This window comes from Burkholderia stagnalis (genome assembly GCF_902830275.1).
Lineage (GTDB): Bacteria > Pseudomonadota > Gammaproteobacteria > Burkholderiales > Burkholderiaceae > Burkholderia > Burkholderia stagnalis.
Genome location: NZ_CADESW010000004.1, coordinates 112555 through 342646 on the forward strand (window position 1 = coordinate 112555; position 230092 = coordinate 342646).

Genomic DNA, 230092 nt, shown 5'->3' on the forward strand with positions numbered 1-230092 from the left:
CGAGGATGTCGTGCTCGCGGCTGTCCTGGTTCTGCACGACGACGTCGATCGTCGCGAGCCGCTCGCCGAACACGTCGGCCGCGGCATCGCCCGCGCTGTTCTGCGCATACGCGTGGCCGCCCCATTGACGGTACGCGTCGGCGAGATCCGCGTCGGTCTGCCAGCGGCGCTGGTCGATCAGATCCTGCAGCCCCGCGCCGTAGCTGCCGGGCCGCGCGCCGAACACGCGCCAGCCGGCGCGGCGCCGCGCTTCGTCGGCGGGCACACCCTGCTCGATCCACTTCGCGCGTTCGCGCTCGATGCGCGCGCGGATCGGGTTCAGATGCTCGGGCTCGTCGAGCGCCGCGACCGCCTGCACGGCCGCGTCGAACAGGTGCATCAGGTTCGGGAACGCGTCGCGGAAAAAGCCCGACACGCGCAGCGTCACGTCGATGCGCGGCCGGTCGAAGATCTCGATCGGCAGGATTTCGAAATCGGTCACGCGGTGGCTGCCGTGCGCCCATTTCGGCCGCACGCCGATCAGCGCGAAGGCCTGCGCGATGTCGTCGCCGCCGGTGCGCATCGTCGCCGTGCCCCACACCGACAGGCCGATCGCGCGCGGGTAATCGCCGTGATCCTGCAGATGCCGCTCGATCAGCTGCTGCGCGGATTTCAGGCCGAGCGACCATGCGGCCTGCGTCGGCACCGCGCGCGTGTCGACCGAATAGAAGTTGCGGCCGGTTGGCAGCACGTCGGGGCGGCCGCGCGACGGCGAACCGCTCGGGCCGGGCGGCACGAAGCGGCCGTCGAGCCCGCGCAGCAACTGGCGCAGCTCCTCGCCGCCGCATGCGTCTAGCGCGGGCATCAGCGTCGCGCGCACGCGCTCGATCACGGGCAACGTGTGCGTCCAGACGCCCGGCGGCGGCTCGCACGCGTCGCCCGGCGCGCTCGCGCACAGGCGGTCGAGCCACTGCTGCGCCAGCCGTTCGAGCCGCTCGCGCGTATCGCCCGCATGGCGCCACGTCGATTCATCGACCGCCTGCAGCAGCGCCGGGCGCGGCCCTTGCCACGGCGCGGCCCAGTCGGCGGCGAGCGGATCGAAATCGTCGCCGAGCGCGAGGTCGCGCGCGAGCGCGCCGATCAATCCGGCGCGCGCCTGCTGGCCATCGCCGATCGGAAAGCGCGCAAGCGCGAGCAGCGTGTCGCGCCGCTGGCGATCGGCCGGCGACGCGCCGAACACATGCAGCCCGTCGCGGATCTGCGCTTCCTTCAGCTCGCACAGCCACGCGTCGACGCGCGTCAGCAGCTCATCCTCGTCGCTCGCATCGCGCGGCGGCGCGACGCTCAGTTCGTCATGCAGACGATGCTCGGCGATCGTCGCGAGGATCGTCTTGCGCAGCAGCTTCGCGCGCCGCGCGTCGACCATCAGCGCTTCGTAGTATTCGTCGACCTGCCGCTCGAGGTCCTGCAGCGGGCCGTAGTTTTCCGCGCGCGTGAGCGGCGGCATCAGGTGATCGATGATCACCGCCTGCGCGCGCCGCTTTGCCTGGCTGCCCTCGCCCGGATCGTTGACGATGAACGGATACAGATGCGGCAGCGGCCCGAGCGTCAGGTCGGGCCAGCACGCGTCGGACAGCGCGACGCTCTTGCCCGGCAGCCATTCGAGGTTGCCGTGCTTGCCGAGGTGGATCACCGCGTCGACGCGGAACGCGTGGCGCAGCCAGAAATAGAACGCGAGATACGCGTGCGGCGGCACGAGATCCGCGTCGTGATAGCTCGCGTAGTCGTTCTCGCCGCGCGAGCGCGACGGCTGGATGCCGACGAACACGTTGCCCGCGCGCCAGCCCGCGATCGTGAAGCGCCCGTGGCGCAGCGTTGGGTCGGCTTCGGGCCGCCCCCAGCGCGCGTTCAGCGCGTCGCGCACGGCCGCCGGCAGGCGTTCGAAATGCGTCAGGTAGTCGGCGAGCGCAAAGCTCTGGAACGCGGGCCGCAGCGCGTGCATCGCCGGGTCGTTGGTCACGCCTTCGGTGAGCCGCGCGATCAGCGCGTCGCCGTCGGCCGGCAAGTCCGCAACCCGGTAGCCCGCGTCGCGCAGCGTCGCGAGCACGCCGAGCGCCGACGCGGGCGTGTCGAGCCCGACGCCGTTGCCGATCCGCCCTTCGCTCTGCGGATAGTTCGCGAGGATCAGCGCGACGCGCTTGTCCGCGTTGTCGAGCGTACGCAGCCGGCACCAGCCGCGCGCGAGCGCCGCGACGAAGCCGATGCGCTCCGCGTCGGGCTGGTAGCGCACCACGTCGACCTCGGTATGCGGGCAGCGGTAGGCAAGCCCCTTGAAGCTCACCGCGCGCGTGACGATGCGGCCGTCGACTTCCGGCAGCGCGACGTGCATCGCGATGTCGCGCGCATGCAGCCCCTGGTTGTCGGCGAGCCATGCGTCGCGGTTGCCGCCGGACAGGATCACCTGCAGCACCGGCGCATCGCCCGCGAGGATGTCGGGTTCAGGGTCGTCGATCGCGCCCGCCGCGAACGCGGTCGTGTTGAGCACGAGCGCGACGTCGTGCGCTTCGCACAGCCGCGCGACGATCTCGCGGCTCACCGTGTCCTTCAGCGACGTCACCGCGACCGGCAGCGGATTCAGCCCTTCGCGGATCAACGCGTCGGCAAGCGCGTCGAACACCGCGGTGTTCGCGGCCTGCCAGTGCGCCTTGTAGAACAGGATCGCGACGACGGGTGCGCCGGGCGTCCAGCGCGGCAGCCAGTCGTCGATGCTGGCCGGGTCGCGCGCCGGGTGATACAGCGCGGCGGCCGGCAGCGGGCGCGGCGGCTCCGGCTCGTCGCCGAAACCGAGGGTGTGAAACGCGATGCTGCGCAACAGCGCCTCGGCGTTGTGCGCGCCGCCCTCGCGCAGGTAGCGCCACCACATCCGGCACAGCGCGGGGTCGACCGTGCTCTTCGCGATCAGGTTCGGGTCTTCCTGCAGGTCGCCCGAAAACATCGCAAGCCGCTGCTTCTGCCGCGACGCGAGCGACACCGCCTGCTCGATCCCGTACGGCCAATATGCCTCGCCGCCGAGGTGGTCGATCACGACCGCCTTCGCGTGCTTCAGCACGTCGTCGACGTAGAAATCGACCGACGCCGGCTGGCGCAGGAACGTCACGTTCGCGAGCCGCACGCTCGGAAAGCCACCGGCCAAGCGCGGCACGACGCTCGCGAGCAGCGACAGCGTCGTATCCGCCGAGCTCAGGATCACGATCTCGGCGGGCCGCTGGTCGATCCGGACGACGCCCTGCGTATCGTCGACGAAGCCGCCCGGCGTGGTGCGCAGCAGATGCATCGCGGGTTACGCCTGTTGCAGCTCGGCCGCGAGCGCCGCGTCGAACGCGCGCTGCAGCTCGGCCGCGTCGAGATCCTCGCCGATCAGCACGAAGCGGCTCGCGCGCGCTTCGCCGTCCTGCCAGCGGCGGTCGAAGTAGCTGTCGAAACGGCGGCCGACGCCCTGGATCACGAGCCGCATCGGCGCGTCCGGCAGCGCGGCGAAGCCTTTCGCGCGATAGATCGTGTGGGTTTCGACGACGCGCTTGAGCGCGGCGATCGTCGCATCCCGCGAACCCGCGTCGCCGCTGACGACCACCGAATCGAAATCGTCGTGATGGTGGTCGTGATCCTCGTCGTCGGCCGAGCCGTGGTGATCGTGGCGCAGGTGGATGGTTTCCTCGGACGCCGATTCGAGCCCGAGCAGCATCGCGAGATCGAGCTCGCCGCGCTCGGCGCGCACGATCTTCACCTGCGGCGGGATCTCCTCGCGGATCGCCGCCTCGACCTGCGCGAGCTGCGCAGCGTCGACGAGGTCGGCCTTGTTGACGATCACGAGATCGGCGGACGACAGCTGGTCGGCGAACAGCTCGTGCAGCGGCGATTCGTGGTCGAGGTTCGGGTCGGCGCGGCGCTGCGCGTCGACCGCCTGCGGGTTCTCGGCGAACTGCCCGCTCGCGGTGGCCGGCCCGTCGACGACGGTCACGACCGCATCGACCGTGAAGCTGTTGCGGATCGTCGGCCAGTTGAACGCCTGCACGAGCGGCTTCGGCAGCGCGAGGCCGGAGGTCTCGATCAGCACGTGGTCGATGTCGGCGCGGCGCTCGACGAGCGCTTCCATCACCGGGTAGAACTCCTCCTGCACGGTGCAGCACAGGCAGCCGTTCGCGAGTTCGTAGAGCTGGCCGGACGCTTCGCCCTCGCCGTCGTCGCAGCCGATCCCGCAGCCCTTGAGGATTTCGCCGTCGATGCCGAGCTCGCCGAATTCGTTGACGATCACCGCGATGCGGCGGCCCTGCGCGTGTTGCAGGATGTGGCGCATCAGCGTCGTCTTGCCGCTGCCGAGAAAGCCCGTGACGATGGTGACGGGCAGCTTGCGCATGGTCATGGAATGTCCTGTGTCGTAAAAGGGAGTCAGGCGGAGATCGTCACGTCGATCTCGTCGTAGCGCTTCATGCGGTAGATCGCGGCCGACACGAGCCAGCACGCGAGGAACAGGCCGATCACCACGTAGCCGAGCATGCCGAAGTGCGACGCGACCATCGCGGCGAAGTCCCACACGGGGCCCTGCAGCGACAGCTTGTCGGCGAGCAGCGCGAGTACCTCGATGCCGCCGATCAGCGCGGCGACCAGCACCGATACGAACGTGATCGTCATGTTGTAGTAGATCTTGCGGATCGGCCGCACGTAGGCCCAGCGGTACGCGCCCATCATCAGGATGCCGTCGGTCGTATCGACGAGCGTCATGCCGGCCGTAAACAGCGCGGGCAGGACCATCACCGACCAGAACGACAGGCCGCCCTGCACCTGCGTGGCCGAGATGCCGAACAGCGCGATCTCGGTCGCGGTGTCGAAGCCGAAACCGAACAGGAAGCCGACCGGATACAGGTGCCAGCTGCGCGACACGAGGCGGAACAGCGGCCGGAACAGCCGCGCGAGCACGCCGCGCTGGTTCAGCAGCATGTCGAGGTCCGCCTCGACGATCGCTTCGCCGCGCCGCGCGGCGCGGAACGTCCGGTACACGGAAATCAGGATCAGCAGGTTCGCGGCCGCGAGCACCAGCAGGAAGAACGCCGACACGCTGGTGCTGATCACGCCGCCCCACGCCTTCATGCTTTCGAAGCGCGACAGCGACGCGGCGGTGAGCGCGACCGCGACGGACATCACGATCACCACCGTCGAATGGCCGAGCGAGAAGAACAGGCCCGCGCCGAGCGGGCTGCGGCCTTCCTGCATCAGCTTGCGGGTGACGTTGTCGATGGCGGCGATGTGGTCGGCGTCGACCGCGTGGCGCAGGCCGAACACGTACGCGAGCAGCGCGGTGCCGAGCAGCACGGGCTGGTCGTGGAACGCGACGAACGCCCAGATCCACGCGCCGGCGTTGAACGCAATGAGCAGCGCATAGATCGCGACGATTTTGCCGCGCAGGCCGGACGGGCTGTCGTTGAACAGGCGGAAGAACGAGTCGAGCATGGTGCTCCCTGGCGAACGGTCGACATGGTGAATGCCAACACGGCCGGCGCCATACGCTCGGGCCCGCGCGCGCTGCCGGATGCCGGGCCGGCGCGAAGCGCGCGGCGGGCCGGAATGCGGAACACGCTCGGATACCGGACGCGCTGCGGCGGCGGCCGTGGACGATGCGCCGCATCCCCGCGGCGCTGAACCCCTCGTCTCGGCCGGTATCCGGGCTGACGAACACGCCGCTTCGCCTTCCCGGACGCGCGACGCATCCAGTGGCGGTCGTCCGCATGCGCAGCAGGCATGCGGCGAAGCGGCGCTGCCTTGCGCGTGGCGCAAGGCGTTCGCTTACCGTTGCGGGGGCAGCACAGGTTGGCATGGCTGCGGGGCAGCCGAGCGTCCTGTTTCCCGTTTAACTGCGCGCGCCGGAAAGGCGCGCGCGAGCACCGAAACGCGTGCGAGTGTAGGCGTCGCGGGCGGGAGCGTCAAGGCGAGACGGCGGGCCGGCCGGAACGTTCACGCCGCGCGCGCCGCCCCCTCCGCGATCGCCTTGCGCAGCCTCGTCCGCGCGGGGCAAGCCGATGTTGGTATGCGGCTGGCAGCCGGCAATCCAGGCCTTGCTCGTGACGTCGGGCGGATGATCGCAAACCAATTTGCGGCCGCGCAATGCATCGGCTGCCGGATCGATCCCGATCGAATGCGGGCTCAATCGGCCGGCCCTCCGGGCCAATGGCACGCTGTGCTATCGTATGCGCCGCGTTCGGTGCTCGCGCCCGCCCTCCGGCGGGCGCAGTTAAACGGGAAACAGGAGGCGGCGCGACCGCCCGGCCTGTGCTGTCCCCGCAACGGTACGCCGCCCGCGTGACGCGCCCCGAGCGCGCGCGCCCATGCCGCCCACGATGCCACTGCCCGCCAGCGCCGGGTGGGAAGGCCGCGGCCTGGCAAGCGGCCAGCCCGGATACCGGCCGACGCAAGGGGCGAGCACGACGCTCGCGAACGCCCGGTCCGCGGGGGACGGACTGCGTGCGCTGACCGTGCGCCTATCATGCGCTTATGCCCGCGTCGAGCGGGCCCCGTTCATTCCGCTATGCATCGCATCCTCGCAGGCCGGCTTCGCGCCCTCCGTTCGCCGCACGCCACCGCTTCGTCACGGCTCGCGCCGTGCCGCGCGCGATGAGCCGCGCCTGGCTGGTCGGCGCCGGCCCCGGCGACGCGGACCTGCTGACGCTCAAGGCGGTGCGCGCGATCGGCGCGGCCGACGTGCTGCTCGTCGACGATCTCGTGAACCCGGATGTGCTGCAGCATGCGCGCGCCGATGCAATCGTCGAACACGTCGGCAAGCGCGGCGGCCACGCGTCGACGCCGCAGGAAGCGATCATCGCCGCGATGCTCGCGCACCTGCGCGCAGGCCGCAGCGTCGCGCGCCTGAAAGGCGGCGACCCGTTCGTGTTCGGCCGCGGCGGCGAGGAGCTGATCGCGCTCGGCGCGGCGGGCTTTCCGGTCGAGGTCGTGAGCGGCATCACCGCCGGCATCGCCGCGCCGGCCGCGCTCGGCATCCCGGTCACGCATCGCGGCGATGCGCAGGGCGTGATCTTCGTCACCGGCCACGGCGCGGGCGACGACGAACCGGACTGGCACGCGCTCGCCGCGACCCGCATGACACTCGTGATCTACATGGGCATCCGCCGGCTCGGCGCGATCGCCGCCGCGCTGCGCGCGGGCGGCCTGCCGGACGACACGCCGTGCGCGGCGATCGAATCGGCGACGCGGCCCGGGCAGCGTCACGCGCTGGCGACGCTCGCGACGCTGGTCGACACCGTCGGCGCGGCCGGCATCGGCTCGCCGGCGATCGTCGTGATCGGCCACGTCGCCGCGCTGGCCGCCGACCCCGCGGTGCAGGCCGCGCTGGCCGGCGCCGCTCCGCCGCCGGCGCGCGCGTGATGCGGGTCGCCCTCGGCCTCGGCTTTCGTGCGGGCGTGAGCGCCGCGCAGCTCGACGCCGCGATTCGCGCGGCGCTCGCGCATCACCCGCACGCGCGGCCGGCCGTCGTCGCGACGCTCGTCGACAAATCCCGCGCACGCGCGCTGCGCACGCTGTGCGCGCGGCGCGGCTGGCCGCTCGTCGCGTTCGACGCCGCACAGCTCGCCGCGCATCCCGAACTGGCCGCCAGCGCACCGTCGGCCGCCGCCCTCGCCCGCTTCGGCGTGGCCGGCGTCGCCGAGCCGTGTGCGCGGCTCGCCGCGCCGCGCGGCCGGCTGCTCGGCCCGAAATTCGCACGGGGCGGCGTGACGGTCGCGTTCGCCGGCCCGCTTTGACCTCCTTTTATCGACAGGACGAATCCCGATGAAAACCGATCCCGACGCGCATCAGCGGATGACCGAACGGCGCCGCGCCGGCCACGAGAAGAAGCAGGCCGCCGCCGTCAACGAGAAGGGCCTGCTGATGGTCCACACGGGCAACGGCAAGGGCAAGAGCACCGCCGCGTTCGGCATGGCCGTGCGCGTGCTCGGCCACGGCATGCGGCTCGGCGTCGTGCAGTTCATCAAGGGCGCGCTGCACACGTCCGAGCGCGATTTCCTCGGCGCGGTCGCGCACTGCGATTTCGTGACGATGGGCGACGGCTATACGTGGAACACGCAGAACCGCGACGCCGACATCGCGACCGCCCGCAAGGGCTGGGACGAGGCGCGCCGGATGATCGAGAGCGGCGATTACCAGATGGTGATCCTCGACGAGCTGAACACCGTGCTGAAGTACGAATACCTGCCGCTCGACGAAGTGCTCGCGACGCTCGCCGCGCGCCCCGCGTCGCTGCACGTCGTGGTGACGGGCCGCCATGCGCCCGATGCGCTGATCGAGGCGGCCGACCTCGTCACCGAGATGCGCCTCGTCAAGCATCCGTACAAGGAGCAAGGCGTGAAGGCGCAGCGCGGCGTGGAGTTCTGAACGATGCCCGCCTGCCCGGCGCTGTTCGTCAGCGCGCCCGCGTCCGGCCAGGGCAAGACGTCGGTGACGGCCGGCCTCGCGCGGCTGCACCGCCGGCTCGGCCGGCGCGTGCGCGTGTTCAAGACCGGCCCGGATTTTCTCGATCCGATGCTGCTCGAGCGCGCGAGCGGCGCGCCCGTGCATGCGCTCGATCTCGGCATGGTCGGTGAGGCCGGCTGCCGCGCGCTGCTCGCCGATGCGGCGCGCGACGCCGACCTGATCCTGATCGAAGGCGTGATGGGGCTGTTCGACGGCACGCCGAGCAGCGCCGATCTGGCCACCGCGTTCGGCGTGCCGGTCGTCGCGGTGATCTCCGCGAAATCGATGGCGCAGACCTTCGCGGCGATCGCGTTCGGGCTCGCGCGGTTCCGGCCCGGCCTGCCGTTTCACGGCGTGCTCGCCAACCGGGTCGGCTCCGCGCGGCACGCGGAACTGCTGCAGCAGGCGCTGCCCGGCGACCTGCGCTGGCTCGGCCACGTGCCGGCCGACGCGGGCATCGCGCTGCCGGAGCGGCATCTCGGCCTGCATCAGCCGAACGACATCGACGATCTCGACGCGCGGCTCGAGCGCGCGGCCGATGCGCTGGCGAATACGACGCTCGCGGCATTGCCGCCCGCGGTCGCGTTCGCGGAACCGGAGCCCGCCGCGCCGCTCCCCCGCGCGCTGGCCGGCAAGCGCATCGCGATCGCGCGCGACGCCGCGTTCTCGTTCATCTATCCGGCCAATCTCGCGCTGCTCGACGCGCTCGGCGCGCAGTTGCGGTTCTTCTCGCCGCTCGCCGACGAACCGGTGCCCGACGGGTGCGACGCGCTGTTCCTGCCGGGCGGTTATCCGGAGCTGCACGCGTCGACGCTCGCGGCGCGCGCGACCACCGCGCGGACGATCCGCGCGCATGCGGCGGCCAGCAGGCCGATCGTCGCGGAATGCGGGGGGATGGTGTATCTGTGCGATGCGCTGACGGACGTCGACGGCGCGACCACGCCGATGCTCGGCCTGCTGCCGGGCGTCGCGACGATGCAGCGCCGCTTCGCCGCGCTGGGCATGCAGCAGCTCGACACGCACGCGGGGCCGATGCGCGGCCATACGTTCCATTATTCGCGGCTCGATACGCCGCTTGCGCCGGTGGCGGCCGCCGTGCGCCCGGACGGCGGCGCAGGCAGCGGCGAGGCCGTGTACCGCACGGGGTCGATCGTCGCGACGTACATGCACATGTACTGGCCGTCGAATCCGTTGGCGGCGGCGGCGCTGTTCGCAGGCGCGGTGCCTTGAATTTGAAGGAAGGACGCGTCCGCCATCGAGCGGACGGCATGCGAGGCAGGCCCGCGCACACGTTGCGCCGGGTCGCGCGGCCCGCTTCGAGCAACGTCGCCCGGCAAGCCGCATCACGGCGCCATCACGGCCTTTCCCGTCCGGGCGCCTCCGATCGCGATGTCCTGATGACGATCCCGCCGGGCGAGAAATGCGCATTGAACATCGCATCGCCCGATACGCCGCCCTCGGCCCAGTGCCAGCTCCATACCTCTTCGTGGCTCAACGCGTATTGCGCGACCGACGTCGGCTTGCCGAGCAGTTGCCGCACATCGTCCTTCGACATGCCGGGCACGACCTTCGCGATGTTGTCCGCGGTCAATGCCTGTGTGATCGAAACGAGCCTGCCGTCGGGCCCGAAATCGAGCATGTAGGTGCTCGTGCCGAACGGGCCGCGCGGGTACTCGAAGCGCTGCGAGCCGTCTTCGTTCTGCCTGACCATCTCCGGCTTGCCCGCGTCGCGAAGCACGTCCTCGACCGTCGACACGCCCGGCTGCAGTTTGCCGAATGCCAGGTTGTCCGGTTTGATTGCATTGACCGCGTCGGCGACCTTCTGGTCGTCGCACCCCGCCACGAGGAAACCGGCCGCGCACGCGGTCAGCGCGGTCAGGAGAAGTTTTCGCATTTCGTCTGTGCCGTATCGATTGAGCCGGTTCGATGCCGCGCGCGGGCCTCGCCAAGCGAGGCGGCCATGCGGGCCTCGGAAGGAACCGGTGACGCGGCGCAGCGTAGCACGCGAGTTGCCGCCGGGATGTCAAGGAGCGTCAAATCCTGCTTGAGCGCGATACGGCGGGCGTACCGCCGATGACCCGAGAACGCGCACGGCATCCGGACCTTGATCGAGCGACGGTGACGCCGCACACACACTGTCGAGCGACACATTCAAGGACAGACCGCGTGATCGCCGAGCGAAACGGCGGTGTTGCGTGACATAGGCAGCCTCCGGTTCAACGCGTCGATCAAATACCAAAGTTCGGTACTCGACCGTTTCATCATCGACCCGCAGCAGCCGACCGCCACGCATCAAGCCCCCTTCAGACCAGAAACGCCTCCGCCAGCCTGACCCAGTACGACGCCCCCGTCGGCAGCGCCGCATCGTTGAAGTCATAGCCGGGGTTGTGCACCATGCAGCCGCCCTCCCCGTCGCCGTTGCCGATGATCAGGTAGCAGCCGGGGCGCTGCTCGAGCAGGAACGCGAAATCCTCGCTGCCGGTGAGCGGCACCATCCCGTCGATCAGGTTCGCTTCCCCGACCCATTCGCGCGCGACGTCCCGCGCGAACGCGGTCATTTGCGCGTCGTTGACGAGCACCGGGTAGCGCCGCACGTAGTCGACCGTCGCGGTCGCGCCGAACACGGCCGCCTGCGCGTGGATGACTTCGGTGATGCGCGTTTGCAGCAGGTCGCGCACCGCCGGCGTGAGCGCGCGCACCGACAGGCGCATCTGCGCGCGGTCGGGAATCACGTTCGGCGCGTCGCCCGCATGGATCGCGCCGACCGTGACGATCGCCATCTCGAGCGGCGGCACGTTGCGCGACACGATGGTCTGCAGCGCGATGACGATCTGCGCGCACACGACGACCGGGTCGACCGCCTTGTGCGGCATCGCGCCGTGGCCGCCGTGCCCCTGCACGTCGACGTTCACCGTATCGGACGACGCCATGAACGGCCCCGGCAGGAAGCCGAAGCGGCCGGTCGGAAAGCCCGGCATGTTGTGCATCGCGAAGATCGCGTCGCACGGGAACTGCTCGAACAGGCCGTCGTCGAGCATCTTCTTCGCGCCGCCGAGCCCTTCCTCGGCCGGCTGGAAAATCAGGTTCAGCGTGCCCGAGAAGCGCCGTTCGCGCGCGAGGTGCTTCGCGGCCGCGAGCAGCATCGCGGTGTGGCCGTCGTGGCCGCACGCGTGCATCTTGCCGGGAATCGTGCTCTGGTACGGCAGGCCGGTGCTCTCGTGGATCGGCAGCGCGTCCATGTCGGCGCGCAGGCCCAGGCGCTTCGCGCCGTCGCCCGCCTTCAGCTGCGCGACGACACCCGTGCCGCCGAGCCCGCGATGCACCGTGTAGCCCCACGCCTGCAGCAGTTCGGCGACGAGGCCGCTCGTCGCGAATTCCTCGAAGCCCAGTTCCGGATGGGCGTGGATGCGGTGCCGGATCTCGATCATTTCGTCGGCGAGGCCTGCGGGGATCACGCTGTGGGTCACGGTGTCGTCTCCATTGGGGATGTGCGGCCAAGGATAGTCGCTCGAACGACAACCGGATAGTCGAGAATCGTCACGGCGGCAACCGATGGTTGCTGGACGTCCGGTTCCGACGGACGACGACAGCCGGGCCGCACGCCCACGCCGTTCAGATCGCCCAGTCTTCCAGCGCCAACCCGGCGACCCGGCCGAACTCGCGCGTGTTGTTCGTCACCAGCACGGCGCCGGCGGCGATCGCATGGCCCGCGATCGACGAATCGTTGGCGCCGATCGGCGTGCCGCGCGCTGCGAGATCGGCACGCACGGCGCTTGCCGCGTCGATCGCCGCCGTATCCCACGGCAGCACCCCGTCGAGCCGCGCGACGAACGCCGAGACGAGATCGGCGTGCTTCGGCGACGCCTTCCTGCCGATCGAGCCGAAACGCATTTCCGCATACGTGACGGCCGACACGACGATCCGGTGCTGCGCGTCGACGCATGACTGCAACCGCGACAGGACGGCCGGCGGCCGCTCCCGCATGATGAACGAACAGATGTTCGTATCGAGCATGTAGAGCGTCGTCACCGGCCGGACTCCGTCGGCACGTCGCCGGGGCCGGACAGATCGACGCGGCCGGATTCGACGACGTCCGCGCGTTCGCCGAGGAAATCGGCATCCGCGAGCGGTTCGCTGAGGAACGACGCCCACGACGGCCGCACGGGGCGCAGCAGCAGCGTGTCGCCCTCGCGGCGAATCTCGAGCTCGGTCACCCCTTCGAACTCCATGTCCTTGGGGATGCGGATCGCCTGGTTGCGGGCGTTCTTGAAAATGGAAACGGTGCGCATGATCCACCCCGGAGATAAACGATGCACCCATTCTAGGCATATGCTGGCATATGTCAATGTGTTCATCCGGGGTGTCGCCGCGAGTCGTGCCTGTTCCATGCGATGCCTGTCATCGTTGCTTGCTCATGCCTCGCATTCTTCACGCCTGCCCGCCGCGTGTCGATCAGCCGGACGGCCAACGTCCGGCTTCCGGGCCGCCGCCGTTCACGGCAGCCTGAACGTCTCGAAGAAGGTCTCCCGGTCGATCATCGTCAGCGCCGCGCGCTTGTGCGGGAAATCGAACTCCTTCACCGTATGGAACCCGAGCCGGTGCATGTACGCGATGTGCCGCACGTGATCGACGCGCGGCTCGCCCACCAGCCGCTGCGTACGCGGCTCGTCGACGAACATGTAATGCAGCACCCCGCTCCACCACGCATGCAGCTTGCCTGCGCTCTGGAAGCGCGAATCGCCGATCAGCAGGTGCAGGCCGCGGTCGTAGTCGTGCGCGTCGTAGAACGGCGCGAGGCGGTCCTCCTTCGCCCAGTAGAACTCGAAATAGCCGAACGGCGTATCGTCGAAATAGCCGATCATCGGGTGCATGTGCGGATCGGCGAGCCGCTCGGCCAGATACGCCGCATGCTCGTCCAGCGTGCCGCGCTGGTCCCAGAAGTGCGCGACGCGGTCGAGGTTCATCCAGCCGCTGAACAGCTCGGCATGCGCGTCGACGTCGACCGTGCGCAGGCTGAACGTCATGCCGACCTGCGGCATGTAGCGGACGTACACCTCGCCGGGCACGCTCGGCGGGCGCACCGGATGGCGGCGCTCGTTCGTGACCGCATAGCGCAGCGGCATGCCGCCCGAGCCCGGCGCCTTCAGCCACGGCTGCGGATGCTGCCAGAACGTCGCGCGCGACACGCGCAGGTGCAGCCGGCCGTCCACGGGCCGCGCGTCGTCGATCACGCCTTCGCGCACCGCGCGCCCGACATAGGCCGCGACGGCCGCCGCGTCGGTGCCCGCCAGCGGCACCGCGAGCGTCGCGTGCGCGCGCCGCGTCTCGGTGTTGAACAGCGCGACGAATTCGGCGAGCAGCGCGGCCGGCGGATCGTCGGGCCGCCACGCGTCGAGCACGCGATCGACGTCATGCGCCGCGCCGGCAGGCGCCGTGCCGGCAAAATCGATCGCCACCGCGGCCGCGTCCTCGGCCGCCTGCGCCGGATCGGCGAGGTTCGTCAGCGTGTCGTTCATCACAGCGCTCCCGCGTCGTGGCGATCCGCGAGGATTTCAAGCCCCCGCTCGAGCGCCGGAAACAGGCTGCGCTCGAAGTTGTTCCAGCGCAGCTCGAGAATCGTGTCGTCCGGTGCGATCGGCGTGTCGAGCACGTCGCAGATCACCTCGCCGGAATCGATGCCGTTGTCGACGTAGTGGAACGACGCGCCCGTCATCGTCACCGGCTCGATCGCCGACGTCGCGCCGCTCGCCCAGTCGACCCGCTCGCCGCGCCCGCCGTGCAGCGCATCGAGCGTCGCGTACGCGCCGCGCCGCTGGAACGGTGAATCGTCCGCGGTGATGCCCGGATGGATGTTCGCGATGCGCCGGTGAAAGCGCGCGCCGGGCCGCACCAGTTCGTCGAGGATCACGAGCAGCCCGTCGAGCACGACCACGTCGGCGTTCAGCTCGAGCAGGCGTTCGAGCAGCCGGCGCTCGAATGCCTGCTTGCCCGCCGCGCGCTCGCGCGCGTCGCGCGGCAGCCGGCGGTACGTCGACGGAATCGCGCAGAACAGCTCGTCGACCGGCCGCCCGTCGACCGTCAGGCCTTCCGGCAGCAGCCACGGCCGGCCCGGCGTGCGCGCGAAGCCGTAGTCGGCCACCTTCGCGCGGTCGGCGGGCGAGCCGTCGTCGTCGTCGAAGATCACGCCCGCGAGCGTGTAGCGCTCGCCGAGCGCCGAGTGGTTGAGCCGCTCGACGAGGAATTCGAGCGGCGCCTTCATGTAGCGCGTGCCGCCCTTGTACGCAACCGGCTGCCCGGCGCGATCGGCCGCGCCGTTGCGCAGCGACAGGATGTAGACGAGATTTTTCTTCGGCATGGGATCGTGATGAGGAAAAGGACGGCGCCGCCGCGGCCCGCGCGCACCGGCCCGCGAAGGCCGGCACGCGCACGCCGCGGCGCGCGGCGTCACCAGTTGTATTTCGCGGTGGCGACCACGGTGCGTTCGTTGCCGAACAGGCAGACCGACGACGACTGGCAACCGCTGATGTAGTGGCGGTTGAACAGGTTCGTCGCGTTCACCGCGAAGCGCCAGTTGCGCGTGTCGTAGTGAATCGCCGCGTCGTACAGCGTGTAGCTCGCCACCGACAGCGAGTTGTCCTGCGCGCCGGCCGACGCGCTCTGGTAGCGCACGCCGCCGCCGAGGCCGAAGCCCGCGAGCGGCCCCGTGTGCCACGTCCAGTCGGCCCACAGCGACGCCATCTGGCGCGGCCGCGGGATGTCGACCGGCCACTTGTCCAGCGACGCGTCGTTCGCCTTCACGTTCTTCACGTCCTGATAGACGTACGACGCGATGATCGACAGGTTCGGCGTCACCTTGCCGGTCGCGCTCAGCTCGATGCCGCGCGAGCGCACCTCGCCGGTCTGCACCGACGTGGTGTTCTGCGGATCGAGGCTGGTCGGCGTCGGCGTGAGCACGTTGGTCTGGTTGATCTGGTAGATCGCCGCGTTCAGCATCAGGTTCTTGCCCGGCGGCTGCCAGCGCAGGCCCAGTTCGACCTGCTTGCCGCGCGTCGGCAGCGGCAGCCCGCCGCCGAACATCTTCACGCCGATCAGCGGGTTGAACGACGTCGCGTAGCTGACGTACGGCGACAGCCCGTAGTCGCCCTGATACGTGAGGCCCACGCGCCCGGTGAACGCGGTGACGTCCGCCTTCGACTGCGTGCCGCCCGCGCGGTCGTCCTGGCGCATGTTCACCCAGTCCTCGCGGCCGCCGAGCGTCAACGTCCAGCGGTTCCAGCGGATCTGGTCCTGCGCGTAGACGCCGAACGTGTTCATCGTCGTATACGTGTCGGTGCGCCCTGTTGCGCTCGGATCCGCGAACACCGCGCTCGTCACGGGCGTGTAGACCGGGTTGTAGATGTTCAGCGTCGGCGCCGCCGCGATCCATTCGCTGTCGGTCGAGGTCTGCCGGTTGTACTGGAAGCCGAGCAGCAGCGTGTGCTCGAGCGGGCCCGTACCGAAGCGCGCCTGCACGTTGTTGTCGATGTCGAAGCGGCTGTAGTTCATCTGGAACAGCCCGGCCCAGCGCGAGATGTCGGTCGTGCTGCCGTCGACGAAGCCAGCGCCCCACACCGAGCCGTTGTCCAGCGACAGGCGCATGTAGCGCACGTTCTGGCGGAACGTCCACATCGAGTTCAGGTTGTGCTCGAACTGGTAGCCGAGCGACCACTGCTTCTTGCGGTAGTGGTTGAAGTTCGGGTCGCCCGAATACACGTCACGATCGAGCTGGCCGTTCGGGTTCGGCAGCACCGTGCCGCTCGCGGGCAGGAAGTTCGACGAGATGTCGCCCCAGTCCTGCAGGTAGGTGGCCGCCACGGTGAGCGACGTGTCCGCGTTCGGCCGCCAGCGGAACGACGGCGCGAGCGCGACGCGCTGGTCGTTGTTCGGGCCCGTCACCGCGTTGCCGTCGCGCGCGACGCCGACGAAGCGGTACGCATACTTGCCGTCCGCGTCGAGCTTGTCGCCGACGTCGATCATGAACTGCTTGCGCGCGTAGTTGCCGAGCTCGACGCCCGCCTCGCGCACGCGCTCGCCGTTCGCGAGCTTGGTCTGCACGTCGACGATCGCGCCGGGGTCGCCCGCGCCGTACAGCACCGACGTCGGCCCGCGCAGCACGGTGATGCTGTCGATCATGTATGGATCGACGCGCCAGCTCGCGAGGTTGATCGTGTTCGGCACCTGCAGCCCGTTCACGTACGCGGTCGGCGTGAAGCCGCGCAGCGCCGCATACCAGTCGGAGCGGTTGTCCGAGCCGTACGACGAGAAGCCCGGGATGTAGCGCAGTGCCTGGTTCACGTCGGTCGCGCCCGTCATTTCGATCTGTTGCGCGGTGACGACGTTGATCGTCTGCGGAATCTCGTTGATCGGGGTGTCCGTTTTCGTGCCGGTCGTGCTGCGCCGCGCGACCAGCCCGACCGTGCCGTCTCCTTCCGACGCCGCGTTGACGCTGATCGCCGGCAGCGTGCCGGACGGCGCGCTACCCGCCGCCGCGGCGTCCGCCTTGGCCGTCGCGCCGGGCGCCGCCTGGGCCATGGCCTGGCCCGCCGCCACGTAGAACGCCACGCTTGCCGCGGCTGCGATCGCACGCCGACGCGTGCCTGTTGCCCACTCCATCTTCTGTTGCTCCACTTGTTTGGCGGCCTCCCGGCCGCCCCTTTGTCAAAGAGCGACGGCCAGCCGGCCGGCGCTCACCCCGATGTCATGTCTGGTCTGTTGTGTGCGGGCGTCGCCGCCCGGCTGCGCGAGCGCGCTTTCGAGCGACGCGCAGATTTCGTCCGCCCGGCGCGCGAGCACCGACAGCAGCGTGTCGGACAGGCCGTGGCTGTCTTCGCACGCGCCCTGCAGGTAGATGTGCGGCGCGAAGTGCGCGGGCGTCGCGAGCTGGTAGTCGCGCGTCACGTCGCCGCGCGCGAGCGCGTCGCCGAGATGCGGCGCGAGCCCTTCGAGCAGCGCCGAATGGGTGTCGCGCCGGTAGCCGGTCGCGAGCACGAGGCCGTCGAAGCGCTCGGTGTGCGTGGCGCCGCTCATCCGGTCGCGCAGCGTCAGTTCGATCTGGCCGGTCGCGGTGCGCACGGCGGCCTCGATCGCGCGGTTCGCGAGCAGCGCGTGGCGCGGCGTGCCGTCGATGCGCTGCAGGTACAGCATTTCGTAGATCTGCTCGATCAGCGGCCGGTCGACCACCGCGTAGTTGGTGTCGCGATAGCGTTCGAGCAGCGCGCGGCGCGCGTCCTGCGGCTGCGCGTAGACGACGTCGGTGAACGCCGGGCTGAAGATCTCGTTGACGAACGGGCTGTCGTCGGCGGGCTTCAGCGCGCCCGCGCGCATCACGAGGCTCGCGTCGACGTGCGGGAAGCGCCGCGCGAGATCGATGAACACCTCGGCCGCGCTCTGCCCCGCGCCGATCACCGCGATGCGGCGGCGCTCGCCGCCCGCTTCGCCGGCCAGCCGGCCGACGTCCGCGAGATACGTCGACGAATGGATCACGCGGTCCTGGCCGAGCGCGGCGAACGCGCCGGGAATCGCCGGCGTGCCGCCCACGCCCACCGACAGCGTGCGCGTGACGCGCTGGCGCTCGCGGCCGGCCGCGTCGCGCGACAGCACGCGCAGCGCGTCGATCTGCTCGCCGCTGCCGCGCACCGGCTCGATGCCGGTGACGGTTTCGCCGTAGTGCACGTCCTCGTCGAACGCGTCCGCGACCCAGCTCAGGTAGTCGTGGAACTCGACGCGGGTCGGATAGAAGTTCTTCAGGTTGATGAACTCGTTCAGCCGGCCGCGCTGGAACAGATAGTTGATGAACGTGTAGCGGCTGGTCGGGTCGCGCATCGTGACCAGGTCCTTCAGAAATGAAATCTGCATCCGGCAGTCGTCGAGCAGCATCCCGCGATGCCAGCCGAACGCCGGCTGCCGCTCGATGAAGCACTGCGCGAGCCCGCGCGTGCCGCTGCGCTCGGCGAGCCGCACGGCGAGCGCCAGGTTCGACGGCCCGAAGCCGACGCCGATCATGTCGAATACGTTTTCTCTCTGCATGTCTCTCAGCTCCCTTGTCGGTGAAACCGGCGCGTCATACGTGACGGCCGGCGAAAAATGCCTCGCGCAGCGTGTGCATCCACAGCGGCTGCGCATCGGCCTGCGGCAGGCGGCGCTGCCGCGCGAAACCGTGGCGCGCGAGGTGGTCGGCGAGCCGCGCATGGCCGGCCGGCACGGCGCAGCCGACCGCTTCGGTGCGCGGATCGTCGAGGAACAGGTAATGGACGACCGACGGCAGCCAGCCGGCGACGCGCTGCGGCCCGCGCCAGCGCGGCGCGCCGACCAGCATCCGCAGCCCGCGGTCGTGGTCGCGCGGCGCGACGTGCGGCGACAGCGCGTCCTCCTTCAGCCAGTACGCCTCGAAATACGCGAACGGCTCGCCGTCGAAGCAGCCGATCAGCGGCGTCACGTGCGGGTCCGCGCCGGGCATCGCGCCCACCGGCGCGCCGGGCCAGCCGGCCCGCACGCGCGGCTCGTCGAACCAGCGCGCGAGCCGCGCCGCGTCTTCGGTGGGCTGCCAGCCGCGCAGCGTGAAGCGCACGCCGAGCGCCGGCAGGTCGCGCGCATAGACGTCGCCGCGCGGCGCAGGCGGCCGGCGCGGATGGCGCAGGCTGCGGGTGAGCGTGTAGAGCGTCGCGCACGGCGGGCGGACATCGACGAGCCACAGGTCGGCCTGCTGCGCCCAGCCGTCGCGCAGGCACAGGCCGCCATCGGCCAGCACGCCGCTTGCACGCAGCGCGTCGAGCGCGGCCGCCGGCCACGCGGCCGTATCGAGCCGCACCGACGCGCGGCCGTCGCCGTCGGCGAACGCGACGGCCAGCGCGGCCAGCAGCGCGCGCCGCTGGTCGGCCGGCGCCGCGCGGTGGTTGTACGCGACGAGCCGCAGCGCGCCGTCGTCTGTCAGTTGCGCACGCAACAATTGCGCGCCGATGCCGTCGCCGTGCGCAACGCGAATCTCCGCGCCGTCGCGCGTCGCGAACAGGTCGCCCGCCAGCGCGAGGCGGAAGGTATCGATCGCGGTCAGCCCGTCCGGGCGCACTTCAGCCAGCATGACGCACCTCCGTTCCCGTCTGCGCGCGGGCGTCGAGCCGCGCGCCGAGCGCGGCGAGCGTCGGCGCGGCGAACACGTCGGCGATCGCCAATGCATGGCCGGCGCGGCTCGCGGCATCGACGAAGCGCACGACGTCGAACGACGTCGCGCCCGCGTCGAACAGGTCCGCTTCCGCCGCCGGCGCGGCCGACGCGAAGGTGTCCGACCACAGCGCCGCGAGCGCGGCGGCCGTTCGCGATGCGGGCGCATGCGCCGGCGTGTCCGCTTCGGCGAGCGTTGGCTGGTCCGCGAGCCATGCGTCCGGCCCGCCGAGCGCCATGCCGCCCGCCACCGCAAAGCGCTCGACCTCGTCGCGATACGTATCGACGAGCGCGTCGACGAAGCGGCCGTCGAGCAGCTCGTTCGCATACGAGAACGCCGCGCTCACGCGGCCGTCCGGATGCTCGACGACGTCGAGTTCGAGCGTGAACACCACGCGGTGCCGCACGTCGTCGAACCCCGCGAGCGACAGGCCGGCCCAGTCGCGCGCGGCCGCGCCGGTCGAGCGCAGGTAGTTGAACATCACCTGGAACAGCGGATTCGCGGCCGCCGCGCGCGGCGCGCCGAGCGCGGCGACCACGTCCGCGAACGGCACATCCGCATGCGCATAGGCGGCCAGCGCCGCGTCGCGCACGCGCGCCAGCACGTCCGCGCGGCGGTCGGCCGCGTCGAGCCGCGTGCGCACGACCACCGCGTTGATGAACAGGCCGAGCGCGTCGCGTGCGGCGTCGCCGGTCAGTTCGCGCGTCGACGCGAGCACGCCGACCGGCTGGTCGGCCGCGCCCGTCGCGCGGAACAGCGCGGCGTTGAGCGCCGCGTGCAGCAGCATCGGCAGCGACGCGTGCGCGGCGGACGCGGCGTCGCGCGCCGCGCGGATCAGCGTCGCGTCGAACTCGAACGCGGTGCGCGTCGCGCGCCATTGCGGGATGGCGGGCGCGTCGGCGCGCTCGGGCACGATGCGCCGCGGCAGGTTCGCGAGCACGTCGCGCCAGTACGCGACCCGCGCGGGCGCGCCCGCTGCCGGCAGCACGAGCGGCGCATCGGCGATGGCGGCTGCCGCCGTCGCGTCGCCGCCCTGCACTCGCGCGACGTAGCGCTGGCGAATCGCATCCAGCCAGCGCTCGATCGATTCGCCATCCGAAACGATGTGATGGATCGCGATCGACAGCACGTGATCGTCCGCGTCGAGCCGAAGCACACGTGCGCGCCACAGCGGCGCGTCGGCGCCGAGGTCGAACGGCGCCAGCGCGTCCTCGTCGGTCAATGCCGTGGCGCGCGCGAGCGGGTCGGCCAACGCGGCGAGGTCGATCACCGGCAACGCGACCGGCTGGGCTGCGTCGATTCGCTGGCCGGGCAGCGCGCCGTCGCGCACGACGAGCCGCGTGCGCAGCGCCGGATGGGCCGCGGCTGTATCCGCGAACGCGGCGCGCAACGCGTCGACGTCGAGCGGGCCGCGCACGCGCAGTGCGACCGGAATGTTGTACGCGGCGCTGTCCGGCTGCGCGCGCCACAGGAACCACAGGGCCCGTTGCGCGGGCGACAGCGGCCACACGCCATGCGCATCGGGCCGCAGCGCGACCGCGCCGGCCGCGTGCGCGCCGTCGTGCGCGGCGCGCGGCGCGTCGGCCACCTGCCGCGCATACTGCGCGAGCACCGGCGCCTCGAACAGCGCGCGCACCGGCACGTCGCGCCCGAGCCGCTCGGCGACGCGCGTCGCCACCCGCACGGCGGCGAGCGAATGGCCGCCGAGTTCGAAGAAATGATCGCCGCGGCCCACCCGCTCGACGTTCAGCACGTCGCGCCAGATCGCCGCGAGCGCGGCCTCGTCGCCGTCGTGCGGCGCCTCGTACGCGCGTTCGACGCGCTGCGGCGCGGGCAGCCGCGCGCGGTCGACCTTGCTGTTCGCGTTGCGCGGCAGCGCGTCGAGCACGACGATCTGCGCGGGCACCATGTAATCGGGCAGCGTGCGGCGCAGGTGCGCATCGAGCGCGGCCGCATCCACCGGCTGCGCGGCCGCGCGCGCGTCGGCGGTCAGCTCGACGTACGCGACGAGCTGCGCGTGCCCGCCCTGCCCGTGCACGACCGCGCACGCTTCGCGCACCGCGTCGTGCGCGGCGAGCTGGGCCTCGATCTCGCCGAGCTCGATCCGCAGCCCGCGCAGCTTCACCTGATGATCGACGCGGCCGATGAAATCGAACACGCCGTCCGCGCGGCGCCGCACGAGGTCGCCGGTGCGATACAGGCGCGCGCCGGGCGCGCCGTACGGATCGGGCACGAAGCGCTCGGCGGTGAGTGCGGGCCGGTCGAGGTAGCCGCGCGCGACGCCGATCCCCTCGCCGCCCAGGTACAGCTCGCCGATCACGCCGACCGGCAGCGGATGCAGCCGCGCGTCGAGCACGTGCGCGGTGCGCGCGCCGACCAGCGTGCCGATCGGCAGGTAGGCAGCGTCGCCGAGCATCGCGAGATCGTCGCCCGGGCGGAACATCCACAGCGTCGGCGTGATCACCGTCTCGGTCGGGCCGTAGCCGTTGACCACCCGCACGTTCGGCAGCGCGCGGCGCAGCATTGCGAACGCCTCGCGCGAGGTCGCCTCGCCGCCCACCGTCAGCGAGCGCAGCGCGGGCGGCGCGCCGTGCGCGAGCGCCCATTCGGCGAGCTGCGCGGCGCAGCCGGGCGGCACGTAGGTCATCGTCACGCCGTCGCGCACCATCATCGCGCAGGTCTGCGCGGGCGGCCACAGCACGTCGGCCGTCACCGACACCGCGGCCCCCGACATGTATTGCGAAAACCAGCCCTCGTGCGCGCCGTCGAAGTTGACCGACTGGAACAGCAGGAACACGTCGTCCTCGCCCGCGCCGTAGCGTTCGGCGATCGCCGCGCAGTGCAGCGCGAAAGACGCGTGGTCGACGATCACGCCCTTCGGCTTGCCGGTCGAGCCCGACGTGTAGATCGCGTACGCGGCATGGCCCGGCAGCACGTCGGGCAGCGCGACGTGCGCGAGCTCGTCGAGCACGTCGATCGCGTCGGCGCGCCAGACGCGCAGCGACGGCAGCTCAGGAAGCGCGGCCGCGCTGCGTGCGTCGGTCAGCACGTGCGCGATGCGCGCGTCGCCGACGATCTGTTCGAGGCGCTCGCGCGGATGCGCGGGATCGAGCGGCACGAATGCGGCGCCGGATTTCAGCACCGCGATCAGCGCGACGAGCAGGTCGACCGAGCGCTGCAGCGCGACGCCGACGCGCATTTCCGGGCGCACGCCGGCCGCGACGAGCTGGCGCGCGAGCCGCGCCGCGCGTGCATCGACTTCGCCGCGCGTCAGCGCGCGATCGATGTCGGCCACGCCGCGCGCGTCGGGCCGCGCGTGCGCATGCGCGGCGATCCGCGCGTGCACGGGGATGAACGGTTCGCTGGCGATCGCGTCCGGCGCGGCGTTCCACGCGAACAGCTGCGCGCGCTCCGCCGCCGGCAGCCAGTCGAGATCGCCGAGCGGCAGCTCGGGCCGCGCGAGCGCATCGGCGAGCAGCGTGACGAAGCGCTGCGCGAGCCGCGCGATCGCATCGGCGTCGAACAGGTCCAGCGCGTAGATGAACGCGGCGTCGAACGTGCCGGACGGCGTCGCCTCGACGCTGAGCGTCAGGTCGAATTTCGCGGACGGCGTGCCGGACGGCAGCACCGCCACCGCCGCCGAGTTTTCAAGTGCTCCGAGCGGCGGCAGCGCGCGGCGCTCGCCGTAGGCGGCCATCACCTGGAACAGCGGATGGTGGCTCGCGCTGCGCGGCACGCCGAGCGCGTCGACCACCTGTTCGAACGGCACGTCCTGGTGCATCTGCGCATCGACCAGCGCGCGCTGCGTGCGGGCGACGAGCGCCGCGAAGCCGTCTTGCGGCGCGACGTCGACGTCGATCGCGAGCGTGTTGACGAAGAAGCCGATCAGCCCGGCCGTTTCCGCGCGCTCGCGGTTCGCGGCGGGCACGCCGACGCAGATCCGCGCATCGCCGGTCGCGCGCGCGAGCAGCGCGTCGAGCGCCGCGAGCAGCACCGCGAACGGCGTCGCGCCCGATGCGGCCGCGAACGCGCGCAATCGCGCGGCGAGCGGCGCGTCGAGCGCGAACAGATGGCGTGCCCCGCGCGCGCTGCGGCGGGCCGGCCGTGCGCCCGCGCCGGGCAGCGTCAGCACGCCGCGCTGCGGATCGAGCCGCGCGCGCCAGAATGCGAGCTGCCGCTCGCGCTCGCCGGCATCGAGCCAGCGGCGCTGCCACAGCGCGTAGTCGGCGTACTGGATCGGCAGCGGCGCGAGCCGCACCGGCGTATCGGTCGCGTACGCGCGGTAGAACGCGGCGAGTTCGTCGAGCATCACGCCGGACGACCAGCCGTCCGACACGATGTGGTGCACGGTCAGCGCGAGCACGTGATGCGTCGCGTCGAGCCGGATCAAGTGCGCACGCACGAGCGGCGCGACGCCCAGGTCGAACGGCTGCGCCTCGTCCGCCGCCGCGACCTCGTCGGCGCGCGCGGCCCGCTGCGGCGCGGCGAGCGACGACAGGTCCGTCTCGCGCCACGGGCAGCGCAGCGGCGCGTGGATCGTCTGCGCGACGCCGTCGGCCGCTTCGTCGAAAGTCGTGCGCAGCGCCTCGTGGCGCGCGATCAGCGCGTCGCACGCGAGCCGCAGCGCATGCGCGTCGAGCGGGCCCGTCAGCGCGAGCCGCTCGGTGATGTGATACGCGTCGCTTGCGTCGATCAGCCGTTGATGCAGCCACAGCCGCGTCTGCGCGAACGACGCCGGCACGCGCTCGCTGCGCGGCGTGCGCGGCGGAATCGGCAGCACGCGGAAATCGATGCCGGCCGCGCCGAGCTTGTCGATGAACACCGCGCGCTGCGCGTCGGGCAGTTGCGCGAAACGCGTCGCGAGCGCTAGCCAGTCGGGTTGAACCGTCGTCATCCGTCGTCCTTATTGAATTTCCAGTTCGCCGAGCAGCGCATCGATCGCGCTCGCCGCATCGGTCGCGCCGCGCGCCGCGCAGGCCGAGTCGATCGCCTCCGCGCAGCGCGCGAGCGTGCGGGTGTCGAACAGCGTGCGCAGCGGCAGCGCGAGGCCCCAGTGCAGGTTCGCCTGCGCGTGGGCCTGCGTCGCCAGCAGCGAATGGCCACCGAGCAGGAAGAAATCGCCGTCGCGGCCGATCGCATCGACGTGCAGCACGCGCTGCCAGATCGCCGCGAGCGCACGCTCGGTGTCGGTCGCGAGCATCACTTCCGTCGCCGCTTCGCGCACCGGCGCGGGCAGCGCATGGCGATCGCACTTGCCGTTCGGCGTGACCGGCAGCGCGTCGAGTTCGATCAGCTGCGACGGCACCATGTAGGCCGGCAACTGCGCGCGCAGCGCGTCGAGCAGCGCCGCCGTGTCGAGCGTCTGCGCGTCGCCGCGCGCGACATAGCCGATCAGTTGCTCGTCGCGCACGATCACGACCGCGTCGTGCACGCCCGGCGCCGCGCGCAGCAGCGCCTCGATCTCGCCCGGCTCGATACGCTGGCCGCGCAGCTTCACCTGCGTATCGACGCGGCCGAGGTAGTCGAGCGCGCCATCCGCGCGGCGCCGCGCGAGGTCGCCGGTGCGGTACATGCGCGCGCCCGGCACGAACGGATCGGGCACGAAGCGTTCGGCGCTCAGGCCCGGGCGGCCGAGATAGCCGCGCGCGAGGCCCGCGCCGGCCAGGTACAGCTCGCCGGTCGCGCCCGCCGGCACCGGCTGCCATGCGGCGTCGAGCACGTGCAGTTGCAGGTTCGCGATCGGATGGCCGATCGGCACCGCGTGCGCGTGCGCGTCGGCCGGGCCGCAGGTCCAGTGCGACACGTCGATCGCCGCCTCGGTCGGCCCGTACAGATTGACCAGCGTCGCGCGCGGCAGCAGGCGCGCGACCTTCGCGACGAGTTCGGGCGCCAGGGCCTCGCCGCTCGCGACGATCAGGCGCACGCTGTCGCACTGCGCCGCGGCGCCGAAATCGTCGAGATGCGCGGCGAACGCGGCGAGCATCGACGGCACGAAGTGCAGCACCGTCACGCGATGCGCGTGGATCGCGGCGGCCAGGCGCGCCGGATCGCGATGGTCGCCGGGCGCGGCGATCGCGAGCTTCGCGCCCACGGACAGCGGCCACACGAATTCCCACACCGACACGTCGAAGCCGAACGGCGTCTTGTGCAGCACGACGTCGTCGCGCGTGAGCCGGTACGCATCCTGCATCCACGCGATCCGGTTCGCGAGCGCGCCGTGCGTGTTGCCGGCGCCCTTCGGCTTGCCGGTCGAGCCGGACGTGTAGATCAGGTACGCGAGCTGCGTGTCGACGATCGCGATGGGCGCGACGGTGGTGTCCGGTGCGGCGTCCTGCGCGAGCAGGTCGGACACCGTCAGCAACTGCGTGCCGGCCGCATCGCCGAGCGCGGCTTCGACCTGCGCGCGCAGGTGCGCCTGCGTCAGCACGACCGCGGGCCGCGCGTCGCGCAGCAGGTATGCGATGCGCTCGGCCGGATAGTCGGGATCGACCGGCAGGTACGCGGCGCCGGCCTTCAGCACGCCGACGAGCGCGGCCACCATGTCGAACGAGCGCTCGACGCACAGCGCGACCGGCGTATCGGGCTGCACGCCATGCCGCCGCAATGCGGCCGCCACGCGCGACGTGCATGCATCGAGTTCGCGGTACGTCATCCGGTGCATGCCGCCATGCGCGTACGCATATTCGAGCGCGATCGCGTCGGGCGTCGCGCGCGCCGCCGCTTCGAACTGCACGTGCAGCGGCCGTTGCCGGTCGGCCGGCCACGTGCGGGCAGTCGCCTGACGCTGCGCGAGCGCGTCGCGCGCCGCGCCGTCGCTGATCGACAGCGCGCCGAGCCGCGCATCGGGCGTGCGGGCCAGCGCGTCGAGCGCGCACGCGAACGCGCGATGCCAGGTCTCGACCTGCGCGGCGTCGATCCGCGCGGTGTCGTAGCCATAGTCGATCGTCAGGTCCGCGCCGCTCTCGATCACGAGCGTCAGCGCGAAATCGGTCGACTCGATGCTGCGGACGTCGCGCAGCGCGAGCGCGCGCGGATCGTCGCCGCCGTCGGTCGCTTCGACCGGGTAGTTCTCGAATACCACCAGCGTGTCGAACAGCGCCCCGCCCGCGCCGCGCGCCCAGCGCTGGATGTCGGCGAGCGGCGTGTGCGCATGCTCGGCCGCCGCCGCGTTGTCGCGCTGCAGCGCCTGCAGCCAGTCGGCCGCGCGCTGCTGCGGCGCGGGCGCGGTGATCACCGGCACCGTGTTGATGAACAGGCCCAGCACCGCGTCGACGTCCGGCAGCGCGTCCGGGCGGCCCGCGACGGTCGCGCCGAACGCCACCGCCGGCTGGTGGGTCATCCGCTGCAGCGCGAGCGCCCACGCGCCCTGCACCAGCGTGTTGACGGTCAGCTTCAGCGCGCGCGCCGCGTGGGTGACGCGTGCCATCGCGTCCGTGCCGATCGACGCGCGCCACGTGACGACGTCGGCCTCCGCACGATCGGCCGTGCGCTCGGCGATCAGCGTCGGCGCGTCGAGCCGCGCGAGGCGTGCGGTCCAGAAACGTTCCTCCGCATCGCGGTCGCGCTCGCCGAGCCACGCGATGAAGTCGCGATAGCGCAGCGCCGGGCGGCTCGCGAACGGCGACACGGCATCCGGGTCGCGATAGTCGCGCAGCACGTCGGCGAGCAGGCGCGCGGTGCTCCAGCCGTCGAGCAGCACGTGATGGCGGGTCCACACGACGCGCCATGCGTCGTCCGTCTCGCGGATCAGCGTGAGCCGCATCAGCGGCGGCTGGTTCCAGTCGAAGCCGCGCGCGCGGTCGGCCGCGAGCCAGGCGTCGAAATCCGCGTCGAACGCCGCGCCGCGCGTGCGCCAGTCGAGCTGCTCGACCGGCTGCGCCGCCTGGCGATGCACGCGCTGCAGCGGCGCGGCTTCGTCCGGCATTACGCTGGTGCGCAGGATGTCGTGCCGCGCGATCGATGCGTCGAACGCGGCCGCGAGCCGATCCGCGTCGAGCCGCGTCGCGGTCGCGACGAGCTGGTTCACGTAGCTCGCGTGGCCGGGCGCGAACAGCGCATGGAACAGGATCCCCTGCTGCATCGGCGACAGCGGATAGACATCGTCGATCGTGCGCCAGTCGAGCGGCGCGCGCTCGATCGCCGCCTGCGTGAGGCCCGCGCGCCGCGCGAGCGGGAAATCGCCCGGCGTCGCGCCGCCGCCGCGCCGCGCGACGCGTGTCGCGCATGCATCGACGAGTTCGCGCAGCGCCGCCGCGAACCGCGCGGCGAGCGCGTCGATCGTCGCGCGCTCGAACTGCGGCGCGCCGTACACCCAGTGCAGCTTCAGCGTGCGCGCGCCGTCGCGGCCGTCGTCCAGGTACGCGTGGATCGCGAGCAGGTTGCCGAGCGGGCCCTGCGGGTCGCGCTCGACGCCGGCGCCGCCGAAGCGCGGCACGAGCGTCGCGTCGCGCGGCGCATCGAACTGGCCGAGATAGTTGAACGTGACGCGCGGGCGCGGCACCGCGGCCAGCGCCGCGCGCGTCGCCGCAGCGCCGTAGTGCGCGAGCACGCCGAAGCCGAGGCCCTTGTGCGGCACCGCGCGCAGCGTGTCCTTGATCGCGCACAGCGTGTCGCACGCGCTCGCCGCGATCGGCAGCGACACCGGATAGTGGCTCGTCAGCCAGCCGATCGTGCGGCTCGGGTCCGCATCGTCGAACAGCGCCTCGCGGCCATGCCCTTCGAGTTCGACGCGGCACGATACGGGGGTTTGCACGCCGTCGCGCGCGCCGGTCAGCGCGATCGCGAGCGCGGCGGCGAGCAGCTCGATCGTCTGCGTGCGGTACGCGGCGTGTGCGTCGGTCAGCGCCGCGCGGGTCAGCGCGGCGTCGATCGTCTGCACGACGACGGCCGCGTCCGCGTTGGTGGCCGCCGCGTCCGGATGGTCGGGCGCAAGCTCGTCGCCGTGCGCCATGCCGGCCCAATATGCGGCTTCGTTCGCGAACGGCGATGCCGGATCGGTCGCCGCCTGTGCCAGCCGCGCGGCCCACGCGTCCGCGCGCGGCCCCTGCGGCGCAAGCCGCACCGGGCGGCGCTCGCAGGCCGCGCGGTATGCGGTGTCGAGGTCGTCGAGCAGGATCCGCCACGACACGCCGTCGACGATCAGGTGATGGATCGCGACGAACAGCCGCGTCGCGCCATCCGGCAGCCGCGCCGCGCACGCGCAGGCGAGCGGGCCGCGGCCGAGGTCGAGCCGGCGCTGCAGCGCATCGAAGCGCGCGAGCGCATCGGCGTCGTCGCGCGCGGCGACTTCGACGAACGGCAACGCGTCGAACGCGCGCGGCGCATCGTCGGCCCGCCATTCGCCGGTCGCGCCGCGCGCGAAGCGCTGGCGGAACGCGTCGTGATGCGTGAGCAACGCGTCGAACGCGCGCGCGAATGCGTCGGCGTCGAACGCGCCGCGCACGTCGAACGCGACCGCCTGGTTCCAGTGGCCCGGTTGCGGCACGCCGAGCGCGAAGAAGCGCTGCTGCGCGGGCGTCAGCACGCGCTCGATGGCGGCGGCCGACGCGGAGGATGCGGGCGCGGACGTCGCTGGCTGCACCGAGCCCGGCGCGGCCACCGCTTCCGTCTTCGCGACGCGCGCCAGTTCGGCCACCGTCGGGCCGTCGAACAGCTGCTTCGGCGTGAAACGCACGCCGCGCTTGCGCGCACGGGCGATCACCTGCAGCACGAGGATCGAATCGCCGCCGAGTTCGAAGAAGTTGTCGTCGCGTCCGACGCGCGGCGCTTTCAGCACGGCCTGCCACACTTCCGCGAGCGTGGTTTCCACCGCGCCCTGCGGCGCGTCGCCGCCGGTGGCCGCAACGGGTGCCGCGGCCAGCGCGCGCAGCGCCGCGCGATCGATCTTGCCGTTCGCGGTCACCGGCAGGCGCGGCAGCGCGACGATCTGCGCCGGCACCATGTAGTCCGGGAGCGTGGCCGCCAAACGCGTGCGCAGCGCCGCTTCGTCGAACGGCGCGCCGTCGCGTGCGACGACGAACGTGACGAGCCGCATGCGGCCGTCATGCTCGAGCGCAAGCGTCTCCGCCTGCGCGATGCCGTCGGCCGCGCGCACGGCCGCGCTCACCTCGCCCGGCTCGACGCGATAGCCGCGGATCTTCACCTGGTCGTCGATGCGGCCGAGGAAGGCGATCCGGCCGTCCGCGCGCAGCCGCACGCGGTCGCCGGTGCGGTACAGGCGCGCGCCGGGCGTGAACGGATCGGGCAGGAAGCGCTCGGCGGTCTGCCCCGGCCGGTTCAGATAGCCGCGCGCGACGCCCGGCCCGCCGAGATACAGCTCGCCGGTCGCGCCGGCCGGCACGCATGCGCCGAACGCGTCGAGCACGCAGGCGCGCGCATTCGGCAGCGGGCGGCCGAGCGGCACGCCGGCCGCCGCGTCGCGCGCGTCGGCAGCCATCGACGCGGTGTCGCATGCCAGCGCGCCGACGGTCGCCTCGGTCGGCCCGTAGTGATTGATCACGCGGCACGCGGGCTTCAGCGCGGCGAGCCGCGCGACCAGCGCCCACGTGAGCGTCTCGCCGCCCGTCACGAGCGCATGGCTCGGCAGCACGTCGGCCGGAACGCGCGCTTCGAGCAACGCCTGCAGGTGGCTCGGCACGATCTTCAGCACGCCGACGTCGCGGCGGCGCATCTCGTCGGCGAACGCATCGGGATCGAACGCGCACGACGCCGGCAGCAGATGCAGCGTGCGGCCCGCGCACAGCGCGCCGAACAGCGTCGTGTGGCCAAGGTCGGCCGCGACGGTCGACACCATCGCGAACGACGCATCGGGCGCGAACGTGAGTTCGTCGAGCATCCCCTGCACGTAGTCCGCGAGCGCGCGGTGCGACACGACCACGCCCTTCGGCGTGCCGGTCGAGCCCGACGTATAGATCAGGTACGCGCCCTGCTCGGCGTGCGGTGCGATGCGCGTGCCGGCCGCGTGCGCGAGCGTTGCGTCGGCCGCCAGCGCGTCGACGTCGAGCGGCTGCGCATGCGTGTCGGCCGGCCAGGCCGCGCCATCGGCGACGAGCGCCCAGCGCGCGCGGCAATCGGCGGCCGCCGCGGCCAGCCGCTCGGCCGGCTGTGCCGGGTCGAGCAGCACGGCCAGCGCGCCGGCCTTCAGCGCGCCGAGCAGGCCGACGACGAAGCGCGCGGAGCGCTCGATGCACACGACGACCGCTTCCTCGGCCGCCGTGCCGCGCAGCTGCAGCGCGCGGGCGACGCGGTTGGACGCGTCGTCGAGTTCGGCGAACGTCAGCGACGCGACCGCATCGGCCAGCGCGACGCGATGCGGATACGCGGCGGCCTGCCGCGCGAACGCCGCGACGATATCCGCGTGCTCGGGCGTGAAGATGCGGCCGTCGCGCGGCTGACGTGCTTCGTGTGTGCCATGCGCACCGTCGCACGGCAGCGCCGTGACCGCGCGCTGCGGATCGCGCGCGGCCGCCGCGACCAGCGTCGCATAGCTGTCGAGCCATGCGCGCGCGGTGGGCGCGTCGATGCAGTCGGTCGCATACGCGGCGACGAGTTCGATGCCGCTCGCGTCGTCGGTGAAATCGAGCGCGAAATCGAAACGCGCGGCGAGGTCCGGCCCCGGCGTCGCGACCGCGGTCGCGCCCGGCAGCGCGCTGTCGAGCCGCGCGTCGAACTGCTGCGCGAACTTGACGCGCAGCCATTCGTCGCCGCGCCGCACCGGCGGCTTCACCGCATCGACGACGCGCTCGAACGGCACGTCCTGATGCGCGACCGCGTCGAGCGCCGCCGTGCGCGCCGCGTCGACCAGCGCCGCGAACGGCGCGGCGGGCTCGACTTGCACGCGCAGTGCGACGGTGTTCAGGAACAGCCCGAGCAGCGCGCGGGTTTCCGGCTGCTGGCGATGCGCGACCGGCACCGCGACGACGACGTCGGTCGCGCCCGTCAGCCGTGACAGCCATGCGTCGAGCGCGGCGGCCAGCACCGTGAAGACCGTCGCGTGCGCGTTGCGCGCGAGCCGCCGCACGTCGGCGGCCGCCGCGTCGGGCAGGCGCAGCGACACGCGCGCGCCGTGCAGCGTGCGGGCGGCCGGCGGCTGCCGATCGACCGGCAGCGCGAGCGGGCCCGGCGCGTCGCGCAGCGCGGCGCGCCAGTAGTCGAGTTGCCGCTCGCCCTCGCCGCCGGCGAGCATCTCGCGCTGCCAGTCCGCGTAGTCCGCATACTGGATCGGCAGTGCGGGCAGCGCCGGCGCGTCGCCGTTCGCATACGCGCAATAGGCGGCCGCGAGTTCCTCGAACGCGCAGCGCGAGCTCCAGCCGTCGGTGACCGCGTGATGCGCGGTCAGCATCAGACGATGGCGATCGTCGGCGAGCGCGAGCAGCGTCGCGCGCACGAGCGGGCCTTCGGCCAGATCGAACGGCGCGCTCGCATCGCGCTCGGCCAGCACGGCCGCCTGCGCATCGCGGGCGGCCGGCGGCAGGTCGCGCAGGTCGACCGGTGCGATCGGCACCGGCAGGCGCGCGTGAATCCGCTGCATCACGACGCCGTCGTCGTTTTCGACGAGCGTCGTGCGCCAGGCTTCGTGACGGCCGATCACGTGATCGAGCGCGCGCTGCAGCGCGTCGCGATCGAGGATGCCGTCGATCGTCCAGTGTGCGGCGATGTGGTATGCGGCGCTTGCGTCGCGCGTCTGCGCGAGCACCCAGAAGCGCTGCTGCGCGAGCGACGCGGCGCGTTCGACGAAATTCGCGCCCTCCGCGTGCGCCCCACGCGCCGCGATCGTGGCGACCGGCGCGCCGGTTTCGCGCTCCGCGCGATCGATCACGTCGGCCAGTTCGGCGAGCGCCGGATCGGCGAACAGCGTGTCGAGCCGCAGGTTGACGCGCCACTCGGTGCGAATCGCCGCCTGGAGCTGCATCGTCGCGAGCGAATCGGCGCCCAGCGCGAAGAAGCGGTCGTCGCGCGACGGCGCGACGTCGAGGCCGAGCAGCGCCTGCCAGATGCCGGCGACGCGTTGCTCGGTGGGCGTGCGCGCCGCGTCGCCCGTGGCGCGCGACGTGCGCGCCGCGGCGATCCGTTCGCGCAGCGCCGCGCGGTCGAGCTTGCCGTTCAGCGTGTACGGCAGCGCATCGCAGCGCACGTACTGGTGCGGCTGCCACGCGGCCGGCAGGTGGGCGGCGACATGCGCCTTCAGCACCGCGTCGTCGGCCTCCGTGGCCAGCACGAGACACGCGACGAGCCGCGTCGGCCCGCCGTTCGTTTCGGCGACCACCGCCGCGTCGGCGACGGCCGGGTGCGCGCGCAGGCACGCGGCGATTTCCGCCGGCTCGACCCGCACGCCGCGCACCTGCACCTGGTCGTCGAGGCGGCCGAGGTAGTCGAACGCGCCGTCGTCGCGCAGCCGCGCGAGGTCGCCGGTGCGATAGACGCGCGCGCCGGGCGCGCCGTCCGGATCGGGCACGAAGCGCTCGGCCGTCAGCGCCGGCCGGCCGTGATAGCCGCGCGCAAGGCACACGCCGCCGAGCAGCAGCTCGCCGGCCGCGCCGCCGTCGATCCCGTCGACGCGGGCGACGCGCGGGCCGATGGTCCGGCCGATCGGCAGCGATGCATACGCGTCGTCCGCCGCGAGCGCGGGCGACTCGCCCGGCTCCACCGGCCACAGCATCGGCGAGATCACCGCTTCGGTCGGCCCGTAGCCGTTGATGAGCCGCACCGCCGGAAACGTGTTCCGCACGAACTCGAACGCCTGCTGCGGCAGCGCCTCGCCGCCGAACGCGAGCACGCGCAGCGCGGGCGGCACGCCGTCGCGCGCGGCGACGGCCGCGAACTCGCGCAGGTACGCGGGCGGGAACGCGGCGACGCTGACCCGTTCGCGCACCATCAGTGCATGCGCGGCGTCCGGCGCGAACGGCTGCGCCGGCGCGACCGCGACGCTCGCGCCCACCGCGAGCGGCGCGAGCCAGCATTCGTGCGCGGCGTCGAAATTGACCGACGCGAAATGCAGCAGGCGGTCGCCGGCCCCGATCGGCAGCGCGGCCGCGAGCGCGTCGCAGTGCGCGGCGAGCGGCCCGTGCTCGACCACCACCGCCTTCGGCGTGCCGGTCGAGCCCGACGTATAGATCATGTAGGCGGCCGCACGCGGATGCACCGGCGCGTCATCGTCTTCTTCGATCGATGCGCCGGCCGCTTGCTCGCCGTCGTCGGCCACGTCGAACGCATGCGCGAACGGCGTGCCCAGCGCCGCGCGGCCGGCCGCGTCGACGATGCCGTGCCGCAGGTGCGCGTCGCGCACGATCCAGTCGAGGCGCGCGGCCGGATGGCGCGGATCGAGCGGCACGAACACGCCGCCCGCCTTCAGCACGGCCAGCAGCGCGACGAACAGCTCGCACGAGCGCTCGACGCACACGCCCACCCGCACCTCGGCGCCGACGCCGGCCGCGCGCAGCCGCCGCGCGAGCCGCGACGCGCGCGCATCGAGCGCGCCGCGCGTCAGGCTGGCCGCGGCCGGAAAAGAAATGTCGAGCGCGGGCGCGTCGGGCGCGCGGCGCGCCAGCTCGCGGATTCGGTGGTGCAACGCAGTCGGGAAACTCGTCATGTGCGTGAAGTCCTTCGGGTCCGGCCGCTTCGGCCAAGTCACGGGGCCGCGCTGGGCGGCTTCACTGGTGTGACGAACGGCGCGGCCGATTTTTTACCGCGAATGTTCAACGCTTCGTCGCCGAGGGCCGTCTTGCTAAATATTTCCGGAGCCCATTCGTCTATTCGGCAGGAGGCGCGCCGCGCCGCCATTCGTTCTCCCTCTATTGACGTTGCCGATGACAGCCGCCCACGAGCCTTCTCCCCCGCCTTCCCGTCCGCCCGCCGACGCCGCGCCGCCCGCGCGCCCGGCGGCGCGCCTGATCCTCGCGCTGCTGCGCGAAAGCCGCGCCGCGCTCGCGCTCGCGCTCGTCGCGTGCGTGCTGAACGGCGTCGCGAGCGTGCTGCTGGTCGCGACACTGAACCGTGCGCTCGCGCAGCCGGGCGCCGCCGATACGACGCTCGCATGGCGCTTCGCGCTGTGCGCGGTGATCGCGCTGGTTACGCGGATCGTGTCGGGCGTGCTGTTCGCGCGGCTGTCGCAGGACACGATGGCGCGGCTGCGCGCGCATCTCGCGCGCCGGGTCGGCGCGGCCGAGCTGCGCGACGTCGAGCGCATCGGCGCGGCGCCCGTGCAATCGGTGCTGACCGACGACGCGACCAACGTGTCGATGCTGTTCTTCGCACTGCCGAACCTCGTGATGCACGGCTCGATCGTGTTCGGCTGCCTCGGCTATCTCGCGTGGCTGTCGTGGCCCGTGTGCCTGCTGGCGCTCGCGGCGATCGTCGCGGGCTCGCTCGGCTATCACACCGGCGACCGCCGCGCGATCGCATCGCTCGAAGCGGCGGGCCGCGCGCAGGACAAGCTGTTCGGCTATCTCGGCGCGCTGTTCTCCGGCGCGAAGGAGCTGAAGCTGCACGACGCGCGCGCCCGCCAGTTCGTCGACGGCCAGTTGGGCGCGGCGATCGGCGAGGTGCGCGACCACCGCCGCCGCGCGTTCAGCGCGTATGCGGTCGGCGTGGGCTGGATCATCTTCCTGTTCTATGTGTTCCTCGGCGCGGCCGCGTTCTGGCCGGCGCTCGGCGTGCACGCGGATCCGGGCGCGACGGCCGGCTACGTGGTCGTGTTCCTGTTCATGCTGGTGCCGCTCGACGGGCTGCTGAACAACCTGCCGACCGTCAACGCGGCGCGCGTGTCGCTCGCGCGCATCGAGGACGTGATGGCCGAGTTCGGCGCGCTGCGCACGGCGCCGCCGGCGAGCGACGCGCCGGACGCAGTGTCCGCCGTCTCGCCCGCCGGCGCGGTTACGCTGCGCGGCGTCACGCATTCGTATTTCCACGAGCGCGACGAGCGCATGTTCAGCATCGGCCCGATCGACCTGACGCTGAAGCCCGGCGAACTGGTGTTCATCGTCGGCGGCAACGGCAGCGGCAAGACCACGCTCGCGAAGGTGCTGACGGGGCTTTACGAGCCCGAGGCAGGCGCGATCGAGGTCGACGGCCGGCCGATCGGCTGGCGCGAGCGCGCCGCGTACCGGCAGCGCTTCAGCGCGGTGTTCAACGATTTCCACCTGTTCGACGCGCTGCTCGGCATCGTCGACCCCGACGATCCGGCGCGCGCGCAGGCCGATGCGCGCGCGAACGCGCTGGTCGCGAAGCTCGCGCTCGATCACAAGGTGAAGGTGGTCGACGGCGCGTTCTCGACCCGCGCGCTGTCGACCGGGCAGCGCAAGCGGCTCGCGCTCGTCGTCGCGTATCTGGAGGACCGGCCTTTCTACCTGTTCGACGAATGGGCGGCCGACCAGGATCCGACGTTCAAGGCGGTGTTCTACGAACAGCTGCTGCCCGAGCTGCGCGCGCGCGGCAAGGCGGTGGTCGTGATCACGCACGACGATCGCTACTTCAACCTGGCCGACCGGCTGCTGAAGCTCGACAACGGGCAGATCGTCAGCGATACGTCGCCAGCGCGGCAGCGGGTCGAAGCGGTGAATGCGTGACGTGCGGGCGCCGGCGCGGCGGCTTGCCGCTGCGCCGGTGAGCCCGGCTCGACGTGACCGGGCCAATGGATCGGCGCGACGCGCAAAAATGCAGGCGAAGGCCGGGGCCTTGCCGGGTATGATTGGCGACCCTTCGTCGAGGCCGCGACGACCTGCGCTGAATCTTCCGCTTCCGCTGCGCGCGACGCGGCTCACCCCGTCAATCAAGGAGACCCGCCATGGAATGGGCCGCTCTCGTTCCGGAACTGATCTGCACGGACCTCGCCCGGAGCATGACGTTCTATCGTGACCTGCTTGGCTTCCGGGTTCGCTTCGAGCGTCCCGAGGATCGCTTTGCCTATCTCGACCTCGGGCACGCCCAGTTGATGCTCGAGCAGCAGCATCCGGAGAGCTGGCTGACCGGCCCGATGCAGTTTCCGCGCGGGCAAGGCATCAATCTGCAGATCGAGGTCGACTCGATCGAGCCCATTCACCACCGCTTGCGCGACGCAGGCATCGCGCTGTTCGCCGAGCCGCGGACGTCGTGGTATCGCCAGGACGATCTGGAACACGGCCAGATCGAGATGCTGGTGCAGGACCCCGACGGCTATCTTCTGCGTCTGGTGGAAATCCTGGACGAGCGGCCGTATCGGGCGTAACCGGCGGTCCGTCTCCCGAGCGTCCTCACGCGTGGCGACAGTGCGACGTGCGAATGCGTCGCCGTGACGCGCGACCTCACGTCAGCGCGCCGGCGGCAACGCCAGCAGCGTATCGGTCATCACGTCGGCCAGCTTCAGCGCCGACATCGGGCCGCCAAACCCCCAGATATTGCGTTCGACCAGCGCGACCCGATGCGCCCGGCGCGCGGGCACGTATCGCCAGACCGGCGAATCGAGCTTCGAGTCGAGCGGCACGTCCACGCCGCCCGTGGTCACGAACAGCACGGCCAGGTCGCGTTGCGGGAGCAGGTCCGCCGAGGTCACGTAGAGCGTACCTTCGCGGGTCGGCTTCTTCGGCCACAGTTCGACGCCGAGCACGCGCGCGAGTCCGGCCGCCGTGCTGTTGCCCGTATACGCCCAGTACCGATCGGGCAGCCCGAGATCCTGCAGCAGCGCGACGCGTTCGTGTTGCCGTCCCGCCGCCGCGAGCCGCTGCGCGTTGCGCGCGAGGCCGGCGTCGAGCTGCGCTTCGACCGCCTGCGCGCGCGCGCTGCGCCCCGTCACCGCGCCGATCGTGCGGAAGATCTGCCGGGTCCAGTCGAGCTGGGTCACGGGCACGCCGCCTTCGTTCACGTTCGGGCTGAACTGGAACAGGATCGTCGGCGCGATCCGGTCGAGCGCATCGAAAATCGGCGCATGCCGGAAGCCGACGCCGATGATCAGGTCGGGCTTGACCGCCGCGATCGCCTCGAGCCCCGGCTCCTGCCGCGACCCGACGTCCGTCACGTGCGCGAAGCGCGCGTTGTCGTAGCCGAGCCAGCCCGGATAGAACGCGGTGTCGACCATGCCGACCGGCGTGATGTCGAGCGCCGCGAGGCTTTCCGCGAACATGAACTCGAGCGCGACGACGCGCAGCGGCCGCGCCGGCATCGCTGCGCTCGCCTGCGAGACGACCGGATTGCCGGCCAGCGACGCGCCGGCGGGCATGCCGCCGCTTCGCCCGCGCGCGGCATCGCCCGAGGCGGCCTGCGCGGCCAGCGGCCAGCCCGCGCCAAGCGCGGCAAGCTGCGCCAGCGCGCGCCGCCGGCCGGGCGCCGTCAACGAATCGCGTCCTGCCCGGCCAGCGCCGCGTCGTCCATCGTCAGTAGCAAGGGGCAGCTTCCACACAGTTGCGTTTCTCCAGGGATTTCGTAGCGCAGGCAGCACACGCGGCGCGCACGGAACGGCGTCGGCAATAGCGGCGAGCGCGGCACGGCATCGCGCACGGGCATGCGCAGCGGATTGGGTTCGCCGTCGATGCACGCCGAGCGGAACAGCCACGCGGCGTCGCGCGCCGGATCGGCCGCGCACGGCTGCGCGCGGCAGACGTCGAGCAGGTAGTCGAGCAGATTGCCGGCGTTGCTCCACAGCACGCGCGGCGTGACGCGCCCCATCTCGGCCAGCAGGTCGATCACCGCGTCGAGATGCGCGACGAGCCCCGCATAGCGCAGCGCCGGATCGTCGCAGGGCTCGCCCAGCGCGTGCGGCGCGAACGCCAGCCCGACGGGCATCCCGTCGTCGAGCACGACGAACGTGCGTTCGGGCGCCATGTCGAGCGGCCGGCCGAGCAGCAGCGCGGCGACGACGCCCGCCGGCGCCGCGCGGCCGAAGTAGTACTTGCTCCATTGCGACAGCAGCGCGCGCGCATGCGTGGAAGGATCGCCGCCGTAGTGGCGGACCATCGCGTCGAGCAGCGCATCGCGGTGGTCGGGGAGCGCCGTCACCGGTACGCGCGTCGTGCCGCATGCGGAGGCGTGGTCGGGCATGCCGAGCCACACCGTGTCGAGATACGGCGCGAACTCGGCCGGCGCGAACGACGCGAAGCACGTCGCGCGCGCGTGGCGCACGTCGGGGGCCGGCGGCGTCATCGCCCCGCGCGCCGCGCGCGGCGCGCCTCGACGATCAGCAGGCCGAGCAGGTAAGGCGCGCCGATCAGCGCGGTCAGCACGCCGGCCGGCACTTCGCGCGGCGCGACGGCCGTGCGGGCGGCAATGTCCGCGAACCCGAGGATCAGCGCGCCGCACGCGGCCGCGAGCCACAGGCGCGTGCGATGGCGCCGCGCGCCGAGCATCGTCGCGACGTGCGGCGCCATCAGCCCGATGAAGCCGACCGGCCCGACCGCGGCCACCGCCGCGCACGCGGCGAGCGTCGCGATCACCAGCGCGAGCGGCCGCAATGCGCCGATCGGCAGGCCGAGCGCGGCCGCCTGGTCGTCGCCGAGCGCGAGCATGTCGAGCGGCTGCGCGAGCCACGCGAACACCGGCACCGCGAGCACGCACCACGGCAGCAGCATCGCGACCTCGCTCCAGCTGCGCCCGTAGGTGCCGCCGACGAGCCACACGACGAAGCGCGCGGGCTGCACGCTTTCCTGCGTGATCAGCCATTCCGACAGCGTCGTCCACAATGTGCCGATCACGATCCCGGTCAGCGCGACCGCGAGCGGCGCGTAGCGGTGCCGATGGTTCAGCGCAAGCGTGAGCGCGAGCGACACGCCGCCGCCGAGCAAGGCCGCGCCCGCGAGCACGCCCTCGCCGGCGAGCGGCCAGCGGGTCAGCGCGAACAGCGTGACGAGCGCCGCGCCCTGCGTGACGCCGAGCACTTCCGGGCCCGCCAGCGGATTGCGCACGACGCTCTGCATCGCGACACCGCTCGCGGCGAGCAGCGCGCCGGCCAGCATCGCGCACATCAGGCGCGGCAGGCGCAGGTCGATCAGCATCCGCGCGACCGGGTCGCCGCCCGACAGCGCCGCCTGCCAGCGCGCGGGCGTCAACCATTCGGGGCCGGCCGACGTGCCGACGACCAGCACGAGCGCGCCCGCCAGCGCGAACAGCGCGGTGCGACGCGGCCAGCGCAGGCCGTCGAGCCAGCCGACGAAGCGCGTCGCGCGGCCGGACGCCGCGCGTTCGGGGCCCGCATGCAGCACGCCGGACCACGCGGCGCCGCGACGGATCAGCGCGAGCATCAGCGGCGTGCCGACGAGCGCGATCGCGACGCCGGTCGACAGCGTCGCGTCGAGGCCCGACGCGAGCACCGCGCTGTCGGTCACGAGCACCAGCGCGCCGCCCGCCAGCGCGGACAGCGGCACCAGCGCGGCGAGCCGCGCGGCGCGCGCGCCGCGGATCTGGCGCAGCAGGTTCGGCGCGACCAGGCCGACATACGACAGCGGCCCCGCGATGCTGACCGCGACGGCCGTGAACGCCACCGCGACGACCGTCGCGGCGAGCCGCGCCGCATCGACGCGCACGCCGGCCGCGGCCGCCGCGTCGTCGCCGAGCGCGAGCGGATCGAGCGGCCGGATCACGAACGGCAGCGCGGCGAGCGGCAGCACGAGCCAGCTCGCCGCGAGCTTCAGGCCGGTCGCGCCCGGTTGATAGAGGCTGCCGTTCGCCCACAGCGCGGCGCCCGCGATGTTCTGCTCGAACAGCGCGAGCAGCAGCGTCGACAGCGCGGCGAACAGCAGCATGCAGACGCTGCCCGCGAGCACGAGCCGCAGCGGCGTTGCGCGCCAGCCGCCCGCCGCGAGCATCGCGCACGCGGCGGCGGCCAGGCCGCAGGCGAACAGGAGCGGCACCGACGGCACGCCCGCGAGCGCCGGCACGATCATCGCCGCGAGCAGGCCGAGCTGCGCGCCGCCCGTCACGCCGAGCAGGTCGGGCGACGCGAGCGGATTGCGCGTCGCCGACTGGAACAGCGCGCCGGCGATGCCGAGGCAGCCGCCCGCGACGAGCGCGGCCGCGATGCGCGGCAGGTTCAGGTCGAACAGGAACACCCGCGCGAGCGCGTCGGCGTCGCTGCCGGGCGCGGCGCCCCACCACGCGCGCAGGTCGGGCGCGGCGCGCAGCGCGGCGACGCATGCGATCAGCAGCAGCATGCCGAGCGCCAGCGCGCCGGCACGGCTCGGCTGCGCGGCCTTGCCGCCGACGGAAGCCGCCTGGCGCTTGCGCATCGCGAACGTCGTCATACGGCGAGCTTCCGGTCGAAGGCCTCGGCAGACTGCGCCGCAGCGACGGCGGACGGCCCGTACGCCGGCACGCACATCGGCGCGCCCGTCTGCGGATGCGCGAGCTTCAGCATCTCGACGCCGAACGCCGCGCGCAGGCGCGCCGGATCGAGCATCGCGTCGGGTGCGCCCTGCGCAACCACGCGGCCCGCGCGCATCAGCACGATCTCGTCGCTGTAAGCAGCGGCCTGGTTCAGGTCGTGCAGCACCCACACGATCGTCAGCCCGCGCGCGCGGTTCAGCGCGCGCAGCGCGTCGAGGATGTCGAGCTGGTGATGGATGTCGAGATAGGTGGTCGGCTCGTCGAGCAGCACGATCGGCGCCTGCTGCGCGAGCGCCATCGCGATCCACGCGCGCTGCCGCTCGCCGCCGGACAGCGCGCCGACGTCGCGGCCCGCGTCGCCGGCGAGCCCGCTCGTCTCGAGCGCTTCGTCGATCGCGACGTGATCGTCGCGCGACAAGCCGCGCAGGAAGCCGCCGTACGCATAGCGCCCGTATGCGACGAGCTCGCGCACGGTCAGGCCGGACGGAATCTGGTTGAACTGCGCGAGCATCGTCAGCTCGCGTGCAAGCGCGCGGCGCTTGAACGACGCGAGCGGCTTGCCGTTGACTTCGACGTGGCCGGCCAGCGCCGGCTGCAGGCCCGCGAGCGTGCGCAGCAGCGTGCTTTTTCCGCAGCCGTTCGGGCCGCACAGCGCGGTTACGCGGCCGGCCGCGATCGACAGGTCCAGACCGTCGATCACGACATGGTCGCGATAACCCACCGTCAGCCCCCGCGCGGCAAGCGCGGCGGTACTACGCGTCATCAATCCTCCGTTCGGTCGCGCGGGACCGTATGGCTCTGCGCCATCGCGACGACGACCTTGCGCGGCCCCTCGAACGGGTCGCGCGCGTGCGCCGTCAGCATGTTGTCGAGCATCAGCACGTCGCCGGTGCGCCACGGAAACACGATGCGCTGCCGGTCGAGCACCGCGCGGATCTCGGCGAGCGCATCGGCCTCGAGCGGCGCGCCGTCGCCGTAGTAGACGTTGCGCGGCACGTTGTCGAGCCCGACCGCGTCGACGAGCGCTTCCTGCATGTCGTCGTCGAGCGCGGACAGGTGGAACAGGTTCGCCTGGTTGAACCACACGCGCTCGCCCGTGCGCGGATGCCGCGCGACCGCCTGGCAGCGCTCGCGGGTGCGCAACAGCAGCTCGCCGTCGTCGTCAGTGCGCCACGTGCATTCGATGCCGCGCGCCGCGCACATCCGCTCGACTTCGCGCGGATCGTCGGTGCCGAACGACTGCTGCCACGGCAGGTCGAGCCCCTGCCCGAAATTGCGCACGTACAGCAGCTCGCGCTGCGCGAAGCGCGCGACGAGCGCCGGGTCGAGCGCGCGATACACCGCGCGGCTGTCGGCGATCGGCGTCGCGCCGCCCTTCGGGGCCGCGAGCGCGCAGTGGAACCAGATCCGCATCGGCCATTCGCGCGTGTACGACTGCTCGTTGTGCAGCGGAATCGCGCGGTGCGGCGGGTATTCGGTCGACGTGTACACCGCGCCCTCGACCTGGCTGCGCGGCGTCGACGCGTATTCATAGCCGATCAGCGGATCGCCGAACGACGCCGCGAACTGCTGGAACGCGTCGATCGACGGCACGTGAAAGCCCGTGAACAGCACGCCGCCCGCGCGTTCGAGCGTGTCGGCCGCGATCTCGCGCGCGAGCGGCGCGACTTCGTCGATCGACATCCCGTCGCCGCTTCTCGGCGACACGACGGTGGGCAGCCCTGGCTCGATCCGCAGGTCGTCGAGCGTCGGCAACGTAAGCTGGGTCATGCAGCGTCCTCGTCAGGTGGGCGCGGCTCACGCCGCGCGGTGCGCGGCATCGCCGTCCATCGCGCGGCGCAGGCTCGCGGGCCGCATGTCGGTCCAGACCGTCTCGATGTGCGCGAGGCAGTCGGCCTTCGGGCCGCTCACGCCCACTTCGCGCCAGCCGGCCGGCACGGGCCGGAACGTCGGCCAGATCGAATACTGTTCTTCGTCGTTGATGACGACCGTGTAGACGAGGTCGTCGGTGTCGGCGGAAGGCGTCGTCGCTTGCGTCATGATCGGAAATCGCTGGAGGCGGTTGAGGGAAACGGAGCGGAACGCCCGCTCCTGTCGAATAGACGAATGGCCGGCGCGCTTTTTTACCGGCGCCGCGCGCGGCCGCCGAAAAACGCCGGGCACGCGACGCCGCGCTGGCAGGCGTCGAGGCATTCGGCGCAGTGGCGCTCCGCGTCGCGAATCATGAAATGCACGAGGGTCTGCGACACGTTCAGCGCGCGCGCCGCGCTCTGCAGCGTTTCCTCGCGCAGCCGCACCATCTCGAACGCCGCGCGGCTGCGCTCGGGCAGGTCGTCGAGCGCGGCGCACACGCGGCGCAGCGTGTCGCGCGTCATCAGCGCCGCTTCGGGCGTGGGCTCGGGCGACGGCACGTCGAGGCCGTCGTCCTCTTCCGCGTGATAGACGTTCTCCAGGCTCTGGCGGCGGCACGCGTCGATCGACGCGTTGCGCACCATCCGCGTCACGTACGCGACCGGCTGGCGCACCGCATCCTGGTTCGGGAATTCGACGAGCTTGACGAACACGTCGTGCACGACGTCCTCGGCCCGGCTCACGCAGCCGACGAAGCTGCGCGCGAGGTTGACGAGCATCGCGCGGTGCGCGATCAGCACGTCGAGCAGCGCGCCCTGCGCGCGCGGCGCGGCACTGCGGCGCGTGCGCGGCGCGGGGCTGCGCGGCTGGTCGAGATGACCGCCGAGGAACAGGTTCGCCGCCGCCGGGGCCGGTCGTTCGAGCACTTCCGCCATCGCCATCGCTTCGCTCCGTCCAATTCAGAGATAGCGCAATGTAGCGTAAACGCGAATCATTCTCAATTTTGTTCGTAAATAACCCTCCAGAATAGTGGGATTTGTATGAATAATGATTCCGGCGGAATTGGACGAGAACGACGCGTCAGGTTTCGAGGTGCCGGGGGGCCGGCGCCTCGTTACACCGCATCACCGGCCGGATGCCCGGCGGCCCGCGCGGGTCGCGCTATCGTGCAGCCGGCAGCAGCGTCGGGCATTGCGCGAGGCGCGCCGGGTCGACGGGCATGCGACAGACGCCGCGTCGCACCGCCACGTTCTGCTTCGCCGCCAGCGTGCGCGGCGTCGCCTTCGGCTGAATCGCCCGTGCCCGCAAAGCGTCCGCGCCCGGGCTTGCCGGCGGCAGCGCGCGCAGCGTCGCCGTATCGATATGAACTTGCCAGAATTGCGGCGTCCCGTCGGGGTCGTCTTCGCGATAGCCCTGCCCCGTGATGGTCTGTCCGTCGGGGCTGACGCCGATCACGCCGCCCAGGTTCAGCGTGCCGACCGACAGGCCGGCCGCTTCGAGCAGTGCGACGAGGCTGCGCATGCCGCTTTGCGGTGTCCAGACGAAGACGCGCGACACGCCGCTCCGGGTGTTGTTCGATACGCCGACCACGACCCGTCCGTCCGTGCTGAGCGACGACGCATAGCTGCTGTCGTCGCCTTCGAGAAAACCGAGCCGCTGGATGCTGTCGCCGCCGTTCGTCCACAGCACGGCTTCCGAATCGAGCCGTTGTCCGTCCGGCGTGGCCACCAGGGTGCCGAGCCTGCCGGCGATCGTCCGGCCGTCTTCGGACACGCCCCGTGCCATGTCCATTCTGGCGTCGCCCTCATTGCGCGTCGGCAACAGCCGCTCGCCGGATTTTTCGGTCCAGAGCAGTGCACGCATGCCGTATACGCCGTCGACATTGCCGGCGAACCCGGTTGCCGCATTGCCGGACGGCGTCATCGTCAGCAGCTGGACGAGATAATCGCCTCCGAGCGGCAATTCGCGGAAGCCGGTGCGTTGGTCCCAAAGGAACCGTGCGTTCCGGCCGCCGGTCGCAACGAAGCTGCCCGACATTCTGGAGCCGTCGCGATTCGCGACTTCGACCGAACTCCCCCAGCCTGCCGAACGCGGAACGATTTCCTGTGCGCGACCGTCGCCGGGCCACCGCACCGCCCACCGATCGAGGTTGCTGCCGTCCGCCTGGCGCGCGCTGATCGAGCCGCCGATCACCCGGCCATCGGCCGACACCGTCTGTGCCAGCACGTCGTACACGTTCGCCGGCGCGGCCAGCCTCTGCCAGCCCGTCGCGGCCGACCACGAGAAGGCCATCGAACCGCCGGGCTGCGCTTCGCTCCAGTAGCCGCCGATGATCGTCTTGCCGTCCGCGCTGACGGCATGGCCGTTGAATCGCACATCGCGCGGCCCGCCCAGATCGCCGAGCACGGTCAACGAATAGCCGCCTGCGGATACCGCCTGCGCGTGAACCGCGCTCGTTGCCGACACGGCCAGCACGGCCGCGACAATACTGCTTTTCATTTGCATCTCCCCCTCCTCCTCACGTCGTCAATGGAATTCGGTGCGCTCAATACAGGAAAATCCGGATCGTCGCCGACGCGTTGAACGGCCCGATCTTCGGTGGTCCGAACGACTTCAGCACCGCGTCGAGCATCACGGTCTGGTTCGCGACGTTGGCCGGAAACTGCGTGAGCGTGAACTGCTTGTTGAAGTCGATCGCCTTGCCCTGGCTGTCCTCGAGGCCGATGCCGAAGTTGCTGTCCTGCGCCGGTACCAGCAGGCCGTTCTGCACGGTGCCCTTGGTCGCCTCGAAATAGCCGTCGACGCGAATCGGGATGCTGCATTGCTTGGTCAGCGACAGCGAGAACCGCTTGCGCGGCACGGCCGGCAGGAAGCCGTTGCCGGACATCTGCACCTGGCCGAAATTGACGATGCCGGGCTCGGGCGTCACCAGCACGTCGACGAGGCACGGCGTCGGCTTCAGGCGCGACAGCCCGCTCAGCCGGTACCGAAAACTCGATCGGAACGCGTTGAGGCCGCCCTCGCCGTCGAACTGGAAGACCGCGTAGATATCGCTCGGCGGCTGTACCCACCGGCCCTTCTTGCGCACCACCACCTGATAGGTGATGCTGAGCGGCGCGTTCTGGCAGCGCCCCCGGTCGAAGTCCCATTGCGAACACGCGCGCACGACGGTGTCGGTTTCCACGCGTGCGCTCGGCCCGCTGCCCAGGCCGAAATAGTCCCGGCCGCCGTAGCGAATGCCGATCTCGAGCCCCCATGCGGCGGGAACCTGCGAATCCGGGTTCGCGTAGAAGTAGACCCGCTCGGCATACTTCAACGCGGCCCCGCCGTAGTCCTTGTAGCAGTACCCCGTCGTCGTGCGCGGCGGCGACACCCAGATCACGTACCCGTCCGGCGCATCCGTCGGATACGACGCCACGCCGCCGATCGGCTCGGTGAGCGAATCCGCGCCGCTGCCGGTCAGGCAGCGCAGCGCCCACGCCGGCTGCGCCGCCACGATCAGCATCGCGAGCACGCCCCAGCGCAGCCACGCCGCGAGCGGCGACACGCGTCGTCGCACGCGCCCGCTCATCGCTTCACGCTCTTGCACACACCCGCATCGCACGCATACTCGACCGTCACCTGGCCGCCGTAATCGTCGACGTGCGTGACGAACAGCGTCGCGGGCGCCGCGCCCTTGAACGGCACGTCCGCCGTGCTCATCGGGCTCACCATCACCGGGTCGAGCGGCACCGGCGCCTTCTGCGCGCCCGCCTTGAGATCGACCACCGTCACGTGGAACGGCGTCGGGTTGTCGAACACGAGCTTGTGCGCGGCGGCGTCGACGCGCAGCGTCATCGGCAGCGTCGGATCCTCGTCGCGCGACGGCTGCACGCCCTTCGGCCGGTAGAACAGCTTCATCTGCGTGTGCAGCGCGATCTGCAGCGCGTTCGGCGTGTCGGTCTTCGGCGGCACCTCGCGGATGTTCAGGTAGAACACCGTCTCGCGATCGGCCGGCAGCGCGGTGCCCGGCAGCTTCGCGATGCGCAGCACGTTGCGCTCGTTCGCCTCGACGCGCTGCAGCGGCGGCACGACCATCAGCGGCGACGTGATGCGCTTGCCCTGCGCATCCTCGATCCACGATTGCACGAGGTACGGATAGCTCGCGCTCTTGTTCGTGATCGTCACGATCGCGGCCTGCTCGCCTTCGTTGAAGATCACGCGCGTGCGGTCCGGCACGATCGACGCATGCGCGGCGCCCGCCAGCAGCGCGCCGGCCGTCGCGAGCGCGCACGACGCGCGCCGCAGGGAAAGAAGGGATAAAGGTTTCATTGCGGGTTTCCGTTGAATCATCGTTCGATCCGGCCGGTCGCGGCATGCGACTCGCCGGGCGGCTGGCACGTCACGGGAATCGGAGTGCCTTCGAGCTGGAGCTGGTCCGGCAGCACGTCGAGCGTGCACAGCGTGCGTTCGCCCGCGCGCACGACCAGCGACGATTTCGGCTGGACCTGGGTCAGGTAGGCGGCGCCGTCCTCGCCGACGATGCCGAGTTCCTTGCCGTTCGCGCCGTCCTGCACCGACGCGCCGAACGGCAGCGCCTTGCCGCTCGCGTCCGACAGCGTCACGAACAGGTTGCGGCCGTGCGCGGCGGAAAACTTGACGAAGCCGATCGCGCCGTCGGTCAGCACCATGCGCTGGATCGGGTTCGACACCTGCACTTCGAGCGGCAGCTTCTCGACGTTGACGGTCGCGTCGTACACGTTGTACGGCGAGATGCTGTCGAGCACCGTATAGCCGCGCGCGTTGGTGCGCGCGAGCGAACCGGACAGCGGCACGTCCGGCACGCCGTCGGTCGACACCAGCAGGCGCGTGTCGCCCGCATTGCCGTTCGCGTGCGCGGTCACGCCGTACTGCGTCGCGACCAGCGAGCCGCCGAGCTCGAGCGACGCGGCCGCGTACGAATTCGCGACCGTCGACGCCTGCGCGGTGAGCTGGTACGACGACGTGCGCTGGCGGAAGCTCGCGTTCGCCGAGCCGCGCCCGCCGGTCGTGCCGGCGGCGATCTGGTAGGTGCGGCCGGCCGGATCGTCGTAGATGTAACCGGCGTTCACGCTCGTGTTGCCGCCGCCCGTCGTCAGGCTCGACGTGACGGTCTGGCGGTCGCCGATCGGCAGCGTCGCGGTGACCGAGAACTGGTTGCCGCCGCTGCCCGCGCCCATCGTGCGGAACGCCGACACGCTGACGTTCACGCGGCGCAGCGCGCCGAGCGAGAACGCGCGCGTCAGCGTCAGGCCGACGCGCTGGTCCGACTGGCGCGCCCAGTAGGTCGTCTGGTCGTACGAGAAATAGGTCGACGTCTCGCCGAAGCGCTTCGACAGCGTCGCCGAATAGCGCTGCTTGCTGTTCGCGAGGCCGTACGCGCTCGGGTCGCCCGAGAACTGCGAGAAGTTCGTGTAGTCGCGCTCGGAAAAGCGGTAGCCGAAGAAGCGCACGTCCGCGTCGAGCGCATCGAAGTGCTTCGAATAGTTGATCCGGTACGAGTTGCCGTTGCGCGTCGCGCCGTTCCACCACAGCCGCGCACGCGCATGCGTGACGTCGGCGGACAACGCGCCGAACGCGCCGAAATCGCGGCCCACGCCGAGCGCGATCGACGTGTAGCCGGACGCGGCGATGAAGCCGCCGTACACGGTGACGTCGAGCGGCAGGCCGTATGCGGCCTCGCCAAAGCCGAAGAACGGCGTGATGCCCGCACCGCCGAACAGGCGCGGCTTGCCGACCGCGGCCTTGTAGCGCAGCTGCCCCTGGCGCGCGAGGAACGGCACCGACGCAGTCGTCACCTGGAAGCGCTGCACCGTGCCGTCCTCTTCCTCGACCGCGACGTCGAGCGTGCCCTGCACGCTCGTGTTGATGTTCTGCAGCGCGAACGCGCCCGGCGACACGCGCGTCACGTACAGCACGCGGCCCTGCTGCGACACCGTGACGGTCGCGTTGGTGCGCGCGACGCCCGAGATCAGCGGCGCGTAACCGCGCAGCGACGGCGGCAGCATGCGGTCGTCGCTGCGGATCGTCGCGCCGGTCAGCGCGAACGTGTCGAAGATGTCCGAGCTCAGGTAGTCGTCGCCGAACGACACCGTCGATTCGATCGACGGCAGCGCGCGAAACGCATAGAGCCGGCTGAAGCGGAACGTCCGGTCCGCATAGACGGTGTTGCCCGCGTTGGACTGCGCCTGGTAGTCGCCGCGAAAACGCCACGCGCCCCAGTTGGCGCCGACCGTCCCGTACGCCTGCACGGAATTGGTCTGGCTGCCGGCCGAGCCGAAGTTGCGGTTGGTGTTCGCGATCACGCGGTAATCGAGCATCGCGCCCGGAATGCCCTCGGTCCAGCGCTCGGGCGGCAGGTAGTACGCGTCGGTGAATTCGAGCGCCGCCTGCGGAATCGAGATCTTCAGGCGCCCTTCGCCCTTCTGGTAGCGCACGCTCACGCCTTCGATCGCGGCGAGATCGACGCAGCGGCCGCCCTGGAAGCGCGGCAGATCCTTCGCGAGCGACGGTTTCAGGCCGAATTGCGCGACCAGCTCCGGCGGCAGGCAGGGCTTGCCCGCGCCCGACGCGTCGCCGGCGATGAACTCGATCGTCTGCAGGCCGTAGAACACGTCGTTGACCTGCACGTCGAGCAGGTACTCGCCCGGCAGCGTGAAATCGGCCTGCGCGAACTGCGACAGGTCGACGTTGCTCGCACCGTCGATGCTGAGAAACGACGAATTGAATTCCGTCGCCTGGCTCTGGCTGCTGACGGCCAGCACGGAGACGCAAAGGATGGAATGACTGATTCGCACGACGGGGCTACCGGGAGTCCTGGAGAAAAACGGGAGGGGCAAAGCGGAACGGGGAAAGGTGCGCGCACCCTTCCCCGCGGGGAGAGGCTTACTGGTAGCGAACCGTGAAGTTCGCGACGCCGTCGGCGGTACCCGGGGTCACGCCGGCCGCGGTCGCTTCGTACATCGCCGCGAAGCGCGCGATGTTCGTGCCGTTCTGCAGCACGACCGGCGCCTTCTGCTCGGCGCCGTTGTCGAGGAACTCACCCGACGCGGCCTGCAGGCGGATGCCGACGTTGGTGGCCGAGCCGACGGTCGCGAGCAGCTTCGGCTGCGTGGCGTTCGACGTGCCCGTGAACGTGAAGAACGCGTTCTTCGCGATGCTCGTGTCGCAGTCGGTCAGCTTGATGTCGAAGTTGGTCGGCGTGGACTTGTCGCCGGCCTGCTTGAATACGTTCGTCGGCACGTTGCCCAGACGCACGGTCTGGTCGACCGAGCCTGCGTCGATGCCGCATGCGCCCGCGACGATCTCGCCCGTGAAGTTGATCGTGCCGGTGCCGGCCGCGAACGCCGAGGTGGACAGGGCAGCCAGTGCGACAGCGGACAGGAGGGATTTTTTCATGGTCGTTTCCGATTGAATGACAGAAGAAGTGGACGACGTGTCGGACTTGAATCGGCAGCCCATGGCGAGCTCCCTGTCCGGCACGAGGTCGGCATTATTGAGATAAATCTGAAAGTTTTCTGTAAATCATTGTCAAATCGTCCGTGACAATGTCAGATTTGCCTACTTCTTCAGCACTATTTCGCCTGGGTTTTTAATAGGATCACTAGCCTTTTTCGCCCGACGTCGATTTCAGAAATCGCCTGAATATAAAAGAAATTTCGGCATTCCGACCCTAAAAACCCAATACACCCTTGTCACACAAGGCTCCTGCCAACACCCCCATCACAAGGACATAATCCTGACTCGATCCGCCATCGTTGCCGATCGGCAACAATCATTCGCCGCCATTTTCAATATTAAGGAAATTAACTTTTTGATTCGATTGCGCGCGACATTCCGCGCAATCGTTTGCGAGCCGATTTTAACGTTTTACTTGCGACATTTTGCCGCCATTAAAATCGAGACAGCATAATTGAATTGAAAGGTCAACCCGTCAAATGGAAGGGACGCCATGACGGACGTGCGCCTGCGACGAGCCGTCGCATTTGCGCGGCCCTCGGCAACGGAAGAAGACGGGAATCAGCGGGTGCCCTGCACCGCCTCGAGCGCCTCGGGCGACGCAAACATCCGGGTGGCGTCATGGCCGACGCCGGGCACCTCGACGAGCCGCCAGCCGAACGCCCAGCCGCGGCTTTCCGCTGCGGCGCGGGCCGCCTGGAACGCATGGAGGCCGCGCGCATGACGGGTGGGCCCCTGTGCGTCGGCCATGCGGCCGCGCACGAGATGCCGGTTGCCGGTGTCGGCCGTGCCGAGCAGCACGGTGATGGGCTGCGCGAGATACGCGCGCAGCGCGTCGTCCGCGTCGCGCGCCGTGCCGACGCCGCCGAAGCCGAATGGCGCGGCATCGGTCACGCTCGGCATCACCCACGTCGACGGATTGGCGATCACGATGCGTGCGACGTCGGGCGCGCCATACGCGGCGACGCGGTCGAGGAATTGCGCGCCGGCCGAATGGCCGAGCAGCACGACGCTCGGCGCGGCGATGCCCGACGCCTGCCGCGCCCAGCCGACGAGCGGCGCAACGAGCCCGCGCGGCTGCCGCGGGTCGCGCGACAGCCCGTGCGCGGCGCTTGCGCCGCCATATTGATAGACGTCTCGCGGAAACCGCGCCGCGTCGAACTGCGGCGCGACGACGATCGCGCACAGGCGCTCGGCGAGCGGGATCGCGTGGTCGCGATAGGCGGCGCCGTTGCGTTGCACGCCGTGGAACACGACGAGCAGCGTCGACGGCGCGCATTGCGCGGGGCGGTACGTGAACACCGGCAGGTCGACGCCCGCGACGTGCGCCGTCGCTGCCGCCGCCCCGGGCGCGATCGTCGCGCCGGTTACCGGCTGGCTCGCCGCGATGCCCGGCGGCGGCGCCGCGGCGCCCGCATCCTGCGCGTGCGCGGCATGGCCCCCGGCCAGCGCGAAGCCTGCCGCGAGCGCGGCGCCCAGCCGTCGTGGATCGATCGTCATGCGTGCCCTGCCCGGTCGTGTCGACAAGGAATCCAACGCGCCGCCGCGCCGGTGCGATGACGGCCGTTACATTACCGGCCGTGACGCGCGCACGGCGTCACGCGCCGGCCGCCTCCCCGCCCGCCGGCGACCAGCCGCCGCCGAGCGTGCGGTACAGCGCGATCGCATTGCCGAGCCTGAGCTGCTTCAGGCGGATCAGCTCCTGCCCCGATTCGAACGTGCTGCGCTGCGCGTCGAGCAGTTCGAGATACGTCGCGACACCGCCGCCGTAACGGCGCTCGGCGAGCTTCAGGCGTGCGCCGTCCGCTTCGTACACGGCCTGCTGCGCGGCGAGCTGCGTGTCGATCCAGCCGCGCGCGGCGAACGCGTCCGCCACTTCGCGGAACGCCACCTGCACGCTCTTCTCGTATTCGGCCACCGCGATGTGCTTGCGTGCGTTCGCGACGTCGAGATTCGCGCGGTTGCGCCCGCCCGCGAAGATCGGCAGCGTGACGCGCGGCGCGAACGTCCACACGCCGGTGCCGCCCGCGAACAGCCCCGAGAACGCGTCGCTGACCGAGCCGATGTCGGTCGTCAGCGCGATGCGCGGGAAGAACGCCGCGCGCGCCGCGCCGATCTGCGCGTTCGCGGCGCGCAGCCGCGCCTCGGCCTGCCGGATGTCCGGCCGGCGTTCGAGCAGTTCGCTCGGCGCGCCGGGCGCGACCGGCGCGATCGCGAGCGTGTCGAGCGTCAGCCCGTCGCCGGGCGCGGCCAGCGCGAAGTCGCCCGCGAGCAGCTGCAGCGCGCGCACCGCCTGCGCATGCTCGCGCTGCAGCGCGGCCTGCGACGCACGCGCGGACGCCACCAGCATCTCGGCGGAGCGCAGCTCGATCGCGTCGCTCGTGCCGGCCGCATAGCGGCGCTGCGTCAGCGCCGCGATCCGCTCGCGCGCATCGAGCGTGCGCTGCGCGAGCCCGAGCTGCTCGTGCAGCGCGCGCTCCGCGACGTAGGCATTGGCGACTTCGGCGATCACGCCGATGCGCACCGTGCGCTGCGCTTCGGCAGTCGCGAAATACTCGGCGAGCGCCGCGTCCGACAGGCTTTTCACGCGGCCGAACAGATCGAGCTCGTACGCGCTGATGCCGACGTCCGCGCGATACAGCCCGCTCACCGCGCTCTCGCGCACCACCGGGTCGTACTGGCGCGTGCGTTCGTAGCCGAGGTTCGCGTCGACCGACGGCAGCCGGTCCGCGCGCTGCACGCCGTACAGCGCGCGCGCTTCCTCGAGCCGGCCGGCCGCGATCCGCAGGTCGCGGTTGTTCGCGAGCGCCGCGTCGATCCACGCCTGCAGCGCCGGATCGGTGAAATACGCGCGCCAGTCGTCGAGCAGCGCGAGGCTGTACGGTTGCGCGGCCGACGGTGCGCCGTCTACCGGCGCATAAGTCGACGGCACCGGCGCCGCCGGGCGCTCGTGGCGCGGCGCGAGCGAGCAGCCCGCGAGCGCGAGCGCGGCGGCCAGCGCGACCTGGGCGCGCAGGCCTGCGCACGCCTTCAGGCGAAACATCATGATGACGTACCCTCCATCGTCGCCGGCAGCGCTGCGCGCCGGCGCGGGCCGACGTTGAACAGCCGGCCGACGATCACGAAAAACAGCGGGACGAGGAACACCGCGAGCACGGTCGCCGTGATCACGCCGCCGAGCACGCCGGTGCCGATCGCCATCTGCGCGCCGGACGCGGCGCCCGACGCGAACGCGAGCGGCAGCACGCCGACGCCGAACGCGAGCGACGTCATCACGATCGGCCGCAGCCGCAGCCGCGCGGCTTCGAGCGCGGCGTCGGCGAGCGGCATCCCCTGCGCGACGAAATCCTTCGCGACCTCAACGATCAGGATCGCGTTCTTCGCCGACAGCCCGATCGTCGCGATCAGTCCCACCTTGAAATAAATGTCGTTCGGCATCCCGCGCAACGTCACGCCGAGCACCGCGCCGATCACGCCGAGCGGCACCACCAGCATCACCGCGAACGGAATCGACCAGCTCTCGTACAGCGCGGCCAGCGCGAGGAACACGACGAGCACCGACAGCGCGAACAGCATCGGCGCCTGCGCGCCGGACAAGCGCTCCTCGAACGACTGCCCCGACCACGCGAAGCTGGTGCCGGCCGGCAACTGCGACGCGATCCGCTCGATCGCGGCCATCGCGTCGCCGCTGCTGTGGCCGTGCGCCGCCGAACCGTTGATCGTGAACGACGGGAAGCCGTTGTAGCGCGTGAGCTGCGGCGGCCCGAGGGTCCAGTGCAGCGTCGCGAACGCCGCGAGCGGCACCATCTCGCCGCGCGCGTTGCGCACGCGCAGCTTCTTCACGTCGTCCTGGTCGAGCCGGCTCGCGCCGTCCGCCTGCACGATCACGCGCCGCACCTGCGTGCCGTGCATGAAGTCGCCGATGTAGTCGGAACCGAACATCACCGCGAGCGTCGTGTTGATCTCGTCCATCGACACGCCGAGCGCGGAGGCCTTCGCGCGGTCGATGTCGAGCTTCAGCTGCGGCGCGTCCTGCGTGCCGGCGAACATCAGGTCGGTGAGCGCCGGATCCTTGCCGCCCGCTTCGAGCAGCTTCTCGCGCGCGGCGACGAACGCCGCGTAGTCGAGCCCGCCGCGGTTCTGCAGCCGGAAGTCGAAGCCGTTGGTCGAACCGAGGTCCGGCAGCGGCGGCGCGTTCATCGCGAACACCATCGTGTTCGGCGTCGCCGCGAAGCGCTCGTTGATGCGCGCGACGATCGCCTGCACCTGGTCGTGCGCCGACTTGCGGTCCTTCCAGTTCTTCAGCGTCACGAAGATCATCCCGCCGTTCGCCCCCTCGCCGTACGTGTTGTAGCCGCCGAGCGCGAACGTGTAGGCGGACGGCTCCTCGGCGCGCACGTATTCGTCGACCTGGCGCACGCTCTGCATCGTCTCCGCGAGCGGCGTGCCCTGCGGGCGGATCACCATCACCGTGAAGTTGCCCTGATCCTCGTCCGGCAGGAACGCGGTCGGCAGGCGCGTGAGCAGCAGCGCGGCGACCGCGGTCAGCACGCCGTACACCACCAGCCAGCGCACCGGCTTCTTCAGCACGCCGCCGACGCGCCGCGCATAGCGCTCGGTCGCGTGCGCGACGAAGCGGTTGAACCAGCCGAAGAAGCCGCCCTTCTCGTGATGGCCGTCCGCGACCGGCTTGAGCAGCGTCGCGCACAGCGCGGGCGTCAGCGACAGCGCGAGGAACGCCGAGAAGCCGATCGACACCGCGAGCGCCAGCGCGAACTGGCGATAGATGTTGCCCACGGCGCCGCCGAAGAACGCCATCGGCACGAACACCGACGTCAGCACCACCGTGATGCCGACGATCGCGCCGCTGATCTGCTGCATCGCCTTGACGGTCGCGTCGTACGGCGCGAGCTGCTCCTCGACCATCAGCCGCTCGACGTTCTCGACGACGACGATCGCATCGTCGACGAGGATGCCGATCGCGAGCACCATCCCGAACATCGTCAGCACGTTGATCGAGAAACCGGCCGCGAACATCACGCCGAACGTGCCCGCGAGCGCGACCGGCACGACGAGCGTCGGGATCAGCGTGGCGCGCAGGTTCTGCATGAACAGGAACATCACGAGGAACACCAGCACGCCGGCCTCGATCAGCGTCGTGACGACCTTGTTCATCGACACGCGCACGAACGACGACGTCTCGTACGGGATCTGGTACTTCACGCCCGGCGGGAAATACGCGGACAGCTCGTCCATCGTCGCGCGCACGCGCTTCTCGGTGGCCACCGCGTTCGAGCCCGGCGCGAGCTTGATGCCCATCCCGGTCGCGACCTTGCCGTTCACGTACGACGGATAGTTGTAGTCGTTGCCGCCGAACTCGATGCGCGCGACGTCGCGCAGGAACAGCGCGGAGCCGTCCGGCCGCGCGCGCAGCGCGATCGCGCCGAAATCGGCGGGCGTCTTCAGCGGCGCGTCGGCGTAGACGGTCGCCGCGATCGGCGCGCTGTCGGGCACCGCGCTGCGGCCGATGTCGCCCACCGTCACGCGCGCGTTGTGCGCGCGCACGGCCGACGCGACATCCGATGCGGTGAGCCCGTGGCCGGCCAGCTTCACCGGGTCCGGCCAGATCCGCATCGCGTATTCCGCGCCCCAGAACTGCACCTTGCCGACGCCCTCGACGCGCCGCAGCGCCTGCACGACGTTCGCCGACGCATATTCGCCGAGCTGCACGGCGCTCATCCGGCCGTCGTCGGACGTCAGCGACACGACGAGCTGGATGTTGTCGGCGGCCTTCTCGACCTGGATGCCGTCGCGCCGCACGGGCTCGGGCAGCCGCGCCTCGACCGTCTTCAGGCGGTTCTGCACCTCGACGGCCGCGAGATCGGCGTTCACGCCCTGCCGGAACGTCAGGTACAGCGACGCCGAGCCGACGCTGCTCGTCGCGGACGTATACAGCAGCCCCGGCGCGCCGTTCATCTCGCGCTCGATGAGCGCGGTGACGGATTCCTCGACGACCTGCGCGGACGCGCCCGGATACGTCGCGTAGATGCTGACGACCGGCGGCGCGATGTCCGGGTACTGCGCGACGGGCAGCGCGCGGATCGCGAACACGCCGCCCAGCATGATGAAGAGTGCGATCACCCACGCGAACACGGGGCGATCGATGAAGAAACGTGCCATGTTGATTCGAACCGATCAGGTTTGACGGGCGGCCGCCGCCGAAGCAGGCGCGGCCGCGGGCGGCGCGGGCCGCTCGACGGGCGTGACCGCGGTGCCGGGCGCGAACTGGGCGGCGTTGTCGACGATCACGCGCTCGCCGCCCGCGAGGCCGCGCGTGATGCGCCAGTCGCGGCCGGCCATCTGGTCGGCGACGACCTCGACGTCGCGCACCTTGCCGTTCGCGCCGACGACCTTCACCGACGCGCGGTCGGCGCCGCGCAACAGCGCGTCGCGCGGCACCAGGATCGCCTGGCGGTCGACCGCGTTGTCGAGCGCGATCCGCACGTATGCGCCGGGCAGCAGCTCGCGCTCGGGGTTCGGGAACAGCGCGCGCATCGCGACGGTGTCGGTGGTCGGGTCGACCGCGAGATCGCTGAACAGCAGCTTGCCTTTCAGCGGATACGCGCTGCCGTCGGCGCGCAGCAGCGTCACCGCGACGTCCTGCTGCGCGATGCCGGTCGCGCGGCCGCTTTTCACCGCGCGGCGCAGCGCGTCGACGTCCGCGGCCGGCTGCGAGAAGTTCACGTAGATCGGATCGAGCTGCTCGACGGTCGTCAGCGGCGTTGCCTGGTCCTGGCCGACGAGCGCGCCTTCGGTGACGAGCGCGCGCCGCGCGCGGCCCGCGATCGGCGCGGTCACCGTCGCATAGTCGAGCTGCAGTTGCGCGCGCGCCAGCTCGGCCTTCGCCGACGCGAGTTCGGCCTTCGCCTGCGCGTCGGCCGCGACGGCCTCGGTGTGGTCGCGCTCGCTGACGGCGCGGTCGCGCACCAGATCGTCGTAGCGGCGGCGCTTGTCGCTCGCCGCGAGCGCCGCGGCCTGCGCCTTCGCGAGCGCGCCCTGCGCCGCGTCGCGCGCGGCCTTCAGCGGCGCGGGATCGATGCGGAACAGCACCGCGCCCTGCTTGACCTCCTGCCCCTCCTCGTAGGTGCGCGCGGTGACGATGCCCGCGACCCGCGCGCGCACCTCCGCCTGCCGGTACGCTTCGAGCCGGCCCGGCAGTTCGACGCCGAGCGGCATCGCGGTCGGCCGCACGGTCAGCACCGTCGCGCGCTGCGCGGCCTCGGGCGCGGCCGCGTGTTCGCCCTTTCCGCATCCGGCGACGGCCAGCATGGCCAGCAGCGCGAACGGCGCCAGCCCGTGGCGCGACAGGGAGCGATTATTCTTCATTTGGACCTCGGATCATGTGCCGCCATTAAAATGCGGCGGCTCAGGGTGGCTGATTATAATCAGTCATGACTGATTAAATACATGCCGTTTTAAATCTACCGGCGAAGTGTCTCAATAAAACGACAGCAAACTGTAAGGAACGACGCAACATGGCCCGCAAGACCCGGGAAGAATCACTCGCGATCAAGCACCGGATCCTCGATGCCGCCGAGCTCGTGCTGCTCGAGCGCGGCGTCGCGCAAACCGCGATGGCCGACCTCGCGGAAGCCGCCGGCATGTCGCGGGGCGCCGTGTACGGCCACTACAAGAACAAGATGGAGGTCTGTCTCGCGATGTGCGACCGCGCGTTCGCGCGCACGTCCGAAGGCTTCGAGGCCAGCGACGGCCAGTCCGCGCTCGATACGCTGCGGCGCGCCGCGTCGCACTACCTGGAGCAATGCGGCGAGCCGGGGTCGATGCAGCGGGTGCTCGTCATTCTGTATACGAAATGCGAGCATAGCGAGGAAAACCTCGCGCTGCAGCGCCGTCGCATCGCGCTCGAGCTGCAGATGCTGCGCATCGCCAAGGCGCTGCTGCGCCGCGCGGTCGCGGGCGGCGAGGTCGCGGCCGATCTCGACGTGCATCTCGCGGCCGTCTATCTCGTGTCGCTGCTCGAAGGCGTGTTCGAGTCGATCGTCTGGACCAACCGCCTGCGCCGCAATCTGTGGAGCGACGCGGAAGCGATCCTCGATGCGGGCTTCGACGCGGTCCGGACCTCGACGGCGCTGCGCCGCCGCGCGCAAAAATTGCCGGAATAAGGTTCGGAAGCGCAAAAAACACCTGATTTATCTCGAATTACCGCTCTGCGGAACAGTAATCCCGACCCTGTTTTAAATTTTCTACTTTTTGCGGAACATCGGTAGACTGGCGCTGTCACTTGAAATAGCGTCTTCGTGATATCCGGGTCCTGACCCGGCAATCGCGGCGCCGTTCGAAGCGGGTTGCGTCCCGCGCCGTTGGGTCGAACGGAAACGACACGGGCCCCTTGCGGGGCCTGTTTTGTTGCACGCCCACCTTCCGTCCCGTCGACACCCGATGCGCGCGCGGCCCGTGGACCTTGCCCACACCCTTTCGTCGAACCGTTTTCCTGGATGTGGATAGCCTTGGTCAAACCCACCGCCTACCCTGATATTTCCGCCCCGCGCACACGGCAGCGCGTGCGCGCGCTCCTGCCGGCCGCCGTGCTCGGCGCCCTCGCCACGCTCGGTCTCGCGGTCGTCACGCTGCCGGCCGTGTCGCAACTGCCGGGCGCCGTCGATACCGGCGCGGCCGCGACGCCGCAGCGCGTGCTGTCGGATACCCCGTTTCCCAGCGCCGAGCATTTCGTCGCGAGCGAGCTTGCGCGGTCGATCGGCGAGCGCAATGCGCAGCCGGGCCTGTTCGCGCCGCTCAGCGCGCACCGTAACGACATGCTCGGCTATGCGAACCTGTTTACGCTCGCGCCGCCCCAGCCCGAGCACGGGCTGCGCGCGGGCGACATCGAGCTGACGCTGTCCGATACGCTGAACCGCCTCGACCTGCCGCCCGAAGTGCGGATCCAGCTCGGCGATCTCGTCAGCGGCAAGGTGCCGATGCGCGAAAGCGCGCACCGCGGGGATTACTACCGCGTCGCGTTCGACACGACCGGTAGCGCGCCGCGCCTCACCGCGCTCGAGCTGCGCGTGGCCGGCCGCACGTTCGGCGCGCTGTGGTTCAAGCCGCCGGGCGCCGACAAGGGCGCGTATTACATGCTCGACGGCACGCCGCTCGAAGCGGCCGCGTTCACGATGCCCGTCAAGTGGACGCGCATCAGCTCGTTCTTCGGCGAGCGCGTCCATCCGTTGTCGCAGGAGATGGCGTTCCATACCGGCGTCGATCTCGCCGCGCCGTCCGGCACCCGCGTCGACGCGGCGGCCGACGGCACCGTGTCGTTCGTCGGCACCGATCCGGGCGGCTACGGCAAATACGTGATCGTCGACCACGCCGACGGCTATTCGACCTACTACGCGCACCTGTCCGCGTTCGCGCACGGGCTGAAGGTCGGCGAGCCCGTCAAGCAGGGCCAACGGCTCGGCTCGGTCGGGATGACCGGCGCGGCCACGGGCCCGCACCTGCATTTCGAGGTGCGCGCTGCCGATCAGCCGGTCGACCCGCTCGTCACGCTCGCGAGCGCGCAGACGGCGCTATCCGACATGCAGCTCACCGCATTCCGCCAGGAAGCCGCGCAATGGCGCTTCCGCCTCGCGTCGATCAGCACCGCGCCGTTCGCGTTCGCGCAAACCGACGGCCCGCTGTGGGGCGATTTCGCGCGCGACAAGTCGACGCTGCGCGCGGTGTTCAACACGCACTACACCGCGTCCTGACGCGCGCCGAGTCCGCCCTGCCCGTCAGCGTCGCGCCGGCTGCGCGCGCTCGCCGCCGATGCGGGCGGCACGGGCCGCGCGCGGCCTGCGCATCAGCAGCCAGCGCGCCGCGCCGTCGAGCGACGTGCACAGCACGAGGTAGATCGCGGCGACGAACAGGAAGATCGGCGCCGGGTACACCATCAGCCGGTTGTTCACCTGCGTCGCGACGAACGACAGCTCCGGCACGCCGACGATGTACGCGAGCGACGTGTCCTTCACGAGCGCGACCCACTGGTTGACGAACGACGGCGTCATGATCCGGATCGCCTGCGGCAGCAGCACGTAGCGCACCGTCTGCCAGCGCGTGAGGCCCAGCGACAGCCCGGCCTGCCATTGCCCGGCGCCGGCCGCGACGATACCCGCATGCACCGCGTGCGCGAGATACGCGCCGCCGATCAGCGCCAGCGCGCATACCACCGTCGCGAGCCCCGGCACGTCCGTGTGCAGCAGCATCGGCATCAGGAAATACGTCCAGAAGATCAGCATCAGCACCGGAATCGCGCGGAAGAAGCCGATGAACGCGAGCAGCGGCACGCGCGCCCAGCCGCGCACGAGCGCCATCGCGACGCCGAGCGCGACGCCCAGCACCGCCGACGCGAACGCGGACGCCATGGCCAGCACGAGCGACAGCGCGGCGCCGCCGAGCGGCCCGTCCGGAAACGCACCGACGAGCAGGTAAGGAAGATTGTTGGCGAGCAGCGAGAGATCCATCGTCAATGCTCCGCGCCTAGCCGGCCACACCGAGCCGGTCGCGCCATCGCGCGGCCGCATACGCGACGGCCTCGATCGCGGCGGCCGCGGCGATGTACAGCACGGTCGCGACGCCGAACGCGGCGAACGTCTTGAAGGTTTCCGTCTCGACCTGCCGCGACGCGTACGACAGCTCCGCAACGCCGATCGCCATCGCCAGCGACGAGTTCTTCACGAGGTTCATGTATTGCCCGAACAGCGGCGGCAGCGCGATGCGCACCGCCTGCGGCAGGATCACGTAGCGCAGCGCCTGCAGCGGCGTGAGGCCGAGCGCCACGGCGGCGTCGCGCTGCGCGCCCGGCACGCCGCGCAGGCCCGCCTCGCACTCCTCGGCGACGAACGCGGCCGTATACGCGCTCAGCCCGACCCAGCCCGCGACGAATTCGAACGACGGCCACGCGAGCGTGACCGGGCCCGCGTGCCACGCATGGCGCGCGTTCAGCCACGCGACCCACGTGTCGGGCAGCAGCGACGCGACGCCGAAATACCAGAACAGCAGTTGAACCAGCAGCGGCGTGTTGCGGAACGTGACGACGTAGGCCGCGGCGGCGGCGCGCCACGCGCGGTGACGCGCATGGCGCAGGATCGCGAGCACGAGCCCGCCCGCGGTCGCGGCAATGGCCGACGCGGCCGCCAGGCCGAGCGTCAGCAGGAAGCCCTGCCAGAGCCATGACAAATATTTGGGAGCCAGCCCGAGCATGCATGTGGCGCGGGCGCTCGGCGCCCGCGATCATCGAAAGTCAACAGGAATGCGCCTCGACGCGCGCGCCGGCCGGGGCCGGCCGCACATCGCGGCGCGCGGGTCGCGTTCGGGTCAGGTCAGGTCTTGTCGCCGATGCGGAAGATGCGCGTGAGCGGCGTCTTCGTCGTCGGGCCGAACCATGCGTCGTAGATCTGCGTCGCGCGGCCGCTCGACTCGAGCCCCTTCAGCGTGTCGTTGACGAAGCCGAGCAGGCGCGTCTCGCCCTTCGGCACGCCCACGCCCATGTAGTCGTTCGAGATGGTGAACGCGGGAATCTCGTAGTTCTGCTTGTCCGGCACGTTCGCGAGCAGGCCGATCAGCTTCGGGCCGTCCTGCGTGATCGCCTGCACGTTGCCGGCGCGCAGCGCGGCGAACGCGAACGGCGTGTCGTCGTACGCGACGATCGTCGCCTTCGGGAATTTCTCGCGCAGCGTGATCTCGTTCGTCGTGCCCTTGTCCGCGCCGACGCGCAGGCCGCTCAACTGCTCGGCCGACTTCAGCACGCCCTTCTTCGCAAGGAACTGCTGGCCCGACGAGAAGTACGGAATGCTGAAATCGACCTGCTTCGCACGCTCGTCGGTGATCGTGAAGTTCGCGAGCACGAGATCGACCTTGCCGGAGGTCAGGAACGGAATGCGGTTCGCCGGATTGGTCGGCTGCAGCTGCAGCTTCACGCCGAGCTTGTCGGCGAGCGCCTTCGCGTAGTCGACGTCGAGGCCGACGATGTGGTTGGTCTTCCCGTCGACGTAACCGAACGGCGGGTTGCTGTCGAAGGTGGCGACGCGCAGCACGCCGGCCTTCTTGATGTCGTCGAGACGGTCTGCGTGTGCGGCGGTGCCGGCGGCGACGAGCGCGGCGCCGACGAGCCAGCTGGCGAGCGTGTGGAATTTCATGAGCACGACCTGATTGTTATGAGGACCGTCGCGGATCACGCGGCGGCCCGGTTCGAGGAACTTCACGACGGGTGGTGCCGTGAAGCCGCTAACGTATCAGCGTGCTCGCCGCGGCCGAACCAAGAAATGGTGCTTTGCTCTGCGGATTTCGTGATGAAGGCATGCGGCGGCCATGCGGCTCGGCAGCGCGGCGCGCCCGTTCGTCACGCGGCCGGCGCGGTCGCGGCCTCGTCGGTCAGCGCGGCGACCTCGACGGGATTCGACGCGAGCGACGCATGGCTTGCCGCGAGCGTGATCGTCTTGCGCGGCTGCATGCGCGCCGCCATCCGCTGCGGGTTCTCCGGCGCGATCATCCGGCCGTCGCTCGAGATCGGGTACCACTCGGCCGCCAAGGGGCGCGCGCACAAAAAAAGGCGCCCGCTGCAAGCAGCGGGCGCGAATCCCAGTCAAGGAGGTGTCACACGAACTACCGGTTCAGATTAAGGAAATCGCGTGCGACGGGCAACGAAGCGATTTCGATATCGATATGACGGCCATGTGCCGTCCACGGACCGGGCGATCGTGCGCGGCCGCGCCGCGTGCTCATGCCGGCACTTCCCGGGTCGCGCAGTGAATGCCGCCGCCGCCCGCGGCAATGCCGTCGATGTCGAGCTGGATCACGTCGCGGCCCGGGAACAGGTCGACGAGCGTATCGCGCGTATTCTTGTCCGCGCGGCTGTCGCCGAATGCCGGCGCGATCACCGCGCGATTGCAGACGTAGAAATTGATGTAGCCGGCCGCGAACTCCGCGTTCTCGTATTTGCGCCGCACGGTTTTCGGCCCCGGCAGCACCACGACCTTCAGCGCCCGCCCCTTCGCGTCGGTCGCTTGCCGCAGGATCTCGAGATGCCGCCGCGTGACCGCGTGATCGTAGGACGACGGATCCGTATCGAGCCCGGCCACCACGACGCCCGGGCTCGTGAAGCGCGCATAGAAGTCGGTATGCCCGTCGGTAATGTCCTTGCCCGCGATGCCGGGCAGCCAGATGATCTTCTTCAGCCCGAGCAGGCGGCTCAGCTCGGCTTCGCACTGCGCCTGGCTGACGCCCGGATTCCGGTTCGGATTGAGCACGCAGCTGCGCGTGATGATCGCCGTGCCCTCGCCGTCCACCTCGATGCCGCCGCCTTCCAGCACCAGCCGCGTGTCGAGCAGCCGCGCACCGGCGCGCCCGGCCACGAACGGCGCGACTTCCGCGTCCTGATCGTGTTCCTGCTTGTTGCCCCAGCCGTTGAAATTGAAGTTCACGCCGCCGAGCTGCCCCGACGCCTGCTTCACGAACACGGGCCCCGTGTCGCGCATCCACAGATCGTCGACCGGATGCTGGACCAGCTCGACCGATGCGCCGCACAGGCGCGATGCAATCGCATAGTCCTGTTCCCGCACCAGCATCTTGACCGGCTCGTGCGCGGCGATCGCCTTCGCGATGGCGGCCAGGTTCTCGCGCACCACGGGCAGCAGCCGCGCGCCCCAGATGTCCTCGCTCGGGCCGAACGCCATCCAGGTGGCCGTATGCGGCGCGCCCTCGTCGGGCATGTGCCACGTCGCACCTTGCGCGCGGGCCGCGCCGCTCCATGCGCCGCCCAGCGTGCCGGCCAGCAGCGCGGAACCCGAGGCGAACAGGCCCCGCTTCAGTATCTGACGTCGTGTCGTCATCGTCGTGCTCTCTGTTCCTGGATGTGACAGGCGGCGATTGTGAGGCAGATCAGACTTGATCGATATTGATTTTTCCTGGTTGAATCGATCAAGTTTTCTCATATCTTGATGCCAGCATTCCGCCCCTGATTTTCCGCCCGGTTTCGAGGCGGCGGCCCGGCCGGGCGATGTCCCGCGCGCTTGCTCGTCCATGGCGAGGCTCAAAAAAAACGTCCCGCCAGCAGGCGGGACGTTAATCATGAAGCCGGGGGTTGGTGCGCAACCGATCACGGCTCGTGACGCAGGTACCCTTCCTTGCTCGGATCGCGCATCCGGTACGACACGAGCAGCGAGATCGCGCACAGCGCGGTCACATACCAGTAGAACGTCTCCTCGCTGCCGATCGACTTGAACCACAGCGCGACGTACTCGGCCGAGCCGCCGAAGATCGCGTTCGCGACCGCATACGACAGGCCGACACCCATCGCGCGCACTTCGGGCGGGAACATCTCGGCCTTGATCAGGCCGCTGATCGACGTGTAGAAGCTGACGATCGCGAGCGCGACCGTGATCAGCGCGAACGCCGCGACCGGGCTCTGCACGTCCTTCAGCGCATGCATCAGCGGCACCGTGCCGATCACCGAGCACACGCCGAACAGGATCATCGACATGCGGCGGCCGATCTTGTCGGACAGCGCGCCGAACACCGGCTGCAGCAGCATGTAGACGAGCAGCGCGACGGTCATCACGTTGCTGGCGGTCTTCGCATGCATGCCGGCCGTGTTCACGAGGTACTTCTGCATGTACGTCGTGAACGTGTAGAAGATCAGCGAGCCGCCGGCCGTGAAGCCGACCACCGTGAAGAACGCGCCCTTGTGCTGCCACACGCCGCGGATCGTGCCGGCATCCTTCTTGTCGCGCGACGCGCTGGTCGACGTCTCGTCGAGCGACTTGCGCAGGTACAGCGAGACCAGCGCGGCCGCCGCGCCGACCACGAACGGAATGCGCCAGCCCCACGCCTTCAGCTCCGCGGTCGACAGCGTCTGCTGCAGGATCACGAGCACGAGCAGCGCGCACAGCTGGCCGCCGATCAGCGTCACGTACTGGAACGACGCGAAGAAGCCGCGCCGCCCCTTCAGCGCGACTTCGCTCATGTAGGTCGCGCTCGTGCCGTACTCGCCGCCCACCGACAGCCCCTGGAACAGCCGCGCGATCAGCAGCAGCAGCGGCGCGAATGCGCCGATCTGCGCATAGGTCGGCAGCACCGCGATCACGAGCGAGCCGCCGCACATCATCAGCACCGAGATCATCATCGCGGCGCGGCGGCCGTGACGGTCGGCGATGCGGCCGAACAGCCAGCCGCCGATCGGGCGCATCAGGAAGCCGGCCGCGAACACGCCGGCGGTGTTCAGCAGCTGCGTCGTCGTGTTGCCGCTCGGGAAGAACGCGGGCGCGAAGTACAGCGCGCAGAACGAGTAGATGTAGAAGTCGAACCACTCGACGAGGTTGCCCGACGAGGCGCCGACGATGGCGAACACGCGCCGCCGGGTGTCGTGCGCGGACGGCACGGCTTGGTCGGTCTGGACGTCCATGGGTTGGTCTGTTCCTTTGTAGTGCTTTTGGGCGTGACGGCTGCGACACCGCCGCGTGCGGAAGCGCGTGGCACCGGTTCTGGCGCATGGCGCCACCGGATTTTAGCGAAACGCGATGAAAAGAGCTGTCCGGATTCGCCCGGATGGAGAAGATTTTTCTCCGGACATCCCGTCGTCATATGAAAACGCCAGCCCGCGGGCTGGCGTCGACCGACATCAGGCGCACCGGCGCATGCCGCTCACACGCGCACTTCGGGCGGCGTATAGCGGCACTCGTAGCGCTTGCGCACGGTGCCCGCCTCGTCGACGCTTTCCAGGTACACGTCGAACTGCCACAGCCGCGCCATGTGCTTGAGCACCTCGTCGCTGTCGTTCGACAGGTGCCGGTTGTCGGTCATGAAGTGGCGCAGCGTGAGGCTGCGATCGCCGCGCGTGTTGACCGCCCACACCTGGATGTTCGGCTCGCGATGATGGATGTCGTACTGCCGCGACAGCGCCTGCCGCACGTACTGGTAGCCGGAGTCGTCGTGGATCGCCGACACCTCGAGCGAATCGCGCATGTCGTCGTCGAGCACCGAGAACAGCCGCATCTCGCGGATCAGGTGCGGCGACAGGTATTGCGCGATGAAGCTCTCGTCCTTGAAGTTGCGCATCGCGTAATGCATGGCCGGCAGCCACGGGCTGCCCGCGAGCTCGGGGAACCACTTGTAGTCCTCGTCCGTCGGCGCTTCGCAGATCCGCCGGATGTCGCTCATCATCGAGAAGCCGAGCGCATACGGGTTGATCCCGCTGTAGTACGGTTTCGTGACGGGCGGCTGGTAGATCACGTTGCTGTGCGAATGGAGGAACTCCATCATGAAGCCGTCTTCCAGCTTGCCCTGGTTGTACAGCGTGTTGAGCAGCGTGTAATGCCAGAACGTCGCCCAGCCTTCGTTCATCACCTGCGTCTGCCGCTGCGGATAGAAGTACTGGCCGATCTTGCGCACGATGCGGATCACTTCCCGCTCCCATGGCTCGAGCAGCGGCGCGTTCTTCTCCGCGAAATACAGCAGGTTTTCCTGCGGCTCCGGCGGATAGCGTTCTTCCTGCTCCTCGGCGAGCTCCGGCTTGCGGTTCGGCAGCGTGCGCCACAGCTCGTTGATCTGCGACTGCATGTACGCCTCGCGCTCGCGGCGCAGCGCCGCTTCCTTCGACAGCGACGGCTTCTGCGGCCGCTTGTAGCGGTCGACGCCGTAGTTCATCAGCGCGTGGCACGAGTCGAGCAGCTCCTCGACGCGGTCGAGGCCGAAGCGCTCCTCGCATTCGGCGACGTAGTTCTTCGCGTAGACGAGGTAGTCGATGATCGCGTGCGCATCGGTCCACAACCGGAACAGGTAGTTGCCCTTGAAGAACGAGTTGTGCCCGTACGCCGCGTGCGCGATGACGAGCGCCTGCATCGTCATCGTGTTCTCTTCCATCAGATACGCGATGCACGGGTTCGAATTGATGACGATCTCGTAGGCGAGCCCCATCTGGCCGCGGCGATAGCTCTTCTCGGTCGACAGGAAATGCTTGCCGAACGACCAGTGCCGGTAGTTGACCGGCATCCCGACCGACGCGTACGCGTCCATCATCTGCTCGGCGCTGATCAGCTCGAGCTGGATCGGGTAGATGTCGAGCTCATACTGCTCGGCAACCTGCGCGATATGCGTGTCGTATTCCTCGAGCAACTCGAAGGTCCAGTCGGACGGGCACGGCAGCGGCCTGCGATCAGCAACGTTCATACGCGCTTCCTTCTGCCCGGCACCGGGCAAGTCGGCGGGCGGCGTCGACGGTTCGGCCCGATCGCGTTGCTGCGTTGCGTCATGGCCTGCGGTGTCGTCGCCGGATCGGCGCGGCTGGTAGCCGCGCGATTCGCTGTGCAGATGGCGGGATGTCATGACATTTCCACCTGCTTTTCGAACAATTCACGAAACACCGGGTAAATGTCGGCAGCCGATTCCACTTTTTTCATCGCGAGATGCGGTTGCGACTGCATCAACTGCGCGTACTCCAGCCAGAGATTCTGCTCTTCCGGCGCCACCTGGATGTACGCGAAGTAACGCGTCTTCGTGAGGATATCCTCTTCCAGGATTTTCCGACACTTCGGCGAATCGTCCGTCCAGTTGTCGCCGTCCGACGCCTGCGCGCCGTAGATGTTCCACTCGGTCGGCGAGTAGCGCTCGCTCTGCACCTTGCGCATCAGCTCGAGCGCGCTCGACACCACCGTGCCGCCGCTTTCGGTCGAGTGGAAGAAGGTGTCCTCGTCGACCTCCTCCGCGCGCGTGTGGTGGCGGATGAACACCACCTCGATGCGCTCGTAGTTACGCTTCAGGAACAGGTACAGCAGGATGAAGAAGCGCTTCGCGAGATCCTTGCGCTGCTCGTCCATCGAGCCGGACACGTCCATCAGGCAGAACATCACCGCCTGGCTCGACGGCTGCGGCTGCTTCACGCGGTTGATGTAGCGCAGGTCGAACGGGTCGATGAACGGGATGCGCCAGATGCGCCCTTTCAGGTGATGGATCTGGTCCTCGAGCGTGGCGATCTCCGTGCGGCGATCCTCGGGGTCGCGCTTGAGCGCTTCGAGCTGCGCCTCGAGCTCGTGCAGCTCGTTGACGAGCGGCGAGCCGAGCGCGATGCGGCGGCCGAGCGCGCTCCTCAGCGAACGCACGACGTCGATGTTGTTCGGCGTGCCTTCCGCCGACCAGCCCGCGCGCACGTTCTTCCAGCTCGGCACCGTCAGCAGGTGCGTCTTCACGAGGCGCGGCAGTTCGAGATCGTCGAAGAAGTACTGCATGAACTCGTCGCGGGACAGCTCGAACACGAAGTCGTCCTGCCCTTCGCCCTCGTTGCTGGCCTGGCTGCCGCCGCCGCCCGAGCCGCCTTGCGGCCGCGGGATCTTGTCGCCGCGCACGTAATCCTCGTTGCCCGGATGCACGTGCTCGCGGCGCCCGCCCGGCCCGTGCCGGAACGTCGGCTCGGCGATGTCCTTGCGCGGGATCGTGATGCTCTGGGTGCTCTGGATGTCCTTGATGCTACGGTCGCGCACCGCATCGGACACGGCGCGACGAATGTAGTTCTTGACGCGACGCAGAAAGCGTTCGCGGTTGGCAATGCTCTTGTTCTTGCCGGCTAGCCTGCGGTCGATGATTTGATGAAGCACGCCCGGTCTCCCGCTCGTAAGTCGATATGCCGGGACGCTCGCCGCATGCCGTCTCCCGTCATGCGGGCGGCGTCTCTGAAGTTGCCCGTGCGGCCAGGCCGCACGGGCGCTGCGCAACGCAGGTCATGACGACTTGCGCACGCGCAGGTACCAGTCGCAAAGCAGCCGCACCTGCTTCGGCGTATAGCCCTTCGCGACCATCCGGTTCACAAAGTCCTCATGCTTGCGCTGCTCTTCCGCCGAGCCCTTCGCGTTGAACGAAATGACCGGCAGCAGTTCCTCGGTGTTCGAGAACATCTTCTTCTCGATCACGACGCGCAGCTTCTCGTAGCTCGTCCACACCGGATTCTTGCCGGCATTCGCGGCCCGCGCCCGCAACACGAAGTTCACGATCTCGTTGCGGAAATCCTTCGGATTGCTGATCCCCGCCGGCTTCTCGATCTTCTCCAGCTCCGCGTTCAGCGCGGCGCGGTCGAAGCTCTCGCCCGTATCGTGATCGCGGAATTCCTGGTCCTGGATCCAGAAGTCCGCATACGTGACGTAGCGATCGAAGATGTTCTGGCCGTATTCCGAATACGACTCGAGGTAGGCCGTCTGGATCTCCTTGCCGATGAATTCCGCGTAGCGCGACGCGAGCACGTCCTTCACGAACGACAGGTACTTCTGCTCGGTTTCCGGCGGGAACTGCTCGCGCTCGATCTGCTGTTCGAGCACGTACATCAGGTGTACCGGGTTCGCCGCCACTTCGGTCGAATCGAAGTTGAACACGCGCGACAGGATCTTGAACGCGAAGCGCGTCGACACGCCCGTCATGCCCTCGTCGACGCCCGCGTAGTCGCGATATTCCTGGTACGACTTCGCCTTCGGGTCGGTATCCTTCAGGTTCTCGCCGTCGTACACCTGCATCTTCGAGAACAGGCTCGAGTTTTCGGGCTCGTGCAGCCGCGACAGCACCGAGAACTGCGACATCATCTTCAGCGTGCCCGGCGCGCACACGGCTTCGGCCAGCGACGAGTTGCGGATCAGCTTCTCGTAGATCTTGATCTCTTCCGACACGCGCAGGCAGTACGGCACCTTCACGACGAAGATCCGGTCGAGCAGTGCTTCGTTGTTGCGGTTGTTCTTGAACGCCTTCCACTCCGACTCGTTCGAGTGCGCGAGGATGATCCCGTCGAACGGAATCGCGCCGAAGCCCTCGGTGCCCTTGAAGTTGCCTTCCTGCGTGGCCGTCAGCAGCGGGTGCAGCACCTTGATCGGCGCCTTGAACATTTCGACGAACTCGAGCAGGCCCTGGTTCGCGAGGCACAGGCCGCCGGAGTAGCTGTAGGCGTCGGCATCGTCCTGCGCGTACTGCTCGAGCTTGCGGATGTCGACCTTGCCGACCAGCGACGAGATGTCCTGGTTGTTCTCGTCGCCCGGCTCGGTCTTCGCGATGCCGACCTGCCGCAGGATCGACGGATAGCGGCGCACGACGCGGAACTGCCGGATGTCGCCGTTGAATTCGTGCAGGCGCTTGACGGCCCACGGGCTGAGGATCGTCTTCAGGTAGCGGCGCGGGATGCCGTACTGTTCTTCGAGTATCGGCCCGTCCTCGTCGTAGTCGAACAGCCCGAGCGGCGATTCGTTGACGGGCGAACCCTTCAGCGAATAGAACGGCACGCGTTCCATCAGTTGCTTGAGGCGCTCGGCGATCGATGACTTGCCGCCGCCCACCGGGCCGAGCAGATAGAGGATCTGCTTCTTCTCTTCGAGCCCTTGCGCGGCGTGGCGGAAATACGCGACCACCTGCTCGATCACGTCCTCCATTCCGTAGAACTCACGGAACGCGGGATAGACCTTGATGACCTTGTTCGCAAAGATCCGCGACAGGCGCGGTTCGTTGCGGGTATCGATTTGTTCTGGTTCCCCGATCGCAGCCAGCATGCGTTCGCCGGCCGTAGCATACGCGGATGGATCGTTCTTGCAGAGCGCGAGATACTCCTCCAGCGAGAGTTCCTCCTCTCGCGTTTTTTCGAAGCGGTTCGCGAAGCTGCTATAAATATCCATGCTACCTCCCTCGCCTTAGTCTGAAGACGTGCCTGCCTTCGTGTGACTGCGCAGAAGCAAGCGCGTTCGAATTCATCCTAAACCCTTTCTTATTTTTTTTCACGAACTCATTGTCTGAGCTTCGCGTCGGGCACCACACGACTTGGACAACTTTTTTCGTCGCTTTACAATCAATGCCCCGACTCGCCGAAACAGCATCCGCCCTGTCTCGTCGAGCACCGGAACGTCTTGTGTGTTGGACGCGCCGGCCTTCGCGAATCTCTCGCCACCTCCCCTTCATCCCTATACGCGCGAGCCTGCGTTTCGGACGACAGCCGGAACCCGCCGTTACAAAATTTTTTCTCGCATGACCCTTACGGAGATACCCGTATGACGGATGTGTGAATGCGTCCGCGCGGCATCGTCGGCACCGCGTCGCGAGCCGGCCGCGGATGCAAAAACGCCCGCTGGATGCGGGCGTTCATGGTCATGCAAATGGGGAGGGATGCACGGCGCGCGGATCGTCGCCGTCGCGGCGAATCAGAACGTTTCCCAGTCGTCGTTGCCGGAGGCGGCCAGCGCCGGTGCCGGCGCAGCCGGCTGCGGCGCGGCGGCCGGCTTGCGGGCCGGCGGCGCGGCGCTCGCGCGCGGCGCGGGTGCGTCGTGGCTGTCGCGCACGGCGGCCGCCGGCGCGGGCTGTGCGCGCACCGCCGCACGCACGGCAACCGGTTCGGCCGCACGACGCTGCGCCGCGCCCTCCTCGATCTGGAACACCGACATCGTCACACGCAGGCGCGCAGCCTGCTCGTCGAGCGACTGCGCAGCCGCGGCAGCTTCCTCGACGAGCGCCGCGTTCTGCTGCGTGACCTCGTCCATCTGCGTGACCGCGCGCGCGACCTGGTCGATGCCGCCGCTCTGTTCCTCGGATGCGGCGGCGATCTCGCCCATGATGTCGGTCACGCGCTGCACGGCGGCGATCACTTCCGTCATCGTGCTGCCTGCCTCGTCGACGAGCGTCGAGCCGGAGCGGATGCGTTCGACCGACGCGTCGATCAGCATCTTGATCTCCTTCGCGGCCGCCGACGAGCGCTGCGCGAGGCTGCGCACCTCGCCCGCGACCACCGCGAAGCCGCGGCCTTCCTCGCCGGCGCGCGCGGCCTCGACCGCCGCATTCAGCGCGAGAATGTTGGTCTGGAACGCGATCCCTTCGATGATCGCGATGATGTCCGCGATCTTTGCCGAACTCTGGTTGATCTCGCCCATCGTGCCGACCACCTGCCCGACGACCGAATTGCCCTTGTTTGCAATCTCCGACGCGTTCGCGGCGAGCGCGCTCGCCTGGCGTGCATTGTCCGCGTTCTGTTTCACGGTGCCGGTGAGCTGTTCCATGCTCGACGCGGTTTCCTGCAGCGCCGACGCCTGTTCCTCGGTACGCGACGACAGGTCGATGTTGCCGGCCGCGATCTGCTTCGCCGCGGTCGCGATCGATTCGCTGCTGCTGCGCACCGTGCCGACGGTCTCGACGAGCCCGCGCTGCATCTGCGCAAGCCCTTCCAGCAGTTGCCCCATTTCGTTGCGGCTGTGCGCGACGATCCGGCGGCGCAGGTCACCCGACGCGATCGCATCGAAATGCGCGAGTGCGTCGGCGAGCGGCCGGGTGATCGCGCGGCTCAGCGCGATATAGGCCATCAGTGCGAGGCCCAGCCCGACCACGAGCGCGATGATCGTCACGATGCGGGAGATCGAGTAGACCGACTGCGCGTGAGCGAAGCCGGCCTGCCCGGTGGTGAACTGAAAGTTGCGCAACGTCTCGTCCGACACCGCGAGATCGTTGAACAGCACCTGCAGCTGCTTCGCGCCTTCGCCGATCCGCTCGTGATCGTTCGACGCGACCACCGCCGCGAACGTGTCGAATCCCCGCTGCAGCACCTGGCGCTTCGCGACCACGTCCTGTGCGAGCTTGTCCTCGTCGGCGTCGCGCGGCAGGTTCATGTACTTCTGCCACCACACGTCCGACTGCTCGCGCATCTTGCGGCTGCGCGCGACCGCCTCGGCCGAATCGGGCGTGCCGACCAGCAGCGCGGCGCGGTCGAGCGCGAGACGCTCGCGCGCGGCGTACAGTTCCGCAACCGCGACGTTGACCGCGCTCGGCATCTGGTTCGTGAATATGTCCTGGGTCGCGTCGTTCGCGCGGCCCATGCCGATCAGCCCCAGCACGCCGAGCGTGCACAGCAGCCCCGCCAGAATCGCCATCGCCAGCCCGATGCGGGCACGAATCGTCAGGTCTCTCAACACCATCGCTTTTCCTGTCTTGCGTCGTCGTTGACGGGCCGGGCCCGTCGCCCCAGAAGCGTTCGCTTCACACACAGGATTTACGACAACAATCGGCTCGACTTGATGGTGTTTTACGCAAAATTACGCACAATTCATCTGCTGATTGCATGCGGCGCAATAATTCGCGCGTTACCGCGGCATTTTTTGAGACGAATGGTCAGTCCGCGAGCTCGGCGAGCGTCGGGATCGACGGCTGCGCGCCGGCGCGCGTCACGGAAAGCGCCGCCGCGCGTTGCGCGAAGCGGATCGCGGCATCGACGTCGGCGCCGGCCGCGAGCTGCGCGGCGAAGCCGCCGATGAAGGTGTCGCCGGCGGCCGTCGTATCGACCGCCTGCACCGCGGGCGCCGGATAGTGGCGCGCCGCGTTGTCCGCCGTCAGCGCCAGCACGCCGCGTGCGCCGAGCGTGACCAGCACGTTGCGCGCGCCGCCCGCCTGCAGCGCGCGCGCGGCGGCCTCGGCGTCGGCCGGGTCGCGGATCGGCAGGCCCGTCAGCGCGGCCGCCTCGACCTCGTTCGGAATCAGGTAATCGACGAGCGGCAGCCAGCCCGCCGGCAGCGGCGCGACAGCCGGCGCCGGATTGAGCACGACCGTGCGGCCGAGCCGCCGCCCGGCGGCGAGCGCCGCGAACACTGCGTCCGCCGGCGTCTCGAGCTGGCAGATCAGCACGTCGGCCGCGGCGATGGCTGCGTCGTGGCGGGCAATCGTGTCCGGCGTCACCTCGCCGTTGCCGCCCGCGACGATCACGATCGCGTTCTGGCTCGCGTCGTCGACGACGATCAGCGCGACGCCCGTCGACGCGGCCGCGCTGGTCGCAAGGCCCGCGCAGTCGATCCCTTCGGCTTCGAGGCCCGCGCGCAGCGCGGCGCCGTGCGCATCCGCGCCGACGCAGCCGATCATCGCGACCTGCGCGCCGAGCCGCGCGGCGGCGACCGCCTGGTTGCCGCCCTTGCCGCCCGCGGCCTGCGCGAACGCGTGGCCGGCGAGCGTCTCGCCCGGCAGCGGCAGGCGCGGCGCACGCACGACGAGATCCATGTTGAGGCTGCCGACGACGGTCACGCGGCCGGCGCGCGGCGCCCCGCCCGTGGCGCGCGCCGTCATGCGCGGCTGCCGGCCGGCGCCGGCTCGCGATAGACGGCGGTCGATTCGCGCAGCACGAGGCGCGGCGACACGACGCGCCGGCGGCTCGGCGCGGCGCTCGGCGCAGCACTCGACCCGCCGCCGATCCGCTCGATCAGCGTTTGCGCGGCCATCTCGCCGAGCGCACGCACCGACTGGCCGACCGTCGACAGCGCCGGATAGGTATAGCGCGAGAATTCGATGTCGTCGAAGCCGATGATCGAGCAGTCGTCCGGCACGCGGATGCCGCGCTCGGCCGCCGCGCGCAGCGCGCCGACGCCCATCAGGTCGTTGCCGGCGAAGATCGCGCTCGGGCGCACCGTCTCGAACAGCCGCGACGCCGCGTGATAGCCGCCGAGGCACGAGAAATCGCTTTCCGCGATGGCGCCCGGCACGATGTCGATCGTGCGTTCCGCCATCGCGCGGATGAAGCCGTGCACGCGCATCGCGCTGACGGCCGTGTCCGTCGGCCCGGTGATGCAGCCGATCTTCGCGTGGCCCAGTTCGAGCAGGTGGCGGGTCGCCAGGTAGGCGCCGCGCTCGTGGTCGATCTGCACGAGATCGGCCGCCAGCCCCTCGATGTTGCGGTCGACGACGACGAGCGGCGCATGCGCGTCGGCGAGCGTCTGCGCGAGCACCGCGTCGTCGCCCGCCGACGCGACGATCAACCCGTCGATGCGCTTTTCCTGCAGCACGCGCAGATAGTTGCGCTGCTTGACCGGATCGTCGTCCGAGTTGCAGAAGAACACGCAATAGCCGTTCGCCGCGCACTGATCCTCGATGCCGCGCGCGAGCTCGGCGAAGTACGGATTCGTGCTGTTCGGCACGACGAGCCCGATGGTGGCCGTCGCGCGCGCCTTCAGCGAGCGCGCCACGGCCGACGGCACGTAGTTCAGCTCGCGAATCGCCCCTTCGACCTTGGCGCGTACGTCCGCGGACACCGGCCGCGAATTGTTCACGACGTGCGATACCGTCGTAAACGACACGCCCGCCATGGCTGCAACATCCTTGATCGTCGCCATTTCCCGTTTCTCTCTGGTCTGTTCTGTTGTTCTTACCGTGCGCGTGAACGCCGGCTGCGATACGTATCGAGCACGACCGCCACGACGATCACCGCGCCGGTAATGATCCGCTTGGTCGGCTCGTTCGCGCCGATCTGCGCGAGCCCCGCGGCCAGCACGGAGATGATCAATACGCCGAAGAACGTGCTGATCACCGAGCCGCGCCCGCCCATCAGGCTCGTGCCGCCGATCACGACCGCCGCGATCACCTGCAGCTCGAGCCCGCTGCCGGCGTTCGGATCCGCCGCCTCGAGGCGCGAGATCTGGAACAGCGACGCCAGCCCGGCCAGCGCGCCCATCAGCGCGAACACGAGGATTTTATACGGCCTCGGGTTAACCCCGGCAAGCCGGACGGCTTCCTCGTTCGTGCCGATGCCGACGAGGTAGCGGCCGAACACGGTGCGCGTCAGCACGAACTGCGCGACGATCATCACCAGCACGGCGATCAGGAATGCCGGCGAAATGCCGACCGCGATCGGGTTCGACAGGAAGTCGAACGCGTCGCCGATATACGCGGTGCGCGAATTCGTCAGCTGGTACGCGAGCCCGCGCGCGGCTTCCAGCACGCCGAGCGACACGATGAACGACGGAATCCGCCAGCCGACCGTGACCGCGCCCGTCAGCGTGCCCGTCGCGGTCGCGGCCGCGATGCCGATCAGCGCGGCCGGCAGCGGCCCCCACTGCCACTTGAGCGCGGCGACGCTCACCATCGACGCGGCGAGCGCGAGCACCGAGCCGACCGACAGGTCGATGCCCGCGATGATCAGCACGAAGGTCATCCCGACCGACATCACGACGAGATCGGGAATCTGGTTCGCGATCGTGCTGAACGTGTCGTAGGTCAGGAAATGGGAACTCAGCGCCGAGAACAGCGCGATCATCGCGACCAGCGCGCCGGCGAGCCCGAGGTAGTTCGACACGCCGAGCCGCGTGCCGGACAGCGTGCGCGCGCGGCGTTCGGCCGCCGGCTGGGCGGGCGTATCGGTCGGAGTGGCGGGAGGCTGGGTCATCTCGATCGTCCTGTCGTCTTCTCATCGCCGGGTGCGGCGCCCTGCGCGCGCCCGGCAGCCGGATCGCGCGCGGCCCCGTCGCGGCCGAAGCCGGCGAACGCCGCGGCCAGCAGCGCATCCTGGGTCCAGTTGCCGCGCTCGAACACGGCGGTCATGCGGCCGGCCGACATCACGCCGATCCGGTCGCAGATCAGCATCAGCTCGCGCAGGTCGCTCGACACGACGACGAGCGCGCGGCCTTCGCGCGCGAGCGCGCCCATCAAAGTGTAGATCTCGAACTTCGCGCCGACGTCGATCCCGCGCGTCGGCTCGTCGAACAGCAGCACGCCCATGTCGCGCGCGAGCCAGCGGCCGATCACGACCTTCTGCTGGTTGCCGCCCGACAGTTCGCCGACCGGCTGCGACGCGCCGTGCGTGCGGATGTGCAGCGCGTCGATCTGGCGCGCGGCGAGCGCCGCCTCGCGGGCGCCGTCGACGACGCCCGCCCGCGCGAGCCGGTCGAGCTGGCCGAGCGATACGTTCGCCGTGACCGATTGCGACAGCAGCAGGCCCTCGCCCTTGCGGTCCTCGGTGATCAGCGCGATGCCGTGCCGCACCGCGTCGACCGGCGAGCGGATCCGCGCCGGCTGCGGCGGCTCGCCCACCGCGATCATCCCGGCGTCCGGCGCATCCGCGCCGTAGATCAGCCGCAGGAGCTCGGTGCGCCCCGCGCCGATCAGCCCGGAGATGCCGAAGATCTCGCCGGCGCGCACCTCGAGCGACACGTCGCGCACGGCCGGCTCGCGCGTCATCCCCGACACGACGAGCCGCGGCGCGCCGATATGGCGTTCGCCGAGGTCGATGTGCTCGCCGATCTCGCGCCCGACCATCAGCGTGACGAGGCGATCCGTGGCCGTCGCGGCCATCTCGCCGAGATGCACGAGCCGCCCGTCGCGCAGCACCGCGACGCGCTCGGCCACCCGCGCGAGCTCCTCGAGCCGGTGCGAGATATAGACGATCGCGACGCCGCGCGCCTTGAGCCGGTCGATCTGCTCGAACAGCAGCGCGACTTCGCGCGCGGTCAGCATCGCGGTCGGCTCGTCGAGGATCAGCACGCGGCAGTCGCCGATCAGGTTGCGCGCGATCTCGACCATCTGCTGGTGGCCGATGCCGAGCGCGCCGACGGGCGTATCGGGGTCGACCGCGTCGAGGCCCACCTGCGCCATCGCGGCGCGCGCATCGTTGCGCAGGCGCTGGCGATCGATGATGCCGAAGCGGCGCGGCAGGCGGTTCAGGAACAGGTTCTCGGCGACCGACAGCGTCGGCAGCAGGTTCAGCTCCTGCATCACCATCCGCACGCCGAGCGCCTCGGCCTGCGTGCGGCTCGCCGGCGCATACGCGCGAGCGCCGAGCTGCATCGTGCCGGCGGTCGGCGCGACGAGCCCGCCGACGATCTTCGACAGCGTGCTCTTGCCCGCACCGTTCTCGCCCGTCAGCGCCAGCGCCTCGCCCGGCGCGAGCGTCAGCGACACATCCGCGAGCACCGGCTCGGCATAGGTCTTGCCGATGCCGGAGACGGTCAGCACGGGGGCGGCTGAACGGGAGGGTTGGAAGGTCGGTTCCATCGCGATCCTGGTTGCGGCCGCGCGCGGCGAGCAGCACGCGGGGTTGACGCTCACAAGTGGCACACAGTGGCCGTGATCGCGCTCACCCCGGATAACGGCCGCCGCGCCGGATTCTTGAGGGCGGCGCGCCGTATCCGCAGCGGCGTTACTTCGTGACGAGGTCCACCGGCGTCTCGACCACGCCCGACATGTCGGCCTGCCGGCGATGCTCGGCGATCGCCTTGAGCGCCGTGTCGATGCCGAACACCGCCTGCTTCGCGGCGTATTGGTCGGCGCTCGCGAGCACGCGGCCGTCCTTCAGCATCGGCTTGATCGCGTTGATGTTGTCGTAACCGACCACGTAGACCTTGCCCTGCTTGCCGGCCGCGCGCACGGCCGACACCGCGCCGATCGCCATGTTGTCGTTGCCGCACAGCAGCGCCTTCAGGTTCGGGTACTCGTTGAGCATCGCGGCGGCCACCGCGTTGCCCTTGTCGATTTCCCATTCGCCCGACTGCACCGACACGACCTTCATGCCGCCTGCCTTCATCGCGTCCTGGAAGCCGGCCGTGCGCTGCTGCGCGTTGGTCGTCGTCGACACGCCCTCGACGATGCCGACCTGGTCGCCCGCCTTCAGCTTCTTCGCGAGGAAGTCGCCGACCTTCAGCGCGCCCTTGCGGTTGTCGGGGCCGACGAACGGCACGTTCAGGTGCTTCGACTTCAGCACGTCCGGATCGAGCCGGTTGTCGATGTTGACGACGGTGATGCCCGCGTCCACCGCCTTCTTCACGACCGGCACGAGCGCCTTCGAATCGGCCGGCGCGAGCACGATCGCATCGACCTTCGACACGATCATCTGCTCGACGATGCGGATCTGGTTCGCGGTGTCGGTCTCGTCCTTGATGCCGTTGGTGACGAGGTCGAACTGGGCCGCGTTGTGCTTCTGGTACTCCTTCGCGCCGGTTTCCATCGTCAGGAAAAACTCGTTGGCAAGCGACTTCATCACGAGCGCGACCTTCGGCTTGCCGGACGGCTGCGCGTGCACGCCCGGAACGGCGGCGAACGCGACGGCCGCGATCGCGGCGGTCAGGAAGCGACGACGAAAGTGAACATTCATACCCATCTCCTGGCGACTGGCCCCGTGGGGCCGGTTGTTGTTTTAATGTGAGCAAACGTTTGCGTCACACGTCCCGAACCGTGGCCATCGATGCATTCGGTACCGCTGAAGGGATGCGAGGCAGACGGCCGGCTGCCGGGCGCGGACTGTGCGTTGATACGCGACCGCCGGCAGGCCGCCGGCGGAGTGAGGGTATGCTGGACCGTTTCTCGCCGGTGCGCAACCCGTCTGAACAATAATTAAGGGTTTATTCGGAGCAGGCGCGCGGGAGGATGCGGAGGGCGGCCGCCGAGACGGCGCGCCGCTTCGGGACGCCGCGCGGCGCCCCGCAAGCGAACCGTCAGACGGCTTCGCGCAACTGCCCGGCGATTTCGGCCTCGTTCAGGTGCGGCGCGAACATCTCGATCAGCCGGTACGCATATGCGCGCAGGAACGCGCCCTTGCGCAGGCCGACCCGCGTCGTGCTCGCCTCGAACAGATGCTGCGTGTCGAGCGCGACGAGCCCCGTGTCGCGCTGCGGGTCGTACGCCATCGCCGCGACCACGCCGATGCCCATGCCGAGTTCCACATAGGTCTTGATCACGTCCGCGTCGATCGCGGTCAGCACGACGTCCGGCACCGCGCCCGCCTGCGCGAACGCCTGGTCGATGTGCGAGCGGCCGGTGAAATCCTGGTCGTAGGTGATGATCGGATACTCGGCGATGTCGTCGAGCGACAGGTTCTCGCGGCCGACGAGCGGATGGCCCTTCGGCACGACCACCGTGTGGTGCCACGAGTAGCACGGGAACGTGACGATGTCCGGGTAGCGGTCGAGCGCCTCGGTCGAGATGCCGAGGTCGGCCTCGCCGTTCAGGATCATCTGCGCGATCTGCTGCGGGCTGCCCTGGCGCAGCGCGAGATGCACCTTCGGAAATACTTCGGTGAACTGGCGGATCACCTTCGGCAGCGCATAGCGCGCCTGCGTGTGGGTGGTCGCGACGACCAGGTGGCCGCTGTCCTGGTCGGCGAACTGGCGCGCGACGCGGCGCAGGTTCTCCGCGTCGAGCAGCATCCGCTCGATCAGCTGGTGCACCGCCTTGCCGGGCTCGGTGAGCCCGGTGAGCCGCTTGCCGCGCCGGATGAAGATGTCGACGCCGAGTTCGTCCTCCAGGTCCTTGATCTGCTTCGACACGCCCGACTGCGACGTGTACAGCACGTTCGCGACTTCCGTCAGGTTCATGTTCTGGCGCACGGCCTCGCGCACGAAGCGCAGTTGCTGAAAGTTCATGGGTATGCCTCTTAGGCTCTCTTTTGTTTGGTGTTGGATCGTTGCATCGAAACCGTTTCGAAGCCGATTTCCGCCCCTGCCCCGCGCCCGGCCTCAGCGCGCCGGGAACACGCGCACCGCGCGCGGCACGGCCGTCGCGCCGTCGCCGACCTGCAGCGCGAGCGCACGCCATGCATCGCGGTCGAGCTCCGCCTCGAGCGCGCCGCCGGCGCGCGCCTCGAGCTCGACGCGCACCGAGCCGCCGAGCGGCACGACGCGGCGCACGTCCACCGCGATGCCGTCCCGGCGCCCTTCGCCCGTCGGCCAGAGCTGCAGGTCGTGCGGACGCACGTACGCATGCGCCGGCCCGGCGAAATCGGCATCGACCTCGATCGGCGCGGCCGCGCCCTCGGCGACGAAGCCGCGATCGGCGACCGTGCCCGGCAGCCGGTTCGCTGCGCCGAGGAACTCGTAGACGAACGCGCTCTGCGGATGGTCGTAGACGTCCTGCGGGCTGCCGACCTGCTCGACGCGGCCGCGGTTCAGCACGACGATGCGATCCGCGACCTCGAGCGCTTCTTCCTGGTCGTGCGTGACGAAGATCGTCGAGATGTGCAGGTCGTCGTGCAGGCGCCGCAGCCAGCTGCGCAGTTCCTTGCGGACCTTCGCGTCGAGCGCGCCGAACGGCTCGTCGAGCAGCAGCACCTTCGGCTCGACCGCGAGCGCGCGGGCGAGCGCGATGCGCTGCCGCTGGCCGCCCGACAGCTCGGAAGGATAGCGCTGCGCGAGCCAGTCGAGCTGCACGAGCTTCAGCAGCTCGTGCACCTTGTCGCGGATCACGGCCTCCGACGGCCGCTCGCGGCGCGGCTTCACGCGCAGCCCGAACGCGACGTTCTCGAACACGGTCATGTGGCGGAACAGCGCGTAGTGCTGGAACACGAAGCCGACCTGGCGGTCGCGCGCGCCGACCGACGCGACGTCCTGGCCCTGCAGCACGACCTGCCCCGCGTCCGCGTGCTCGAGGCCCGCGATCACGCGCAGGAGGGTGGTCTTGCCGCAGCCCGACGGCCCGAGCAGCGCGACCAGCTCGCCCGGCGGAAAGTCGAGCGAGACGTTGTCGAGCGCCGTGAAATCGCCGAAGCGCTTCTGAAGATGACGTACGGTGATGCCCATGGTGCTTGCCTCTTTACGATTTCGACGGATTGACGGTGGCGGGGCCCGCGTGGGCCGGCACGGCAGCGGCGTCGCTGCCGGCGAGCGCGTCGGCGAGATGGCGTTCCGCGAGGAGTTTCAGCGCGAGCGTGACGAGCGCGAGCAGCGCGAGCACCGACGCCACCGCGAACGCGGCCGCGAAGTTGTACTCGTTGTACAGGATCTCGACGTGCAGCGGCATCGTGTCGGTCACGCCGCGGATGTGGCCCGACACGACCGACACCGCGCCGAACTCGCCCATCGCGCGCGCATTGCACAGGATCACGCCGTACAGCAGCCCCCACTTCACGTTCGGCAGCGTCACGCGGCGGAAGATCTGCCAGCCCGATGCGCCGAGCACGCGCGCGGCCTCTTCCTCGTCGCTGCCCTGCGCCTGCATCAGCGGGATCAGCTCGCGCGCGACGAACGGGAACGTGACGAAGATCGTCGCGAGCACGATGCCCGGCACCGCGAAGATGATCTGCACGTCGTGCGCCTGCAGCCACGGCCCGAACCAGCCCTGCGCGCCGAACAGCAGCACGTAGATGAGGCCCGAGATCACCGGCGACACCGAGAACGGCAGGTCGATCAGCGTCGTCAGCAGCGCCTTGCCGCGAAACTCGAACTTCGCGATCGCCCACGACGCGCACACGCCGAACACGAGATTGAGCGGCACGGCGATCACCGCGACGGTCAGCGTCAGCTTGATCGCCGACCATGCGTCCGGATCGGCGAGCGACTCGACGTAGAAACCGACGCCCTTTCTCAGCGCCTCGAAGAACACCGCGGCGAGCGGCACGACGAGGAAGAAGCCGAGGAACGCGAGCGAGATGCCGGTGAGCAGCCAGCGCACCGCGCGCGGCTCGCTGACGGGGTCGGGCCGCTGCGCGGCGCGCGCACGCGCGTCGGAGGAAGACGGGGTTTTCAGCACGGCGCTGGCCTCCTGGCTCATTGCTGGCCTCCTGCGGCGGCGGTGACGGCGGCCGCCGGCGCGGGGCCGCTCGCGCCCTTGCTCGTGCGGCGCTGCAGATACCACTGCAGCGTGTTGATCAGCAGCAGCATCGCGAACGACACCACCAGCATCACGACCGCGAGCGCGGTCGCGCCCGCGTAGTCGTACTGCTCGAGCTTCGTGATGATCAGCAGCGACGTGATCTCGGACTTCATCGGCACGTTGCCCGCGATGAAGATCACCGAGCCGTATTCGCCGAGCGCGCGCGCGAACGCGAGCGCAAAGCCCGTCAGCAGCGCGGGCAGCACGGCCGGCAGCACGACGCGGCGGAACGTCAGCCAGCGCGACGCGCCGAGGCACGCGGCCGCCTCTTCCTGCTCGCGCTCGAAATCCTCGAGCACGGGCTGCACGGTGCGCACGACGAACGGCAGGCCGATGAAGGTCAGCGCGACCAGCACGCCGACCGGCGTGAACGCGATCTTGATGCCGAACGGCGCGAGGTACTGGCCGATCCAGCCGTTGGTCGCGTAGACGGCCGCGAGCGAGATGCCGGCGACCGACGTCGGCAGCGCGAACGGCAGGTCGACGATCGCGTCGACCACGCGCTTGAACGGAAACGTGTAGCGCACGAGCACCCACGCGACGAGGAAGCCGAACACGGCGTTGATCAGCGCGCCGCCGAGCGCGGCCGTGAACGTCAGCCGGTACGACGCGAGCACGCGCGGCGACGCGACGGCCGCGATGAACTGGTCCCACGAGAGCGTCGCGGTCTTCAGGAACGTGGCGGCGAGCGGGATCAGCACCACGAGGCTCAAATAGGCCACCGTGATGCCGAGCGTCACGCCGAAACCGGGCAGCGCGCTCGGCTTGCGAAAGGTGTACGTCGTCATCGGATGCTCTTGCTGGGTCGAATCACATGGGCCCGACGCGAACGCCGGCGCGGTGCATCGCGCCGGCGGCCCGCCGAGGGTGCGGCGCCTGCCGTGGCGCGCCGCTGTCGTTATGTCGTTACTGCGGCTTGTAGATCGAATCGAACACGCCGCCGTCGGCGAAATGCGTCTTCTGCGCATTCGTCCAGCCGCCGAACGTGTCGTCGACCGTGTACAGCTTCAGCTTCGGGAACTGCTTCGTCAGCTCCGCCGGCACGCTCTTCGAGCGCGGCCGGTAGTAGTTGCGCGCCGCGATCTCCTGGCCCTGCGGGCTGTACAGGTAGTTCAGGTACGCCTCGGCCAGCTTGCGCGTGCCCTTCTTGTCGACCACCTTGTCGACGATCGCGACCGGCGGCTCGGCGAGAATGCTCACCGACGGCACGACGATCTCGAACTTGTCGGTGCCGAACTCCTTGATCGACAGGAACGCCTCGTTCTCCCACGCGATCAGCACGTCGCCGATGCCGCGCTGCACGAAGCTCGTCGTCGCGCCTCGCGCGCCGGAATCGAGCACGCCCGCGTTCTTGTAGAGCTTCGTGACGAAGTCCTTCGCGCTCTGCTCGTTGCCGCCCGGCTTGTGCACCGCGTACGCCCATGCGGCGAGGTAGTTCCAGCGCGCGCCGCCCGAGGTCTTCGGGTTCGGCGTGACGATCGACACGCCCGGCTTGGTCAGGTCGTCCCAGTCCTTGATGCCCTTCGGGTTGCCCTTGCGCACCAGGAACACGATCGTCGACGTGTACGGCGACGCGTTGTCCGGCAGGCGCTTCTGCCAATCCTTGTTGACGAGCCCCTTGTTGGCGATCGCGTCGATGTCGTAGGCGAGCGCGAGCGTCACGACGTCCGCCTGCAGCCCGTCGAGCACCGAGCGCGCCTGCGCGCCCGAGCCGCCGTGCGACTGCTTGAAGTTGACGGCCTCGCCCGTCTTCGCCTTCCACTCCTTGCCGAACGCCTGGTTGAAGTCCTGATACAGCTCGCGCGTCGGGTCGTACGACACGTTCAGGAAGGTCGTATCCGCGTGTGCGTGCGCGATGACGCCCAGTGCCGCGGCCGCGCCGAGCGCGAAGGTTGCGATCAAGCGGCGTGCCCCGCTCGCCAGTCCCGTATTGCGCTTCACCATCCGTGCTTCTCCCGTGTTGTCGGTCATGTTGTCGGTGTTTCGATATGCGGGCCAGTCTATCGAACGGGTTACATGATTAAAAATAATCGTTCCTTATTTTTTAATATCGAAAAGTGCTAACGCAGTCGGAACAGACGGTTGCAGCGGATGGACCGGTGCCATGGCGTCGCCAGATCGCGACGGAACCGACGCGATCGCGACGAACTTCAAGTAACGCTTGAAATTCGCGAAGTACTGTATAAAAATACAGCTCACTGTCTATCCATACAGTTGAGCCATGACCAAACTCACCGCCCGCCAGCAGCAAGTATTCGACTTGATCCGCCGCGCGATCGAGCGCTCCGGCTTCCCGCCCACCCGTGCCGAGATCGCGGCCGAACTGGGCTTCAGCTCGCCGAATGCGGCCGAGGAGCACCTGCGTGCGCTGGCGCGCAAGGGCGTGATCGAGCTGGCGGCCGGCGCCTCGCGCGGCATCCGCCTGCTTGGCGTCGACGACGTCCCGCACCAGTTCACGCTGCCGCACGCGGCGCTGATGCAGCTGTCGCTGCCGCTCGTCGGCCGCGTCGCGGCAGGCAGCCCGATCCTTGCGCAGGAGCACATCTCGCAGCATTTCGCGTGCGATCCGGCGCTGTTCTCCAGCAAGCCCGACTACCTGCTGAAGGTCCGCGGCCTGTCGATGCGCGATGCCGGCATCCTCGACGGCGACCTGCTCGCGGTGCAGAAGCGCACGGAAGCGAAGGACGGCCAGATCATCGTTGCGCGTCTCGGCGACGACGTCACGGTCAAGCGCCTGAAGCGCCGCCCCGGCGGCCTCGAGCTGATCGCGGAGAACCCGGATTACGAAAACATCTTCGTCAAGGCCGGCAGCGCGGAATTCGCGCTGGAAGGCATCGCCGTCGGGCTGATCCGCTCGGGCGAATTCTGACTATCCGTCTCGCTCAGGAGAACATCATGGAACGCCTCGCCCGTCTGCTGCCTTTCCGTCAATTCGGCCGTCTGCGTCATCTGCGCGGCCGCACGCCCTGCGCACCGCTGACCGCCGCGGCGCCCACCGGCCAAGAAGAAGCAGTCGAACGGCAGGCGTCGCTGCTGCCGTCGGCGCTGCCCGCATTCGCGCGGGTGTCGCTGAACGCCGGCCTGAATCATGCGGAGCCCGCGCGCCGCGCGCCGGTGCGGGTCTATCACGGCCGCTCGCGCCTGATCATGGTCGGGACGATCGACGCGGTGTGCCGGATGATCGATCGCTGCATCGCCGAGGAACATTCGGCCGCGCAAGGCAGTCTCTGATTGCGGACCCTTCCCGCACCGGAGACACCGTGAACCACGCGCCGGGCCGCACCAGGCGGCTCAAGCCGATGTTGATCGCCGCGCTGGCGGTTGCCGTCGTTGCGACCGTCGGCTACGCGTACGCGTCGCCCTATGTCGCGCTCGGCCGCCTGAAATCGGCGATCGATACGCGCGATGCGCAGGCGATCAGCGCGTACGTCGATTTCCCGGCGCTGCGCATCAGCCTGAAGCAACAGCTCACCGGCGAGCTGATGCGCCGGATCGACGCCAAGCGGCAGGACAATCCGTTTGCGGCGATCGGCGCGTTGATCGGTTCTGCATTGATTGGGCCGCTGGTCGATGCCTATGCAACCCCGGAAGGCGTCGCGGCCGTGATGAGCGGCTTGCCGCCGCGCGGCAATCCGGGCGAGCGGCCGCCCGAGTGGCCGGCGCAACCGTCAGGCCAACCGTCAGGCAACACGCCCGGCAATGCGCCGGCGAATCCAGCAAGCGCCGTCGCTGGCGGCAGCCCACCGCCCGCCTCGCCATCCGCCACCGCTCAAGCCGGCACGCCCGGCCAGCGGCAAACCAGCGCCGGATATCGCAACATCGACGAGTTCGTCGTGACCTACCAGCGCGGCGCCGATGGCACGCGCTACGCCGCGATTCTGCGTCGCGTCGGGTTGTTTGCCTGGAGGTTGTCCGCGATCGATCTGAACGGCTGAATCGCCATCGCGCCGGCATTGCACCGGCGCCGCGCACGGCCGGCGCACGGCCTGAGCCGGCGCCCGTCCGACGCGCTTTCGATCCGTTTTACAGCTACTTCGCCGCTGCCGCTTCGCGTTCGCGGGCGATTTCGGCCTTCTGCTCCTCGGCCGACGAGCACGCCACGAGGATGCTGCAGGTCACGCGGTCGAGCAGCTGCGTGTTGCCTGACCCCATCCACCATCTGGACAGCCCGCTGCGGCACCGATGCCCGACCACGATCAGGTCGACCTTCAGCTGCGCCGCAAGATTCGCGATTTCGTCGATCGGGTAGCCGAACGCGAAATGGCCCTCCGCCTGCAGCCCGCGTTCGCGCAGCCAGTCCACGCCCTCCTGCAGGATCTCGCGCGCGGTTTCCTCGAAGCGGCCGCACGCGACGTCTGTTAACAATCCCGCGCTTTGTGCAATGCTGGAACGCATGTCGACGACGGACAGCAGGTGCGTCTCGGCCTTCAGGTCCAGCGCGAGATTGGCGCCGCAACGCAATGCCTTGCGTCCCTCGAGCGAGCCGTCGTAACACAGCAGAATCTTGTTGTAGCTAGCCATGAAACCTCCCATTCGCGACAACGAACCCTACGCAATCATCATGGTGCGCCGCAATCCAGGACGCAAGGGATGGAAAACGCTGATTCGCCCCGTAGGGGCCATACGCGATGATGCGGTGCATGATCAGCGCACGCATGCACCGCATCACGCATGCATGCGCTGAAGCTGCGCCGGCAATGCACTAGAATGGCCCGTTCGTGTCACCCGCATGCGTGACGTCACGTGCAGGCGGTGCGCCGATATCGTACGCTCGACGCATGCCCGTGTGACATCCGTCCGGCGCATCCGTTCGCGCACCGGATACCGCGCGCACGGTCATGCCGCGCGCATGCCGTGCGCCGACTTCCAACGACAACTCGCCCATGTCCGTCGCACCGATCGATTTCCAGAACGTCGAAAAGCGCTATGGCGACAAGCTCGTCGTCAACGGCCTGTCGTTCCGCGTCCACGCCGGCGAATGCTACGGCCTGCTCGGGCCGAACGGCGCGGGCAAGACCACGACGCTGAAGATGCTGCTCGGCATCGCCTACCCCGACGCCGGCGCGATCTCGCTATGCGGCGAACCGGTTCCGTCGCGCGCGCGTCATGCGCGCCAGCGGGTCGGCGTCGTGCCGCAATTCGACAATCTCGATCCGGATTTCACGGTTCGCGAGAATCTGCTGGTGTTCAGCCGCTATTTCGGCGTGTCGGCGCACGACGCACGCGCGCTCGTGCCGTCGCTGCTCGCGTTCGCGAAGCTCGAGAACAAGGCGGACGCGAAGGTCAGCGAGCTGTCGGGCGGCATGAAGCGGCGGCTGACGCTTGCGCGCGCGCTCGTCAACGATCCCGACGTGCTGGTGCTCGACGAACCGACCACCGGCCTCGACCCGCAGGCGCGGCACCTGATGTGGGAGCGGCTGCGCTCGCTGCTCGCACGCGGCAAGACGATCCTGATCACCACGCACTTCATGGAGGAAGCAGAGCGCCTGTGCGACCGCCTGTGCGTGATCGAGGAAGGCCGCAAGATCGCCGAAGGCGCGCCGCACGCGCTGATCGCGTCGGAAATCGGTTGCGACGTGATCGAGATCTACGGCCCCGACCCGGCCGCGCTGCGCGACGAGCTTGCCGCGTTCGCGCAACGCACCGAGATCAGCGGCGAAACGCTGTTCTGCTACGTGAGCGATCCGGACCCGCTCAATGCGCGGCTCAAGGGCCGCGCCGGATTGCGGTATCTGCATCGCCCCGCCAATCTGGAGGATGTGTTCCTGCGGCTGACCGGCCGCGACATGCAGGACTGACCGCCCATGGACGTACGCAACTACTCCGCTTCCGCCACGCCCGCGCCGCCGCGCGCATCGCGCTTCGCGATCGCGATGCCGTCGAATGCGACCAACTGGATCGCCGTGTGGCGGCGCAACTATCTGGTGTGGCGCAAGCTCGCGGCCGCGTCGATGTTCGGCAATCTTGCCGATCCGATGATCTACCTGTTCGGGCTCGGCTTCGGCCTGGGCCTGATGCTCGGCCACGTCGACGGCGTGTCGTACATCGCGTTCCTCGCGGCCGGCACGGTCGGGTCGAGCGTGATGATGTCGGCGAGCTTCGAATCGATGTATTCGGGCTTCTCGCGCATGCACGTGCAGCGCACCTGGGAAGCGATCATGCACACGCCGCTCGCGCTCGGCGACATCGTGCTCGGCGAGATCGTATGGGCGGCCAGCAAGGCGATGCTGTCGGGCGCCGCGATCATGATCGTCGCGGGCCTGCTCGGCTATGCGCACTTCCCGTCGATGCTCGCCGCGCTGCCGGTGATCGCGCTGGCGGGCCTCGCGTTCGCGAGCGCCGCGATGGTCGTCACCGCGCTCGCGCCGTCCTACGATTTCTTCATGTTTTATCAGACGCTCGTGCTGACGCCGATGCTGCTGCTGTCCGGCGTGTTCTTTCCGCTCACGCAGCTGCCGGAGATCGCGCAGCACGCCGCGCATGCGTTGCCGCTCGCGCACGCGGTCGAACTGATCCGGCCCGCGATGCTCGGCCGGCCCGCGTCGCACGTCGGCATGCACGTCGCGGTGCTGGCGGCCTATGCAGTCGGCAGCTTCCTGCTGTCCGCCTGGCTGTTCCGGCGGCGCATGATGCGCTGAAGCCGGTGCGCGGGGCGCACGCCCGATGCGTGCACGCCTCGCCGGCCGGCGGCGTGCACGAAGCCGCTCGCACGGCTCCGCGCAGGCCGGCCGTCACTCGTCCTCGTCGCTCCACGGAATCTCGACGTCGGTCAGGAACGCGACCGTCGCGAGCGGGCCGCCCTCGTGACGGCCGAGCTTGCCGTCCGCGCGATGCCATTCGACCCGGAACTGGGTGCCCGGATCGTCAGCCACCAGGTATACCGAGCGCAGTTCCTCCGGATCCGCCTCGTCGATCGGGCCGTCGAACGACACGAGCATCTTCTGCGGCCACAGGCCGTTGACCGGGTCGTAGATGCGATCGCCCTGCGGGATGTCGATGGTGGCGTCGACGCCGATCGTTGCGGATGCCTCGATGATCATCATGCCGAGCGCGGACAGCACCGCGGTCGCGCGCGCCGAATTGGCCTGGCGAATCGCAAGATCGCCGCGCGTGAGCGCCTTTTCGAGTCGAGGATGAATCTTGGGTTGGGTCATGCGATTTCCTGATTGCTTCTTGTAGATGGCGCCGCCCGCACGGAGCGGCGGCGCCGGATGAATATGAAGATTGCCCGCGCCGGCTCGCCCGAGCGCCGGTCGCGCACCGGCCCCGTCGCGCCGGCCGGCCCGCCGTCCGCTAGAACCCCAGCGCGATCGCCAGCAGCCCGCTGGCGATGCCGAACGCGACGACGAGCACCGAGACCAGCGCCAGCATGTGTGGCCGGAACGAGCGCGCGAGCATCGCGAGCGACGGCACGCTGATCGGCGGCAGCGTCATCAGCAGCGCGGCGGCCGGGCCGACGCCCATGCCGAGCGACAGCATCGCCTGGATGATCGGCACCTCGCCCGCCGTCGGAATCACGAACAGCGTGCCGGCGATCGCGAACGCGACGATCCAGCCGAGATGGTTGCCGATGTCCGGGCCGATGTGCGGAAACAGCCATGCGCGCGCGGCGCCGAGCAGCAGCACGAGCACGAGGTATTCGGGCACGAGCCGCACGGTCATCCGCGCGAGGATCTTCATCCAGCGCACGAACGCGTTGCCGGCCGCCGCCTGCTCGGCGGCGAGGGCCGCCAGCCGGGCGTCGTCGACGCCGCCCTCGCCGGGGCGCGCGAGGCGGTTCAGCAGGTAGCCGATCCCGAACACCATCGCGATGCCGAGCACGAGCCGCAGCGCGCTCCAGTGCCAGCCGAGCACGAAGCCCATGAACACCAGCGCGGCCGGATTCAGCACCGTGTTGCCGAGCCAGAACGCCACCGCGCCGCCCGGCGAGGCCTGCCGCTCGCGCAGGCCGGCGACGACGGGCGCCGCGCAGCAGGTGCACATCATCCCCGGCAGCGACAGCAGGCCGCCCGCGGCGACGCTGCCGAAACCCGTCTTGCCGAGCACGCGCGCGACCCAGTGCGCGGGCAGCAGCGCCTGGACCGCCGAACCGAGCAGCAGGCCGAGCACCATCGCCTGCCAGATCGCCTTGCCGTACGCCCACGCGTAGTCGAGCGCAGCCTTCAGCGACGGCTCGGGCGGCGCCGACGACGCGCCCATCAGGATCGACTGGCCGATCGAATGATGCTCGGCGGCGACGAACGCCTTGTTGTAGTACGGAAACCATTTCACGTAAAACAGCCCCGCGACTGCGATCAACAGGAAGGTCATCCAGCCGAGCGCGGGGCTGGGTTGAGTGCGTGTGGTAGTCATTGTCTGGTCTGAATATTGGATGAAGATTGCATGGCGGCGACGGCCGTGGCCGGCAGGCCGGCCTGCGCGAGTTCGGCCAGCAACGCGCTCGCCTGCTCGCGCGCGTCGGCCGCATTCGGCCGGAAATGGAACGTGAGCACGCGGCCCGGTTTGCCGAAATTCGCGCGGAACGTGCGCGCATACGCGGGATCGTAATGCCGGTCGATCAGTTCGCCAAACAATTCGGCGCGCGCGCCCGCATCGATCAACGCGCCCCAGCGGGCGACTTCGTCGCGGCTGTGCAGGCCGATCAGCCGTTCGAGCTGCGCCTTGAACGCGAGCGGCGCGTCGAACAGATGGCCGTAATCGTCGAGCAGGAACGCGATGCGCTCGTCGCGCGCCGCGTCGACCTGCACCCACGGCCCCGCGTGGAACGCCTCCAGCAGCGCGAGCGGCAGCTGCACGAGCCCGATCTTGCGGCTCTCGGATTCGACGAACACCGGCCGGGCCGGATCGAAACGCATGAGCGTCTCGACGAGCTCCGAGTCGAACGCCTTCTGCGACGGCTGCGGCACGCCCGGCAGCGCGCCGAGCAGCGAGCCGCGATGGCACGCGAGCGCCTCGAGATCGAGCGTCTGCGCGCCCGCGCCGTGCAGCGCCTGCAGCAGGCGCGTCTTGCCGCAACCGGTGTGGCCGACCAGCGCGATGTAGCGGAACCGGGTCGGCAGCGTGTCGAGCGTCGCGCAGACCGAGCGGCGGTACGTCTTGTAGCCGCCTTCGAGCTGGCGCGCCTGCCAGCCGATCAGGTTGAACCAGGTCGTCATCGAGCCCGAGCGCTTGCCGCCGCGCCAGCAGTAGATCAGCGGGCGCCAGTTGCGCGGCCGGTCGGCGAACGTCGTGTCGAGGTGGCGCGCGATGTTGCGCGCGACCATCGCCGCGCCGACGCGCGTCGCCTCGTAAGGCGACACCTGGCGATACATCGTCCCGACGAGCACGCGCTCTTCGTTGCTGAGCACGGGCGCGTTGAGCGCGCCGGGGATGTGGTCCTCGGCAAACTCGAGCGGCGTGCGCACGTCGATGATCTCGTCGAACTCGCCGGCGCGATCGAGGGTGACAATCAGGTTCTTCAATTTGGCGTCAAGGAGGCGACCCGGCTCGGCGAGCCGCAGGAGCGCAAACAGGTGGATCGGCGGATTATCTCACGCGGCGGCCGCGCGGGCGTTGCGCCGGGTGCGGCGCGGCCCACGGCGCGCTGATCGCATCGACCAGATGGTCGCGGAACGCGCGCACCGACGCCGGCAGGTCGCGCCCCGCCATCGTCTGCACCTGGATGCTGCGTTCACCGAGCTGCGGATTGGTCAGCCGCACGACGACGAAGCCGTCCGCGTCGCAGCGGTCGCGCACCGACAGCCGGCCCACGAACATCACCGCGCCCGTATGCTGCGCGTAGCGGTACATCACCGCCGTGTTGTTGCTCGTCAGCTCGGGCTCGAGCAGCAGCCCGTCGAGCGCGCACGCAATGTCGATCAGCTGGCGCACGGTGGTGCCCGGCTCGGGCAGCACGTGCGGATAGCGCGCGACATCGGCAAGCGACACCGCGTCGTGCGCCGCCAGCGGGTGATCGCGCCGCACCAGCGCGTAGATCGGCGCCCGCTCCGTGTGCTCGACCCGCACGCCCTTCTCCGGCGCGAGGCTGAAGGTCAGCGCGAGGTCCGCGTCGCCGTCGCGCACGCGCCGTGTCGCGTCGGCCGGCGACACGACCCATACCGAGAAGTCGACGCCCGGGTGCCGCGCCTTGAAGCTCGCGAGCGCGCCCGGCAGGAAATCGCGCGCGAAGCCTTCCGCGCACGCGATCTTCAGCAGGCTGCCGTGCAGCGCGTCGAGGCCGCCGATCTCCTTCATCACGTGCTCGGCCTCGAGCAGGCTGCGCTGCGCGAAGCTCAGCAGCCGCTCGCCGGCCTCGGACAGCGCCATCCCGCGCGGGCGCCGCTCGAACAGCGGCGCGCCGAGCTCGCTCTCGAGCTTCGCGATCTGGCGGCTGACCGCGGACACGGCGACGTGCAGCCGCGCGGACGCATCGCTGAGCGAGCCGGTGCGCGCCACTTCGACGAAATACCGCAGCGCGAGGCCGTGCAGGAAAGCCGCCATCGTTCAGTCCCCCAAGGCCGCCGCCGGCCGCTCTGCTTTGCCTTTTCGGCAAGGAAAGATTCGAAATTCGATCATTGTGACAAAAAAAACGGCTTCCTAGAATCGATCGCACTTCGGGCCGCCTGCGCGCGGGCCCGCCGCCACACCGCCTTGCCTGGGACCAGAGGAGACACGTCTTGAGCCGCACCGCCGCCATCCAGCACGCGCTGAACCAGTTCGAATCCGGCGCATTCTTCGCGACCCTGGGCCGCCGCGTCGCGCTGCGCACCGAGAGCCAGGAAAGCGGCAGCGCCGCCGCGCTGCGCGCGTACCTGACCGACGAGATCGCGCCCGAGGCCGCCCGCCTCGGCTTCGCCACCCGCATCGCCGACAACCCGGCCGACGGCGGCGCGCCGTTCCTGCTCGCGTCGCGGCACGAGGACGACGCGCTGCCGACCGTGCTGATCTACGGCCACGGCGACGTCGTGCGCGGCTACGACGCGCAATGGCGCGCGCCGCTGTCGCCGTGGACGCTGACCGCCGACGGCGAGCGCTGGTACGGCCGCGGCAGCGCCGACAACAAGGGCCAGCATTCGATCAATCTCGCCGCGCTGGCGAGCGTGCTCGCGGCGCGCGGCGGCCGGCTCGGCTTCAACGCGAAGCTGCTGATCGAGATGGGCGAGGAAACCGGCTCGCCGGGCCTCGACGCGCTGTGCCGCCGCGAACGCGACGCGCTCGCGGCCGACGTGCTGATCGCGTCCGACGGGCCGCGCATCGCCGCCGAGCGGCCGACCGTATTCCTCGGCTCGCGCGGCGCAGTGAATTTCCGGCTGAGCCTGCGCGCACGCGACGGCGCGCACCATTCGGGCAACTGGGGCGGACTGCTGCGCAACCCGGCGATCGTGCTCGCGCATGCGCTCGCCAGCCTCGTCGACGCACGCGGCGCGATTCGTGTCGCGGGCCTGCGCCCGCCGGCGATTCCGGCCGCCGTGCGCGACGCGCTCGCCGATCTCGTGGTCGGCGGCAATCCCGGCGACCCGGCGCTCGACGCGGGCTGGGGCGAGCCCGGCCTCAGCGCCGCCGAGCGCGTGTTCGGCTGGAACACGCTCGAAGTTCTCACGCTCAAGGCCGGCAACCCCGAGCATCCGGTCAATGCGATTCCACCCGTCGCGTTCGCGCACTGCCAGCTGCGCTTCGTCGTCGGCACCGACTGGCAGGCGCTGCATGCGCACCTGCGCGCGCATCTCGATGCGCACGGCTTTGCGGACGTCGAGATCGACGTCGAGCGCGGCGCGCCGGCCACGCGCCTGCCGCCCGACGATCCATGGGTGCGCTGGGCGGTCGCGTCGCTCGCGCGCACGACCGGCAAGCAGCCCGCGATCCTGCCGAACCTCGGCGGCACGCTGCCGAACGAAGTGTTCTCCGACACGCTCGGGCTGCCGACGCTGTGGGTGCCGCACTCGTATCCGGCCTGCGCGCAGCACGCGCCCGACGAACACCTGCTTGCCGGCGTCGTGCGCGAAGGCCTCCAGATGATGGCCGGCCTCTTCTGGGATCTCGGCGACGCCGCGCCGCCCGTTCGCCGCCGCGCACTCGACACGGCCGGCGCGCAGGGCTGACGCGGCCCCCGTCGAATCGTCACGCATCGCCAGTCGTCCAACCCACCACGGACACGCTCACACGATGAACACCACCACGCTGACCACGCACGAAGCCGCCCACCCCAGCGCCGCGAAGATGCGCCGCATCATCCTTGCCGCGTCGATCGGCAACGCGCTCGAATGGTTCGACCTGATCGTCTACGGCTTCTTCGCGGTGACGATCGCGAAGCTGTTCTTTCCCGCGACGAGCGAGGCGACGTCGCTGCTGCTCACGCTCGGCACGTTCGGGCTGTCGTACCTGATCCGGCCGATCGGCGGCTTCGTGCTCGGCGCGTACGCGGACCGCGCGGGCCGCAAGGCGTCGCTGCTGCTGTCGATCGCGATGATGATGGGCGGCACGCTGCTGATCGCGGCGATGCCGACCTACGCGTCGATCGGCATCCTCGCGCCGCTCGGGATCATGCTGTCGCGGCTGATGCAGGGCTTCTCCGCGGGCGGCGAATTCGCGAGCTCGACCGCGTTCCTCGTCGAACATGCGCCGAACCGCCGCGGCTTCATGTCGAGCTGGCAGTTTGCGAGCCAGGGCCTCGCGACGCTGCTCGCGTCGGGTTTCGGCGCGCTGCTGACGAGCACGCTGACGCCCGCGCAGCTCGAAAGCTGGGGCTGGCGCGTGCCGTTCCTGTTCGGGCTCGCGATCGGGCCGGTCGGGCTGTACATCCGCCGCTACGTCGACGAAGGCGTCGAATTCCACGCGCAGGCGCGCTCGGACGCGCCGGTGCGCGAGCTGTTCGCCGGCCAGAAAACGCGCCTGCTGCTGTCGATCGGCGTGCTCGTGATCTCGACCGCGGTGAACTACATGGTGCTGTACATGCCGACCTATGCGATCAAGCAGCTCGGCCTGCCCGCGTCGACCGGCTTCGCGGCGACGCTGGCCACCGGCTTCGTGCTGACGCTCGTCACGCCGCTCGTCGGCCACTGGTCCGATCGCGTCGGGCGGATCCGCGTGATGACGGCCGCGGCGCTGCTGATGCTCGTGTCGGTCTGGCCGACCTTCGCGTGGCTCACGCGTCACGCGTCGTTCGCGGCGATGCTCGCCGCGCTGGTCTGGATCGGCATGCTGAAGGCGCTGTACTGCGGCGCGCTGCCGGCGCTGATGTCGGAGCTGTTCCCGTCGCAAACGCGCGCAACCGGCCTCGCGGTGAGCTACAACACGGGCGTCACGCTGTTCGGCGGCTTCGCGCCGTTCGTCATCACCTGGCTGATCAGCACGACCGGCAACCGGCTGTCGCCGGCGCTCTACCTGATGGGTTGCGCATTGCTGAGCCTCGCGGCGCTGTTCGTCGCGCGCACGCGGCTGCGCATGCGATGACGCTGCGCCCGCACGGCCCGCCGCGCGGGCCGTGCGGTGCGCTTACGGCGCGGGGTTCGGCTGGCGCTCGTGCAGCGCGTCGATCTCGGCGAGGATCTCGTCGGACAGCGTCACGTCGACGCTGCCGATGTTTTCCTTCAACTGCTCGAGCGACGTCGCGCCGATGAGGTTGCTGGTCACGAACGGCCGGCTGTTGACGAAGGCGAGCGCGAGTTGCGCGGGCGACAGCCCGTGCCGTTTCGCGAGCGCGACGTAGCACGACGTCGCCTCGAGCGCCTGCGGCTTGCTGTAGCGCTGGAAGCGTTCGAACAGCGTGATGCGCGCGCCGGCCGGACGCGCGCCGTGCTCGTACTTGCCGGACAGCCAGCCGAACGCGAGCGGCGAATACGCGAGCAGGCCGATGCCGTCGCGGTGCGTGAACTCCGACAGGCCGTTCTCGAAGGTCCGGTTCAACAGGCTGTACGGGTTCTGGATGCTGGCGATGCGCGGCAGGCCGAGCCGCTCGGCCGCGCGCAGAAACTGCGCGACGCCCCACGGCGTCTCGTTCGACACGCCGATCGCGCGCACCTTGCCGGCCTTCACGAACTCCGCGAGCACCGCGAGCGTTTCCTCGATCGGCACCGTGTATGCATCGTCGATCCACGGGTACGCGGGGCGCCCGAACGTCGTCGTGCTGCGGTCCGGCCAGTGCAGCTGGTAGAGGTCGACGTAATCCGTCTGCAGGCGCTTGAGGCTGCCGTCGAGCGCCTCGGTCAGGTTCTTGCGGTCGAACTGGTTACCCTCGCCGCGAATGTGACGCGGGTTGTGCGGCTGACGGGCCGGGCCGGCAATCTTCGTCGCGAGCACGATCCGGTCGCGCTGCGCGCGGTGCTGTGCGAGCCAGGTGCCGAGGTACTGCTCGGTGCGCCCCTGCGTCTCGGGCTTCGGCGGCACCGGATACATCTCCGCGGTGTCGATCAGCGTGACGCCCTGCGCAATCGCGTAGTCGAGCTGCTCGTGCGCGTCGCGCTCCGAGTTCTGCTCGCCCCAAGTCATCGTGCCAAGACCGATCAGGCTGACTTCGATGCCTGAATCGCCAAGTGTGCGGTATTCCATGCTGTCCCTGTCGCGTCGGTGGAGGAAAGCAGGAAAGCTATCACAATGAAACGTTCACTTCAGACAGGTGCCGCCCGAGCTTACAAGCGGCCTTCGACCCAGGCTCGCGAGCGTCACTGCGGCCGCTGGATGAAACAGGTCGCCGACGCGTGCGCGACGATCTTGTCGTCCGGCGTCTTCAGCGTGCCTTCGGCGACGCCGAGCGAGCGCGACAGATGGATCACGCGGCCTTCCGCGATCAGCTCGACGTCGCGCGGCACCGGCCGCAGCATCTTCACGTGCAGGTCGACCGTCCCGTAGCCGACGCCCGCGTCGAGCATCGAATGCACCGCGCAGCCGGTCACCGAATCGAGCACCGTCGCCGCGAACCCGCCGTGCACGCCGCCGAGCGGATTCAGGTGCCGGCCGTCCGCGCGCGCCGAGAACTTCACGTAGCCGAGCTCGACGTCGAGCGGCCGCATCGGCATGGTCTCGGAAATCGACGCGAGCGGCGCGTCGCCCGCCGCGGCGGCACGCAACAGTTCGAGACCGGACATCGAGAGCGGATTCATCGGGTTGTCTCCTGATTGATCGCGCGTCGCCGCGCTGGTAAGTTCCAAATTGGAACCGATTATTCACATCGGCAAACCGGCTGTCAACGCCGCGACTGCCCAACCCGACCGAGGGTCGGTTCTATAATCGAACCCGCTATTTCGCTGAACCGCCCACGGGACTCGACCATGAAATGGGATGACATCGGCTCGCTGAACTGTTCGGTCGCGCGCACGCTCGCCGTGCTCGGCGATCGCTGGACCATGCTGATCCTCCGCAACGCCTTTGTCGGCTGCCGCCGCTTCGACGCGTTCCAGGCGCAGCTCGGGCTGACCCGCCACGTGCTGGCCGAGCGTCTCGCGCGCCTCGTCGACGACGGCGTGTTCGTCAAGCGCGCGTACCAGGAACGTCCGCCGCGCTTCGAATACCTGCTGACCGAGAAAGGCCGCGACCTCTATCCCACGCTGCTCGCGCTGATGGCCTGGGGCGACCGCTGGAAGGACGACGGCAGCGGGCCGCCGCTGCAGTTGCGCCACCGTAACTGCGGCCACCTGATGCATGCGGTCGCGGTGTGCTCCGCGTGCGGCGAGCCGCTCGACCCGCGCGACGTGCAGCCCGAGGCCGGGCCGGGATGGGTTGCGCCGCCCGCGACGGAGGCGGCGGACGAGTGAGGTGCCGCGCGGCGACGGCGGCAATGCCAAGTGCGCCGCGAACGGCGCGTTTCGACTTCGGCAACGCCCGGCAGAACCGCGCCTTGTTATCGCAATAATGAAATGCGGCGCGACGATGCAAGCGTCGCACATGCGGCATCGCTCATGCCATCCGAGCCGATACAGACGTGACCGCATCGGCGCGTCTGCGTTACACTCACGGCCCGTTGTCTCGAAATCGTCCGTTGTCCACGATGTTGTCGCGAAATCGCCTCGCCGCCGTTTGCCTCGCCTCCTCCCTGCTCGTCACGCCATTCACGGCATTCGGCAAGACGCAAACCGAATCGCTGCTGCAACAGGCGATCGATTTCGTGTCGCGTCTGCTGCCGGCCCCGACGCACGAAGCGCCGGCCACCCAGGTCGTCGAATCGGCGTTCTCGCCCGACGCCGGCGCCGAGGCGCTCGTGCTGAAGGCGATCGGCGCCGCCCGCAGCTCGATCCGCGTCGCGGCCTATTCGTTCACGTCGCCCGCGGTCACGCGCGCGCTGCTCGCCGCGAAGCGGCGCGGCGTCAATATCGCGATCGTCGTCGACGACAAGGGCAACCGCGCGAAAAGCAGCCAGCAGGCGCTGAACCTGATGATCAACGCGGGTATCCCGACCCGCACGATCGACACCTACGCGATCCACCACGACAAGTACCTCGTGATCGACGCCGAACATGTCGAGACCGGATCGTTCAACTACAGCGCGTCGGCGGCGACGCGCAACTCCGAGAACGTGCTGGTGGTGTGGAACAACCCGCAACTGGCGACACGCTATCTCGCGCACTGGCAAAGCCGCTTCGATCAGGGCACGCCGTACCGCTCCGCGTACTGACGCCGCCGGCGCGCGGCACAGGTCGGGCGCCCCTGGCGAACGGTCAATGAAGCTCGCTCGTGCGGCCGGCAACGGCGCCGACCCTCGCCTGCTGCGTGCAGTTGCTCCGGTGCGCCTGCGCCTGGCTGGCCGAAAGATCCGCGGCGGCGGCGGTGAGCGACGCTGCGCGCAGGCAGGCTTCGTCGGCGGCCAGATAGTTCTGGACCATCGGATAGATGATGTAGAGCGCGAAAGCGAGATACCCAACGTACAGAAATCGACCCATGATGCCTTGTCTTGGACAGGTTGTTTCGCACTATTTACGGCACCGCGACGGGCGACTTTAGCAGTTCGCCGACGTGCCCCCGCCGCGCGGCATCGCCACGCATACCGACTTGGCGGCATCGCGCGGAATGCGCGATACTCTCCCCCGTGAAACCGGCAAGCGTGCGGCGGCCAAACCCGCGCCGCGGCACTTCGCGCACGCGCTGCCGACACGCAACCGACGCCCGGCCTTCGCCGCCGGGACATCGCCCATGCACATTGCCCCCAAACCGCCCGACGAAGCGGCCCGGCTCACCACGCTGCACGCGCTCGCCCTCCTCGACACGCCGCCGGAAGAGCGCTTCGACCGACTCACCCGCCTCGCGCGACGACTGTTCGACGTCCCGATCGCACTCGTCAGCCTCGTCGACGAAAATCGCCAATGGTTCAAGAGCCGCACGGGGCTCGACGCCCCCGAAACATCGCGCGACGTGTCGTTCTGCGCGCATGCGCTGCTCACGAACGACGCACTGGTGATCCCCGACGCCCTGCTCGACGAGCGCTTCCACGACAATCCGCTCGTCACCGGCGCGCCGGGCATCCGCTTCTATGCGGGCCAGCCGCTGTCCGCGCCGAACGGCGCGCGGGTCGGCACGCTGTGCCTGATCGACACAAAGCCGCGTTCGCTCGACCACGACGAGCTGGCGCTGCTCGACGATCTCGCGCACATGACCGAACGCGAAATCGCCGCGCTGCATCTCGCGACCACCGACGAGCTCACGCAACTGACGAACCGGCGCGGCTTCGAGATGCTCGCCCGGCACGTGCTGAGCCTCTGCGCGCGGCTCGGCCGGCGCGCGGTGCTGCTGTTCTTCGATCTGAATGATTTCAAGGCGATCAACGACCGCTTCGGCCATGCCGAAGGCGACCGCGCGCTCAAGGCGTTCGCGGAAACGCTGACGGGCGCGCTGCGCGACAGCGACGTGATCGCGCGGCTCGGCGGCGACGAGTTCGTCGCGCTGCTGAGCGCGACCGACGCGGGTGACGCCGACGAACCCGTCGATCGCGTCACCCGCGCGCTCGCGGCACGCAACGCCGCGGACGCGCGCGGCTACGCGATCCGGTTCAGCGCCGGCCATGTCGCGTACGATCCGGCGCGCCATCACTCGGTGTCGGATCTGCTCGCGTCGGCGGACCGTCACATGTACGAGCACAAGCAGCGCGGCAAGGCGGCGCGCATCTGAGCGCAACGCGCCGCTTGCGCGCCGGTCACGCGCCGCATGGCGGCGCGCTGGCCATCGCCTCGACGATCTGCTCCGGCGTCAGGTCGCGCTGATGCGTCGCGAGCGACCAGCGATGGCCGAACGGGTCCTCGACCTGGCCGTAGCGATCGCCCCAGAACATGTCGGTGGCCGGCATCGTGAGCTGCGCGCCTGCCGCGACCGCCTGCGCGATCGCCGCGTCGACATCGGGCACATACAGGTGCAGGCAGACCGCCGTTCCTTTCAGCGCCTTCGGCCCGAGCGCGCCGTGCTCGGGCATTTCGTCGACGAGCATCAGCGTCGAATCGCCGATGCTCAGGCAGGCGTGCGCGAGCCGGCCGTTCGGCGCCGGCAGGCGTATCCGCTCGACCGCGCCGAACGCGCGCTTGTAGAAGTCGATCGCATCGGCGGCGCCGGCGCAGATCAGATGGGGCGTCAGCGTGCGCATCCCTTCCGGGATCGGTTTGACGGACGTGGACATGAGCGTGTCTCCTTCGAGTGAATGATCGGGTCGAAAAACGGAACGCGGCGCGCGATGCGCACGCCTCCGCTCACACGACGGACGAGCCGATGCGGAATCGACATGCACGGCAAAAATATTTTCGCCGGACGGTGCAGCGAGCAGGCGGCGTGGCGGCGGCGGCACGATCCAGGCGCTCGAGTCGATTACCGGCGTGAACTTCGACCGTCCGATCCGCGAGGCGCCCGCTCGCTGGCGAAGGCCGCGACGTTCCTGCGCGAACATCTGTAAGCTGACGGCACTGCCGCGCCATGCCGGCGGCGTGACGCGCGACAGTTGGCGACCCGACGGCTCCGAGGCGTCGGGTCATTCCGAACCGCATCAGGAGTGCAATCTTGGCGACCTATATCGTTTTCACCCGCGAAAGCACACAGGATCAGCAGGAACTCGACGTCTATCGAAGCAAGGTCCGCGCGACCCTCGCCGGCCATCCGGTGAAGGTGCTCGCCTCGTACGGCCCCCAGGAGACGCTCGAGGGCGAAGGCCCGGAAGGCGTCGTGATCATGGAGTTTCCGTCGAAGGCTGCCGCGCATGCGTGGTATCACGGGCCCGAATACCAGGCGGTCGCCCAGCATCGCTTCAAGGGCGCGCGCTTTCGCGCGGTGCTGGTCGAGGGCGTGTAGGCGGAATCCGGTTTGCGTCCATGCGCGCATCGCGGCCGGACGAAAAAAATCCCCATGGGCCTTGAAACCATGGGGATGTGAAAAACCGTTGAGAGACACGGTGTCCGACCGAGGGTCTTGAAGCATTCGGGTAAGGTCAGACGCCTTGAAGTTTAGCGACGCCGCGATGCCGGACGGGTGTACATTTCGGCCGGCATCGGCCCGTCACAGTTCATGCGGCGAAGGATCGGACATCGCCGCCCCGCCCTTCCATGAAAAAAGTCCCCAGGGATCGTGCGATCCATGGGGACGTCAACGACCCGCGGAGAAACAGGCGGGGCCCGGACAGCACACTCAGGCACGAGGGGACATCCGGACAGCGCGCAGTCTAGACCGGGCGGCCGCGCGGACAAGGGCACAGATCGGGGCCGTTCGCGGCGCCACAGACTGCATGCCGCGCCATTCAGCCTTGCTTCCCGCCTGATTCGCACCCGGCGTGTTCGACGGCGCTGTCACCCGCCTTCAATCGGCCGATGGGGATCATCTCGGGAGAATCCGGGTTGCACGGGCTGCCGGTCCAGTCGCCCAGCCATGCGTCCACGGTCAGCCCGGCAAGCTTCAGCAGTTCGTCGATTTCCTCCCGTGACGGAAACGCGATGCGGGAACGCGAACGCAACAGCCGGCTATCGGCAGCCACCCGATAGCATGTTTCATAGGTGACGATGCCCGTTTCCGGGTCCCGCGCGACGTCGTTCCACGCTTGCGCCGGCCCCAGCTCGGGATGGTCGACCTCGCGCCCGGATTCGGCAGGAACCCATTCCCGCCATTCCTCGACGGCGGGGTTCCGGCTGTCGAAGATGAATCGCCCGTGCGGCGCAAGGTGCGCGGCGACCGTCTGGAGTACCGCGAGCCTGTCAGCCTGCGTCAGGAACACCTGGAACGCGTGGCCGGTCATCACCACGAGGTCGAAGCGACGGCCAACGCGCACGTTGCGGCCGTCCGCGGCGACCCAGTTCACCCGGTCGCCGCCGGGGCGTGCGCGTGCGATCTCGAGCATCGCCACTGCGGGATCGACGCCCCATACGGCGCCACAGCCGGCCTGCGCAATGGCCGCGCTCAGCACGCCCGTGCCGCAGCCAAGGTCCAGCACCGACGCGCAGCCCTCGGCCAGCGTCAGACAGTAGTCGAAGCTGGTGCTCCAGTCATTGTCGGCATCGTAGAAGCTGGCGAGGTCCGGGTCTTCGTATAGTGCGTCGTAAATCATCGGTCGGGAGGAAAGGAAGCGGACGAGCGCCGCAGTAGCCGGCAAGCGGCTTTCGCGCCGGATTCAGCCGTTGGAAAGGTCCGCCTGCCCTGTCCGGAGACCTGTTTCATCTTGCGACGCCTTGTATCGGGCATAGGCTTTCGCAGCGCCCATCGCTTCATGGTGCGTCGCAAATGTCTCGTCGATCTTGTGCGTCATGCCGGGGATGTGCGTCTTCATCGGCGCATGGTCGCTCTTGCGCTCGAACCGGACCAGCGCACGCCACACGCCCTGAGGTTCTTCATACGCCTCGCAGAAACACAGATAGCCGTTCTCGTCGACAACCGCGCGCTCCGACATGTCAGCCTCCGCATTGAATGGCGAACAACCCGGGGACGGCGCATGGTCGATCGCAACGCCGTACCCGTGAACGGTGAATCGCTCCAGCATAGGTCACGCGACGCGGCTTGGCCACACGTCCGGGAAGTTTTTCGAACGTTCGGCGCGCTGGCCGTCGCGCGACGGCCTCTCGCCCCAAGGGCCGGGCCTGTTCCGACCTTGCCGGGTTCCGCGACCGGCTCAAAAGCGGTCGTCCGCAATCGCCGGCATCACGAGTTCCCGGACGAACGACGCGTTGGACAGGTGCAGCAGCGTGCGCACCACCGCCACCACGTCATGGACCGGCACGCTCTGGCCATCGCCGCGCGCCGCGGCGTCTTCCAGCGGGACCGACAAGGCATCGTCGGTATTCAGGTAGCCGAGTTGCAGGCACGTGACGGCCAGGCGGCTGCCCCGGAACCCTTCGCGCAGCGCATCGGCAATCCCGTTGAGCGCGAACTTCGATGCGCCGAACGCCACTTCCGGGCGCCCGCTTTGCCGAAGTGCCGATGTCGACCCGGTCAGGAACAGCTGCGGCTTGTCGGCACGCAGCAGCCGCGGCACCAGACGCTTGAGCAGCAGCAAGGTGGCCGTGATGTTGACGTTCACCAGGTTCGCAATGGTGTCGTCCGAATCGTCCAGGAAAGCATAGGCGTCGGTGAAGGCCGTTTCCTCCCAGATTCCGAGGTTGCAGATCAGCACGTCCAGTTCGGCGGGCGCGGCTCGCGCGATCTGCGCCACGGCATCGGCAGGAGACGCCATGTCCGCCTCGATCCACTGGAGATCGACGGCGTCAGGCAACGTCAGCGCGTTCGGCCGCTTGCGCGATACGCCGATGACGGTGTCGCCGGGGCTGCACAGGCCTTCGACAAACGCACGGCCCAGCCCCTTGCTGGCACCGACGATCATGATCTTCACGGGTGTCTCTTCCTTTGATGGGTGTGTTGCCACCGATGCGTATGCGCTGCGAACGCTCGACCGCTTGCCGTGAAACGCCTGCACGCCAGGACTTTCTATACCATGCGAGAAGGTTGCTCCAACAACGATTTCGAAGCTGCCCACCGAAAGCGATATGTTTTGCCGGAGCCATGATGACGACCACGTACAACGAAACGCGCCGCATCGATGCACTGATGGACTGCATCGGCACTGTCCTGTTCGCGGCCGGGAACGTGATTTCAGCCGTTCGTGCCCGCGCGCGTGATGATGCCGATATCGAGGCGCTCGAACGCGCCGTCCAATCCGCGCGCACCCTCCTCACCGCATCTCCTGCCGAGCCGCCTGCAGTAACGGCCGACAAGACCGGCCCGGAAGCGGTCGGGCTCGCGCATGCCACGACACCTTCGACGTTTCAGGCGCGCGTGCAACCGTGGATGCTCGAATGCTTCGGAGCGGCGACAGCGAACGATCGCACGGAGCGGAATCATCGCTTCCTCGAAGAAGCGCTCGAACTCGTGCAGGCATGCGGCTGTAACGCGAGCGAAGCGCACCTGTTCGTTGACTATACGTTCGGGCGCCCGGCCGGTGAGCCGGCACAGGAGGCCGGCAGCGTGATGGTGACGCTGGCGGCGCTCTGTCTCGCGAATGCGCTGGACATGCACGCGGCCGGAGACACCGAGCTCGCGGACATCTGGACGAAGGTCGAACGGAACCGCGCCAGGCATGCCGCGAAGCCGAAATATGCGCCGCTGCCGTCGGCCGTGTAGCCGCGAATGCCGTTGCATCCGCCGTTGAACCTTCCTGTTCTTCAGCAAATGGCGCTGCCCCGGAGACCTCCTATGTTGAAGTTCAACGAATCACGATCAGATCTGCGGAAGCTCATCCAGCGTACGAGACACTTTGGTTGCGTCGACGTCGAGCTCGATCCCCTGCGAGGCGTCGCGGTACACAACCGTCTTCAACGCCGGTCCGACAACGCTCTGGCCTCCAACCGAGAAGATCGTATAGACGTCGTCGCCGCCCATGATTGCATCGACAACGTCCATGACACGCGCCTCGCGCGGCACTTCGACCCAGCTGTCGTCTTGGGGATTGACCTTCGCCCAACGCACGTGCGTCACGCGCCTGGTCAGCAGATCGATTCTCACGCCATTCACTGCAAAGATGGACATCGTGCCCTCCCTGGGATCACTCGGCAATGCGTTCGGACTACGCGTTCGTCAATCATAGCGCTGCGGCTTGATCGATGCGGTGCTGAAGCCGGATATCTCCGCTTCCGACCTGGGCTCATTCTGGTTCAGGATTCGCACGCAGTAATTTCGCAGTCGTGGCCGCAGCTTCGCGGTTCTACACGGTGGGCTATCGATTGAGTTGACCATGAGGGCTCGGACCAACGAATACGTATTTGGAGGAAATACAATGGACGCTTCTCGTATCTCCGGCGCGCCGGGCACTGCACACATTCAAGGCCACAGCGGCGACTCATCCGCTCAGCAACCTTCAAGGCCCATTTCTCCTCGTCGTGTCCCGACCAACGAGCTGCTTCAGAGCAATTTGCAACGTTTCGTTCGGAAAGAAAAAGAAACCCCTCTGCCCAGCCATGATCCCGTGAATGTTCCGCACATCTCGAGTGCGATGCATAAGCTCAATGTGGAAAAGAACCGACTGGCGACACATCAAAAAAAATATGAGGAACAGCTACAACAAGGAAATAAACCCGCACCCATTAAAACATCTGAGGCGAATATCGATAAATTAAAAAAAATGCTGGATAAAGCAGAAGATTCCGGAAATCTCAGCAGCGAAGAGTTCAAGAAGCTGGCGATACAACACGCAAAATCAAGTAGCAACAGTCCATTTCTCTCCGGCACACCCGAATATACGGTGGGGCTAAACAGTCAAGAGTCTTACGCAAAGGACTCGCTCGCACGAGGAAATCCGGCGGTCTTCTCGATTCTCCATACAGATCGCGCGCAGACAAATCCGGCGAATAGCAGGGAGCACGAACTGCTATTGCCCGTTGCGGAATACCGGCGAGAAGTCGCTGGAACGTTCACTATGGGGCAAGGAGGGAGCAAGACCTATGTTGATACCAGTGGCGATCAACCAGTCACCTATCACGGCGAAGATGCTCAACAGAAGTTCGAACATGCAGCCGGCAAATTGAACACACAGTCGTAATTGAATGCCACTCCGTGAACAATTCGAAGGCCGCTAACGCGGCATACACCAATTGTTCACGGTGGCAATCACGCGTGATCCGCCGTCAAACGCCTCTCCGTCGCGTTACGTCCGGGAAATTGCGCCGCAAACTCGGATGGACCGCGCCCGCAGAACAACCTACAGCCTGTATTTCACGAACCCAGGTGATCGCTTGTAGCGCGCGCGCCGCGCGATAACACCCTGCTCGCCTCTTGCGATCAGGTTCATGGGTCCGTCGCCAGCCGCGCCGACCTATGCAGCAAGACCATCAACAACTAGGTCGGTTCTACGCAAGTATCGGACGACGTGCCGCGTGCGAAGCATCAGAAGCCTCCACCGGATCCGTTCTCGCGCGAGGAATCGGAATCGATCATTAAAGAAGCTGAGCGCGTGCACCCAGGCCAAGTGCACAACTTGATCGACCTCTGGTTCTGGACCGGGTTGCGGACGTCCGAGATCTTCGGCCTCCAATGGCTGAACGTGGATCTCCCGAGCGGGACGATCCTCGTTGCGGAAGCGCTCGTCCGCGGCGAGCACAAGGATTGCACGAAGACGGCAGTCGCACGCACGGTCCGGCTAAACAGCCAGGCGCTCAGTGCCTTGAAGCGGTAGCGTGTGTTCACGGGAATTGCCGGCGCAGCAATCTTCCACGATCCCAGATACAGCAGGCGCTGGGAGGATGAGCGCGCATTCCGCCGCAGTTTCTGGACGCCGACTCTGAAACGACTCGGAATTCGCTACCGGCGGCCGTACAACATGCGGCATAGCTACGCGACGGCAATGCTGATGACCGGAATGACCCCAACCTTTTGCGCGAAACGGCTCGGGCACAGCATCGAGATGTTCCTGACAACGTACGCGAAATGGATGGATGGTGAGCAGAACGCTCTAGAGATGGCGAGGCTCGAATCGGCGCTAATGTCCTCGAGTTGCCCCGGAAAGCAAAACAGGCGCCGAGGCGCCTGTTTTGTTGAAGCATTCTGTGGGGTGGCTGATGGGACTCGAACCCACGACGACAGGAATCACAATCCTGGACTCTACCAACTGAGCTACAGCCACCACTGATACTGCTTTCTTCGCTGCGTCGCGTTCTGTTCAACAGCGAAGAAGCAAGATTATATAAAGCGTTTTTAATCTTGCCAAGCCTTTTTTTCAAAATTTTCGTCGGCGGCGAAAAGATGCGTGCGCGCCTCGTCGAACACGGCCAGATCGCCGCGCGCGAGCTTCTTGTTGTCGGACAGCACACGACGCCAGCCACGCGCCCCCGCCTCGCCGCGATACAGCCCGAGCGCATGACGCACGACCGCACCGAGGTACGTGCCGCGCTTCAGTTCCGCCGCGCAATACGCGATCAGCTGCGCCTCCGCTTCCTCGCGCGTCGGCGCCGCTTCGCTCGCGCCGTAGAACCGCCGATCGACGTCCGCCAGCACGTAAGGATTGTGATACGCCTCACGGCCGAGCATCACGCCGTCGACATGCTCGAGATGCTGCGCGACTTCGTCGAGCGTCTTGATGCCGCCGTTGATCACGATCTCCAGCGCCGGGAAATCTCGCTTCAGCCGATACGCATAGTCGTACTTGAGCGGCGGGATCTCGCGGTTCTCCTTCGGCGACAAGCCTTTCAGGATCGCATTGCGCGCGTGCACGACGAACACCTCGCAGCCCGCTTCGGCAACCGTGCCGACGAAGTCCCGCACGAATTCGTATTCCTCGACCGCATCCACGCCGATCCGGTGCTTGACCGTCACCGGCACCGACACGGCGTCGCGCATCGCCTTCACGCAATCCGCGACGAGCTGCGGCTCGTTCATCAGGCACGCGCCGAACGCGCCACGCTGCACCCGTTCCGACGGGCAGCCGCAGTTCAGGTTGATTTCGTCGTAGCCCCACTGCTCGCCGAGCTTCGCCGCGCGCGCCAGATCGTCCGGCTCGCTGCCGCCGAGCTGCAGCGCGACCGGCGATTCGTTCGGCGTGAACGCGAGATGCCGCTGCGCGTCGCCGAACAGCAGCGCGCCGGTCGTGATCATTTCCGTGTAGAGCCACGTATTGCGCGTGAGCGTACGGTGGAACGACCGGCAATGACGGTCGGTCCAGTCCAGCATCGGCGCCACGGACACGCGGCGGGGAGGAAGCGAAGGCGAAACGGACATGGAATTCGGGCAACGGACGGCGCGGAAACAACCGCGCATTCTACCGCAACGGGCGCCCTGCCCGCCCGGCGCTATGCGCCCGCGTCGCCGGCCAGTTCCGAATCGACCGCGCGCCGCGCCGCGTCGAACCCGCGCTCGATCACCCGTCGCTCGGTCAGCAGCAGCCCGTCGACCTTCACGAGCCGCCAGTCGATCCGCACCGCATCGCCTTGCAGCACGCGGTAGTGCACGTGTTCGCCGTCCCAGACCTGCTCGGTCTTCACTTCGATCTCGAAGCCGCGGTACGGCTCGCTGTAGTCGCCGAGATCGCTGCCTCTCAGTTCCATCGCGCGCTCCGTCGATAAGCGACGCCCCGCGCGAGCCGCCAGGCCCGCGCGGGGCGTTCAGTCATATTCGTTAGACAGGATGGCCTTGCCGTCGGCGGTGAGATCGACCCGGTCGCCGGCCGTCTGGTAGATCAGCCCTTCGTTCAGCAGCACGTACACAATGTCGCTGAAGGTCGCCGGCACCGGCCGGCTGTCGCCGAACTGGTCGATCCACTTCAGCGCCTCGATGGCTTCGGGAGAAAGGATGGGGGTCATACGCTGCCTCCGCGTCGGTGTCGCTCCATCCTAGCACTTCGCCCGGACGGCGAATACCGATGCGGCTACGCAGCGACAAGGCGCCGCGGCGGCCGCCCCGGACGGCAAAGCCCGGGCCGACGGCGCGCGGCCGGCGCCGGCTCGCTCAGAGCCGCGCGATCGACACCTCGGTCGACTTCACGAGCGCGACGACTTCCGCGCCGACCTTCAGTTCGAGTTCGTCGACCGAGCGGGTCGTGATCACCGACGTGACGATGCCGAACGGCGTTTCCACGTCGACCTCGGACACCACGGGCCCGCGGATGATCTCCTTCACCTTGCCCTTGAACTGGTTGCGTACGTTGATTGCGGTGATGCTCATCGGGTTGATCGCTCCGAAGAAAAAGACTCAGGATGGGCGGCAGGTGCCGCCCGGATTAAACGGCCCAGCGAATCCGCCCGTCCGGCCGCGCGTCGCCCGCGCCCTGCGCGGGCTGCGCCGCCGTGCCCGGGCCGCCCGCGAGCACGCGCTGCAGCACGCGGTCCTCGAGCGCGGCGAATGCCGCCGACGCACGGGCGCGCGGCCGGTCGAGCGGCACCGGCTGGTCGAACGCGACGCGCCCCTGCTCGATCAGCAGGATCCGGTCGCCGAGCGCGACGGCTTCGTGCGCGTCGTGCGTGACGAGCAGCGCCGTGAACCGGTGCTCGCGCCACAGCCGCTCGATCAGTGCATGCATCTCGATGCGGGTCAGCGCGTCGAGCGCGCCGAGCGGCTCGTCGAGCAGCAGCAGTTGAGGCCGATGCACCAGCGCGCGCGCCAGCGCGACGCGCTGCCGCTGGCCGCCCGACAGTTGTGCGGGCCAGTCGTCGGCGCGTTCGAGCAGGCCGACTTCGTCGAGCACCGCGCGCGCATCGTCGCGCGCACCGCGCCCGAGCCCGAGCATCACGTTCTGCAGCACGGTCTTCCACGGCAGCAGGCGCGCGTCCTGGTACATGATCCGGGTGTCGAGCGCGCCGCCGCCTTCGCCGCGCGCCGTCAGCGTGCCGCTGCTCGCCTGCTCGAGGCCCGCGACGAGCCGCAGCAGCGTCGACTTGCCGCAGCCGCTGCGGCCGACGATCGCGACGAAGCTGCCGCGTGCGATGCCCAGGTCGATGTCGTCGAGCACGATGCGCGCGCCGAAGCGCTTGCTGATGCCGCTCAGCGTGACCGCGTCGTCCGCCGGCGCGATGCCGGCTGCGCGGCGCCGCGCGAGCGGCACCACCGATGCGCCGCCGTCGCGCTCGAGGATCGCCGCGTCGCGGGCGTCGCCGTCCGCGATGCGCGCCTGCGTGAATTCGGCCTCGAGGTCCGCGGCGGCGAGCGGCCCGTAACCGGCCGCCGAAATCGTCGCATTCATGCCTGTGCTCCTGTTTGATAGGCGGGATGCCAGCGCAGCGTCACGCGTTCGAGCCATTTCGCGAGCACGTCGGCCAGCTTGCCGAGCACTGCGTACAGCAGGATGCCGACCACCACCACGTCGGTCTGCAGGAATTCGCGCGCATTCATCGTCATGTAGCCGATGCCCGACTGCGCGGAGATGGTCTCCGCGACGATCAGCATCACCCACATCAGGCCGAGCGCAAACCGCACGCCGACGAGGATCGACGGCAGCGCGCCAGGCAGGATCACGTCGCGATAGAGCGCGAAGCCGCGCACGCCGTAGCTTTTCGCCATTTCGATCAGGTTCGCGTCGACCGAGCGGATCCCGTGATACGTGTTGATGTAGACCGGGAAGAACACGCCGAGCGCGACGAGGAACAGCTTGGCCTTCTCGTCGATGCCGAACCACAGGATCACGAGCGGGATCATCGCGAGCGCCGGGATGTTGCGGATCATCTGGATCGTCGAGTCGAGCGCGACCTCGGCGGCTTTCGACAGGCCGGTCGCGAGCCCCAGCGCGAGACCGACGCCGCCGCCGAGCGCGAAGCCGAACAGCGCGCGCCAGGTGCTGACCTTCACGTTCGCCCACAGCTCGCCGGACACGACGAGCGACCACGCGGCACGCACCACGGCGACCGGCTCGGGCAGCACGCGGGTCGACAGCCAGCCGATGCGCGCGCCGGCCTCCCAGACGGCCAGCAACGCGAGCGGCACGAGCCACGGCGCCGCGGTGCGCCATGCACGGGCGGCCAGGCCGCCGCCCGTCGTCGATTTCGTTGTCATCGCAGGCCTCCCTTCGCTCAGCTCTGGCTTGCCTTCGGCAGGTAGCTGTTGCCGACGATCTCGCCGAACGGGCCGGACAGCGGCCCGGTCGCCTTCGCCGCGCCGCGCCCCTTGATCAGCGGGAACACGAGCTCGGCGAAGCGATACGATTCCTCGAGATGCGGATAGCCCGACAGGATGAACGTCTCGACGCCGAGTTCCGCGTATTCGCGCATGCGCGCCGCGACCTGCTCGGGATTGCCGACGAGCGCGGTGCCCGCGCCGCCGCGCACGAGGCCGACGCCGGCCCACAGGTTCGGATACACCTCGAGCGACTCGCGGCCGCCGCGCTTGCCGCCGTGCAGCGCGGCCATCCGGCGCTGGCCTTCCGAATCCATGTTCGCGAACGCCTGCTGCGCGCGGGCGATCGTCGCGTCGTCGAGCCGGCTGATCAGGCGATCCGCATCGCGCCACGCTTCTTCCTCGGTCTCGCGCACGATCACGTGCAGGCGGATGCCGAACTTGATCTGGCGGCCGCGTTCCGCCGCCCGTGCGCGCACGTCGGCGATCTTCTTCGCAACGGCCTCGGGCGGTTCGCCCCACGTCAGGTAGGTGTCGATATGATCGGCGGCAATCGCGTGCGCGGCCGGCGACGAGCCGCCGAACCACAGCGGCGGGTGCGGGCGCTGCACCGGCGGATACAGCGCCTTGCCGCCCTTCGACTGCAGGTGCTTGCCGATGTAGTCGAAGCCGCCGTTGTCGTGCGACGCGGTGAGCAGCCCGCGCCAGATGTTCAGGAAATCGTCGGTGATCTCGTAGCGCGTGTCGTGATCGGCAAACAGGCCGTCGCCTTCGAGTTCGGCCGCGTCGCCGCCCGTCACGACGTTGATCAGCAGGCGCCCGCCGGACAGCCGGTCGAACGTCGCGGCCATGCGCGCCGCCAGGCCCGGCGACGCGATGCCGGGCCGCACCGCGACCAGGAATTTCAGGCGCTGCGTGGCCGGAATCAGGCTCGACGCGACCACCCACGCATCCTCGCAGGAACGGCCGGTCGGCAGCAGCACGCCCTCGTAGCCGAGCGTGTCGGCCGCGACGGCGACCTGCTTGAAGTAATCGTAGTCCGCGGCGCGTGCGCCTTCGGCGGTACCGAGATAGCGGCTGTCGCCGTGCGTGGGGATAAACCAGAACACATTCATCTGCTGCTCCTGCGTGACTGTCCTTGCCAGAATTGAGATAAAGCAGCGCCCTGCTCGCGCCGCCAACGGGCGGCGCATGCATGACGTGCGTTCGAATCGGGGTATGTTGCGGTCAGCCGCGCGGCGGGCAAGAACGCGCGGGCACGGCTGTTTCTGGGAAATCAGTCTAGGGATCGGGGGTAGGCTTTGGAACGATTTTTTTGAGCTTAGGTTTTCCGCTTTCCTGATTAGCACGACGCTGCAGCGAATATCGGCCCGCGTCCCCCTATAATGACGCACCATTTCGAACAATTCCGCGCAGACGGCCCCGGCCGCGCGCGCTTGCGGTGCACTCATCGATGCAGAAAGTCATCCTGCCGTTCCTGTCCGGCTTCCTGGCCGCCCTGTTCTTCCGCGAAGCGACGCTCGCGTTGCTGCACACCGCGGACCTGATCGCCGCGGCCGGCTTCTCGACCGCGCCGTTCGCGCCGCTCGGCATTCCTGAGTTTGTCGCGAACGCGCTGATCAGCGCATGCTGGGCGATCCCGATGGCGTGGCTGCTGCGGGTGTCGCCGGAGCGCGAGGCGCCGTGGATCGGCGCGCTGGTGTTCGGCGGAATCGTGCTGACGGCCGCGCGCGTGTTCGCGATCGACCCGCTGCGCGGCATCTGGCCGTCCGGCAACATGCTGCCGGTGCTGGCCGTCGGCTTCGCGGCGAATGCGCTGTGGGGCTGGGGCGCGCTCGTGTTCATGCGCGCGTTCATGTCGGATGATGCGGGCGAAGACTGACGCGCCCTCGCCGTTCTCCGCCTGAAAACGATTCGGCCGCCTGCATGGGCGGCCGAGTTATTTGAAGCGGCGATTTCTCGCGGACGGCGCCGCGCGCGTCAGTCCTTCAGGTTCCGCAGCGGATGCGTGTCCGGCGTCCACGGGCTGTCGAACATCGCTAGCACGTCCGCGCGGCCGACTTCCGCAATCGACTTGAAACGCCAGGCCGGCTGATGGTCCTTGTCGACGATCAGCGCGCGCACGCCTTCGATCACGTCGCCGCGCGCGAACGTCGAGCGCGTCAGGTCGAGGTCGCGCCGCAGGCAATCGGCCATCGTCGCGCCGCGCGCGCGATCGACCACTTCGAGCGACACCGCCATCGACAGCGGCGACAGCTGGCTGCGCATCGCATGCGTCGCCTTTTCGATCCACCCGTCCACGGCCGCGCAATCCTGGTCGGCATCGAGCGACGCGAGGATCGCGACGAGGTCGGGCTGCGCGAAATGACGGTCGATGCCGGCGCGCGCGTCGGCCAGCGACGACGTGTCGGGCGTCGGCACGACCTTGTGCGCGGCGGCCGCCGCGGCCACGCATTCGACCGCCTGCGCGCCGCTGTCGAAGCGTTCGTGACGCAGCGCGTCGAGCAGCGCCGGCAGTGCCGCGTCGGGCACGTAGACGTCGGCGAGCTGCGCATGCAGCGCGCCCGCCGCGTCGAGCGTCGCGCTGGTCACGGCGAGATAGCGGCCGATCGCACCGGGCGTGCGCGCGAGGAACCAGCTCATCCCGACATCGGGAAACAGGCCGATGCGCGTCTCCGGCATCGCCATCTTCGTCGAATCCGTAACGACCCGCAGCCCGCCCGTGTGGCGCGCTGCCTGCGAGATGCCCATCCCGCCGCCCATCACGACGCCGTGCATCAGCGCGATGTACGGCTTCGGGAAGCTGAAGATCGCGTGGTTCAGCGTGTATTCCTCGATGAAGAACGTATCGACCGCATCGCGGTCGCCGCGCTGCCATGCATCGTGGAAGAAGCGCACGTCGCCGCCCGCGCAGAACGCGCGCGGATGCGGGCTGGTCACGACGACCGCGACGACCTCCGGATCGTCGCGCCAAGCGTCGAGCGCCGCGTGCATGATGCGGATCATCCCGACCGACAGCGCGTTGAGCGCCTTCGGCCGGTTCAGTTCGAGAAAGCCGACGCGGTTCGCCACGTAGGCGCGCACGTCGGGCTGGTCGGAAGCGACGGGAATGGAATCGGTCATGGAAGGAATCCGGCTGGCGACAGGCGTACGGTCAGTGCGCCTGCATCTTCGAGAACAGGTTCAGCACCACGACGCCCGCGACGATCAACGACAGGCCGATCACCGCCGGCACGTCCGGCACCTGACGATACAGCAGCATCGCGACGAGCGTGATCAGCACGATGCCGGCGCCCGACCACACCGCATAGATGATGCCGACCGGCATCGTCCTGAGCGTCAGCGACAGGCAGTAGAAGGCGGTGGCGTAGCCCGCCACGACGAGCAGCGACGGCCAAAGGCGCGTGAAGCCGTCGGCCGCGCGCAGCGCGGACGTGCCGATCACCTCGGCGACGATCGCGATCGCGAGCCATGCATAACCGGGCAGCTGCATCGCTCAGCTCCTCGCCAGCGCGAGCGCCGCGTAGTCGTGGCCCAGCTCCGCGCACAGCGCCTCGACGACGAGCTCGTGGTCGGCGCGCTGCGGCAGCCCCGACGCAGTTACCGTGCCGATCACGCCGGCCCCCGCGACCGTCAGCGGAAACGCGCCGCCGTACGACGCATACTCGGCCACCGGCAGGCCGTGCTTGTCCGCGAGCGTCGAGCCGGCCTGCTTCATGCGCAGGCCGATCGCATACGAGCTGCAGCGGAAATGCGCGACGACGTTGCGCTTGCGGCGCACCCAGTCGGCGTTGTCGGGCGTCGCGCCGTCCAGCGCGGCATAGAACAGCGGCTGGCCGAACGTGCCGATGTCGATCGCGACCGCATGGCCGCGCGACGCGGCGAGCGCATGCAGCCGGTTGCCGAGCGCCCACGCGCGGGCGGCATCGAAGCGGGGAAACACGAGCGCCTGTTCCTGCGCGCCGATCGACTGCAGATCGAGAGCGATATCCATGAATCCGTCGAAGCAAGAAGTGAAGGCTGCCGGGGCCGCTGCGATCGCACGCAGCCCCGCTGCCGGAGTGGCGAGACAAACCGCTCGATTCTATCGCACGCGCCCTCGGTACCGGCCCCACACGCTGCTTGTCAGAAAGTGCTTGCACGCCGGTCGAGATTGCCTCTATAATCTATTTCTTCAACGGACGCGGGGTGGAGCAGTCTGGCAGCTCGTCGGGCTCATAACCCGAAGGTCGTAGGTTCAAATCCTACCCCCGCAACCAAGCATCACAGAGAGCCTTGATTTCACGATGAAATCAAGGCTTTTTGCTTTTCTGGCCGGCGTGCGCCGAACCGGCGTCGACATATACCCAGGCAGGCACGCCCGAAGCGAGCACGACGCGGTCGCGTCGATAGGACGACACCTCGTAGTCGTCCGCGTGTTTCAGCTCTGCGGCGGTGATCGGGAAGACCATCCCGCTGACCTTGTCGGCCGGGTTGCCCGTGCAGGTCACGACCGGGTGATGCGTGTTGCCGCTCGTTGCCACGACCGCCGGATCCTCGCTTTTCAGCATCGACAGCGCATAGCCGGGCATTTCGTCGGACTGGCCGTCGAGCTTGCGGCCGAATGTCGTCAACTGGACCTGCTCCAGCTGCAACGTGCCGTACGAGAAGAGGCGCTCCGAAAACGCGCCAGGTGTCGCCGTCATGAGATGCCCTTGTCCGTGTGGTGCACCCGATTCCACAGAGGACGACGCAGCGCCGCGCCGCCGTTCGAGAATGCCCCGCACGGGTGATACACTCGCAACACCTCGTCCCTTCCACTCGACATGAAATTCTGCTCCGTCTGCGGTCACGAAGTCATCGCGCGCATTCCTCCGGGCGACAACCGCGAACGCTTCGTCTGCGATCAATGCGGCACGATCCATTACCAGAATCCGCGCAACGTCGTCGGCACGGTCCCCGTGTGGGGCGAGCAGGTGCTGCTGTGCCGCCGCGCGATCGAGCCGCGCTACGGCTTCTGGACCCTGCCGGCAGGCTTCATGGAAATGGGCGAGACGACCGCCGAAGCCGCCGCGCGCGAGACGCTCGAGGAAGCCGGCGCGCGCGTCGAGGTGCAGAGCCTGTTCACGCTGCTGAACGTGCCGCACGTGCACCAGGTGCACCTGTTCTACCTGGCGCGGCTCGTCGATCCCGCATTCGAGGCCGGCGAGGAAAGCCTCGAGGTGAAGCTGTTCGACGAGGCCGACATTCCGTGGGACGACATCGCGTTCCCGACCGTCAGCCAGACCCTGCGATTCTTCTTTGCCGACCGTGCCGCCGGCGACTACGGCGTCCACACCGGCGATATCTTCCGCTCGCTGCGCGCCGGCTGAGCCCGCGACCCATGGTCCCCTGGCTCGGCCCAGACGATCCGTTTCCGCCCGTCACGCGGGCGCTCGGCCCGGCAACCGGCGCGCCGGGGCTGCTCGCCGCGAGCGCCGACCTGCTGCCTTCGCGCCTCATCGACGCCTACCAGCACGGCATCTTCCCGTGGTATTCGGACGGCCAGCCGGTGCTGTGGTGGAGCCCCGATCCGCGAATGATCCTCGTGCCGGCCGAGTTCAAGGTGTCGCCTTCGCTGAAGAAGACACTGCGGCGCGTGCTGCGCGAACCCGAGTGGGAAGTGCGCGTCGACCACGATTTTGCCGGCGTGATGCGCGCGTGCGCGCAGGCGCCGCGGCGCGGCCAGCGCGGCACGTGGATCACCGCGGAGATCATCGACGCGTATACGTCGCTCTACCGCACCGGCAACGCGCACAGCATCGAGACATGGCGCGACGGGCGTCGCGTCGGCGGGCTTTACGGCGTCGCGTTCGGGCGGATGTTCTTCGGCGAATCGATGTTCGCGGACGAAACGGATGCGTCGAAGATCGCGCTGGCCACGCTCGTCGCCCACCTGCGCGACTGCGGCCTGCAGATGATCGATTGCCAGCAGAACACGTCGCACCTGGCGTCGCTCGGCGGCCGCGAGATCGCCCGCAAGACCTTCATCGCCCACGTGCGCCGCGCGGTGGCCGAACCGCCGATTCCGTGGCAATTCGACAAGCGTGCGCTCGCCGGGCTCGTGGGCCGCGGCGAACCGGTGGCCCCTACCGGGATCGAGCGCTAGGGCGACACGCGCACCCCGCCGCGAAAGCCGGCTCTCTTGCTCGCCAGCCCCCCATCCGTCAACTTCCCGCATTGGCCGCGGGCTTGCTCTTGTGGATGACTTCCACGCGGCATTCGCCCGGCCACGCCACGCACACCTTGAAATCGATGAAGCCGAACGTGTGCAGCAGCATCAGCAGGACGGCGACACCGCCGATCAGCGAAACCGTGGTGCCGGCAGTTTTCACGCCTGCCCGCCGCTTGCGAGAATCGCCGCCGCGCGGTGACGCGCGCGCCGCCCCGCGAACCCGGGTTCGGTGGTACGGTCGGCGGTCTGAACGTGCGCGCCGTCTTCGTCGACGAACGCCCAAATGCATTCCCACATCGGCATGGCTGCAGCGAAATACTGTATGAATGTACAGCATAGCACGACAGCCGCTTGATCGAGCCCCTTTGGAGCGACGAGGACGGAGGCGTCCCCTTTATTCCCGGCTGGTCGCACCCGCTCGATGGGCCTATTGTTGAATCGGGACATGATGCATTTAGCCCCGTTTTCATGTTAATTTTCTTGCATCCGCTTCGTTGCCGCCCGGCGGTGATTCGCCGGGAGTCGAAACACAATCTTTTGATTTATAACGGTTTTTGCAAGCAGTCGATGATGGACTGCCAGCAGAACGCGTCGCAACTGGCGTCGCTCGGCGGCCGCGAGCAGGCGCCGGCGCGGCACCCCATTCCTGCATCGAGAGCTGCCCATGACTCACCCGACTGAGCTGCCGCTTTCACCGCTTTCGGCGCTGCAATTCTATGCAACGGCGCCCTACCCGTGCAGTTACCTGGACGGCCGCGTCGCGCGCTCGCAAGTCGCGACGCCGAGCCACCTGATCAATTCCGACATCTACACCGAGCTCGTCAAGGCCGGCTTCCGCCGCTCGGGCGTGTTCACGTACCGCCCTTACTGCGACGGTTGCCGCGCGTGCGTGCCGGTGCGCGTGCCGGTCGCGGCGTTCACGCCGAACCGCACGCAGCGGCGGATGTGGAAGCGGCACCGCGCGCTCGTCGCGACGGTGTCGCCGCTGCACTACGACGAAGAGCATTACGCGCTCTACATGCGCTACCAGTCCGCGCGCCACGCGGGCGGCGGGATGGACCGCGACAGCCGCGACCAGTACGAGCAGTTCCTGCTGCAGAGCCGGATCAATTCGCGCCTCGTCGAATTCCGCGATCTCGATGCGCCGGGCGGCCAGCCCGGCCAGCTGCGGATGGTCAGCATGATCGACATCCTCGGCGACGGCCTGTCGTCCGTGTATACGTTCTTCGAGCCGGACGACCTGCACGCGAGCTACGGCACCTACAACATTCTCTGGCAGATCGAGCAGGCGAAAAGCCTCGGACTGCCCTACGTGTATCTCGGCTACTGGATCCGCGAGAGCCCGAAGATGGCGTACAAGGCGAACTTCCATCCGCTCGAAGGGCTCGTCGACGGGCGCTGGAAGGTGCTCGATCCGGCACGGATCGACCTGCCGCCGGTCGACGCTGCGCTCGCGCGCGCGCCGCTGCCCGGCGGGCATTCCGGCTCGGCCTGACGCGCGCCCGGCGGCACGGTGCACACATTCGCGCCCGCCGGCGCGACGCTCGCCCGCCAAACGCAGCCCCGGCCGCGCAACTCCCGGTAAAATAGCGGGTTGTCATATTTCTGGCTGTCGCCCATTCCCGTGTTCAGTTCCCTCTATCCGCTCGCCCGCGCATCCCTGTTCAAGATGGATGCGGAAGACGCTCACCACCTCACGCTGCGCGCGCTCGGCGCGGCCGGCCGCACCGGCCTCGCCTGCGCGCTGTCGGCCCGCGTGCCCGACGCGCCGCGCACCGTGATGGGGCTCACGTTCCGCAACCCGGTCGGCCTCGCGGCCGGCCTCGACAAGGACGGCGCGGCGATCGACGGCCTCGCGGCGCTCGGCTTCGGCTTCATCGAGGTCGGCACGGTCACGCCGCGCCCGCAGCCCGGCAACCCGCGCCCGCGCATGTTCCGGCTGCCGCAGGCCGACGCGCTGATCAACCGGATGGGCTTCAACAACAGCGGCGTCGACCAGTTCGTGAAGAACGTCCAGGCGGCCCGCTACCGCGGCATCCTCGGCCTGAACATCGGCAAGAACGCCGACACGCCGATCGAGCGCGCCGCCGACGACTACCTGTACTGCCTCGAGCGCGTCTATCCGTTCGCGAGCTACGTGACGATCAACATCTCGTCGCCGAACACGAAGAACCTGCGCCAGCTGCAGGGCGCGGGCGAACTCGACGCGCTGCTCGCGGCACTCAAGGACAAGCAGCAGCGCCTCGCCGACCTGCACGGCAAGCTCGTGCCGCTCGCGCTGAAGATCGCGCCGGACCTCGACGACGAGCAGGTCAAGGAGATCGCCGACACGCTGCTGCGCCACAAGATCGAAGCGGTGATCGCCACCAACACGACGCTGTCGCGCGCCGCGGTGCAAGGGCTGCCGCACGCGGACGAAGCCGGCGGCCTGTCCGGGCGGCCGGTGTTCGAGGCGTCGAACGAGGTGATCCGCAAGCTGCACGCCGAACTCGGCAGCGCGGTGCCGATCATCGGCGTCGGCGGCATCTTCTCCGGCGCGGACGCGCAGGCGAAGCTCGCGGCCGGCGCGGCGCTGGTGCAGCTGTACACCGGCTTCATCTATCGCGGCCCGACGCTCGTCGCCGAGTGCGTGAAGGCCGTGGCCGGCGCACGAGCGTCGTAATATAGGCATAAGCAAACTGTATTTCTGCATTGATAGCGTTTTCGCTATCATCGATGCCGAATTATTGACCCGGACCCGGTAAGGAACCACAAGATGAAAATTGCGCTGCTGAAGAAACTGCTGGTCGCCGGCCTGATCGGCGCGTCGTTCACCGCCGCGACCGCGCACGCGGCCGACCTGCTCGACGACGTGAAGCAACGCGGCACGCTGCGGATCGGCCTCGAGGGCACGTTCCCGCCGTTCAACTCGAAGAGCCCGAGCGGCGAACTGGTCGGCTTCGACGTCGACATCGCGAAGGCCGTCGCGGCCAAGCTCGGCGTGAAGCCGGAATTCGTCACGACCGAATGGAGCGGCATCATCGCCGGCCTGCAGGCAGGCAAGTTCGACGTGATCGTCAACCAGGTCGGCATCACCGACAAGCGCAAGGAGACGCTCGACTTCTCGCCGGCGTACACGTACTCGTCCGCGCAGCTGATCCAGCGCAAGGACGACACGCGCCCGTTCAAGTCGCTCGAGGAGCTGAAGGGCAAGAAGCTCGGCGTCGCGCTCGGCACGAACTACATGGACATGGCGAAGTCGGTGCCGGGCATCGACGTGAAGACGTACCCGGGCGCGCCCGAGTACCTGCGCGATCTCGCGGCCGGCCGTCTCGACGCGGCGCTGAACGACCGCCTGATGCTCGCGTACCTGACGAAGAATTCGCAGCTGCCGCTGCGCCCGGGCGCGAACGTCGGCTCGGCCAACCCGTCGGGCATTCCGTTCAAGAAGGGCAACCCGAAGTTCCAGAAGGCGATCGACGACGCGATGGCGCAGCTCGCCGCCGACGGCACCTTCACGAAGATCTCGGACAAGTGGTTCGGCATCGACGTGACGAAGCCGCTGAAGTAAGCACGCCAGCATCGCCCGCCGCACGGCGGGCCGACAGGGCGGCATCCGGAACGATGCCGCCCTTTGTTTTGTTCGTCCGGTTTATGATTGCGCTTTCGCGCACGCACCCAATCAGCACTTCATGTCGACCACTTCCCTGCTCGTCCAATCGCTGCCGGTACTCGCCCAGGGGGCGGTACTGACCGTCAAGTTCGCCGTCCTGTCGATGGTGTTCGGCCTGATCGGCGCCGTCGTGCTGGCGATGATGGGGATCCGGCAGAGCGACGGGATGACCTCGGGCGTCGAGCGCGTCGTCGTGAACACCCTCGCGGCGCTCGCGCGCGCCTACGTCAGCGTGATGCGCGGCACGCCGCTGCTCGTGCAGATCTTCGTCATCTATTACGGCCTGCCGAGCCTCGGCATCTCGCTCGATCCGACACCCGCGGGCGTGATCGCGCTGTCCGCGAACGTCGCGGCTTACATGTCCGAAAGCATGCGCGGCGCGATCAACGGCATCCACCGCGGCCAGTGGCTCGCGTCGTACAGCCTCGGGCTGTCGTGGGGGCAGACGCTGCGCTACGTGATCGGCCCGCAAGCGCTGCGCATCGCGGTGCCGAGCCTGTCGAACAGCCTGATCAGCCTGATCAAGGATACGTCGCTCGTGTCGGTGATCACCGTCACCGAACTGCTGCGCAGCGCGCAGGAAGTGATCGCGGCGACCTACCAGCCGCTGCCGCTGTATCTGGCCGCCGCAGCCGTGTACTGGGTGCTGTGCCAGATCCTCGAGTGGGTGCAGCGCTGGTATGAGAAGCGGCTGTCGCTGCCGGCCAAGCACTGAGCCGGACAATCCGGCCGAGCACCCGGGCATCGATTCATTGGACTGCTGATCGATCGCGCAGCGCAAGCCTCGAGCGTGCGCCGCGCAGATCGTGCAAACATCACTCGCCCGGATATCGCACGCCGAGCGCGGCGCGCGCCGCGTCCGTCATCGCGATCATCCGCCGCGAATGATCGTGCGTCATCACCGGGCTCTCGGTCTTCCCCGCGCGCAGCAGGTCGCAGAAATGCGCGGTCTCGTAGTTGAGGCCGCCGCCGTCGAACGGCTCGTCGAGTTCGACCACGCGCCCGTCCGCATAGCAGATCGTCGCGCGCGCCGGGTTCCACCACTTCTCGTGTATCGTCACGTGCCCGCCGGCCGCGGCCAGCAGCGCGTCGCCGCGCCCCATCACGTCGAGCCCGCAAAAGAGCTGCGCAATGCCGCCGTTCGCATGACGGCTGTTCAGGCTCGCGAACAGGTCGACGCCCGTCTCGCCGACGCGCCCCAGCGTCTGCACGTCGAGCGGCGCACCCAGCCAGTCGACTGCGAGAAACGTCTCGTAGATGCCGATGTCGAGCAGCGCGCCGCCCGCCTGCTCGAGGCGATACACCGGATGATCGCCGGGCACGCCCGACGACGCGCAACCGGCCCGCACGAGCCGGATCTCGCCGATCGGGTCGTCGCGCAGGTGCGCGCGCAGCTTGCGGTACAGCGGGAAGAACGGCGGCTTCATCGCTTCCATGAACAGCCGGCCGGCATCGCGTGCGGCACGCAGCACGGCGTCGAGCTGCGCCGCATTGAGCGTCGCGGGCTTTTCGCACAGCACCGCCTTGCCGGCGGCAAGCGCGGCCTGCGCATAGTGTGCGTGGCTGTCGTGAAGCGTCGCGATGTAGATGGCGTCGACGTCGCTCGCGAAGAGCGCATCGAGACTGGCGGCGGGCATGCCGCCATGGGCCGCGCAGAAGGCGGCCGCCGCATCCGCGCGGCGCGCCCACACGCGCGCGAGCGCGGCGCCCGGGACATGCGCGAGGCTCTGCGCGAAACGGCGCGCGATGCTGCCCGCGCCGACGATGCCGAAGCGCACCGGGCGCGTGTCGAGGTCGTTCATCCGGATCATCCGTATCGGTCGTATCGGTCGTATCGGTCGTATCGGTCGTATGAAAAGGGCCGACACTCCCGGCCGGCCGGCCGTCATGATAAACGGCCAGCCGGTAATCGGACGAATGGACGAACGGACCGCGCGCCGGATCAGGCGCGCACGGGCACCTCGACGGAGAAATCCCGGGAGATTTCGTCGGCGCTGTAGTCGATCAGCGCGAGCGACGCCGCCTCGGCCTCGCGCGGATCGCGCCGCTCGATCGCCTCGACCACGCGCGCATGTGCCTTGACCGCCACGTCGTGCGCGCCCTCCTTCTGCACGACGCGCGGATTCACGAGCCGCACCGCGCCGCGCACGATCGCCGCCATCTGCTGGAAGAACTGGTTGCCGCTCGCGTGGACGATCCGCGTATGCAACAACTCGTCGGCCGCGTCGTAGCCCGGTTCGCCCGGCTGCATCCCCTTGAACGCCTCGAACGCCTCGCGGATGCCGGCAACGTCCGCCGCGCTCGCACGCACGGCCGCCTGCGCGGTCGCGCGTGGCTCGATCAGCATTCGAAATTCGATCACGTCGCGCATGAACTGCGGATCGGGCTTCGCCCGGAACCGCCAGCTCACGACGTCCTCGTCGATCATGCGCCAGTCGCGCATCGGTCGAACGCGCGTGCCCACCTTCGGACGAACGTCCAGCATGTCGCGCGCAAGCAACATCGACAGCGCCTCACGCATCACCGTGCGGCTCACGTCGAACTCCTTCGACAACACATCCTGCGGCGGCAGGATGCCGCCGTACTTGTCCTCGACAATGCCTGCGACAAGCCCATCCATCACTTTGGCGACCAGTGACCGGTCTTTGCCCTGCTCCATGACACCTCCCCGTGCGTCTATTTGCGAACACCTGCTCCGCAGTTCCGCCGGCCCTGGTACGACTTTGTTCTTATGATCTATAAGTTGATGAGTTTCGAGGCCGTTGCGCTATCTGGTAAACACCTGACAGGGTTATCCCTCTTCATGAAGGGGGGATTTATAAGGCGTCAAAAAAAGCCCGGGAAGCGCTCTGCGCTTACCGGGCAGCGATTCTTGACAAGATTTGACGATGCAGTGCATTACGCACTGCTTTTCAATTCTTACGACTGGTCGGGATAAACGATAGTCTCGACGCCGCTCTCCGTACCGAGCAGGCACAGGTTCGCGCCGCGCGCCGCGAACAGGCCGACCGTCACCACGCCCGGCCACGCATTCACCTGTGCCTCGAAGCCGCGCGGGTCGGCGATCTGCAGGCCCTTCACGTCGATGATCTCGTTGCCGTTGTCGGTGATGTACGGCGCGCCGTCCTTCGTCACGCGCAGCACCGGCACGCCGCCGGCCGCCGTCACGCGCCGGCCGATCGCGGTGCGCGCCATCGGCACCACTTCGATCGGCAGCGGGAATGCGCCGAGCACCGGCACGCGCTTGCTGGCGTCGGCGATGCAGACGAACGTATCGGCCACCGAAGCGACGATCTTCTCGCGCGTCAGCGCGCCGCCGCCGCCCTTGATCATCGCGCCGCTCGCGTCGATCTCGTCCGCGCCGTCGACGTACACCTGCAGCGATTCGACGTCGTTCAGGTCGAACACCTGGATGCCGTGCGCCTTCAGGCGCTCGGTCGTCGCGACCGAGCTCGACACCGCGCCGCGATAGCGCGACTTGACGGCGGCGAGCGCGTCGATGAAGCAGTTGGCGGTCGAGCCGGTGCCGACGCCGATCAGCGCGCCTTCCGGCACGTTCTGGATCACGTAGTCGGCCGCGGCCTGGCCGACGAGGCGTTTGAGTTCGTCTTGAGTCATGGAAGGAAAATGCTGCTGGATTGCGGAAAACCGCCAGTTTACCGGAGTCGGGTGACCGCCTGCGCGTTTACCGCGGTCAACGCGCGCCGTCGGGCGCCGGCGGCTGCCCGGGGAAATACTTGTCGAGCAGCGCCTGCGCGATCGCGTCGGTTTGCGCGTCCGGGTTGCCCGCGCAGTCGGACGGCCGGAAATGCATCTGGAATGCCGCGAACACGCGGCGCGTGCGCGCGTCGAGCTCGCCGTCGGTCGGCACGTCGTAGCCATAGCGCGCGAGCTTGAGCTGCAGCGCGCGCACGTCGACGGCCGCATGCGGGTCGCGGCCGGCGAGTCGCGCGGCGACCGTCGCGTCGTCCGGCCACGCGCCGACGCCGGCCTGCGCGAGCACGCGCCATGGAAACCGCGGCCCCGGGTCGATCTTGCGTTGCGGCGCGATGTCGCTGTGGCCGACCACGCGGGTCGGTGCGATCCCGTAGCGCGCGACGATGTCCTTCGACAGGCGGATCAGCGCGTCGACCTGCTCCGGCGGGTACGGCTGCCACGTGCGGCCCTGCGGCGTGTCGGCCGGGCCGCCGTTGACGTTCTCGATGCCGATCGACGCCGCATTCAGCTCCGTCGTGCCCTGCCACGCGCTGACGCCCGCATGCCACGCACGCTGCGCTTCCGGCACGAGCTGATGGACGACCGGCATCCCGCGTTCGATGCGCGGCCGCTCCGGCACGACGTAGTGCGCGCTGACCGCGTCGCCCGTCAGCGTACGCAGCGATTGCACTTCGTCACTTTCCGTGTAGTGCATCACGAGAAAGCGGATGCGCGAATCGGCGCCCTGCGCGTGCCGGCTCGTGTCGGCATAGTAGGTGCCGCGCCCGACGAGCGTCGGGGACGTGCACGCGGCCAGCAGGCAGAGGCCGGCGCACAGCGCGCCGCGATGGAAAAGTCTCATGGTTCGGCTTCGGAGGAACTGCGGCCGCCGGACCCCGCTGGTCCGCGCCGCCCGCCATTCTAGCCAGTCCGTCGCACCGACGACTTGTCTTGTGCGGGCGATCCCGCGACAATCGGCGTCCGCCGCGGCGCGGCGACGCGATTCCGGCGTTGCTCGAACGGCCCGATCGCCGGGCCGGACGCCGACGAAAAGACCGACCGATACGCGCGAGCGGCGCGACACTGAGAGAACCATGATGGAAAAAATCTGGCTGAAGTACTATCCCGAGGGCGTTCCTGCAACCGTCGATCCCGATCGCTACCGGTCGCTCGCGCACCTGCTCGACGAGTCGTTCGCGACCTTCGCGGCGCGCGACGCCTATGCATGCATGGGGCGCACGATGACCTACGCGGCGCTCGACCGCCATTCGCGCGACCTCGGCGCATGGTTCCAGCGCCAGGGGCTGCCGAAAGGCGCGCGCATCGCGGTGATGATGCCGAACGTGCTGCAATATCCGGTGACGGTTGCCGCGGCGCTGCGCGCGGGCTACACCATCGTCAACGTCAATCCGCTCTATACGCCGCGCGAACTCGAGCATCAGCTTCACGACTCGGGCGCGGAAGCGATCGTCGTGCTCGAGAACTTCGCGACGACGCTGCAACAGGTGATCGCGCGAACGCAGGTCAGGCACGTCGTCGTCGCGTCGCTCGGCGACCTGCTCGGCCCGGTCAAGGGCGCCGTCGTCAATTTCGTCGCACGTCGCGTGAAGAAGCTGGTGCCGCCCTACCGGCTGCCGGATGCGACGCCGTTTCGCGCCGCGCTGCGCGCCGGCGCGCGGCAGACGTTCGCGCCCGCCGCGCTGCATCACGACGACGTCGCGTTCCTGCAATACACGGGCGGCACGACCGGCGTGTCGAAAGGCGCGATGCTCACGCACCGCAACGTGATCGCGAACATTCTGCAGAACGATGCATGGAGCCAGCCGGCGTTGCGCAAGACGCCGCAGATCGACGCGCTCGTGACCGTCTGCGCGCTGCCGCTCTATCACATCCTCGCGCTGAACGCGTGCATGCTGATGGGCGCACGCTGGGGCGCGATGAACCTGCTGATCCCGAATCCGCGCGACATCGACGGGTTCGTCAAGGAACTGTCGCGGCATCGCGTGAACTTCTTTCCGGGCGTGAATACGCTGTTCAACGCGCTGCTCAACCATTCCGGCTTCGCCGCGCTCGATTTCACGGGGCTGCGGATCACGCTCGGCGGCGGCATGGCCGTGCAGGAAGTCGTCAGCCAGCGGTGGATGAAGGCCACCGGCTGCCCGATCCTCGAAGGCTACGGCCTGTCGGAGACGTCGCCCACCGTCACGCTGAACCCCGCGACGCTCGCGGCCTTCAACGGCACGATCGGCCTGCCGGTGCCGTCGACCGAAATCGCGCTGCTCGGCGAGAACGACGTGCCGGTGCCGCAAGGCCAGTCCGGCGAGATCGCGATCCGCGGCCCGCAGGTGATGGCCGGCTACTGGAACCGCCCCGACGAAACCGAGAAGGTCATGACGCCCGACGGCTTCTTCAAGTCGGGCGACATCGGCGTGATGGACGAGCGCGGCTACGTGCGCATCGTCGACCGCAAGAAGGACATGATCCTCGTGTCGGGCTTCAACGTGTATCCGAACGAGATAGAGAGCGTGGTCGCCGCGCATCCGGGCGTGGTCGAATGCGCGTGCGTCGGCGTGCCGGATCCGAATTCCGGCGAGGCGGTGAAGCTGTTCGTCGTGCGCCGCGATCCGGCGCTCACGGCCGACGAACTGATGGCTTATTGCAAGCAGGAATTCACCGGCTACAAGAAGCCGAAATACATCGAATTCCGCGACAGCCTGCCGAAGTCGAATATCGGGAAGATTCTGCGGCGGGAGTTGCGGGATCAGGAGGGGCAGCCTGCGTAGACGCGTCGCGCGCAACCGGCGCCACGCGTCTGTTGCGCCTTGCTACACTCCCCGATCGCCAACGATCGGAATCACGCGATGCCAGCCGTCCACGTCACACTCCGTCACGCCACGCCGGGCGATGCCCGGACCATCGCCACGCTGCATACCCTGAGCTGGCAGCACGCCTACAGCCACATCCTGCCGGCGGACTATCTCGAACTTGACGCGCCCGGCGCGCATCTGTCGAGATGGATCGCCTACTTCGCGCGCCCGGAGGCGGAATGGGGCATGGTCAGGATCGCCGAAGTGGATGGTGTGGCGATCGGCTTCGCTTCGGCGGAGAACGTGCAGGATCCGCAGTACGGCGCATTGCTCGACTGCCTGCATGTCCTCGCCGACCATCAGGGCCGTGGCGCGGGACGACTGCTGATCGAGGCTGCGCGCGCATGGGCGCGGGAAATCGGCGAGAACACATTGCATCTGTTCGTGCTCGAAGACAACGCCAACGCCATTGCGTTCTATGAACGATACGGCTGGCAATTTGCGGGAACCGAGGCGAGCATGATCGGCAAGACGCCTGTCGTCGATCGTCGCTATGTGCTGGCGGCTTAATGCTCGAAAGGTGCAAGGCGCGTCGTCGGGGGCGATTGACGAAGCCTTGACGCGGGGCGCCCGTTGAACACTGGAATGTCCAACGGGCCGACCGCTCGGATGGCGCGAGTCTGCAGCGGTTCGCGTTCCAGCCGTTACGCCTTCACGCGCCGCTGCCGCACCGCTTCATACAGGCACACACCGCTCGCAACCGACACGTTCAGGCTCTCGACGCTGCCGGCCATCGGAATGCTCATCACTTCGTCGCAGGTGTCGCGCGTGAGCCGGCGCATGCCCTCGCCTTCCGCGCCCATCACCAGCGCGACCGGGCCGTCGAGCTTCGTGTCGTAGAGCGTCGCCGACGCTTCATCCGACGTGCCGATGATCCACACGCCCGCTTCCTTCAGCTCGCGCAGCGCGCGCGCGAGGTTCGTCACCGTGATATACGGCACCGTATCCGCCGCGCCGCTCGCGACCTTCGCCGCTGTCGCATTCAGCCCGACCGCGCGGTCGCGCGGCGCGATCACCGCGTGCGCGCCGGCCGCATCGGCCACGCGCAGGCACGCGCCGAGGTTGTGCGGATCGGTGACGCCGTCGAGCACGAGCAGCAGCGCCGGGCCCTGGATCCCGTCGAGCAGCTCGGACAGGTTCTGCGCGAGCGGAACGTCCTCGACCCGCGCGACCACGCCTTGATGGCGCTCGGTATGCGCGAGACCCCAGAGGCGCGTTTCGTCGGCCGCGATCAGCCGCACGCCCGCTTCCTTCGCGGCGTGCAGGAAATCCTGCATGCGGCGGTCGCGGCGCGTCTGGTCGTACAGCACCTCCGCAACCGTCGACGCGTCGTGCCGCAAGCGTGCGGTCACCGCATGAAAACCGTAGAGAACCTTCAGACGTGACATGACTGGAACAACCTTCGATCAAACGCGCGGCCACGCAACGCGCGCGGCCGCAAACCATGGAAACGGAAAGCGCCGCGTGCCCGGCGAATGACCGGGCACACGGCGTCTCTCGATGCTGCGGGCGCGGCGCATGCGCCGCCCCGTCGTTCAGTACTTCTTGCGGGCGCGTGCCTTCTTTGCCGCCGTCTTCGCCGGCACGCCCTTCTTCTTCGCGGCGCCGTGCGGCGCACGTGCTTCCTTCACGGCCGCAGTCGGCGCGCTCGCGGCCTTCTTGCGATGCGGCGCCGGTTCCTCTGCCGGCGGCAGCGCGCGCACGCGCGGGCCGCCGCGATCGGCGTTGACGACCGCCGGCGCCGGGCGCGGCGCCTTCACGGGCGTGTCGCGCACCAGCCGGAAATCGATCTTGCGCGCGTCGAGATCGACGCGGCTCACCTGCACGCGCACGCGGTCCGACAGGCGATAGCGGATGCCGGTGCGCTCGCCGCGCAGTTCATTCTTGATCTCGTCGTACTGGAAGTAGTCCGAGCCGAGCTCCGTGACGTGCACGAGCCCTTCGATGAACAGCGTGTCGAGCTGCACGAAGATGCCGAACGACGTGACGCCGTTCACCATCCCGCCGTATTCCTCGCCGAGCTTGTCGCGCATGAAGTAGCACTTGAGCCATGCTTCGACGTCGCGCGACGCCTCGTCGGCGCGCCGCTCGTTCGCCGAGCAGTGCAGGCCGAGCTCTTCCCAGATCGCGGTGTTGTTGCGCGAGCGGTTGCGCGCTTCGTCGTCCGCCTGCTGCATCGCGCGGGCGCGCGGCGACAGCGCGGTGTTCAGCTCGAAACCGTCCGGCGCCTTCGGCAGGTACTTCTTGCCGGACAGGATCGCGTAGATCGCGCGGTGCGTGAGCAGGTCCGGATAGCGGCGGATCGGGCTCGTGAAGTGCGCGTAGGCTTCATACGCGAGACCGAAGTGGCCGATGTTGTCCGGGCTGTAGACCGCCTGCTGCATCGAGCGCAGCAGCATCGGCTGCAGCATCTGCGCGTCGGGCCGGTCGCGGATCTGCGCCATCAGCGCCGCGTAGTCGCTCGCATGCGGCTTGTCGCCGCCGCCGAGCGACAGGCCCATGCCGCGCAGGAATGCACGCAGGTTCTCGAGCTTCTCCGGCGTCGGCCCCGCGTGCACGCGGTACAGGCCCGGATGCTTGTTGCGCTTCAGGAAGTCGGCCGCGCACACGTTCGCGGCCAGCATGCATTCCTCGATCAGCTTGTGCGCATCGTTGCGCTGGCGCGGCACGATCTGCTCGATCTTGCCCTGCGAGTTGCAGACGATGTACGTCTCGGTCGTATCGAAATCGATCGCGCCGCGCTTCTGCCGCGCGGCGAACAGCGCCTTGTAGACGCCGTACAGGTTCTGCAGGTGCGGCAGCAGCTCGGCGCGGCGCGCCGCCTCCGGCCCCTTCGTGTTCGCGAGCACCGCCGCCACTTCCGTGTACGTGAGGCGCGCGGCCGAATGGATCACGGCCGGATAGAACTGGTATGCCTTGATCTCGCCGCGCGCGGTGATCACCATGTCACACGCGAGCACGCAGCGGTCGACCTGCGGATTCAGCGAACACAGGCCGTTCGACAGTTTCTCCGGCAGCATCGGGATCACACGGCGCGGGAAATAGACCGACGTGCTGCGCTCGAGCGCATCGCCGTCGAGGCCGCTGCCCGGCTGCACGTAGTGCGAGACGTCCGCGATCGCGACGATCAGGCGGAAGCCGTCGCCACGGCCGACCTTGGTCGGTTCGCAATAGACCGCATCGTCGAAGTCGCGCGCGTCCTCACCGTCGATCGTGACGAGCGGCACGTCGCGCAGGTCGACGCGGAACCGCAGGTCGGCAGGCCGCACCTTGTCCGGCAGCGCGGCTGCATCGTCGAGGGCGGGCTGGCTGAATTCGTGCGGCACGCCGTACTTGCGCACTGCGATCTCGATCTCCATGCCCGGATCGTCGATGTCGCCGAGCACTTCGACCACGCGGCCGAGCGGCTGCGAATGACGGCTCGGGAAATCGGTCAGCTCGACGACGACCACCTGGCCCACCTTCGCCTTCTTCACGTTCTGCGTGATCAGGATGTCGTGGCCGATGCGCTTGTCTTCGGGCGCGACGATCAAGGCGCCGTTCTCGTTGAGCAGGCGGCCGATCACGCGCTTGTTCGCGCGCTCGGTGACTTCGACCACATGGCCTTCCGGCCGGCCGCGGCGATCGTAGCCGACGATCCGCGCGAGCACGCGGTCGCCGTGCATCACCTTCTGCATTTCACCGTTCGGCAAGAACAGGTCGTCCTGTCCGTCGTCGCGAATCACGAAGCCGTAGCCGTCGCGATGGCCCTGCACGCGCCCGGCGACGAAGTTCGAAGGATGGGTCAACTGATAGTGGCCGCGCTTGTCGAGCCGGATCTGGCCGTCGCGCTCCATCGCTGCGACGCGCCGGAAGAACCCTTCGCGCTCCTGACGCTTGATCGACAGCGCCTCGGCGATGTCGTTCGCGGCGAGGGGCGCGTCGCTCGTACGCAGCACGCCGAGAATCTCTTCACGGCTCGGAATGGGGTACGGATATTTGCTCAAGGGCTTGTCGATGGTTGTTCTCGTTGCGTTGGCTGATGATGCGCGGCATCAATACGACCATGCCGATATAGACATGTCTATATTGTTGGCGGCCATTCTAACACCCGGCCGTGTCAGGAACGACGCACACGCGCTGCGTTCGCCCGCCGGCCGGCCCGGCTCGGCGCAATGAAAAAAAGTGTTGACACGGATAAATGGGGCGCTATAATTGCGGTCTTTCGCGATGCAGCAACAAGCGAAACGTGCCCAGGTGGCGGAATTGGTAGACGCACTAGGTTCAGGTCCTAGCGGTGGCAACACCGTGGAGGTTCGAGTCCTCTCCTGGGCACCATCTGTTTTTTGAAAGGCCGGCTATATGCCGGCCTTTCTCATTTCTGCGCCCGGGAAGCCAAGCGCCTGCGCGCTTTGCGTGAGGACTCGAAAGGCTGCGCTTGCGAGTGCAGCCGGGGTCGCGCCCGTGTGACCGAGTCCCCTCCCCCGGCACCATCTGTTTTGAAAAGGTCGGCTTCGTGCCGGCCTTTTTCCATTTCTGCGCCCGGGATGCTCAAAGCATCCGCTTCAGCACGCCGTTCCTCGACGCGAAATGATGCTTGAGCGCCGCAGCCGCGTGTGCCGCCACCAGGAATGCCAGCGCATAGCAGCCGATCCGGTGGAGATCGAACCAGTGCTCGGTCACGGGCCCCGCGCTGAACGGCGTCTTCACGTAAAACACCCCGAACAGCCAGTAGCCGTCCGGCACCATCACGAAGCCGCTGAACAGCACGAACGCGACCAGCGCGTAGATCAACGAGTGCACCAGATGCGCAATCGATCGCTGCGCCGGAGGAATCGACTGGACGTCAGGCGGCGTCCGGCGGAAGAACGACCACACGTAGCGCAGCGGAAACAGCACGATCAGGCAGCTCGCGAGCGACATGTTGAGCGTCGACACGAAACGCCAGACATCCGGCTGGGTGATGAAGTGCAGTGAAAATCCTGCCGCCATCGTGTACAGGATCACGGCCGCGAAGATCCAGTGCAGTGCGCGGGAAAATCGATCGTATCGGCCATCGCCTGATGACGCCCCCTGAGAGTTCATTCGAGAAACCACATGCATGATTCATCCTTTATCGATTACCGGTACAGTGTTGCCGCGGATAAGTGGATGAAATTATCGATGTCGGTTCCCGTTCCGATAAGCAATATCAAGGATTTCCAAATACCTGATTCCGGCTGGCGGCCGACCGCTCAGGTCCGCTCCAGCCGATACCCGTAGTTGTAGACCGTCGTGATCACGAGCCCGTTCTTCGGCCGCAGCCCGAGGCTCGAACGCAGCTTGCTCATATAGGTGGCGAGCGTCGCATCGTACTTCCGATCGACCACACCCCAGATGCGCTTGATCATCATGTCCTTCGACACGATCCGCCCGACGCTCTCGAACAGCATCAGCGCAAGATCGAACTCGCGCTGCGACAGTTCGACCGGCGCACCGTCCACGGTCGCGGCATGCGCGCTCACGTCGAGCGCGAACTTGCCGACCTCGACGATCTTCGCGCGCTGCATCTCCGGGTAATACTTGCGCGCCTGCGCATTCACGCGCGCGATCAGCTCGCGCTCCCGCAGCGGCTTGATCAGATAATCGTCGGCGCCGCTGTTGAGACCGAACACGATGTCGTTCTCGCCGTCGTGCTGCGTCATCATGATGATCGGCAACGCATCGGCAAACGATTCGCGCGCCCAGCGCATCACGTCGATCCCCGACTTGCCGGGCACGTCCCAGTCGAGCAGCAGCACGTCGGCGCGCTGCGTGCTCACCAGCTCGACAAAGCTATCGCCGTCGTGCCGCACTTCCGTGTCGTAGCCCGCCTTGTTGAGCCAGCCGGCCACGACGCCCGCCTGGGTCACGATGTCTTCGAGTATTGCGACAATCATGTTCATCCCGATCTCAATGTGCCGCTCCGCCCCCAGGCGCGTTCGCCGCTCCGTCGACCGGAGCGGGCGGCAGGTAAACAAACGCCCATTCGCCGTACGCGTCGCTGTCGCCGAATGCGTCGTACCGCGCAGGGAAGCCCTGGCGCTTCAGCGGCCGCCCCGGCGACTCGCTGAACACGCCCATGATGCCGCCGTCCGGCGCCTTCACGAGCCCCCACTGCATCGATCCGGTCAGTGGATCGGCGTACAGGCGCCGCAAGTGACGCAGCGTCGGCAGGCCGCGGCGATCCTCCAGCAGCGCCTCGAGCGACGCCGGATAGCGGCTGCCTCCCGCCGCATTGTAGTAGCTTGCGATCGCCGCGCGATACTGGTCGCCGACGAACAGCAGTTGCGCCTCGCGCTCGCGCTGCTGCACCGTCGTCCAGATGCGCGCCGCCTGCGTCATGCCGAGCCCCAGCGCCGCGACGAGCATCAGCACGCCGAGATACGCGATGCCGCGCTGGCCGCGCGGGGAGCCACGCGAACGGTTACCACGCCGCATAGGCGCTCCCGTCGAGCGCGCGCCCTTTCGCGCCGCTCTTCACGTCCGCGATGCCGCCCGTCTCGCCGGCCTGCGGCTGCCACGAGCCGCGCTTGCCCGTGAGCGGGTCGAGCGGCATCTCGCGCAGATAGCGCTTTTCCACCAGCGCATCGAGCGTGTCCGGGTCGCGGCCGTGATCCGCCCGGTAATCGTCGATCGACTGGCGCAGCGTGTTCAGGTTGTGACGCAGCACCGTTTCCTTCGCGCGATCGCTCTGCTTGAGGTAGCCGGGCGCGACGAACGCGGTGAGCGCCGCGATGATCGCCATCACGACGAGCAGCTCGATCAGCGTGAAGCCGGCAGCGCGGCGCGTGCGTCTACCACTGGTTGTACGGGACGCCATTGAAGCCCTCCTTGCGATTGGTCGAGCGGATGTCGAACACGTCCTCGCCGGACGAGAACGAATCGGGATCGCTCGCGTAGCTGCGCGTTTCCCAGGTGTCTTCGGGCGCCTTGCCGTCGCATTCGCACATCGGATCGGCGGGAATCTTGCGCAGGAAATACAGCCGTGCGCCGTCCGGCGACTTCTTGTCCTCGACGCCGTCGACGAGCGCGCGCAGGTCGGGCGGATAGCCGCTCGCGTCGACGCTGCGCTCGATGCGCCCGTCGCCTGCCGCCTCCTTGTACGCGTCGAGCGCCGAGCGGATCACCACCAGCGCGCGGCGCAGCTCGGCTTCGTCCGCGCGGCGCTTGACGAGATCGGTCAACGGCAGCGCGACGGTCGCGAGCAATGCGAGCAGCGACATCGCCACCATCAGCTCGATCAGCGTGAACCCGCGCGCGCGGGCGCGTCGGCGGATGCTCATGCGAGGCCCCGCGCGCGCGACAGCAGCACCGGCGCGTCGGCATACAGCGGCGCCGCTTCGCGCTCGCCCGCGAAACGGTCGACGAACGCCTGCAGCGTGCCGATCAGCGCACGTACCGCGGCGGTGACGCGGCTTTCGCCGCGCGCCTGCGGCTCGGCGGCCGGCGTGCGCGCCGGCGTCGCCCCGGCCGCCGTCGCCGGCGCCGCGACACGCACGACCGCGGTTGGTTGCGCAATCTGCGGCGCCGCGCCTGCCTGGCCCGCGCGATCCAGCTCGCCTCGTGCGGCGGCGATCGCCGCACGCAGGCCGGCAGCCTTCTCCGCGGAGGCGACCGCCCGCGTTACCTCTGCGCGCGTTACCTCTGCCCGCGTCACCTCTGCCCGCGTCACCTCTGCGCGCGTCATCTCTCCGCGCGTTACCGTGACGCGCGGCGGCGTCGCGCTGGCGCCGGCCGGTACGGCCTGAGCGGCCTCGATCGCTGCAGCCGGCCGTCGCCCGGCATCCGCACGCGTACGCATCATTCCTGCGCCGCGCGCGACGGGCTCGACTACCGGGCTCGCCGCCTCGTCCTGCGCTGCCTCCGCGGGCGCTTCCGGTTCCGCTTCGGCCTTTTCGGCCGCTTCGGCCCGCTCGACCTTTTCAGGCGCCGCAGCCGCGCGGTTGCCCGCGGGCGTCGACGGCTCGATCGGCGCGTCCAGATCCGGGCCGCCCGACGACGGCTGCCGCGCCGGCACGGCCTGCGCGGATTCGAGCGTCAGCGCTTCGGTGGTCACGCGCGACTCGGTGCCCGACAGGAAGGTCGTCACCGCCGACGTCGGCAAATCGAGATTGCGCTCGATATGCGGCGTGATCAGCAGCACGATCTCCGAGCGCTCGTTGCTGCGGCCGTTCGAACCGAACAGCCGGCCGATCACCGGCAGGCCCGATGCGCCCGGCAGCCCGGCGATGCTGTCGGTTTCATTGCGCTTGACGAGGCCCGCAAGGATCTGCGTTTCGCCGTTCTTCGCGGTCATCAGCGTCTCGGCATTGCGCGTGCCGAGCGAATAGGCGACCAGCCCGGTCTTCGTGGTTTCCTTCGACAGGATGCTGCTGACCTCCATGTTCACCTTGACGCTCACCTCCTCGTTCAGGCTGATGCGCGGCTCGACCTTCAGCATCAGGCCCACGTCCTGGTAGCTGACCGATTCGGTGACGACGCCGTTCGCGTTGGTGGTCGTGACGATCGGCACGCGCTCGCCGATCTTGATGTTGGCCTTCTCCATGTTGCGCACGCGGATCTTCGGATTGGCGAGCGTCCTGGTCTTGCCCTGCTTCTGCAGCATGTCGATCGCGAGCGCGAGCCCGCCCGATTCGCTCGATACGCCGACGCGGTCGCGATTCAGGCGCAGCAGGTCGCCGAGCGTGAGCGCGCCACCTTCCGCGGCGCCGAGCGCGCCGAACTGGACCTTGCCCGGATACTGGACGCCGAGATCGAGGCTGTCGTTCATGTTGACCTCGAGCACCTGCACGTCGAGCGTCACTTCGGATTGCGGAATGTCGAGACCCATCACGACGCGCTCCGCGACCTGGATCGTCTCCGGCGTGTCGCGCATGACGACCGCGTTCACGCGCTCGTCCACGTAGACGTCCTTCGGCTTGATCATCTGCCGCAGCGCGGCCATCACCGATTTCGCGTCCGCGTGCGACAGGAAGAACGTGCGGATCGCGAACTCCGTATAGTTGCGCGCCTTGTCGGGCTGCGATGGGTAGACGAGCAGCGTGTGCTGGTCGAGCACCTTCTTTTCGAGCTGGTTGGTGCGCAGCAGCAGGTTGATCGCGTCCTCGGCGGTCGTGCGCTCGGCGAACAACGTCGCGGCCTGGGTCGTATCCACGTCGCGGTCGAACACGAAGTTCACGCCGGACACGCGCGAGATCACGTCGAAGATGTTGGCAAGCGGCTGCTGCTTGAAGTTGAGCGACACCGGCTTGCGCAGCGCGTCGGACAGTTGCGGGCGCGCCGCGCGGCTGGCCTGCGACTGACGCAGCAGCGTGTCGCGCAAGCGTTTCGCCTCAGCGTGGTTCGGCTGCTCGGCGAGGATGCGCCGCGCGATCTCGAGCGCTTCCTGCGGCTTCTCGCCGCCGATGCGCTGCGCGCGCGCGAGGTCGACCGCCATCTGCCGGTGGCGCTTGACCTGCTCGAGCGCCTGGCTGGCTTTCAGGTTGCCCGGGTCCTCGGCCAGCACGTTGCCGAGGTGATCGATCGCAGCCGCATGGTTGCCCTGTGCGACCTGGCGGTCGGCCTCCTTCAGCTCCGCGCGCACGTAATCCTGGCGGCTGAACTCGACGGCGGTCGTGAGCGCAATGTCGTCCGGCGCGGCTGCCTTCTGCTGCTGCAGCGTGCCGAGTCGTTCGGCGGGCGTCGCGGCGGCATCGGGCGCGGCATTGAACGGGGAACCTGCGCATCCTGTCAGCGCAAGCGCCGAGATCAGGAGCAAAAGACTGACTTTACGTTTCATGATGGTGTTCGGCACATGTTGAATTCGGGGTTCATCGAATCGGGACGGGCGGCAACAGCTCGACTTCGGTGCTGCCCCGGGCCACGATCACCGTGCCCTGTTCGCCCAGTTTCTTCAGCCGGTAGCCTTCGGCGATCTCGCCGCCCGGCAGCACGGCATCGCGCACGCCGCAGCGCGATTCGCACAGCAGGAACGTCCTGCCCGCGCCTTCCAGCACGACGATGCGCTGGTCGTTCTCGCGCCATTCGCCGGCGATGTCGAACGGCGGCGCCGCGACCGGCGGCGCGTCGATCGGCTCGTCGAGCGACGGGGGTTCGGGTTCGGGCGCCGCGACGGGCGGCGGCGGCGCGTCGGGCGCCGGCTCCGCGCCGAGCGACGCCCAGCTTTGCGCCGGAAAGACGTCGACGATCGGCGCGTGGCCGGCGCCCTCCTGCGCGACGCTGCCGCCCGCGATGCAGGCGGCGGCCAGCGCGAGCGCGGCCGCGAACGGGATCAGGGGCGCGCGCATCATGTGTCCGGCCCCAGCAGGCTGACCCGCAGGTCGGCGTTCACGTTGGCGCTGTCGATCCGGTCGCGTTCGATCGACACGCCCTCGATGCGCACCATCGGCTGGTCCGCGATCTCGCGCATCGCTTCGCGCAGCCCGACGTAGCTGCCGCTCATCGCGATGCTGATCGTGAGCCGGCGCAGCTTGCCCTTCACCTCGACTTCGCGGCGATACGTTGCGTGCTTGCGCTCCATGCCGCGCTGCGACAGGATCTGGAAAATCGAGTACGCCTGCTCGCTGCTGCGCAGCTGCTGCACCTGCGCAAGCGTCATGCCGCCGTCGCCGGCCTTCTGGCCCGGCTTGGGCAGCGCAGCCAGCGCCGTCGTGCGCGCGTCGCGCTCGACCTCGAGATGCTCGCCGTCCGGCTGCAGGTAAAACGCGTGCGCGCCGACCAGTGCCACGACCAGTCCGCCCGCCAGCAGCCCCGGCACGCCGAGCTTGCGGGCCGCCGCGTAAGCGACCCAGCGCAGCCGCGCGGCGAGCGCCGCCGTGTCGATTGCTTTCAGGTTCGTCATGGGTGTTCGATACTCAGGCTGAAATGAAAGATGTTCTTGCCGTCCTCCGCTTTCGCGCGGTGCTGCAGCAGGCCGATCTTGCGGTCCGGGTGACGGTCGTTCAGGCGATCGACGAAGATGTAGATGTGCGACAGTTCCGCCGCGCCGCCCTCGATGCGCGCCTCGCGGCCGGCCTTGTCGACCGTCAGCGACTTCAGCGCGATCTGCGGCGTCCATGCGTGCTCGATCCAGTCGACCACCGACAGCCCCGAACCTTGCGCACGCGTCCTTTGCTCGGCGAGCACGCGTTCGATGCGGCGCTGCTCCGGCGTCATGCTCTTCTGCCGGCGCTGCTCGCGCTCGATCGCGCGCTTGCGCTGGTCGATGCGGCTTTCGATTGCGTCGACCTCGTCGCGCAACTGCTCGACACGCGACCACTCGCTCGCGGCGAACCCGCCGGTCAGCAATGCGCAGCACAGTGCGACGGTCGCCCAAGGCGTGACGCGCGTGCGCGGCGCGGCGAAATCCAGTTCGTTCAGGTGTTTCATGCCGGTGCCCCCGGCTCGCGCGCCAACGCGCCATCCACGCCGGCGTCGAGCAGCGTGATGCCGTCCGCGGCCGGCAACGCGCCATCGAGCGCGCTCGCGAAGGCCGCGCCGGCAAGCGGCTGCCCGGCCATCAGCGCCGCGGCGGCGAACCAGTCGTCGAGCCGCCGGCCGCCCATGCGCGGCAGCGTGACCACGTCGGCCCACTCGCCGGCGCGGCGAAACACGCACGTGACGACGCGCGGCTCCAGCAGCGCATAGCGGTAGTCGCCACCGCCCAGGCGGCCGGCGTGTCGTTCGAGCGAGGCCGACAGCGCATCGCGCACGCTGGCGAGCCGCCAGCCGGTCGCGCGGCACGCCTGTGCGAGCGACGCGAGCAACGCATCGCAGGCCGCCACCGCCAGGCGCGCGCGGCCGTGCCGCCCGGCTTCGATGCGGATTCGCAGCGCACCGCGCTGCGCGCGGGCGGCGAACAGCGCGCGCGCATAGCCGTCCCACGCGGCGTTCGACACCAGCCCGTCCTGCCACGGCAGCACGACGCCATGCGTCCACGGATGCCCGGCGACGACATGCACGCGGTTCTGCATCGGCAGACGCGCCCTTTGCAGGCCGCCGAGCACCTGCGCAAGCGCCTCGGCAGGCAGGCCCTCGTGTGCGACGACGGCGTGCGGCGGGCCTGCGCGGCGCGGGCGCCAGCCGTGGTCCGTCCACACGCTCAGCGTGTCGGCGTCGAGCACCGCGACGACGTTATTCCACGGCGATCGCACGTTGCACCTCCTGGAACGTCGTCAATCGCGCGCGAATCGCCGCGAGCCCGGCGTCGCGCATCGATCGATAGTCGGCGTTGTCCGCGAGCGCCTGCGCCCGCTTCTCGACCGAGCGCTCGAGCAATGCGGCCTTCATCGCCGCGTCGAGCGTCAGCACTTCCGCGAGCCCGATCCGGCCGTGATAGCCGGTGCCGCGGCACGTCTCGCAGCCCGCGCCGGCCGTGACCGCGCGCTTCAGGTCGTCGAGCACCGCGTCGCGCAGGTCGGCGCCGTCCGTTGCCGCGCCGCCGCAACGCGCGCAGATCCGCCGCACCAGCCGCTGCGACACCACGCCGTTCAGCGCTTCGAGAAACGTCGACGGCTCGACACCCATGTAGATGAAGCGGTCGATCACGCTGAACCCGTCGTTCGCGTGCACGGTCGACAGCACACGGTGGCCGGTGAGCGCCGACTGCACGGCGATCGACGCGGTCTCCTCGTCGCGGATCTCGCCGACCATCACCGTGTCCGGGTCGTGTCGCAGGATCGAGCGCAGCCCGCGCGCGAACGTGAGCCCCTTGCGCTCGTTGACCGGAATCTGCAGCACGCCCTTCAGCTCGTATTCGACCGGGTCCTCGATCGTGATGATCTTGTCGTCGCCCGTGTTGACTTCCGACAGCACCGCGTACAGCGTCGTCGACTTGCCGCTGCCGGTCGGCCCCGTCACGAGCATCAGCCCGTACGGCCGATGCGCGAGCGCACGCACGCGCCGCGCCGTCTGCGCATCGAAGCCGAGCACGTCGAGGCTCACGCTGTCGCCGCGCTGCGACTTGTCGAGCACGCGCATCACCGCGTTCTCGCCGTAGGTGCCGGGAATGATCGACACGCGGAAATCGATCTCGCGGCCCTGCATCACGACCTTGAAACGGCCGTCCTGCGGCACGCGCTTTTCCGCGATGTCGAGCGCGGCCAGCACCTTGAGACGCGACAGCGTCTGCGCGGCCGCCTCGAGCCCCGGGATGTGACGGATCGACTGCAGCACGCCGTCGATCCGGTAGCGGATCGCCAGGCCGTCCGGCACCGCTTCGAGATGGATATCGCTGGCGCGGCTCTGCAATGCGTCGTAGAGCGTCGTGTTGACGAGCCGGATGATCGGGCTTTCGTCCTTCGCGATGCTCGCCAGCGAGATCGACTCGATCGCCTGCGCGAGCGAATCGCCCTGCGTATCGATCGTCACGTCGTCCATCAGCCGTTCGCTCGACTCGATGTCGCCGAGCAGCCGCTCGACTTCGCCCGGCACGCTCATGGCCAGTTCGACCGGCCGTGCGCCGAAGCGCGCGAGCAGTTCGTCGCGCACGTGGCGGGCGAACGGGTCGGCGAGGACCACGCACGGCGCGCCGCCAAGTTCGACCGGCAGCACGCGCCAGGTCAGCGCGTCGTGCAGCGGCAGCAGGTCGAAGCGCGTCGGCGCCGCACGCAGCGCGTCCGCGTCGATTGCGCCGACGCCGAGACAGGCGGCCACTTCCGTGAGCCGCGCCGCATCCGCGCCGAGCAGGCCGTCGACGTACTGCGCAAAGCCGACGCCCGATGCTTCCCATTCCGACTGCCAGCGTTGGACGATGTGTTCCGTATTCATGAGATTTCTCCTGTTCGGTTGGACAGCGGGATCGCGAACGCCTTGCCGGCCCGGTTCGCTATCCGACGCTGCCGGCCAATTCGAAGATCGGCATGTAGAGCAGCAGGACCACCGCGCCGACCGTCGCGCCCACCGCGAGCATCAGCACCGGTTCGAACACCTTGCTGAGCATCTCGATCGCGCGATCGAGCGCGCCGTCGTGAAACTGCGCGATGTGCTCGCACATCCCGCCGAGATCGCCGCTCTGTTCGCCCACGCGCAACAGCCGCTCGGCGACCGACGTCGTCAGCGCATGCGCGGCGAGCACGGCCGCGACCGGGCGACCGGCGCGCATCTCGGCCAACGCCGCCGCGAGGCGTGCGCGGAAGTGCTCGGGCAGCACCTTGCCGGACAGCTCCAGCGCGACGATCGCCGGCGTGCCGCCCGCGATCAGCAGGCCGACGGTCCGGTAGAACCGCGTGAGCGCGAACAGCGCGCAGATGTCGCGCACTTTCGGCGCACGCCACATCAGGCGCTGCGCGGCACGCTTGACGGCTGCCGAGCGGATCGCCGGCACCGCGCCGGCGCACGACGCCGCGACCGCGAGCCCGACCGCCATCCCGTTCTCCCGCAGCAGGGTCGCCCACCAGAGCATCGCCCGGGCCGTCGCCGGCAGCGTGGCGAGCGACTCGAACACCACCGCGAAGCGCGGAATCACGAAAAACGCCATGAACAGCAGGATCGCGATGCCGACGCCGATCACGACGGCCGGATAGATCAGCGCACCGGTGACGCGCTTGCGAATCTGTTCGATTCGCACTTCGTACTGCTGGTAACGCTTCAGGACGACCGGCAACTGGCCGCTGCCCTCCGACGATTCGATCGTCGCGACGAGCAGCGGCGGGAAGATGGCCGGCTGCTGCGCGAGCGCCTTCGACAGCGGCTGCCCCTCGACCATCACCGCGAGAATCCGGTCGATCACGTGTTTCGCGTCCTTGCCCGAATCCGCCTTGTCGCGCAAGGCTTCGAGCGCCTCCATCAACACCAGGCCCGCGTCGAGCAGCGTCGACAGTTCCTGCAGGAACAGCGCCAGCGCGAACTTCGGCGCCCGCCGGCGGCGCCCGATACGGGTATCGCGCCGCACCTCGAGCACGACGCCGCCCTGCTCCGCGACCCGCGCGCGGGCTTCCGCCTCGCTCGTTGCTTCCACCGTCTGCTGCGTGACCTTGCCGCCGGCGAGCACGCGCACCCGAAATGCGTCCATCGCTACCTCCGCCATTCGTCGAGCATCGCGAGGCTCGCATCGCGATCGCTCGTCAGCGCGCGGTACTCGCGCCACACCTTGGTCGCATAAGCCTTGCGGGCGGGCTCGCGCTTCGGCGCGGACCCGGCGTTGTACGCGCCTACCGCGTTCCAGGTATAGCCGTGCCGATCGATGAATCCGGCGAGAATCGATGCGCCGGTGTCGATCGACGTGCACGGCTCGTCGATCAGCCGCTTGTGCGTCACGCCCGCCTTGATCAGACGCGGCAGGTGCGAGCTGTTGATCTGCATCAGCCCGATGTCGTAGGTGCCGTTCCGGTTCCAGTTCATCGCGCGCGGATTCAGCGCGGATTCCACCTTCGCGACCGCGGCGAGCAGCAGCGGATCGATGCCGTGCCGTTCCCCCGCCTTCGTGAAGCAATCCTTGGCTGCGGCGCCGGATGCGCAGGTGGCGAACAGCGCCACCGCCGCGATCGAGCGACGCAGACCCTTACATGCCGTAGACAAGGTCCGCATCGATGCCACTCCCGCCGACACGACCGTCCCGCCCGAGCGACACGATCTCAGCCTCGCCATCGCGGCCCGGCACGTTCCATTGGTATGCACGGCCCCAGCCGTCCTTCGGCACGGCCTTGGCGAGATACGGGCCGTTCCAGCCGTCAGCGCCTTGCGGCTGCGCGACCAGTGCGTCGAGCCCTTCGTCGGCCGTCGGATAGCGGCCCGTGTCGAGCCGGTATTGCGTAACCGCGTCGCCCAGCGTCTTCATCTGCGCTTGCGTCGACTTGACCTTCGCCTTGTCGACCTGCGCGAACAGCTTCGGACCGACGTAGCCGGCCAGCAGCGCGATGATCAGCAGCACGACCAGCAGCTCCAGCAGCGTGAAGCCCTGCTGGCCGCGTCGCATCGTCCATTTCCGATAAATCGGTTTCATGTCGTTTGCCCTCTTGAGAGATCCCGGCGCAGGCGTCGCGGCCGGGGGCCGTCGTGTTGCAGACGGCAGGTGAATGAGGCGCTTTCGGGAATGCGTATTCGATTGATGAAAAGCGCCGATCGATGAAGTCATTTTCCCGGGGGACGGAAAACGCCACCAGCTTCATCAATGAAATATCAACGCAGGTTTCGATCCGCACGGCGCGCGTTCGCCGCAAATGAAAAAGCCGCACGCGTTGCAGCGTGCGGCTCGCTTCATCTCCTCGTCAGGTCGTTACTTGCTGCAGGCGCCCAGGTCCTTCCACACCTTGCCGGTGTGGTCGGCGCCCGTCGAGGCCGGATTGCCCGGAACCTCGTTCTGGGTCCACCAGCGCGCCTCGTACGTGCGGCCGTCGTGCTGCACCTTCGCGCCGCCCGTGTAGGCCGTGCCCTGCTTCCACTGCGCCTGGCACTGCGCGCCTTCGCCGCCGCCCGCTTCACCGGTCAGCTTGAACGTGGCGGTTTCCTGCATCAGCTTGCCGCCGTCGATCTGCGACGTTGCCACGGCCGTGTGGTTACCGGCCTTCGCGTTCGCGATGTCGACGTTCACGTCGCCCTGCATGCGCATCGTCGACGACTTCGAGCCGACCATCGAGTTCGACGCGTCGTACACCTTGACGGTGACGTTCGTGTCCTTTGCGTGGTTGAACTTCAGGAAGAATTTCGCGGTGGCCTTGCCGTTCTGGATCTTGAACTCGCCGTTGTTCGAGATGCTGAAGCCCTCGTCGATGCCGCCTTCCGGCTTGTGTTCGATCGTCGTCTCGGTGCGCACGATGCCGCTGCTGCTCTTCGAGAACACGTCGTTCTTGCCGAGCGACGGCTCGATGCGGCCGTCGCGCTCGACGCCGGCGATCAGGTTCGCCGCCTGCGTACGATTGATTTCCTTCGCGAGCAGCATCGGCCACATGTTGCGCTCGCCCTGCTGTGCGGAGCCGATCGTCACCGTGGTCTTCATCGACGGCACTTCGCCGCCCGACTTGAACACGCGGTTCATGACCTTGTCGCCGGCCTTCAGGTCCATCGTCGGTGCGATGCTGCCGACGTTCGACCAGCTCGGCTTGCCCGGATCGGTCGCGCCGCCGTCATCGGTGATGTTGAGGTCGGCCACGTTGTAGAACATGCCGGCCGTGTCGCCGACGTGCCACGTCGTCAGCATCACGTGATGGCCCTTCTTGTCCGACGGAATCGTGCAGTTGTGCGGGCCGATCTCGTCGGCCTTCTTCATCCCGCCGTCGATCGTGCAGAACGGCGTCAGGTCGAACTGGTCGCGCGTGAGCTTCGCGTTCGGATTCCAGCCCTGCTTCGTCAGGTAGTACTTGAAATCCTTCGTCACGTGCGGCGCGGTGAACGTCCACTTGAACTTCTGCGCGCCCGGCTTGATGTCGTTGATCTTCCAGCGATCGACGGCCTGCTCGTTGAGCTCGCTGAACTGCGTCACGCCGCCGCTCGCGATCTCGCCGTCCGGCGCGCCCGCTGCCGGGAAGCCCTGCTTGCCTTCGATGCTTTGCGGTTCATAGGTGACCGAACCGCAGTTGAAGTTTTCGATCTTGCCCGACTTCGAGCTGCACAGCAGGTTGCGCGACGGCGGCTCCGACAGGTAGCCATGCGCAAATGCGGCTTGCGCGAAGAACATCGACGCACAGGCCACGAGCGGCGACAGGGTAAGGAGGGTCTTTTTCGAAGTTCGGGTTCTCATCTGATTCCGTTTGGTTGAAAGTTGAAATTTGAATGGTGAATGCTTCGTTCGACGAATCGCGAGCGACCGCCGGAATGTGCGTCACGCATGCTTCGGTTGACGAAACGCCGGATGCAGTATCGTCAGGCGCCGCGCATCGACGTATCTTTCTGAACGATCTCTCAAAGATGCGCGGCGCCACCGCCCGGCGCTTGCCTTCTCGCGCACCGTCTTCACATGGCCCGCTTTTAGATTGCGTTGAGATTCGTTGCCGCCGTTGCGTCCAGGAAAAAGAATGTGCCCACTTCCCCGGTACTTTTTTTCAACCCAAGGATGGATGGCTATCAAATTGAGATCGAATAAACGTACTCCCGGCATCGTGATTCGACGCCGCTCGCTGCGTCGTGCGCACGTTGCCTATGCGGCCCTCGCGGCGGCCAGCGCACTGAGCTTCGCGAACGCTGCTTTCGCCGCGCCCGGCAAACCCAGCCTGAAGCAATACGAAATCACGTCGAAGCCGCACGGCTTCGTCGAAATCGACATGCAGAAGGCCGGCGTCGCGCCGTACAAGGACATCGTCAAGCTGAACAAGAAGGTCGACGTGCCGCTGCCGTTCGACATCTGGAGCAACGGCACCGCCGTGAAGGCGGTCGCGTTGGTCAACGGCGTCGTCGATCCCGCTTCCGAGGTCAGGATGACGCCCGGCGGCACGCAAAGCGGCCAGGTGGTCGCGAACGTGAAGACGCCCGGCGTGAAGAAGATGCAGGTGCGCGTGATCGACGCCAACGGCGCGTCGACCGACAGCGCGCCGCTCGACGTGATCGTGTTCGACACGATTCCCGAGCTCGCGGACGACCTGCCCGACAACGCGAGCAAGACCCACAAGCCGTATGCGAACACGTCCGGCTCGGTCGTCGGCACGTACTTCGCGACCTGGTCGATCTACGACCGCAAGTTCAACGTCGACAACGTGCCGGTCGAGAACCTCACGCACATGCTGTACGGCTTCATCCCGATCTGCGGCGGCGCGGCCGTGAATGCATCGCTCGCGAAGGACCTGCCGGGCTCGTTCAACACGCTGCTGCAGAGCTGCAAGGGCCTGCCCGACTACAGCGTCGCGATCCACGACACCTATGGCGAGATGGCCAAGGCGTTGCCGGGCCAGACCGCGAACTCGAAGCTCAAGGGCGTGCTCGGCCAGATGATGGCCGCGAAGAAGCGCAACCCGAACCTGAAGATCCTGCCGTCGATCGGCGGCTGGACGCTGTCCGACCCGTTCTTCCAGATGCACGATCAGGCGAAGCGCAAGGTGTTCGTCGATTCGACCGAACAGCTGCTGCGCACGTGGAAATTCTTCGACGGCGTCGACATCGACTGGGAATTCCCGGGCGGCAAGGGCGTGAACCCGTCGCTCGGCGATCCGGCGAAGGACGGCCAGCTGTACGTGACGCTGATGAAGGAACTACGGCAGATGCTCGACAAGCTGTCGCAGGAAACCGGCAGGACCTATGAACTGACGTCGGCGATCGGCGCGGGCAAGGACAAGATCGACGTGGTGAACTACAAGGAAGCCACGAAGTACATGGACTACATCTTCGACATGACGTACGACTACTACGGTGCGTTCAGTCTGACGGAGCTGGGCCATCAAACCGCGCTGCACGCGCCGAACTGGAAGCCGGACACCGCGTACACGACGGACAACTCGATCAGGGCGCTGCTCGCGCAGGGCGTCGATCCGAAGAAGCTGGTGGTCGGCGCGGCGGCATATGCGCGCGGCTGGAACGGCGTGCACGGCTACGCCGACGGCAATCCGTTCACCGGCACGGCGACGGGGCCGCACAAGGGCCAGTGGGAACCGGGCATCCTCGATTACAAGAAGCTCAAGGCGGAGATGATCGGGCCGAACAACGCCGGCATCAACGGCTACGAGTACCACTACGATCAGACGGCCGAAGCGCCGTACGTATTCAACAAGAGCACCGGCGAACTCCTCACCTTCGACGACGAACGCTCCGTCCTCGCAAAGGGCGACTATGTGCGCGCGAATCAACTGGGCGGCCTGTTCTCGTGGGAAATCGACGCGGACAACGGCGACATCCTGAATGCGATGCACAAGGGCCTCGGCCACGGCGACGCAGGCGGTGGCGGCGGCGGTGCCGAGAACCATCCGCCGGTCGCGAATGCCGGCGCCGACATGACGGTCACCGGGCCGCAGACGGTCACGCTCGACGCGTCGAAGTCGCGCGATCCCGACGGCGACAAGCTGAGCTTCAAGTGGGAACAGGTCGGCGGCGATCCGCTGAAGCTTGCCAATGCAGCAAGCGCGAAGGCGAGCGTCGACATTCCGTCGGTCAGGCAGGACACGAAATACACGTTCCGCGTGACGGTCGCCGATCCGGCCGGCCTGAAGGATACGGCGCAGGTCGTCGTGACTGCGCAGGCAGATGCGACGATCGAGCCGCCGCCCAAGGAAAACCGTCCGCCGGTCGCGCAGCTCGGTGGCCCGGCAACGGCGGAAGCCGGCCAGGCCGTGACGCTGTCGGCCGAGAAATCGACCGACCCGGACGGCGACAAGCTGAGCTTCAAGTGGAACGTCCCGAACGGCATCGACGCGAAGCCGGCCGGCGCAACGCTGAGCTTCACCGCGCCTGAACTCGCGAAGGACCAGTCGTTCACGTTCTCGGTCGCGGTCAGCGACGGCAAGCTGTCGAGCACGGCGAAGCACACCGTCGTCGTGAAGGCGAAGGATGCGGGCGGCGGCGAAGGCGGCGGCAACGGTGGCGGCGAAGGCGGCAAGCATCCGGCGTACAAGGCCGGCACGCAGTACAACGCCGGCGACATCGTGTCGAACCTCGGCAAGCTGTACCAGTGCAAGCCGTTCCCGTACAGCGGCTGGTGCTCCGGCGCGCCGACCGCGTACGAACCGGGCAAGGGCTTCGCGTGGAACGACGCGTGGACGCTTTACGGCGATGACGAAGGCGGTGGTGGTGGCGGTGGCGGCAACGGCGGTGGCAACGGCGGTGGCAACGGCGGCGGCGAAGGCGGCAACGGCGGCGATCACCCGCAGTACAAGGAAGGCACGAAGTACAACGCCGGCGACATCGTATCCAACAACGGCAAGCTGTACCGCTGCAAGCCGTTCCCGTACACCAACTGGTGCTCGATGGCGGCCTGGGCTTACGAACCGGGCAAGGGCACCGCATGGGACCAGGCATGGGAGGAACACAAGGAGTAAGCCGAACAACCTGCCAGATCCGGCCGGCGGCGCCGTCGCGGCGCCCCGGCCGATGTGAAACCCGCGTCTCCCGACGCACAACGGCCGATGCCGGTATCGCCCTCGCCTCGCGCGAGGGCGTTTTCGTTTCCGCCGCCGGCGATGTTTCAATCCCGGCCGGACGTCAATGCATCCCACGCCCACGCCCACGCCGGCGCTCCGGCCCTTCGCCGGTCACGCGTCGTCAAGCGTTTCCGCAATGGTTTTCGGCAAACGCACGGTGAAGCGGCTGCCCTGCCCCGGCGTCGACGTCACGTCGACCGATCCGCCGTGGCGCTCGATCACCGCCTTCACGAACGGCAGCCCGAGGCCGACCCCGCGACTCGCGTCGCGATACATGCCGTCGACCTGAAAGAACGGCTCGAACAACCGCGGCATCGCGTCGGCCGGGATGCCGATCCCCTGGTCCTGCACCGCCACCGACACCTGCCGGTCGTCGGCGTCGATCCACACGTCGACGGCCGTCTCCTCGGCCGAGTACTTGATCGCGTTGTCGAGCAGGTTGGCCAGCGCGCGCAACAGCATGTCGCGATTGCCGAGCACGAACACGTCGTCGCCGTCGTAATGCGGGCCCTCGACGCGGATCCGCTTCCCGTTCGCGCTGTGCCAGACCTGATCGACCGCTTCCGCGGCCAGATCGTTCGCCGATACCGGCACGTACGCACGCGTATCGAGGTGCTCGGCGCGCGACAACTGGGTGAAATCCTGCGCGACGCGCAGGCTGTAGTCGACGAGCTTGTGCAGGTCGGCCAGGAAATCCTCGTCGATCGTGCCGTCGGCCTGGTTGCGCTCCTCGAGCAGCGACAGCACCGTCGAGAGCGGGTTGCGCAGGTCGTGCGCCATGTGCCGCAGCGTCAGCCGGTCGCTTTCGACCGCGGCCTTGACGTTGTGGATGTCGACGATGCAGATCATGCTCGCCGTCGAACTGTGCCGGTCGCCGTCGCCGAACGGCGTCACCATCATCATCTGCGTACGCCCGTTCAGCGCCAGCTCGACCGAGTGAATCTTGCCGGTCGCCTTCGCGGTCAGCACTTCGTCGCGCGCGATCGCCAGCACGCGCCGTACCGCCTCGTCGCCGTCGGCGTCGAGCGTCTCGAGCATCGCGCGGCCGCGTGCATTGCACATCAGCAGCTCGCCGTGCTGTTCGACGAAGATCGGATAAGGCAGCGTCTCGATCATGTCGACATAGGCCGTCTGCCACGCGCGAATGCGCTGCATCGCGATCTCGACTTCATCTTTCGTCGGCATCGCGGCATCGGCGCCTGCCGCGTGCGGCAAGCCGACGAACGCGTGATTGCCGGCAAGCCCGCGCAGCATCTCGTATTCGTTCAGCAGGAACGCCCGCAGGCTGCCGGCGCGCCGCCAGCCGCTCACCGCGAAAATCAATACACACACGGCGAGCAACGGCCCGAGCGGCGTCCAGTACGACCAATGCAGGAGCAGCACCAGTTCGGCGGCGACGAACGTGGCCAGCCACCCGATCGCGAATGCGTACATGCGCCAGCCCGGCACCAGCATGCAGATCAGCAGCATCACCGTCGCGACCACGATGCTGACGGCAACCTGGATCGCCGCCGGCTCGCGCGACAGGATGTGGCCGTCGAGCAGCGCCTGCGTCACCAGCGCGTCGACCTCGACGCGCCGCAGCCGTCCGCCCTCCGACATCGACAGGTCGTACACACCGGAAAGATCGGACATCGCGTCGCCGATGAAGACGATGCGGCCATGCCACGCCGACTCGGGGATGCGCCCCTTCAGCACGTCGACGTACGAATAGCGATCGAGGTTGAAGCGTGTCGGCAGGAACAGCGCGAGCGAGCGCGCTTCGATGCGCCCCAGCCAGGACACGTGATCCTGCACGTGCAGGCGCACGTCGCCGGCCGGCAGCGACGCGCCCGCAACGTGGATCGCCTGCAGCGCGACATGCGGCAGCTCGCCGTCCGAATTGTCCGTCCGGACATACGGCACGATGCCCTGCACCAGATAGTCGCTGCCGAGCACGACGCTGCGCTGGCCGACGGCCGCCGCCGCGCCGCGCAATTGCGGCGCGGGCAGCAGCACAGTGTCGGCACGCGTGCCCTCCGGCGAAACGTGGGCGGGCAGCACGACGCGCCCTTGCCGCGCGATCGCGGCCACGAGTGCATCGTCGCCGCGCGCCGGGCCGAACATCGTCATGTCGAGCACGACGCTCGATGCGCCGCCGAGCCGATCGAGCACCTGCGCATGGGACGTCCGTGCATAGCTCGCGCCGCCGCCCAGTTCGGCGATCGTCTTCTTGTCGATCGAGATGACGACGACATCGTCGCGCTCGCCGTAATCGACGCAGGTCGCAACCAGATTCCAGTACAGGCGGTCGAGCGGCGACAGCAGCGTCTCGGCGGCCGGCGTACAACTGAGCGCCGCCAGCAACGCAACGCCGGCCGTAAGCGGCCATACGGCGGGCCGCACGGATATCGCTATTTTCCAGACTCGATTGAGCCAGTCAGGCATGGGATGGCATTCCTCGTTATTGTTTTATTCGCCCGAGGTCACTGCGTCCGCGCGCGCCCTGAATGGTCGCGGCGGTCGGCCGCTGGCCTCGTCGCACACGTGATCCCGCCACGCGGCTATTCAGGCGCGCTCGGGCCCTTAAAAATACAACCGCGCCGCATTCGGCCGCGGGTTGGCAGCCGCCATGTTGCCCGAATAATCTTGATTTTTTTGGGGTGACGGATTCATTTCCCCCTTGTCCCATAACAAATCGCATTTTTTCGTACTCGTCCCATGCGCCATCACCCGGCGCGGCGCGCAAAACACTTCAGCGAACGGCGGACGGCGGTTGACTCGCGTCAATTCGGAACAGACGCTGCGCTGGAATATCGCCGCGAAATGGGGGATCCCGTCGGAGGATGAGCAGTCGTTCGGCAAGGGGCCGTGCTTTTTTCATCCTTTTGATGAAATTGTGTTGACAGCCCCTTCGAACACGCTATAATCGCATTCTTTCGCGATGCAGCAACAAGCGAAACGTGCCCAGGTGGCGGAATTGGTAGACGCACTAGGTTCAGGTCCTAGCGGTGGCAACACCGTGGAGGTTCGAGTCCTCTCCTGGGCACCATCTGTTTTTTGAAAGGCCGGCTATATGCCGGCCTTTCTCATTTCTGCGCCCGGGACGCAAAGCGCTTGCGTGCTTTGCGTGAGGACTCGAAAGGCTGCGCTTGTAAGCGCAGCCGGGGTCGCCTCGTGTGACCGAGTCCTCTCCTGGGCGCCATCTGTTTTGAAAAGGTCGGCTTCGTGCCGGCCTTTTTCATTTTCAGCCCAGGAAGCAAAGCGCCTGCGCACTTGCGTGAGGACCCGAAAGGCTGCCTTGCAAGCGCAGCCGGGGTCGCGCCCGTGTGACCGAGTCCCCTCCCGGGCACCAGCTGTTTTAAGAAGGTCGGCTTCTAGCCGGCCTTTTTTCATTTCTGCGCCCGATGGCAAAAAGCCCGCAAAAGCGGACTCCCTGCTACGGATGCCATCACGCCTGCGGCACACCCCGCCGCCACGTCCCGACGAACACGCCGGCCAGCACAACCCCGATCGCCGCGAACGGCGCGGCCGGATGCAGTTCGTAAAGCGCGCTGCCGGCAAGCGGCGCGATCACCATGCTGAGCCCCTGCGCGACCGACATCGCACCCGCGCACGCCCCCTGCTCGTGCGCCTCGACCCGCATGCTCGCCAGCGCCGCGACCGCCGGGAATGCCGCGCCCATTCCGCACGCCGCCACCAGGTAGCTCGCGCACATCCACAACGGCTGCGCGGGCCCGACCGCCAGCGTCGACACGAAGCCGACACCGCCGACGAGCGCGCCCCAGCGCAGCCACTGCTGCGGCGCGACCCGGCGCAACCGCCCGACGAGCGATTGCATCGCGATCAGCCCGATGCCGGCGCTGCCGAGCGTATAGCCGACCACCGCCGACGCGTCGCTCACGCCAACCTGCAACCGGTCGATCACGTAAAAGCCGAGCGCGCTGTTCGCGATCATCACGACGCTGTACAGCGCAAAAGCGCTGCACCACGGCAGGCGCAGGCGCGGGTCGGTCGGCTTCAACCGCGGCGGCGCCTGCCGCGCGACGCGCGGTCCGTCGTCACGCAAGCGGCGCAACCCCGGCAGGCCCGCGAGCGGCAGCAGCGCGAACACCGCGAGCGCGAGCGTCATGTCGTAACCCGCGAGCCAGCCCGCGAGCGGCGGCGCGATCACCATCCCGACCGCGCCCGCCGCGCCGAAGCGCGCCAGCGCCGCCGCGCGTCCGTCGACGGCCGTCCGGTCCGCGATCCACGCGGTTGCCGCGACCGGCAAGCCCGCGTAGCAGCCGCCCATCGCCGCGCGCGTCGCGAGCAGCGCGGCGAAACTCGCCCACACCGGCGGCATGGCGCTCACGTCGCCGAGCAGCGCCCAGCCGACATAGCCGGCCAGCAGCAGAAAGCTGGCGACGAAGCCGACGATCGACGCGCGCATCGTCGGCAGCCGGCCGCGCATGTCGGCCGCGCGGCCCCAACGCGGCGCGGCGACGATCCACACGAGCCCGACGCTCGCGATGACGGCGCCGATATGCAGGGGTTCGAGATTCATCCGGCGCGCCAGCGGGCCGGCGATCGCGACGAATGCATAGGTGCCGGCCACCATCGCGAGATTCGCGAGCAGCAGCGGCAGATGGCGTGTGCCGGCAGCGGCCGGCGTTTGCAGGGGTTCGGCGGAAGTCGTCGACATGTCCATCCCGTGATTGATTGAAGAAGGCGCGCGTCAGCCGACGCGGCCACTGTCGCGCGCGAGCCATCGACTGCGCGCCCGCAGCAGCGCGTCCTCGGTCGCGTCCCAGCCCAGGCACGGATCCGTGATCGAGCAGCCGTAGCGCAGCGGGCCGCCGAGCGGCTGCGCGCCCGCCTCGAGAAAGCTCTCGAGCATCACGCCGCGAATCGCGTCGCTGCCTGCGCACATCTGCCCGACGACGTCGTCCAGCACCGCAAGCTGACGCTCCGCCTGCTTGCCGCAGTTCGCGTGCGAGCAGTCGACCAGCAGGTTCGGCGGCAGGCGCTGCGCGCGCAGCGTGTCGACGGCGGCCGCGACCGACTCCGCGTCGTAGTTCGGCCCGTGCCGGCCGCCGCGCAGCACCAGGTGCGCATGCGGGTTGCCGTCGCTGTGCAGCAGCGCGGGGCCGCCGGCGCCGTCGATGCCGATGAAGGTGTGCGGCCGCATGCTGGCCAGCATCGCGTGCGCGGCGATATCGACCTGGCCGTCGGTGCCGTTCTTGAAGCCGACCGGCATCGCAAGCCCCGATGCCAGCTCGCGGTGCACCTGCGACTCGGTCGTCCGTGCGCCGATCGCCGCCCAGCTCACGAGGTCGCACAGGTAATGCGGGGTGACGACGTCGAGCGCCTCGATCGCGGCCGGCAGCCCGAGCGCATTGATGTCGGCCAGCAGCCGGCGCGCGGCGTGCAGCCCGTCCACCACGCGATGACTGCCGTCGAGCCCCGGATCGTTGATCAGCCCTTTCCAGCCGACCGTCGTCCGCGGCTTCTCGAAATAGACGCGCATCACCACGCAGAATGCGTCGCGCACCGTGTGCGCCAGCCGCGCGAGCCGGCGCGCGTAGTCGAGCGCGGCCTGCGGATCGTGGATCGAACACGGGCCGACGACCACGATGCGGCGCGCGTCACGACGCTCGAGGATCGCGCGCAGCGCGCGCCGGCCGGCCTCCACGGTCGCGCGCGCGGCGACGGAAGCCGGCACGTCGCGGCGCAGCGCATCCGGCGCCGGCAGCCGCATGCCGACGCGCCACCGTTCGTCGCGGGGCGGCTCGGCGAACGTGCCGGCCGCCCCCTGCCCGACGCAGGCGGAAATCTGTTTCATCGTTGATGCTCCGAAATGGAAAATGCCGGCCCGTCAGGCGCCGAGCGTCGCGCCGCCGTCGACGCACAGGCTGTGCAGCGTGACGTGACGCGACGCGTCGGACAGCAGGAACAGCACCGTTTCGGCGACGTCGTCCGGCGCGGCGATGCGGCCGAGCGGAATGCCGGTGCGGTACGTGTCGAGCGACCCGCCGATCACCGCCGCCGGGCCCTCGGGCCCGGTCCACAGCTGACGCTGCATCGGCGTATCCGTCGAACCGGGCGCGACGATGTTGCAGCGAATCCCGTGCGGGGCGAGTTCGAGCCCGAGACAGCGGGTGAACTGGTGCGCGGCCGCCTTCGACGCCGCATACGCGGCCATCTGCATGCGCGGCACGAGCGCCGCGTTCGAGCCGACCGTGACGATGCTGCCGGCGCGGCGCGCGACCATCCGCTGCGCGACCGCACGCGACAGATGGAACACCCCATGCGTATTCACCGCGAAACAGTGCGCCCAGTCCGCGTCGCTCAGCGACGTTGCGGCGGCAAGCCGCAGCACGCCCGCGACGTTCGCGAGCATGCCGATCGGACCGAGTGCCGCCTCGACGCGCGCGACCGCGTCGTTCACGGCGGCCGCGTCCGCGACGTCGACCGTGAACGGATGGATTCGCGCGCCGAACGCCGCGCTGTCGGCCGCGTTGCGCGAAAGCGCGGCGCCGTCGATGTCGAACGCGGCGACCTCGATCCCGCGCGCGGCCAGCACGCGCACGACGGCCGCGCCGATACCCTGGGCCGCGCCGCTCACGACGGCGACCGTGCCCGGAAATGTCATCCCAACCTGTGCATTCATCGATTCGAATTCCCTGAAATTGAGCCGCCGGAAACCTCGGCGGCAAGCCGTTCCGCGATGGCCGCGCCGATCGCCGCCATCGGCGCGGGATCGGACATCCCGTCGTGCGAGCAATCGAGCGCGCGGCACGTCAGCGCGTCCGGCGCCAGATGCGCGCGCCAGCTGTCGGGCTGCGGCAGGCCGGGCCGCTTGCGCGCGGCGTCGAACAGCAGCAGCGCGCCGTCGTAGCGCGGCGTGTGCGCCGCGCGGAACAGGCGCATCTGCCGCAGCGTCGCGTCGGCGAACGCGTCGAGCCCCGCCGCGCCGAGCGCCGCGAACGGGCTGTTCGCGCGCAGCAGCCGCTGCCGCAACGCCTCGTCCGACAGCTCGCCGGTGTCGAAATCGCCGTTCACCGTGAGCAGGATGCGCAGCGCATCGGCCAGCGCCGGCTGCGCTTGCGCCGACCATGCGGATGCCGGATAGCTGTCCATCAGCGCGAGCAGGCCGACCGCCTGCCCGTCGCGCGCGAGCGCGGCGGCCACCGCGTGCGCGAGCGCGCCGCCGAGCGACCAGCCGAGCAGGTGATACGGGCCGTCCGGCTGCAGCGCGCGCACGCGTCGCACGTAGGTATCGACGAGCGCGTCGAAATCGGCCGCGTGGCGGGTGTCGTCGATCGATAGCTGGAGGCCGTCCACCGCGACGTCCGGCAGATGGGCGGCAAGCCGCAGATAACTCCACGCAAGGCCGTCGGCCGGATGGATGCAGATCAGCCGCGGCGCGCCGTCGCGCCCGGCCTGGATCGCGAGATGCGGCGCGAACGCGTCGTGCCCGGTGCGCGGCCCATACGCGAGCGGCGTTCGCAAAGCGGCGGCCAGCGCGTCGACGGTCGCATGCCGGAACAGCATCGACACGGGCACGTCGCGCCCCAGCTCGGTCGCGAGCCGCGCGCTCGCCTGGATCGCCTGCAGCGACTTCCCGCCGACGTCGAAGAAGTTGGACGCCGGCGTGAGCGCGACCTCGCCCAGCACGTCACGCCAGATGCGCATCACCTGCTGCTCGAGCGCGCCGGCCTGCGATGCGTCGTCCGGCACCGCGCGCCGCTGTGCGGCGAGCCGCACCAGCGCATTGCGGTCGGTCTTGCCGTTCGCGTTGCGCGGCAGGCGGTCGAGCACGTGCCATGCATCGGGAATCGCGGCGGGCGGCAACGCGTCGGCAAGCCACGCGCGCAGCGCGGCGACGTCGTCGACCCCGACGACGAACGCCGCGAGCGTCGCCGCGCCCGCCTCGCTGCGCAATGCGACGACAGCTGCCTCGCGCACGGCCGGGAATCGCAACAGCCCATCCTCGATCTCGCGCGGATCGATGCGCACGCCGCTGATCTTCACCTGATGGTCGATCCGGCCGTCGAAACAAAGCCGGCCGTCGCGCAGCGTGGCGAGATCGCCGGTGCGATAGGCGCGCAGGCCGGTGCCGGGCAGCGTCACGAAGCGTTCGGACGTGAGCGCCGGATTACCCGGATAGCCGAGCGCGAGCGCGTCGCCGCCCAGCACCAGTTCGCCGGTGCGCCCTGCCGCGACCGGATACAGGCGCGCATCGACGATCCGTGCGTCGATGCCCGCGCGCGGCGTGCCGATCGGCACCGGCTCGCCGTCCTGCCAGGCCGCGTCGGGCCCGCCGACGCATGCGGCCGTCGCGATGATCGTCGCTTCGGTCGGTCCGTAGGTGTTCAGCAGCGTCTGGTGCGGCAAGCGTGCGCGCCAGCGCCGGATCGGCTCGGGCAGCGCCGCCTCGCCACCGATGATGGTCAGGCGTACGTCGCGCAACTGCCGCGCATGGCGGCCGTCGAGCGCATGCGCGAGCACGTGCCAGTACGCGGTCGGCAGATCGAGCACGGTGATGCCGCGCCGCTCGACCTCGGCCGTGAACGTGTCGACCGAGTCGAGCATCGCGTCGTCGCGCAGCACGAGCGTCGCGCCGTGGCACAGCGTGACGAAGATCTCCTCGAGGCTCGCGTCGAAATGCAGCGGCGCGAACTGCAGCACGCGGTCGTTCGGCCCGACGCGATAAAGGTCGCGCGTGCTCGCGACGAAATGCGCGAGCGCGCCGCGCCCGACCAGCACGCCGTTCGGCGTGCCGGTCGAGCCCGATGTGTAGAGCAGGTATGCGGGATGGTCGGCCGGCGGCGCCTCGTGCGGCATGCCTGCCGCCGGCGCACGATGTGCGTCGAGATCCAGCGTCGGCAAATCGCCCGCGCACGCGCGATGCGCGCCCCGCGTGATCACGAGCACGGGCGCCGCGTCGGCGAGCATCGCCGCGGTTCGCTGCGGCGGGCCGTCCGGGTCGAGCGGCACGAGCACCGCGCCGACGCGCAGCACCGCGAGCATCGCCGCGATCACGTCCGGCGCGCGCGGCGCGGCGATCGCCACGCGGCTGCCGCGTGTCGCGCCGCGCTGCACGAGCGCCGCCGCAAGCGCGTCGACGTCGTCGAGCAGCGACCGGTAGTCGATGCGCCGCTCGCCTGCCTCGATCGCCGTGTGCGTCGGCGCGTGCCGCGCGATGTGTGCGATACGCGCGAGCACATCGGGATGCGGCCCGGCCAGCGGCGCGCCGCGCAGGACCGACGGCGGCGGCAGATCGCCGAGCAGCGGCGCGACGGGCGCCTGCGGCGCATGCGCGGCGAATGCGTCGAGCCAGCCCGCGAGCGAACACGCATGAGCGGCCAGCGTCGCCGCGTCGTATGCGTTCGGATTGGCTTCCAGCGTCACCTGCCACGTGCCGGCGCGCACCGCGACCGTCACGTTCAGGTCCTTCACCGGGCCGCCGCTGATCGCGCGCGTGTCGCTCGCGAGCCCGCGGAACGCGACCTGGCGCTCGAACGGCATCACGTTGACCGCCTGGTTGAACAGGAACGCGTTGCGCTCCAGCAACCCGAGGTCGCCGCGAATCCAGCCGTACCGGTAGTACAGGTGCGGCCGGATCGCGCGCAGCCGGCCGGCGGTGTCGGCCGCGAGCGCGCGCGGCGAGCAATCCGGATCGACGTGCACGCGCAGCGGCACGATGTTCATCGCCATGCACGGCACGCCGAGCGCCGGCGTGCCGAGACGGTTCATCACCGGCAGGCCGAGCGTCAGGTCGCGCTGGCCGCCCTCCTTCGCGAGCCAGATGCCGATCGCGCACAGCAGCCACGCGTTCCAGTCGACGTCGAGCCGATCCGCGGCCGCGCGCAGCGCCTGCACGCGATCGGCGTCGAGCGTCAGCGTCTCGCGCAGTGCGTTCGCGCCGATCTCCTGCTTCGGCGCCAGCACGAGCGGCGCCGGCACGTCGTGCAGATGCGCGCGCCAGAACGCGCGATCGGCGTCGAAGCCGCCGGTTGCGCGGTAATGCGCCTCCGCGCCGACGACGCGATCGACGCGCCAGTCCGGCAGCGCGGGCGGCGCCGCGCCCGCGACGCGCGCGCTGTAGCGGGCGGCCACCGCCTGCTGGAGCAGGCTGTAGCCGAAGCCGTCGAGCGCGATGTGATGCACCTGCAGATACCACCAGTGCCGCGTCGGCGACAGCCGCAGCAGCGCGGTGCGGTACAGCGGATCGGCCGTGACGTCGCAGCAGGTCGACAGCGACTCGGCCATCCAGTTGCGCGCCGCCTGTTCGGGATCGGCCTGCGTGGAGAAATCGACGAGCGGCAGCTGCGTGCAGGGCGGCCGGCGATGCTGCCAAAGCGCATCGTCCTGCCAGGCGAAGCGCATGTGCAGCGTATCGGCATGGTCGAGCACGGCCTCGACGCTGTCGGCCAGCGCGGCGACGTCGAGCGCGCCGTCGAGCGCGATCGTCTCGGCGGTCAGGTAGCCCGGGTCGTCCGGGTCGACCTGCTGCGCGACCCAGATTCCGTATTGCGCGGACGTCGCGCGCATCGGTCGGTCTTCGAGTTGCATGAATGGATGTGCCAAGGGAATGCGTTGATCGGGAAACGGGCGATGCGCGTCACGCGCGCTGCCACTCGACGACGAGCTGCCGGTTGCGCGACATCAGCGCGAGGTGCTCGTCCATCACGTACTGGATCTGCGCGAGCTTGTCCGCGGCATCGGCTTCGCAGCGCAGGCTCAGCAGGTCGTCGGTGCGCAGCATCCGGCACACGCCGTACGGAAAATCGACCGTTGCGCGATGCTCGTCGAATACGACCGGCACCTTGATCGCGTAGTGCTTGCAGAGCTTGAACAGCACGCGGTCGGCCTGCGGCAGCGTGAGCTCGGCGGTGCTGACGAACGGCGCCGGCCGCGCATCCGGCATCGTGCGCGCCGTCATGCCGGCACCTGCGCCGAACGCTGCAGCAGCCGGGCCCACGCGTCGAGCGTCGGCTGCTCGGCGAGCTGGACGAACGTGACGTCGTAGCCGGCGGCCCGCCACGTTTCCACCAGCGTCATCATGCGCACCGAATCGAGCCCGGCGTCGAGCAGGTTGTCGCCCGCGCGCAGGCTGGCAACCGGCACCCGCAGGCTGCGCGCGACCTGCGCGGCGATCTCCGCGAGCATCGGCTGCTCGGCGTCACCCTCCGCCCTGCCGACGAGCGCATCCGTCGTCTCGACCTTGCCGCAGCGGCCCGCCACGTAGTCGAGCGCCATCCGGTGCTCGCGTTCGGAGAAATCCGCGACCGCGTCGGCGACGAAGAACGGCCGGACGTCGCGCATGAACGCGTCGCACGCGGTCATCAGGCAGCCGATGTGCGCGTAGATCCCGCAGATCACGAGCTGGTCGCGCCCCAGCGCGCGCAACTGGACCTCGAGGTCCGAGCGCTGGAACGCGCTGTAGCGCCACTTGTCGAGCACGGTGTCGCCCGGCGCCGGCGCGAGCGCGCCGCAGATCGCTTCGCGCGACGGCTGCGCGGTCAGCCCCGGCCCCCACATGTCGGTCAGCAATGCGCGCTGCGCGGGCGTCTGCGCGGCCGATTGCGCGGTGTAGTAGATCGGCATCCCGGCCGCGCGCGCGAAGTCGATCAGGCGCCGGACATTCGCCAGCAGCACCGGCACGGGCGCCGCGCCGCGATCGTAGAAATCGAGGAAGTAGTCCTGCATGTCGTGCACGAGCAGCGCCGCACGATGCGGCTCGAACTGCCACGTCACACGGTTCACCGGCAGCGCGGCCGGCATCGGGTAGGAAGGAATCTTCGGAATGGCCATGATGGAGTGCTGTTGAAAATGTTCATGCGCGGGCGATGCGTGCCGCCCGCGCTGTCGTCAATCGGTTTCGGTCAGCTGATCCGCAATGCGCTGGCGCAACGCGCGCTTGTCGATCTTGCCGACCGGCGTCTTCGGGAATGCATCGACGAATTCGATCCGGTCCGGCACCTTGTATGCGGCGACGCCCTGCTCGCGCACGAACCGCATCAGCTCCGCCGCGCCCGGCGGCGGCGCGCCGCCTATCACGTAAGCGCAGCTGCGCTCGCCGAGATACGGATCGGGCATCGGCACGAGCGCCGCATCGACCACGCCCGGGTGCGCGAGCAGCAGGTGCTCGATCTCCTCGGCCGGAATCTTCTCGCCGCCGCGATTGATCTGGTCCTTCGCCCGCCCCTCGACGACCAGATGGCCGGCGGCCGTGCGCCGCACGCGATCGCCGGTGCGATAGAAGCCGTCCACGGTGAACGCGCGAGCGTTGTGCGCGTCGGCGTCGTAATAGCCGCGGATCGTGTACGGGCCGCGCGTCAGCAGATGGCCGACCTCGCCCGGCTCGACGGGACGATCGTCGTCGTCGACGATGAGGATTTCGTCGTCCGGCGAGATCGGCCGCCCCTGCGTGCCGGTCACGACCTCGCGCGGATCGTCGAGCCGCGTGTAGTTGACGAGCCCTTCGGCCATCCCGAACACCTGCTGGAGCTGTGCGCCGAACCCGTCCGCCGCGCGTTCCGCGAGCGCCGGATCGAAGCGCGCGCCGCCGACCTGCACGAGTTCCAGGCTCGCGAGCGCCTCCCGCCGCCGGGCCGCCGCCGCGAGCCAGACCGGCACCAGCGGCGGCACGAGCGCGACGACCGTCACGCGCTCGCGCTCGATCAGCGGGAACGCGGCGTCCGGGCTCGCGCCGTCGCACAGCACGACCGTGCCGCCCGCGTGCAGCACGCCGAGCGAGCCCGGCGAGCTGAGCGCGTAGTTGTGCGCGGCCGGCAGTGCGGCGAGATAGACGCTGCGCTCGCTCAGCCCGCAGATGCGCGCGCTTTCGCGCACGCTGTACAGGTAGTCGTCGTGCGTGCGCGGGATCAGCTTCGGCGTGCCGGTGCTGCCGCCCGACAACTGCAGGAATGCGACTTCGCTCGCGGCCGGTTCGGGCGGCAATGCGATATTGGCCGCTGCGTCGGCCAGCGCAAGGTTCGCATTGCCGGGCGCGGTGAACAGCACGTGGCGCAGCGTCGGCGCGTCGGCCTTCACGTCGCGCGCGAGCGCCCGGTAATCGAACCCGTCGTGCCGCTCGGCCGCGACGTACGCGACCGCCTGCGCGTGCCGGCAGAAGTAGCCGATCTCGCGCCGGCGATGCGCGGGCAGCGCAAACACGGGCAGCGCGCCCAGCCGGAACAGCGCGAAGGTGACCGCGAAGAACGCGACGCAGTTCGGCAACTGCACCACCACGCGGTCGCCCGGCGCGATGCCGCGCGCGGTCAATGCGCGGGCGACACGCGCCGCTTCGTCGGCGAGCGTGCGATACGACCAGCGGATGTCGTCCTGCACGAGCGCGATGCGCTCGCCATGCCGTTCGACGCGCTCGTCGAGCCAGTGCGCGAACGACTGCCCTCGCCAATACCCGTTGCGGCGGTACGCGTCGGCGAACGCGTCCGGCCAGGGCGTGCCGTGCGCGCGCATCACGCGCGCTCCGTCAGCGCGTCCGCCGCGACGTCGCGGCTCACGCCGAGCGCGTCGAGCATCGTGCGGAACTTCGCGGCGGTTTCCGCGCGTTCGCCGTCGGGCGTCGATTCGCCGACCACGCCCGCGCCCGCATAGAGCCGCAGCGTGCGGTCGCGCGCTTCCGCGCAGCGGATCGTCACGACCCATTCGCCGTCGCCGTGCGTATCGACCCAGCCGAGCATCCCCGCGTAGAAGCCGCGGTCGAACGGCTCCGCGTCGCGAATGCACGCGCGGGCGGCTGCGCGCGGCGCGCCGCAGACGGCGGGCGTCGGATGCAGCGCGAGCGCCAGCGCCAGCGCGTCCGCATCGGTTTCGCCGCGCACTTCGGTCGACAGATGCCACATCGTCTCGGTGTGGATCAGCGACGGGCGCGCCGGCACGTCCAGGCGCCGGCACAGCGGCGCGAGGCTGTCGCGCACCGCCTCGACGACGACCCGATGCTCGTCGAGATCCTTCACGGACGCGAGCAGCGCGTCCGCGCGGCGGCGATCCTCGACCGGGTCGGGGCTGCGCGGCGCCGAGCCCGCGAGCGGATTCGCACGGACGATCCCGCCGAAGCGGTTCACGAGCAGTTCCGGGCTCGCGCCGAGCAGCGTGCGCCCGGCGCCGAGATCGACGGAGAACGTGTAGCCGTGCGGATTGCGGGCCGCGAGGCGCGCGACGAGCGGCGCGACGTCGACCGGCCGCTCGCCGGTGAGCTCGAGCGTGCGCGCCAGCACCACCTTGTCGAGTTCGCCGGCGCGGATGCGCGCGACAGCCTGCGCGACCGCGTCCGCATAGCGGTCCGCCGACGGCACCGCGCGCGTCGCGTAGCGCGTCGACGCCGGATCGGGCGCGCGCGGCGAGCCGAGCGGCCCGGCGCGCAGCAGCGTGCGCGCAACGCGCAACGCGGCCGGCGCATCGACGTCGAACGGCACCGCGCCGACCACTGCCGCATCCGCGTAGCCGCTCGCGCGGGCATCGCGCAGCGCCTGCGCGACGCGTGCCGCGAGCGGCGCATCGCCGTGCGGCACCGCCTGCGCCGCATCGGCCGCGAGCAGCGCATGGTCCGGCGTCGCGAGGAACAGCGGCGTGTCGGGGCGATAGAGTTCCCAGACGTTTCGGGGTGCCAATAGTGTCGAAGGACGGGACACCATGTTCATGAGCTTGACCTCCACTTTCCAGATTGAATGAGCCGGCGCGCGGCGCCGGCCAGGCCGTCACATCTCGGCGGTGACGCTCACCGCGACGCGGCGGCCCTGATCGACCAGCCAGTTGCCGCTCAGGCCGTTCGCGCGGGTGCGGTCGTCCACCGGCACCATCCGGTTGGTCAGGTTCAGCACCGCGAAATTGACGGAGAAGCGCTTGTCGATCCGGTAACGGCCGCCGAGGTCGAAGGTCGTCGTCGACGGCCGCTCGCGCACGCCCTGCGCGCCGTTGCGGAACGCCGCCCAGTATTCGTTGCCGATGTAATTGGCCGTCGCATACAGGTCGAGCTTCGGCGTCGGCGTCCAGTCGACCTGCACGTTGAATTTGTGCTTCGGCGTCTTGTCGAGCGGCTGGCCGTCGAGCGAGCTGCCGTTGAATGCCTTCTCGCCGTTGCCTTCGCGGCGCGACTGCGTGAGCGTGTACGCGCCCGACACCCTCACCGTGCGCGACACCCGCGTGCCCGCGCCGAGCTCGAGCCCGTACAGCTTGACCCGGTCGATGTTGTCGTACTTGTAGATGTTGCGGCCCGGCGAGCGCGGATCGGCGACGCCCGTGTCGTAGCTCGTGACCTTGTTCCTGAACAGGTTGTTGAACAGCGTCAGGCCCGCATACGTATCGCCCATGTCGTAGCGCACGCCGAGCTCCTCGGTCACGCTCGTTTCGGGCTTCAGGTCCGGGTTGCCGCACAGCGTGCCGGGCACCGCCCCCGCCGCGCCGCCCGACGTCATGCAGTAGCCGCCCGTGCTCTGGCGCAGCGACGGCGGCCGGAAGCCGGTCGACACGCCGCCGCGCACCGTCCATGCCTGGGTGAGCCGGTACACGCCGTAGACGCGCGGGCTGACGTGGCTGCCGTAGCGGTCGTCGTGGTCGAGCCGCAGGCCGGTGGTCAGCGTGAAGCGGTCGTTGAAGAAGTACTCGTTCTCGCCGAACAGCGCCCATGCATTGCGCGAGATGCGATCCGAATTGATCGCGTGCCCCTTCGGCACGGCGTCCTGGCTGCCGACGCCCGACAGCCGCGACCAGATGTGCTGGCCGCCGACGGTCAGGATGTTGCGCTCGCCCCACCACGGCACCTCGGCCTTGCCTTCGAGGATCGTGTCGGTCAGCACGGGCTTGACCGGCGAGCGCCCCGCCGGCGTCCACTGGTCCTGCACGCCGCGCTCGCCGTACAGCGACAGCGTCGTGTTGGCGAAGCCCCAGCGGCCGTCGTGCGTGATGCCCCAGTAGTCGCGCACGTGACGCGTCTCGGTGATCGCGGAAGTCGCGGTGCGCGGCGTGAGCGGCGCCTCGCTCTTGCCCGGCGTGCTGAGATAGGTGAGCTGTTCGCGCCCGACGTTCACGCTGATGTCCTGGTCGCGGGTCGGCTTCGCGGCGAGCTTCACGTCGAAGCTGCCGATGCGCTGCCCGTTCGCGCCGCTCGCCCCGCTCGCCGGGTAGTAGATGGTGTCCTCGCCCCGGTGCAGCAGGCGCCCGGACGCCTGCAGCCCGAGCACGTCGGACTTCAGCGGGCCGCCGAGCCAGAAATCGACGCTCTGTGTGTCGCCCTGGTTCGACTCGAGCTGCCACACGCTGCTCGCGGTAAGCGTGCCGCCCCAGCGCTTCGGCACCTTGCGCGTGATCACGTTGACCACGCCGCCCATCGCATCGGCGCCGTACAGCGACGACATCGGCCCGCGCACGACCTCGATCCGCTCGATCGCGGACAGCGGCGGCATCAGGTTCGACTGCACGCCTGCGGTGCCGCGGTTCATCGTTTCGCGGGTGTTCTGCCGACGGCCGTCGACGAGAAGCAGCGTGTATTCGCCCGGCATCCCGCGAATCGAGATGTCCTGGTCGTTCGGCGATCCGCCGACCACGCTCACGCCCTCGACTTTGCCGACGATCTCGGCGACCGACGTGTACGGCTTCGCCGCAATCTCGTCGCGGGTGATCACCGAGATGCTGGCGGGCGCCTCCTTGATCGCCTGCTCGCGGCGGCTCGCCGTCACGACGATTTCCTTCATGGCCGCCGGCTCGCCGGACGCGGCCGGCGTGGCGGCATCGCCCGGCTTGTCAGGCGTCTGCGCCCACGCGCAGGACGCCCCCATCAGATACAGGCCGGCGACGACGGCCGGCTTCAACGCAAACTTCGCAACGTGACTCGACATGATGACGCTTTCGCTGCTCCACAATGTGATTGATTCTCATTTGCATTATGGAACCTGTAATACGTCGAAATCTTTGCGTAAGCCTCGAACTCGTTTGAGCGCCGCTGCGATCCGTCAGCGGCTCGCGCAGCGCCGCGCGAGCGTCGGCGTCACGCCGAACCGGCGCTTGTACGCGGTCGCGAAATTCGCGGCGCTCGTGTAGCCGGCGAGCGCGGCGGCCTGCTTGACGCTCACCGCGTCGCGCTCGAGCGCGAGCCGCGCGCGCTGCAGGCGGTGCTCGCGGATGAAGTCGAACACCGTCGTGCCGTACGCGGCGCGGAACTGACGCTGCATCGCGTTCGCGCTCATGCCGACGTGGCGCGCGATGTCGTCGAGCGACAGCTCCTGCGCGGCGTCGCTCGCGAGGAACGCGCGCAGCTCGGCCATCCGGCGATAGTCGCGCGAGCCGAGCGCCGTGTCCGACGCGCCGGCCTCCTCCGCCTCGAGCGGCGCGAACGCCTCGGCGAGCAGTTCGAGCACGCGGCTTTCGAGGTAGATCGCCTGCAGCATCGGCTGGTAGGCCGGCGGCCGCACGATCTGCTCGGCGAGCGCGGCCGCGCGCGGCGTCGGCTGCCAGAAATGGATCGCTAGATGCGCGGACAGCATCGAATCGAGCCGCTCGGGCAACGCCGCGCGGCTCGCGGCCTGCAGGTGTGCGAGCCATTCGCCGGACATCGCGAGGCTGAGCCGCCGCGCATAGCCGCCCTTGCTCAGGCGGCGGCGGAACGTGTCAGGCTGCAGCGCGTTGAGCAGGAACGACTGCATCCGCACGTTCGGCCGGCCCGCGCCGGGATGGGCGGCGCCGTCGCGGCACGCGCGGCGCCCGTCGGTGGTCAGCAGCACGCGCCGGTCGCCGTAGGACACGTCGAGCGCGCCCTCCAGCAGCAGCACGAGGTGCAGGCCCGGCGTGCACTGGCCGGACATCACCGCGTCGAACTCGTCGGTCGCGTCGTCCGCATGCACGCGCAGCCCCGGCCGCACTTCGCGGACCCGCGCGACGTGCGCGTCGTGTCGATGGCAATCGGAATGGAAAGCGCCTGGCGCCCACGCAGTCATCTCGGATATCCCCCGCGCGCGGCCCTGTCCCGGTGCTCGCGCAAACTATTTCGTCGCTCGGACAAACGGACAGCGTCCGTTCCGGCCCGGCCTCTCGGTTACAATTAAATGAGAATTGTTCTCATTTATATCGTATCGGGAGTCATGTGAGAAAGACAAGCGGAATGTGGGCCACGCTCGGCGCATGGCTGTGCGGATGGCTCGTGATGCATGCCGCGCATGCGGACACCAGGACCGTCACCGACCTCGCCGGCCGGCAGGTCAAGATCCCCGCGCGCGTGGAGCGCGTGCTGCTCGGCGAAGGACGCCTGCTGCCGGCGCTCGCGATCGTCGACGGCGACGACCCGACGCGCCGGCTCGTCGGCATGATGGGCGACTTCGAGCAGCTCGATCCCGCGAGCTACGCGCAGTGGCTCGAACGCTTTCCGCGGTTGAAGGACGTGCCGCGCATCGGCCGCTCGCAGGCCGGCAGCTTCAGCGACGAGCGCGCGCTCGCGCTGCGGCCGCAGGTCGCGATCTTCGGGCTCGGCGGCGGCCACGGGCCCGGCGAGCGCGATCGCGAGACGCTCGCGCGGCTGGAGGCGGCGGGCGTCGCGATCGTGTTCGTCGATTTCCGCCACGACCCGCTCGCCAATACGACGCGCAGCGTCGCGCTGCTCGGCCAGGTGTTCGGCGCGCCGCAGCGCGCGGCCGACTTCAATGCGCTGTGGCAGCAGCAGTTCGACCTCGTGCGCACCCGCCTGAAAACCGCGCGGCCGGCCGCGCCGACCGTCTTTCTCGAAAGCCGCGTCGGCCTGTCCGACGACTGCTGCGAAACGATGACGGGCATGCTCGGCCGCCTGCTCGACGCCGCCGGCGGCGAGAACATCGCGAAAGGCCGCGTGCCCGGCGAGCACGGCACGCTGAACCCGGAATACCTGCTGAGCCGCCAGCCCGACGTCTACATCGGCACCGCGATCGGCTCGGCCCTCACGCTGCAGAGCGCGCCGCGGCGCATCGCGCTCGGCGCCGGCGTGACGCGCGACGCCGCCGTGCAGTCGCTCGACCGCGCGCTGCAGCGCCCGACGATCGCCCCGCTGCGCGCGGTGCGCGAGCGCCGCGCGTACGCGATCTGGCATCACTTCTACAACTCGCCGTTCAACGTCGTCGCGGTGCAGGCGCTGGCCAAATGGCTGCATCCGGACCTGTTCGCGGATCTCGACCCGCGCCGCACGTTCGACACGATGGTGCGCCGCTTCCAGCCGGTCGCGCTGAACGGCGAATACTGGATCCAGGAAGGGTCGTGACATGCCGGAGCCTTACTCCACCATGCGTCGCGGCCTGCTCTTCGCCGGACTCGCGGGCGCGCTTGCAACCCGCGTCGCGCCGGCCGGCGCCGCGTCCGATACGCCCGACACCGCCGCGTGGCCCTCGCCCGCCGACACGCCGCCCGTGCGGATTCCCGGCAGTCACCAGTTCGACGTGACCGTCGCGGGCCGGGCCCGCCGCCTGTTCGTCGCGCTGCCGGCCGAACGCTCGGCCACCGCGCCGCATCCGGTGCTGGTCGTGCTCGACGGCAACGCGCTGTTCCCGCTCGCCGCGCCGCTCGCGCGCAACCGCGCGGCACGGCCCGACGCCGGGCACGCGCCCGCGCCGGTCGTCCTCGGCATCGGCTACCCGACCGATGCGCCGTACGACATGCAGGCGCGCGCCGACGACTACACGCTCGCGCCGCTGCCGAACGGACAAGGCCTCGCGGCGGACCGCTTTCTCGATTTCGTCGAGCACGACGTGCAGCCGTGGCTCGCGCGCCAGTGGCCGATCGATGCGGGCCGGCAGACGCTGTTCGGCCACTCGTACGGCGGGCTGCTGACGCTGTATGCGCTGCTGACGCGCCCGCACCTGTTCCGCCGCTACGTCGCGGCAAGCCCGTCGATCTGGTGGGGCGAACGCGCGCTGCTGCCGTATGCCGACCGCTTCGCCGCAACGGCGGCGCCGCTCGACCCGGCGCTGCGCCTGGTCGTGACCGCCGGCAGCCTCGAGGAAGGCGCGCCGCATCCGGACACCGAACGCATGCGCCGGCAACAGGCGCGCAAGCAGGTCAGCTCGGCCCGTGACTTCGTGCAGCGCGTGGGCGGCCGTGCGGGCCTCGACGCGACGTTCCGGCTGATCGACGGCGAGGACCACGGCGGCGTCGTGGTGCCGAGCGCGGCGCTCGCCGCGCGCATCGCGTGCGCGCCGGATCCTCGCGGAGGTGCCGCATGAGCACGACGGCTCCGGTTCCGCCCGCGTCGCTGAAGGTCCGCTACCGCGCGATCGCCGCGCGGCGCGTCGGCGCGCTCGCGATGCTGGCCGGCGTGCTCGTCGCGCTGCTGGTCGTCGACATCGCGACCGGCCCATCGTCGTTCCCGGTCGCGGATATCGTCACCGGGCTGCTGCGCCCGGACGCACTGCCGCTCGAACAGCGCGTGATCCTGTGGAACGTGCGCCTGCCGTATGCGCTGATGGCCATCCTCGTCGGCGCGTCGCTCGGGCTCGCCGGCGCGGAGATGCAGACGGTGCTGAACAACCCGCTCGCGAGCCCGTTCACGCTCGGCATCGCCGCGGCCGCGAGCGTCGGCGCGTCGCTCGTCGTGATCTCCGGCTGGCATCTCGTGCTGTGGAACGAGAACCTCGCGCTGTCGCTCGGCGCGTTCGGCTGCGCGATCGGCGCGACGCTGCTGATCGTCTGGCTCGCGTGGCGGCACGGCGCGACGACCGAAACCGTCGTGCTGTTCGGCATCGGCCTGATGTTCAGCTTCGAGGCGCTGCTGTGGCTGCTGCAATTCGTCGCCGACGCGAACGCGCTGCAGCAGATCGTGTTCTGGAGCATGGGCAGCCTCGCGCGGGCGACCTGGAGCAAGATCGCGATCCTCGCATGCGTGCTCGGGTTCAGCGCGGTGTGGTCCGCGCCGGGCGTCGCGTCGATGACGGCGCTGCGCGCCGGCGAGGAACAGGCGCGCAGCATGGGCATCGCGGTCGAGCGGCTGCGGCTCGTCACGCTGATCCGCATCAGCCTGCTGTCGGCCACCGCGCTGTCGTTCGTCGGCACGATCGGCTTCGTCGGCCTCGTCGGGCCGCACGTCGCGCGGCTGCTCGTCGGCGACGACCATCGCCACTACCTGCCCGGCGCGGCGCTCGCCGGCGCGATCATGCTGTCCGCCGCATCGGTGCTCAGCAAGACGCTCGTCTCGGGCGTCGTGCTGCCGATCGGCATCATCACCGCGCTCGTCGGCGTGCCGCTCTTCATGACGCTGATCAGCCGCCGCAGGAGGCACGATGGATAAACCGCCACGGGCACTCCGCATCGACGGCCTCGACGTCGCTTATGGCGCGCGCACGATCCTCGCGAAGTTGTCGCTGCAGGCGATCCCGCCCGGCAGCGCGGTGGCGCTGCTCGGCCCGAACGGCGTCGGCAAGTCGACGCTGCTGCGCGCGCTCGCCCGGCTCGTCGCCGCGCGCGGCGCGCTCACGCTCGACGGGCACGACCTGCTGCGCGGCGCGCGCCGCGAGCATATGCGGCGGGTCGGATATCTGCCGCAGACGCTGCCGCAGCCAACCTCGCTGCTCGTCTACGAAGCCGTGCGCGGCGCGCTGCGCGCGACCTGCGGCGGCCTGTCCGCCGACGCGCAGGACGCTCGCCTCGAACGGGTGTTCGGCCAGTTGAACCTGCATCCGCTCGCCACCACGTCGCTCGACCGGCTGTCGGGCGGGCAGCGCCAGATGGTCGGGCTCGCACAGGTGCTGGTGCGCGAAACGCCGCTGCTGCTGCTGGACGAGCCGACGAGCGCGCTCGACCTGCGCTGGCAGTTGCTCGCGCTGGAGGCGATGCGCGACGCGGTCGCGCGGCGCGGCGCGATTGCGCTCGTCGCGCTGCACGACCTGAATCTCGCCGCGCGCTTCTGCGACCGCCTCGTGCTGCTCGGCCGCGACGGCGTGCTGGCCGACGGCGGCGCTGCCGACGTGCTGACGCCCGCCAACCTGCGGCGCGCCTATCGCGTGGATGCGCGGGTCGAGCGCACGGCGTCGGGCGACTACGTGACGCTCGCCGAACGGGCGGCCTCGGTGGAGGAACTTGCGTCGACAGGTTGAGTGCAGGTCGGGTTGTTCGGCGTGCGCGCGATATTTTTTCAATCCGGAACGAAAAAGCTGTTGACAGCCTTCGCGGCTGCTCTATAATTGCGGTCTTTCGCGATGCAGCAACAAGCGAAACGTGCCCAGGTGGCGGAATTGGTAGACGCACTAGGTTCAGGTCCTAGCGGTGGCAACACCGTGGAGGTTCGAGTCCTCTCCTGGGCACCATCTGTTTTTTGAAAGGCCGGCTATATGCCGGCCTTTCTCGTTTCTGCGCCCGGGAAGCAAAGCGCTTGCGTGCTTTGCGTGAGGACTCGAAAGGCTGCGCTTGCGAGCGCAGCCAGGGTCGCGCCCGTGTGACCGAGTCCCCTGCTGGGCGCCAGCTGTTTTAAGAAGGTCGGCTTCGTGCCAGCCTTTTTCATTTTCAGCCCAGGAAGCAAAGCGCCTGCGCGCTTTGCGTGAGGACTCGAAAGGCTGCTCTTGCGAGCGCAGCCGGGGTCGCGCCCGTGCGACCGAGTCCCCTCCTGCGCACCATCTGTTTTGAAAAGGTCGGCTTCGTGCCGGCCTTTTTCCATTCCTGCGCCCGAATTTCAGAGAAGGCGGCCACGACGCCGGCCTTCCTCATTTCAAACCCTCCCCCCCAATGCCCGGGATTTCCCTAGGCTGACATGCCGATCGCCACGCGGTTAAATAAATCAACGTGATTTATTTAATGCGCCACCAACCGGCGCGCCATGGAAGGAGACACCATGCGAAGCCCGCACATCGGCCAGGGAAGCAACTCGGCCAACGTGCGCCGTTACAACGAGCGCCTGTTGCTGAAGGCCCTGCGGCGCGCGGGCAGCGCGTCGAAGGCCGACCTCGCGCGCCTCGCGAACCTGACCGGCACGGCCGTCGGCAGCATCATCGCGTCGCTCGCCGACGCGAAGCTGATCGAGTTCACCGGCCGCCGCGTCGAAGGCCAGCGCGGCCAGCCCGCGTCGCTGATCCGTCTCGATCCGCGCGGCGCGTTCGGGATCGGCGTCCACCTCGACCGGATGCGCATCGAAACGGCGCTCGTCAACTTCGACGGCGACGTGCTCGGCCGCGTCACGCACGACACGCTGCTGCCCCCGCCTGCCGACGTGCTCGAGATCGTCCGCCGCGACATCGACGCAATGCAGGCCCTGCTCCCCGCGCATGAACGCGAGCGCCTGACCGGCATCGGCGTCGCGCAGCCGTACAACCTCGGCAGCTGGATGCGCGAACTCGGCCTCGCGCCCGACACGTTCCGCCCGTGGGAAGACGTCGATTTCGCGAGCGAGCTCGGCCGCGCGGTGTCCCTGCCCGTGTTCGGCGAAAACGACGGCAACGCGGCCGCGATCGCCGAGCTGTTCTACGGCGTCGGCCGCCAGCAGGACGACTTCGTCTACCTGTTCATCGGCCCGGCGATCGGCGGCGGCATCGCGATCGACGGGGACTGCCTGCGCGGCGTCACCGGCAACGCAGGCGACATCGGCGTGATGCCGGTGCCGCCGAGCCGCCTGCCGTCCGCGCCGCCGCCGCGCGGCCCGTGGGACATCCTGCTCGCACGCGCATCGCTGCACGCGCTGGTGCGCCACCTGCGCCACAGCGGCGAGCAGGTCGACAACCGCGCCGACCTCGAAGCGTGCATCGCGCGCGGCCTGCCCGCCGTCGACGAATGGATCGACGATTGCGTCGACGCGCTCGCCCCCGCGCTGCGCGCGGTGCTGTGCGTGGTCGACGCGCCCGTCGTCGTGCTCGACGCCGACACCGACGCGGGCCTGATCGACGCAGTCGCCACCCGCCTGCGCTCGGCCCTCGTCGCGACCGCGCCCGAAGCGCGCGGCACGCCGGCGCTGGTGCGCGGCACGTTCGGCGCGGACGCCGGCGCGATCGGCGCCGCGACGCTGCCGATGTTCTTCAACTTCTCCCCGCGGGCCGGCATCCTCAAAGGCGCGAGCGCGGAATCGCAGGAGGTCAACCATGTCGCGATCTGAGTCGCCCCGCCCGCTGCTCGAGATGCGCGGAATCAGCAAGACGTTCCCGGCCGTGCGCGCGCTCGACGACGTGAGCCTGACCGTCTATCCGGGCGAGATCCATTCGCTGATGGGCGAGAACGGCGCGGGCAAGTCGACGCTGATGAAGATCCTGTCGGGCGCGTACCAGGCCGACGCGGGCGGCGAGATCCTGATCGACGGCCGGCGCATCGACATCGACGGCCCGCTTGCCGCGCGCGATGCCGGCGTCGCGGTGATCTACCAGGAACTGTGCCTCGCGCCGAACCTGACGGTCGCGGAAAACATCTACGTCGGCCGCGAACTGCGGCGCGGCAACCGCCGCTGGGGCACGATCGACCGCGCGGCGATGGCGCGCGGCTGCGAGGACGTGCTCCAGCGCCTCGGCGCGCCGTTCGGGCCCGACACGCTGGTGGGCACGCTGTCGATCGCCGAGCAGCAGCTCGTCGAGATCGCCCGCGCCGTGCACACCCGCGCCCGCATCCTCGTGATGGACGAGCCGACCACGCCGCTGTCGTCGCGCGAAACGGAACACCTGTTCCGGCTGATCCGCCAGCTGCGCGAGGAAGGCCTCGCGATCATCTACATCAGCCACCGGATGGCCGAGATCTACGAGCTGTCGGATCGCGTGTCGGTGCTGCGCGACGGCACCTACGTCGGCACGCTCGAGCGCGCGGCGCTGTCGGCCGAGCGGCTGGTCGCGATGATGGTCGGCCGCGACATCTCCGGCTTCTACAAGAAGGAACACGCGCCGTACGACCGCGGCCACCTGCTGCTGTCGGTGCGCGACGTCGCCGACGGCGGCCGCGTGCGCGGCTGCAGCCTCGAGCTGCACGCGGGCGAGGTACTCGGCATCGCGGGGCTCGTCGGCGCGGGCCGCACCGAGCTTGCGCGGCTGATCTTCGGCGCGGAGCCGCGCACGCGCGGCGACGTGTCGGTCGACGGCAAGACCTTCGGCGCGCATTCGCCGCGCGACGCGATCGACGCGGGCCTCGTCTACCTGACCGAGGACCGCAAGCGCCAGGGCCTGTTCCTCGACATGAGCGTGCGCGACAACATCAACATCTCGGTGTGCAACCGCGACGCGCGGCTCGGCGCGCTCGATCTGGCGCGCGGCGCCGAACGTGCGCGCGACGCGATCGCATCGCTGTCGATCCGCGTGCCGCACGCGAACGTCAACGTCGGCGCGCTGTCCGGCGGCAACCAGCAGAAGGTGCTGCTGTCGCGCCTGCTGGAGACGAAGCCGCGCGTGCTGATCCTCGACGAGCCGACCCGCGGCGTCGACATCGGCGCGAAATCCGAGATCTACCGGATCATCAATGAACTGGCCCGCGCGGGCGTCGGCGTGATCGTGATCTCGAGCGAGCTGCCGGAAATCATCGGCGTCGCCGACCGCGTGCTGGTGATGCGCGAAGGCGAGATCGCCGGCGAGCTCGGCGGCTACAGCGGCGCACCGATCACGCAGGAGGCGATCATCGCGCTCGCCACCGGCTCGCAAACGGAACCGGCAGACGCGCACTGAGCGTTGCCGATCATTTTCCCCATTACATTCAGGCTACCGAAATGATCAACCCGACCAAGCAGCGGAACCTCGCTTCCGCGCCGGCCCATCCGGTGCACGACCGCGCGCCGCAGGCGCGTGTCGCCGACCACCGCGCGCGCATGCAGTCGCTGATGCGCACCGCCGGCATGCTGCCCGTGCTGGTGCTGCTCTGCATCGGCTTCGGCCTGCTCACCGACGGCTTCTTCACGCTGCAGAACCTGTCGATCGTCACGCAGCAGGCATCGATCAACATCGTGCTCGCGGCCGGCATGACGTTCGTGATCCTGACGGGCGGCATCGACCTGTCGGTCGGCTCGGTGCTCGCCGCCGCGGCCGTCGCCGCGCTGCTCGCGTCGAACATCCCCGGCTGGGGCTGGCTCGGCGTGCCGGCCGCGCTCGTGGTCGGCCTCGTGTTCGGCATGATCAACGGCGGCCTGATCGCGCTGCTGCGCCTGCCGCCGTTCATCGTCACGCTCGGCGCGCTGACGGCCGTGCGCGGCGTCGCGCGCCTGATGGGCAACGACACGACGATCTTCAACCCGCAGCTGCCGTTCGCGTTCATCGGCAACGGCACCCTGCTCGGCGTGCCGTGGCTCGTCGTGATCGCCGGCGCGGTGATCGTCGCGTCGTGGTTCATCCTGCGCCGCACCGTGCTCGGCATGCGGATCTACTCGGTCGGCGGCAACCCGGAGGCCGCGCGCCTGTCCGGCATCAACGTGCGCATGATCCAGCTGTTCGTCTACGCGGCGTCGGGCCTGCTCGCCGGCCTCGGCGCGGTGATGTCGGCCGCGCGGCTCTATGCGGCCAACGGCCTGCAGCTCGGCCAGTCGTACGAGCTCGACGCGATCGCCGCGGTGATCCTCGGCGGCACCAGCTTCGTCGGCGGCGTCGGCTCGATCGTCGGCACGCTGATCGGCGCGCTGATCATCGCGGTGCTCACCAACGGCCTCGTGCTGCTCGGCGTGTCCGACATCTGGCAATACATCATCAAGGGCCTCGTGATCATCGGCGCCGTCGCGCTCGACCGCTACCGCCAGCGCGATTCGGCCCGCACCTGACACCCCCTTTCATTTATCGGGGCGCAGGCAGGTCCTCCTGCGCCCGCCGTCCAACGGACCTCACGGAGACAACGACATGTTCAAGCCCCAAGCTGTCCTGACCGGCATCGCCTGCGCGCTCGCGTTCGCAACGGCCGCCGCGCACGCGGCCGACAAGCCGTTGAAGTCGATCGGCATCACGGTCGGCTCGCTCGGCAACCCGTACTTCGTCACGATCGCGAAAGGCGCCGAGGCGCGCGCGAAGCAGCTCAACCCGAACGCGAAGGTCACGGCCGTGTCGGCCGACTACGACCTGAACAAGCAGTTCACGCAGATCGACAACTTCATCTCCGCGCACGTCGACATGATCCTGCTCAACGCCGCCGACCCGAAGGCGATCGAGCCCGCGGTGAAGAAGGCGCAGGCGGCCGGCATCACGGTGGTCGCGGTCGACGTCGCGGCGGCCGGCGCGAACGCGACCGTGCAGACCAACAACGTGAAGGCCGGCGAGCTCGCGTGCGACTTCCTCGCGAAGAAGCTCAACGGCAAAGGCAACGTGATCATCGAAAACGGCCCGCAGGTGTCGGCGGTGGTCGACCGCGTGAACGGCTGCAAGGCCGTGCTCGCGAAGAATCCGGGCATCAAGCTGCTGTCTGCCGACCAGGACGGCAAGGGCTCGCGCGAAGGCGGGATGAACGTGATGCAGGGCTACCTGACGCGCTTCCCGAAGCTCGACGGCGTGTTCACGATCAACGATCCGCAGGCCGTCGGCAGCGACCTCGCCGCGAAGCAGCTCAACCGCACCGGCATCGTGATCACGTCGGTCGACGGCGCGCCCGACATCGAGACCGCGCTCAAGACCAACACGCTCGTGCAGGCGTCGTCGAGCCAGGACCCATGGGCGATGGCGCAGCAGGCCGTCAACGTCGGCTACGGGATCATGAACGGCCAGAAGCCCGCCAACCCGATGATCCTGATCGAGCCGGCGCTCATCACGCGCGACAACGTGAAGAGCTACAAGGGCTGGAGCGCCCCGCACTGATCCTTCCGAACCCGAACCTGAACCCGCCCCCTTGCCGATCATGACCCTGCTGACCCGGACGCCCGCGTGGCGTGCCCTCGCCGACCATCGCGACGCGCTGGCCGGCACCCCGCTGCCCGAGCTGTTCGCGCGCGATCCCGAGCGCGCCGCGCGCTTCTCGCTCGAGGCGGCCGGCCTGTTCGTCGACTTCTCGAAGCATCCCGTCGTCGACGAGACGATCGCGCGGCTCGTCGCGCTCGCCCGCGCGAGCGGCGTCGAGGCGCGGCGCGACGCGATGTTCGCCGGCGAGCGGATCAACGCCACCGAGCGCCGCGCGGTGCTGCACGTCGCGCTGCGCGACCGTTCGGGCACGCCGCGCTTCGTCGAAAGCACGGACGTCGCCGCGCAGGTCGCGGCCGTCCTCGCGAAGCTGCGCGCCTTTGCCGGCGCGGTGCGCGACGGCGCGTGGCAAGGCCACTCGGGCCGCGCGATCACCGACGTGGTCAACATCGGCATCGGCGGCTCGGATCTCGGCCCGAAGATGGTATGCGAGGCGCTGAAGCCGACCGCGCACGAACGGCTGACGATGCACTTCGTGTCGAACGTCGACGGCGCGGACATCGCCGAGGTGCTGAAGCGCACCGATCCGCAGACGACGCTGTTCATCGTGTCGTCGAAGACCTTCACGACCCGCGAGACGCTCGTCAACGCGCATACCGCGCGCGCGTGGCTGCTCGCGAGCGGCGCGCCCGAGGCCGCGATCGCACGGCATTTCGTCGCGGTGTCGACCAACGCGGACGCGGTTGCCGCATTCGGCATCGACCCGGCCAACATGTTCGAATTCTGGGACTGGGTCGGCGGCCGCTACTCGCTGTGGTCGGCGATCGGCCTGCCGATCGCGCTGCAGAACGGCATGGATGCGTTCGACGCGCTGCTCGACGGCGCGCATGCGATGGACCGCCATTTCGCCGACGCGCCGCTCGAACGCAACCTGCCCGCGCTGCTCGCGCTGATCGGCATCTGGCATCAGAACTTCCTCGGCGCGACGAGCCACCTGATCGCGCCGTACGACCGCTACCTGCACCGGCTGCCCGCGTACCTGCAGCAGCTCGACATGGAGAGCAACGGCAAGTCGGTGACGCTCGCGGGCGAGCGGGTGGACTACGCGACCGGCCCGGTGATCTGGGGCGAACCCGGCACCAACGGCCAGCACGCGTTCTTCCAGCTGCTGCACCAGGGCACCGCGGTGATTCCCGCGGACATGATCGTCTGCATGCAGCCGCAGCACGCGTTCGACGCGCATCACGACATCCTCGTCGCGAACTGCTTCGCGCAGTCCGAGGCGCTGATGAACGGCGCGCGCTCGCCCGACGAGCCGCATCGCCACTTCGAGGGCAACCGCCCGACCACCACGATCTGCCTGGACCGGCTCGACCCCGCGTCGCTCGGCGCGCTGATCGCGCTGTACGAGCACAAGGTGTTCGTGCAGGGCGCGGTCTGGCAGATCAACTCGTTCGACCAGTGGGGCGTCGAGCTCGGCAAGCGGCTCGCGGTCGCGATCGAGAACGAACTCGACGCGCCGGGCCCGGCCCGCTCGCACGACGGCTCCACCAACCAGCTGATCAACCGCTACAAGGCACGGCGCGGCACCGCGGCGTGAGCATCGACATGACGACGAACCTCCCCCGCCTGGTCGTATTCGGCGAAGCGCTGACCGACTTCATCCGCGACGATGCGCAGCACTGGCACAGCATCGCCGGCGGCTCGTGCTGGAACGTGGCGCGCGTCGGCGCGCGGCTCGGCGTGCCGACCGGCTTCGCCGGCACGGTCAGCCGCGACATCTTCGGCGACGAGCTGATGCGCAAGAGCGCCGAGGCCGGGCTCGACATGCGCTTCATGCGCCAGGTCGACCGCGCGCCGTTCCTCGCGATGGTCGTGTCGAAGCAGCCGCCGAACTACTTCTTCATCGGCGAAAACAGCGCCGATCTCGCGTTCGACCCGGCCGCGCTGCCCGCCGGCGCGCTCGACGCCGCCGAGATCGTGCACGTCGGCTCGCTCGGCGTCGTGCGCGAGCCGCTCGCGTCGCGGCTGATCGACATCGCGCAGGCCGCGCGCGCGGCCGGCAAGCGGATCTCGTTCGACCCGAACTTCCGCGCGCCGATGGCCGATCCGTCGTATCGCGCGACGCTGCGCCGGCTGGCCGGCCTCGCCCATTACATCAAGGTGTCCGACGAGGACCTGGGCGGCCTGTTCCCCGAACTCGACGAGGCCGCCGCGCTCGCGCAGCTGCGCGCGTGGGCGCCCGACGCGGCCGTGCTCGTCACGCGCGGCGCGTCCGGCATGCAGCTGTTCCATGGCGGCGACACGCTGTTCCAGCCGGCCTTCCCGACCGAGGTCGCCGATACCGTCGGCTGCGGCGACGCGAGCGTCGGCGGCTGGATGGCGAGCCTCCTCACGCGCCCCGACGCGCCGGCCGCCGAGCACCTGCGCTACGCGGCCGCCTGCGCGTCGGTCGCGTGCGCGCACGCGGGCGCCTATGCGCCGACGGCGGCCGAGGTGGCCGCCTTGCTCGACACGTCGGCCGCGGCCGTGGGCGTGCCGCGATGAATACGGCCCACGCAAGCGCCGCGCGCGACCCGTCGGCTTTCGTGTTCGTGCTGTTCGGCGGCACGGGGGATCTCGCGATGCGCAAGATTCTGCCGGCGCTGTACGCCGCGCATCGCGACGGCCTGCTCGCGCCCGCCGGACGCATCGTCGCGGTCGCGCAGAACCCGTTCGATCATGCGCAATACCTGCGCTGGGTCGACGCGTCCGTGCGTCCGCACGTCGAGCGCGCAACGTTCGACGCCGCGTCGTGGCGCGGCTTCGTCGAACGGCTCGCGTACGTCGCGCTCGACGCGAGCCGGCCGGACGCGTTCGCGCGCCTCGCCGACGCACTCGAATCGATACCGGGCCGGCGCATCTTCTATCTCGCGACCGGGCCGTCGCTGTTCGTGCCGATCTGCCGCTCGCTCGCGGCGGCCGGCCTCGCGCCGGCGTCGTCGCGCGTCGTGCTCGAGAAGCCGCTCGGCTACGATCTCGCGTCGTCGGCCGCGATCAACGACGCGGTCGGCGAGATCTTCTCCGAAGAGCAGATCTACCGGATCGATCATTACCTCGGCAAGGAAGCGGTGCAGAACCTGTTCGCGCTGCGCTTCGGCAACGTGATGTTCGAGCCGCTGTGGCGCCGCGAATGGATCGAGAACATCCAGATCACCGTCGCGGAGGAGCTCGGCGTCGGCGGGCGCGGCCCGTTCTACGACCAGACCGGCGCGCTGCGCGACATGGTGCAGAACCACCTGCTGCAACTGCTCGCGATCATCGCGATGGAGCCGCCGCAGTCGATGGATGCCGACGCGGTGCGCGACGAGAAGCTGCGCGTGCTGCGCGCGCTGAAGCCGCTCGCCGACGACGAGATCGCGCGCAGCGTCGTGCGCGGCCAGTATCGCGCGGGCGCGGTGCGCGGCGTCGCGGTGCCGGCCTACCACGACGAACCGGGCGTGATGCCCGGCAGCACGACCGAGACCTTCATCGCGTTGAAGGCGGAAGTCGACAACTGGCGCTGGGCCGGCGTGCCGTTCTTCCTGCGCACCGGCAAGCGGCTCGCCGATCGCGTCGCGGAGATCGTCGTCAACTTCCGCCCGGTGCCGCATGCCGCGCTCGGCGCTGCGTCGCTGCGCTCCGGCTCGAACCGGCTGACGATCCGCCTGCAGCCCGACGAGTCGATCCGGCTCGGCACGCTCGCGAAGCAGCCGGGGCTCGGCATGACGCTTCAGGGCGTGCACCTCGATCTCGCGTTCGACCGCTTCTTCCAGCAGAACCGGATGGAGGCCTACCAGCGCCTGCTGCTCGACGTGATCGCGGGACGCCTCGCGCTGTTCGTGCGCCGCGACGAGCAGGAAGCCGCGTGGCGCTGGGTCGCGCCGATCCTCGGCGGCAGCGCGCCGCGCTCGCCAGCGCCGAAGCCGTATGCGGCCGGCAGCTGGGGCCCCGCGCCCGCCAGCGCGTTGCTCGCGCGGCACGGCACCTGCTGGCGCGAAGAAGAAAACTGACCGGCGGCACGCCGCTCAACGACTCCTGAACTCACGCATCGACCTCATGGAATCAGTCTGGCATCTCGAATGGGCGCACGGTGCATTCGACGTGCATGCACGCGGCGGCATGCTCGGCGGCGTCACCTTCGACAGCGGCACGCGCGTCGTCCGCCCGTTTTACGAACCGCCGTGGCTCGACGAACCGGGCGCGCTGCCCGACGGCCTGCTCGGCACGATGCGCAGCGAATTCGCGTGCGTGCCGTTCGGCGTGCCCTACGCGCCGGACGGCCTCGCCGACGGCTGGCGCGACGCGGTTGCCACGCCGCTCGCCGCGCACGACGCGAGCGACGATCTTCAGCATGGCTACGGATGCATCGGCGAATGGGCCTTCGTGCGGCGCACATCGCACGACATCGAGATCGCGCTCGACTATCCGGCCGGCTCGCCGATCGCGCGTGTCACGCGCACGATCCGCGCCGATCCGCAGCGCGCGGCGCTCGACATCGTGCTGCGGATCGACGCGCGCAGCGCCGCGCGCCGCCCGGCCGGCCTGCATCCGAACCTCGCGCTGCCGTCGCTCGCCGGCGCCTTCCGGATCGAGCCGGGCGCGTTCCGCTTCGGCATGGTCCACCCGGGCGGCCCCGAGCCCGGCGTGTCGCGCGGCCGGCCCGGCGCGACGTTCGAGACGCTCGACCGCGTGCCGCTGGCCGACGGCGGCTGGCGCGCGTTCGACCGGCTGCCGTTCGCCGACGCCACCGAGGAAATCGTGCAGCTGTGCGGGATCGACGGAAGCGTGACGCTGCACGACGACGCGGCCGGCGCCGCCTACCGGCTCACCTGGGATGCGGCCGCGCTGCCGTCGCTGCTGCTGTGGATCAGCAATCGCGGCCGCGCGTATGCGCCCTGGAACGGCCGCAACCTGTGCGTCGGCGTCGAGCCGGTCGCGAGCGCGTTCGAGCTCGGCTGCCGCGCGTCGCTCGCGCCGAACCCCATCAATACGCGCGGCGTCGCGACCGCGGTGACGCTCGATCCGGCGCGACCGCTCGAGATCGCGTACCGCTTCGAGGTGCTCGACGCGCGCTGACGCCCGTCAGGCGCCCTCCGTCGCCACCCTGCCCGATGCCTGCAGCTGCTGCAGGCTCTCGTCGACGCTCAGCTCCGACATCGCGTCGGTGCGCAGCGTGTCGTCCGCCGCGCGACGCAGCGCATGCAGCGCGTGCAGCTTGAGCCGCACCATCGCGAAGCGCTGGCCGCGCGCCGCGCATTCCGCGGCGAACGTGCGCAGCGATTCGATCGTCGTGCCGTCGACGTCGGGCGTCTCCTCGAGGCTCAGCAGCACCGTGTGCGTATCGGGCGCCGCCTTCACGAGCGCACGCACGCGGTTCAGCATCCGGTCCGCGTTCGCGAAGAACAGCTGCGCCTCCGGCCGCGCGATCAGCACGCCGGGCACCGGCATCGCGTCCGCGTGAATCGACACGTCGACGAAATCGTGGCTGTCGCGCAGCCGGCCGAGCACGCTCACGTTCGGCTCCGACAGCTTGCGCAGCGTCAGCAGCAGGCTCACGCCGATCGCGGCGAGCAGCCCGTGCAGCACGCCGAGCACCAGCACCGCGAGCAGCGCGGCGATCACGACGAGCCGGTCGCGATGCCACAGCCAGTACGGCCGGAACACCGCCGGATGCAGCGAATGGCTGACCGCGAAGATCACGATCGCCGCGAGCACCGGCTCGGGCGTGCGCGCCAGTTGCGGCAGCAGCAGCCACACGATCAGCGCGATCACGCCGGCCGCCCACAGCCCGGCGAAGCGCGATTGCGCGCCGGCCGCCTCGTTCGCGGACGTCGCCGAATAGCCGGCGCCGACGGGCATCCCGTGCAGCAGCCCCGACACGAGATTCGCGCAGCCGAGCGCGACGAGGTCGCGGTTCGGCGACACCGCGTCGCCGTGCTTCAGCGCGAAATTGCGGATCGATCCGTAGGATTCCGCATAGAGGATCAGCATCAGCGCGAACGCGAGCTCGGTGGTCTGCATCCACGCGTTGCGGTCGAGCGACGGCAGGCCGAATGCGATGTGCTGGAAATCGATGTGCCCGACGATCGCGATCCCGTAGCGCTGCCAGTCGACGAAGTAGCCGGCCACGATCGACAGCACGATCACGACCAGCGTCGCCGGCACGCGCGAGCGGCGCCCGAGCACGAACAACAGCGCCAGCGCCCCGCCGCCGAGCGCGACGCTCGCGAAGTTCGCCCGCGCGAGGCCTTCGACGAGGTCGAGCGCCACGCGCGGCGCATCGCTGTGCTGCACCTGGATCGCGAAGATCTTCGGCAGCTGCTTGATCACGATGGTCAGCGCGAGCCCGAACGTGAAGCCGCGCAGCACCGGCCGCGCGACGAAGTCCGACATGCCGCCGAGCCGGAACGCGCCCGCGAGGATGAACAGCACGCCCGTCATCGCGACGAGCGCCGCCGCGAGCGCGAGCTGCGCGGCGAGCCCCATGCTCGACTCGGCGAACACCGTCGCCGCGAGCACCGCGGCCGACGACGACGTCGACGAGACGATCGCGAACCGGCTGCTGCCCGTCAGCGCGTAGACGACGAGCCCCGACAGCAGCGCGATCAGGCCGGCCTGCGGCGGCAGGTTCGCGAGCCCCGCGTATGCAACCGCTTCCGGGATCAGCAGGCCCGCGATCGACACGCCGGCCAGCGCATCGCGGCCGAGCCGCTGCGCGCGCGGCGGCGGCGCCGCATCGAGCGCGGCGAAATGGTCCGCATGCTGCGGGCCGGCGTCGGTATGGTTCGGCGTGGTCGTCATGCGGGGGCGTGGCGCGCGCGGGTCAGCCTTTCGCGACGATGACGCCCGACCAGCCGGGCAGATAGCGCGCGTTCTGCTCGTGCGCGTGGGTCAGCGCGGCGGCGAGCGCCTTGTCGAAGTTCTTGCGGATCTGGTCGAGCGTCACGTGCTGGCGCAGGAAGTCGGCCCACAGGAATTCGCTGAACGGCGTCGCATCCTTCGCATAGCCGCCCGCCGTGCGCAGCTCGCCCGCGAGGCTGCGGTACGGATCGTCCTCGAGGCCGGTGAGCGCGTTCGGCAATTGCGCATAGTCGCGACGCGCACCGTCCGCGCCGAACGGGTGCACCCACTGGTTGTGCTCCATCATCCGCCAGAAGATCGTCTCGTCGAGCCACGACAGGTCCTTCAGCAGCATCGCCTTGACGGTCGTCTCGCCTTCCTCGATCAGCGCGAGGCCGAGATGATGGTGATCGGTGATGAAATGCCGGCCGTCGGGCCCGACGACCGCCGGGAACCAGTGCGAATCGATCGCCGCCTTGCGCTCGCGCTTGCCGAGCGCTTTCCAGTGCTTGCGCTTGGCTTTCACTTCCCGGTAGCCGACCGTCATCTGGGTCGGGCGCAGCGCGTCGAGCTTGACGGGGATGAGATGAACATCGCGGCCGATTGTCATGATCGTTCCCTCTGCAAGCAAATTCCGGCAACGATACTCCTGATCGCATGCGGCGTTAATACCGCGCATCCCTCGCGTGCCCCGGTTTGACGATCCATGACAAAACCTGCCGCGCGCCGCATGACGCGCGCTACGCGCGCAGGTCGTCGCGCTCGAGCCGGTGGCGCACGTAAGGAATGCCGTCCTGCACGACGCCGATGCGGCGCATGCCGAGCTTGCGCGCGACGTTCAGCGAGCCGGTGTTCGCCGCCGCGATGTCGGCGATCACGCGCGGCAGCCGCACGGTATCGAACGCATGGCGCACCATCGCCACCGCGGCCTCGCTCGCGATGCCCCGCCCCCACGCCGCGCGCACCAGCCGCCAGCCGATCTCGATGTCGCGCGCGCCGTTCGCATAGTCGGGAATCAGCAGCATCCAGCCGATGAACGCGTCGGGCGCCGCCTTCTCGAAGATCGACCAGTAGCCGAGCCCGGGCGGATAGTCGCGCGTGATCCGGTGCTCGACGAAGCGGCGGTGCTCGACCGGGTCGTGCCACGGCCCGGCGATGTGCCGCGTGACCTCCGGGTCGCGATCCATCGCGAGGCACGCCTCGAGATCGGCGAGCACGCGCGGCCGCAGCCACAGGCGGGCGGTCTCGAGCACGGGCAGCGCAACGGCGGGACGATCGGTCATCGGGGCTCCTGGGTCGGCGCATGCGCGCCGTCGATTGACGAATACATGACAACCGCCCTTCAGGACCACGACACGGCACGCGCACGGCGCGTCGCGATCGAGTATTGCAGGGCGCGAAACAAACCATTTCGTAGGGATTATTCCCGATTCGGCGGCGGCGCGGGCCGCCGCATGCGGCACGGCATCCTACACTCGATGATGCCCCCGCGCGGCGCGCCGGCCGGGCGGCTGCTGCGAACCGTCACGGCGCAAGCCAACGAGGAGACGTCCGCCATGAGCTGGACCCGCGAGCAACGCAACGTCACGATCGCCGCCTATCTCGGCTGGACGCTCGACGCATTCGATTTCTTCCTGATGGTGTTCGTGCTGAAGGACATCGCGGCCGAGTTCGATTCGAGCATCCCGGCCGTCGCGTTCGCGCTGACGCTGACGCTCGCGATGCGCCCGCTCGGCGCGCTGATCTTCGGCCGCCTCGCCGACCGCTTCGGCCGCCGCCCGACGCTGATGGTCAACATCGCGTGCTATTCGCTGATCGAGCTCGCATCGGGCTTCGCGCCGAGCCTGACCGCGCTGCTCGTGCTGCGCGCGCTGTTCGGCGTCGCGATGGGCGGCGAATGGGGCGTCGGCTCCGCGCTGACGATGGAGACCGTGCCCACCCATGCGCGCGGCATCGTGTCGGGGCTGCTGCAGGCCGGCTACCCGAGCGGCTACCTGCTCGCGTCCGTGGTGTTCGGCGTGCTCTACCAGTACATCGGCTGGCGCGGGATGTTCATGATCGGCGTGCTGCCCGCGCTGCTCGTGCTGTACGTGCGCGCGCACGTGCCCGAATCGCCGGCGTGGAAGCAGATGGAACAGCGGCCGCGCCCGAGCCTCGCGTCCACGCTGCGGCAGAACTGGAAGCTCGCGATCTATGCGGTCGTGCTGATGACCGCGTTCAACTTCTTCTCGCACGGCACGCAGGACCTGTACCCGACCTTCCTGCGCGAGCAGCATCACTTCGATCCGCATACCGTGTCGTGGATCACGATCGTGCTGAACATCGGCGCGATCGTCGGCGGGCTCACCTGCGGCGCGCTCTCCGAACGGATCGGCCGGCGCCGCACGATCTTCATCGCCGCGCTGATCGCGCTGCCGGTGCTGCCGCTGTGGGCGTACTCGAGCGGCCCGCTCGCGCTCGCCGCGGGCGCGTTCCTGATGCAGATTTCCGTGCAGGGCGCGTGGGGCATCATTCCGGTGCACCTGAACGAGATCTCGCCCGACGACATCCGCGCAACGTTCCCCGGCTTCGTTTACCAGCTCGGCAACCTGCTGGCGTCCGGCAACGCGACGATGCAGGCGTCGCTCGCGGTGTCGCACGGCAACGACTACAGCCTCGCGCTCGCGCTCGTGTGCGGCACCGTCGCGATCGTGATCGCCGTGCTGATCGTGTTCAGTCCCGAACGGCGCGGCGTCGACATGACGCAATCGGTCAATACGCGTAGCAGCGTCGGCTGAAACCATCGCTTGACGCGCCGCACCATGCCGCGCGGCCCGCCACGCGGCGGCCACGCGATCGTCTTGCCGCACCTGCACATCGATCTAGAGGTTTCTGTCCAGATTCAGCGCTTGCCCGCGCCCGGCGCGTCTTTTTATCTTAATAAAAACGATTGTTTGAAATTACAAATTCGAATCGCCGGATCGCCGCCGCGCGATCGGCATGGGAGGCGGAACATGGCAGTGGGTCAGGTGGGGCGGCCGTCCGCGGGACGGCCGTCCGGCAGTCGGCAGGCCGGCGGCACCAAGGCGCGCATCCTCGATGCAGCCGAGGATCTGTTCGTCGAGCACGGCTTCGAGGCGATGTCGATGCGGCAGATCACGTCGCGCGCGGCGGTCAACCTCGCAGCGGTCAACTATCACTTCGGCAGCAAGGAGGCGCTGATCCACGCGATGCTGTCGCGCCGCCTCGACCAGCTCAACCAGGAGCGGCTGCGCATCCTCGATCGCTTCGACGCGCAGCTCGGCGCGCACGTCACGTGCGAGCACGTGCTCGGCGCGATGTTCATTCCCGCGCTGAAGGCGTCGCGCGACCCCGAGCGCGGCGGCCGCGCGTTTCTGCGGCTGATCGGCCGCGCGTACACCGACCCGTCGCCGTTCGTGCGCAACTTCCTGACCGCGCACTACGCGAGCGTCGCCGTCCGCTTCTTCGATTCGTTCCAGCGCGCGCTGCCGTACCTGCCGCGCACGGAGCTCGGCTGGCGGCTGCACTTCGCGATCGGCGCGCTGTCCGGCGCGCTCGCGGGCGCCGAGACCGAAAGCCTGATCGACGAGTTCTCGCAGGGCCGCACGATGGACGACGTGCAGATGATCGCGCGCCTGTCGTCGCTGATCGTCGCCGCGCTGAAGGCGCCGATGCCCGACAGCGCGCAACTCGCGATCTTCGCGGCGGTGCTCGACGACGCCGGCGCGAACGACGCGCCGGCCGCGCCGCCCGCGCTGCCCACCTTGCCGGCGGACTCGCCCGCCGACGACGCGACGCTGCACCCCGCCACCTGACCGCACGCGGCCGCGCCGTGCGCGCGGCCTCATCCTCATGATCCTGGAGACCACCATGTCCGCTTCCGCAGCGCCAGCCGCCGCGCAGACGCCGCCGAACACCGACGGCGTCTGGTACGCGTCGTATCCGCCCGGCGTGCCCCGCGAGATCGACGTCACGCAGTATGCGTCGCTCGTGCAGTTCTTCGACGAATGCACGGCGCAGTTCGCCGAGCGTGTCGCGTACGTGAGCGCCGGCGCGTCGCTGACCTATCGCGCGCTCGCGCAGAAGGTGGCCGCGTTCGCGTCGTATCTGCAGAGCATCGGCGTGAAGCCGGGCGACCGCGTCGCGATCATGCTGCCCAACACGTTCCAGTATCCGGTCGCGCTGTTCGGCACGCTGAAGGCCGGCGCGATCGTCGTCAACGTCAATCCGCTGTACACGGCGCGCGAGCTCGCGCATCAGCTGAAGGACAGCGGCGCGCAGACGATCGTCGTGTTCGAGAACTTCGCGCGCACGCTGCAGGACGCGCTGCCGGAAACGCAGGTGAAGAACGTGCTCGTCACCGCGCTCGGCGACCTGCTCGCGGACGGCTTCAACGCGAAGGGCCGGCTCATCAATTTCGTGCTGAAGCACGTGAAGAAGCTCGTGCCGCCCTATCACCTGCCGCAGGCCGTGCAGCTGCGCTCGGCGCTCGCGCTCGGCGCGCGCGGCACGCCGCAGCCCGTGCCGCTCACGCGCGACGATCTCGCGTTCCTGCAGTACACGGGCGGCACGACGGGCGTCGCGAAAGGCGCGATGCTCACGCACGGCAACCTGATCGCGAACCTGCTGCAGGCGAAGGCGTGGATCGCCGATCAGGTTTCGGGCGACATCGAGACGGTGCTCACGCCGCTGCCGCTGTATCACATCTATTCGCTGACGGTGAACGCATTCATCTTCATGGGGCTCGGCGGGCGCAACATCCTGATCGCCAACCCGCGCGACACGAAGATGGTGATGAAGATCATCCGTCACGAAACCTTCACGGGCATCACCGGCATCAACACGCTGTACAACGCGTTCCTCGACGACGAGGAATTCCGCAAGCGCGATTTCTCGAAGCTCAAGCTCGCGATGGCGGGCGGCATGGCGATGCAGCGCGCGGTCGCCGAACGCTTCCAGCAGGTGACGGGCCGGCCGATCGTCGAGGGTTACGGGCTCACCGAGTGCTCGCCGATCGTCACGATGAACCCGGTCGACCTGGCGGACATGGCCGCGTTCAGCGGCTCGATCGGCCTGCCCGCGCCGTCGACCGTCGTGCGCTTCCGGCGCGAGGACGGCACCTGGGCCGGCATCGGCGAGCCCGGCGAGCTGTGCGTGCGCGGGCCGCAGGTGATGCGCGGCTACTGGCAGCGCCCCGACGAAACCGCCACGGTGATCGATGCCGACGGCTGGCTCGGCACCGGCGACATCGGCGTGATGGACGAGCGCGGCTTCGTGCGCCTGATCGACCGCAAGAAGGACATGATCCTCGTGTCGGGCTTCAACGTGTATCCGAACGAGATCGAGGAAGTGCTGGTGATGCATCCGGGCATCAGCGAGGCGGCGGCGATCGGCATTCCCGACGAGGTGCAGGGCGAGCGGATCAAGGTGTTCGTCGTGCGGCGCGACCCGGCACTGACGGTCGACGACGTGCTCGCGCATTGCCGCAAGAACCTCACCGGCTACAAGATGCCGAAGTTCGTCGAGTTCCGCGACGCGCTGCCGCAGACCAATGTCGGCAAGATCCTGCGCCGCGCGCTGCGCGACGAGGAAATCGCGAAGCGCAATGCGGCTTCGCGCAGTTGAACACCGGCCGCTTCCGGAGACGCCACCGATGACTCGATCCACCGGGCGGCACGCGCGGCCGCTGCGCCGACACGCAGCCGTCGCCGCGCTCGCCGCCGCGCTGGCGCTCGCCCTGCCCGGCGTGCGCGCGCAGGAGGCCGCACGCGCGGCGCCGGCCGCGCACGACGCGGCCACCCTGCCCGCCGATCTCGCGAACGTGACCCATCAGCCGGCCGCGCAGCAGGCGCGCTGGCTGCGAGCCGCCGCGCGCCAGGGCACGCTCGCGAAGCTCGACGACGCGACGCTTGCCGCGCTGTTCGCGGCGCTCGACCCGCTCGCCGTGCCCGAATACATCCGCCAGGGGCCGAACGGCTATCCGTCGTATCAATTCACGATGGTCCGCCAGGAACGCATCAACGGGAAATGGTCGGACACGCCCGACCGGATGCTGGTCCGAACCACGCGCGAGCCGCTCAGGGTCTATGCGAAATGGCTGCCGGACGGCGCGCATGCCGGCCAGGAGATCATCTACGACACGACGCGGCGCAAGGACGAGATGGTTGGGCACCTCGGCGGCCTGCTCGGCAAGCTGCCGATGTGGACGGCGCTCGACGGCACGCTCGCGCGCGCGCAGTCGAATCACCAGGTGAAGGATCTCGGCACCGAGTTCATCGCGAACCTGTACCTGACCGAGGGAAGGAAATACCTGGAAGCGGGCGTGCAGCGCCCGACCCGTGTGGAGGCGAAGACGGTCGGCGGCGTGCGCGTCGTCGCGCTGACCTACGAAACGCCGACCGGCCGGCCGCAGTTCTATGCGAAGAAGGAGATTCTGGGGCTCGACCTGCGCGAGCCCTATTTCCGGACCGTCGAATCGTATGACAACGACGGCCGGGTGTTCGAGCGGATCGTGATCGAGAAGATCGCACCGGCGTCGTTCGACGACGCCGCATTCGACCCGAAGAACCCGGACTACGCGTTTTGACGCGCGCGGCGCTCAATCGTCATCGTCGCCGTGATGCTTGCGCCAGTGCTTGTAATAATGCTTGCGCCACTTGCGGTAGCGATCGTCGTCTTCGTCGTAGTAGCCGTAACCGTAGCCCGGGTACGCGACCACTGCCGGCTGCGGCGCCACATAGACCGGCGCCGGCTCGACATAGACCGGCGCGACCGGCAGGCCGATCCCGACCGCGACGTCGACATGGCCCGCCATCGCACTGCCGGACGCCGCGGACGCCAGCAACGCAACGGCGCCGCCCCACACTGCCATTCGCCTCTTGTTCATGTTCTGGACCTCTGATAAGCCGGCTCGACCGGCATGCGCGACGACTCTAGCCGAGCGGCGCGCCGCCAGGTGCAACGGTCCTGCGAGAGTCGTAACGCGACGTAACAATGCACCGCTAGCCGTTTGACCGAATCGCGAAATCGCGTGGAAGCGTCTATAGTGGGTTACGGTTCGACACAATCACGACCGCGCGCATCCGGATCGAACAGGGTAGAATCCCGCCAAACACTTTGTGGATTCCACGCCACACACACGCACAACATACTTTCTGACGCAGGCTCCTGCCGCATCTCAATGGCCAATCCCGCAGAATCCCATCCGCAAAACGACTTCATCAATTCCGCGCGCAAGGAACGCAAGCGCGTCGAGATCTATCTCGTCAACGGCATTCGTCTGACGGGTTGCATCGAGTCGTTCGACCAGTACCTGGTGATGCTGCGCACCCCCGTGGGTTTGCAAGGCATCTACAAGCGTGCGATTTCCACCATCCAGCTCGACACCGGCGGTTCGCGCCCGGGCGGCGGCGGTTCGCGCGGCCCGCGCACGGGCGGCGGCGGGCGCCCCGGCGGCCGTGAAGGCGGCGGCCACAGCCCGTACGGCTCGCATGGCGGCTCCCGCGAGTCGCGCGGCGACTACGGTTCGCGCGAGCCCCGCGAAGGCTACGGCGCGCCGCGCGAGCCGCGTGAACCCCGCGAGCCGCGCGAAGGCTACACGCCGCGCGAGAGCTACGGCGCACCGCGCGATTCGGGCGACGCCCCGGCATCGCCCGGCAGCGGCAACGGCAACGGGCCGGTGATCGTCACCCGCCGTCGGCGCATCGTGCCGGACGGCCAGTAAGGCGCCAGCCAGTCAAAAGCAAAAGGGCAAACCCGCGGGTTTGCCCTTTTTTCTTCATCGCGCCGGCGCGGCATGTCGCCGCATGCGCCGGCCGCTTCGCTCAGCTCAGTGCGCAGCCGGCAGGCCGGCATCGGCCTCGCGCTGCAATGCACGCACCTGCTGCTGCAACGCGCGCAGCTGCGACTTGAGCTCCGCCTGCTGCGACTGCAGCGCCACGGTTTCGCCGCGCACCGTCTTCTGGCGATCCGCGACAGCCGCCTGCTGCTCGCGTGCGATCGACAGGTCCGCCTGCAGGCGCCGCGCCCGCTCCTGCGTCACGGCGATCTGGCGGTCCGTCTGCGCCTTCTGCGATTCCAGCTTCGCCGCACGCAGTTCGTTGACGGCCAGATGCTCGGCCTGGCGCGAGAAATCGCGATAGATCGCTTCGGCCCGCACGTCGCTGTACGTCTTGATCACGCGCCAGAATGCCTTCTGCTGGAACAGCGCGACGAAATAGGCGCCGTCCTTCACGTTGAACAGCAGGCTCGCGCCGTAGCTGCCGTTGTAGGCGGTGCGCATTTCCGTCAGCGTGTGCGCCTGGATCAGGCGCTGCAGCTCGTCGACCGTGCTGGGGCCGGTCGTGTCACCGGCCTGCATCTGCGTTTGCCCCTGCGCGTCGACCGACGGAATCGCGACCACCGGCGCCGATGCGGCCTGCACCGGCTGTGCGGCCGGCGCCGAGTCGGCCAATCCTTGCGCGTACGCGCCCTGCATGCCGCCAATCAAGGCGAGCACCGCGCACGCCCGTCCCAAACCCAACCCCGTAATCTGGCTCATGAAATGAAATTCCCGCTCCAAGTCGTTGTAATTCTGCGGCGCATTATCGCATTAATTACTCGCTTTCGCGGGTCTCGGGCTCCTCGTCGAAGATCTGATACTTGCGCATTTTTTCCCACAGCACCTTGCGGCTGATGCCGAGTTGCTGCGCGGTATCCTGGCGCCGCCAGCCGTTCGCGTCGAGTGCGGCGATCACGCGGCTGCGCTCGCTCATGTCCCACTTGCTGCGGTCGACGAACACCTCGGCCACGCTCTCCGCCGGCACCGGCTGCGCGGCGCTGCGCGCATGTGCGACCAGCCGCTGCAGCCGCGCGGCGTCCCAGCCGCCCGTCTGCCGCACCGTCACGCCGACGCGCTCGGCGAGGTTGCGCAGTTCCCGCACGTTGCCGGGGAAATAGCTGTCGGCGACGGCTTCCGCGAGCCAGTACGGCAGGTCCGGAAGCTGCGCGAGCCGCTCGTCGCCGACCACCTGCGCGACGAACGACTTGAACAGCGCGATCTTGTCGACCGCGCCCCGCTCCTCGAGCGACGGGATGCTCAGCTCGATCACCGCGAGCCGGTAGTACAGGTCCGCGCGGAACAGCCCTTCCTTCACGAGCTGCGGCAGCTTCTTGTTGCTCGCCGCGACCAGGCGGAAATCGACCTTGATCGGCGAGGTCGCGCCGACGCGCAGCACCGCGCCGTCCTCGAGCACGCGCAGCAGCTTCACCTGCTGGTACAGCGGCAGGTCGCCCACCTCGTCGAGGAACAGCGTGCCGCCCGCCGCCTGCTCGAAGTAGCCTTTATGCGCAACAACCGCGCCGGTGAACGAGCCTTTCGCATGCCCGAAGAACAGCGATTCGAACAGGCCGTCCGGAATCGCGCCGCAGTTAACGGGCACGAATTCGCCGAGCCGGTAGCGCGAGTGCTTGTCGTGCAGCAGTTGCGCGATGCGCTCCTTGCCGACGCCGGTTTCGCCGTGCAGCAGCACGTTGGTATCGCAGTCCGCGAACGTATCGACTTCGCGCAGCAGCGCCTGCATCGATTCCGAATGCGCGACGAGTTCGGACGGCTGCAGCGTCTCCGCGGCGTGCGCGCGCAGCTGCGTGACGAGCTTGCCGACCATCCCGCGCAGTTCGGCGCAGGTGAAGTCGAGCGGCAGGATGTGCGAATACTCGGGCGGATACTGCGACGCGTCGTGGTCGCGCGCCGCGCCGACCCACACGACCGGCATGCCGATGTTGGCTTGCCAGTCGCGCAGGAACGCGGTGCCGCTTTCGATCATCGTCACGCTGATGATCGCCAGCGACGGGCGCATCGCGGCGCGCTCGGGCGACAGTTCCGCGTTGTCGGCGCGGATCACTTCGACGTCGAAGCTCGCCATGCAGCGGGCGACCCGGTCGACGATGTCCGCCTTGCCTTCCCAGACGTACAGGTCGAGCTCTTCGATTGCGGGCGTGGTTCTCATTCTTCGGATGATTCTTCAGTTGACGAGTTGCGCGGCATTGCAGGTCAGCGACATCTGATGCACGGTCGCCTGGCCCACCTGGACGCCGAGCAGGCTCAGGATCGGTACGAGCAAGGCATCGAGCGACGACAGCACGGGTTGCAGCACGAGGTTGCCGATCGTGCTGAGCAGCGGGCCGAGCGGCACGGTGATGCCGAGTATCGTGACGGAGTTCAGGTTGATGTTGCCGAGTGCCGTGCCGAGCGACGCGCCGAGGTTGTTCACGTACGTCGTCCAGTAGCTGTTCTGGTTCGCCGCGGTGGACGGCGTCATCCAGCCGCTACCGCAGGACACCGGCGTCGACAGGCCGCTCGCCGCGTTGCAGAAATGGTAAGGCGAGGTCGTCGGGTAGCTCCCGTAAGGCGCACTCGCGTACGTACTGCCGACGATCTGCAGCACCGGGTTCGAGATCGACGCGGACACCGGCACGGACTGCGTCGTGCCGATGCCCAGCAGCGTGGCCGAAGCCGTGAGATTCAGCAGTTGCAGCGTGCCCGCGGCCGGGCAACTGCTCACGTTGGACAGGTTCAGCGTCCCGGAAGGCGGTGCGCTGATGCACAGCTTCGCGATCCCCGGCGTGGCAAGGATCGTCGTCGTGCTCGGCGTCGAGGCCGAACCGCACTTCGTCGCGGCGAGGCTGGCGACAGCCGGCCCGCCCACCAGCAGGTAGATCGGCAGATTGATGCCGCTCAGCGACGCGGAAATATCCAGCAAGCCGCTCAAGCCCAGCGGCCCCAGCAGTGCGCCCGTGCCGAGCGTAATCGTCGGCGTCTGCACATTCAGATACAACCCGATCTGCGCGGACGACGCCTGCGTGCGCCATGTCCCGTCCGGCAACTGTCCCGCCTCGCCGATCGCGATCGACGGCGGGCTCAGCACCTGCAACTGCAGCTTCACGACGTTGAAGCCGGTCGCCCCGAGCGGCAGCGTGACGCCGGTGTTCAGCGACACCGCCTGCCCCTTGTTGTACGCGGCGACCTGCGCGGCCGTCGTCAGCAGATCGAGCAGGTTGACCGTCGCATCGGCGCCCGACTGCGGATTGCCGAGGCTGATATTGAGCAGCGCGTTGGACGCATTCGCGATCACGACGGTCGTATTGCCGACACCCGCACTCGCGAGCTTGCCGAGCGCCGACGACGCGGCCGTGAGCTGCGCCACGTAGCCGGTGCTGTTGGTGCCGCCCGGCGTCACCGCGCCGACATACGCGCCGAGATTCCCGACCAGCGTCGGCATCGACACCGCCAGGTTCACGAGCCCGTTGACCGACCCCGCGCCCAACGCCGTCGAGATTCCCGCGAGCTTGATGTTCGCGCTCGCGAGCGACTGGTAGTCGGCGAGCGTCAGGTTGACGCTCGTGCCGAGCAGCGCGGACAGGATGCCGTTGAGCCAGACCGGATTGACGCTCGCGAGCGTCGCGCTGACCGAAAACGTGTCGATCGCGCTCGCGCGCGCGGTCGACGTGGCCGACACGGTGCCAGGCCCCGCGCCGAGCGCCGAGAGCACGCCGAGGAACGAATAGCGCATCGTGCGCGTGACCGTCACCTGCGTCGCGTTGAGCTGCGTCATCCCGCTCGCGGCCGCCGCGTAATAGGCCGGCAGGCTCGCATAGACCTGCGGATCCCAGCGGCCGCAGGTCGCCGCGACCTGGTCCTGCCCGCGCGACGGCGCGCCCGTGCCGACCGCGTTCGAATCGTTCGCCCGCGCATTGTTCAGCGCGGCCGCGCCTGCCGCCGCGCAAGACGTGTCCGACGGATCGAGCGACTGCACGGCGGCCAGCGCCGCCATATCCGCGATCCGCTGCATGTCGCGCCGCTGATAGAACAGGTTGCCGATGTCGATCGTGCCGAGCGTCACCAGCGCGACGAGGATCCACACGGTCGCAAGCACCGACACGGCGCCGCGCTGGCCGCCCATCCGCGGGCGGTCGCGCCCGGCCGGGCGGCATCCGAGGAAACGAACCGCGCTCATCGTCATGTCAATTCGACTGCATCGCGCCCTGCCCGCCGGCCGCCGCGCCGCCGCCGCTGGAACCCAGCGGCGAGCCCAGCGTGTCCGGAATCTTGTTCTTGAACGAGTCGAGATAGCGCTGGTACGTGAGCGAAGCAGCGTCGCCGAGCATCGGCAGGTCCGCGCCGGCGGCCCGGTTGTCGCGTTGCAGCGCGAGCCACGTTTCGGTCGAGCGGCCGATGTCGGCCGCGGTTCCGGTCAGCCGCTGGCCATGCGCGGCCGCCGTCGCGCCGAGCAGCGCGACCAGCGCGGCGACGCGGCGCACGACCGCACGCCGGGCGAGGTTCTTGTGGTGATCGGTCATGTCGTTTCCCCCGGAACGTCCTGTCATTGTGCGAACCGCTGCAGCATCGGCGCGGTTTGATCGAATCCCTGGATGCTCGCCACCGGCGACGCGCGCTGCGCGGCGTTGCTGCCTGACACGTCGACGACGCTGCCCGAGCCGGCCGCCGCCGCCGCAGCCGACGCGGGCGCCGGCCGCCGCCACGTACGCGCGGCCGCGGCGATCCGCGTTGCGTCGCTGCGGATGTCGTTGCGGATCTCCGTCGGCAGCTTCTGCTGGCCCATCAGCTTCTGCGCGTCGTGCGCGCGGCCCGACACGAGCAGGTACAGCGCCAGGTTGCTGACGATCTTCGGGTTGTTCTGGTTGAGCTCGATGGCCTTCATCAACGGCACGCGCGCGCCCGGCACGTCGCCGCAGCGCAGCTTCGCGTACGCGAGGTCGGACAGCATCGACGCGTCGGTCGGCGCGAGCACCGACGCCTGCGACAGCGCCTGCGCGGCGCGCTCGAAGTCGCCCGCGGCACCGGCGATCAGCCCGAGCCCGCGATAGCCGCGCGCGGCAAGCGGCGTGTTCAGCAGCTGCGTGTAGACGGCCGCGCTCGCAGCCGGCTGGTCGGTCATGCGCAATGCGTCCGCGCGCAGCAGGATCGACTCCGGCGAACCGCCGTACTGCTTCTCGTACGCGTCGATGTGCGCGAGCGACGCGTAATACAGGCCTTGCGACTGCATCCGCTCGATCAGGCCGAGATACATGCCGGGCGTATCGGGGGCGGCCTGCTTCTGGCCCGCCGCATCCATCAGCGCGGCGCGCTCGGCCTGCGCGCCGACGCCGTAGCCGCTTTCCTTGAAGGTCGAGCACGCGCCGAGCAGCACGATCATCGCCGCCACGCCCGCCCGTTTCGCGATTCCACCGATCCGCTTCATCTTGGTTCCTTCCGTGCGCCGTGTCATTGGTGCGCCATCGACAGCGCGCGCAACACCGAAATCATCCCCGGGCCGGCCGTCACGATCAGCAGCGCCGGCAGCAGCGTGAGGATCATGACGCCCGTCATCTTCACCGTCAGGCGGCCGATGCGCTCGCGCAGCATCGCGCGGCGCGCTTCGCGCAGCCGGTCGCCGAACTGCTTGAGCGGCTCCTGCACCGCGCCGCCATGCTTGTCGACCTGGATCATCAGGCGCACGATCGCGCGCAGGTCCTCGTTGTCGTAACCCGACGCCAGCCGCTGCAGCGATTGCTCGCGCGTGCGCCCCGCCGCGAACTGCCGCTGCGCGATGCCCATCTCCGACGACAGCACCGGCATCATCCCGCGGAAGTCGTTGGTCACCACCTGGATGCTCTGGTCGAGCGACAGGCCGACGCCCTGCAGCAGGCGCAGCATGTCGACCAGCAGCGGCAGTTCGTCGACGACGGCCTGGCAACGCTTGCCCGCGCGGCGCCGGACGTAGGCTTTCGGCAGCATGAAGCCCGTGACGAACGCGAGCACGAAGCCGAGCACCCAGCGGCCGCCCTGCAGGTGCGGGCCGACGAAGGCGACGAACAGCACCGGCACGACCAGCGCACCGACGATCCGCGCGCTCAGGAACAGCCCGCGCGAGCGCGCATCCACGTAGCCGCACTGCTCGAGCATCCGGCGGTCCTCTTCGGCGACGACGTGCCGGCCGACCCCCGTATCGAGCCAGCGGGTGCCGGCCGCCGACAGCCGTTCGAGCAGGTGCGCCACGCGCGCGCGCCGCCCGGCGGCGGCCGGCGTATCGCCCTTCGCAGGCCGCGGCGCGGCGCCGTCCGGCACCGCGCGCGCGCCCGCTGCCGCGAGCGTGGCCGCACGGCGCTCGAGCGCGTCGGCGAGCGCGCGGCGGCTGCGCGTTTCGGTGCCCGCGCGCCGCAGCGCCAGCCACGCCAGCAGCAGCACGCCGAGGGCGCCGAGCGCGAGCGCAATCGATCCGAGTTGGTTGGGCGTCATCGCGTCACCTGAGCCGGGCCATCCGGTACAGCCACGCGCCGCCGACGATCTGCATGACGAACGCCAGATAGAGGTACGTCCGCCCGCTCTCGTCGTTCCACATCGAGCTGAGATAGGACGGATTGGTCGAGATCACGAAGCCGCCGACCGCGATCGGCAGCATCACGAGCACCCACGCCGACAGCCGCGTCTCCGACGACATCGCCATCAGCTCGCGCTCCGCCTGCTCGAGGTCGCGCATGAACACCGCCATGCGTTCGAGCATCACGTCGGCACGGCCGCCATAGCGCACCGACAGCCGCAGTACCGAGCCGACCAGTTCGAACTCCTTCGTGTGATAGACCTTCGCGATGTGCATCATCGCGCGATCGATCTCGACGCCCGTGCGCAGCATCCGCGACACGTGGTCGAGGCAGCCGCGCAGCGGCGCCTCGGTCGTCTGCAGCGCGGCCTGGAACGCGGCCGGCACGCTGTTGCCGAGCGTCACGAGACGCACGATCCCGTCGAGGAACGACGGCAGCTGCCGGACGATCTGCAGGCGGCGGCGTTGAATGCGCGACACGAGCCAGAACGTCAGCAGCGCGACGCCGCCCACCAGCGCCGCCACGCCGCCGAGCACGCCGCCCGACTGGCCCGCGACGAGCGCGACGGCCGCCAGCGCCGCCAGCGCGAGCAGCGCCTTGCCCCGCGCGTCGTCGATCCCCGCTCGGCTCGCGAGGTGTTCGAGGTATTCGGTCGCGCGGGCCCGCCAGACCGCGCGGCGCGACGTGGGCGCAGCGGATGCCGGCGGCGTGCCGGCCTTGGCCGCAGCAGCCTGCGCCGCGCGGGCGGCCGGTGCAGCCGCGCCGTGCGCCGCCGAAGCCGCGCGCGCGGCCGGCTCGATCCGGCTGTCGATGAAGCGCTGCGCGTCCGCGCGGTCGCGCTTGAGCTCGCCGTGCCGCCACAGCAGCAGCGCCGCGGCGATGCAGACGAGCGCGAGCGCGCCGGCCGCGAGGCTATACATTGAAGCCTCCGCCGCCGCGGCCGAAGCCGTCGCCGCCGAACCCGCCCGCGCCGAACCCGCCGCCCGACAGCGTCTGGCGGAAGCGCGCGAGCTTCGGCGAATGCGGATGGATGCCGAGCGATTCCCAGTGATCGATTTCCTCGCCGTCGGGCGTCACGCGCGCCTCGTAGCGATACAGCTCCTGCGTCGCGATGATGTTGTCCGACAGCCCCGTGACCTCGGTGATCGACAGGATCCGCCGCCGCCCGTTCGACAGCCGGCCGATCTGCACGATGAAGTCGATCGCGTTGGCGATCTGGCGGCGCAGGCTCGATTCGGTGCCCTGGAAGCCCGCGAAGCCGGCCAGCATCTCGAGCCGGTACAGGCATTCGCGCGGCGAGCTCGCGTGCACGGTGCCCATCGAGCCGTCGTGGCCGGTGTTCATCGCCTGCAGCATCTCGAGCACCTCGCCGCCGCGCACTTCGCCGACGATGATGCGGTCCGGCCGCATCCGCAGCGTGTTGCGCAGCAGGTCGCGGATCGTCACGACGCCGGTGCCGTCGAAGCCGCCCGGGCGGCTTTCGAGCCGCACGACGTGCGGGTGGTTCAGCGACAGCTCGGCCGTGTCCTCGATCGTCACGACGCGTTCGGGCTCGGGAATGTGGAACGCGAGCGCGTTCAGCAGCGAGGTCTTGCCGGAGCTGGTGCCGCCCGACACGAGGATGTTGCAGCGCGCCTCCACCGCCGCCTCGAGCAGCGCGCCGACCTCCTCGTTGTAGGTGCCGTTGCCGAGCAGGTCGGCCGGCCGCAGCGGGTCCTTGCGGAACTTGCGGATCGACACGACCGGCCCGTCGATCGACAGCGGCTCGATCACGACGTTCACGCGCCCGCCGTCCGGCAGCCGCGCGTCGACCATCGGGTTCGACTCGTCGAGACGGCGGCCGATCGGCGCGAGAATCCGCCGCACGATCCGCAGCAGATGCGCGTTGTCCGTGAAGCGCACCGGCAGCTTCGCGAGGATGCCGTGGCGCGACACGTAGATGTCGTTGTAGCCGTTGATCAGGATGTCCTCGACGTGCGGGTCGGCGAGCAGGTCCTCGATCGGCCCGAAGCCGGCGAGTTCCTTGGTCAGCGCCTCCGCGATCGTGCGCACCTCGTTCTCGTTGAGCGGAATGCGGCGCAGGCGCACGAAGCTGTCGATCTCCAGGTCGACGAACTGGTTGATCGCCTGCCGCGACCAGCGGCCGAATTCCGCGCCCAGTTCCTCGATGCGCGTCAGCAGGTGCTCGTGCGCGGCATTCTTGATGTCGTGGAAATGCTGCGTCTGGGAGAACGGCGCGGCGCCGTCGGCGAATTGAATGTCGTGTGCCATCGCTTACGATCGCTTGGACGAAGGGTGAATGAAGCGCTTGAGCGCGGAAAGGCCCGACGCGGCGCGCGGTGCGGCGGCGGCGCCCGCGAGCCGCTCGGCGAGCGGCTCGAGCGCCCGCACGTACGGGTCGCGCTCCGCCGTCTCGACGATCAGCCGCCCCTGGTTCGCCGCATGGCCGATCGGCACGCGGCGCGCGGGCAGCGTCGCCAGCAGCGCGATGCCGAGACGATCGGCGATCTGGCCCGGCGTCAGGCCGAGCGCCGGGTCGTACTGGTTGACGACGAGCCGCAGCTTGCCGGTGTCGATGCCCGCATCGCGCAGCGCATCGAGCAGGTCGACCGCCGACACGATCGACGCGACGCCCTGGTCGCAGACCAGCCACGCCTCGTCGGCCGCCGCCGCGATCTGCGCGACGAACTCGTGGTTCGAGAACCCGCCGAGATCGACGATCTGCTGGTCGAAGAACGCGCGCAGCCGGTTCAGCAGCCCGACGCACGACGCGTACGACACGTCGCGCAGATCGGCGAGGTTCGGCGGCAGCGTCGTCAGCGCGACGCCGCTCGCGTGGCGGGTCAGCGCGGTGTTGACGAACGTGCGGTCGATGCGGCGCAGGTTGCGCACGGCCTCGACGAAGTGGAACTCGCAGCGCGTATTGAGGAACAGCGCGCTGTCGCCCGCGGGCAGCCCGAGGTCGACAAGCGCGGTCTGCCGGTTACGCGGCGCGGCCGTCGCGCCCGTGGCGCCGCCAGGCGCGGCAGCGCCGTCCGCCGCCGTGCCGGACGCACCCGACGCGCCGCGCCGGTGCAGCCACACCGACAGGTTTGCCGCGAGCGTGCTCACGCCCATCCCGGCGCGCGCGCCGAGCAGCGCGACCAGCTTGCCGTGACGGTTCGCCGGCTCGCCGCTCGCGTGTTCGAGCAGCGCGCGCGTGATGCGCAGCGCATCGTCCGGCGCGCCGGACACGTCGATGAAATCGTGCACGCCGGCCCGCAGTGCGGCGAGCGCGCTTTCCGGCTCGGCCAGCGTGCCGAGCGCGACCACCGGCAGCCCCGGATGCGCGACGCGCACCGCGGCGGCCGCCGCGCTCGCCGCCACGGACGCGCCGGAAAAATCGATGAAGACGATCGCGGGATTGAGCCCCGCGATGCGCTGCGCGAGCGCGCCCGGTTCGAGCGACGCGGCTTCCACCGCGCCGGCCGACACCAGCGTCTCGCCCAGCCAGTCGACGTGCCTGTCCTGCTGCGACGCGCACACGAAGTAGTCGGTCACGGCGGGCTCAGCCAAGGAAAGGGTTCTCGCGTTCACGTTGAACTCCTCCGGTTACAAACCGCGCGACGACACGCCCCGCGTTCATTTCGAAAACCCCGGCGCCGCGTCGGGCGATGCGATGCCGCCGAGATACGACCGCCACACCGGGCCGTCGCGCTGCTCGGACAACTCGCCCGGCGTCGCCGGCAGCGACGCGCCCTTCGCGATCGGCGCGACGAGGTGCGGCGTCACGATGATCAGCAGTTCCTTGTCGTTCTGCTGATAGTTGAGCGACTTGAAGAACGCGCCGATGATCGGCAGATCGCCGAGGAACGGCACCTTGTTGATGTTCGACATCGTCTCGCGATCGATCAGGCCGCCGATCACGAAGCTCTCGCCGTCGCCGAGCTCGACCGTCGTGTCGGCGCGGCGCGTCGTGATCGCGGGCACCGACACGCTGTTGATGGTCACGCCGTGCAGGAAGTCGAGCTGGCTCGATTCCGGCGCGACCTTCAGCGCGATGCGACGCGGGCTCAGCACCGTCGGCGTGAGCGTCAGGCCGACGCCGTACTGCTTCCACTGGATCGCCGTCGAGCCGAGCGCCTGCGGCACCGGCACCGGGATCTCGCCGCCCGCGAGAAAGCTCGCGCTCTGCCCGGACAACGCGACGAGCGTCGGCTGCGCGAGCACGCGCGCGAGATTGTTCGCCTCGAGGATCGACAGGTTCGCGAAGATGCCGCGGCCGGCCGAATTCACGACGAGGTTGAAGGCCGACGCGAGCGGAATGCCGGCCGTCGCCTGGAACGCGCCCGTTCCGCCGCCGCTGACCGACTGCAGCCCGCCCGACGTGAACGAGCCGAATGCGAAGCCATTGCTCTGCTTGAAGAAGTTCAGCCCCGCTTCCTTCAGCACCGAGCGGCTGAACTCGACGACCCGCACGTCGACCTGCACCGTGTTCCTGCCGCCGACCGTCGACGTGTCGATCACCGCGCCATCCTTGCCGCTCATGCGCTTGCCGACGGCCGCCGCGCGTTCATGCGCGTCGAGCGACGCCGCCGCCCCCGACAGCACCGACGTGCCGCCATAGGCCTTCACGCCCGGCGTCGAACCGTCGAGCACGGCCTGCGCGGCCGCATCGACGACGTTGACGTTCCACACCATCGGCTCGTCGCGGCCGCGCTCCCACAGCATCACGCTGGTCGAACCGGGCGCCTTCGCGACCAGCAGCACGGAGCCGGCCCGGCTGCCCTTCATGACCAGCACGTCGGCCACCGCCGGATCGCCGACCGCGACCCGCTGCAGCGCGCGCCCGGCGGCGATCTGCCGCTGCGCACCGACCGCGAGATCGATCGACGCGCCCGCGCCGGCCGCGACGGCGAGCGTCGTGGTGGTCAGGGCCCAGAGGGACATCGCGAATGCAATCAGTGTGTTCTTCATCGTGTCGGTGACCGTCGATCGGTCGTCTCCCTTGCGTCGCTGCTTGCGAAGACCGTGCGTGGTGGTGGTGTTCATTCGTTCAATAGGCGACCGTCTCGGCGCGCCCGCCGCGTATCACTTCGATGCTGCCGCCCGCACGCGCCGTCACCGGCGCACGCGGCGCGGCCGGTTCGCGCGGCGCGGCGCGCGCACGCGACGCCGACAGTTCGTCGAGCCCGACCCCCGCGGCCGCCACGGCCGACGGCCCGAGATCCCCCATCGCGCGGGTCGCGACCGTCTGCGCGGCGGCTTCGTCATCGTGCGGATTGCGCAGCGCGAGCGTCAGGCGGCCGCTCGCTTCGGCCAGCGTCAGCGCGTCGATCTGCGCGGTCGGCACCGCGAGCACCGCGGTCCGGGCCATGCTCGACGCGCCCGGCGCGCCGTCCCGTTCGGGCGTCGCATCGCCGAAGGCCAGCACGCGCACCTTCGACAGCAGCAGGCGCGCCTGCGTACGCGGAATCTCCGAACCGGCCTGGCCGATCCCGCCACCGCCATCGCGCTTCAGGTTCAGGAACACGTCGACGAAGTTGCCGGGCCGCAGCCGGTTGCCGACCGCGTTCGTCTCGTCCACCTTGACCGCGACCGCCCGCTCGCCTGGCGCCACCTGGTCCGCAAGACCCGACGTGAGCCCCGTCGCGAGCACCGGCGACGCCTCGAGGATGTCGTTGGCCGGCACCCGGCCGACGAGCGGCGCCGGATCGCTGAACGCGCCGGCCGGCAGGATCGGCACCTGCGCGACCTTCAGCGCGTCGACGCTGATCGGCTGCCCGGCCGGCAGCAGGCGCGCGGCCACGACGATCGGCACCGTCTTCGCCGCGGCGGCCGGCATGGCGACCGGTGCGGGCGGATGCGCCGGGCCGCGCCCGAGCATCCATGCATAGATGCCCAGCAGCACGGCGATCGCGATCAGCAGCCCCGCGATGATCTTCGTCAAGTTGTTGGCCATGTTCAATGTCGGGTGCCGTGAGTGATGAGGTGGTGTCGTCTTGCGGGTCGGGTTTCAGGCGTCGGGGGCATACCGTGCTCGCTGCGTCACAGAATGGTGGCCGGGTTGATCTGCACGGTCGCCGTGCTCGTCAGCGCATTCGGCATCACGAGACTCAGCAGCGGCAGCGACGGAACCAGCGGGTATTGCGAATACGGGTAGGTCACCGTGACCGTTACGCAGTACATCGAAGCGTCGTAGCTGCATGACGCCGACGGCGGCAGCGGCACCTGGACGTTCGGCAGCCAGCGGGTCAGGTTCTGCGCGGTCGACTGGGCGGCCTTGGCCCGGTCCTGCAGCGCCTGCGTGCCCAATCCGCTCGACTCGGGGATGTAGTTCAGCGCCGCCCGCGCGCCTTCGGTCGCGGCCAGCGTCAGGTTCTGCTGGACGGCGAAGATCAGCCCGAACGACACGATCGCGTAGAAGATCAGGAAGAACAGCGGGAACACGAGCGCGAACTCGACCGCCGTCGCGCCCCGCTGGCGCCGCCGGGTTCGCGGCTGCCGATGGGTTCTCATTGCACGCCCCCCGATACGACGAGATGCGCGAGCCACACTGCCGCCGGCGCCACGAGACACGCAGCGTACGGCGTCGCGCGCCGCCCGCCGAGCGCCATCGCGGGGGCGCCGCGCCGCCACAGCGCGCCGAACGACGTGTTCGACAGCGCCATCAGCGCCAGCGCGTGCGCGCCGGCCGCAACGCTCGCGACCACCCAGAACCAGAACAGCGCGTGCATGCCGCACCACGCGCCGAGCACGGCGAATACCTTGACGTCCGCGGCGCCCATTACGCGCAATGCAAAAAAGGGAAACAGGCTGGCCATCCCGATCAGCATGCCGAACAATGCCTGCCGCGGGAAAATACCGAATGGATTCGCATGCGCGAATGCGCTCGCAACGCCCGCGATCAAACCCGCCAGGACGAGCGCATTCGGCACGCGTCGAAAGCGGATATCGCCGAGCGCGACAAGCATCGCCCACGCGAAAAAAATTCCGGTGCTAATGAGGAGCGCCATGTTGAAACCGGCCGCGCGCAGGAGCGGGCGGGTCGCATTGACGACCCGCCCGCCGCAACGGCGGAATGCCGCGTAGAACTGCGGTCAGTTAGCCGCTGTCAACTGGGTGACGATGCTCCCGAATAGCGTCTTCAGCTGGGTGCCGATACTGGTGACATTCGTCACGATGGCGACCGCAATCAGACCCGCGATCAGACCGTACTCGATCGCGGTTACCCCGTCTTCTTCCCGAAGGAAGCGAATCATCAGTGCCTTCATTTTATTTCCTCGTGCCTGTATGTTTCTTTCTCAGGCCGCTTATACGTGTGCATCCCCGCATATTCGGCCTCGCTCCGCATCGTTCGCCCACCTGCCGAGACGACGATCGGATGCTCATTCTTTATAGTGGTTTACGCATGACGCGTATCACGATTTGATGCAAGTTAACATTCGCGATATAGCCTCCTCCTCGAACGTCTGTACCGAACCGTACAAAACTTACACCCGCCTCGAATCTTATCTCCGATCCCTTTTAATTTCCAACCTCTTTTTACCGCCCGGATCGAAAAAAACGACACGTAGCACACCGTATTTGTACGGCGTTTCGGTACGTCTTACACATAGGATTTACGATAGGTTAGATGTGCACATCTAATCCACCTGTAAAACAGCGAATCACCCCCTCCGCCCCCGCACGTTACGCCGCACGCGTAACGCCAATGATGTGACGTTACGTTACGCACTACGCGAAATCGTTCTCATCTACCGGCGCTCAACCAATCTCAACAGTCTTTCAATTCGCGTAAGCCCTTTTCCTATAAGGAATTGCCTCGTTTAAAACCAATCGTCGAACCGTCCGCCATTGAAATGGCACGACAGTTGCAGAGTAGTCCACGCACCACTCAACACAACACATGCTTAATGCGAGGACGAAATGGACATTCAGGTAATCCCTCATGGCACGCTCCGGACGACTCTGATCGCGGCCACCGTGGCAGCCATGCTTTCCCTTTCCGCGTGCGGCGGCTCCGGTTCGATCAGCAAGGGCATCGGCGGCTCGAACTCGGGCACGAGCGGCGGCGATTCGATTTCCACGTCCGGCGGCGGCACGTCGGGCTCGACGAGCGGTACGTCCGGCAGCACGAGCGGTTCAACGAGTGGTAGCACCAGCGGCAGCACCAGCGGTTCGACGAGCGGCAACACGAGCGGGACGACCAGCGGCACGAGCGGTACGTCGGGCGTGTCGGCGAACGCGGTGGGCAAGGTGCTCGCCAGCGGCAGCAACGTCGTGACCGGCGTCGGCTCGACGGTGTCGGGTCTCGGCTCGGTCATCGGCAGCCAGACGCTGCCGGGCGTCAACCCGCAGACGACGCAGGCGGCCGGCGGCGTCGTACAGAGCGTCGGCGGCGCGGTCACCGCGCTCGGCAACGGCCTCGGCAATGGTCTCGGCCAGCTTGGCGCGACGAGCAACCCGGTGGGCGTCACGCTCGCCAGCACCGGCGGCGTGGTCAATCAGCTCGGCGGCGCCGTCACGCAGACCGGCAACCTCGTCACGAGCCTCGGCAGCGGCCCGCTGTCGCCGCTCGCGCCCGTCACCGGCGCCGCCGGCGGCCTCGTGTCGACGGTCGGCAACGCCGTCGCGAACGGCGGCAACACGCTCACCAATGCGCTGTCGACGGGCCCGGTCCAGCAGATCACGCAGACCGTCAGTTCCGCCATCACGCCGATCACGACGATGGTCGGCAATACGACCCAGACGGTCGGTTCGGCCACCGGTCTCGGCGCGCCGGTCAACATGCTGCTCGGCACGCTCGGCAATGGCCTGAACCAGGCCGGCGCACTGATCGCATCGAAGGGCGGCAACCCGGTCACGACCGGCCTCGGCAACACGACGTCGGCGGCGGGCAATACCACGACGGCGATCGGCGGACTGCTGACCGGCGGCAGCGGCACAACCAATCCGCTCGCGCCGCTTACCGGCATCGTGTCGACCGTCACGGGCGCGCTCGGCGGTGCGACGGGCGGCGCCAGCGGCCCGCTTGCCCCGGTCACCGGCCTCGTCTCCACCGTCACGGGCGCACTCGGTGGCGCGACGGGCGGCGCAGGCGGCAGCGGCCCGCTCGCTCCGGTCACGGGCCTCGTGTCGACGGTCACCGGCGCGCTCGGCGGTGCGACGGGCGGCGCAGGCGGCGGCAATCCGCTCGCTCCGGTCACGGGTGCGCTGAACACGGTCGCCAACACCGCCGGCAGCGCGACCTCGGCCGCACCGGCGCTGTCCGGCGGCACGGGCGCCGTCACGAACTCGGGCGCATCGTCCAACCCGCTCGCTCCGGTCACGTCGCTGATCGGCGGCCTGCTCGGCGGCGTCCACGGCAAATAAATCCGGTTCTTCCATCCATCAAAAAGACAGCGAGGAGTCCAACATGTCCCAGCACCGTTCCCTGACGTCGGTCGCACTGCGCGAGTGGCGCGTTCCCCTCACCGTGTTCGCGGCGGCCTGCCTGCTCGCCGCCTGCGGCGGCAACAGCGTGGGCGCGCCGCCGTCCAGCAGCAACAACGGCGGCTCCACCAGCGGGACGCCGACGACGAGCGGCACGAGCAGCGGCACGTCGACGGGTACCAAGGGCGTGGTCAGCACGCTCGGCCAGACCGGCACCGATCTCGGCAATACGATCGGCGGCGTGAGCCTGCCGGGCGTCGGCAACGGCGTGACGCAGGGCCTCGGCAGCACGGTCTCGAGCACGGGCACGATCCTCGGCGCAGCCGCGGATGCGGTGAGCAACGGGCTCGGGCAGATCGGCTCCACGAAAGACCCGGTCGGCACGACGGTCGCCGGCCTCGGCAACGTTGTGGGCGCAACCAGCAACACCGTGTCGGGCCTGAGCTCGACGGTCAAGGCGCTCGGCAGCGGTCCGCTGTCGCCGCTCGCGCCGGTCACGACGCCGGTCGGCACCGTGCTCGACACGGTCGCCAACGGTCTCGGCGCAGCCGGCAACACGATCGGCTCGACGCTGTCGTCGGGCCCGGTGCAGCAGATCACGCAACCGCTCAGCTCGGCCATCACGCCGCTCGTCATCACGGCCGGCCAGGTCACGCAGCAAGTCGGCACGACGACGGGCCTCGGCCAGCCGGTGTCCGGCCTGCTCGGCCAGATCGGCGGCGCCGTCAGCTCGGCCGGCCAGAAGGTCGCGGGCTCGTCGCAGCAGCCGCTCGTCGGCGACGTCGGCCAGCTCGTCACCGCGGTCGGCAACACCGTGACCAACGCCGGCGGCCTCGTCAATCCGAATGGCCCGAACGGCGCCGCGCCGATCCCCGGCCTGATCACAAGCCTCGTCGGCGGCTCGTCGGCCACGGTGCAAAGCGGGTCGTCGGGCTCCGGCTCGACCAACCCGCTCGGCGGCCTGCTGTCGGGGCTCGGCTCGACACCGCTCGGCGCACTCGGCGGCAGCGCGACGTCGGGCGGCGCGGCCAATCCGCTCGCGCCGGTCACGGGCGCGCTGGGCGGTGCGAGCGGTGGCAATCCGCTCGCACCGGTCACCGGCCTCGTGTCGACGCTCACCGGCGCACTCGGCGGCGCAACGGGCGGCGCAGGCAGTACAAACCCTGTCGCGCCCGTTACCGGTTTGCTGAATACTGTCACCGGCACGGTAGGCGGCGCGGCGAGCACGGGGGGCACGTCGAGCCCGCTCGCGCCGATCACGTCGCTGGTCGGTGGTGCAGCGGGTTCGACGTCCGGCAGCTCGACCGGCCTTCTGGCGCCGGTTACGGGGTTGCTGGGCACGCTGGGCAGCGTCGGCAAGTAACGCAGCAGGCCGCGCGTTCCCAGCCGGGGCGAACGCGCGGCTTCGATCAGAACCGGCGATGCGGCACACGACGCGCGGCGCCACTGGCGCCGCGCGCGCACGAGAAGACGAAAGCAAGGCCTACGAGGAAGAACAATGAAATCCAGATTCGATAAATGGATGATGCTGCTCGCCGTCACGGCGGCGGCAGGCGCGACGCAGGCGCAAACGCGCGTCGCCGGCAACCCGCTCGACGCCCTCCCCCAGATCAACGCGCCGAAGAAAGGTCCGAACGTGACCGTGCAGGTGGCACCGCAAGCCCCTCAACTGCAGGAACTGCTTTCGCGTCACCTGACGCCGACCACGTTCCAGGTCGAAGGCGTCAAGTCGGTGCCGTTCGAGGAGATCTCGCGCCGCTTCACCCCGCTCGTCGGCAAGGACATCACGATCGGCGAACTGATCGAGACCGCCAACGGCGTAACGAAGCTGTACCAGGAGCGCGGCTACGCACTGTCGTTCGCGTTCATTCCCGCGCAGACGTTCGACAGCGGCGTCGTGCACGTGACCGTCGTCGAAGGCTATGTGTCGGACGTGAAGGTCACCGGCAAGCCCGGTGCGATGGAATCGAAGATCCGCGCGATCGCCGCGCACATCACCGCCGATCGTCCGCTGCGCCGCGCGACGTTCGAGCGCTACGTGAATACGTTCGGCCTGCTGCCCGGCGTGTCGGTGAAGGCCAACGTGCCGCCGCCGCAAACCACCGACGGCGCGACGACGCTCGAACTGAACGTCGAGCGCAAGGCGTTCAACATCAGTTCCGGCATCGACTTCAACCATCCCGGCGTGCAAGGCCTGATCACCGCGACCGAGAACGGCCTCACGTCGTTCGGCGAGCAATTGAGCATCTCGGCGCTGGTGCCGCCGGGGCGCGACAAGGTGACCTACGTCGCGTTCAGCGGCGCGGTGCCGGTCGGCAGCAGCGGACTCGTCACGCGCCTCGACGCCAGCACGTATCGCGGCAAGCCGACCGACAACCCGGGCCTGCCGTCGTATGTCGAGCGCACCGTGAAGAACGAGAAGCTCGGTCTTTCGGCATCCTATCCGTTGCTGCTGAACAATCAGCGCAGCCTGCTCGGCACGGTGTCCGGCTACGCGTCGCACAACGAGGATCGCTACCAGAACCAGATCACCGGCGCGACCCTGGAAAACCGGTCGCAGGTTCGCGTGCTGCAGATGCAGCTCGACTACACGAGCGTAGGCCCGAAACAAGTCCGCAAGCTGAGCGTCAACGTCGCGAAGGGCTTCGATATTCTCGGCGCGTCGAAATCGCAGGACATCACCGTCGGCAATACGACGACGTCGCTGCCGAGCCCGATCTCGCTGACCTTCGTGCGCACCGGCGCGACGTACACGCAGACCAACGAGTGGCCGTTCCGGATCGGCACGTCGGTGTCGCTGACGGGCCAGTACAGCCCGGATTCGCTGCCGACGTCCGAGCAGATCTCGTTCGGCGCGCAGCGCTACGCGCTCGGCTACCAGCCGGGCGAAACGTCCGGCGATTCGGGATGGGGCATGTCGCTCGAGGTCAATCGCGCCTTCTCGCCGGGCTGGACCTACCTGAAGACGATCACGCCATACGTCGCGTACGACATGGCGCGCGTCTACCTGCATGCCGGCACGCCGCAGCCGAACCGGCTGTCGTCGGTGGGCATCGGCGTGCGGCTGAGCGACAGCCGCTACTACAACCTCGACCTGTCGGTGGCGAAACCGGTCGGCGATGCGCCGGTCGAAAGCGCGTCGCGCAGCCCGCGCATCAACGCTGCGTTCTCGTACCAGCTCAACTGACCGGTGCCCGCGCGGTAGCATGCCGCGCGGGCTGTTTGGATTAGAGTCCCCTCTATCAAACGCAGCGCCCGGTTTCACGTATTCTGCCGAGAGCTCGCAACATGCCACCGCCCCATGCAGACGGTCGTGCGAGCCGCTCGAAACGACATGCGAAACAAGGAGGAAGACGATGATTCAACTGACCCGCCCGTTGCGTACGATGGCCCTCGCCGGCGCGCTGCTCGCCTGCACTGCCCACGCATTCGCACAAGCCGACAGCCCGGTCGGCATGTGGCAGACGATCGACGACAGCACGGGCAAGCCGAAGGCGCTCGTGCAGATCGCCACGGATTCGGACGGCTCGCTGTCGGGCAAGGTCCTGAAGGGCCTCGGCGAAAGCGATACGCCCGATCGTCGCTGCACCGCATGTACGGACGAGCGCAAGGATCAGTTGATCAAGGGCATGACGATCATCAAGGCGATGAAGAAGGACGGCGACACGTGGGATGGCGGCAACATCCTCGACCCGGAAAACGGCAAGGTCTACAAGTGCAAGATGACGCTGCAGGACGGCGGCCAGAAGCTGGTCGTGCGCGGCTACATCGGCGTATCGCTGCTCGGCCGCTCGCAGACGTGGGTTCGCCAGCCATAACGATGTGCGCGCCGCCGCGCGCCGCATAAAACAAATCGGCCTGCGACGGTGTCGCAGGCCGATGTCTTTTCAGGGCCGATATTCACGCAACGCCGGCGATCATGCCGCGCGCTTGAGGACCTCCGCACCATATGCGCCCTGCGCTGCCAGATGCGCGGGCACGGCGATGCTGCGCGCTTCCGCCGCTTTCGATTGCGCATGCTTGCGCATCCGCGTGGACAGCGTGTTGCACAGATTCATGCCCGCTTCGCCATACAACGTGCGCATCACCTGCATCAGCGCGCCGGTTTCGTGCCAGACCTTGAAACGGCGATGGCATGTCTGATACGACGGGTAGCGGCGCGGCATTGCGGACCAGGTCGCGCCGCTGTAAATGACCCAGAGTACGCCGTTCATCACGGCGCGCGTGTTGGCGAGCGGCCGGCCGCGCAACTCGGTGCGCGGCTGCATTTCCGGTAGAAGCGACGCGACGCGCTGCCACTCGTTGTCGGTGAGATCGCGATACGGTGTCATGGGCATCTCCAGCCTTGGTAACCATGACACAACGATATCGGGTCAACCCTGAGTTGAATATAAGACTAGTCCGAAAATGAGACGCGATGCAGTCGAATTAACCGGAATTGACCATTGAATGCGACAAATTCGCCCATCACGCCCGTTGTACGCGCTCAGGTCAGCGAAGTATCGACGATGCGCCGCGGCGTCTCCAGATACTCCTTCGACTGCATCTCGACGATCCGCGAGACCGTGCGCGCAAACTCGTTGGCCATCGGGCCTTCGACGTACAGCGATTCGGCCGGCACCGCCGCGGACATCAGCAGCTTGACCTTGTGGTCGTACAGCACGTCGATCAGCCACGTGAAGCGACGCGCCTCCGACGCCATCCGCGGCGACATCTGCGGCACCTCCGACAGCACGATCGCGTGGAAGCGGCTTGCGAGCTCGAGGTAATCGTTCTGCGAGCGTGGCCCGCCGCACAGCGTCGCGAAATCGAACCACACGACGCCATCGGCCTTGCGCAGCGCCTTCAGCTCGCGCTTCTCGATGTGCAGGATCGGGCTCTCGTCGGGCACCGCGGCGAGCTTCGCGAACGCGTGGCGCAATGCGCGGTCGGCGTCCGCGCCGAGCGGCGTGTGATACATCTGCACCTGCGCGAGCGTGCGCTGGCGATAGTCGACGCCCGCGTCGACGTTGAGCACGTCGAGCTTGTCCTTGAGCAGCGCGATCGCCGGCAGCATCCGGTCGCGATGCAGGCCGTCCGGATACAGGTCGTCCGGATCGTAGTTGGACGTCATCACGAACTGCACGCCATTCGTGAACAACCGGTCGAGCAGGCGATACAGGATCATCGCGTCGGCAATGTCCGACACGTGGAATTCGTCGAAGCAGATCAGCCGGTAGCGCTTCGCGATGCGGCGTGCGAGCTCGTCGAGCGGATCGGCCTGCCCCTTCAGTTCCTCGAGCTCGCGGTGCACCTCGCGCATGAACTCGTGGAAATGCAGGCGCGTCTTGCGCTGCACCGGCACGACCGCGAAGAAGCTGTCCATCAGGAAGCTCTTGCCGCGCCCGACGCCGCCCCACATATAGACGCCGCGCGGCAGGTCCGGATGGATGATGAGTTTCTTGAACGCATTCGAGCGGCGCGCCTTGTACGCAACCCACTCGTCGTAGCAGCGCTGCAGGCGGTCGATCGCCGCGCGCTGCGCGGTGTCGGACTGGTAACCGCGCGTGGTCAGCTCCCGCGCGTAGTATTCGGTGACGTTCATCGGGCAAACCAAAAAAACGAAGGCGAGCGGGAAACCCCGCCCGCCTTCGTCATGTAACGGTGGCGCCGGCCAGTCGCCGGCCGGCGCCATGTCACGCTTAGCTGTTCAGCGAGCGCTTGTCGACAGCCAGCGCCGCTTCGCGCATCACTTCGGACATCGACGGGTGCGGATGGCAGATGCGGGCGATGTCTTCCGACGCCGCCTTGAACTCCATCGCCACCACGGCTTCCGCGATCAGGTCCGACGCGTTCGCCGCTATCACGTGCACGCCGAGCAGTTCGTCGGTCTTCGCATCCGCAATCATCTTCACGAAGCCGTCCGGCGCGTTCATGCCGAGCGCGCGGCCGTTGATCGAGAACGGGAACTTGCCCGACTTGATCTCGCGGCCTTCCGCCTTCAGCTGCTGCTCCGTCTTGCCGACCCACGCGATTTCCGGGTACGTGTAGATCACCCACGGAATGCAGTTGTAGTCGATGTGCGGCTTCTGGCCGTCGATCACTTCCGCGACCAGCACGCCTTCGTCTTCCGCCTTGTGTGCGAGCATCGGGCCGCGCACCACGTCGCCGATCGCGTACACGTTCGGCACCGCCGTGCGGCAGTGATCGTCGACGTCGATGAAGCCGCGCTCGTTCGCCTTCAGGCCGATCGCCTCGAGGCCGAGGTTGTCGGTGTTCGGCACGCGGCCGACCGACACGATCAGGCGGTCGGCGTCGAGCGTCTGCGCGTTGCCGTCCTTGTCGGTGTAGGCGATCGACACGCCGTTCGCGGTCGTCTTCACGTCGCCGATCTTCACGCCGAGATGAATGTCGAGGCCCTGCTTCTTGAACAGCTTGGCCGCTTCCTTCGCGAGCGCGTCGTCGGCTGCGCCGAGGAACGCCGGCAGCGCTTCGAGCACCGTCACTTCGGCGCCGAGGCGGCGCCACACCGAGCCGAGCTCGAGGCCGATCACGCCCGCGCCGATCACGGCGAGCTTCTTCGGCACCGAGTCGAACGTCAGCGCGCCTTCGTTGTCCGACACGATCTTGTTGTCGACCGGGATGCCCGGCAGGTGACGCGCCTTCGAGCCCGTCGCGATGATCACGTTCTTCGCGGTGACGACTTCGGTTTCACCCTCGCCGCTCACTTCGATCTGCACGCCGGCGTCGGTCTTGCCGGTGAACTTGCCGTGGCCCTTCAGCCAGGTGATCTTGTTCTTCTTGAACAGGAACTCGATACCGGACGTCATCTTCTCGACGATCCCGTCCTTGCGGCCGAGCATCTTCGCGAGGTCGATCTTCACGCCGTCGACGCTGATGCCGTGGTCGACGAGATGGTGCGACGCGTTCTCGAACTCTTCCGACGACGCGAGCAGCGCCTTCGACGGAATGCAGCCGACGTTCAGGCAGGTGCCGCCGAGCTTCAGCGCGCCGGCCGGGTTCTTCCACTTTTCGATACAGGCAACGGTCTTGCCCAGTTGAGCGGCGCGGATCGCGGCGATGTAGCCGCCCGGGCCGGCGCCGATCACGACGACGTCAAATTCCTTGGACATGGCAATCCTTTCTTCTTGTGCGTCCGCACGGGCGCGCGAGGCCGCGCGCCCGCGGGAGCGGGTCAATGCAGGTGGCGTGGCTTACAGGTCGAGCAGCAGACGGGCCGGATCCTCGAGCGCATCCTTCATTGCGACGAGCGACAGCACCGCTTCGCGGCCGTCGATGATCCGGTGGTCGTACGACAGCGCCAGGTAGTTGATCGGACGGATCACGATCTGGCCGTTCTCGACGACTGCGCGCTCCTTCGTCGCGTGCACGCCGAGGATTGCCGATTGCGGCGGGTTGATGATCGGGGTCGACAGCATCGAGCCGAACACGCCGCCGTTCGAGATCGAGAACGTACCGCCGGTCATTTCGTCGATCGACAGCTTGCCGTCCTTCGCCTTCTGGCCGAACTCGGCGATCTTCTTCTCGATGTCGGCGAGGCTCAGCTGGTCGGCGTTGCGCAGGATCGGCACCACGAGGCCGCGCGGCGAGCCGACAGCGATACCGATGTCGAAGTAGCCGTGATAGACGATGTCGTTGCCGTCAATCGACGCGTTCACGAGCGGGAACTTCTTCAGCGCATGGACTGCCGCCTTCACGAAGAACGACATGAAGCCGAGCTTCACGCCGTGTTCCTTCTCGAACTTGTCCTTGTACTTGTTGCGCAGCTCCATGACCGGCGCCATGTTCACTTCGTTGAACGTCGTCAGGATCGCGTTGGTCTGCTGCGACTCGAGCAGACGCTCGGCGATACGTGCGCGCAGGCGCGACATCGGCACGCGCTGCTCCGGACGGTCGTTCAGCCAGGTCGTCGCCGACGCCGGCACCTTCACTTCCGGCAGCGCCGGCTTCGCAGCGGCCTTCGCCGGTGCGGCGGCCGGGGCAGCCTTCGGTGCGCTGCCTGCGGACAGCACGTCGCCCTTCGTGATACGGCCGTCGCGGCCCGAGCCTGCGACGTCGCCTGCGGCGAGGCCCTTCTCGGCCAGCAGCTTCGACGCGGCCGGCGATGCGGCAGCGGTGCTCGACGCAGCGGCGGCAGCCGGTTGCGCGGCCGGTGCGGCGGCAGCGGGTGCGGCGGCCGGCTGGACTTCGGCTTCGCCAGCCGCGGCTGCGACTGCACCTGCCTTCGCTTCGGTGTCGATCGTCGCGATCAGCTGATCCGCGACCACCGTGTCACCGTCGTTCTGCAGCACTTGCGCGAGCACGCCCGCAGCCGGTGCCGGCACTTCGAGCACGACCTTGTCGGTTTCGAGTTCGATCAGGATTTCGTCCTGCGCGACCGCTTCGCCGGGCTTCTTCTTCCACTGCAGCATGGTGGCTTCCGACACCGACTCCGACAGCTGGGGGACTTTGACTTCTACGATAGCCATGTGATTTTCCTGGATGCTTAATCTGGGTAATGACGAGCTGGCGACTCTTCCGGCCGGTGCGGCGCGCAACGCGTCCAGCGGGCCAAAAGATTCGGGAAAGCGCGATGCGCTTTCCCGTTTCGCTTCCTTCGCTTATTTCGCGATCGACGCGCTCTTCAGGCGGCCGAATGCACCTTCGACGAGGGCCTTCTGCTGCTCGTAGTGCTTCGCGTAATAGCCGACTGCCGGCGAGGCCGAAGCCGGACGGCCGCTGTATGCCAGCTTCTGCCCTTCCTTCATGCCTTCCTTCAGATGGTGTTCGACGTAGAACCACGGGCCCTGGTTTTGCGGCTCGTCCTGCACCCAGACCACTTCCGTCGCGTTCTCGTACTTCTTCAGCTCAGCTTCGAACTGCTTGTGCGCGAACGGATACAGCTGTTCGATACGGATGATCGCAACGTCGTTCGCCTTCGCTTCGCGGCGATGTGCGACGAGGTCGAAGTACACGCGGCCCGAGCAGGCCAGCACGCGCTTGACCTTCTTCGCGTCGATGCCGCCGTCGATCTCGCCCAGCACCGGCTGGAACGAACCCTTCGCCAGTTCCGACAGGTCCGACACGGCTTCCTTGTGACGCAGCAGCGACTTCGGCGTCGCGATGATCAGCGGCTTGCGGAACAGGCGGATCATCTGGCGGCGCAGCAGGTGGAAGATCTGCGCCGGCGTCGTCGGCTGGACGACCTGCATGTTGTGATCCGCGCACAGTTGCAGGAAACGCTCGATACGGGTCGACGAGTGTTCCGGGCCCTGGCCTTCATAGCCGTGCGGCAGCAGCATCGTGAGACCCGACACGCGGCCCCACTTCACTTCGCCCGACGAGATGAACTGGTCGATCACGACCTGCGCGCCGTTGACGAAGTCGCCGAACTGCGCTTCCCACAGCACGAGCGTGTTCGGCTCGGCGGTCGAGTAGCCGTATTCGAAGCCCAGCACCGCTTCTTCCGACAGCACCGAGTCGATCACCGTGAACTTCGCCTGGCCTTCGGCGATGTTCTGCAGCGGCACGTACGTGCCGTCGTTCCAGCGCTCGCGGTTCTGGTCGTGCAGCACCGCGTGGCGGTGCGTGAACGTGCCGCGGCCCGAGTCCTGGCCCGTCAGGCGCACCGAGTAGCCCGATGCGACGAGCGACGCGAACGCGAGGTGCTCGGCCATGCCCCAGTCGAGCGGCTGGTCGCCGCGCGCCATGTTGCGGCGGTCGTTGATCACGCGCTCGACGAGCGGGTGAACCTTGAAATCTTGCGGAACGGTCGTGATGCGTTCGCCGAGGCGCTTCAGTTCGGCGAGCGGCACGGCCGTGTCGGCTGCGTCCGTCCACTTGCGGTTCAGGAACGGCATCCAGTCGACCGCGTACTTGCTCTTGTAGTTCGAGAGCACCGGGTCGATCGTGTGATGGCCGTCGTCCATCGCCTTGCGGTACGCCTTCACGTAGCCGTCGGCGTCGTCCGCGCTGATCACGCCCTGCTGCACGAGCTTCTCGGCGTACAGCGCACGGGTGCCCGGGTGCTGCGCGATCTTCTTGTACATCAGCGGCTGCGTGACCGCCGGCGTGTCCTGCTCGTTGTGGCCCAGCTTGCGGAAGCAGACGATGTCGATCACGACATCCTTGTGGAACTGCATCCGGTAGTCGATCGCGATCTGCGTCGCGAGAATCACGGCTTCCGGATCGTCGCCGTTCACGTGCAGCACCGGCGCCTCGATCATCTTGACGACGTCGGTACAGTACAGCGTCGAGCGCGCATCGCGCGGGTCGGACGTCGTGAAGCCGATCTGGTTGTTGATGACGATGTGCAGCGTGCCGTGCGTGCCGTAACCGCGCGTCTGCGCGAGGTTCAGCGTTTCCATCACGACGCCCTGGCCCGCGAAGGCCGCGTCGCCGTGGATCTGCACCGGCAGCACCTGCAGGCCGTCTTCGTCGCCGCGACGGTCCATCCGCGCCTTCGCGGAGCCTTCGACCACCGGGTTCACGATTTCGAGGTGCGACGGGTTGAACGCGAGCGACAGGTGAACCGGGCCGCCTTCGGTCGATACGTCCGACGAGAAGCCCTTGTGGTACTTCACGTCGCCGGCCGGCAGGTCGTCGACGTGCTTGCCTTCGAATTCGGCGAACAGGTCGGCCGGCATCTTGCCGAGCGTGTTGACGAGCACGTTCAGGCGGCCGCGGTGGGCCATGCCGATGACGATTTCCTGCACGCCCTTCTTGCCCGAGTGCTGGACGACTTCGTCCATCGCCGCGATGAAGCTTTCGCCGCCTTCGAGCGAGAAGCGCTTCTGGCCGACGTACTTGGTGTGCAGGTAGCGCTCGAGGCCTTCAGCGGCCGTCAGGCGGTTCAGGATGTGCTTCTTCTCGTCTGCCGAGAAGCTCGGCGTCGCACGGGTCGACTCCAGGCGCTCCTGCCACCAGCGCTTCTGCTCCGGATCGCTGATGTACATGTACTCGGCGCCGATCGTGCCGCAGTACGTGTCGCGCAGGCCCTTGACGATGTCGCGCAGCGAAGCCTGGTCGAAACCGAAGTACAGGTTGCTCGCGCTGAACGTCTGGTCGAGGTCGGCCTCGGAGAAGTCGTAGAACGCGGGTTCGAGTTCGGGAATGGCGGGACGTTCGCGACGCTTCAGGGGATCGAGATTGGCCCATTGCGAGCCAAGGAAGCGATAGGCGCTGATGAGGGACTGGACGTGGACCTGCTTGCGTGCAGTCGCCAGGTTGCCGCCGCTTTCGCGCGGGATGAAGGCATTGGCCTTCGCACGCTGGGCGAACGACTCGACGATCGGGTGGTGCGCCACGTCGCTGGCGTTCGAACCGTCCGTTGCAGGCACATTCTGCAACGCGTCGAAATACTCTCGCCAGTTCTCGGGCACTGACGCCGGATTATCGAGATATGCATCGTACAGTTCTTCTACGTACGAAGCATTGCCGCCGAACAGATAGGAGTTCAGCTGAAACTGCTTCATTACATCTGACATTTTTACGCTCACCTTTCTTCGAGCTTCTCGAGAAATAGCGGGTTGCTCAACCTTCCGCGACACGGCCTGACCGTTTAGCGGATTGCGAATCAAGTCTTGCTTGGAAGGACCTAAAACTTGCGTGCGCGCAGCATATCACAGAACCAATACAGGAGTTCATGCACAACCATGCAAAAGCGAGGCGCGGCGGGGGTTTGGCCCGATTGCCCAGCCCCCGTGAAAGAGTGTTTTGCAGGCACGCCGATTGCATGTCGCGCGGATGCGAAAAAGCCGCCCGAAGGCGGCTTTTTTCATGATGCCCGGATCGCTCCGGCGCGCATCAGTCGACCGCGCCTTCGCGGCTCGCGCGGCGACGCTCGTGCTCCTTCAGGAAGCGCTTGCGCAGGCGGATCGACTGCGGCGTGACCTCGACGAGTTCGTCGTCATCGATAAACTCGACCGCGTACTCCAGCGACATCTGGACCGGCGGTACGAGACGCACGGCTTCGTCGGTACCCGACGCGCGAACGTTGGTCAGCTGCTTGCCCTTGATCGGATTCACGACGAGGTCGTTGTCGCGGCTGTGGATGCCGATGATCATGCCCTCATAGAGCGCATCGCCCGGCTTCACGAACATGCGGCCGCGATCCTGCAGCTTCCACAGCGCATACGCCACGGCCGCGCCGTCGTCCTGCGAGATCAGCACGCCGTTGCGGCGCTCGCCGACCGAGCCGTCCTTGACCGGTGCGTACGAGTCGAAGATGTGGCTCATCAGGCCCGTGCCGCGCGTGAGCGTCAGGAATTCGCTCTGGAAGCCGATCAGGCCGCGCGCCGAGATCTTGTACTCCAGGCGCGTACGGCCGCGGCCGTCCGACGCCATGTCGAGCATCTCGCCCTTACGGCGGCCGAGCTCTTCCATCACGCCGCCCTGGTGCTCGTCCTCGAGGTCGACCGTCAGCAGTTCGTACGGCTCGTGCTTCGCGCCGTCGATTTCCTGCATCACGACGCGCGGACGCGACACGGCCAGCTCGTAGCCTTCGCGGCGCATGTTCTCGACGAGAATCGTCAGGTGCAGTTCGCCGCGGCCCGACACTTCGAACACCGTTTCGTCGCCCGTATCGCGCACGCGCAGCGCGACGTTGTGGTTCAGTTCCTTCATCAGGCGGTCGCGGATCTGGCGGCTCGTCACGAACTTGCCTTCACGGCCCGCGAGCGGCGACGAGTTGACGAGGAAGTTCATCGTCAGCGTCGGCTCGTCGACGGTGATCATCGGCAGCGCTTCCGGCGTATCGACCGCGCAGATCGTCGCGCCGATGCCGACGTCTTCGATACCGTTGATCAGCACGATGTCGCCCGCTTCGGCCGACTCGACCTGCACGCGCTCGAGCCCCTTGAACGACAGCACCTGGTTGATCTTGCGGTTCAGCACGTCGCCTTCCGGGCCGAAGCGCATCACGACCGGCTGGCCCGGCTTGATGCGGCCGCGCGTGATGCGGCCGACGCCGATCCGGCCGACGTACGTCGAATAGTCGAGGGACGTGATCTGCAGCTGCAGCGGCGCTTCCGGGTCGGCCGGACGCACCGGCACGTGCTGGAGGATCGCCTCGAACAGCGGGCGCATGTCGCCTTCGCGCGCAGCCGGGTCGAGCGACGCGTAGCCGTTCAGGCCCGACGCGTAGACGATCGGGAAGTCGAGCTGCTCTTCGGTCGCGCCGAGCTTGTCGAACAGGTCGAAGGTCTGGTTGATCACCCAGTCGATGCGCGCACCCGGACGGTCGATCTTGTTGACCACGACGATCGGCTTCAGGCCGAGCGCGAGCGCCTTCTTCGTGACGAAGCGGGTCTGCGGCATCGGGCCCTCGACCGCGTCGACGAGCAGCAGCACCGAGTCGACCATCGACAGCACGCGCTCGACTTCACCGCCGAAGTCCGCGTGCCCCGGGGTGTCGACGATGTTGATGTGCGTGCCTTCGTATTCGACCGCGCAGTTCTTCGCGAGAATCGTGATCCCGCGCTCCTTTTCGATGTCGTTCGAGTCCATCACCCGCTCGGCGACTTGCTGGTTGTCGCGGAAGGTGCCGGACTGGCGAAGCAGTTGGTCGACGAGCGTCGTCTTGCCGTGGTCGACGTGAGCGATGATGGCGATGTTGCGAAGGGCGCGGGTCATATGAACCTGAAAATCGTTTGGATGCGCAAATACGCACGCCCGTTCGACACGTGCGTGCGTGATGCAGCTTGGAAAGCCTGAAATTATAGCACGTGAGAATGACACCGGCGGTCTGCACGCTGCGCCGCAACAAAACGGACCCGTGAGCGCGTGCCGACGAATGCGCCGGGCGCCCGCCCCGCGCCGCCGCCCGCCCTTCGGAGAAAAACCCTCTGGGCTGTAGGACATTGAGCAGCGGGCGAGCAGGCGTTCGATCGTTCGATTAACATGCGCCAACATTTGCCGTGACAAGCATTTGCGCCTACACTGCTGCCTAGTCAACTATTGCAGTTTCATGGTTTTATGTCGGATTCCACCTCTCCCCAATCGCAGCCCGTGTCACTGTCGACCTATCAGGTGAACGATAGCGTCGGCTACCTGATGTCGCGCGTGAAATCGCTGATGACCAACCTCGTGTCGCAGCGCACGCAAGGCGAACTCGGCATCACCGGCACGCAGGCCAGCATGCTGTTCATGATCGCGGTCGGCAAATGCTCGACGGCCGCCGAGCTCGCCCGCGAGTACGGGATCGACGCAAGCGCGGTCACACGCCTGCTCGACCGCGTCGAGAAGCGCGGCCTGCTGTCCCGCGTGCGCAGCGTCGAGGACCGGCGCGTCGTGCGGCTCGAACTGACCGACGAAGGGCGCGCGCTCGCCGAACGGCTGCCGCCCATCTTCCGCAGCGTGCTCGACCAGTTGCTGGACGGCTTCACGCCGGAAGAAGTCGGCTTCCTGAAAAGCATGCTGCGCCGCATTCTCGGCAATGCGTGCGAGACAACCGGCTGCAGTGCGCCGTAATAATTGCCATAACAACCATCTTTGACAGATTAATGTAAGGAAATCCTTGCAGTGTCCATCATTCATTCCGAGTCAGGGATCAGCGCGATGAAATCCTCCCCGTTGCCCGTGCGTGCCGGATCGTGCCGTACCGCCGTCGCCGCCGCCGTCGCCGCGCTGGCGCTGGCCGGCTGCGCAAACTACTTCGGCATCAAGAGCGACAAGCAGATCGCTCCCGCGTCGCAATTCGAAACCGCGCAGAGCCTGCCCGCCGAAGGCGGCAAGTGGCCGTCGCTCGACTGGGCTGCCCAGTTCGGCGATCCGCAATTGCCGAAGCTGATCGACGAGGCGCTCGCCGGCAATCCGTCGATCGCCCAGGCGCAGGCGCGGATCGCGAAGGCGTCGTCGTATATCGAATCGTCGCGCTCGACGCTGATGCCGCGGGTCGACGCCAAGTACACGTGGAACCGCCAGCTCTACTCGAGCAACGCACTCTTCCCGCCGCCGCTGGGCGGCCAGTGGTACAGCGAGAACAACGCGCTCGCGAGCGCGTCGTGGGACCTCGACCTGTGGGGCAAGAACCGCGAGCGCCTGCACACGGCCGTGTCGCAGGAAAAGGCGGCCGAGGCCGACATGCAGCAAGCGCGCGTCACGCTTGCGTCGTCGATCGCGCGCACCTACAACTCGCTCGCGCAGCTCTATGCGCTGCGCGACATCGCGCAGCGCGAGATCGCCAACCGCCAGACGGTCGGCAAGATCACCGACGGCCGCGTGTCGGCCGGCCTCGACACCAACGTCGAACGCCAGACCGCGCGCGGCAACATCGCGACCACCCAGGCGTCGCTGTCCGACCTCGAAGGCCAGATCACGACGGTGCGCTACCAGCTCGCCGCGCTGCTCGGCAAGGGGCCTGACCGCGGGCTGCAGATCGCACCGCCGGTGCTGAACCCGGGCGGCGCCGTCGCGCTGCCCGACAACCTGCCGGCCGACCTTGTGTCGCGCCGTCCGGACATCGTCGCCGCGCGCTGGCAGGTCGAAGCCGCGATGCACGACGTGAAGGAAGCGAAGGCCGAGTTCTACCCCGACGTGAACCTCGCGGCGGGCTTCGGCTTCGACGCGTTCGGCTGGGGCAAATTCCTGAACTTCGCGAGCCGCCAGGCGCAGTTCAGCCCCGCGATCCACCTGCCGATCTTCGACGGCGGCGCGCTGCGCGCGCAACTCAAGGGCCGCTATGCGGACTTCGACCTGTCCGTCGCGAACTACAACCAGACGCTGATCGGCGCAATGAACGACGTCGCGACGCAGGTCGCGTCGATCCGCGCGATCGACAGGCAGATGGACGACGCGCAGCGCGCGCTCGACGCATCGACGCGCGCCTACGACCTGGCCGTGATCCGCTACAAGGCCGGCCTGTCGCCGCAACTGCAGGTGCTGAACGCGGACAGCAACCGGCTCGCGTCGGAGCAGACCGTGACCAACCTGAAGATGCGGCGCCGCGACATGCAGTTCGCGCTGATCAACGCACTCGGCGGCGGCTTCGACGCCACCGGCACCCGCCTCGCCGCGCCCGATGCCGACCGCGCCGCGCAGGCGAAGACCACACAACAGGCCGCGAACTGAACCGGCCCAATCACAACGCAGACACTCGAATCAACGGACGGAGAAAATCGCCATGAGCGACCCTCAACAAAACGCCGCCAGCGCCCAGCCGCAAAGCAACGTCAAGCGCAAACGGATGATGACGCTGCTCGTCGCGGTCATCGTGATCGCGGCCATCGCGTACGGGCTGTACTACTTCCTCGTCGCGCGCTTCCACGAGTCGACCGACGATGCGTACGTCAACGGCAACGTCGTGCAGATTACGCCGCAGGTCGTCGGTACGGTCGTCGCGGTGAAGGCCGACGACACGCAGACGGTCAAGGCCGGCGATCCGCTCGTGGTGCTCGACCCGGCCGATTCGCAGGTCGCGCTGCAGCAGGCTGAAGCGAACCTCGCGCAGACGGTGCGCCAGGTGCGCGGCCTGTTCGTTAACGACGACCAGTATCGCGCGCAGGTCGCGCTGCGCCAGTCGGATCTGTCGCGCGCCGAGGACGACCTGCGCCGCCGCGTCTCGGTCGCGCAGACGGGCGCCGTGTCGCAGGAGGAGATCTCGCACGCGCGCGACTCGGTGAAGGCCGCGCAGGCATCGCTCGACACCGCGCAGCAGCAGCTCGCGTCGAACCGCGCACTGACCGCGAACACCACGATCGCGACGCACCCGAACGTGCTCGCGTCCGCCGCGAAGGTCCGCGACGCGTATCTCGCGAACGCGCGCAACACGCTGCCCGCGCCCGTCACCGGCTACGTCGCGAAGCGTTCGGTGCAGGTCGGCCAGCGCGTGTCGCCCGGCACGCCGCTGATGTCGGTCGTGCCGCTGAATTCCGTGTGGGTCGACGCGAACTTCAAGGAAGTCCAGCTCAAGCACATGCGCATCGGCCAGCCGGTCGAGCTGACGGCCGACATCTACGGCTCGTCGTTCGTCTATCACGGCAAGGTCGTCGGCTTCTCGGCCGGCACCGGCTCGGCGTTCTCGCTGCTGCCGGCGCAGAACGCGACCGGCAACTGGATCAAGGTCGTGCAGCGCCTGCCGGTGCGGATCGAGCTCGATCCGAAGGACCTCGACAAGCATCCGCTGCGGATCGGCCTGTCGATGCAGGTCGACGTCGACATCAAGGACGAAAGCGGCAACCAGCTCGGCAACGTGCGGAACACGGTCTACCAGACCGACGTGTTCGCGAAGTACGGCGACGAAGCCAACGCCGAGATCGCGCGCATCATCGCGGAGAACGCGGGCACCGGTACGCCGGCGCCGGCCGCGGCGAAGCCGAGCGGCATCGCGAAGATGATGTAAGCGCGCCGTTCCCGGAAAACAACCGACATGGCACAGACTCCTGTCTCCCACCCGCCCTTGCAGGGCGGGCAGCTCCTGATCGGCACGATCGCGGTGTCGCTCGCCGTGTTCATGAACGTGCTCGACACGTCGATCGCGAACGTGGCAATCCCGACGATCTCGGGCGATCTCGGCGTGTCGGCCGATCAGGGCACGTGGGTCATCACGTCGTTCGCGGTCGCGAACGCGATCTCCGTGCCGCTCACCGGCTGGCTCACCGATCGCTTCGGGCAGGTTCGCCTGTTCCTCGCGTCGATCATCCTGTTCGTCATCTCGTCATGGATGTGCGGACTCTCGCCGTCGCTGCCGTTCCTGCTCGCGTCGCGCGTGCTGCAGGGCGCCGTCGCGGGTCCGATGATCCCGCTGTCGCAAGCGCTGCTGCTGTCGAGCTACCCGCGCGCGAAGGCGCCGATGGCGCTTGCGCTCTGGGCGATGACGACGCTGATCGCGCCCGTCGCCGGCCCGATTCTCGGCGGATGGATTTCGGACAACTACTCGTGGCCGTGGATCTTCTACGTCAACATCCCGGTCGGCATCGCCGCCGCGGCCGCGACATGGATGATCTACCGCAAGCGCGAATCGACCGTGCGCCGCGCGCCGATCGACGGCGTGGGCCTCGCGCTGCTCGTCGTCTGGGTCGGCTCGCTGCAGATCATGCTCGACAAGGGCAAGGATCTCGACTGGTTCGCGTCGACGACCATCATCGTGCTCGCGCTGACCGCCGTCATCGCGTTCGCGTTCTTCGTCGTCTGGGAACTCACCGCCGAGCATCCGGTCGTCGACCTGTCGCTGTTCCGCATGCGGAACTTCACCGGCGGCACGGTGGCGCTGTCGATCGGGTACGGCCTCTACTTCGGCAACCTCGTGCTGCTGCCGCTGTGGCTGCAGACGCAGATCGGCTACACCGCGACCGACGCCGGCCTGGTCATGGCGCCTGTCGGACTGTTCGCGATCCTGTTGTCGCCGCTCACCGGGAAGTATCTGCCGCGCACCGATCCCCGCTATATCTCGACTGCGTCGTTCCTGATCTTTGCGCTGTGCTTCTGGATGCGCTCCCGCTACACGACCGGCGTCGACGAATGGTCGCTGACGCTGCCGACGCTCGTGCAGGGCATCGCGATGGCGGGCTTCTTCATCCCGCTCGTGTCGATCACGCTGTCCGGCCTGCCCGCCCACCGCATTCCGGCGGCATCAGGCCTGTCGAACTTCGTGCGGATCATGTGCGGCGGCATCGGCACGTCGATCTTCCAGACCGCGTGGGATCACCGGAACAACTTCCATCACGCGCAACTGGTCGAGCAGGCGAACGCGTACAACCCGACGTTCAACCAGGCCGTCTCGCAGATGGGCAGCCTCGGCCTGACCCAGCAGCAGGCGCATGGCCTCATCAACAACATGGCCACGCAGCAGGCCGCGCAGCTTGGCGTGAACGACCTGTTCTACATTTCGGCGGCGATCTTCGTGCTGCTGATCGCGCTGATCTGGATCACGAAGCCCGAACGCGCGGGCGGCGGCGATGCAGGCGCGGCGGCATCGGCCGCGCACTGAGCGCCGAACACCTCGCGACAAAACAAAAGGCCCGGTCGACAACGACCGGGCCTTTTTTCATGCTGCCGGCGACGCGGATGCGCCGCTTCCTCGGTTCAACTCATGCCGCCGCAGTTACGACGAGCCGTTCGGGCGCCAGCACGCCATTCGCCGCGCGGGCCACGCCGAGCAGCCGCGTCGCGTCGTACACGCGCACCCGCTCCCCCTCGTTCGCGTCGATCGTCCCGAGCTCAGACAAGCGCAAGCGCTGGCCATGCAGGAAGCGCTTCGCGCATTCGTCGTCGAGACGCACCAGCGGGAACGTCGACAGCAGCGCGTCGACCGGCTGCAGCCATGCGTCGCGCGCCGCGGCATCGGCGTCGGACAGCGTGTCGAGCGTCACCGCGTGATCGAGCGTCAACGCGCCGACGCCGGTACGGCGCAGCATCGTCAGGTGCGCGCCGCAGCCGAGCGCCTCGCCGATGTCTTCCGCCAGCGTGCGCACGTAGGTGCCCTTGCTGCAGGTCACGCGAAACGTCACGTCGGGCAGATCGCATGCCAGCAGTTCGAGCACGTGGATCGTGACCGCACGCCCTTCGCGTTCGACCGTCTGGCCCGCGCGCGCATATTCGTACAGCGGCTTGCCGTCGCGCTTGAGCGCCGAATACATCGGCGGCACCTGCACGATCTCGCCGGTAAAGCGCGCGAGCGCCGCATCCACTGCCGCGCGATCGCACTCGACCGGGCGCGTGTCGAGCACCTCGCCCTCCGCGTCCCCGGTGGCGGTACGCACACCGAGGCGCATCGTCGCCTCGTAGGTCTTGTCGGCTTCGAGCAGGTCTTGCGAGAACTTCGTCGCTTCGCCAAAACACAATGGCAACAAGCCGGACGCCAGCGGATCGAGCGTGCCGGTGTGGCCGGCCTTCTTCGCAAGATACAGGCGCTTGGCGCGAATCAGGGCATCGTTGCTCGACAGGCCGACCGGCTTGTCGAGCAGGAGGACGCCGTCCAGCGCGCGCCGGGGCACGCGCGGACGTTGGGATGCTGCATTCGTCATAGGCCGGGCGAACTCAATCGTCCTTTGCAGGCGCCGCGCCGGCTTCGTCGTCGTCCTTCGCGCGCGTTGCGTTGGCCTCTTCGATCAGGCGCGACATGGCCACCGCCTTCTCGATCGTCTGGTCGTAATGGAAATGCAGCGTGGGCACCGTATGGATGTGCAGGCGCTTGAACAGCAGGTTATGCAGATGGCCGGACGCATGGTTCAGCGCCTCCTGCGTGTCCGCTGGCTTGCCGGTCAGCGTCGTGAAGTACACCTTGGCGTGCGCGTAGTCCGGCGTGAGTTCCACGCTCTGGATGGTCACGATGCCGATGCGCGGATCCTTGACCTCGCGCATGATGAGTTCGGACAGGTCGCGCTGAATCTGGTCGGCGATCTGCACGTTGCGATTGGGAGAAGTACGTTTCCTGGACATGATCGATCCATGCTCCGTTATTCGGGGCAAAGTAGGCAACCCGCTTTGCGGGCCGCCATGAAAATGGGCGGGACAGGCCCAAGCCTGCCCCGCCCATGAGCCGATGCGCGATGATTACAGCGTACGCGCGACTTCGGTCACTTCGAAGACTTCGAACTGGTCGCCTTCGACGATGTCGTTGAAGTTCTTCACCGACATACCGCACTCGAAGCCTTGTCGGACTTCCTTGACGTCGTCCTTGAAGCGCTTCAGCGATTCGAGTTCGCCGGTGAAGATCACGACGTTGTTGCGCAGCACGCGCACCGACGACGTACGCTTGACCACGCCGTCCGTGACCATACAGCCCGCGACCGCGCCGATCTTCGGCACCTTGAACACCTGGCGCACCTCGACCATGCCGGTCACGACTTCGCGCTTCTCCGGTGCCAGCATGCCCGACATGGCCGCCTTCACCTCATCCACGGCGTCATAGATGATGTTGTAGTAACGGATGTCGATACCGTTCGACTCGGCAAGCTTGCGCGCCTGTGCGTCGGCACGGGTGTTGAAGCCGATGATGACCGCCTTCGAGGCCGTCGCCAGGTTGACGTCGCTTTCGCTGATGCCGCCCACCGCGCTGTGCACGATCTGCACGCGCACTTCGTCGGTCGACAGCTTGAGCAGCGACTGCACCAGCGCTTCCTGCGAGCCCTGCACGTCCGCCTTGATGATGAGCGGCAGGTTCTGCACTTCGCCTTCGCCCATCTGTTCGAGCATGCTTTCCAGCTTCGCGGCCTGCTGCTTCGCCAGCTTCACGTCGCGGAACTTGCCCTGGCGGAACAGCGCGATTTCGCGCGCCTTGCGCTCGTCCGGCAGCACGATCACTTCCTCGCCGGCGCCCGGGACTTCCGACAGACCCTGGATCTCGACCGGAATCGACGGGCCGGCTTCCTTCGTCGGCTTGCCGTTCTCGTCGAGCATCGCACGGACGCGGCCGTACGCCGTGCCTGCGAGCACGATATCGCCGCGGTTCAGCGTACCGGACTGCACCAGCATCGTCGCGACCGGGCCCTTGCCCTTGTCGAGCTTCGCTTCGATCACGATACCCTTGGCCGGCGCCTCGACCGGTGCCTTCAGTTCCAGCACTTCGGCCTGCAGCAGCACGTTCTCGAGCAGATCGTCGATGCCCGCGCCCGTCTTCGCCGACACCGGCACGAACGGCGAATCGCCGCCGTACTCTTCCGGCACGACGCCTTCCGCGACCAGTTCCTGCTTGACGCGGTCGGGGTTCGCTTCCGGCTTGTCGATCTTGTTGATCGCGACGACGATCGGCACGCCGCCCGCCTTCGCGTGCGAGATCGCTTCCTTCGTCTGCGGCATCACGCCGTCGTCGGCCGCGACCACCAGAATGACGATGTCGGTCGCCTTCGCGCCGCGCGCACGCATGGCCGTGAACGCCTCGTGACCGGGGGTGTCGAGGAACGTGACGACACCACGCGGCGTGTCGACGTGATACGCGCCGATGTGCTGCGTAATGCCGCCCGCTTCGCCCGCCGCCACCTTCGCGCGACGGATGTAGTCGAGCAGCGAGGTCTTGCCGTGGTCGACGTGACCCATCACCGTGACGACCGGCGGACGCGGCAGCTGTTCCGCATCCGTGCCGGTCTCGCCTTCGACGAGCAGCGCTTCCGGATCGTCCAGCTTCGCGGCAACCGCGCGATGGCCCAGTTCCTCGACGATGATCATCGCCGTTTCCTGGTCCAGCACCTGGTTGATCGTGACCATCTGGCCCATCTTCATCATCACCTTGATGACTTCGGATGCCTTGACGGACATCTTGTGCGCGAGGTCGGCCACCGAGATGGTTTCCGGCACGTGCACTTCACGGACGATCGGTTCGGTCGGCGCCTGGAACGACGATGCGCTGTCCTGGTGACGGCCGCGCCCCTTCGGGCCGCCGCGCCAGCCGCGGTCGACGCCGCCGCTCGAATCGCCGCGGGTCTTGATGCCGCGACGCTTCGCGGCGTCGTCCTGCCAGCCGCCCTTGCCGGCGCCCGGCTTCTTGTTGCGGTCGCCCGCGCCTGCCGGCGCCTGCGTGGTCGCAGGCGCTGCGCCGGCCGGCTTCTTCGCCGCCGGACGCGCTTGTGCACCTTCACCCGCCGGCTTGGCCGGCTTGTGCAGCGTGCCCTTGGCTTCGGCCGGCTTCGCCGGTTCCGCCGGCTTCGGCGGTTCGACGGCCTTGACCACCGCCTTGCGCGGCGTGTTCATCATTTCGCGGATCGCACGCGCTTCGGCCTCGGCGGCCGCGCGGCGCTTGCTGATCTCTTCCTGCTCGGCGCGTGCCTTGTCAGCCGCTTCGCGAGCAGCATCCTCGGCCTTCTTCGCGGCTTCGCGCTGGGCGGCGCGTTCGGCTGCGGCACGCTCTTCG

Annotated in this window: 194 protein-coding genes, 5 tRNA genes, 1 pseudogene and 1 riboswitch (2 of these 201 running past the window's edge); of the genes and pseudogenes, 63 read left to right on the top strand and 137 right to left on the bottom strand. The window is 68.9% G+C overall.

Translation table 11 applies throughout. The features are described 5' to 3' along the window. The 3 genes in view from cobN to HWY45_RS09675 are tightly spaced (at most 26 nt apart) and all read right to left on the bottom strand, a layout consistent with a single transcriptional unit that may run on beyond the window. Nucleotides 1-3313, bottom strand: the 5' portion of a protein-coding gene (gene cobN / locus HWY45_RS09665; protein WP_059885985.1) for a cobaltochelatase subunit CobN. The gene continues 491 nt to the left of window position 1, outside the view; the window shows 3313 of its 3804 coding nt (coding positions 1-3313); its start codon is at nucleotides 3311-3313; its stop codon lies off the left edge, out of view. 6 nt (nucleotides 3314-3319) lie between these two features. Beyond that, complete coding sequence (gene cobW, locus HWY45_RS09670) at nucleotides 3320-4399, bottom strand: cobalamin biosynthesis protein CobW (RefSeq protein ID WP_059885988.1); 1080 nt, start codon at nucleotides 4397-4399, stop codon at nucleotides 3320-3322. Nucleotides 4400-4425: 26 nt separating this feature from the next. Then, complete coding sequence (locus tag HWY45_RS09675; RefSeq protein ID WP_059885990.1) at nucleotides 4426-5484, bottom strand: HoxN/HupN/NixA family nickel/cobalt transporter; 1059 nt, start codon at nucleotides 5482-5484, stop codon at nucleotides 4426-4428. A gap of 184 nt (nucleotides 5485-5668) precedes the next feature. After that, a riboswitch (cobalamin riboswitch) is annotated at nucleotides 5669-5935 on the bottom strand. A gap of 707 nt (nucleotides 5936-6642) precedes the next feature. On the opposite strand from HWY45_RS09675, the gene cobA reads away from it, so the two are divergent. From cobA to HWY45_RS09695, 4 genes are read left to right on the top strand one after another with little or no spacing between them, the layout of a single operon-like run. Continuing rightward, nucleotides 6643-7410 (top strand): uroporphyrinogen-III C-methyltransferase, encoded by a 768-nt coding sequence (cobA, locus tag HWY45_RS09680; RefSeq protein ID WP_059886223.1) that lies wholly within the window; start codon nucleotides 6643-6645, stop codon nucleotides 7408-7410. After that, nucleotides 7410-7784: a cobalamin biosynthesis protein gene (locus tag HWY45_RS09685; protein ID WP_059885992.1), complete on the top strand. Its 375-nt coding sequence runs from the start codon at nucleotides 7410-7412 to the stop codon at nucleotides 7782-7784. The genes cobA and HWY45_RS09685 overlap by 1 nt, the downstream gene beginning before the upstream one ends. A gap of 28 nt (nucleotides 7785-7812) precedes the next feature. Beyond that, complete coding sequence (gene cobO / locus HWY45_RS09690) at nucleotides 7813-8415, top strand: cob(I)yrinic acid a,c-diamide adenosyltransferase (RefSeq protein ID WP_059560648.1); 603 nt, start codon at nucleotides 7813-7815, stop codon at nucleotides 8413-8415. A 3-nt stretch (nucleotides 8416-8418) separates the two neighbouring features. After that, entirely contained in the window at nucleotides 8419-9723 is a 1305-nt protein-coding gene (locus HWY45_RS09695) for a cobyrinic acid a,c-diamide synthase CobB (protein WP_059885993.1), read from the top strand. 124 nt (nucleotides 9724-9847) lie between these two features. On the opposite strand, the gene bamE is transcribed toward HWY45_RS09695, so the two are convergent. From bamE to HWY45_RS09750, 11 genes are all read right to left on the bottom strand, one after another. Continuing rightward, nucleotides 9848-10387: an outer membrane protein assembly factor BamE domain-containing protein gene (gene bamE / locus HWY45_RS09700; protein ID WP_059560639.1), complete on the bottom strand. Its 540-nt coding sequence runs from the start codon at nucleotides 10385-10387 to the stop codon at nucleotides 9848-9850. A 409-nt stretch (nucleotides 10388-10796) separates the two neighbouring features. Next, nucleotides 10797-11960, bottom strand: coding sequence for a M20 aminoacylase family protein (locus HWY45_RS09705; protein WP_059885994.1), 1164 nt, complete (start codon nucleotides 11958-11960; stop codon nucleotides 10797-10799). A 145-nt stretch (nucleotides 11961-12105) separates the two neighbouring features. After that, the gene (locus HWY45_RS09710) at nucleotides 12106-12522 is read right to left on the bottom strand and encodes a PIN domain-containing protein (RefSeq protein WP_081063319.1); all 417 of its coding nucleotides are present in this window, start codon (nucleotides 12520-12522) and stop codon (nucleotides 12106-12108) included. Next, nucleotides 12519-12782, bottom strand: a complete 264-nt coding sequence (gene vapB, locus HWY45_RS09715; RefSeq protein WP_059806868.1) for a type II toxin-antitoxin system VapB family antitoxin — start codon at nucleotides 12780-12782, stop codon at nucleotides 12519-12521. Before vapB ends, HWY45_RS09710 begins: the two co-directional genes overlap by 4 nt. 204 nt (nucleotides 12783-12986) lie before the next feature. After that, nucleotides 12987-14009: a GNAT family N-acetyltransferase gene (locus HWY45_RS09720; RefSeq protein WP_059885996.1), complete on the bottom strand. Its 1023-nt coding sequence runs from the start codon at nucleotides 14007-14009 to the stop codon at nucleotides 12987-12989. Further along, nucleotides 14009-14848 (bottom strand): formyltransferase family protein, encoded by an 840-nt coding sequence (locus HWY45_RS09725; RefSeq protein WP_059885998.1) that lies wholly within the window; start codon nucleotides 14846-14848, stop codon nucleotides 14009-14011. The genes HWY45_RS09720 and HWY45_RS09725 overlap by 1 nt, the downstream gene beginning before the upstream one ends. Nucleotides 14849-14937: 89 nt before the next feature. After that, entirely contained in the window at nucleotides 14938-17145 is a 2208-nt protein-coding gene (locus HWY45_RS09730) for a TonB-dependent siderophore receptor (protein WP_059886225.1), read from the bottom strand. A 45-nt stretch (nucleotides 17146-17190) separates the two neighbouring features. Further along, on the bottom strand, nucleotides 17191-18558 hold the full coding sequence (locus HWY45_RS09735; protein ID WP_059886000.1) for a lysine N(6)-hydroxylase/L-ornithine N(5)-oxygenase family protein: 1368 nt from the start codon (nucleotides 18556-18558) through the stop codon (nucleotides 17191-17193). Between the two features lie 34 nt (nucleotides 18559-18592). After that, a complete protein-coding gene (locus HWY45_RS09740) occupies nucleotides 18593-19609 on the bottom strand; it encodes a GNAT family N-acetyltransferase (RefSeq protein ID WP_059886002.1) in 1017 nt (338 codons plus the stop codon). Then, nucleotides 19599-24584: a non-ribosomal peptide synthetase gene (locus HWY45_RS09745; protein ID WP_059886004.1), complete on the bottom strand. Its 4986-nt coding sequence runs from the start codon at nucleotides 24582-24584 to the stop codon at nucleotides 19599-19601. Before HWY45_RS09745 ends, HWY45_RS09740 begins: the two co-directional genes overlap by 11 nt. Nucleotides 24585-24593: 9 nt before the next feature. Then, a complete protein-coding gene (locus tag HWY45_RS09750; protein ID WP_059886228.1) occupies nucleotides 24594-34277 on the bottom strand; it encodes a non-ribosomal peptide synthetase in 9684 nt (3227 codons plus the stop codon). Between the two features lie 217 nt (nucleotides 34278-34494). On the opposite strand from HWY45_RS09750, the gene HWY45_RS09755 reads away from it, so the two are divergent. Together HWY45_RS09755 and HWY45_RS09760 are read left to right on the top strand one after the other, a co-directional pair. Next, nucleotides 34495-36252, top strand: a complete 1758-nt coding sequence (locus tag HWY45_RS09755) for a cyclic peptide export ABC transporter (protein ID WP_059886006.1) — start codon at nucleotides 34495-34497, stop codon at nucleotides 36250-36252. Nucleotides 36253-36470: 218 nt separating this feature from the next. Next, nucleotides 36471-36890, top strand: coding sequence for a bleomycin resistance protein (locus HWY45_RS09760; protein WP_059560603.1), 420 nt, complete (start codon nucleotides 36471-36473; stop codon nucleotides 36888-36890). An 81-nt stretch (nucleotides 36891-36971) separates the two neighbouring features. Here the strand turns inward: HWY45_RS09760 and HWY45_RS09765 are convergent, their stop codons facing one another. From HWY45_RS09765 to HWY45_RS09840, 16 genes are all read right to left on the bottom strand, one after another. Continuing rightward, nucleotides 36972-37991 (bottom strand): ABC transporter substrate-binding protein, encoded by a 1020-nt coding sequence (locus tag HWY45_RS09765; RefSeq protein WP_059886008.1) that lies wholly within the window; start codon nucleotides 37989-37991, stop codon nucleotides 36972-36974. Continuing rightward, a complete protein-coding gene (gene fhuF, locus HWY45_RS09770) occupies nucleotides 37988-38797 on the bottom strand; it encodes a siderophore-iron reductase FhuF (protein ID WP_059886009.1) in 810 nt (269 codons plus the stop codon). The genes HWY45_RS09765 and fhuF overlap by 4 nt, the downstream gene beginning before the upstream one ends. Continuing rightward, nucleotides 38794-40890 carry a Fe(3+)-hydroxamate ABC transporter permease FhuB gene (gene fhuB / locus HWY45_RS09775; protein ID WP_059886011.1) on the bottom strand — a complete coding sequence of 699 codons (2097 nt, stop codon included), beginning with the start codon at nucleotides 40888-40890 and terminating at the stop codon, nucleotides 38794-38796. Before fhuB ends, fhuF begins: the two co-directional genes overlap by 4 nt. Then, on the bottom strand, nucleotides 40887-41735 hold the full coding sequence (locus HWY45_RS09780; RefSeq protein ID WP_059886013.1) for an ABC transporter ATP-binding protein: 849 nt from the start codon (nucleotides 41733-41735) through the stop codon (nucleotides 40887-40889). The genes fhuB and HWY45_RS09780 overlap by 4 nt, the downstream gene beginning before the upstream one ends. After that, entirely contained in the window at nucleotides 41735-42742 is a 1008-nt protein-coding gene (locus tag HWY45_RS09785; RefSeq protein ID WP_059886015.1) for a TauD/TfdA family dioxygenase, read from the bottom strand. Before HWY45_RS09785 ends, HWY45_RS09780 begins: the two co-directional genes overlap by 1 nt. 27 nt (nucleotides 42743-42769) lie before the next feature. After that, nucleotides 42770-43012: an MbtH family protein gene (locus tag HWY45_RS09790; RefSeq protein WP_059560578.1), complete on the bottom strand. Its 243-nt coding sequence runs from the start codon at nucleotides 43010-43012 to the stop codon at nucleotides 42770-42772. 83 nt (nucleotides 43013-43095) lie between these two features. Then, the gene (locus tag HWY45_RS09795; protein ID WP_059886017.1) at nucleotides 43096-43764 is read right to left on the bottom strand and encodes an RNA polymerase factor sigma-70; all 669 of its coding nucleotides are present in this window, start codon (nucleotides 43762-43764) and stop codon (nucleotides 43096-43098) included. A 220-nt stretch (nucleotides 43765-43984) separates the two neighbouring features. After that, nucleotides 43985-45322 (bottom strand): calcium-binding protein, encoded by a 1338-nt coding sequence (locus HWY45_RS09800; protein WP_230947007.1) that lies wholly within the window; start codon nucleotides 45320-45322, stop codon nucleotides 43985-43987. Between the two features lie 46 nt (nucleotides 45323-45368). Further along, nucleotides 45369-46394 carry a fimbrial protein gene (locus tag HWY45_RS09805; RefSeq protein ID WP_059886020.1) on the bottom strand — a complete coding sequence of 342 codons (1026 nt, stop codon included), beginning with the start codon at nucleotides 46392-46394 and terminating at the stop codon, nucleotides 45369-45371. Then, entirely contained in the window at nucleotides 46391-47134 is a 744-nt protein-coding gene (locus HWY45_RS09810) for a fimbrial biogenesis chaperone (protein ID WP_059886022.1), read from the bottom strand. Before HWY45_RS09810 ends, HWY45_RS09805 begins: the two co-directional genes overlap by 4 nt. 17 nt (nucleotides 47135-47151) lie before the next feature. Further along, nucleotides 47152-49638, bottom strand: a complete 2487-nt coding sequence (locus HWY45_RS09815) for a fimbria/pilus outer membrane usher protein (RefSeq protein ID WP_059886024.1) — start codon at nucleotides 49636-49638, stop codon at nucleotides 47152-47154. An 88-nt stretch (nucleotides 49639-49726) separates the two neighbouring features. Next, nucleotides 49727-50239, bottom strand: coding sequence for a fimbrial protein (locus HWY45_RS09820; protein ID WP_059560561.1), 513 nt, complete (start codon nucleotides 50237-50239; stop codon nucleotides 49727-49729). Between the two features lie 621 nt (nucleotides 50240-50860). After that, the gene (locus tag HWY45_RS09825; RefSeq protein ID WP_059886026.1) at nucleotides 50861-51799 is read right to left on the bottom strand and encodes an alpha/beta fold hydrolase; all 939 of its coding nucleotides are present in this window, start codon (nucleotides 51797-51799) and stop codon (nucleotides 50861-50863) included. A 97-nt stretch (nucleotides 51800-51896) separates the two neighbouring features. Beyond that, nucleotides 51897-53342 (bottom strand): efflux transporter outer membrane subunit, encoded by a 1446-nt coding sequence (locus HWY45_RS09830; protein ID WP_059886028.1) that lies wholly within the window; start codon nucleotides 53340-53342, stop codon nucleotides 51897-51899. Next, complete coding sequence (locus tag HWY45_RS09835) at nucleotides 53342-56479, bottom strand: multidrug efflux RND transporter permease subunit (RefSeq protein ID WP_059886029.1); 3138 nt, start codon at nucleotides 56477-56479, stop codon at nucleotides 53342-53344. Before HWY45_RS09835 ends, HWY45_RS09830 begins: the two co-directional genes overlap by 1 nt. A gap of 15 nt (nucleotides 56480-56494) precedes the next feature. Beyond that, complete coding sequence (locus HWY45_RS09840; RefSeq protein ID WP_059560549.1) at nucleotides 56495-57685, bottom strand: MexX/AxyX family multidrug efflux RND transporter periplasmic adaptor subunit; 1191 nt, start codon at nucleotides 57683-57685, stop codon at nucleotides 56495-56497. 149 nt (nucleotides 57686-57834) lie between these two features. Between HWY45_RS09840 and HWY45_RS09845 the strand changes: the two genes are divergently transcribed. Further along, nucleotides 57835-58482, top strand: a complete 648-nt coding sequence (locus HWY45_RS09845) for a TetR family transcriptional regulator (RefSeq protein ID WP_059886031.1) — start codon at nucleotides 57835-57837, stop codon at nucleotides 58480-58482. Nucleotides 58483-58827: 345 nt separating this feature from the next. Then, nucleotides 58828-60066, top strand: a complete 1239-nt coding sequence (locus HWY45_RS09850) for a M23 family metallopeptidase (protein ID WP_059886033.1) — start codon at nucleotides 58828-58830, stop codon at nucleotides 60064-60066. 24 nt (nucleotides 60067-60090) lie between these two features. Here HWY45_RS09850 and HWY45_RS09855 read toward each other — a convergent pair whose 3' ends face one another. The 20 genes and pseudogenes from HWY45_RS09855 to HWY45_RS09950 all read right to left on the bottom strand — a co-directional run bounded on the left by HWY45_RS09855 (nucleotide 60091) and on the right by HWY45_RS09950 (nucleotide 84622). Next, nucleotides 60091-60819: an amino acid ABC transporter permease gene (locus HWY45_RS09855; RefSeq protein ID WP_059886035.1), complete on the bottom strand. Its 729-nt coding sequence runs from the start codon at nucleotides 60817-60819 to the stop codon at nucleotides 60091-60093. Nucleotides 60820-60835: 16 nt separating this feature from the next. Further along, nucleotides 60836-61558 carry an amino acid ABC transporter permease gene (locus HWY45_RS09860; RefSeq protein ID WP_059806943.1) on the bottom strand — a complete coding sequence of 241 codons (723 nt, stop codon included), beginning with the start codon at nucleotides 61556-61558 and terminating at the stop codon, nucleotides 60836-60838. A 119-nt stretch (nucleotides 61559-61677) separates the two neighbouring features. Further along, the gene (locus HWY45_RS09865) at nucleotides 61678-62493 is read right to left on the bottom strand and encodes an ABC transporter substrate-binding protein (protein WP_059807246.1); all 816 of its coding nucleotides are present in this window, start codon (nucleotides 62491-62493) and stop codon (nucleotides 61678-61680) included. Between the two features lie 203 nt (nucleotides 62494-62696). After that, nucleotides 62697-62873, bottom strand: a pseudogene (locus HWY45_RS09870) (alpha/beta hydrolase); the annotation flags it as partial. Nucleotides 62874-63075: 202 nt separating this feature from the next. Further along, nucleotides 63076-64185 (bottom strand): agmatine deiminase family protein, encoded by a 1110-nt coding sequence (locus HWY45_RS09875; protein WP_059886039.1) that lies wholly within the window; start codon nucleotides 64183-64185, stop codon nucleotides 63076-63078. A gap of 266 nt (nucleotides 64186-64451) precedes the next feature. Continuing rightward, nucleotides 64452-65756: an MFS family transporter gene (locus HWY45_RS09880; RefSeq protein WP_059806953.1), complete on the bottom strand. Its 1305-nt coding sequence runs from the start codon at nucleotides 65754-65756 to the stop codon at nucleotides 64452-64454. Between the two features lie 239 nt (nucleotides 65757-65995). Continuing rightward, entirely contained in the window at nucleotides 65996-67675 is a 1680-nt protein-coding gene (locus HWY45_RS09885; RefSeq protein ID WP_059560524.1) for a SpoVR family protein, read from the bottom strand. Then, a complete protein-coding gene (locus HWY45_RS09890) occupies nucleotides 67672-68940 on the bottom strand; it encodes a YeaH/YhbH family protein (RefSeq protein ID WP_059886041.1) in 1269 nt (422 codons plus the stop codon). Before HWY45_RS09890 ends, HWY45_RS09885 begins: the two co-directional genes overlap by 4 nt. Nucleotides 68941-69063: 123 nt before the next feature. Continuing rightward, entirely contained in the window at nucleotides 69064-70986 is a 1923-nt protein-coding gene (locus HWY45_RS09895; protein WP_017332327.1) for a PrkA family serine protein kinase, read from the bottom strand. A gap of 519 nt (nucleotides 70987-71505) precedes the next feature. Next, nucleotides 71506-73263 (bottom strand): methyl-accepting chemotaxis protein, encoded by a 1758-nt coding sequence (locus HWY45_RS09900; protein ID WP_059886043.1) that lies wholly within the window; start codon nucleotides 73261-73263, stop codon nucleotides 71506-71508. 193 nt (nucleotides 73264-73456) lie between these two features. After that, nucleotides 73457-74398 carry a ribokinase gene (gene rbsK / locus HWY45_RS09905; RefSeq protein ID WP_059886045.1) on the bottom strand — a complete coding sequence of 314 codons (942 nt, stop codon included), beginning with the start codon at nucleotides 74396-74398 and terminating at the stop codon, nucleotides 73457-73459. Next, nucleotides 74395-75438 (bottom strand): LacI family DNA-binding transcriptional regulator, encoded by a 1044-nt coding sequence (locus HWY45_RS09910; protein WP_059560511.1) that lies wholly within the window; start codon nucleotides 75436-75438, stop codon nucleotides 74395-74397. Before HWY45_RS09910 ends, rbsK begins: the two co-directional genes overlap by 4 nt. 32 nt (nucleotides 75439-75470) lie before the next feature. Then, nucleotides 75471-76487: an ABC transporter permease gene (locus HWY45_RS09915; RefSeq protein ID WP_059886047.1), complete on the bottom strand. Its 1017-nt coding sequence runs from the start codon at nucleotides 76485-76487 to the stop codon at nucleotides 75471-75473. Continuing rightward, nucleotides 76484-78091 (bottom strand): sugar ABC transporter ATP-binding protein, encoded by a 1608-nt coding sequence (locus HWY45_RS09920; RefSeq protein WP_059806961.1) that lies wholly within the window; start codon nucleotides 78089-78091, stop codon nucleotides 76484-76486. The genes HWY45_RS09915 and HWY45_RS09920 overlap by 4 nt, the downstream gene beginning before the upstream one ends. Before the next feature lie 145 nt (nucleotides 78092-78236). Then, nucleotides 78237-79187 carry a sugar ABC transporter substrate-binding protein gene (locus HWY45_RS09925; protein ID WP_059886049.1) on the bottom strand — a complete coding sequence of 317 codons (951 nt, stop codon included), beginning with the start codon at nucleotides 79185-79187 and terminating at the stop codon, nucleotides 78237-78239. Nucleotides 79188-79527: 340 nt separating this feature from the next. Further along, the gene (locus tag HWY45_RS09930; protein WP_059560497.1) at nucleotides 79528-80454 is read right to left on the bottom strand and encodes a CysB family HTH-type transcriptional regulator; all 927 of its coding nucleotides are present in this window, start codon (nucleotides 80452-80454) and stop codon (nucleotides 79528-79530) included. A 93-nt stretch (nucleotides 80455-80547) separates the two neighbouring features. Continuing rightward, nucleotides 80548-81606 (bottom strand): sulfate/molybdate ABC transporter ATP-binding protein, encoded by a 1059-nt coding sequence (locus HWY45_RS09935; protein WP_059560494.1) that lies wholly within the window; start codon nucleotides 81604-81606, stop codon nucleotides 80548-80550. Nucleotides 81607-81619: 13 nt separating this feature from the next. Next, nucleotides 81620-82576 (bottom strand): sulfate ABC transporter permease subunit CysW, encoded by a 957-nt coding sequence (gene cysW / locus HWY45_RS09940; protein ID WP_059806972.1) that lies wholly within the window; start codon nucleotides 82574-82576, stop codon nucleotides 81620-81622. Continuing rightward, nucleotides 82573-83466 (bottom strand): sulfate ABC transporter permease subunit CysT, encoded by an 894-nt coding sequence (cysT, locus tag HWY45_RS09945; protein ID WP_059560488.1) that lies wholly within the window; start codon nucleotides 83464-83466, stop codon nucleotides 82573-82575. Before cysT ends, cysW begins: the two co-directional genes overlap by 4 nt. A gap of 118 nt (nucleotides 83467-83584) precedes the next feature. Further along, complete coding sequence (locus HWY45_RS09950; RefSeq protein ID WP_059807249.1) at nucleotides 83585-84622, bottom strand: sulfate ABC transporter substrate-binding protein; 1038 nt, start codon at nucleotides 84620-84622, stop codon at nucleotides 83585-83587. Between the two features lie 277 nt (nucleotides 84623-84899). Between HWY45_RS09950 and lexA the strand changes: the two genes are divergently transcribed. The 3 genes from lexA to HWY45_RS09965 are packed head-to-tail and all read left to right on the top strand — an operon-like array spanning nucleotide 84900 to nucleotide 86613. After that, on the top strand, nucleotides 84900-85547 hold the full coding sequence (lexA, locus tag HWY45_RS09955; RefSeq protein ID WP_026044732.1) for a transcriptional repressor LexA: 648 nt from the start codon (nucleotides 84900-84902) through the stop codon (nucleotides 85545-85547). 26 nt (nucleotides 85548-85573) lie between these two features. Next, the gene (locus HWY45_RS09960) at nucleotides 85574-85909 is read left to right on the top strand and encodes a hypothetical protein (protein WP_017332393.1); all 336 of its coding nucleotides are present in this window, start codon (nucleotides 85574-85576) and stop codon (nucleotides 85907-85909) included. Nucleotides 85910-85938: 29 nt separating this feature from the next. Next, on the top strand, nucleotides 85939-86613 hold the full coding sequence (locus tag HWY45_RS09965; protein ID WP_150998879.1) for a DUF2939 domain-containing protein: 675 nt from the start codon (nucleotides 85939-85941) through the stop codon (nucleotides 86611-86613). 94 nt (nucleotides 86614-86707) lie between these two features. Here the strand turns inward: HWY45_RS09965 and HWY45_RS09970 are convergent, their stop codons facing one another. Then, complete coding sequence (locus tag HWY45_RS09970; RefSeq protein ID WP_059560479.1) at nucleotides 86708-87199, bottom strand: universal stress protein; 492 nt, start codon at nucleotides 87197-87199, stop codon at nucleotides 86708-86710. 362 nt (nucleotides 87200-87561) lie between these two features. On the opposite strand from HWY45_RS09970, the gene nodI reads away from it, so the two are divergent. Together nodI and HWY45_RS09985 are read left to right on the top strand one after the other, a co-directional pair. Further along, a complete protein-coding gene (gene nodI, locus HWY45_RS09980; RefSeq protein WP_059560476.1) occupies nucleotides 87562-88476 on the top strand; it encodes a nodulation factor ABC transporter ATP-binding protein NodI in 915 nt (304 codons plus the stop codon). A gap of 6 nt (nucleotides 88477-88482) precedes the next feature. Beyond that, entirely contained in the window at nucleotides 88483-89316 is an 834-nt protein-coding gene (locus HWY45_RS09985) for an ABC transporter permease (protein WP_059560473.1), read from the top strand. 93 nt (nucleotides 89317-89409) lie between these two features. Here HWY45_RS09985 and HWY45_RS09990 read toward each other — a convergent pair whose 3' ends face one another. The 4 genes from HWY45_RS09990 to HWY45_RS10005 form a co-directional block, all read right to left on the bottom strand. After that, the gene (locus HWY45_RS09990; protein WP_059560470.1) at nucleotides 89410-89832 is read right to left on the bottom strand and encodes a hypothetical protein; all 423 of its coding nucleotides are present in this window, start codon (nucleotides 89830-89832) and stop codon (nucleotides 89410-89412) included. Between the two features lie 139 nt (nucleotides 89833-89971). After that, nucleotides 89972-91030 carry a permease gene (locus tag HWY45_RS09995; protein WP_059560467.1) on the bottom strand — a complete coding sequence of 353 codons (1059 nt, stop codon included), beginning with the start codon at nucleotides 91028-91030 and terminating at the stop codon, nucleotides 89972-89974. Next, nucleotides 91027-92139 carry a tRNA 2-selenouridine(34) synthase MnmH gene (gene mnmH / locus HWY45_RS10000; protein WP_059886051.1) on the bottom strand — a complete coding sequence of 371 codons (1113 nt, stop codon included), beginning with the start codon at nucleotides 92137-92139 and terminating at the stop codon, nucleotides 91027-91029. The genes HWY45_RS09995 and mnmH overlap by 4 nt, the downstream gene beginning before the upstream one ends. 64 nt (nucleotides 92140-92203) lie before the next feature. Further along, on the bottom strand, nucleotides 92204-93157 hold the full coding sequence (locus tag HWY45_RS10005) for a LysR family transcriptional regulator (RefSeq protein WP_059560461.1): 954 nt from the start codon (nucleotides 93155-93157) through the stop codon (nucleotides 92204-92206). 176 nt (nucleotides 93158-93333) lie between these two features. Here HWY45_RS10005 and HWY45_RS10010 point away from each other — a divergent pair, with 176 nt between their 5' ends. Then, nucleotides 93334-94755, top strand: a complete 1422-nt coding sequence (locus HWY45_RS10010) for a M20 family metallopeptidase (protein ID WP_059886053.1) — start codon at nucleotides 93334-93336, stop codon at nucleotides 94753-94755. A gap of 64 nt (nucleotides 94756-94819) precedes the next feature. Further along, nucleotides 94820-96106: an MFS transporter gene (locus HWY45_RS10015; RefSeq protein ID WP_059886055.1), complete on the top strand. Its 1287-nt coding sequence runs from the start codon at nucleotides 94820-94822 to the stop codon at nucleotides 96104-96106. Between the two features lie 42 nt (nucleotides 96107-96148). Here HWY45_RS10015 and HWY45_RS10020 read toward each other — a convergent pair whose 3' ends face one another. Next, entirely contained in the window at nucleotides 96149-97201 is a 1053-nt protein-coding gene (locus HWY45_RS10020; protein ID WP_059886057.1) for an NADP(H)-dependent aldo-keto reductase, read from the bottom strand. Between the two features lie 113 nt (nucleotides 97202-97314). Next, the gene (locus HWY45_RS10025; protein WP_059560450.1) at nucleotides 97315-97752 is read right to left on the bottom strand and encodes a PaaI family thioesterase; all 438 of its coding nucleotides are present in this window, start codon (nucleotides 97750-97752) and stop codon (nucleotides 97315-97317) included. A gap of 168 nt (nucleotides 97753-97920) precedes the next feature. Between HWY45_RS10025 and HWY45_RS10030 the strand changes: the two genes are divergently transcribed. Together HWY45_RS10030 and HWY45_RS10035 are read left to right on the top strand one after the other, a co-directional pair. Next, nucleotides 97921-98403 (top strand): winged helix-turn-helix transcriptional regulator, encoded by a 483-nt coding sequence (locus HWY45_RS10030; RefSeq protein WP_059886059.1) that lies wholly within the window; start codon nucleotides 97921-97923, stop codon nucleotides 98401-98403. 233 nt (nucleotides 98404-98636) lie between these two features. Further along, complete coding sequence (locus HWY45_RS10035) at nucleotides 98637-99260, top strand: phospholipase D family nuclease (protein WP_059560443.1); 624 nt, start codon at nucleotides 98637-98639, stop codon at nucleotides 99258-99260. A 43-nt stretch (nucleotides 99261-99303) separates the two neighbouring features. Here the strand turns inward: HWY45_RS10035 and HWY45_RS10040 are convergent, their stop codons facing one another. Further along, on the bottom strand, nucleotides 99304-99525 hold the full coding sequence (locus HWY45_RS10040; RefSeq protein ID WP_059886061.1) for a hypothetical protein: 222 nt from the start codon (nucleotides 99523-99525) through the stop codon (nucleotides 99304-99306). 250 nt (nucleotides 99526-99775) lie between these two features. Between HWY45_RS10040 and HWY45_RS10045 the strand changes: the two genes are divergently transcribed. After that, nucleotides 99776-100747: a GGDEF domain-containing protein gene (locus HWY45_RS10045; protein ID WP_059886063.1), complete on the top strand. Its 972-nt coding sequence runs from the start codon at nucleotides 99776-99778 to the stop codon at nucleotides 100745-100747. Between the two features lie 25 nt (nucleotides 100748-100772). On the opposite strand, the gene HWY45_RS10050 is transcribed toward HWY45_RS10045, so the two are convergent. Continuing rightward, the gene (locus HWY45_RS10050) at nucleotides 100773-101246 is read right to left on the bottom strand and encodes a VOC family protein (protein WP_059886065.1); all 474 of its coding nucleotides are present in this window, start codon (nucleotides 101244-101246) and stop codon (nucleotides 100773-100775) included. Nucleotides 101247-101620: 374 nt separating this feature from the next. On the opposite strand from HWY45_RS10050, the gene HWY45_RS10055 reads away from it, so the two are divergent. Further along, on the top strand, nucleotides 101621-101908 hold the full coding sequence (locus HWY45_RS10055) for a DUF1330 domain-containing protein (RefSeq protein ID WP_059560430.1): 288 nt from the start codon (nucleotides 101621-101623) through the stop codon (nucleotides 101906-101908). Between the two features lie 442 nt (nucleotides 101909-102350). On the opposite strand, the gene HWY45_RS10060 is transcribed toward HWY45_RS10055, so the two are convergent. The 3 genes from HWY45_RS10060 to HWY45_RS10070 form a co-directional block, all read right to left on the bottom strand. Further along, entirely contained in the window at nucleotides 102351-103196 is an 846-nt protein-coding gene (locus tag HWY45_RS10060) for a class I SAM-dependent methyltransferase (RefSeq protein ID WP_230947008.1), read from the bottom strand. Between the two features lie 18 nt (nucleotides 103197-103214). Further along, nucleotides 103215-103580, bottom strand: a complete 366-nt coding sequence (locus tag HWY45_RS10065; protein WP_230941995.1) for a hypothetical protein — start codon at nucleotides 103578-103580, stop codon at nucleotides 103215-103217. Between the two features lie 129 nt (nucleotides 103581-103709). After that, the gene (locus tag HWY45_RS10070; RefSeq protein WP_230947013.1) at nucleotides 103710-104417 is read right to left on the bottom strand and encodes an SDR family NAD(P)-dependent oxidoreductase; all 708 of its coding nucleotides are present in this window, start codon (nucleotides 104415-104417) and stop codon (nucleotides 103710-103712) included. A gap of 11 nt (nucleotides 104418-104428) precedes the next feature. On the opposite strand from HWY45_RS10070, the gene HWY45_RS36595 reads away from it, so the two are divergent. Then, on the top strand, nucleotides 104429-105214 hold the full coding sequence (locus HWY45_RS36595) for a hypothetical protein (protein WP_196483089.1): 786 nt from the start codon (nucleotides 104429-104431) through the stop codon (nucleotides 105212-105214). A 96-nt stretch (nucleotides 105215-105310) separates the two neighbouring features. Here HWY45_RS36595 and HWY45_RS10080 read toward each other — a convergent pair whose 3' ends face one another. Then, entirely contained in the window at nucleotides 105311-105619 is a 309-nt protein-coding gene (locus HWY45_RS10080; RefSeq protein ID WP_059807006.1) for a hypothetical protein, read from the bottom strand. A gap of 247 nt (nucleotides 105620-105866) precedes the next feature. On the opposite strand from HWY45_RS10080, the gene HWY45_RS10085 reads away from it, so the two are divergent. Both HWY45_RS10085 and HWY45_RS36785 read left to right on the top strand, forming a co-directional pair. Next, nucleotides 105867-106628, top strand: a complete 762-nt coding sequence (locus HWY45_RS10085) for a hypothetical protein (RefSeq protein WP_150998873.1) — start codon at nucleotides 105867-105869, stop codon at nucleotides 106626-106628. A 426-nt stretch (nucleotides 106629-107054) separates the two neighbouring features. Further along, on the top strand, nucleotides 107055-107261 hold the full coding sequence (locus HWY45_RS36785) for a tyrosine-type recombinase/integrase (protein WP_230947014.1): 207 nt from the start codon (nucleotides 107055-107057) through the stop codon (nucleotides 107259-107261). 371 nt (nucleotides 107262-107632) lie between these two features. On the opposite strand, the gene HWY45_RS10095 is transcribed toward HWY45_RS36785, so the two are convergent. From HWY45_RS10095 to ssuD, 8 genes are all read right to left on the bottom strand, one after another. Next, nucleotides 107633-107708, bottom strand: a tRNA-His gene (locus tag HWY45_RS10095). A 71-nt stretch (nucleotides 107709-107779) separates the two neighbouring features. Next, nucleotides 107780-108799, bottom strand: coding sequence for a tRNA dihydrouridine(20/20a) synthase DusA (gene dusA / locus HWY45_RS10100; protein ID WP_081059898.1), 1020 nt, complete (start codon nucleotides 108797-108799; stop codon nucleotides 107780-107782). A gap of 71 nt (nucleotides 108800-108870) precedes the next feature. After that, complete coding sequence (locus tag HWY45_RS10105) at nucleotides 108871-109125, bottom strand: hypothetical protein (protein ID WP_059807011.1); 255 nt, start codon at nucleotides 109123-109125, stop codon at nucleotides 108871-108873. A gap of 57 nt (nucleotides 109126-109182) precedes the next feature. Beyond that, complete coding sequence (locus tag HWY45_RS10110; RefSeq protein WP_059560406.1) at nucleotides 109183-109380, bottom strand: hypothetical protein; 198 nt, start codon at nucleotides 109378-109380, stop codon at nucleotides 109183-109185. Nucleotides 109381-109525: 145 nt separating this feature from the next. Further along, nucleotides 109526-109741: a TOBE domain-containing protein gene (locus tag HWY45_RS10115; protein WP_006400187.1), complete on the bottom strand. Its 216-nt coding sequence runs from the start codon at nucleotides 109739-109741 to the stop codon at nucleotides 109526-109528. A 55-nt stretch (nucleotides 109742-109796) separates the two neighbouring features. Then, nucleotides 109797-110756, bottom strand: coding sequence for an ATP-binding cassette domain-containing protein (locus HWY45_RS10120; RefSeq protein WP_059886070.1), 960 nt, complete (start codon nucleotides 110754-110756; stop codon nucleotides 109797-109799). Next, on the bottom strand, nucleotides 110753-111562 hold the full coding sequence (gene ssuC, locus HWY45_RS10125; RefSeq protein WP_059560400.1) for an aliphatic sulfonate ABC transporter permease SsuC: 810 nt from the start codon (nucleotides 111560-111562) through the stop codon (nucleotides 110753-110755). Before ssuC ends, HWY45_RS10120 begins: the two co-directional genes overlap by 4 nt. A 17-nt stretch (nucleotides 111563-111579) precedes the next feature. After that, entirely contained in the window at nucleotides 111580-112737 is a 1158-nt protein-coding gene (ssuD, locus tag HWY45_RS10130) for an FMNH2-dependent alkanesulfonate monooxygenase (RefSeq protein ID WP_059560397.1), read from the bottom strand. A gap of 338 nt (nucleotides 112738-113075) precedes the next feature. Here ssuD and HWY45_RS10135 point away from each other — a divergent pair, with 338 nt between their 5' ends. Next, nucleotides 113076-113504, top strand: a complete 429-nt coding sequence (locus HWY45_RS10135) for a hypothetical protein (RefSeq protein WP_059560879.1) — start codon at nucleotides 113076-113078, stop codon at nucleotides 113502-113504. A gap of 98 nt (nucleotides 113505-113602) precedes the next feature. Here HWY45_RS10135 and HWY45_RS10140 read toward each other — a convergent pair whose 3' ends face one another. From HWY45_RS10140 to HWY45_RS10150, 3 genes are read right to left on the bottom strand one after another with little or no spacing between them, the layout of a single operon-like run. Further along, nucleotides 113603-114745, bottom strand: a complete 1143-nt coding sequence (locus HWY45_RS10140) for an enoyl-CoA hydratase/isomerase family protein (protein ID WP_059886072.1) — start codon at nucleotides 114743-114745, stop codon at nucleotides 113603-113605. Between the two features lie 31 nt (nucleotides 114746-114776). Next, nucleotides 114777-115109 carry a DMT family transporter gene (locus HWY45_RS10145; protein ID WP_375782241.1) on the bottom strand — a complete coding sequence of 111 codons (333 nt, stop codon included), beginning with the start codon at nucleotides 115107-115109 and terminating at the stop codon, nucleotides 114777-114779. Between the two features lie 9 nt (nucleotides 115110-115118). Next, nucleotides 115119-115616, bottom strand: a complete 498-nt coding sequence (locus tag HWY45_RS10150) for a heme-degrading domain-containing protein (RefSeq protein ID WP_059560387.1) — start codon at nucleotides 115614-115616, stop codon at nucleotides 115119-115121. 188 nt (nucleotides 115617-115804) lie between these two features. Here HWY45_RS10150 and HWY45_RS10155 point away from each other — a divergent pair. After that, a tRNA-Met gene (locus HWY45_RS10155) sits at nucleotides 115805-115881 on the top strand. Nucleotides 115882-115914: 33 nt separating this feature from the next. Here HWY45_RS10155 and HWY45_RS10160 read toward each other — a convergent pair. After that, nucleotides 115915-116307, bottom strand: a complete 393-nt coding sequence (locus HWY45_RS10160) for a gamma-glutamylcyclotransferase family protein (protein WP_059886074.1) — start codon at nucleotides 116305-116307, stop codon at nucleotides 115915-115917. 120 nt (nucleotides 116308-116427) lie between these two features. Here HWY45_RS10160 and HWY45_RS10165 point away from each other — a divergent pair, with 120 nt between their 5' ends. Together HWY45_RS10165 and aat are read left to right on the top strand one after the other, a co-directional pair. Continuing rightward, nucleotides 116428-116973 (top strand): NUDIX hydrolase, encoded by a 546-nt coding sequence (locus HWY45_RS10165; RefSeq protein ID WP_059560380.1) that lies wholly within the window; start codon nucleotides 116428-116430, stop codon nucleotides 116971-116973. A gap of 11 nt (nucleotides 116974-116984) precedes the next feature. Beyond that, nucleotides 116985-117749, top strand: a complete 765-nt coding sequence (gene aat, locus HWY45_RS10170; protein WP_059886076.1) for a leucyl/phenylalanyl-tRNA--protein transferase — start codon at nucleotides 116985-116987, stop codon at nucleotides 117747-117749. A gap of 58 nt (nucleotides 117750-117807) precedes the next feature. On the opposite strand, the gene HWY45_RS10175 is transcribed toward aat, so the two are convergent. Further along, entirely contained in the window at nucleotides 117808-117975 is a 168-nt protein-coding gene (locus HWY45_RS10175) for a hypothetical protein (protein WP_155628767.1), read from the bottom strand. A gap of 191 nt (nucleotides 117976-118166) precedes the next feature. On the opposite strand from HWY45_RS10175, the gene HWY45_RS10180 reads away from it, so the two are divergent. The 5 genes from HWY45_RS10180 to HWY45_RS10200 all read left to right on the top strand — a co-directional run bounded on the left by HWY45_RS10180 (nucleotide 118167) and on the right by HWY45_RS10200 (nucleotide 122182). After that, nucleotides 118167-118496 (top strand): hypothetical protein, encoded by a 330-nt coding sequence (locus HWY45_RS10180; protein WP_150998876.1) that lies wholly within the window; start codon nucleotides 118167-118169, stop codon nucleotides 118494-118496. Beyond that, the gene (locus HWY45_RS10185) at nucleotides 118480-119310 is read left to right on the top strand and encodes an arginyltransferase (RefSeq protein WP_059807029.1); all 831 of its coding nucleotides are present in this window, start codon (nucleotides 118480-118482) and stop codon (nucleotides 119308-119310) included. The genes HWY45_RS10180 and HWY45_RS10185 overlap by 17 nt, the downstream gene beginning before the upstream one ends. Nucleotides 119311-119439: 129 nt before the next feature. After that, nucleotides 119440-120477, top strand: a complete 1038-nt coding sequence (locus HWY45_RS10190; protein WP_059560370.1) for a quinone-dependent dihydroorotate dehydrogenase — start codon at nucleotides 119440-119442, stop codon at nucleotides 120475-120477. 93 nt (nucleotides 120478-120570) lie between these two features. Then, a complete protein-coding gene (locus HWY45_RS10195) occupies nucleotides 120571-121365 on the top strand; it encodes a cystine ABC transporter substrate-binding protein (RefSeq protein ID WP_059886079.1) in 795 nt (264 codons plus the stop codon). A 121-nt stretch (nucleotides 121366-121486) separates the two neighbouring features. Continuing rightward, complete coding sequence (locus HWY45_RS10200; RefSeq protein ID WP_059560364.1) at nucleotides 121487-122182, top strand: amino acid ABC transporter permease; 696 nt, start codon at nucleotides 121487-121489, stop codon at nucleotides 122180-122182. Between the two features lie 100 nt (nucleotides 122183-122282). Here HWY45_RS10200 and HWY45_RS10205 read toward each other — a convergent pair whose 3' ends face one another. From HWY45_RS10205 to HWY45_RS10220, 4 genes are all read right to left on the bottom strand, one after another. Further along, entirely contained in the window at nucleotides 122283-123269 is a 987-nt protein-coding gene (locus HWY45_RS10205; RefSeq protein ID WP_059886235.1) for a Gfo/Idh/MocA family protein, read from the bottom strand. A gap of 140 nt (nucleotides 123270-123409) precedes the next feature. Next, complete coding sequence (locus tag HWY45_RS10210; RefSeq protein WP_059560361.1) at nucleotides 123410-124126, bottom strand: FadR/GntR family transcriptional regulator; 717 nt, start codon at nucleotides 124124-124126, stop codon at nucleotides 123410-123412. 260 nt (nucleotides 124127-124386) lie between these two features. Then, nucleotides 124387-125085: a ribose-5-phosphate isomerase RpiA gene (gene rpiA / locus HWY45_RS10215; RefSeq protein WP_059560358.1), complete on the bottom strand. Its 699-nt coding sequence runs from the start codon at nucleotides 125083-125085 to the stop codon at nucleotides 124387-124389. A gap of 76 nt (nucleotides 125086-125161) precedes the next feature. Then, on the bottom strand, nucleotides 125162-126025 hold the full coding sequence (locus HWY45_RS10220; RefSeq protein ID WP_059886082.1) for an N-acetylmuramoyl-L-alanine amidase: 864 nt from the start codon (nucleotides 126023-126025) through the stop codon (nucleotides 125162-125164). Between the two features lie 235 nt (nucleotides 126026-126260). On the opposite strand from HWY45_RS10220, the gene HWY45_RS10225 reads away from it, so the two are divergent. Together HWY45_RS10225 and HWY45_RS10230 are read left to right on the top strand one after the other, a co-directional pair. Beyond that, nucleotides 126261-127946: a long-chain-fatty-acid--CoA ligase gene (locus HWY45_RS10225; RefSeq protein WP_059886084.1), complete on the top strand. Its 1686-nt coding sequence runs from the start codon at nucleotides 126261-126263 to the stop codon at nucleotides 127944-127946. A 78-nt stretch (nucleotides 127947-128024) separates the two neighbouring features. Beyond that, the gene (locus HWY45_RS10230) at nucleotides 128025-128540 is read left to right on the top strand and encodes a GNAT family N-acetyltransferase (RefSeq protein WP_059886086.1); all 516 of its coding nucleotides are present in this window, start codon (nucleotides 128025-128027) and stop codon (nucleotides 128538-128540) included. Nucleotides 128541-128674: 134 nt separating this feature from the next. Here the strand turns inward: HWY45_RS10230 and rlmB are convergent, their stop codons facing one another. Both rlmB and rnr read right to left on the bottom strand, forming a co-directional pair. After that, on the bottom strand, nucleotides 128675-129418 hold the full coding sequence (gene rlmB / locus HWY45_RS10235) for a 23S rRNA (guanosine(2251)-2'-O)-methyltransferase RlmB (protein ID WP_059886088.1): 744 nt from the start codon (nucleotides 129416-129418) through the stop codon (nucleotides 128675-128677). Nucleotides 129419-129565: 147 nt separating this feature from the next. Beyond that, nucleotides 129566-132016: a ribonuclease R gene (rnr, locus tag HWY45_RS10240; RefSeq protein WP_059807046.1), complete on the bottom strand. Its 2451-nt coding sequence runs from the start codon at nucleotides 132014-132016 to the stop codon at nucleotides 129566-129568. Nucleotides 132017-132260: 244 nt separating this feature from the next. Between rnr and HWY45_RS10245 the strand changes: the two genes are divergently transcribed. Next, nucleotides 132261-132347, top strand: a tRNA-Leu gene (locus HWY45_RS10245). Between the two features lie 213 nt (nucleotides 132348-132560). On the opposite strand, the gene HWY45_RS10250 is transcribed toward HWY45_RS10245, so the two are convergent. From HWY45_RS10250 to HWY45_RS10325, 16 genes are all read right to left on the bottom strand, one after another. After that, on the bottom strand, nucleotides 132561-133094 hold the full coding sequence (locus tag HWY45_RS10250; protein ID WP_063894745.1) for a cytochrome b: 534 nt from the start codon (nucleotides 133092-133094) through the stop codon (nucleotides 132561-132563). Between the two features lie 149 nt (nucleotides 133095-133243). Continuing rightward, complete coding sequence (locus HWY45_RS10255) at nucleotides 133244-133927, bottom strand: response regulator transcription factor (RefSeq protein ID WP_059560871.1); 684 nt, start codon at nucleotides 133925-133927, stop codon at nucleotides 133244-133246. A 13-nt stretch (nucleotides 133928-133940) separates the two neighbouring features. Then, a complete protein-coding gene (locus HWY45_RS10260; protein WP_059886092.1) occupies nucleotides 133941-134468 on the bottom strand; it encodes a type II secretion system protein in 528 nt (175 codons plus the stop codon). After that, nucleotides 134455-134850, bottom strand: a complete 396-nt coding sequence (locus HWY45_RS10265; RefSeq protein WP_059560329.1) for a type II secretion system protein — start codon at nucleotides 134848-134850, stop codon at nucleotides 134455-134457. The genes HWY45_RS10260 and HWY45_RS10265 overlap by 14 nt, the downstream gene beginning before the upstream one ends. After that, nucleotides 134825-135313, bottom strand: coding sequence for a type II secretion system protein (locus HWY45_RS10270; RefSeq protein ID WP_059886093.1), 489 nt, complete (start codon nucleotides 135311-135313; stop codon nucleotides 134825-134827). Before HWY45_RS10270 ends, HWY45_RS10265 begins: the two co-directional genes overlap by 26 nt. After that, nucleotides 135310-137808 (bottom strand): secretin N-terminal domain-containing protein, encoded by a 2499-nt coding sequence (locus HWY45_RS10275; RefSeq protein WP_059886237.1) that lies wholly within the window; start codon nucleotides 137806-137808, stop codon nucleotides 135310-135312. The genes HWY45_RS10270 and HWY45_RS10275 overlap by 4 nt, the downstream gene beginning before the upstream one ends. 31 nt (nucleotides 137809-137839) lie before the next feature. After that, nucleotides 137840-138319 (bottom strand): hypothetical protein, encoded by a 480-nt coding sequence (locus HWY45_RS10280; RefSeq protein WP_059560322.1) that lies wholly within the window; start codon nucleotides 138317-138319, stop codon nucleotides 137840-137842. Then, the gene (locus HWY45_RS10285; protein ID WP_059886095.1) at nucleotides 138316-138870 is read right to left on the bottom strand and encodes a hypothetical protein; all 555 of its coding nucleotides are present in this window, start codon (nucleotides 138868-138870) and stop codon (nucleotides 138316-138318) included. The genes HWY45_RS10280 and HWY45_RS10285 overlap by 4 nt, the downstream gene beginning before the upstream one ends. After that, nucleotides 138867-139397, bottom strand: coding sequence for a hypothetical protein (locus HWY45_RS10290; protein WP_059807070.1), 531 nt, complete (start codon nucleotides 139395-139397; stop codon nucleotides 138867-138869). The genes HWY45_RS10285 and HWY45_RS10290 overlap by 4 nt, the downstream gene beginning before the upstream one ends. Beyond that, complete coding sequence (locus tag HWY45_RS10295) at nucleotides 139394-140161, bottom strand: hypothetical protein (RefSeq protein ID WP_230947009.1); 768 nt, start codon at nucleotides 140159-140161, stop codon at nucleotides 139394-139396. Before HWY45_RS10295 ends, HWY45_RS10290 begins: the two co-directional genes overlap by 4 nt. Further along, on the bottom strand, nucleotides 140142-141776 hold the full coding sequence (locus tag HWY45_RS10300; RefSeq protein WP_059886096.1) for a GspE/PulE family protein: 1635 nt from the start codon (nucleotides 141774-141776) through the stop codon (nucleotides 140142-140144). The genes HWY45_RS10295 and HWY45_RS10300 overlap by 20 nt, the downstream gene beginning before the upstream one ends. 58 nt (nucleotides 141777-141834) lie before the next feature. Further along, on the bottom strand, nucleotides 141835-143019 hold the full coding sequence (locus tag HWY45_RS10305; RefSeq protein WP_059886239.1) for a type II secretion system F family protein: 1185 nt from the start codon (nucleotides 143017-143019) through the stop codon (nucleotides 141835-141837). Nucleotides 143020-143021: 2 nt separating this feature from the next. Then, complete coding sequence (locus HWY45_RS10310) at nucleotides 143022-143534, bottom strand: lytic transglycosylase domain-containing protein (protein WP_059560862.1); 513 nt, start codon at nucleotides 143532-143534, stop codon at nucleotides 143022-143024. Next, nucleotides 143509-143949 carry a type II secretion system major pseudopilin GspG gene (gene gspG, locus HWY45_RS10315; RefSeq protein ID WP_059560309.1) on the bottom strand — a complete coding sequence of 147 codons (441 nt, stop codon included), beginning with the start codon at nucleotides 143947-143949 and terminating at the stop codon, nucleotides 143509-143511. Before gspG ends, HWY45_RS10310 begins: the two co-directional genes overlap by 26 nt. Before the next feature lie 273 nt (nucleotides 143950-144222). After that, nucleotides 144223-145683 carry an N-acetylglucosamine-binding protein GbpA gene (gene gbpA / locus HWY45_RS10320; protein WP_059886098.1) on the bottom strand — a complete coding sequence of 487 codons (1461 nt, stop codon included), beginning with the start codon at nucleotides 145681-145683 and terminating at the stop codon, nucleotides 144223-144225. An 81-nt stretch (nucleotides 145684-145764) separates the two neighbouring features. Further along, the gene (locus HWY45_RS10325) at nucleotides 145765-146040 is read right to left on the bottom strand and encodes a hypothetical protein (RefSeq protein ID WP_170304037.1); all 276 of its coding nucleotides are present in this window, start codon (nucleotides 146038-146040) and stop codon (nucleotides 145765-145767) included. On the opposite strand from HWY45_RS10325, the gene HWY45_RS10330 reads away from it, so the two are divergent. Beyond that, a complete protein-coding gene (locus tag HWY45_RS10330; RefSeq protein WP_059886100.1) occupies nucleotides 146000-148900 on the top strand; it encodes a glycosyl hydrolase family 18 protein in 2901 nt (966 codons plus the stop codon). The genes HWY45_RS10325 and HWY45_RS10330 overlap by 41 nt on opposite strands. 213 nt (nucleotides 148901-149113) lie before the next feature. On the opposite strand, the gene HWY45_RS10335 is transcribed toward HWY45_RS10330, so the two are convergent. Further along, nucleotides 149114-151429 (bottom strand): ATP-binding protein, encoded by a 2316-nt coding sequence (locus tag HWY45_RS10335; protein ID WP_059886102.1) that lies wholly within the window; start codon nucleotides 151427-151429, stop codon nucleotides 149114-149116. A 235-nt stretch (nucleotides 151430-151664) separates the two neighbouring features. Between HWY45_RS10335 and HWY45_RS10340 the strand changes: the two genes are divergently transcribed. Both HWY45_RS10340 and HWY45_RS10345 read left to right on the top strand, forming a co-directional pair. Further along, nucleotides 151665-151910, top strand: a complete 246-nt coding sequence (locus HWY45_RS10340; protein WP_124480409.1) for a hypothetical protein — start codon at nucleotides 151665-151667, stop codon at nucleotides 151908-151910. A gap of 36 nt (nucleotides 151911-151946) precedes the next feature. Next, nucleotides 151947-152033: transfer RNA gene (locus HWY45_RS10345), tRNA-Leu, on the top strand. 399 nt (nucleotides 152034-152432) lie between these two features. Here HWY45_RS10345 and HWY45_RS10350 read toward each other — a convergent pair. From HWY45_RS10350 to HWY45_RS10395, 10 genes are all read right to left on the bottom strand, one after another. Beyond that, nucleotides 152433-153665, bottom strand: coding sequence for an MFS transporter (locus tag HWY45_RS10350; RefSeq protein WP_059886241.1), 1233 nt, complete (start codon nucleotides 153663-153665; stop codon nucleotides 152433-152435). A gap of 33 nt (nucleotides 153666-153698) precedes the next feature. Further along, a complete protein-coding gene (locus HWY45_RS10355; RefSeq protein WP_081064427.1) occupies nucleotides 153699-154805 on the bottom strand; it encodes a 3-deoxy-7-phosphoheptulonate synthase in 1107 nt (368 codons plus the stop codon). A gap of 33 nt (nucleotides 154806-154838) precedes the next feature. Further along, the gene (locus HWY45_RS10360) at nucleotides 154839-155615 is read right to left on the bottom strand and encodes a 2,3-dihydro-2,3-dihydroxybenzoate dehydrogenase (protein WP_059886105.1); all 777 of its coding nucleotides are present in this window, start codon (nucleotides 155613-155615) and stop codon (nucleotides 154839-154841) included. 14 nt (nucleotides 155616-155629) lie between these two features. Then, nucleotides 155630-159541 (bottom strand): non-ribosomal peptide synthetase, encoded by a 3912-nt coding sequence (locus HWY45_RS10365; RefSeq protein WP_059886107.1) that lies wholly within the window; start codon nucleotides 159539-159541, stop codon nucleotides 155630-155632. 49 nt (nucleotides 159542-159590) lie between these two features. Then, entirely contained in the window at nucleotides 159591-159911 is a 321-nt protein-coding gene (locus tag HWY45_RS10370) for a DUF2218 domain-containing protein (RefSeq protein WP_059886109.1), read from the bottom strand. Next, on the bottom strand, nucleotides 159908-160783 hold the full coding sequence (locus HWY45_RS10375; protein ID WP_170304038.1) for an isochorismatase: 876 nt from the start codon (nucleotides 160781-160783) through the stop codon (nucleotides 159908-159910). The genes HWY45_RS10370 and HWY45_RS10375 overlap by 4 nt, the downstream gene beginning before the upstream one ends. A 57-nt stretch (nucleotides 160784-160840) precedes the next feature. After that, entirely contained in the window at nucleotides 160841-162454 is a 1614-nt protein-coding gene (locus HWY45_RS10380) for a (2,3-dihydroxybenzoyl)adenylate synthase (protein ID WP_059886111.1), read from the bottom strand. Further along, nucleotides 162454-163638: an isochorismate synthase gene (locus tag HWY45_RS10385; RefSeq protein ID WP_081069943.1), complete on the bottom strand. Its 1185-nt coding sequence runs from the start codon at nucleotides 163636-163638 to the stop codon at nucleotides 162454-162456. Before HWY45_RS10385 ends, HWY45_RS10380 begins: the two co-directional genes overlap by 1 nt. Nucleotides 163639-163695: 57 nt before the next feature. Next, nucleotides 163696-165831 carry a TonB-dependent receptor domain-containing protein gene (locus HWY45_RS10390; protein WP_059886247.1) on the bottom strand — a complete coding sequence of 712 codons (2136 nt, stop codon included), beginning with the start codon at nucleotides 165829-165831 and terminating at the stop codon, nucleotides 163696-163698. A 114-nt stretch (nucleotides 165832-165945) separates the two neighbouring features. Beyond that, a complete protein-coding gene (locus HWY45_RS10395) occupies nucleotides 165946-166926 on the bottom strand; it encodes a helix-turn-helix transcriptional regulator (protein WP_059886113.1) in 981 nt (326 codons plus the stop codon). 164 nt (nucleotides 166927-167090) lie between these two features. Here HWY45_RS10395 and HWY45_RS10400 point away from each other — a divergent pair, with 164 nt between their 5' ends. The 5 genes from HWY45_RS10400 (at nucleotide 167091) to HWY45_RS10420 (ending at nucleotide 171246) form a co-directional block, all read left to right on the top strand. Next, a complete protein-coding gene (locus HWY45_RS10400) occupies nucleotides 167091-168212 on the top strand; it encodes an ABC transporter substrate-binding protein (RefSeq protein ID WP_059886115.1) in 1122 nt (373 codons plus the stop codon). A gap of 1 nt (nucleotide 168213) precedes the next feature. Beyond that, complete coding sequence (locus tag HWY45_RS10405) at nucleotides 168214-169170, top strand: alpha/beta hydrolase (RefSeq protein ID WP_059886117.1); 957 nt, start codon at nucleotides 168214-168216, stop codon at nucleotides 169168-169170. Further along, nucleotides 169167-170231, top strand: a complete 1065-nt coding sequence (locus HWY45_RS10410) for a FecCD family ABC transporter permease (RefSeq protein ID WP_059886119.1) — start codon at nucleotides 169167-169169, stop codon at nucleotides 170229-170231. Before HWY45_RS10405 ends, HWY45_RS10410 begins: the two co-directional genes overlap by 4 nt. Then, a complete protein-coding gene (locus tag HWY45_RS10415) occupies nucleotides 170224-171036 on the top strand; it encodes an ABC transporter ATP-binding protein (protein WP_059886121.1) in 813 nt (270 codons plus the stop codon). Before HWY45_RS10410 ends, HWY45_RS10415 begins: the two co-directional genes overlap by 8 nt. A 123-nt stretch (nucleotides 171037-171159) precedes the next feature. Next, nucleotides 171160-171246: transfer RNA gene (locus HWY45_RS10420), tRNA-Leu, on the top strand. 196 nt (nucleotides 171247-171442) lie between these two features. On the opposite strand, the gene HWY45_RS10425 is transcribed toward HWY45_RS10420, so the two are convergent. Continuing rightward, nucleotides 171443-171643, bottom strand: coding sequence for a hypothetical protein (locus tag HWY45_RS10425; RefSeq protein ID WP_059886123.1), 201 nt, complete (start codon nucleotides 171641-171643; stop codon nucleotides 171443-171445). A gap of 124 nt (nucleotides 171644-171767) precedes the next feature. On the opposite strand from HWY45_RS10425, the gene HWY45_RS10430 reads away from it, so the two are divergent. The 8 genes from HWY45_RS10430 (at nucleotide 171768) to HWY45_RS10465 (ending at nucleotide 181794) form a co-directional block, all read left to right on the top strand. Next, on the top strand, nucleotides 171768-173018 hold the full coding sequence (locus HWY45_RS10430) for an ROK family protein (RefSeq protein ID WP_059560843.1): 1251 nt from the start codon (nucleotides 171768-171770) through the stop codon (nucleotides 173016-173018). Beyond that, nucleotides 173005-174558 carry a sugar ABC transporter ATP-binding protein gene (locus HWY45_RS10435; RefSeq protein ID WP_059886125.1) on the top strand — a complete coding sequence of 518 codons (1554 nt, stop codon included), beginning with the start codon at nucleotides 173005-173007 and terminating at the stop codon, nucleotides 174556-174558. Before HWY45_RS10430 ends, HWY45_RS10435 begins: the two co-directional genes overlap by 14 nt. 41 nt (nucleotides 174559-174599) lie before the next feature. Beyond that, the gene (locus tag HWY45_RS10440) at nucleotides 174600-175637 is read left to right on the top strand and encodes an ABC transporter permease subunit (protein ID WP_059560264.1); all 1038 of its coding nucleotides are present in this window, start codon (nucleotides 174600-174602) and stop codon (nucleotides 175635-175637) included. A 76-nt stretch (nucleotides 175638-175713) separates the two neighbouring features. After that, nucleotides 175714-176658, top strand: coding sequence for an ABC transporter substrate-binding protein (locus tag HWY45_RS10445; protein WP_059807115.1), 945 nt, complete (start codon nucleotides 175714-175716; stop codon nucleotides 176656-176658). Nucleotides 176659-176698: 40 nt separating this feature from the next. After that, the gene (pgi, locus tag HWY45_RS10450; RefSeq protein ID WP_059886249.1) at nucleotides 176699-178297 is read left to right on the top strand and encodes a glucose-6-phosphate isomerase; all 1599 of its coding nucleotides are present in this window, start codon (nucleotides 176699-176701) and stop codon (nucleotides 178295-178297) included. A gap of 8 nt (nucleotides 178298-178305) precedes the next feature. Then, nucleotides 178306-179244 (top strand): carbohydrate kinase family protein, encoded by a 939-nt coding sequence (locus HWY45_RS10455; protein ID WP_059807294.1) that lies wholly within the window; start codon nucleotides 178306-178308, stop codon nucleotides 179242-179244. Beyond that, a complete protein-coding gene (zwf, locus tag HWY45_RS10460) occupies nucleotides 179241-180728 on the top strand; it encodes a glucose-6-phosphate dehydrogenase (RefSeq protein ID WP_059886127.1) in 1488 nt (495 codons plus the stop codon). Before HWY45_RS10455 ends, zwf begins: the two co-directional genes overlap by 4 nt. A 46-nt stretch (nucleotides 180729-180774) precedes the next feature. Continuing rightward, entirely contained in the window at nucleotides 180775-181794 is a 1020-nt protein-coding gene (locus HWY45_RS10465) for an aldose epimerase family protein (RefSeq protein ID WP_063895676.1), read from the top strand. A 6-nt stretch (nucleotides 181795-181800) separates the two neighbouring features. Here the strand turns inward: HWY45_RS10465 and HWY45_RS10470 are convergent, their stop codons facing one another. The 3 genes from HWY45_RS10470 to HWY45_RS10480 form a co-directional block, all read right to left on the bottom strand. Then, nucleotides 181801-183519 carry a SulP family inorganic anion transporter gene (locus HWY45_RS10470; protein WP_059886129.1) on the bottom strand — a complete coding sequence of 573 codons (1719 nt, stop codon included), beginning with the start codon at nucleotides 183517-183519 and terminating at the stop codon, nucleotides 181801-181803. A gap of 22 nt (nucleotides 183520-183541) precedes the next feature. After that, entirely contained in the window at nucleotides 183542-184168 is a 627-nt protein-coding gene (locus HWY45_RS10475; protein ID WP_059807124.1) for a ParB-like protein, read from the bottom strand. 130 nt (nucleotides 184169-184298) lie between these two features. Further along, nucleotides 184299-184841: a GNAT family N-acetyltransferase gene (locus tag HWY45_RS10480; RefSeq protein WP_059886131.1), complete on the bottom strand. Its 543-nt coding sequence runs from the start codon at nucleotides 184839-184841 to the stop codon at nucleotides 184299-184301. Between the two features lie 273 nt (nucleotides 184842-185114). On the opposite strand from HWY45_RS10480, the gene HWY45_RS10485 reads away from it, so the two are divergent. From HWY45_RS10485 to HWY45_RS10500, 4 genes are all read left to right on the top strand, one after another. Beyond that, nucleotides 185115-186335 (top strand): MFS transporter, encoded by a 1221-nt coding sequence (locus HWY45_RS10485; RefSeq protein WP_059560830.1) that lies wholly within the window; start codon nucleotides 185115-185117, stop codon nucleotides 186333-186335. A gap of 216 nt (nucleotides 186336-186551) precedes the next feature. Further along, a complete protein-coding gene (locus HWY45_RS10490; protein WP_059560244.1) occupies nucleotides 186552-187373 on the top strand; it encodes a TetR/AcrR family transcriptional regulator in 822 nt (273 codons plus the stop codon). A gap of 55 nt (nucleotides 187374-187428) precedes the next feature. After that, a complete protein-coding gene (locus HWY45_RS10495; protein WP_059807307.1) occupies nucleotides 187429-189183 on the top strand; it encodes an AMP-binding protein in 1755 nt (584 codons plus the stop codon). A 28-nt stretch (nucleotides 189184-189211) separates the two neighbouring features. Further along, nucleotides 189212-190144: a DUF1571 domain-containing protein gene (locus HWY45_RS10500; RefSeq protein ID WP_059886133.1), complete on the top strand. Its 933-nt coding sequence runs from the start codon at nucleotides 189212-189214 to the stop codon at nucleotides 190142-190144. Nucleotides 190145-190156: 12 nt separating this feature from the next. Here the strand turns inward: HWY45_RS10500 and HWY45_RS10505 are convergent, their stop codons facing one another. Beyond that, nucleotides 190157-190444, bottom strand: coding sequence for a PXPV repeat protein (locus tag HWY45_RS10505; RefSeq protein ID WP_124480441.1), 288 nt, complete (start codon nucleotides 190442-190444; stop codon nucleotides 190157-190159). 294 nt (nucleotides 190445-190738) lie between these two features. Here HWY45_RS10505 and hfq point away from each other — a divergent pair, with 294 nt between their 5' ends. After that, on the top strand, nucleotides 190739-191281 hold the full coding sequence (gene hfq / locus HWY45_RS10510) for an RNA chaperone Hfq (protein WP_059560236.1): 543 nt from the start codon (nucleotides 190739-190741) through the stop codon (nucleotides 191279-191281). A 105-nt stretch (nucleotides 191282-191386) separates the two neighbouring features. On the opposite strand, the gene HWY45_RS10515 is transcribed toward hfq, so the two are convergent. The 14 genes from HWY45_RS10515 to HWY45_RS10580 all read right to left on the bottom strand — a co-directional run bounded on the left by HWY45_RS10515 (nucleotide 191387) and on the right by HWY45_RS10580 (nucleotide 205190). Beyond that, nucleotides 191387-192097 (bottom strand): DUF2968 domain-containing protein, encoded by a 711-nt coding sequence (locus HWY45_RS10515; protein WP_059886137.1) that lies wholly within the window; start codon nucleotides 192095-192097, stop codon nucleotides 191387-191389. A 55-nt stretch (nucleotides 192098-192152) separates the two neighbouring features. Further along, nucleotides 192153-193544 carry a sigma 54-interacting transcriptional regulator gene (locus HWY45_RS10520; protein WP_059560233.1) on the bottom strand — a complete coding sequence of 464 codons (1392 nt, stop codon included), beginning with the start codon at nucleotides 193542-193544 and terminating at the stop codon, nucleotides 192153-192155. Between the two features lie 15 nt (nucleotides 193545-193559). Continuing rightward, nucleotides 193560-195551 (bottom strand): pilus assembly protein TadG-related protein, encoded by a 1992-nt coding sequence (locus tag HWY45_RS10525; protein WP_170304074.1) that lies wholly within the window; start codon nucleotides 195549-195551, stop codon nucleotides 193560-193562. A gap of 7 nt (nucleotides 195552-195558) precedes the next feature. Beyond that, nucleotides 195559-195894 carry a DUF3613 domain-containing protein gene (locus HWY45_RS10530; RefSeq protein WP_059886141.1) on the bottom strand — a complete coding sequence of 112 codons (336 nt, stop codon included), beginning with the start codon at nucleotides 195892-195894 and terminating at the stop codon, nucleotides 195559-195561. Between the two features lie 23 nt (nucleotides 195895-195917). After that, a complete protein-coding gene (locus HWY45_RS10535) occupies nucleotides 195918-196796 on the bottom strand; it encodes a tetratricopeptide repeat protein (protein ID WP_059886254.1) in 879 nt (292 codons plus the stop codon). A gap of 23 nt (nucleotides 196797-196819) precedes the next feature. Next, the gene (locus HWY45_RS10540; protein ID WP_059886144.1) at nucleotides 196820-197833 is read right to left on the bottom strand and encodes a type II secretion system F family protein; all 1014 of its coding nucleotides are present in this window, start codon (nucleotides 197831-197833) and stop codon (nucleotides 196820-196822) included. Between the two features lie 4 nt (nucleotides 197834-197837). Continuing rightward, nucleotides 197838-198836, bottom strand: a complete 999-nt coding sequence (locus HWY45_RS10545; protein WP_059886146.1) for a type II secretion system F family protein — start codon at nucleotides 198834-198836, stop codon at nucleotides 197838-197840. Further along, nucleotides 198829-200187, bottom strand: coding sequence for a TadA family conjugal transfer-associated ATPase (locus tag HWY45_RS10550; protein WP_059560215.1), 1359 nt, complete (start codon nucleotides 200185-200187; stop codon nucleotides 198829-198831). The genes HWY45_RS10545 and HWY45_RS10550 overlap by 8 nt, the downstream gene beginning before the upstream one ends. Nucleotides 200188-200190: 3 nt before the next feature. Further along, nucleotides 200191-201492, bottom strand: coding sequence for a fimbrial protein (locus tag HWY45_RS10555; protein WP_059560212.1), 1302 nt, complete (start codon nucleotides 201490-201492; stop codon nucleotides 200191-200193). Nucleotides 201493-201537: 45 nt separating this feature from the next. Then, entirely contained in the window at nucleotides 201538-202872 is a 1335-nt protein-coding gene (locus tag HWY45_RS10560) for a type II and III secretion system protein family protein (RefSeq protein WP_059886256.1), read from the bottom strand. A gap of 79 nt (nucleotides 202873-202951) precedes the next feature. Beyond that, nucleotides 202952-203857 (bottom strand): Flp pilus assembly protein CpaB, encoded by a 906-nt coding sequence (cpaB, locus tag HWY45_RS10565; protein ID WP_059886149.1) that lies wholly within the window; start codon nucleotides 203855-203857, stop codon nucleotides 202952-202954. Between the two features lie 86 nt (nucleotides 203858-203943). Beyond that, nucleotides 203944-204414 (bottom strand): TadE family protein, encoded by a 471-nt coding sequence (locus HWY45_RS10570; RefSeq protein ID WP_059560205.1) that lies wholly within the window; start codon nucleotides 204412-204414, stop codon nucleotides 203944-203946. Further along, nucleotides 204411-204911, bottom strand: a complete 501-nt coding sequence (locus HWY45_RS10575) for an A24 family peptidase (protein WP_059807152.1) — start codon at nucleotides 204909-204911, stop codon at nucleotides 204411-204413. The genes HWY45_RS10570 and HWY45_RS10575 overlap by 4 nt, the downstream gene beginning before the upstream one ends. 84 nt (nucleotides 204912-204995) lie before the next feature. Continuing rightward, nucleotides 204996-205190 carry a Flp family type IVb pilin gene (locus HWY45_RS10580; protein ID WP_175038410.1) on the bottom strand — a complete coding sequence of 65 codons (195 nt, stop codon included), beginning with the start codon at nucleotides 205188-205190 and terminating at the stop codon, nucleotides 204996-204998. 634 nt (nucleotides 205191-205824) lie between these two features. On the opposite strand from HWY45_RS10580, the gene HWY45_RS10585 reads away from it, so the two are divergent. From HWY45_RS10585 to HWY45_RS10600, 4 genes are all read left to right on the top strand, one after another. Further along, complete coding sequence (locus HWY45_RS10585; RefSeq protein ID WP_175038408.1) at nucleotides 205825-207270, top strand: collagen-like triple helix repeat-containing protein; 1446 nt, start codon at nucleotides 205825-205827, stop codon at nucleotides 207268-207270. 43 nt (nucleotides 207271-207313) lie between these two features. Continuing rightward, on the top strand, nucleotides 207314-208693 hold the full coding sequence (locus tag HWY45_RS10590) for a collagen-like triple helix repeat-containing protein (RefSeq protein WP_059807157.1): 1380 nt from the start codon (nucleotides 207314-207316) through the stop codon (nucleotides 208691-208693). Between the two features lie 135 nt (nucleotides 208694-208828). After that, a complete protein-coding gene (locus tag HWY45_RS10595; protein WP_059886152.1) occupies nucleotides 208829-210517 on the top strand; it encodes a ShlB/FhaC/HecB family hemolysin secretion/activation protein in 1689 nt (562 codons plus the stop codon). Between the two features lie 169 nt (nucleotides 210518-210686). Then, nucleotides 210687-211148: a DUF2147 domain-containing protein gene (locus HWY45_RS10600; RefSeq protein WP_059886154.1), complete on the top strand. Its 462-nt coding sequence runs from the start codon at nucleotides 210687-210689 to the stop codon at nucleotides 211146-211148. Between the two features lie 99 nt (nucleotides 211149-211247). Here HWY45_RS10600 and HWY45_RS10605 read toward each other — a convergent pair whose 3' ends face one another. The 6 genes from HWY45_RS10605 to typA all read right to left on the bottom strand — a co-directional run bounded on the left by HWY45_RS10605 (nucleotide 211248) and on the right by typA (nucleotide 220941). Beyond that, a complete protein-coding gene (locus tag HWY45_RS10605) occupies nucleotides 211248-211661 on the bottom strand; it encodes a transposase (protein ID WP_059886156.1) in 414 nt (137 codons plus the stop codon). A 155-nt stretch (nucleotides 211662-211816) separates the two neighbouring features. Continuing rightward, the gene (zapE, locus tag HWY45_RS10610) at nucleotides 211817-212914 is read right to left on the bottom strand and encodes a cell division protein ZapE (RefSeq protein ID WP_059560181.1); all 1098 of its coding nucleotides are present in this window, start codon (nucleotides 212912-212914) and stop codon (nucleotides 211817-211819) included. A gap of 97 nt (nucleotides 212915-213011) precedes the next feature. Further along, nucleotides 213012-214442, bottom strand: a complete 1431-nt coding sequence (lpdA, locus tag HWY45_RS10615; RefSeq protein WP_059807169.1) for a dihydrolipoyl dehydrogenase — start codon at nucleotides 214440-214442, stop codon at nucleotides 213012-213014. Nucleotides 214443-214523: 81 nt separating this feature from the next. Next, nucleotides 214524-215798, bottom strand: a complete 1275-nt coding sequence (odhB, locus tag HWY45_RS10620; RefSeq protein ID WP_059560175.1) for a 2-oxoglutarate dehydrogenase complex dihydrolipoyllysine-residue succinyltransferase — start codon at nucleotides 215796-215798, stop codon at nucleotides 214524-214526. Between the two features lie 132 nt (nucleotides 215799-215930). Then, nucleotides 215931-218795 (bottom strand): 2-oxoglutarate dehydrogenase E1 component, encoded by a 2865-nt coding sequence (locus HWY45_RS10625; protein WP_059560172.1) that lies wholly within the window; start codon nucleotides 218793-218795, stop codon nucleotides 215931-215933. A 319-nt stretch (nucleotides 218796-219114) separates the two neighbouring features. Beyond that, entirely contained in the window at nucleotides 219115-220941 is a 1827-nt protein-coding gene (gene typA, locus HWY45_RS10630; RefSeq protein ID WP_059886157.1) for a translational GTPase TypA, read from the bottom strand. Nucleotides 220942-221283: 342 nt separating this feature from the next. Here typA and HWY45_RS10635 point away from each other — a divergent pair, with 342 nt between their 5' ends. The 4 genes from HWY45_RS10635 (at nucleotide 221284) to HWY45_RS10650 (ending at nucleotide 226234) form a co-directional block, all read left to right on the top strand. Then, a complete protein-coding gene (locus HWY45_RS10635) occupies nucleotides 221284-221778 on the top strand; it encodes a MarR family winged helix-turn-helix transcriptional regulator (protein ID WP_059560164.1) in 495 nt (164 codons plus the stop codon). Nucleotides 221779-221865: 87 nt separating this feature from the next. After that, nucleotides 221866-223377, top strand: a complete 1512-nt coding sequence (locus HWY45_RS10640; protein WP_059886159.1) for an efflux transporter outer membrane subunit — start codon at nucleotides 221866-221868, stop codon at nucleotides 223375-223377. Nucleotides 223378-223429: 52 nt separating this feature from the next. Further along, the gene (locus HWY45_RS10645) at nucleotides 223430-224647 is read left to right on the top strand and encodes an HlyD/EmrA/EmrK family protein (protein WP_059886161.1); all 1218 of its coding nucleotides are present in this window, start codon (nucleotides 223430-223432) and stop codon (nucleotides 224645-224647) included. 27 nt (nucleotides 224648-224674) lie between these two features. Next, nucleotides 224675-226234 (top strand): DHA2 family efflux MFS transporter permease subunit, encoded by a 1560-nt coding sequence (locus tag HWY45_RS10650; RefSeq protein ID WP_059560157.1) that lies wholly within the window; start codon nucleotides 224675-224677, stop codon nucleotides 226232-226234. 100 nt (nucleotides 226235-226334) lie between these two features. Here the strand turns inward: HWY45_RS10650 and truB are convergent, their stop codons facing one another. The 3 genes from truB to infB form a co-directional block, all read right to left on the bottom strand. Then, entirely contained in the window at nucleotides 226335-227270 is a 936-nt protein-coding gene (truB, locus tag HWY45_RS10655; RefSeq protein ID WP_059886163.1) for a tRNA pseudouridine(55) synthase TruB, read from the bottom strand. 13 nt (nucleotides 227271-227283) lie between these two features. Next, entirely contained in the window at nucleotides 227284-227685 is a 402-nt protein-coding gene (gene rbfA / locus HWY45_RS10660) for a 30S ribosome-binding factor RbfA (RefSeq protein ID WP_059560151.1), read from the bottom strand. Nucleotides 227686-227799: 114 nt separating this feature from the next. Then, nucleotides 227800-230092, bottom strand: partial view of a translation initiation factor IF-2 gene (infB, locus tag HWY45_RS10665; RefSeq protein WP_059560148.1) — the 3' portion only. The gene runs 647 nt beyond the window's last position; only the last 2293 of its 2940 coding nucleotides appear in the window; its start codon lies beyond the right edge, outside the window; its stop codon occupies nucleotides 227800-227802.

Excerpts from the sequence above, each read along its gene's own strand:
- cobW (WP_059885988.1), bottom strand. The coding sequence starts at position 4,399 with ATGACCATGCGCAAGCTGCCCGTCACCATCGTCACGGGCTTTCTCGGC.
- HWY45_RS09675 (WP_059885990.1), bottom strand. The coding sequence starts at position 5,484 with ATGCTCGACTCGTTCTTCCGCCTGTTCAACGACAGCCCGTCCGGCCTG.
- cobA (WP_059886223.1), top strand. The coding sequence starts at position 6,643 with ATGAGCCGCGCCTGGCTGGTCGGCGCCGGCCCCGGCGACGCGGACCTG.
- HWY45_RS09685 (WP_059885992.1), top strand. The coding sequence starts at position 7,410 with ATGCGGGTCGCCCTCGGCCTCGGCTTTCGTGCGGGCGTGAGCGCCGCG.
- cobO (WP_059560648.1), top strand. The coding sequence starts at position 7,813 with ATGAAAACCGATCCCGACGCGCATCAGCGGATGACCGAACGGCGCCGC.
- HWY45_RS09695 (WP_059885993.1), top strand. The coding sequence starts at position 8,419 with ATGCCCGCCTGCCCGGCGCTGTTCGTCAGCGCGCCCGCGTCCGGCCAG.
- bamE (WP_059560639.1), bottom strand. The coding sequence starts at position 10,387 with ATGCGAAAACTTCTCCTGACCGCGCTGACCGCGTGCGCGGCCGGTTTC.
- vapB (WP_059806868.1), bottom strand. The coding sequence starts at position 12,782 with ATGCGCACCGTTTCCATTTTCAAGAACGCCCGCAACCAGGCGATCCGC.
- HWY45_RS09720 (WP_059885996.1), bottom strand. The coding sequence starts at position 14,009 with ATGAACGACACGCTGACGAACCTCGCCGATCCGGCGCAGGCGGCCGAG.
- HWY45_RS09725 (WP_059885998.1), bottom strand. The coding sequence starts at position 14,848 with ATGCCGAAGAAAAATCTCGTCTACATCCTGTCGCTGCGCAACGGCGCG.
- HWY45_RS09730 (WP_059886225.1), bottom strand. The coding sequence starts at position 17,145 with ATGGAGTGGGCAACAGGCACGCGTCGGCGTGCGATCGCAGCCGCGGCA.
- HWY45_RS09735 (WP_059886000.1), bottom strand. The coding sequence starts at position 18,558 with ATGCAGAGAGAAAACGTATTCGACATGATCGGCGTCGGCTTCGGGCCG.
- HWY45_RS09740 (WP_059886002.1), bottom strand. The coding sequence starts at position 19,609 with ATGCTGGCTGAAGTGCGCCCGGACGGGCTGACCGCGATCGATACCTTC.
- HWY45_RS09745 (WP_059886004.1), bottom strand. The coding sequence starts at position 24,584 with ATGACGACGGTTCAACCCGACTGGCTAGCGCTCGCGACGCGTTTCGCG.
- HWY45_RS09750 (WP_059886228.1), bottom strand. The coding sequence starts at position 34,277 with ATGACGAGTTTCCCGACTGCGTTGCACCACCGAATCCGCGAGCTGGCG.
- HWY45_RS09755 (WP_059886006.1), top strand. The coding sequence starts at position 34,495 with ATGACAGCCGCCCACGAGCCTTCTCCCCCGCCTTCCCGTCCGCCCGCC.
- HWY45_RS09760 (WP_059560603.1), top strand. The coding sequence starts at position 36,471 with ATGGAATGGGCCGCTCTCGTTCCGGAACTGATCTGCACGGACCTCGCC.
- fhuF (WP_059886009.1), bottom strand. The coding sequence starts at position 38,797 with ATGACGCCGCCGGCCCCCGACGTGCGCCACGCGCGCGCGACGTGCTTC.
- fhuB (WP_059886011.1), bottom strand. The coding sequence starts at position 40,890 with ATGACGACGTTCGCGATGCGCAAGCGCCAGGCGGCTTCCGTCGGCGGC.
- HWY45_RS09780 (WP_059886013.1), bottom strand. The coding sequence starts at position 41,735 with ATGACGCGTAGTACCGCCGCGCTTGCCGCGCGGGGGCTGACGGTGGGT.
- HWY45_RS09785 (WP_059886015.1), bottom strand. The coding sequence starts at position 42,742 with ATGACCCAGCTTACGTTGCCGACGCTCGACGACCTGCGGATCGAGCCA.
- HWY45_RS09790 (WP_059560578.1), bottom strand. The coding sequence starts at position 43,012 with ATGACGCAAGCGACGACGCCTTCCGCCGACACCGACGACCTCGTCTAC.
- HWY45_RS09795 (WP_059886017.1), bottom strand. The coding sequence starts at position 43,764 with ATGGCGATGGCGGAAGTGCTCGAACGACCGGCCCCGGCGGCGGCGAAC.
- HWY45_RS09800 (WP_230947007.1), bottom strand. The coding sequence starts at position 45,322 with ATGAAAAGCAGTATTGTCGCGGCCGTGCTGGCCGTGTCGGCAACGAGC.
- HWY45_RS09805 (WP_059886020.1), bottom strand. The coding sequence starts at position 46,394 with ATGAGCGGGCGCGTGCGACGACGCGTGTCGCCGCTCGCGGCGTGGCTG.
- HWY45_RS09810 (WP_059886022.1), bottom strand. The coding sequence starts at position 47,134 with ATGAAACCTTTATCCCTTCTTTCCCTGCGGCGCGCGTCGTGCGCGCTC.
- HWY45_RS09820 (WP_059560561.1), bottom strand. The coding sequence starts at position 50,239 with ATGAAAAAATCCCTCCTGTCCGCTGTCGCACTGGCTGCCCTGTCCACC.
- HWY45_RS09825 (WP_059886026.1), bottom strand. The coding sequence starts at position 51,799 with ATGACGATCGATCCACGACGGCTGGGCGCCGCGCTCGCGGCAGGCTTC.
- HWY45_RS09830 (WP_059886028.1), bottom strand. The coding sequence starts at position 53,342 with ATGTTTCGCCTGAAGGCGTGCGCAGGCCTGCGCGCCCAGGTCGCGCTG.
- HWY45_RS09835 (WP_059886029.1), bottom strand. The coding sequence starts at position 56,479 with ATGGCACGTTTCTTCATCGATCGCCCCGTGTTCGCGTGGGTGATCGCA.
- HWY45_RS09840 (WP_059560549.1), bottom strand. The coding sequence starts at position 57,685 with ATGAAGAATAATCGCTCCCTGTCGCGCCACGGGCTGGCGCCGTTCGCG.
- HWY45_RS09845 (WP_059886031.1), top strand. The coding sequence starts at position 57,835 with ATGGCCCGCAAGACCCGGGAAGAATCACTCGCGATCAAGCACCGGATC.
- HWY45_RS09855 (WP_059886035.1), bottom strand. The coding sequence starts at position 60,819 with ATGGATCTCTCGCTGCTCGCCAACAATCTTCCTTACCTGCTCGTCGGT.
- HWY45_RS09860 (WP_059806943.1), bottom strand. The coding sequence starts at position 61,558 with ATGCTCGGGCTGGCTCCCAAATATTTGTCATGGCTCTGGCAGGGCTTC.
- HWY45_RS09865 (WP_059807246.1), bottom strand. The coding sequence starts at position 62,493 with ATGAAATTCCACACGCTCGCCAGCTGGCTCGTCGGCGCCGCGCTCGTC.
- HWY45_RS09875 (WP_059886039.1), bottom strand. The coding sequence starts at position 64,185 with ATGACGACACGACGTCAGATACTGAAGCGGGGCCTGTTCGCCTCGGGT.
- HWY45_RS09880 (WP_059806953.1), bottom strand. The coding sequence starts at position 65,756 with ATGGACGTCCAGACCGACCAAGCCGTGCCGTCCGCGCACGACACCCGG.
- HWY45_RS09885 (WP_059560524.1), bottom strand. The coding sequence starts at position 67,675 with ATGACATCCCGCCATCTGCACAGCGAATCGCGCGGCTACCAGCCGCGC.
- HWY45_RS09895 (WP_017332327.1), bottom strand. The coding sequence starts at position 70,986 with ATGGATATTTATAGCAGCTTCGCGAACCGCTTCGAAAAAACGCGAGAG.
- HWY45_RS09900 (WP_059886043.1), bottom strand. The coding sequence starts at position 73,263 with ATGGTGTTGAGAGACCTGACGATTCGTGCCCGCATCGGGCTGGCGATG.
- rbsK (WP_059886045.1), bottom strand. The coding sequence starts at position 74,398 with ATGACGGCGCGCGCCACGGGCGGGGCGCCGCGCGCCGGCCGCGTGACC.
- HWY45_RS09910 (WP_059560511.1), bottom strand. The coding sequence starts at position 75,438 with ATGGCGACGATCAAGGATGTTGCAGCCATGGCGGGCGTGTCGTTTACG.
- HWY45_RS09915 (WP_059886047.1), bottom strand. The coding sequence starts at position 76,487 with ATGACCCAGCCTCCCGCCACTCCGACCGATACGCCCGCCCAGCCGGCG.
- HWY45_RS09920 (WP_059806961.1), bottom strand. The coding sequence starts at position 78,091 with ATGGAACCGACCTTCCAACCCTCCCGTTCAGCCGCCCCCGTGCTGACC.
- HWY45_RS09925 (WP_059886049.1), bottom strand. The coding sequence starts at position 79,187 with ATGAATGTTCACTTTCGTCGTCGCTTCCTGACCGCCGCGATCGCGGCC.
- HWY45_RS09930 (WP_059560497.1), bottom strand. The coding sequence starts at position 80,454 with ATGAACTTTCAGCAACTGCGCTTCGTGCGCGAGGCCGTGCGCCAGAAC.
- HWY45_RS09935 (WP_059560494.1), bottom strand. The coding sequence starts at position 81,606 with ATGGGCATCACCGTACGTCATCTTCAGAAGCGCTTCGGCGATTTCACG.
- cysW (WP_059806972.1), bottom strand. The coding sequence starts at position 82,576 with ATGAGCCAGGAGGCCAGCGCCGTGCTGAAAACCCCGTCTTCCTCCGAC.
- cysT (WP_059560488.1), bottom strand. The coding sequence starts at position 83,466 with ATGACGACGTACACCTTTCGCAAGCCGAGCGCGCTGCCCGGTTTCGGC.
- HWY45_RS09950 (WP_059807249.1), bottom strand. The coding sequence starts at position 84,622 with ATGGTGAAGCGCAATACGGGACTGGCGAGCGGGGCACGCCGCTTGATC.
- lexA (WP_026044732.1), top strand. The coding sequence starts at position 84,900 with ATGACCAAACTCACCGCCCGCCAGCAGCAAGTATTCGACTTGATCCGC.
- HWY45_RS09960 (WP_017332393.1), top strand. The coding sequence starts at position 85,574 with ATGGAACGCCTCGCCCGTCTGCTGCCTTTCCGTCAATTCGGCCGTCTG.
- HWY45_RS09970 (WP_059560479.1), bottom strand. The coding sequence starts at position 87,199 with ATGGCTAGCTACAACAAGATTCTGCTGTGTTACGACGGCTCGCTCGAG.
- nodI (WP_059560476.1), top strand. The coding sequence starts at position 87,562 with ATGTCCGTCGCACCGATCGATTTCCAGAACGTCGAAAAGCGCTATGGC.
- HWY45_RS09985 (WP_059560473.1), top strand. The coding sequence starts at position 88,483 with ATGGACGTACGCAACTACTCCGCTTCCGCCACGCCCGCGCCGCCGCGC.
- HWY45_RS09990 (WP_059560470.1), bottom strand. The coding sequence starts at position 89,832 with ATGACCCAACCCAAGATTCATCCTCGACTCGAAAAGGCGCTCACGCGC.
- HWY45_RS09995 (WP_059560467.1), bottom strand. The coding sequence starts at position 91,030 with ATGACTACCACACGCACTCAACCCAGCCCCGCGCTCGGCTGGATGACC.
- HWY45_RS10005 (WP_059560461.1), bottom strand. The coding sequence starts at position 93,157 with ATGGCGGCTTTCCTGCACGGCCTCGCGCTGCGGTATTTCGTCGAAGTG.
- HWY45_RS10015 (WP_059886055.1), top strand. The coding sequence starts at position 94,820 with ATGAACACCACCACGCTGACCACGCACGAAGCCGCCCACCCCAGCGCC.
- HWY45_RS10020 (WP_059886057.1), bottom strand. The coding sequence starts at position 97,201 with ATGGAATACCGCACACTTGGCGATTCAGGCATCGAAGTCAGCCTGATC.
- HWY45_RS10025 (WP_059560450.1), bottom strand. The coding sequence starts at position 97,752 with ATGAATCCGCTCTCGATGTCCGGTCTCGAACTGTTGCGTGCCGCCGCG.
- HWY45_RS10030 (WP_059886059.1), top strand. The coding sequence starts at position 97,921 with ATGAAATGGGATGACATCGGCTCGCTGAACTGTTCGGTCGCGCGCACG.
- HWY45_RS10035 (WP_059560443.1), top strand. The coding sequence starts at position 98,637 with ATGTTGTCGCGAAATCGCCTCGCCGCCGTTTGCCTCGCCTCCTCCCTG.
- HWY45_RS10040 (WP_059886061.1), bottom strand. The coding sequence starts at position 99,525 with ATGGGTCGATTTCTGTACGTTGGGTATCTCGCTTTCGCGCTCTACATC.
- HWY45_RS10045 (WP_059886063.1), top strand. The coding sequence starts at position 99,776 with ATGCACATTGCCCCCAAACCGCCCGACGAAGCGGCCCGGCTCACCACG.
- HWY45_RS10050 (WP_059886065.1), bottom strand. The coding sequence starts at position 101,246 with ATGTCCACGTCCGTCAAACCGATCCCGGAAGGGATGCGCACGCTGACG.
- HWY45_RS10065 (WP_230941995.1), bottom strand. The coding sequence starts at position 103,580 with ATGCTGGAGCGATTCACCGTTCACGGGTACGGCGTTGCGATCGACCAT.
- HWY45_RS10070 (WP_230947013.1), bottom strand. The coding sequence starts at position 104,417 with ATGATCGTCGGTGCCAGCAAGGGGCTGGGCCGTGCGTTTGTCGAAGGC.
- HWY45_RS10080 (WP_059807006.1), bottom strand. The coding sequence starts at position 105,619 with ATGTCCATCTTTGCAGTGAATGGCGTGAGAATCGATCTGCTGACCAGG.
- HWY45_RS10085 (WP_150998873.1), top strand. The coding sequence starts at position 105,867 with ATGGACGCTTCTCGTATCTCCGGCGCGCCGGGCACTGCACACATTCAA.
- dusA (WP_081059898.1), bottom strand. The coding sequence starts at position 108,799 with ATGTCCGTTTCGCCTTCGCTTCCTCCCCGCCGCGTGTCCGTGGCGCCG.
- HWY45_RS10105 (WP_059807011.1), bottom strand. The coding sequence starts at position 109,125 with ATGGAACTGAGAGGCAGCGATCTCGGCGACTACAGCGAGCCGTACCGC.
- HWY45_RS10110 (WP_059560406.1), bottom strand. The coding sequence starts at position 109,380 with ATGACCCCCATCCTTTCTCCCGAAGCCATCGAGGCGCTGAAGTGGATC.
- HWY45_RS10115 (WP_006400187.1), bottom strand. The coding sequence starts at position 109,741 with ATGAGCATCACCGCAATCAACGTACGCAACCAGTTCAAGGGCAAGGTG.
- HWY45_RS10120 (WP_059886070.1), bottom strand. The coding sequence starts at position 110,756 with ATGAATGCGACGATTTCGGCGGCCGGTTACGGGCCGCTCGCCGCCGCG.
- ssuC (WP_059560400.1), bottom strand. The coding sequence starts at position 111,562 with ATGACAACGAAATCGACGACGGGCGGCGGCCTGGCCGCCCGTGCATGG.
- ssuD (WP_059560397.1), bottom strand. The coding sequence starts at position 112,737 with ATGAATGTGTTCTGGTTTATCCCCACGCACGGCGACAGCCGCTATCTC.
- HWY45_RS10135 (WP_059560879.1), top strand. The coding sequence starts at position 113,076 with ATGCAGAAAGTCATCCTGCCGTTCCTGTCCGGCTTCCTGGCCGCCCTG.
- HWY45_RS10140 (WP_059886072.1), bottom strand. The coding sequence starts at position 114,745 with ATGACCGATTCCATTCCCGTCGCTTCCGACCAGCCCGACGTGCGCGCC.
- HWY45_RS10150 (WP_059560387.1), bottom strand. The coding sequence starts at position 115,616 with ATGGATATCGCTCTCGATCTGCAGTCGATCGGCGCGCAGGAACAGGCG.
- HWY45_RS10160 (WP_059886074.1), bottom strand. The coding sequence starts at position 116,307 with ATGACGGCGACACCTGGCGCGTTTTCGGAGCGCCTCTTCTCGTACGGC.
- HWY45_RS10165 (WP_059560380.1), top strand. The coding sequence starts at position 116,428 with ATGAAATTCTGCTCCGTCTGCGGTCACGAAGTCATCGCGCGCATTCCT.
- aat (WP_059886076.1), top strand. The coding sequence starts at position 116,985 with ATGGTCCCCTGGCTCGGCCCAGACGATCCGTTTCCGCCCGTCACGCGG.
- HWY45_RS10185 (WP_059807029.1), top strand. The coding sequence starts at position 118,480 with ATGACTCACCCGACTGAGCTGCCGCTTTCACCGCTTTCGGCGCTGCAA.
- HWY45_RS10195 (WP_059886079.1), top strand. The coding sequence starts at position 120,571 with ATGAAAATTGCGCTGCTGAAGAAACTGCTGGTCGCCGGCCTGATCGGC.
- HWY45_RS10200 (WP_059560364.1), top strand. The coding sequence starts at position 121,487 with ATGTCGACCACTTCCCTGCTCGTCCAATCGCTGCCGGTACTCGCCCAG.
- HWY45_RS10205 (WP_059886235.1), bottom strand. The coding sequence starts at position 123,269 with ATGAACGACCTCGACACGCGCCCGGTGCGCTTCGGCATCGTCGGCGCG.
- HWY45_RS10210 (WP_059560361.1), bottom strand. The coding sequence starts at position 124,126 with ATGGAGCAGGGCAAAGACCGGTCACTGGTCGCCAAAGTGATGGATGGG.
- rpiA (WP_059560358.1), bottom strand. The coding sequence starts at position 125,085 with ATGACTCAAGACGAACTCAAACGCCTCGTCGGCCAGGCCGCGGCCGAC.
- HWY45_RS10220 (WP_059886082.1), bottom strand. The coding sequence starts at position 126,025 with ATGAGACTTTTCCATCGCGGCGCGCTGTGCGCCGGCCTCTGCCTGCTG.
- HWY45_RS10225 (WP_059886084.1), top strand. The coding sequence starts at position 126,261 with ATGGAAAAAATCTGGCTGAAGTACTATCCCGAGGGCGTTCCTGCAACC.
- HWY45_RS10230 (WP_059886086.1), top strand. The coding sequence starts at position 128,025 with ATGCCAGCCGTCCACGTCACACTCCGTCACGCCACGCCGGGCGATGCC.
- rlmB (WP_059886088.1), bottom strand. The coding sequence starts at position 129,418 with ATGTCACGTCTGAAGGTTCTCTACGGTTTTCATGCGGTGACCGCACGC.
- HWY45_RS10250 (WP_063894745.1), bottom strand. The coding sequence starts at position 133,094 with ATGAACTCTCAGGGGGCGTCATCAGGCGATGGCCGATACGATCGATTT.
- HWY45_RS10255 (WP_059560871.1), bottom strand. The coding sequence starts at position 133,927 with ATGATTGTCGCAATACTCGAAGACATCGTGACCCAGGCGGGCGTCGTG.
- HWY45_RS10260 (WP_059886092.1), bottom strand. The coding sequence starts at position 134,468 with ATGCGGCGTGGTAACCGTTCGCGTGGCTCCCCGCGCGGCCAGCGCGGC.
- HWY45_RS10265 (WP_059560329.1), bottom strand. The coding sequence starts at position 134,850 with ATGGCGTCCCGTACAACCAGTGGTAGACGCACGCGCCGCGCTGCCGGC.
- HWY45_RS10270 (WP_059886093.1), bottom strand. The coding sequence starts at position 135,313 with ATGAGCATCCGCCGACGCGCCCGCGCGCGCGGGTTCACGCTGATCGAG.
- HWY45_RS10275 (WP_059886237.1), bottom strand. The coding sequence starts at position 137,808 with ATGAAACGTAAAGTCAGTCTTTTGCTCCTGATCTCGGCGCTTGCGCTG.
- HWY45_RS10280 (WP_059560322.1), bottom strand. The coding sequence starts at position 138,319 with ATGATGCGCGCGCCCCTGATCCCGTTCGCGGCCGCGCTCGCGCTGGCC.
- HWY45_RS10285 (WP_059886095.1), bottom strand. The coding sequence starts at position 138,870 with ATGACGAACCTGAAAGCAATCGACACGGCGGCGCTCGCCGCGCGGCTG.
- HWY45_RS10290 (WP_059807070.1), bottom strand. The coding sequence starts at position 139,397 with ATGAAACACCTGAACGAACTGGATTTCGCCGCGCCGCGCACGCGCGTC.
- HWY45_RS10300 (WP_059886096.1), bottom strand. The coding sequence starts at position 141,776 with ATGAATACGGAACACATCGTCCAACGCTGGCAGTCGGAATGGGAAGCA.
- HWY45_RS10305 (WP_059886239.1), bottom strand. The coding sequence starts at position 143,019 with ATGGACGCATTTCGGGTGCGCGTGCTCGCCGGCGGCAAGGTCACGCAG.
- HWY45_RS10310 (WP_059560862.1), bottom strand. The coding sequence starts at position 143,534 with ATGCGGACCTTGTCTACGGCATGTAAGGGTCTGCGTCGCTCGATCGCG.
- gspG (WP_059560309.1), bottom strand. The coding sequence starts at position 143,949 with ATGAAACCGATTTATCGGAAATGGACGATGCGACGCGGCCAGCAGGGC.
- gbpA (WP_059886098.1), bottom strand. The coding sequence starts at position 145,683 with ATGAGAACCCGAACTTCGAAAAAGACCCTCCTTACCCTGTCGCCGCTC.
- HWY45_RS10330 (WP_059886100.1), top strand. The coding sequence starts at position 146,000 with ATGGCTATCAAATTGAGATCGAATAAACGTACTCCCGGCATCGTGATT.
- HWY45_RS10325 (WP_170304037.1), bottom strand. The coding sequence starts at position 146,040 with ATGCCGGGAGTACGTTTATTCGATCTCAATTTGATAGCCATCCATCCT.
- HWY45_RS10335 (WP_059886102.1), bottom strand. The coding sequence starts at position 151,429 with ATGCCTGACTGGCTCAATCGAGTCTGGAAAATAGCGATATCCGTGCGG.
- HWY45_RS10350 (WP_059886241.1), bottom strand. The coding sequence starts at position 153,665 with ATGTCGACGACTTCCGCCGAACCCCTGCAAACGCCGGCCGCTGCCGGC.
- HWY45_RS10355 (WP_081064427.1), bottom strand. The coding sequence starts at position 154,805 with ATGAAACAGATTTCCGCCTGCGTCGGGCAGGGGGCGGCCGGCACGTTC.
- HWY45_RS10360 (WP_059886105.1), bottom strand. The coding sequence starts at position 155,615 with ATGACATTTCCGGGCACGGTCGCCGTCGTGAGCGGCGCGGCCCAGGGT.
- HWY45_RS10365 (WP_059886107.1), bottom strand. The coding sequence starts at position 159,541 with ATGCAACTCGAAGACCGACCGATGCGCGCGACGTCCGCGCAATACGGA.
- HWY45_RS10370 (WP_059886109.1), bottom strand. The coding sequence starts at position 159,911 with ATGACGGCGCGCACGATGCCGGATGCGCGGCCGGCGCCGTTCGTCAGC.
- HWY45_RS10375 (WP_170304038.1), bottom strand. The coding sequence starts at position 160,783 with ATGGCCATTCCGAAGATTCCTTCCTACCCGATGCCGGCCGCGCTGCCG.
- HWY45_RS10380 (WP_059886111.1), bottom strand. The coding sequence starts at position 162,454 with ATGCGCGCGCACGGCACGCCCTGGCCGGACGCGTTCGCCGACGCGTAC.
- HWY45_RS10385 (WP_081069943.1), bottom strand. The coding sequence starts at position 163,638 with ATGAACATGGTGTCCCGTCCTTCGACACTATTGGCACCCCGAAACGTC.
- HWY45_RS10390 (WP_059886247.1), bottom strand. The coding sequence starts at position 165,831 with ATGTCGAGTCACGTTGCGAAGTTTGCGTTGAAGCCGGCCGTCGTCGCC.
- HWY45_RS10395 (WP_059886113.1), bottom strand. The coding sequence starts at position 166,926 with ATGACTGCGTGGGCGCCAGGCGCTTTCCATTCCGATTGCCATCGACAC.
- HWY45_RS10400 (WP_059886115.1), top strand. The coding sequence starts at position 167,091 with ATGTGGGCCACGCTCGGCGCATGGCTGTGCGGATGGCTCGTGATGCAT.
- HWY45_RS10405 (WP_059886117.1), top strand. The coding sequence starts at position 168,214 with ATGCCGGAGCCTTACTCCACCATGCGTCGCGGCCTGCTCTTCGCCGGA.
- HWY45_RS10410 (WP_059886119.1), top strand. The coding sequence starts at position 169,167 with ATGAGCACGACGGCTCCGGTTCCGCCCGCGTCGCTGAAGGTCCGCTAC.
- HWY45_RS10415 (WP_059886121.1), top strand. The coding sequence starts at position 170,224 with ATGGATAAACCGCCACGGGCACTCCGCATCGACGGCCTCGACGTCGCT.
- HWY45_RS10425 (WP_059886123.1), bottom strand. The coding sequence starts at position 171,643 with ATGAGGAAGGCCGGCGTCGTGGCCGCCTTCTCTGAAATTCGGGCGCAG.
- HWY45_RS10430 (WP_059560843.1), top strand. The coding sequence starts at position 171,768 with ATGCGAAGCCCGCACATCGGCCAGGGAAGCAACTCGGCCAACGTGCGC.
- HWY45_RS10435 (WP_059886125.1), top strand. The coding sequence starts at position 173,005 with ATGTCGCGATCTGAGTCGCCCCGCCCGCTGCTCGAGATGCGCGGAATC.
- HWY45_RS10440 (WP_059560264.1), top strand. The coding sequence starts at position 174,600 with ATGATCAACCCGACCAAGCAGCGGAACCTCGCTTCCGCGCCGGCCCAT.
- HWY45_RS10445 (WP_059807115.1), top strand. The coding sequence starts at position 175,714 with ATGTTCAAGCCCCAAGCTGTCCTGACCGGCATCGCCTGCGCGCTCGCG.
- pgi (WP_059886249.1), top strand. The coding sequence starts at position 176,699 with ATGACCCTGCTGACCCGGACGCCCGCGTGGCGTGCCCTCGCCGACCAT.
- HWY45_RS10455 (WP_059807294.1), top strand. The coding sequence starts at position 178,306 with ATGACGACGAACCTCCCCCGCCTGGTCGTATTCGGCGAAGCGCTGACC.
- zwf (WP_059886127.1), top strand. The coding sequence starts at position 179,241 with ATGAATACGGCCCACGCAAGCGCCGCGCGCGACCCGTCGGCTTTCGTG.
- HWY45_RS10465 (WP_063895676.1), top strand. The coding sequence starts at position 180,775 with ATGGAATCAGTCTGGCATCTCGAATGGGCGCACGGTGCATTCGACGTG.
- HWY45_RS10470 (WP_059886129.1), bottom strand. The coding sequence starts at position 183,519 with ATGACGACCACGCCGAACCATACCGACGCCGGCCCGCAGCATGCGGAC.
- HWY45_RS10475 (WP_059807124.1), bottom strand. The coding sequence starts at position 184,168 with ATGACAATCGGCCGCGATGTTCATCTCATCCCCGTCAAGCTCGACGCG.
- HWY45_RS10480 (WP_059886131.1), bottom strand. The coding sequence starts at position 184,841 with ATGACCGATCGTCCCGCCGTTGCGCTGCCCGTGCTCGAGACCGCCCGC.
- HWY45_RS10485 (WP_059560830.1), top strand. The coding sequence starts at position 185,115 with ATGAGCTGGACCCGCGAGCAACGCAACGTCACGATCGCCGCCTATCTC.
- HWY45_RS10490 (WP_059560244.1), top strand. The coding sequence starts at position 186,552 with ATGGCAGTGGGTCAGGTGGGGCGGCCGTCCGCGGGACGGCCGTCCGGC.
- HWY45_RS10495 (WP_059807307.1), top strand. The coding sequence starts at position 187,429 with ATGTCCGCTTCCGCAGCGCCAGCCGCCGCGCAGACGCCGCCGAACACC.
- HWY45_RS10500 (WP_059886133.1), top strand. The coding sequence starts at position 189,212 with ATGACTCGATCCACCGGGCGGCACGCGCGGCCGCTGCGCCGACACGCA.
- HWY45_RS10505 (WP_124480441.1), bottom strand. The coding sequence starts at position 190,444 with ATGAACAAGAGGCGAATGGCAGTGTGGGGCGGCGCCGTTGCGTTGCTG.
- hfq (WP_059560236.1), top strand. The coding sequence starts at position 190,739 with ATGGCCAATCCCGCAGAATCCCATCCGCAAAACGACTTCATCAATTCC.
- HWY45_RS10515 (WP_059886137.1), bottom strand. The coding sequence starts at position 192,097 with ATGAGCCAGATTACGGGGTTGGGTTTGGGACGGGCGTGCGCGGTGCTC.
- HWY45_RS10520 (WP_059560233.1), bottom strand. The coding sequence starts at position 193,544 with ATGAGAACCACGCCCGCAATCGAAGAGCTCGACCTGTACGTCTGGGAA.
- HWY45_RS10525 (WP_170304074.1), bottom strand. The coding sequence starts at position 195,551 with ATGAGCGCGGTTCGTTTCCTCGGATGCCGCCCGGCCGGGCGCGACCGC.
- HWY45_RS10530 (WP_059886141.1), bottom strand. The coding sequence starts at position 195,894 with ATGACCGATCACCACAAGAACCTCGCCCGGCGTGCGGTCGTGCGCCGC.
- HWY45_RS10535 (WP_059886254.1), bottom strand. The coding sequence starts at position 196,796 with ATGAAGCGGATCGGTGGAATCGCGAAACGGGCGGGCGTGGCGGCGATG.
- HWY45_RS10540 (WP_059886144.1), bottom strand. The coding sequence starts at position 197,833 with ATGACGCCCAACCAACTCGGATCGATTGCGCTCGCGCTCGGCGCCCTC.
- HWY45_RS10545 (WP_059886146.1), bottom strand. The coding sequence starts at position 198,836 with ATGTATAGCCTCGCGGCCGGCGCGCTCGCGCTCGTCTGCATCGCCGCG.
- HWY45_RS10550 (WP_059560215.1), bottom strand. The coding sequence starts at position 200,187 with ATGGCACACGACATTCAATTCGCCGACGGCGCCGCGCCGTTCTCCCAG.
- HWY45_RS10560 (WP_059886256.1), bottom strand. The coding sequence starts at position 202,872 with ATGAAGAACACACTGATTGCATTCGCGATGTCCCTCTGGGCCCTGACC.
- cpaB (WP_059886149.1), bottom strand. The coding sequence starts at position 203,857 with ATGGCCAACAACTTGACGAAGATCATCGCGGGGCTGCTGATCGCGATC.
- HWY45_RS10570 (WP_059560205.1), bottom strand. The coding sequence starts at position 204,414 with ATGAGAACCCATCGGCAGCCGCGAACCCGGCGGCGCCAGCGGGGCGCG.
- HWY45_RS10575 (WP_059807152.1), bottom strand. The coding sequence starts at position 204,911 with ATGGCGCTCCTCATTAGCACCGGAATTTTTTTCGCGTGGGCGATGCTT.
- HWY45_RS10585 (WP_175038408.1), top strand. The coding sequence starts at position 205,825 with ATGGACATTCAGGTAATCCCTCATGGCACGCTCCGGACGACTCTGATC.
- HWY45_RS10590 (WP_059807157.1), top strand. The coding sequence starts at position 207,314 with ATGTCCCAGCACCGTTCCCTGACGTCGGTCGCACTGCGCGAGTGGCGC.
- HWY45_RS10595 (WP_059886152.1), top strand. The coding sequence starts at position 208,829 with ATGAAATCCAGATTCGATAAATGGATGATGCTGCTCGCCGTCACGGCG.
- HWY45_RS10600 (WP_059886154.1), top strand. The coding sequence starts at position 210,687 with ATGATTCAACTGACCCGCCCGTTGCGTACGATGGCCCTCGCCGGCGCG.
- HWY45_RS10605 (WP_059886156.1), bottom strand. The coding sequence starts at position 211,661 with ATGACACCGTATCGCGATCTCACCGACAACGAGTGGCAGCGCGTCGCG.
- zapE (WP_059560181.1), bottom strand. The coding sequence starts at position 212,914 with ATGAACGTCACCGAATACTACGCGCGGGAGCTGACCACGCGCGGTTAC.
- lpdA (WP_059807169.1), bottom strand. The coding sequence starts at position 214,442 with ATGTCCAAGGAATTTGACGTCGTCGTGATCGGCGCCGGCCCGGGCGGC.
- odhB (WP_059560175.1), bottom strand. The coding sequence starts at position 215,798 with ATGGCTATCGTAGAAGTCAAAGTCCCCCAGCTGTCGGAGTCGGTGTCG.
- HWY45_RS10625 (WP_059560172.1), bottom strand. The coding sequence starts at position 218,795 with ATGTCAGATGTAATGAAGCAGTTTCAGCTGAACTCCTATCTGTTCGGC.
- typA (WP_059886157.1), bottom strand. The coding sequence starts at position 220,941 with ATGACCCGCGCCCTTCGCAACATCGCCATCATCGCTCACGTCGACCAC.
- HWY45_RS10635 (WP_059560164.1), top strand. The coding sequence starts at position 221,284 with ATGTCGGATTCCACCTCTCCCCAATCGCAGCCCGTGTCACTGTCGACC.
- HWY45_RS10640 (WP_059886159.1), top strand. The coding sequence starts at position 221,866 with ATGAAATCCTCCCCGTTGCCCGTGCGTGCCGGATCGTGCCGTACCGCC.
- HWY45_RS10645 (WP_059886161.1), top strand. The coding sequence starts at position 223,430 with ATGAGCGACCCTCAACAAAACGCCGCCAGCGCCCAGCCGCAAAGCAAC.
- HWY45_RS10650 (WP_059560157.1), top strand. The coding sequence starts at position 224,675 with ATGGCACAGACTCCTGTCTCCCACCCGCCCTTGCAGGGCGGGCAGCTC.
- truB (WP_059886163.1), bottom strand. The coding sequence starts at position 227,270 with ATGACGAATGCAGCATCCCAACGTCCGCGCGTGCCCCGGCGCGCGCTG.
- rbfA (WP_059560151.1), bottom strand. The coding sequence starts at position 227,685 with ATGTCCAGGAAACGTACTTCTCCCAATCGCAACGTGCAGATCGCCGAC.